The organism is Ferrimonas balearica (genome assembly GCF_019802055.1).
GTDB classification, from domain to species: domain Bacteria; phylum Pseudomonadota; class Gammaproteobacteria; order Enterobacterales; family Shewanellaceae; genus Ferrimonas; species Ferrimonas balearica_A.
The window spans coordinates 1-213,211 of sequence record NZ_JAHVHW010000003.1 but is presented as its reverse complement, the minus strand read 5'-3'; the positions used below and the strand labels follow the sequence as shown (position 1 = coordinate 213,211).

At 59.3% G+C, this 213,211-nt stretch carries 183 protein-coding genes, 2 tRNA genes, 2 pseudogenes and 1 riboswitch; of the genes and pseudogenes, 100 read left to right on the top strand and 87 right to left on the bottom strand.

Annotation, left to right across the window (positions count from 1 at the left end):
- The first annotated feature begins 43 nt into the window (after positions 1 to 43).
- Positions 44 to 119: transfer RNA gene (locus KUV52_RS00945), tRNA-Ala, on the top strand.
- Positions 120 to 235: 116 nt separating this feature from the next.
- Positions 236 to 311: transfer RNA gene (locus tag KUV52_RS00940), tRNA-Glu, on the top strand.
- A gap of 347 nt (positions 312 to 658) precedes the next feature.
- On the opposite strand, the gene KUV52_RS00935 is transcribed toward KUV52_RS00940, so the two are convergent.
- Positions 659 to 1,261, bottom strand: coding sequence for an arylesterase (locus KUV52_RS00935; RefSeq protein WP_222524066.1), 603 nt, complete (start codon positions 1,259 to 1,261; stop codon positions 659 to 661).
- On the opposite strand from KUV52_RS00935, the gene KUV52_RS00930 reads away from it, so the two are divergent.
- Together KUV52_RS00930 and KUV52_RS00925 are read left to right on the top strand one after the other, a co-directional pair.
- Complete coding sequence (locus tag KUV52_RS00930) at positions 1,260 to 1,958, top strand: ABC transporter ATP-binding protein (protein WP_222524065.1); 699 nt, start codon at positions 1,260 to 1,262, stop codon at positions 1,956 to 1,958. The genes KUV52_RS00935 and KUV52_RS00930 overlap by 2 nt on opposite strands.
- Positions 1,955 to 4,432 (top strand): ABC transporter permease, encoded by a 2,478-nt coding sequence (locus tag KUV52_RS00925; RefSeq protein WP_222524064.1) that lies wholly within the window; start codon positions 1,955 to 1,957, stop codon positions 4,430 to 4,432. The genes KUV52_RS00930 and KUV52_RS00925 overlap by 4 nt, the downstream gene beginning before the upstream one ends.
- On the opposite strand, the gene KUV52_RS00920 is transcribed toward KUV52_RS00925, so the two are convergent.
- Together KUV52_RS00920 and folX are read right to left on the bottom strand one after the other, a co-directional pair.
- Entirely contained in the window at positions 4,419 to 5,318 is a 900-nt protein-coding gene (locus KUV52_RS00920) for a TIGR01777 family oxidoreductase (protein ID WP_222524063.1), read from the bottom strand. The genes KUV52_RS00925 and KUV52_RS00920 overlap by 14 nt on opposite strands.
- A gap of 12 nt (positions 5,319 to 5,330) precedes the next feature.
- On the bottom strand, positions 5,331 to 5,696 hold the full coding sequence (gene folX / locus KUV52_RS00915) for a dihydroneopterin triphosphate 2'-epimerase (protein ID WP_222524062.1): 366 nt from the start codon (positions 5,694 to 5,696) through the stop codon (positions 5,331 to 5,333).
- Positions 5,697 to 5,748: 52 nt separating this feature from the next.
- Between folX and KUV52_RS00910 the strand changes: the two genes are divergently transcribed.
- Together KUV52_RS00910 and KUV52_RS00905 are read left to right on the top strand one after the other, a co-directional pair.
- Positions 5,749 to 6,834, top strand: a complete 1,086-nt coding sequence (locus KUV52_RS00910; protein WP_222524061.1) for an AI-2E family transporter — start codon at positions 5,749 to 5,751, stop codon at positions 6,832 to 6,834.
- Positions 6,834 to 7,742 carry a class I SAM-dependent methyltransferase gene (locus KUV52_RS00905; protein ID WP_222524060.1) on the top strand — a complete coding sequence of 303 codons (909 nt, stop codon included), beginning with the start codon at positions 6,834 to 6,836 and terminating at the stop codon, positions 7,740 to 7,742. The genes KUV52_RS00910 and KUV52_RS00905 overlap by 1 nt, the downstream gene beginning before the upstream one ends.
- Here the strand turns inward: KUV52_RS00905 and KUV52_RS00900 are convergent.
- Complete coding sequence (locus KUV52_RS00900; protein WP_222524059.1) at positions 7,732 to 7,953, bottom strand: hypothetical protein; 222 nt, start codon at positions 7,951 to 7,953, stop codon at positions 7,732 to 7,734. The genes KUV52_RS00905 and KUV52_RS00900 overlap by 11 nt on opposite strands.
- Positions 7,954 to 8,460: 507 nt before the next feature.
- Between KUV52_RS00900 and ggt the strand changes: the two genes are divergently transcribed.
- The gene (gene ggt / locus KUV52_RS00895; RefSeq protein ID WP_222524058.1) at positions 8,461 to 10,194 is read left to right on the top strand and encodes a gamma-glutamyltransferase; all 1,734 of its coding nucleotides are present in this window, start codon (positions 8,461 to 8,463) and stop codon (positions 10,192 to 10,194) included.
- On the opposite strand, the gene KUV52_RS00890 is transcribed toward ggt, so the two are convergent.
- Entirely contained in the window at positions 10,195 to 10,623 is a 429-nt protein-coding gene (locus KUV52_RS00890) for a hypothetical protein (RefSeq protein WP_222524057.1), read from the bottom strand.
- A 141-nt stretch (positions 10,624 to 10,764) separates the two neighbouring features.
- On the opposite strand from KUV52_RS00890, the gene KUV52_RS00885 reads away from it, so the two are divergent.
- From KUV52_RS00885 to KUV52_RS00870, 4 genes are read left to right on the top strand one after another with little or no spacing between them, the layout of a single operon-like run.
- Positions 10,765 to 11,505 (top strand): DUF1538 domain-containing protein, encoded by a 741-nt coding sequence (locus tag KUV52_RS00885; RefSeq protein WP_222524056.1) that lies wholly within the window; start codon positions 10,765 to 10,767, stop codon positions 11,503 to 11,505.
- Complete coding sequence (locus tag KUV52_RS00880; RefSeq protein WP_222524055.1) at positions 11,493 to 12,251, top strand: DUF1538 domain-containing protein; 759 nt, start codon at positions 11,493 to 11,495, stop codon at positions 12,249 to 12,251. Before KUV52_RS00885 ends, KUV52_RS00880 begins: the two co-directional genes overlap by 13 nt.
- A 3-nt stretch (positions 12,252 to 12,254) precedes the next feature.
- Positions 12,255 to 12,605 (top strand): P-II family nitrogen regulator, encoded by a 351-nt coding sequence (locus KUV52_RS00875; RefSeq protein WP_222524054.1) that lies wholly within the window; start codon positions 12,255 to 12,257, stop codon positions 12,603 to 12,605.
- Entirely contained in the window at positions 12,602 to 12,994 is a 393-nt protein-coding gene (locus KUV52_RS00870) for a CBS domain-containing protein (protein ID WP_222524053.1), read from the top strand. Before KUV52_RS00875 ends, KUV52_RS00870 begins: the two co-directional genes overlap by 4 nt.
- Before the next feature lie 152 nt (positions 12,995 to 13,146).
- Here the strand turns inward: KUV52_RS00870 and pta are convergent, their stop codons facing one another.
- On the bottom strand, positions 13,147 to 15,282 hold the full coding sequence (pta, locus tag KUV52_RS00865) for a phosphate acetyltransferase (RefSeq protein ID WP_222524052.1): 2,136 nt from the start codon (positions 15,280 to 15,282) through the stop codon (positions 13,147 to 13,149).
- 63 nt (positions 15,283 to 15,345) lie between these two features.
- Positions 15,346 to 16,536, bottom strand: a complete 1,191-nt coding sequence (locus KUV52_RS00860) for an acetate kinase (RefSeq protein WP_222524051.1) — start codon at positions 16,534 to 16,536, stop codon at positions 15,346 to 15,348.
- Between the two features lie 268 nt (positions 16,537 to 16,804).
- Here KUV52_RS00860 and yfbV point away from each other — a divergent pair, with 268 nt between their 5' ends.
- Entirely contained in the window at positions 16,805 to 17,242 is a 438-nt protein-coding gene (yfbV, locus tag KUV52_RS00855; protein WP_222524050.1) for a terminus macrodomain insulation protein YfbV, read from the top strand.
- 476 nt (positions 17,243 to 17,718) lie between these two features.
- Here yfbV and KUV52_RS00850 read toward each other — a convergent pair whose 3' ends face one another.
- The 3 genes from KUV52_RS00850 to pflB form a co-directional block, all read right to left on the bottom strand.
- On the bottom strand, positions 17,719 to 18,351 hold the full coding sequence (locus KUV52_RS00850) for an energy-coupling factor ABC transporter permease (protein WP_222524049.1): 633 nt from the start codon (positions 18,349 to 18,351) through the stop codon (positions 17,719 to 17,721).
- A 128-nt stretch (positions 18,352 to 18,479) separates the two neighbouring features.
- The gene (gene pflA / locus KUV52_RS00845) at positions 18,480 to 19,220 is read right to left on the bottom strand and encodes a pyruvate formate lyase 1-activating protein (RefSeq protein WP_222524048.1); all 741 of its coding nucleotides are present in this window, start codon (positions 19,218 to 19,220) and stop codon (positions 18,480 to 18,482) included.
- Between the two features lie 79 nt (positions 19,221 to 19,299).
- Positions 19,300 to 21,582, bottom strand: coding sequence for a formate C-acetyltransferase (gene pflB, locus KUV52_RS00840; protein ID WP_222524047.1), 2,283 nt, complete (start codon positions 21,580 to 21,582; stop codon positions 19,300 to 19,302).
- 712 nt (positions 21,583 to 22,294) lie between these two features.
- Between pflB and KUV52_RS00835 the strand changes: the two genes are divergently transcribed.
- Positions 22,295 to 22,504, top strand: coding sequence for a hypothetical protein (locus KUV52_RS00835; protein WP_222524046.1), 210 nt, complete (start codon positions 22,295 to 22,297; stop codon positions 22,502 to 22,504).
- Positions 22,497 to 23,912 (top strand): sodium/pantothenate symporter, encoded by a 1,416-nt coding sequence (panF, locus tag KUV52_RS00830; protein ID WP_222524045.1) that lies wholly within the window; start codon positions 22,497 to 22,499, stop codon positions 23,910 to 23,912. Before KUV52_RS00835 ends, panF begins: the two co-directional genes overlap by 8 nt.
- Before the next feature lie 66 nt (positions 23,913 to 23,978).
- Here the strand turns inward: panF and KUV52_RS00825 are convergent, their stop codons facing one another.
- The 12 genes from KUV52_RS00825 to aroF form a co-directional block, all read right to left on the bottom strand.
- Positions 23,979 to 24,308 carry a hypothetical protein gene (locus tag KUV52_RS00825; RefSeq protein WP_222524044.1) on the bottom strand — a complete coding sequence of 110 codons (330 nt, stop codon included), beginning with the start codon at positions 24,306 to 24,308 and terminating at the stop codon, positions 23,979 to 23,981.
- A 413-nt stretch (positions 24,309 to 24,721) separates the two neighbouring features.
- Entirely contained in the window at positions 24,722 to 25,528 is an 807-nt protein-coding gene (gene xthA / locus KUV52_RS00820; protein WP_222524043.1) for an exodeoxyribonuclease III, read from the bottom strand.
- Positions 25,528 to 25,827 carry a YciI family protein gene (locus KUV52_RS00815; RefSeq protein ID WP_222524042.1) on the bottom strand — a complete coding sequence of 100 codons (300 nt, stop codon included), beginning with the start codon at positions 25,825 to 25,827 and terminating at the stop codon, positions 25,528 to 25,530. Before KUV52_RS00815 ends, xthA begins: the two co-directional genes overlap by 1 nt.
- Before the next feature lie 106 nt (positions 25,828 to 25,933).
- Positions 25,934 to 27,160 (bottom strand): OFA family MFS transporter, encoded by a 1,227-nt coding sequence (locus KUV52_RS00810; RefSeq protein ID WP_222524041.1) that lies wholly within the window; start codon positions 27,158 to 27,160, stop codon positions 25,934 to 25,936.
- Positions 27,161 to 27,399: 239 nt separating this feature from the next.
- Entirely contained in the window at positions 27,400 to 27,942 is a 543-nt protein-coding gene (locus tag KUV52_RS00805) for a septation protein A (protein WP_222524040.1), read from the bottom strand.
- Between the two features lie 172 nt (positions 27,943 to 28,114).
- Positions 28,115 to 28,918, bottom strand: a complete 804-nt coding sequence (gene trpA, locus KUV52_RS00800; RefSeq protein ID WP_222524039.1) for a tryptophan synthase subunit alpha — start codon at positions 28,916 to 28,918, stop codon at positions 28,115 to 28,117.
- The gene (gene trpB / locus KUV52_RS00795; protein WP_222524038.1) at positions 28,915 to 30,102 is read right to left on the bottom strand and encodes a tryptophan synthase subunit beta; all 1,188 of its coding nucleotides are present in this window, start codon (positions 30,100 to 30,102) and stop codon (positions 28,915 to 28,917) included. The genes trpA and trpB overlap by 4 nt, the downstream gene beginning before the upstream one ends.
- 27 nt (positions 30,103 to 30,129) lie before the next feature.
- On the bottom strand, positions 30,130 to 31,506 hold the full coding sequence (gene trpCF, locus KUV52_RS00790; RefSeq protein WP_222524037.1) for a bifunctional indole-3-glycerol-phosphate synthase TrpC/phosphoribosylanthranilate isomerase TrpF: 1,377 nt from the start codon (positions 31,504 to 31,506) through the stop codon (positions 30,130 to 30,132).
- Positions 31,503 to 32,519, bottom strand: a complete 1,017-nt coding sequence (gene trpD / locus KUV52_RS00785; RefSeq protein ID WP_222524036.1) for an anthranilate phosphoribosyltransferase — start codon at positions 32,517 to 32,519, stop codon at positions 31,503 to 31,505. The genes trpCF and trpD overlap by 4 nt, the downstream gene beginning before the upstream one ends.
- Entirely contained in the window at positions 32,513 to 33,106 is a 594-nt protein-coding gene (locus tag KUV52_RS00780) for an aminodeoxychorismate/anthranilate synthase component II (protein ID WP_222524071.1), read from the bottom strand. Before KUV52_RS00780 ends, trpD begins: the two co-directional genes overlap by 7 nt.
- Positions 33,106 to 34,662, bottom strand: a complete 1,557-nt coding sequence (locus KUV52_RS00775) for an anthranilate synthase component 1 (protein ID WP_222524035.1) — start codon at positions 34,660 to 34,662, stop codon at positions 33,106 to 33,108. The genes KUV52_RS00780 and KUV52_RS00775 overlap by 1 nt, the downstream gene beginning before the upstream one ends.
- On the bottom strand, positions 34,659 to 35,672 hold the full coding sequence (gene aroF, locus KUV52_RS00770; protein WP_222524034.1) for a 3-deoxy-7-phosphoheptulonate synthase: 1,014 nt from the start codon (positions 35,670 to 35,672) through the stop codon (positions 34,659 to 34,661). The genes KUV52_RS00775 and aroF overlap by 4 nt, the downstream gene beginning before the upstream one ends.
- Before the next feature lie 303 nt (positions 35,673 to 35,975).
- Between aroF and rnm the strand changes: the two genes are divergently transcribed.
- The 5 genes from rnm to rluB are packed head-to-tail and all read left to right on the top strand — an operon-like array spanning position 35,976 to position 39,760.
- Entirely contained in the window at positions 35,976 to 36,803 is an 828-nt protein-coding gene (gene rnm, locus KUV52_RS00765; protein WP_222524033.1) for an RNase RNM, read from the top strand.
- Between the two features lie 9 nt (positions 36,804 to 36,812).
- Positions 36,813 to 37,433 (top strand): L-threonylcarbamoyladenylate synthase, encoded by a 621-nt coding sequence (locus KUV52_RS00760; protein ID WP_222524032.1) that lies wholly within the window; start codon positions 36,813 to 36,815, stop codon positions 37,431 to 37,433.
- Between the two features lie 58 nt (positions 37,434 to 37,491).
- Complete coding sequence (locus tag KUV52_RS00755; RefSeq protein ID WP_222524031.1) at positions 37,492 to 38,292, top strand: segregation and condensation protein A; 801 nt, start codon at positions 37,492 to 37,494, stop codon at positions 38,290 to 38,292.
- A complete protein-coding gene (scpB, locus tag KUV52_RS00750) occupies positions 38,289 to 38,873 on the top strand; it encodes an SMC-Scp complex subunit ScpB (RefSeq protein WP_222524030.1) in 585 nt (194 codons plus the stop codon). Before KUV52_RS00755 ends, scpB begins: the two co-directional genes overlap by 4 nt.
- Positions 38,874 to 38,884: 11 nt before the next feature.
- Positions 38,885 to 39,760: a 23S rRNA pseudouridine(2605) synthase RluB gene (gene rluB, locus KUV52_RS00745; RefSeq protein WP_222524029.1), complete on the top strand. Its 876-nt coding sequence runs from the start codon at positions 38,885 to 38,887 to the stop codon at positions 39,758 to 39,760.
- Between the two features lie 48 nt (positions 39,761 to 39,808).
- Here the strand turns inward: rluB and KUV52_RS00740 are convergent, their stop codons facing one another.
- Positions 39,809 to 40,555, bottom strand: a complete 747-nt coding sequence (locus KUV52_RS00740; RefSeq protein WP_222524028.1) for a YciK family oxidoreductase — start codon at positions 40,553 to 40,555, stop codon at positions 39,809 to 39,811.
- A 264-nt stretch (positions 40,556 to 40,819) separates the two neighbouring features.
- Between KUV52_RS00740 and KUV52_RS00735 the strand changes: the two genes are divergently transcribed.
- Positions 40,820 to 43,360: a VolA/Pla-1 family phospholipase gene (locus KUV52_RS00735; RefSeq protein WP_222524027.1), complete on the top strand. Its 2,541-nt coding sequence runs from the start codon at positions 40,820 to 40,822 to the stop codon at positions 43,358 to 43,360.
- 103 nt (positions 43,361 to 43,463) lie between these two features.
- Entirely contained in the window at positions 43,464 to 44,480 is a 1,017-nt protein-coding gene (gene sohB, locus KUV52_RS00730; protein WP_222524026.1) for a protease SohB, read from the top strand.
- A 406-nt stretch (positions 44,481 to 44,886) separates the two neighbouring features.
- On the opposite strand, the gene KUV52_RS00725 is transcribed toward sohB, so the two are convergent.
- Complete coding sequence (locus KUV52_RS00725) at positions 44,887 to 46,200, bottom strand: dicarboxylate/amino acid:cation symporter (protein ID WP_222524025.1); 1,314 nt, start codon at positions 46,198 to 46,200, stop codon at positions 44,887 to 44,889.
- Between the two features lie 256 nt (positions 46,201 to 46,456).
- Here KUV52_RS00725 and KUV52_RS00720 point away from each other — a divergent pair, with 256 nt between their 5' ends.
- On the top strand, positions 46,457 to 48,514 hold the full coding sequence (locus KUV52_RS00720; protein ID WP_222524024.1) for a hypothetical protein: 2,058 nt from the start codon (positions 46,457 to 46,459) through the stop codon (positions 48,512 to 48,514).
- Positions 48,515 to 48,571: 57 nt separating this feature from the next.
- Here the strand turns inward: KUV52_RS00720 and astB are convergent, their stop codons facing one another.
- On the bottom strand, positions 48,572 to 49,909 hold the full coding sequence (gene astB, locus KUV52_RS00715; RefSeq protein WP_222524023.1) for an N-succinylarginine dihydrolase: 1,338 nt from the start codon (positions 49,907 to 49,909) through the stop codon (positions 48,572 to 48,574).
- Between the two features lie 364 nt (positions 49,910 to 50,273).
- On the opposite strand from astB, the gene topA reads away from it, so the two are divergent.
- The gene (gene topA / locus KUV52_RS00710) at positions 50,274 to 52,931 is read left to right on the top strand and encodes a type I DNA topoisomerase (protein ID WP_222524022.1); all 2,658 of its coding nucleotides are present in this window, start codon (positions 50,274 to 50,276) and stop codon (positions 52,929 to 52,931) included.
- A 240-nt stretch (positions 52,932 to 53,171) separates the two neighbouring features.
- Here topA and KUV52_RS00705 read toward each other — a convergent pair whose 3' ends face one another.
- Positions 53,172 to 53,942, bottom strand: coding sequence for a hypothetical protein (locus KUV52_RS00705; protein WP_222524021.1), 771 nt, complete (start codon positions 53,940 to 53,942; stop codon positions 53,172 to 53,174).
- A 333-nt stretch (positions 53,943 to 54,275) separates the two neighbouring features.
- Here KUV52_RS00705 and cysB point away from each other — a divergent pair, with 333 nt between their 5' ends.
- Complete coding sequence (gene cysB / locus KUV52_RS00700; RefSeq protein ID WP_222524020.1) at positions 54,276 to 55,250, top strand: HTH-type transcriptional regulator CysB; 975 nt, start codon at positions 54,276 to 54,278, stop codon at positions 55,248 to 55,250.
- Positions 55,251 to 55,305: 55 nt separating this feature from the next.
- On the opposite strand, the gene KUV52_RS00695 is transcribed toward cysB, so the two are convergent.
- Positions 55,306 to 56,679 (bottom strand): L-serine ammonia-lyase, encoded by a 1,374-nt coding sequence (locus KUV52_RS00695; protein ID WP_222524019.1) that lies wholly within the window; start codon positions 56,677 to 56,679, stop codon positions 55,306 to 55,308.
- Positions 56,680 to 56,777: 98 nt separating this feature from the next.
- Here KUV52_RS00695 and nagZ point away from each other — a divergent pair, with 98 nt between their 5' ends.
- The 3 genes from nagZ (at position 56,778) to KUV52_RS00680 (ending at position 58,981) form a co-directional block, all read left to right on the top strand.
- Positions 56,778 to 57,785, top strand: a complete 1,008-nt coding sequence (gene nagZ / locus KUV52_RS00690; RefSeq protein ID WP_222524018.1) for a beta-N-acetylhexosaminidase — start codon at positions 56,778 to 56,780, stop codon at positions 57,783 to 57,785.
- A gap of 33 nt (positions 57,786 to 57,818) precedes the next feature.
- Entirely contained in the window at positions 57,819 to 58,379 is a 561-nt protein-coding gene (ycfP, locus tag KUV52_RS00685) for an alpha/beta hydrolase YcfP (RefSeq protein ID WP_222524017.1), read from the top strand.
- 329 nt (positions 58,380 to 58,708) lie between these two features.
- Positions 58,709 to 58,981: an acylphosphatase gene (locus KUV52_RS00680; RefSeq protein WP_222524016.1), complete on the top strand. Its 273-nt coding sequence runs from the start codon at positions 58,709 to 58,711 to the stop codon at positions 58,979 to 58,981.
- Here the strand turns inward: KUV52_RS00680 and KUV52_RS00675 are convergent.
- From KUV52_RS00675 to KUV52_RS00665, 3 genes are read right to left on the bottom strand one after another with little or no spacing between them, the layout of a single operon-like run.
- Positions 58,971 to 59,933: a CsiV family protein gene (locus KUV52_RS00675; protein WP_222524015.1), complete on the bottom strand. Its 963-nt coding sequence runs from the start codon at positions 59,931 to 59,933 to the stop codon at positions 58,971 to 58,973. The genes KUV52_RS00680 and KUV52_RS00675 overlap by 11 nt on opposite strands.
- Complete coding sequence (gene mfd / locus KUV52_RS00670; protein ID WP_222524014.1) at positions 59,930 to 63,400, bottom strand: transcription-repair coupling factor; 3,471 nt, start codon at positions 63,398 to 63,400, stop codon at positions 59,930 to 59,932. The genes KUV52_RS00675 and mfd overlap by 4 nt, the downstream gene beginning before the upstream one ends.
- A 46-nt stretch (positions 63,401 to 63,446) precedes the next feature.
- Entirely contained in the window at positions 63,447 to 64,025 is a 579-nt protein-coding gene (locus tag KUV52_RS00665; RefSeq protein ID WP_222524013.1) for a PilZ domain-containing protein, read from the bottom strand.
- 72 nt (positions 64,026 to 64,097) lie between these two features.
- On the opposite strand from KUV52_RS00665, the gene KUV52_RS00660 reads away from it, so the two are divergent.
- From KUV52_RS00660 to KUV52_RS00630, 7 genes are all read left to right on the top strand, one after another.
- Positions 64,098 to 65,324: a lipoprotein-releasing ABC transporter permease subunit gene (locus tag KUV52_RS00660; RefSeq protein WP_222524012.1), complete on the top strand. Its 1,227-nt coding sequence runs from the start codon at positions 64,098 to 64,100 to the stop codon at positions 65,322 to 65,324.
- Positions 65,317 to 66,009, top strand: coding sequence for a lipoprotein-releasing ABC transporter ATP-binding protein LolD (gene lolD, locus KUV52_RS00655; protein WP_222524011.1), 693 nt, complete (start codon positions 65,317 to 65,319; stop codon positions 66,007 to 66,009). Before KUV52_RS00660 ends, lolD begins: the two co-directional genes overlap by 8 nt.
- Positions 65,996 to 67,237: a lipoprotein-releasing ABC transporter permease subunit LolE gene (lolE, locus tag KUV52_RS00650; RefSeq protein WP_222524010.1), complete on the top strand. Its 1,242-nt coding sequence runs from the start codon at positions 65,996 to 65,998 to the stop codon at positions 67,235 to 67,237. Before lolD ends, lolE begins: the two co-directional genes overlap by 14 nt.
- A gap of 39 nt (positions 67,238 to 67,276) precedes the next feature.
- Entirely contained in the window at positions 67,277 to 67,813 is a 537-nt protein-coding gene (gene speG / locus KUV52_RS00645; RefSeq protein WP_222524009.1) for a spermidine N1-acetyltransferase, read from the top strand.
- Between the two features lie 34 nt (positions 67,814 to 67,847).
- Positions 67,848 to 68,129, top strand: coding sequence for a peptidylprolyl isomerase PpiC (gene ppiC / locus KUV52_RS00640; protein ID WP_222524008.1), 282 nt, complete (start codon positions 67,848 to 67,850; stop codon positions 68,127 to 68,129).
- A gap of 9 nt (positions 68,130 to 68,138) precedes the next feature.
- Positions 68,139 to 68,696, top strand: a complete 558-nt coding sequence (locus KUV52_RS00635; RefSeq protein WP_222524007.1) for a sugar O-acetyltransferase — start codon at positions 68,139 to 68,141, stop codon at positions 68,694 to 68,696.
- A gap of 92 nt (positions 68,697 to 68,788) precedes the next feature.
- A complete protein-coding gene (locus KUV52_RS00630; RefSeq protein WP_222524006.1) occupies positions 68,789 to 69,019 on the top strand; it encodes a GDCCVxC domain-containing (seleno)protein in 231 nt (76 codons plus the stop codon).
- 121 nt (positions 69,020 to 69,140) lie between these two features.
- On the opposite strand, the gene KUV52_RS00625 is transcribed toward KUV52_RS00630, so the two are convergent.
- Positions 69,141 to 69,671 (bottom strand): DUF2062 domain-containing protein, encoded by a 531-nt coding sequence (locus KUV52_RS00625; protein ID WP_222524005.1) that lies wholly within the window; start codon positions 69,669 to 69,671, stop codon positions 69,141 to 69,143.
- 29 nt (positions 69,672 to 69,700) lie between these two features.
- Here KUV52_RS00625 and KUV52_RS00620 point away from each other — a divergent pair, with 29 nt between their 5' ends.
- The 5 genes from KUV52_RS00620 (at position 69,701) to kdsB (ending at position 75,666) form a co-directional block, all read left to right on the top strand.
- A complete protein-coding gene (locus tag KUV52_RS00620) occupies positions 69,701 to 71,932 on the top strand; it encodes a DNA internalization-related competence protein ComEC/Rec2 (protein ID WP_261389810.1) in 2,232 nt (743 codons plus the stop codon).
- Positions 71,933 to 72,016: 84 nt separating this feature from the next.
- Complete coding sequence (msbA, locus tag KUV52_RS00615; RefSeq protein ID WP_222524003.1) at positions 72,017 to 73,771, top strand: lipid A ABC transporter ATP-binding protein/permease MsbA; 1,755 nt, start codon at positions 72,017 to 72,019, stop codon at positions 73,769 to 73,771.
- Complete coding sequence (lpxK, locus tag KUV52_RS00610) at positions 73,768 to 74,754, top strand: tetraacyldisaccharide 4'-kinase (protein WP_222524002.1); 987 nt, start codon at positions 73,768 to 73,770, stop codon at positions 74,752 to 74,754. The genes msbA and lpxK overlap by 4 nt, the downstream gene beginning before the upstream one ends.
- A complete protein-coding gene (locus KUV52_RS00605) occupies positions 74,744 to 74,923 on the top strand; it encodes a Trm112 family protein (RefSeq protein ID WP_222524001.1) in 180 nt (59 codons plus the stop codon). The genes lpxK and KUV52_RS00605 overlap by 11 nt, the downstream gene beginning before the upstream one ends.
- A 2-nt stretch (positions 74,924 to 74,925) precedes the next feature.
- Complete coding sequence (kdsB, locus tag KUV52_RS00600) at positions 74,926 to 75,666, top strand: 3-deoxy-manno-octulosonate cytidylyltransferase (protein ID WP_222524000.1); 741 nt, start codon at positions 74,926 to 74,928, stop codon at positions 75,664 to 75,666.
- 133 nt (positions 75,667 to 75,799) lie between these two features.
- Here kdsB and KUV52_RS00595 read toward each other — a convergent pair whose 3' ends face one another.
- From KUV52_RS00595 to KUV52_RS00570, 6 genes are all read right to left on the bottom strand, one after another.
- Positions 75,800 to 76,183, bottom strand: coding sequence for a hypothetical protein (locus KUV52_RS00595; protein WP_222523999.1), 384 nt, complete (start codon positions 76,181 to 76,183; stop codon positions 75,800 to 75,802).
- A complete protein-coding gene (locus tag KUV52_RS00590; protein ID WP_222523998.1) occupies positions 76,180 to 77,043 on the bottom strand; it encodes an MBL fold metallo-hydrolase in 864 nt (287 codons plus the stop codon). The genes KUV52_RS00595 and KUV52_RS00590 overlap by 4 nt, the downstream gene beginning before the upstream one ends.
- Before the next feature lie 120 nt (positions 77,044 to 77,163).
- Positions 77,164 to 80,208, bottom strand: coding sequence for an efflux RND transporter permease subunit (locus KUV52_RS00585; RefSeq protein ID WP_222523997.1), 3,045 nt, complete (start codon positions 80,206 to 80,208; stop codon positions 77,164 to 77,166).
- Positions 80,201 to 83,464 (bottom strand): efflux RND transporter permease subunit, encoded by a 3,264-nt coding sequence (locus tag KUV52_RS00580; protein ID WP_222523996.1) that lies wholly within the window; start codon positions 83,462 to 83,464, stop codon positions 80,201 to 80,203. Before KUV52_RS00580 ends, KUV52_RS00585 begins: the two co-directional genes overlap by 8 nt.
- Before the next feature lie 10 nt (positions 83,465 to 83,474).
- Complete coding sequence (locus tag KUV52_RS00575) at positions 83,475 to 84,551, bottom strand: efflux RND transporter periplasmic adaptor subunit (protein WP_222523995.1); 1,077 nt, start codon at positions 84,549 to 84,551, stop codon at positions 83,475 to 83,477.
- A 227-nt stretch (positions 84,552 to 84,778) separates the two neighbouring features.
- Positions 84,779 to 86,065 (bottom strand): citrate synthase, encoded by a 1,287-nt coding sequence (locus tag KUV52_RS00570; RefSeq protein WP_222523994.1) that lies wholly within the window; start codon positions 86,063 to 86,065, stop codon positions 84,779 to 84,781.
- 433 nt (positions 86,066 to 86,498) lie between these two features.
- Between KUV52_RS00570 and sdhC the strand changes: the two genes are divergently transcribed.
- From sdhC to KUV52_RS00505, 13 genes are all read left to right on the top strand, one after another.
- A complete protein-coding gene (gene sdhC / locus KUV52_RS00565) occupies positions 86,499 to 86,876 on the top strand; it encodes a succinate dehydrogenase cytochrome b556 subunit (protein ID WP_222523993.1) in 378 nt (125 codons plus the stop codon).
- Entirely contained in the window at positions 86,870 to 87,217 is a 348-nt protein-coding gene (gene sdhD / locus KUV52_RS00560) for a succinate dehydrogenase, hydrophobic membrane anchor protein (protein ID WP_222523992.1), read from the top strand. Before sdhC ends, sdhD begins: the two co-directional genes overlap by 7 nt.
- Complete coding sequence (gene sdhA / locus KUV52_RS00555) at positions 87,218 to 88,978, top strand: succinate dehydrogenase flavoprotein subunit (RefSeq protein WP_222523991.1); 1,761 nt, start codon at positions 87,218 to 87,220, stop codon at positions 88,976 to 88,978.
- A 13-nt stretch (positions 88,979 to 88,991) separates the two neighbouring features.
- Positions 88,992 to 89,699 carry a succinate dehydrogenase iron-sulfur subunit gene (locus tag KUV52_RS00550; protein ID WP_222523990.1) on the top strand — a complete coding sequence of 236 codons (708 nt, stop codon included), beginning with the start codon at positions 88,992 to 88,994 and terminating at the stop codon, positions 89,697 to 89,699.
- Positions 89,700 to 89,836: 137 nt separating this feature from the next.
- Positions 89,837 to 92,644 (top strand): 2-oxoglutarate dehydrogenase E1 component, encoded by a 2,808-nt coding sequence (gene sucA / locus KUV52_RS00545; RefSeq protein ID WP_222523989.1) that lies wholly within the window; start codon positions 89,837 to 89,839, stop codon positions 92,642 to 92,644.
- Between the two features lie 24 nt (positions 92,645 to 92,668).
- Positions 92,669 to 93,862, top strand: a complete 1,194-nt coding sequence (gene odhB, locus KUV52_RS00540) for a 2-oxoglutarate dehydrogenase complex dihydrolipoyllysine-residue succinyltransferase (RefSeq protein ID WP_222523988.1) — start codon at positions 92,669 to 92,671, stop codon at positions 93,860 to 93,862.
- A 90-nt stretch (positions 93,863 to 93,952) separates the two neighbouring features.
- Positions 93,953 to 95,119, top strand: coding sequence for an ADP-forming succinate--CoA ligase subunit beta (gene sucC, locus KUV52_RS00535; RefSeq protein WP_222523987.1), 1,167 nt, complete (start codon positions 93,953 to 93,955; stop codon positions 95,117 to 95,119).
- A complete protein-coding gene (gene sucD / locus KUV52_RS00530) occupies positions 95,119 to 95,991 on the top strand; it encodes a succinate--CoA ligase subunit alpha (protein WP_222523986.1) in 873 nt (290 codons plus the stop codon). The genes sucC and sucD overlap by 1 nt, the downstream gene beginning before the upstream one ends.
- Before the next feature lie 238 nt (positions 95,992 to 96,229).
- On the top strand, positions 96,230 to 97,069 hold the full coding sequence (locus KUV52_RS00525; RefSeq protein ID WP_222523985.1) for an isopenicillin N synthase family dioxygenase: 840 nt from the start codon (positions 96,230 to 96,232) through the stop codon (positions 97,067 to 97,069).
- Positions 97,070 to 97,182: 113 nt separating this feature from the next.
- Positions 97,183 to 97,266: riboswitch (cyclic di-GMP riboswitch) on the top strand.
- Positions 97,267 to 97,359: 93 nt separating this feature from the next.
- The gene (locus tag KUV52_RS00520) at positions 97,360 to 98,058 is read left to right on the top strand and encodes an AAA family ATPase (RefSeq protein WP_222523984.1); all 699 of its coding nucleotides are present in this window, start codon (positions 97,360 to 97,362) and stop codon (positions 98,056 to 98,058) included.
- Positions 98,015 to 98,350 carry a ribbon-helix-helix domain-containing protein gene (locus KUV52_RS00515; RefSeq protein WP_222523983.1) on the top strand — a complete coding sequence of 112 codons (336 nt, stop codon included), beginning with the start codon at positions 98,015 to 98,017 and terminating at the stop codon, positions 98,348 to 98,350. The genes KUV52_RS00520 and KUV52_RS00515 overlap by 44 nt, the downstream gene beginning before the upstream one ends.
- A gap of 115 nt (positions 98,351 to 98,465) precedes the next feature.
- Entirely contained in the window at positions 98,466 to 99,386 is a 921-nt protein-coding gene (locus KUV52_RS00510; protein ID WP_222523982.1) for a DUF368 domain-containing protein, read from the top strand.
- 418 nt (positions 99,387 to 99,804) lie between these two features.
- A complete protein-coding gene (locus KUV52_RS00505; RefSeq protein ID WP_222523981.1) occupies positions 99,805 to 101,310 on the top strand; it encodes a DUF3360 family protein in 1,506 nt (501 codons plus the stop codon).
- 211 nt (positions 101,311 to 101,521) lie between these two features.
- Here the strand turns inward: KUV52_RS00505 and KUV52_RS00500 are convergent, their stop codons facing one another.
- Together KUV52_RS00500 and KUV52_RS00495 are read right to left on the bottom strand one after the other, a co-directional pair.
- A complete protein-coding gene (locus KUV52_RS00500) occupies positions 101,522 to 101,815 on the bottom strand; it encodes a DUF3144 domain-containing protein (RefSeq protein ID WP_222523980.1) in 294 nt (97 codons plus the stop codon).
- 147 nt (positions 101,816 to 101,962) lie between these two features.
- Positions 101,963 to 102,460, bottom strand: coding sequence for a glycine cleavage system protein R (locus tag KUV52_RS00495; RefSeq protein WP_222523979.1), 498 nt, complete (start codon positions 102,458 to 102,460; stop codon positions 101,963 to 101,965).
- A 137-nt stretch (positions 102,461 to 102,597) separates the two neighbouring features.
- Here KUV52_RS00495 and KUV52_RS00490 point away from each other — a divergent pair, with 137 nt between their 5' ends.
- Together KUV52_RS00490 and KUV52_RS00485 are read left to right on the top strand one after the other, a co-directional pair.
- Positions 102,598 to 103,188: a DUF938 domain-containing protein gene (locus tag KUV52_RS00490; protein WP_222523978.1), complete on the top strand. Its 591-nt coding sequence runs from the start codon at positions 102,598 to 102,600 to the stop codon at positions 103,186 to 103,188.
- A gap of 272 nt (positions 103,189 to 103,460) precedes the next feature.
- A pseudogene (locus KUV52_RS00485) lies at positions 103,461 to 104,618 on the top strand (IS30 family transposase).
- A gap of 276 nt (positions 104,619 to 104,894) precedes the next feature.
- Here KUV52_RS00485 and KUV52_RS00480 read toward each other — a convergent pair.
- Positions 104,895 to 105,713, bottom strand: coding sequence for a hypothetical protein (locus KUV52_RS00480; RefSeq protein ID WP_222523977.1), 819 nt, complete (start codon positions 105,711 to 105,713; stop codon positions 104,895 to 104,897).
- A 452-nt stretch (positions 105,714 to 106,165) separates the two neighbouring features.
- Here KUV52_RS00480 and KUV52_RS00475 point away from each other — a divergent pair, with 452 nt between their 5' ends.
- From KUV52_RS00475 to KUV52_RS00465, 4 genes and pseudogenes are all read left to right on the top strand, one after another.
- Positions 106,166 to 107,149, top strand: coding sequence for a transposase (locus KUV52_RS00475; RefSeq protein WP_222523976.1), 984 nt, complete (start codon positions 106,166 to 106,168; stop codon positions 107,147 to 107,149).
- A gap of 508 nt (positions 107,150 to 107,657) precedes the next feature.
- Positions 107,658 to 107,990 carry a hypothetical protein gene (locus KUV52_RS00470; protein WP_222523975.1) on the top strand — a complete coding sequence of 111 codons (333 nt, stop codon included), beginning with the start codon at positions 107,658 to 107,660 and terminating at the stop codon, positions 107,988 to 107,990.
- Positions 107,991 to 108,313: 323 nt separating this feature from the next.
- Positions 108,314 to 108,421: pseudogene (locus tag KUV52_RS18775) on the top strand (transposase); the annotation flags it as partial.
- 431 nt (positions 108,422 to 108,852) lie between these two features.
- A complete protein-coding gene (locus tag KUV52_RS00465) occupies positions 108,853 to 109,329 on the top strand; it encodes a hypothetical protein (protein WP_222523974.1) in 477 nt (158 codons plus the stop codon).
- 92 nt (positions 109,330 to 109,421) lie between these two features.
- Here the strand turns inward: KUV52_RS00465 and KUV52_RS00460 are convergent, their stop codons facing one another.
- Together KUV52_RS00460 and KUV52_RS00455 are read right to left on the bottom strand one after the other, a co-directional pair.
- On the bottom strand, positions 109,422 to 110,582 hold the full coding sequence (locus KUV52_RS00460) for a GNAT family N-acetyltransferase (RefSeq protein WP_222523973.1): 1,161 nt from the start codon (positions 110,580 to 110,582) through the stop codon (positions 109,422 to 109,424).
- On the bottom strand, positions 110,579 to 112,276 hold the full coding sequence (locus KUV52_RS00455) for a DUF885 domain-containing protein (protein ID WP_222523972.1): 1,698 nt from the start codon (positions 112,274 to 112,276) through the stop codon (positions 110,579 to 110,581). The genes KUV52_RS00460 and KUV52_RS00455 overlap by 4 nt, the downstream gene beginning before the upstream one ends.
- Positions 112,277 to 112,657: 381 nt before the next feature.
- On the opposite strand from KUV52_RS00455, the gene KUV52_RS00450 reads away from it, so the two are divergent.
- Positions 112,658 to 113,545 carry an aspartoacylase gene (locus tag KUV52_RS00450; protein WP_222523971.1) on the top strand — a complete coding sequence of 296 codons (888 nt, stop codon included), beginning with the start codon at positions 112,658 to 112,660 and terminating at the stop codon, positions 113,543 to 113,545.
- Between the two features lie 41 nt (positions 113,546 to 113,586).
- On the opposite strand, the gene KUV52_RS00445 is transcribed toward KUV52_RS00450, so the two are convergent.
- The 3 genes from KUV52_RS00445 to KUV52_RS00435 form a co-directional block, all read right to left on the bottom strand.
- The gene (locus KUV52_RS00445; protein ID WP_261389815.1) at positions 113,587 to 114,315 is read right to left on the bottom strand and encodes an SGNH/GDSL hydrolase family protein; all 729 of its coding nucleotides are present in this window, start codon (positions 114,313 to 114,315) and stop codon (positions 113,587 to 113,589) included.
- Positions 114,316 to 114,437: 122 nt separating this feature from the next.
- A complete protein-coding gene (locus KUV52_RS00440; protein WP_222523969.1) occupies positions 114,438 to 115,841 on the bottom strand; it encodes a DEAD/DEAH box helicase in 1,404 nt (467 codons plus the stop codon).
- Between the two features lie 105 nt (positions 115,842 to 115,946).
- Positions 115,947 to 116,852, bottom strand: coding sequence for a hypothetical protein (locus tag KUV52_RS00435; protein ID WP_222523968.1), 906 nt, complete (start codon positions 116,850 to 116,852; stop codon positions 115,947 to 115,949).
- A gap of 122 nt (positions 116,853 to 116,974) precedes the next feature.
- On the opposite strand from KUV52_RS00435, the gene KUV52_RS00430 reads away from it, so the two are divergent.
- Positions 116,975 to 117,520: a lipocalin family protein gene (locus KUV52_RS00430; RefSeq protein WP_222523967.1), complete on the top strand. Its 546-nt coding sequence runs from the start codon at positions 116,975 to 116,977 to the stop codon at positions 117,518 to 117,520.
- On the opposite strand, the gene KUV52_RS00425 is transcribed toward KUV52_RS00430, so the two are convergent.
- The 4 genes from KUV52_RS00425 to KUV52_RS00410 form a co-directional block, all read right to left on the bottom strand.
- On the bottom strand, positions 117,504 to 118,442 hold the full coding sequence (locus KUV52_RS00425) for a phospholipase A (protein WP_222523966.1): 939 nt from the start codon (positions 118,440 to 118,442) through the stop codon (positions 117,504 to 117,506). The two genes, KUV52_RS00430 and KUV52_RS00425, sit on opposite strands and share 17 nt — an antisense overlap.
- 63 nt (positions 118,443 to 118,505) lie before the next feature.
- Positions 118,506 to 120,056, bottom strand: coding sequence for an FGGY-family carbohydrate kinase (locus tag KUV52_RS00420; RefSeq protein WP_222523965.1), 1,551 nt, complete (start codon positions 120,054 to 120,056; stop codon positions 118,506 to 118,508).
- Positions 120,049 to 121,545, bottom strand: a complete 1,497-nt coding sequence (locus tag KUV52_RS00415; RefSeq protein WP_222523964.1) for a glycerol-3-phosphate dehydrogenase/oxidase — start codon at positions 121,543 to 121,545, stop codon at positions 120,049 to 120,051. Before KUV52_RS00415 ends, KUV52_RS00420 begins: the two co-directional genes overlap by 8 nt.
- Positions 121,533 to 123,122: an FAD-binding oxidoreductase gene (locus KUV52_RS00410; protein ID WP_222523963.1), complete on the bottom strand. Its 1,590-nt coding sequence runs from the start codon at positions 123,120 to 123,122 to the stop codon at positions 121,533 to 121,535. The genes KUV52_RS00415 and KUV52_RS00410 overlap by 13 nt, the downstream gene beginning before the upstream one ends.
- A gap of 238 nt (positions 123,123 to 123,360) precedes the next feature.
- Between KUV52_RS00410 and KUV52_RS00405 the strand changes: the two genes are divergently transcribed.
- From KUV52_RS00405 to KUV52_RS00375, 9 genes are all read left to right on the top strand, one after another.
- Positions 123,361 to 124,386, top strand: a complete 1,026-nt coding sequence (locus KUV52_RS00405; RefSeq protein ID WP_222523962.1) for an AraC family transcriptional regulator — start codon at positions 123,361 to 123,363, stop codon at positions 124,384 to 124,386.
- Positions 124,386 to 124,724, top strand: a complete 339-nt coding sequence (locus tag KUV52_RS00400; RefSeq protein WP_261389809.1) for a cupin domain-containing protein — start codon at positions 124,386 to 124,388, stop codon at positions 124,722 to 124,724. The genes KUV52_RS00405 and KUV52_RS00400 overlap by 1 nt, the downstream gene beginning before the upstream one ends.
- 321 nt (positions 124,725 to 125,045) lie before the next feature.
- Complete coding sequence (locus KUV52_RS18770) at positions 125,046 to 125,177, top strand: hypothetical protein (RefSeq protein WP_261389808.1); 132 nt, start codon at positions 125,046 to 125,048, stop codon at positions 125,175 to 125,177.
- A 119-nt stretch (positions 125,178 to 125,296) separates the two neighbouring features.
- On the top strand, positions 125,297 to 125,419 hold the full coding sequence (locus KUV52_RS18765; protein ID WP_261389807.1) for a hypothetical protein: 123 nt from the start codon (positions 125,297 to 125,299) through the stop codon (positions 125,417 to 125,419).
- Positions 125,420 to 125,628: 209 nt separating this feature from the next.
- A complete protein-coding gene (gene yeiP / locus KUV52_RS00395) occupies positions 125,629 to 126,204 on the top strand; it encodes an elongation factor P-like protein YeiP (RefSeq protein ID WP_222524070.1) in 576 nt (191 codons plus the stop codon).
- A 192-nt stretch (positions 126,205 to 126,396) separates the two neighbouring features.
- Positions 126,397 to 126,933, top strand: a complete 537-nt coding sequence (locus KUV52_RS00390; RefSeq protein WP_222523960.1) for a nuclear transport factor 2 family protein — start codon at positions 126,397 to 126,399, stop codon at positions 126,931 to 126,933.
- Positions 126,934 to 127,169: 236 nt separating this feature from the next.
- Entirely contained in the window at positions 127,170 to 127,769 is a 600-nt protein-coding gene (locus tag KUV52_RS00385; RefSeq protein ID WP_222523959.1) for a hypothetical protein, read from the top strand.
- Positions 127,762 to 127,947, top strand: coding sequence for a hypothetical protein (locus KUV52_RS00380; protein ID WP_222523958.1), 186 nt, complete (start codon positions 127,762 to 127,764; stop codon positions 127,945 to 127,947). The genes KUV52_RS00385 and KUV52_RS00380 overlap by 8 nt, the downstream gene beginning before the upstream one ends.
- Before the next feature lie 198 nt (positions 127,948 to 128,145).
- Positions 128,146 to 128,985, top strand: coding sequence for a 23S rRNA (adenine(2030)-N(6))-methyltransferase RlmJ (locus tag KUV52_RS00375; RefSeq protein ID WP_222523957.1), 840 nt, complete (start codon positions 128,146 to 128,148; stop codon positions 128,983 to 128,985).
- Positions 128,986 to 129,045: 60 nt separating this feature from the next.
- On the opposite strand, the gene KUV52_RS00370 is transcribed toward KUV52_RS00375, so the two are convergent.
- Positions 129,046 to 130,437, bottom strand: coding sequence for a methyl-accepting chemotaxis protein (locus KUV52_RS00370; protein ID WP_222523956.1), 1,392 nt, complete (start codon positions 130,435 to 130,437; stop codon positions 129,046 to 129,048).
- 382 nt (positions 130,438 to 130,819) lie between these two features.
- Here KUV52_RS00370 and KUV52_RS00365 point away from each other — a divergent pair, with 382 nt between their 5' ends.
- From KUV52_RS00365 to KUV52_RS00350, 4 genes are all read left to right on the top strand, one after another.
- Positions 130,820 to 131,269, top strand: a complete 450-nt coding sequence (locus KUV52_RS00365; RefSeq protein WP_222523955.1) for a hypothetical protein — start codon at positions 130,820 to 130,822, stop codon at positions 131,267 to 131,269.
- A 122-nt stretch (positions 131,270 to 131,391) separates the two neighbouring features.
- A complete protein-coding gene (locus KUV52_RS00360; protein ID WP_222523954.1) occupies positions 131,392 to 131,625 on the top strand; it encodes a hypothetical protein in 234 nt (77 codons plus the stop codon).
- 80 nt (positions 131,626 to 131,705) lie between these two features.
- Positions 131,706 to 132,245, top strand: coding sequence for a hydrolase (locus KUV52_RS00355; RefSeq protein WP_222523953.1), 540 nt, complete (start codon positions 131,706 to 131,708; stop codon positions 132,243 to 132,245).
- A 72-nt stretch (positions 132,246 to 132,317) separates the two neighbouring features.
- Entirely contained in the window at positions 132,318 to 132,935 is a 618-nt protein-coding gene (locus KUV52_RS00350; protein ID WP_222523952.1) for a hypothetical protein, read from the top strand.
- Between the two features lie 5 nt (positions 132,936 to 132,940).
- Here KUV52_RS00350 and KUV52_RS00345 read toward each other — a convergent pair whose 3' ends face one another.
- From KUV52_RS00345 to KUV52_RS00315, 7 genes are all read right to left on the bottom strand, one after another.
- Positions 132,941 to 133,792, bottom strand: coding sequence for a TolB family protein (locus KUV52_RS00345; RefSeq protein ID WP_222523951.1), 852 nt, complete (start codon positions 133,790 to 133,792; stop codon positions 132,941 to 132,943).
- Between the two features lie 126 nt (positions 133,793 to 133,918).
- Complete coding sequence (locus tag KUV52_RS00340; protein ID WP_222523950.1) at positions 133,919 to 136,321, bottom strand: hypothetical protein; 2,403 nt, start codon at positions 136,319 to 136,321, stop codon at positions 133,919 to 133,921.
- Between the two features lie 109 nt (positions 136,322 to 136,430).
- Positions 136,431 to 137,096, bottom strand: a complete 666-nt coding sequence (locus KUV52_RS00335) for a helix-turn-helix transcriptional regulator (protein ID WP_222523949.1) — start codon at positions 137,094 to 137,096, stop codon at positions 136,431 to 136,433.
- A gap of 80 nt (positions 137,097 to 137,176) precedes the next feature.
- The gene (locus tag KUV52_RS00330; protein WP_222523948.1) at positions 137,177 to 137,845 is read right to left on the bottom strand and encodes a M15 family metallopeptidase; all 669 of its coding nucleotides are present in this window, start codon (positions 137,843 to 137,845) and stop codon (positions 137,177 to 137,179) included.
- Complete coding sequence (dapE, locus tag KUV52_RS00325) at positions 137,839 to 138,972, bottom strand: succinyl-diaminopimelate desuccinylase (RefSeq protein ID WP_222523947.1); 1,134 nt, start codon at positions 138,970 to 138,972, stop codon at positions 137,839 to 137,841. The genes KUV52_RS00330 and dapE overlap by 7 nt, the downstream gene beginning before the upstream one ends.
- Positions 138,965 to 139,315, bottom strand: a complete 351-nt coding sequence (locus KUV52_RS00320) for an ArsC family reductase (protein WP_222523946.1) — start codon at positions 139,313 to 139,315, stop codon at positions 138,965 to 138,967. Before KUV52_RS00320 ends, dapE begins: the two co-directional genes overlap by 8 nt.
- A gap of 99 nt (positions 139,316 to 139,414) precedes the next feature.
- Positions 139,415 to 140,254 (bottom strand): universal stress protein, encoded by an 840-nt coding sequence (locus KUV52_RS00315; protein WP_222523945.1) that lies wholly within the window; start codon positions 140,252 to 140,254, stop codon positions 139,415 to 139,417.
- Between the two features lie 257 nt (positions 140,255 to 140,511).
- On the opposite strand from KUV52_RS00315, the gene torR reads away from it, so the two are divergent.
- A complete protein-coding gene (gene torR, locus KUV52_RS00310; protein WP_222523944.1) occupies positions 140,512 to 141,231 on the top strand; it encodes a two-component system response regulator TorR in 720 nt (239 codons plus the stop codon).
- Here torR and torT read toward each other — a convergent pair.
- Complete coding sequence (gene torT / locus KUV52_RS00305) at positions 141,201 to 142,118, bottom strand: TMAO reductase system periplasmic protein TorT (protein ID WP_222523943.1); 918 nt, start codon at positions 142,116 to 142,118, stop codon at positions 141,201 to 141,203. The two genes, torR and torT, sit on opposite strands and share 31 nt — an antisense overlap.
- A gap of 101 nt (positions 142,119 to 142,219) precedes the next feature.
- Between torT and torS the strand changes: the two genes are divergently transcribed.
- Entirely contained in the window at positions 142,220 to 145,033 is a 2,814-nt protein-coding gene (gene torS, locus KUV52_RS00300; RefSeq protein ID WP_222523942.1) for a TMAO reductase system sensor histidine kinase/response regulator TorS, read from the top strand.
- A gap of 70 nt (positions 145,034 to 145,103) precedes the next feature.
- On the opposite strand, the gene KUV52_RS00295 is transcribed toward torS, so the two are convergent.
- The 8 genes from KUV52_RS00295 to cysK all read right to left on the bottom strand — a co-directional run bounded on the left by KUV52_RS00295 (position 145,104) and on the right by cysK (position 154,605).
- Entirely contained in the window at positions 145,104 to 145,754 is a 651-nt protein-coding gene (locus KUV52_RS00295; protein ID WP_222523941.1) for a molecular chaperone, read from the bottom strand.
- 51 nt (positions 145,755 to 145,805) lie between these two features.
- Positions 145,806 to 146,441 (bottom strand): DMSO/selenate family reductase complex B subunit, encoded by a 636-nt coding sequence (locus tag KUV52_RS00290; protein WP_222523940.1) that lies wholly within the window; start codon positions 146,439 to 146,441, stop codon positions 145,806 to 145,808.
- Positions 146,442 to 146,453: 12 nt separating this feature from the next.
- Entirely contained in the window at positions 146,454 to 148,898 is a 2,445-nt protein-coding gene (locus tag KUV52_RS00285) for a DMSO/selenate family reductase complex A subunit (protein ID WP_222524069.1), read from the bottom strand.
- Positions 148,899 to 149,306: 408 nt separating this feature from the next.
- The gene (gene crr / locus KUV52_RS00280) at positions 149,307 to 149,816 is read right to left on the bottom strand and encodes a PTS glucose transporter subunit IIA (protein ID WP_222523939.1); all 510 of its coding nucleotides are present in this window, start codon (positions 149,814 to 149,816) and stop codon (positions 149,307 to 149,309) included.
- A gap of 58 nt (positions 149,817 to 149,874) precedes the next feature.
- Entirely contained in the window at positions 149,875 to 151,551 is a 1,677-nt protein-coding gene (ptsP, locus tag KUV52_RS00275; protein ID WP_222523938.1) for a phosphoenolpyruvate--protein phosphotransferase, read from the bottom strand.
- 34 nt (positions 151,552 to 151,585) lie between these two features.
- Positions 151,586 to 151,843 carry an HPr family phosphocarrier protein gene (locus KUV52_RS00270; protein ID WP_222523937.1) on the bottom strand — a complete coding sequence of 86 codons (258 nt, stop codon included), beginning with the start codon at positions 151,841 to 151,843 and terminating at the stop codon, positions 151,586 to 151,588.
- 88 nt (positions 151,844 to 151,931) lie between these two features.
- Complete coding sequence (locus KUV52_RS00265) at positions 151,932 to 153,485, bottom strand: methyl-accepting chemotaxis protein (protein ID WP_222523936.1); 1,554 nt, start codon at positions 153,483 to 153,485, stop codon at positions 151,932 to 151,934.
- Positions 153,486 to 153,633: 148 nt separating this feature from the next.
- Positions 153,634 to 154,605, bottom strand: coding sequence for a cysteine synthase A (gene cysK, locus KUV52_RS00260; protein WP_222523935.1), 972 nt, complete (start codon positions 154,603 to 154,605; stop codon positions 153,634 to 153,636).
- Positions 154,606 to 154,834: 229 nt separating this feature from the next.
- Between cysK and KUV52_RS18960 the strand changes: the two genes are divergently transcribed.
- Together KUV52_RS18960 and KUV52_RS00250 are read left to right on the top strand one after the other, a co-directional pair.
- Positions 154,835 to 156,004, top strand: a complete 1,170-nt coding sequence (locus tag KUV52_RS18960) for an RDD family protein (protein WP_222523934.1) — start codon at positions 154,835 to 154,837, stop codon at positions 156,002 to 156,004.
- 109 nt (positions 156,005 to 156,113) lie between these two features.
- Entirely contained in the window at positions 156,114 to 156,632 is a 519-nt protein-coding gene (locus tag KUV52_RS00250; protein WP_222523933.1) for a gamma-glutamylcyclotransferase family protein, read from the top strand.
- A gap of 68 nt (positions 156,633 to 156,700) precedes the next feature.
- Here KUV52_RS00250 and KUV52_RS00245 read toward each other — a convergent pair whose 3' ends face one another.
- Entirely contained in the window at positions 156,701 to 159,028 is a 2,328-nt protein-coding gene (locus KUV52_RS00245) for a carbohydrate binding family 9 domain-containing protein (protein ID WP_222523932.1), read from the bottom strand.
- A gap of 90 nt (positions 159,029 to 159,118) precedes the next feature.
- The gene (gene cysZ / locus KUV52_RS00240) at positions 159,119 to 159,832 is read right to left on the bottom strand and encodes a sulfate transporter CysZ (protein ID WP_315900185.1); all 714 of its coding nucleotides are present in this window, start codon (positions 159,830 to 159,832) and stop codon (positions 159,119 to 159,121) included.
- A 206-nt stretch (positions 159,833 to 160,038) separates the two neighbouring features.
- On the opposite strand from cysZ, the gene smc reads away from it, so the two are divergent.
- The 5 genes from smc (at position 160,039) to KUV52_RS00215 (ending at position 169,120) form a co-directional block, all read left to right on the top strand.
- Positions 160,039 to 163,500 carry a chromosome segregation protein SMC gene (gene smc, locus KUV52_RS00235; protein WP_222523930.1) on the top strand — a complete coding sequence of 1,154 codons (3,462 nt, stop codon included), beginning with the start codon at positions 160,039 to 160,041 and terminating at the stop codon, positions 163,498 to 163,500.
- Between the two features lie 31 nt (positions 163,501 to 163,531).
- A complete protein-coding gene (gene zipA, locus KUV52_RS00230; protein WP_222523929.1) occupies positions 163,532 to 164,521 on the top strand; it encodes a cell division protein ZipA in 990 nt (329 codons plus the stop codon).
- A 70-nt stretch (positions 164,522 to 164,591) separates the two neighbouring features.
- Complete coding sequence (gene ligA / locus KUV52_RS00225; RefSeq protein ID WP_222523928.1) at positions 164,592 to 166,619, top strand: NAD-dependent DNA ligase LigA; 2,028 nt, start codon at positions 164,592 to 164,594, stop codon at positions 166,617 to 166,619.
- Between the two features lie 416 nt (positions 166,620 to 167,035).
- The gene (locus KUV52_RS00220) at positions 167,036 to 168,289 is read left to right on the top strand and encodes an HD-GYP domain-containing protein (RefSeq protein WP_222523927.1); all 1,254 of its coding nucleotides are present in this window, start codon (positions 167,036 to 167,038) and stop codon (positions 168,287 to 168,289) included.
- Between the two features lie 18 nt (positions 168,290 to 168,307).
- Positions 168,308 to 169,120 (top strand): SDR family oxidoreductase, encoded by an 813-nt coding sequence (locus tag KUV52_RS00215; RefSeq protein ID WP_222523926.1) that lies wholly within the window; start codon positions 168,308 to 168,310, stop codon positions 169,118 to 169,120.
- Here the strand turns inward: KUV52_RS00215 and KUV52_RS00210 are convergent.
- The gene (locus KUV52_RS00210) at positions 169,095 to 169,727 is read right to left on the bottom strand and encodes a helix-turn-helix transcriptional regulator (protein WP_222523925.1); all 633 of its coding nucleotides are present in this window, start codon (positions 169,725 to 169,727) and stop codon (positions 169,095 to 169,097) included. The two genes, KUV52_RS00215 and KUV52_RS00210, sit on opposite strands and share 26 nt — an antisense overlap.
- A gap of 90 nt (positions 169,728 to 169,817) precedes the next feature.
- Here KUV52_RS00210 and KUV52_RS00205 point away from each other — a divergent pair, with 90 nt between their 5' ends.
- Positions 169,818 to 170,474 (top strand): SIMPL domain-containing protein, encoded by a 657-nt coding sequence (locus KUV52_RS00205; RefSeq protein WP_222523924.1) that lies wholly within the window; start codon positions 169,818 to 169,820, stop codon positions 170,472 to 170,474.
- Here KUV52_RS00205 and KUV52_RS00200 read toward each other — a convergent pair.
- Positions 170,471 to 170,785: a hypothetical protein gene (locus KUV52_RS00200; RefSeq protein WP_222523923.1), complete on the bottom strand. Its 315-nt coding sequence runs from the start codon at positions 170,783 to 170,785 to the stop codon at positions 170,471 to 170,473. The genes KUV52_RS00205 and KUV52_RS00200 overlap by 4 nt on opposite strands.
- Before the next feature lie 438 nt (positions 170,786 to 171,223).
- Here KUV52_RS00200 and KUV52_RS00195 point away from each other — a divergent pair, with 438 nt between their 5' ends.
- Complete coding sequence (locus KUV52_RS00195; RefSeq protein WP_013345919.1) at positions 171,224 to 171,490, top strand: DUF4212 domain-containing protein; 267 nt, start codon at positions 171,224 to 171,226, stop codon at positions 171,488 to 171,490.
- A gap of 4 nt (positions 171,491 to 171,494) precedes the next feature.
- Complete coding sequence (locus tag KUV52_RS00190) at positions 171,495 to 173,252, top strand: sodium:solute symporter family protein (RefSeq protein ID WP_222523922.1); 1,758 nt, start codon at positions 171,495 to 171,497, stop codon at positions 173,250 to 173,252.
- Positions 173,253 to 173,298: 46 nt separating this feature from the next.
- Here KUV52_RS00190 and KUV52_RS00185 read toward each other — a convergent pair whose 3' ends face one another.
- The gene (locus KUV52_RS00185; protein ID WP_222523921.1) at positions 173,299 to 173,529 is read right to left on the bottom strand and encodes a hypothetical protein; all 231 of its coding nucleotides are present in this window, start codon (positions 173,527 to 173,529) and stop codon (positions 173,299 to 173,301) included.
- A gap of 51 nt (positions 173,530 to 173,580) precedes the next feature.
- On the opposite strand from KUV52_RS00185, the gene KUV52_RS00180 reads away from it, so the two are divergent.
- From KUV52_RS00180 to KUV52_RS00170, 3 genes are all read left to right on the top strand, one after another.
- The gene (locus KUV52_RS00180; RefSeq protein WP_222523920.1) at positions 173,581 to 175,428 is read left to right on the top strand and encodes a DUF294 nucleotidyltransferase-like domain-containing protein; all 1,848 of its coding nucleotides are present in this window, start codon (positions 173,581 to 173,583) and stop codon (positions 175,426 to 175,428) included.
- Complete coding sequence (locus tag KUV52_RS00175) at positions 175,428 to 176,108, top strand: exonuclease domain-containing protein (protein WP_222523919.1); 681 nt, start codon at positions 175,428 to 175,430, stop codon at positions 176,106 to 176,108. The genes KUV52_RS00180 and KUV52_RS00175 overlap by 1 nt, the downstream gene beginning before the upstream one ends.
- Positions 176,109 to 176,189: 81 nt before the next feature.
- The gene (locus KUV52_RS00170) at positions 176,190 to 176,777 is read left to right on the top strand and encodes a lecithin retinol acyltransferase family protein (protein ID WP_222523918.1); all 588 of its coding nucleotides are present in this window, start codon (positions 176,190 to 176,192) and stop codon (positions 176,775 to 176,777) included.
- Here the strand turns inward: KUV52_RS00170 and KUV52_RS00165 are convergent.
- From KUV52_RS00165 to dapA, 6 genes are all read right to left on the bottom strand, one after another.
- Entirely contained in the window at positions 176,744 to 177,529 is a 786-nt protein-coding gene (locus KUV52_RS00165) for an HDOD domain-containing protein (RefSeq protein ID WP_222523917.1), read from the bottom strand. The two genes, KUV52_RS00170 and KUV52_RS00165, sit on opposite strands and share 34 nt — an antisense overlap.
- A 107-nt stretch (positions 177,530 to 177,636) precedes the next feature.
- Entirely contained in the window at positions 177,637 to 178,716 is a 1,080-nt protein-coding gene (locus tag KUV52_RS00160) for a ketoacyl-ACP synthase III (protein WP_222523916.1), read from the bottom strand.
- Positions 178,717 to 178,774: 58 nt separating this feature from the next.
- A complete protein-coding gene (locus tag KUV52_RS00155; RefSeq protein ID WP_222523915.1) occupies positions 178,775 to 179,455 on the bottom strand; it encodes a GntR family transcriptional regulator in 681 nt (226 codons plus the stop codon).
- Between the two features lie 103 nt (positions 179,456 to 179,558).
- Complete coding sequence (locus KUV52_RS00150) at positions 179,559 to 181,082, bottom strand: aldehyde dehydrogenase (NADP(+)) (protein ID WP_222523914.1); 1,524 nt, start codon at positions 181,080 to 181,082, stop codon at positions 179,559 to 179,561.
- 9 nt (positions 181,083 to 181,091) lie between these two features.
- Positions 181,092 to 182,093, bottom strand: a complete 1,002-nt coding sequence (locus KUV52_RS00145; RefSeq protein ID WP_222523913.1) for a 4-hydroxyproline epimerase — start codon at positions 182,091 to 182,093, stop codon at positions 181,092 to 181,094.
- Positions 182,094 to 182,102: 9 nt separating this feature from the next.
- Positions 182,103 to 183,017 (bottom strand): 4-hydroxy-tetrahydrodipicolinate synthase, encoded by a 915-nt coding sequence (dapA, locus tag KUV52_RS00140; protein ID WP_222523912.1) that lies wholly within the window; start codon positions 183,015 to 183,017, stop codon positions 182,103 to 182,105.
- 167 nt (positions 183,018 to 183,184) lie between these two features.
- Between dapA and KUV52_RS00135 the strand changes: the two genes are divergently transcribed.
- The gene (locus KUV52_RS00135; RefSeq protein ID WP_222523911.1) at positions 183,185 to 184,210 is read left to right on the top strand and encodes a proline racemase family protein; all 1,026 of its coding nucleotides are present in this window, start codon (positions 183,185 to 183,187) and stop codon (positions 184,208 to 184,210) included.
- An 8-nt stretch (positions 184,211 to 184,218) separates the two neighbouring features.
- Positions 184,219 to 185,436 carry an NAD(P)/FAD-dependent oxidoreductase gene (locus KUV52_RS00130; protein ID WP_222523910.1) on the top strand — a complete coding sequence of 406 codons (1,218 nt, stop codon included), beginning with the start codon at positions 184,219 to 184,221 and terminating at the stop codon, positions 185,434 to 185,436.
- Between the two features lie 610 nt (positions 185,437 to 186,046).
- Here KUV52_RS00130 and KUV52_RS00125 read toward each other — a convergent pair.
- The 7 genes from KUV52_RS00125 to KUV52_RS00095 all read right to left on the bottom strand — a co-directional run bounded on the left by KUV52_RS00125 (position 186,047) and on the right by KUV52_RS00095 (position 196,121).
- Entirely contained in the window at positions 186,047 to 186,847 is an 801-nt protein-coding gene (locus KUV52_RS00125; RefSeq protein WP_222523909.1) for a D-hexose-6-phosphate mutarotase, read from the bottom strand.
- On the bottom strand, positions 186,819 to 188,165 hold the full coding sequence (locus tag KUV52_RS00120; RefSeq protein ID WP_222523908.1) for an aminopeptidase P family protein: 1,347 nt from the start codon (positions 188,163 to 188,165) through the stop codon (positions 186,819 to 186,821). The genes KUV52_RS00125 and KUV52_RS00120 overlap by 29 nt, the downstream gene beginning before the upstream one ends.
- Positions 188,162 to 189,103: an ornithine cyclodeaminase family protein gene (locus KUV52_RS00115; protein ID WP_222523907.1), complete on the bottom strand. Its 942-nt coding sequence runs from the start codon at positions 189,101 to 189,103 to the stop codon at positions 188,162 to 188,164. The genes KUV52_RS00120 and KUV52_RS00115 overlap by 4 nt, the downstream gene beginning before the upstream one ends.
- Positions 189,104 to 189,576: 473 nt before the next feature.
- Positions 189,577 to 191,361: a M48 family metallopeptidase gene (locus tag KUV52_RS00110; RefSeq protein WP_222523906.1), complete on the bottom strand. Its 1,785-nt coding sequence runs from the start codon at positions 191,359 to 191,361 to the stop codon at positions 189,577 to 189,579.
- A gap of 12 nt (positions 191,362 to 191,373) precedes the next feature.
- Positions 191,374 to 191,964, bottom strand: a complete 591-nt coding sequence (locus KUV52_RS00105) for a LemA family protein (RefSeq protein ID WP_222523905.1) — start codon at positions 191,962 to 191,964, stop codon at positions 191,374 to 191,376.
- A 262-nt stretch (positions 191,965 to 192,226) separates the two neighbouring features.
- A complete protein-coding gene (locus tag KUV52_RS00100) occupies positions 192,227 to 194,830 on the bottom strand; it encodes a glycoside hydrolase family 3 protein (protein ID WP_222523904.1) in 2,604 nt (867 codons plus the stop codon).
- A gap of 31 nt (positions 194,831 to 194,861) precedes the next feature.
- Entirely contained in the window at positions 194,862 to 196,121 is a 1,260-nt protein-coding gene (locus KUV52_RS00095; RefSeq protein ID WP_222523903.1) for a sugar MFS transporter, read from the bottom strand.
- A gap of 284 nt (positions 196,122 to 196,405) precedes the next feature.
- Between KUV52_RS00095 and KUV52_RS00090 the strand changes: the two genes are divergently transcribed.
- From KUV52_RS00090 to KUV52_RS00050, 9 genes are all read left to right on the top strand, one after another.
- Positions 196,406 to 197,758, top strand: a complete 1,353-nt coding sequence (locus tag KUV52_RS00090) for a GH1 family beta-glucosidase (protein WP_409996464.1) — start codon at positions 196,406 to 196,408, stop codon at positions 197,756 to 197,758.
- A 26-nt stretch (positions 197,759 to 197,784) separates the two neighbouring features.
- On the top strand, positions 197,785 to 199,113 hold the full coding sequence (locus tag KUV52_RS00085) for a glycoside-pentoside-hexuronide (GPH):cation symporter (RefSeq protein WP_222523902.1): 1,329 nt from the start codon (positions 197,785 to 197,787) through the stop codon (positions 199,111 to 199,113).
- Positions 199,114 to 199,166: 53 nt separating this feature from the next.
- Positions 199,167 to 200,168 carry a LacI family DNA-binding transcriptional regulator gene (locus KUV52_RS00080; RefSeq protein WP_222523901.1) on the top strand — a complete coding sequence of 334 codons (1,002 nt, stop codon included), beginning with the start codon at positions 199,167 to 199,169 and terminating at the stop codon, positions 200,166 to 200,168.
- Between the two features lie 309 nt (positions 200,169 to 200,477).
- Positions 200,478 to 203,480: a TonB-dependent receptor gene (locus tag KUV52_RS00075; protein WP_222523900.1), complete on the top strand. Its 3,003-nt coding sequence runs from the start codon at positions 200,478 to 200,480 to the stop codon at positions 203,478 to 203,480.
- 351 nt (positions 203,481 to 203,831) lie between these two features.
- Entirely contained in the window at positions 203,832 to 205,394 is a 1,563-nt protein-coding gene (locus KUV52_RS00070; protein ID WP_222523899.1) for a tryptophan halogenase family protein, read from the top strand.
- Positions 205,395 to 205,422: 28 nt separating this feature from the next.
- On the top strand, positions 205,423 to 206,160 hold the full coding sequence (locus KUV52_RS00065) for a SapC family protein (RefSeq protein WP_222523898.1): 738 nt from the start codon (positions 205,423 to 205,425) through the stop codon (positions 206,158 to 206,160).
- Positions 206,160 to 207,170 carry a cupin-like domain-containing protein gene (locus KUV52_RS00060; protein WP_222523897.1) on the top strand — a complete coding sequence of 337 codons (1,011 nt, stop codon included), beginning with the start codon at positions 206,160 to 206,162 and terminating at the stop codon, positions 207,168 to 207,170. Before KUV52_RS00065 ends, KUV52_RS00060 begins: the two co-directional genes overlap by 1 nt.
- 29 nt (positions 207,171 to 207,199) lie before the next feature.
- On the top strand, positions 207,200 to 208,696 hold the full coding sequence (locus KUV52_RS00055; protein WP_222523896.1) for a tryptophan halogenase family protein: 1,497 nt from the start codon (positions 207,200 to 207,202) through the stop codon (positions 208,694 to 208,696).
- A gap of 2 nt (positions 208,697 to 208,698) precedes the next feature.
- Positions 208,699 to 209,442, top strand: a complete 744-nt coding sequence (locus KUV52_RS00050) for a DUF6445 family protein (protein ID WP_261389806.1) — start codon at positions 208,699 to 208,701, stop codon at positions 209,440 to 209,442.
- A gap of 60 nt (positions 209,443 to 209,502) precedes the next feature.
- Here KUV52_RS00050 and metQ read toward each other — a convergent pair whose 3' ends face one another.
- The 3 genes from metQ to metN are packed head-to-tail and all read right to left on the bottom strand — an operon-like array spanning position 209,503 to position 212,011.
- Positions 209,503 to 210,294 carry a methionine ABC transporter substrate-binding lipoprotein MetQ gene (metQ, locus tag KUV52_RS00045; protein ID WP_222523895.1) on the bottom strand — a complete coding sequence of 264 codons (792 nt, stop codon included), beginning with the start codon at positions 210,292 to 210,294 and terminating at the stop codon, positions 209,503 to 209,505.
- 39 nt (positions 210,295 to 210,333) lie between these two features.
- On the bottom strand, positions 210,334 to 210,987 hold the full coding sequence (locus KUV52_RS00040) for a methionine ABC transporter permease (RefSeq protein WP_222523894.1): 654 nt from the start codon (positions 210,985 to 210,987) through the stop codon (positions 210,334 to 210,336).
- Positions 210,977 to 212,011: a methionine ABC transporter ATP-binding protein MetN gene (gene metN / locus KUV52_RS00035; RefSeq protein WP_222523893.1), complete on the bottom strand. Its 1,035-nt coding sequence runs from the start codon at positions 212,009 to 212,011 to the stop codon at positions 210,977 to 210,979. Before metN ends, KUV52_RS00040 begins: the two co-directional genes overlap by 11 nt.
- Positions 212,012 to 212,287: 276 nt before the next feature.
- Between metN and gmhB the strand changes: the two genes are divergently transcribed.
- Positions 212,288 to 212,872, top strand: coding sequence for a D-glycero-beta-D-manno-heptose 1,7-bisphosphate 7-phosphatase (gene gmhB, locus KUV52_RS00030; RefSeq protein WP_222523892.1), 585 nt, complete (start codon positions 212,288 to 212,290; stop codon positions 212,870 to 212,872).
- Positions 212,873 to 213,211: the final 339 nt, after the last annotated feature.

Below are 213,211 nucleotides of genomic sequence, written 5' to 3'. Positions count from 1 at the left end.
CAGGGGGTCACTGGTTCAAGCCCGGTATCGCCCACCAAATCCTGGGGCTATAGCTCAGCTGGGAGAGCGCTTGCATGGCATGCAAGAGGTCCGCGGTTCGATCCCGCGTAGCTCCACCAATTTTGGTTGTTACGGCAACCGGTTGGGCCTAACAAAAGGCGGTTCGAGCGAGTGTCGCACCACCCGTTAGCTCCACCAATTCTCTTATCACCAGAGACTAAACGGTGAGTCCGGGGTCCCCTTCGTCTAGAGGCCTAGGACACCGCCCTTTCACGGCGGTAACAGGGGTTCGAATCCCCTAGGGGACGCCACTTATTCTGAAAAGCCACCCAAGCGGGTGGCTTTTTCTTTTTGTGCCTAAGTGGCGCATCCCCCATAGCCAGTGAGTAGAAAAGCCACCCAAGCGGGTGGCTTTTTCTTTTTGTGCCTAAGTGGCGCATCCCCCATAGCCAGTGAGTAGAAAAGCCACCCAAGCGGGTGGCTTTTTCTTTTTGTGCCTAAGTGGCGCATCCCCCGCAGCCAGTTAGTAGAAAAGCCACCCAAGCGGGTGGCTTTTTCTTTTTGTGCCTAAGTGGCGCATCCCCCATAGCCAGCTAGTAGAAAAGCCACCCATTCGGGCGGCTTTTCCTATTTGGGGCAGGTGTCTTTAAGAGCAGGGCTACTCAGCGATGGCCTGTTCAAACCAGGGTTGAAGGAAAGCGGCAATCCTGTCCTGCGCGGCCCGGTTTGGATGGATGCCGTCGGCCTGCATCAGGTTGGGGTCCACCGCAATCTCAGTCATAAAGAAGGGGACCAGTTCGATCTGGTGCGCTTCTGCCAGCGCAACGAATATCTGCTGAAAGCGTTCCGCATAGCGGCGTCCGTAGTTGGGTGGCACCATCACCTCTGAAAGCATGACTTGTGCGCCTGATGCTTTGCTGAGCGCAATGACCTCGTCTAGGTTCTGTTGGGTCAATGTGGGCTGAAACCCTCTCAGTCCGTCATTGCCACCAAGCTCGACAAACACCCAGTCTGGCTGATGCTGTTCGAGCAATCCGGGGAGACGGCGCAGCCCTCCGTCGCTGGTTTCACCACTGACTGACGCGTTGATGAGCCGTGCATCGGGTAGATTTTGTTGCAATTTTCTCACCCAGCCTTCGGTTTCATCCATACCATAGCTTGCACTTAGGCTGTCACCCAGTATTAGAATGGATCGCTGATCGGCCCAAGCTCCGGGCTGGTATAAACAGATGATTAAAATCAGCAGGGATCGCCGCAGCATGTCTACTCCTTCATTCCATAACGCGCCGGATTCGGCCATTGTTGTTCGCCGGCTTCGTAGAGACGTTGATACGCTCGACGGCTCTCTATCGATCCTTAAGGGCGTTGATCTCGAAGTCAAGCGGGGTGAATCGTTGGCAGTGATTGGGCCATCGGGGGCGGGCAAGTCCACTCTGCTGGCGTTGCTGGCTGGATTGGATAGGGCCACAGACGGTGAAATCTGGTTAGCTGGCGCACCGCTTCATCAGTTGGATGAGGAGCAGCGTGCCGCACTCAGAGGCCAGAAAGTCGGGTTTATTTTTCAGTCCTTTATGCTGGTGGACAGTCTGACCGCGCTAGAAAACGTGATGCTGCCACTGGAGCTCGCCGGGCATGAAGGCGCGCGGGAAACCGCTGAATCACTGCTTAGCCGGGTGGGGCTGGAGCAGCGATTTGATCACTTCCCCAATCAACTTTCCGGTGGTGAGCAGCAGCGCGTTGCCATTGCCCGCGCGTTTGCTACCCGCCCTGCGATTCTGTTTGCGGACGAGCCAACTGGTAACCTGGACCACACCAACAGTGACACGGTTGAGAACCTTCTGTTCGAATTGAACCGGGAGCAGGGCACCACGCTCGTTCTCGTCACACATGACCTGAAACTGGCTAAGCGGTGCCAGCGTCAGGTCGCCATGAACGCTGGCCAACTGGAGGCACTATGAGCAGCCTGCCTTTGGCCTGGCGCCTGTTTCGGCGTGAACTGGCTCGCGGGCAACTCCGGCTGATTGCCGCAGCCCTGATCCTTGCCGTAACGGCGGTGACCGGCCTGGGCCTGGTTTCCGACCGCTTAAAACGAGCCATCGACCACCAGGCCGCGACCTTTCTGGCTGCGGATCGCATTCTGAACTCTCCACAACAGGTGGACCCCACATGGCTTGAGCATGCCAGAACTCTGGGGGTGGAGGTCGCGACGACTCTTGAGTTCCAATCGATGCTGTTTGCTGGCGATGAGTTGCAACTGGTCACCATCAAGGCGGTCTCAGACCAGTACCCGCTGAGAGGCCAGATTGACTTGATGACGCCCGCTTCGACACGCCTGCCTCCTCCCGGTGCACTCTGGCTGGATCGACGGTTGGCCAGTTGGCTGAATAGCGCCAGCGATGGGGAAGTCGGCGAAGCAATATTCCGTTTGGACGCGGTTATCAATCGTCTTCCGGATGCGGGATTCAACGTCTTTGCTTCGGCGCCCGTTGTGTTGATGCGACTGGAGGATGTGGAGGCTACCGGGGTGGTGCAGCCGGGCAGTCGCTTGCAGTGGCGCTACCAGTTTGCCGGACGGGAGTCCGCCATTGCTCAGCTTGAGACGTTTCTGGAAAGTCGGCTGAGCACCTCTCAGCGACTGGTGGATGTGCGGTCCCAGGAATCCCCCTTGGCGCGCGCTATCGGCCGGGCAGAGCAGTTTCTTTTGCTGTCTGCGTTGCTCGGTATCGCGTTGGCCTGCGCTGCCATCGGGGTGGCGGCCCGACGTTATTGTCAGCGGCACTACGATGTGGTGGCGATGTTCAAAACCCTGGGAGCCAGCCATGCTCAGGTTCGCACCGTTTTTGTTTCTCACCTGGCTCTGGTGACTCTGCTTAGCATCGCGGCGGGGCTGGCACTGGGAGCGCTTGCAGCCCAAGGAATGATCACCCTGCTTCCCGCAGAGTTTGGCAGCGCTGCCATGGACGCTTTCCCTTGGCGGCCTCTGGCGCTCGGCGCTGGAACGGGCTTGATTGCCGGTTTTGGCTTTACCCTCTATCCGCTGCTTCGGCTCCTTTCGGTGCCGCCGATGAGGGTGTTGCGGAAGGATATTGGACCGGCGCGGTGGGGCGCCGGTCTGAATGCGCTTTTGGCAATGTCGGCGTTGGCTCTGCTGGCCTGGCTTTACAGTGGCAGCCTCCGTATGACCCTGGTGCTGTTGGTGGGTACCGTCGTGTTGGGGGGCCTGCTGGCGCTGGTTGGGGTGTTGCTGTTGCGCAGTGGGCGGCAGTTGGGTATGGCCACCTCCAGTCCGCTCAAGTTGGCACTGGCGGGATTGCGTCGGCGGGCGGCAGACAATGCCTTGCAGTTGGTGGGTTTCTCCGTGGCCCTGATGCTGCTGTTGACCATTCTGGCGCTGCGTCAGGACCTGCTCAAAGACTGGCAGGATCAACTGCCGGAGAACACGCCTGATCACTTCCTGATCAACATCGCGCCCGACCAGACTGTGGCAATGGAGACCTTTCTGGCGGAACGCTCTGTCGTGGCAACGGATCTCTACCCGGTGATTCGCGGTCGCCTGTCAGCCATCAATGGTGACAGCGTAAGACGCCCCGTCACCAAGGAGCCGGAAGATTCGGCACCTCGGGGACCAAGAGGAATAGGGCGGGAGTTGAATCTGACCTACCGGACCGAACTGCCTCCCAACAATCCGGTGGTGGCGGGTCAATGGTACGAGCCCGATAGTACCGGTGAGGTGTCCGTTGAGGCACAGGTAGCGGAGCGGCTCGATATTGGGCTGGGGGACCGACTCAGCTTTACCATCGATGGTCGAGAGTTCGAGGTGACCGTGACCAGTTTGCGTCAGGTGAACTGGGAAACCATGCAGCCAAACTTCTTTATGATCTTCCCGCCGGAAGTGCTCTCTCCCTTTGTGGCGACCTACATCGCCAGTTTTTATCACCCCGATGGGCAGCCAGAGTTGGTGGGGGAGTTGATTCGACAGTTCCCCACGGTATCGGTGATCGATGTTGGCGCGTTGATAGAGCAGTTGCGAGGCGTGATTGACCAGGTGTCTCTGGCATTAACGCTGGTGCTGCTGGTTGTGGTGGTGGCGTCGGCGCTGGTGCTGTTGGCCCAGACTGAGGCAGGTATGGCATCACGGCGGCAGGAGTTGGCGATCATGCGAACCCTGGGAGCACCGGGCCGACTGTTGCGCAGTGCGGTGAACTGGGAGTTCATGATCCTGGGCGCACTGGCGGGATTCCTGGCGGTAATGGTGGCGGAACTGACCCTCTATCTGCTGAAAACCCAGGTGTTCAATCTGGTGGTGCAGGCGCACTGGCAGTGGTGGGCACTGACGCCGTTACTGGGGGCAGTACTTATTGGCCTGATGGGAAGGCTAGCCTGCCGTCGTCTGCTCGCTCAAAACTGTGCATCTCTGCTCAGGCGCGATTAAGCAGATCCGCCAGGGCGGCGTTCAATTCCGGGTATTGAAACTGGAATCCCGCCGCTTCGGCGGCCCTGGGCAGCACGGCCTGGCCGGTCAGAAGTAAGCTGCTCATCTCTCCAAGAGCCAACTTCAGCACGGGGGCCGGAGCCGGGAGAAACGCGGGGCGACCCAGTGTCTGTCCCAGGGCCTGACCGAACGCTCGGTTGGTAACCGGTTGCGGTGCCGTGCCGTTGAAGATGCCCCGGCAGTGGTCGTTTTCCAGCAGATAGCAAAGCATGGCAACCAGATCGTCCCGATGGATCCAGGACATCATCTGCTGCCCACTGCCGATGGGGCCGCCCAGCCCCAGACGAAAGGCGGGCAGCATCTTCTTCAACGCGCCTCCGTCCGGATGCAGCACCAATCCGATGCGGACAATGCAAAGTCGCGTCTGTTCGGCGATGCGGCTGGCGATCGCTTCCCACCGCTCACACACCTGCTCAGCAAATCCCATTGGCGTCAGTGGGGTGGTTTCATCAACCGCAGCCGCGTCCCGGGGCCCATAGATGCCGATGGCAGAGGCATTGATCCACACTTTCGGGGGATTGGCCGAGGCCTGGTGCAGGCGAACCAGGGCTTCGGTCAGTTGCCAGCGGCTGTCGCAGATCAGGCGTTTTTTCTGGGTGCTCCAGCGCCCCTCTGCTATGGGCTCTCCCGCCAGATTGATCACCCCGTCGAACCCGTCGAGATTGGCCTGAGTGGCCAGGGAACGTAGGGGCGTGATACCGCTGCCTAACAGAGACAGGGCTTTTTCAGGATTTCGGGTCAGCACGGTGATCTCGTGCTGAGGAGAAAGCCGGGCGATCAGGGCCCGGCCAATGAATCCAGTGCCTCCGGTAATCAGCAGCTTCACGGTCTACCTCGCTCAGTCGCGCTGGTAGCTCAGTTGCAACGATACGGAGTCGGCGAATCTCAGGGCATGGGGTTTATCCACTTCGACCGTGGCGTAGTCCACCCAATGATGTTCGCTGGTGATGGCCAGTACGTCGCTGGTGAGCTTCTCCAGCAGAGAAAAACGGTTCATCTCTACCAGTTTAATGATCTTTTTGGTGATGGTGCGGTAGTTCAGCGCGTCATCCATGTCATCACTGTTACGGGCCTTATCGGCGCAGTAGTGGATCTGGGCGTTGATGATCACGTCCTGCTTATTCTGAACCTCATCTTCGTTAATGCCGATGTATGTGCGAAGACGTAAGTTTTTAATTCGAATAACCGCTTGGTTTTGCTTCATAATGACTGCATTCCTTGGTGGGAGAGTACTTTCGGATTATAGGACCACACTAATGTTACCCGCTTCATTGAATCAAGGCTCAGTCGCTCTGCGAACCGCCCTATTTTTAGCCTCGACCATGGTGATTCTGGCTGGCATCAAGGCCGCCAGTGCCATTGTGGTTCCTTTTTTGCTGGCCCTTTTTATTGCCATTATCTGCAGTCCCTTGGTCAGTGCCTTGATGCGGCTCAAGCTGCCACGCGCCCTGGCGATCTTTACTGTGATGGTAGTGGTGATCATGGCGGGCACCTGGATCGCCACGCTGGTCGGCAGCTCCATCAACGATTTCACCCGACAGTTGCCCGAGTATCGTGCACAACTGACCGATACCTTTGGCGCGCTGCTGGAAAAAGCCAATCAGTTCAACATCTCTACGGACCAACTGAAGGATCAGTTTGATCCCGGCGGATTGATGAGTGTGGCCACCAACATCGTTTCCAGCCTGGGTGGCCTGATGACCAACATGCTGCTGATCGTGCTGACCGTGGTGTTTATGCTGTTTGAGAGCTCAGGCCTCAACCGCAAGCTGCACTATGCGCTGGACGATCCCCAGATGCGCCTGAAGCAGATTGACCGCTTTCTGGAATCGGTGAACCGCTACCTGGCGATCAAGACGGTTGTCAGCCTCGGCACTGGCATCATCTGTGGTCTGGGCCTCTACCTGCTTGGCGTCGACTACTTCCTGCTCTGGGGTCTGGTGGCCTTCCTGTTCAACTACATTCCCAACATCGGTTCCATCATTGCTGCCGTACCCCCGGTTGCTCTGGCGTTGATCCAACTGGGAGTGGGGCCTGCTGCCGGTGTCGCTGGCCTTTATGTCGCGGTCAATATGGTGATGGGCAACCTGGTGGAGCCCCGTATGATGGGACGCAGCCTGGGGCTCTCAACCCTGGTGGTGTTCCTCAGCTTGATCTTCTGGGGCTGGTTGCTTGGTTCCGTGGGCATGCTGTTGTCTGTGCCCCTGACCATGATCGTCAAAATCGCCCTGGAATCCTCAGAAGGGGGCCGCTGGGCAGCGGTTCTACTGGAAGGAGACCCACAGGTGATCAGCCAGCCGATGGTGGCTCAGGCGGACGGCGACGCCCGGGAAAGCGAGTGATGGATCTGCGTCAACATCTGCCTTCGGTTCGTCCGGAGGAGGTCGCTCAGCGACTGTTTCATGGCCGGGGACACTGTTTCCCCGGATTGGAAACCCTCACTCTGGATTACCTTCCGCCGGCTCTGTTGCTGACCCAGTTTGGCCCTCTGACGGCGTCGCAGCAGCATGATCTGCAAGACCAACTCAATCAGTGGTGGCTGGACGTCGCGGGTACCTCTCCAACCCTGGTCTGGCAAAACCGCTCTGTCAGTCCGGCTCGGACGGAGTTGCTCAGCGGCACTCTGCCGTCACCTCATTGGGTGTCGGAAGGCGGGCTGGAGTACGAAATCACCCTGATGAAAGGGCAAAACCACGGCCTGTTTCTGGATATGGCGGAAGGGCGGCAATGGGTACGGGAGCACAGTGATGGAAAACGCGTGCTCAACCTGTTTGCCTACACCTGTGGCTTTTCAGTAGCAGCAAGAGCCGGTGGCGCGGACTCCGTGGTCAATCTGGATATGAGTGCGCCTTCCTTGTCTCAGGGCAAACGAAACCATGCCCGGAACGGGTTAGGGGAGGGGGTGCGTTACCTGGCCCACGACCTGTTTAAAACCTTCGGCAAGTTGCGAAAACTCGGTCCTTACGATCTGGTGGTGGTGGATCCCCCCAGTTTTCAGCAAGGCAGTTTTATCGCAACCAAGGACTACCCACGACTGTTGAGGCGGTTAGCGGCGTTGATGGCACCGGAGGCGGAAGCGCTACTCTGTCTCAATGCGCCGGAGCTGAGTCTGGCTTTCCTGCAGGATCAGGTGGCCGAGTTTGCCCCGGAGCTTCATTTTGTCGAGCGCCTGAACAACCCCGCAAGCTTCCCCGAACAGAACCCGGACAAGGGGCTGAAAGTGTTGCGCTACCGTCGCGTTAACGACTGATCTTATCGGACAGCTCGCTCATGCCGTGCTGTTCGATAACCCGCGCCAGCGCTGTACGGTCTCGCCGTCGCAGTTTTCCCGCTTCCGCCAGAATGCTGTCCTGAACATCCAGAGGGATCTGCATGTTCTCCATAAACATTCTTGCGGCAAGTGGGTCCGAATCCAGTAACTGCTCCAGTTGTGCCGCTTCAAATTCTACAAGGGTATTCATCGACTGCCTCCGCTGGCCCCTTTCCAATGACTCTATGCCATCGGGCCCCGTTTGCTTTAGAACATTGCGGCGTAACCGGGGATTTTTGGGAACCGGACATCATAAGCGGCGCTGAACTGTTGCTCAGTTTCGTAATTTTGATGTCAAAACCGGAACGGTTCAGGTTGGGATCAGTCACTTGCGATGGTTTAGTGGTAAAAATACACAAAACCTTTAAAAACATACACTTAGTGGATCCTGAGGGTGGCGAGTGGTACACTTTGCGTGTCTGCAACGGGCAGAGTACCCCACCAACAGCGAGGCAAGTGGATGGAAGTGCAAGACTATCAGGACGCTTACTATCAGCTTCAGGACGAAGTCGCCGATGAGTTGCCGGTGGACCTGGACGAGGACGCTTACCTCGACTGAGCCCCAACCGCTCTCTTGAGAAACAGCAGCCATTTGGCTGCTGTTTTTCTTTGGGTTTACAACCGGGTTTGGCTTCGGGACACTGTGGCCCATACGTCAATGGAGTGCCCTATGAGAAGCCTGTTTTTCCTTGGCCTGTTTGGTCTTGCCCTTAGTGTGCCCGCATGGGGTGCGGTCGAGCCGGAAGCGCCCACCGGGTTTCTCAGCCGCCCCGCCGTTTCTGCCCCCCACTATATGGCTGCCACCGCCAATCCCTACGCAACCGAAGCGGCTCAAAAGGTGTTGGCGCAAGGGGGCTCTGCCGTTGACGGTGCCATTGCAGCGCAGATGGTGTTAACCCTCACTGAGCCCCAATCCTCAGGGATTGGTGGCGGCCTGTTTATGGTGCTGTGGGACAGCAAAGCCCAACGGCTGGTGACTCTGGATGGCCGGGAAACTGCGCCCGCCAGCGCGACACCGGATCTCTTCCTCGATGACAGCGGCAAGCCTGCGGGCTTTATGGATGCCGTAGTGGGTGGGCGGTCTGTTGGGGTGCCCGGGGCTATCGCCGCCCTGTACGATGCCCATCAGCAGTACGGTGTGCTTCCCTGGTCTCAGCTGTTGGCGCCTGCCATTGAGCTGGCCGAGCAGGGGTTTGTGGTTTCGCCGCGGTTGGCGGGCTTGTTGGAGCGTGAGCTGAATCCGGGACTTTTGCGACCCGGGCCCGCACGGGAGTACTTCTACCCGGAGGGGAGGGCGCTACAGGCAGGGACCAGAGTGACTAACCCTGAACTGGCCAAAACCCTGAAGCGGATTGCCCAGGCAGGGCCAGCGGGTTTCTACCAGGGACCACTGGCTGAAGCGATGGTCGCAGCGGTTCAGAATGACGCCAGCCAGCCGGGTGGGCTAAGTCTCAGCGATTTGGCGCACTATCAGCCCAGGTGGCGGGAGCCGGTTTGCGCACCCTACCGACAGTACCAGGTGTGCGGCATGGGCCCACCCAGCTCAGGCGGGGTTACCGTGGGGCAGATCCTGGGGCTGCTTTCGTCCTATCCGCTGTCACAGATGAGCCCGAACAGCAGTGAGTTTCTGCACCTGTTTTCCCAGGCCTCTCGGCTGGCCTATGCGGACCGCAACCGATACCTGGCAGACAGCGATTTCGTTTCCGTGCCGGTAACCCGGATGCTGGCCCCCGACTACCTGGAGAGCCGCCGTGCACAACTGCCTCCGCTGCACGACGAGGGGCGGGCACATCCTGGCGTGCTCACTCCGGTGCCCGGCGTCGACGCCACTCAAGCGCTGCCCTCCACCACACATCTGGTGATGGCGGATCGTCAGGGCAACCTGCTCAGCATGACCAGCAGCATCGAGATGGGGTTTGGCTCCAGCGTGATGGTGGGGGGCTTTCTGCTGAATAACCAACTGACTGACTTCTCCAGAGACCCCGGGCCGAAAGACGCGCTGGCTGCCAATTGTGTCGAGGCCGGTAAGCGGCCCCGCTCCTCCATGGCGCCCACCATCGTGCTCGATAAGCATGGTCAGCCTCTGTTGGCCATCGGTTCACCCGGTGGCAGTCGCATCATCAGCTACGTGGCGCAAACCACCATAGCGATTCTGGATTGGGAGTTGTCTTTGGAGCAGGCGCTGGCATTGCCACGAGTCAGCCACCGAAACGACTACCTGGCACTGGAGTCGGAGCAGGCGTGGGGTGAACGAGTTCAACAGATGATTGAGCGACACTACCAGGTGAAGCAGGTGCCTCTGAACAGCGGTGTGCAGGTGATCCGAAAGACCCCCTCCGGTTGGGAGGGGGCTGCGGATCCCCGGCGGGAGGGGGTGGCTAGCGGCGGTTGATCAGCCGTTGGTTTGGAAAGGGTCGCTGTAGAGGTGGGTGATCACCCAGCGCTCACCCTCTTTTTCCAGTCTGACCAGGCGGTCATCGTTGATCCTACGATGACCGTTATGACCGCTTAGCTGAATCAGCACTTCCACCTGTTGGGCGTTGCGTCGGAAAAAATCGATGTCCACCTCGCCCACCGACAGCTCTGCCTCATCCAACGCCAACCCGAGCACATTGCGCTGGATCTGGCTGGCGATTCGATAGTGACTCATGACATCTCTGAGTGGTTCGTTGACCAGAGCCATCGCCGATTGTGCGTCCTTCTGGTTATAGAGAGCATCAAAGAATGTCAGGGCCACGCTTTCCGGCCGTTGAGTGTCCTGTCGGCCATTACAGCCTGCCAGCAGCAGGAGACCCAGTAAAAAATAGTGAATTGGTTTCATCAGCCTGTCCCTAAGTCTTTGTGAGGCTATCGGCCAGCGTCCTGACAAGTTGAGCGCATCCTCCCTTTGATCCTGATCATCCCGAAATGTTAATAAAATGTGATTTACTGGTGGCGATGGTCAGCGGATTAAGGCAGGGGGTTGAAGTTGGGCAATGTACTGAGAACCTTGCTGAGCAGTGCCAGGGATCTGCTCCCGATTGTGCTGGTGGTCGGCTTTTTCCAACTGGTGGTGCTGGGGCAGCCCCTGCCTCGGCTCGATACCATTCTAATCGGTCTGGGTCTGGTGATTGCGGGCCTGACACTGTTTGTCTACGGGCTTGAATTGGCTCTGTTCCCCCTTGGTGAGTCGCTGGCTCGGGCGTTTGCCCGTCGGGGGTCGCTCTTCTGGTTACTCAGTTTTGCTTTTCTGCTGGGGTTTGGCACGACGGTCGCTGAGCCCGCATTGATCGCCGTTTCCGAGGAGGCCGCTGAGGTGGCGGCAGAGGCGGGGGTGATTGCTCTGGAGGAGGAAGCCCAAGCCCGTTATGCCGACCGCCTGCGCCTCACCGTAGCGCTCTCCGTCGGTGTGGCGATACTGCTCGGGGTGCTGCGGATTCTGTTGGGCTGGCCTCTGCATCGCATCATCATTGCCGGTTATCTTGTGGTGATGGTGCTGACGCTGTTTGCCCCAGCGGACATCATCGGTATCGCCTATGACTCCGGAGGGGTCACCACATCAACCATTACTGTACCTCTGGTCACTGCTCTGGGGGTTGGCCTGGCAACCAGTATCGAAGGGCGAAACCCGCTCCTTGATGGCTTTGGGCTGATCGCCTTTGCGTCGTTGCTGCCCATCATCTTTGTGCTTGGCTTTGGGATATTGCGCCCATGGATTGGTTGATCGCACTTTGGGAAACCCTGCTGGACACCCTGGCGGATGTGGTGCCGATCATCGCCGTGCTGTTTGGTTTTCAGTTGGGGGTACTGCGCCAGCGCATCACCCAGTGGCGGCCACTGCTGCTTGGATTGGGATCGGTCATATTGGGGCTGGCGCTGTTTCTGGTCGGCCTGGAGCGAGCGCTGTTTCCCTTGGGTGAACTGATGGCCAGCCAACTGACGGCGCCCGATTTTCTGCCCGGGGACGGGCTCTGGTGGCACTACTACTGGGTTTACCTGTTTGCCTTTTCCATCGGTTTTGCCACCACCATTGCAGAGCCCTCGCTGATAGCGGTGGCGCTCAAAGCCAGCGAAGTGAGCGGCAACGCCATTCATCCCTGGGGACTGCGCATCGCCGTTGCACTCGGTGTGGCCGTCGGCATTGCTCTTGGCAGCTACCGCATAATCGTGGGCGACCCCCTGCACTGGTACATTTTGGTGGGGTACCTTCTGGTGGTGTTCCAGACCCGCTTTGCTCCCAAAATGATCATTCCCCTGGCTTATGATTCCGGCGGCGTCACCACCTCAACGGTGACCGTGCCTTTGGTGGCTGCACTGGGTCTCGGATTGGCCAGCGCCATTCCGGGCCGCAGCCCCCTGCTTGATGGCTTTGGCCTGATCGCCTTTGCCAGCCTGTTTCCCATTATTACGGTAATGGGCTATGCCCAACTTACCCTCTGGCTTCACCAGCGAAATCAACGGACGAGGTGACCCATGCGCTTCAAACTCATTATCGCCTTTGTGGACGACCGCCAGTCACAGACTCTGGTGGATGCGGCCCGTCAGGCCGGCGCCACCGGGGTGACGCTGATCAACCACGCCCGGGGTGAGGGGCTGAAGCCCCGTAAAACCTTCTTTGGCCTTAACCTGGAGCTGCAGCGGGATGTGCTGCTGTTCGTGGTGGAGGAGCATATGGCCCGGAAGATTCTGGAAACCATCGCTGAAGTGGGAGAGTTTGACCACACGCCGGGTACCGGGATCGCCCTGCAACTGGATGTGGAAGATGTAGTGGGCGTTGCCCACCAGATAGAGACTCTGAGCGACAAACTGGAGGATCAGCTATGAGCAAGCCGAAAGTCACCGTGCGTCAGGTGATGAGCGAGCGCTTTGTGGCGCTAGAAGGGATCTGTACCGTTGCTGAGGGGGTCGCCAAACTGCGCGAGGCCCATGCTGATGCGCTGATCATCAATAAACGGGATGAGACTGATGAGTATGGCTTGGTGTTGCTGTCAGATATCGGCAAACAGGTGGTGGCTCGGGATCGGGCGGCGGACAGAGTGAACCTGTATGAAGTGATGAGTAAGCCTGTGGTGTCCGTGTCGCCAAATATGGACATTCGCTACTGTGCGCGGCTGTTCGAGCGTTTCTCGATCAATCAAGCTCCGGTTCAGGAACACGGCGCCATTATTGGCTTGGTCACCTATCGAGATTTGGTGCTGAGAGGATTAGAGTAGGTTATCCACAAAAACTGTGGACAAGCCTGTTAAAAGTGCGCCCCATAATTCATAAGTTCCTATTTTATTAGGGAATTTTAAAGGGGTCAGTTTTCCGTCAGCCGCCAATAAAAAAGCCCGCCTAATGGCGGGCTTTTTGCTGTCCGACGGGATCAGGCGTTGGCCTGAATCGCGGTCAGGGCGATGGTGTAGACGATGTCTTCCACCAGAGCGCCACGGGACAGGTCGTTCACCGGCTTGCGCATGCCCTGCAGCATCGGACCGATGGAGATCAGGTCTGCAGAACGCTGTACCGCTTTGTAAGTGGTGTTACCGGTGTTCAGGTCCGGGAACACGAACACGGTGGCTTTACCGGCTACCGGGCTGTTCGGCGCCTTGGAAGCGGCAACATTCGGCATAACGGCAGCGTCGTACTGCAGCGGGCCGTCGATCACCAGGTCAGGACGCTTCTCCTGAGCGATGCGAGTGGCTTCACGCACCTTCTCTACATCCGCACCTGCGCCGGAGCTGCCGGTGGAGTAGGAGATCATCGCAACGCGCGGCTCAATGCCGAAGGCCTTGGCGGAGTCAGCGGACTGGATGGCGATCTCAGCCAGTTGCTCAGCGTTCGGATCCGGGTTGATGGCGCAGTCGCCGTAAACCAGAACCTGGTCAGGCAGCAGCATAAAGAACACGGAAGAGACCAGAGAGGAGCCCGGAGCGGTCTTGATCAGCTGCAGCGGCGGACGGATGGTGTTGGCAGTGGTGTGTACGGCACCGGATACCAGACCATCCACTTCGTCCTGAGCCAGCATCATGGTGCCCAGAACAACGGTGTCCTGCAGTTGCTCACGAGCCACAACTTCAGTCAGGCCTTTGCCCTTACGCATTTCCACCATCGGGGCGACGTAGTTTTCGATTACGTCGGCCGGGTTCACGATCTCGATGCCTTCGCCCAGGGTCACGCCCTGCTGCTCAGCCACACGACGGATCTCTTCCGGGTTGCCCAGCAGCACGCAGTTGGCGATGCCACGTTCGGCACAGATGGCAGCGGCCTTAACGGTACGCGGCTCATCACCTTCCGGCAGCACAACGCGCTTAGCGGCCTGGCGGGCCAGTTCGGTCAGCTGGTAACGGAAGGCCGGCGGGCTCAAGCGACGCTCACGAGTGGAGTTGTCAGACAGGCTCTCTACGAACTTACGGTCGATGTGAGAGGCCACGAAGTTCTGAACTTCCTCAATGCGCTCCATATCATCCAGCGGTACTTCATGGTTGAAGTTCTGGATGTTCAGTGCGGTTTGCCAGGTGTTGGTGTCCACCACCAGTACCGGCAGGCCGGTGTCAAACGCTTGCTGACACAGACGGGAAACGCGCTCGTCCAGCTCGTAGCCACCGGTCAGAAGCAGGGCACCCAGCTTCATGCCGTTCATGGCTGCCAGACACACGGAAACGACAACGTCTTCACGGTCCGCGGAGGTCACCAGCAGAGAGTCGGCCTGCAGGTGGCCAATCATGTTCGGGATAGAGCGGGCACAGAAGCTGACGCGACGCAGGCGACGGGTGTGCATGTCACCGGCGTTAACCAGGCGGGCACCCAGGTGCTTGGCCAGGTCGGAAGCTCGGGGAGACACCAGACCCAGGTTGTAGGGGATGGCACCCAGGATCGGCACAGGGCTGTTGGCGGACAGCTGGAACATTTCAGCCTGGCTGCCACGTACCACACCTTCGTGTTCAAATACTTCGGACAGGTCAGGGCGGGCACGGCCGCGCTCATCAACCGGTGCGCCAATCTTGTTCACGATGGCGCCCAGGATGCGCTTGTTGTCCTTGCCGCCGAAGTTGTTCACAGCCACTTCCAGACGGTTCTGAACCTGAGCGGCGGTGTCCGCACCCGGGTTGATAACCAGAACGATGTCAGCGTCCAGCGCTTTGGCGATGTTGGCGTTCAGGGTGTTGGCAAAGGGGTGGGTGCGGGTCGGTACCAGACCTTCCACGACCATCACTTCGGTTTCCGCTTCCACCGGCTTAACGGCAGCCACGATCTCTTCCAGCAGCACATCGGTGTCACCGGCGCTGATCACCTTCTCCGCGAACTCCATGGCGATCGGCTCAGGCGGATTGATGGTCGGAGAGGTGCTCAGGATGGTGGTGGAGCGCTCGGGACCGGTATCACCGGGGCGCTGCTGTGCGATGGGCTTGAAGAAGTTCACTTTCACGCCCTGACGCTCCAGTGCGCGTACCATACCCATGCTGACAGAGGTCAGGCCGACTCCAGTACCTACCGGAACCAACATAATTGAACGAGACATATGCTTCCTCGCAAAACAATGAATTCGGGCCCCGCAACAGCGGAGCCCGAGGATTCGAGAGTATTAGATCAGGGCCAGCGCGTCGGAGGCGATGACAAACTCTTCGTTGGTGGGGATCACCATGGCCAGCGGGCTGCCGTCTTTGGTGATGATGCCCTCGTTGCCGAAGCGGGCAGCGGCGTTTTTCTCGTCGTCCGCTTCGTAGCCGAAGATGGCCAGGTGCTCCAGAACCTTCTTACGGATCAGGTCGGAGTTTTCACCGATGCCGCCGGTAAAGATGATGGCGTCAACGCGCTTCAGCGGTACGGTGTAGGAGGCTACGTACTTGGCCAGGCGGTAGCAGAACACTTCCAGAGCCAGGGTGCAGCCTTTCTGGCCGTCGGCGTAACCTTCTTCGATGCCACGGCAGTCGTTGGTTACTTCGGACAGACCCAGCAGACCGGACTGCTTGTTCAGCATGTTGTTCACCTCTTCCAGGGTGTAGCCCAGGTTGTCTACCAGGTGGAAGATGATGGCCGGATCCAGGTCGCCGGAGCGGGTGCCCATTACGATGCCTTCCAGCGGGGTCAGACCCATGGAGGTATCAACAGACTTACCGCCACGAACGGCAGTTACAGAACCACCGTTGCCCAGGTGGCAGGTGATCACGTTGGTTTCGTCGATCTCCTGGCCCAGCGCTTTGGCGGCTTCGCGGGAAACGTACAGGTGGCTGGTGCCGTGCATGCCATAGCGACGGATGCCGTGCTCGCGGTACAGTTTCTGCGGAATGGCGTAGGAGTAGGCTTCAGCCGGCATGGTCTGGTGGAAAGCGGTGTCGAACACAGCAACCTGAGGCAGACCAGTGAAAGAGGCTTGAGCGGCGCGAATGCCGATCAGAGCGGCAGGGTTGTGCAGCGGGGCCAGAGAGGCACACTCTTCGATACCGTGAACCACTTCATCGGTGATCAGCATGGAGCGGGTATACTTCTCGCCGCCGTGTACCACACGGTGACCAACAGCAACCAGCTGCTCGGCCAGTTCCGGCTTCTTAGCCAGAATGGTGTTGACCATGAAATCCAGGGCTTCGCGGTGGGCAGCGCCGGCGCCCAGATCCGCTTGGTCCTTGTTACCGTCCAGTTTCCACTTGATGCGGGCGTCTACCAGGTTAAAACACTCGGCCAGACCGGAAAGATGCTCGTCACCAGTTTGGGCATCAATGACAGCGAATTTCAGAGAGGAACTGCCACAGTTGAGAACCAGTACAAGTTTGCTCATTTTATCAACACCTAAGCATGAGATTGTGGGTGACCAGTACGCTCTAAGAGACCGGTCGCCCTTGGAATCCTGACAAAGTTTACAGTATAGCCGGGGCCTCATTACGGGCCGTGTCACGAACTGACGATCCGTTGCGACCGTGTCGCTTTGTCAAGTTGTCCGGCTAGGTCTGACCATTTTACCCAATTACACAGCCGGTTGAATTGTGCTACCGTCAGGTAGATGGTTGAACTGTGACTGGTATCACTAACTGATTGGTAATAAGCCGATGAAGTGGATGACTCGACTGCGTCAAGGCAGTGGCTATATGAAGATTTGGCCATTAAACCGAGCCTTGGCAGCCTATTTTCCCGAATACCGGGTGATCCGTGCGACGCGCATGGCCATCACCTGGATGCCTGTTGTGGCCGGGGTAAGTTTGACCGTGCAACTTGCCCAATTGGGTGCAGAAATATTGCCTTTGGCCATGGCCCAGGCGGCGCTGATATTGAGTCTGCCTTTGCAGGGGCTGTATTGGCTCGGTTGGCGTTCTGAGCAACCCCTGCCCGCGCCGCTTTTGCATTGGTGTGGTGAAGTAAGAGAAAAATTGGTGGCTGCCGGTTGCGATGTCGCGCCGCTTGCGCCACATTCAACTTATCGGCACATGGCGAGTCTGTTAGACCGAGCGTACAAACGCCTCGACACCGCCTTTTGGCGTGAACTTTAAGGCCGCCGTGCCGTGACTGAGCGCCGCCCCAGATGGGCGGCGTTTCTTTTTGTTTATTGCAGACTTTCCGTGGAGCCTCTGGCTGTTAGCGTTAAGGTGATTCTGCTGCCTTTGCCGGGAGCGGCCCGGCGGCCGCCAAAAGGGCTTTGCCCCTCTGGGCTCCCCTTTGCCTCCGGCGCGGCGAATACCCCTCGCTCCCTCTCCTTCCCATTTCAGCTCTGGCCAGACTCGCTTCCATGCTCGGCTGGCCACTCGGGCCTTCCCTGGCCCTCGGCTTCATTCCCAGTCGCTACCGCTCGGCGCCGCGAGGGTGGACGGCTGTCGCCGTGGCAACTCGTTGGCAGCCCGCCTAAGAGTTTCGGATGTAAGACCAAAAATACATAGTAGAAGCCGTTTGCCTGGCACGAATTACATTGAGAAATCCGCTTTTGTAAACTCACTCGCTACTAGTGTACTGAAAGCGTTTCTTTTGGTCGTTATTTGGGACCGGTCAGATATTCCCGCTCATTCCAGGTGGCCAGCCAGTCCGGTTTGTAGACCACCATCATGGTGGTGGAGAAGCCGTTGAGCATCGCTTCCGGGAAGATGAACAGCGGGATCAGAATCAGATAGTTGTCCATCACCAGCGTCCAGTCGTATTGAGTGCTGTACCACAGCCCCAGCCCGCTGGTGCGGACAACAAAGGTGAGAACACCGTTAAAGAAGGCGCCGACAAAGACGTAGATCCAGAGGTTACGGGGCAGCAGGTTGTGACAGAGCGTGAGCCAGCCAAAACTGGTTAGTACCGGCAGTGCGACCCCCAGCCAGAACAGCCCAGCGGCATTGTGCCACTCATCCACCCCGAGTATCAGCAGGGCGCCTTGCGCCAATGAGGCCAGCACCAGGGCGCTGCGCCAGCCAAACATCAGGGTCATTACCGTCAGGCCGAGAAAGTGCAGGTCCAGCCCCTCGTAGATGCCAGCGCGGATGCGCCACAGAGCCAGTAAGGCCAGCGCGCAGAGAGCAGCCAGATTCAGATAACGACGGTCACGCCAGCGCTGTGCCAGCGCGCTCGATTTCAGAGCCCACAAAAAAAGAAGCAGAAAGCCGAGGCAGAGCAGGAGGTTCAAAAGCTCGTCCAGGTTGAGACAATGTGAATATCCCTATTGTCGCTTGTGAAACCGGGTCTGGAAAGGGCAGGGCGGAAGTTCGCGATGGTGTAAAAAGAAAACGCCAGCGAAGGCTGGCGTTTGATGGTTCAGTAGACGGCATTCAGGCCGTGGGCGACGAAAATCGCCTTGAGACGCTCCATGGTCTCTGTCGGCGGAGGCTTTACGCCATCCAGCGGGTAGGTTTCGCCAAGCGCTTCCCACTTGTGCTTGCCCAGTTCGTGGTAGGGCAGCATTTCCACTTTCTCGACGTTTTTCATCGGTGCCAAAAATTGAGCCAGTTGCTCCGCGGAGGCATCGTCGTCGGTAAAGCCGGGGACCACCACGTAACGGATCCAGGTTTTCTGGCCCCGTTTGGCCAGGTGCTGGGCAAACTCCAGCGGACGTTTATTGGATACGCCCACCAGGTTTTGGTGAATGGTGTCGTCCATCTGTTTGATGTCCAGCATCACCAGGTCGGTAACGTCCAGCAACTCATCCACCACCGGAGTGTACTTGCGGATCAGGCCATTGGTGTCCAGACAGGTGTGGATACCCTCCGCCTTACAGGCGGTGAACCACTCCTTGACGAACTCCATCTGCAGAACCGCTTCGCCACCGCTGGCGGTAACGCCGCCACCGCTGGCCTCAAAAAAGTGACGGTAGCTGATCACCTGGTCCATCAGTTGGGACACGGTGACCTCTTTGCCGCCTTCCAGATCCCAGGTATCGCGGTTGTGGCAATACTGGCAGCGCATCAGGCAGCCCTGCATAAAGGCGATAAAGCGGATACCCGGGCCGTCAACGGTGCCACAGGTTTCCCAGGAATGTACGCGTCCGATGACGCCCATAATCCTCTCCCACTCAAAAAAGAAAAGGGCCCGCCGCGAGTGCGGGCAGGCCCCTAGTTTAGCGTGAGACGCCCGGTGCTTACATGGACTGAGTGAAAGTCCGGGTAATCACGTCTTGCTGCTGCTCAGGAGTCAGCGCGTTGAAGCGTACGGCGTAGCCAGACACACGGATGGTCAGCTGCGGGTACTTCTCAGGGTGCTTCACGGCGTCTTCCAGCATGTCACGGTTCATCACGTTCACGTTCAGGTGCTGACCACCTTCGCGGGACTCGGTGTGCTTGAAGTAACCGTCCATCAGGGCAGCCAGGTTGGCGCGACGACCCATCTCATCCTTACCCAGCGCACCCGGTACGATGGAGAAGGTGTAGGAGATACCGTCCTTCGCGTGGGCAAACGGCAGTTTGGCCACGGAGGTCAGGGACGCAACAGCACCAGACTCGTCACGGCCGTGCATCGGGTTGGCACCCGGAGCAAACGGCTGACCAGCGCGACGGCCGTCCGGAGTGTTACCGGTCTTCTTGCCGTATACCACGTTGGAGGTGATGGTCAGTACGGACTGAGTCGGAACCGCATTACGGTAGGTCTTCAGAGAACGGATCTTGTTCATGAAGCTTTCAACCAGCTCGCAAGCGATGTCGTCTACGCGCGGGTCGTTGTTACCGAACTTCGGATAGTCGCCTTCGATGTCGAAGTCTACGGCGATGCCGTTTTCGTCACGAACCGGCTTAACTTTGCCGTACTTGATGGCAGCCAGGGAGTCAGCGGTGATGGACAGACCTGCGATACCACACGCCATGGTACGAGTAACATCACGATCGTGCAGCGCCATCAGGGCCGCTTCGTAGCTGTACTTGTCGTGCATGTAGTGGATGGTGTTCAGGGCAGTCACGTACTGCTTGGCCAGCCAGTCCATAAAGGTGTCCAGCTTGGCGTAAACGGTATCGAAATCCAGAACGTCATCGGTGATCGGAGTGTCTTTCGGGCCGACCTGGGCTTTGGACTTCTCGTCCACACCGCCGTTGATTGCGTACAGCAGGGTTTTGGCCAGGTTGGCACGGGCACCGAAGAACTGCATGTGCTTACCGATGATCATCGGGGATACACAGCAAGCGATACCGTAGTCGTCAGACGCGAAGTCAGGACGCATCAGGTCATCGTTTTCGTACTGGATGGAGGAGGTGTCGATGGACACTTTGGCGCAGTAGCGCTTGAAGCCATCCGGCAGTTGCTCAGACCACAGAACAGTGATGTTCGGCTCCGGAGACGGACCCATGGTGTACTGGGTGTTCAGGAAGCGGAAAGAGGTCTTGGTTACCAGAGGACGACCGTCCAGGCCCATACCACCAACGGACTCAGTGGCCCAGATGGGGTCGCCGGAGAACAGCTCATCGTACTCAGGGGTACGCAGGAAGCGAACCATACGCAGCTTCATTACGAAGTGGTCAACCATCTCCTGAGCTTGCTCTTCGGTGATAACACCGGCTTGCAGATCACGCTCAACGTAGACGTCCAGGAAGGAGGACACACGACCCAGAGACATGGCAGCGCCGTTCTGGGACTTCACTGCAGCCAGGTAGCCGAAGTAGGTCCACTGAATCGCTTCCTGAGCGTTCTTGGCAGGGCCGGAGATGTCGAAGCCGTACTTGGCGGCCATGGTCTTCATTTGACCCAGGGCGCGGTGCTGCTCGGCGATCTCTTCACGCAGACGGATTACGTCTTCCAGGTTTACGCCGTTTTCCATGTCCGCTTGCAGGGAGTGGAATTGGGCCAGCTTGTCCTTCATCAGGAAGTCGATGCCGTACAGGGCAACACGACGGTAGTCACCGATGATACGGCCACGGCCGTAGGCATCCGGCAGACCGGTCAGAACACCGGACTTACGGCAAGCCAGGATCTCCGGGGTGTATACATCGAACACACCGGCGTTGTGAGTTTTGCGGTACTCGGAGTAGATCTTGGAGATCTGCGGGTCCAGCTCGCGGTTGTACGCTTTGCAGGAACCTTCCACCATGCGGATGCCGCCATTGGGGATGATGGCGCGCTTCAGCGGGGCGTCAGTCTGCAGACCAACGATGGTCTCCAGATCTTTGTTGATGTAGCCCGCATCGTGTGCGGTGATGGTGGAAACCAGGTCGGTATCAAAGTCCACCGGGGCGTGGGTGCTGTTTTCCACGCGGATGCCTTCCATCACCTTGTCCCACAAGGCGTCGGTGGCTTTAGTGGCACCAGCCAGGAAGGACTCGTCACCCTCGTAAGGGGTGTAGTTCTTCTGGATAAAGTCCCGTACGTTGACTTCAGTTTTCCAGTCGCCGGCGGCAAAGCCGTTCCAGGCTTGGGCAAACAGTTCGGTGTTATCAGTCATGACAGTTACCTTCACGTTAGGATCCGAAATAATTCGGTTGTGGCCGCAATGTGCGGCCGGAAAGGGTCATGTCCAGGCCAGAAGCGGCCAGGGCAAAGCGCGCGCTCCGCAGTGCGGAGAACGGGAAAGTCGAGAAGAGGTGTCCGGCGACGGAGAAAGGAGCCCGTAAAACGGCACAACGCGGCCCGGCCAGGGTGGCCAGAGCGGAAAACCGAGAATGATGCAAACGGGTCTTTTGGGTCATGGAACCAGGTCCGTCGTCGCCAAAGTGCATTCGTTAGCGAAGTATATCGCCGCTGTGGGTATGGTGCGTGTTCCGTCGCACTGTTGTCGCCACGCTCATCAGGGAGCGTCGTTTCCTGGCCACCAAGAGACTGAATTCTCAGCTGTTCAATTGGTCATACCAAATAACATGGTTAGAGCGTAACACAGGGCACAAATGCTGTATTGCGGGCGGTGGTGAAATTGCAAACAGGTCAGCATTTCCATGAAAACTGTGACGGGACTCATGCAATGCCGGGGGTTGCAGTGATCGTGATCGCCATTTGGAACAGGGTTTGAACGCCCTTACCCCAAATTTGCACTCTGTGAACACTCGAGCCCTCTAATGGTAATACCAATTTACTGCCGAGTGCAAAATGTTGGCAATTTGCGACGGATTGCTTAGGATCGTCCCCCCATTTCCCATTGGCAACTCGATGGACCCGTTCCGATGATGGATAACAAGCTGGCCAGTAGGCTGACACTGGCGGCATTGAGCCTCACACTGCTCTATTTTGTCTTATGGCTCTGTGGCCCCCTGTTCTTTTCAGGTTCCGGCCTCTGGCTCGGCCTTCCCCTGTGGTTCTGGCTCTCCTGTGTTGCGGCACCGCTGGTGCTGCTAATTCTGCTGTTTGTCTGGTTGGGAGGCACTCGTGGGTGACCTCTCACTGTTGATCCCGATTCTGCTCTACCTGGTGATCACTCTGGTGATTGCCCGGGTCGCGGCGGCGCGTCAGGCCAGCAATGGTGGCTTTACCCAACGCTACTTCCTGGGAGGCCAGTTTATGGGTGGAACCCTGCTGGCATTGGCTTTGGTGACCACCTACACCAGCGCGTCCTCCTTTATTGGTGGCCCCGGCGCCGCTTACAAGTTCGGTTTGGGCTGGGTACTGCTGGCGATGGTCCAGGTGCCTGTCGCCCTGCTGACGCTCGGTGTGCTGGGGCCCAAACTGTGGCGTCTGGCGAAAGAGAGTGGGGCGGTCACCATTCTGGATGTGCTGGAGCAGCGCTATCGCAGCCCGACTCTGTTGTGGCTGGCGGGCATCAGCCTGCTGGCGGCCTTTGTCGGGATGGTGGTGGTGCAGTTCACCGGTGGGGCACGGCTGCTGTCGGTGATGACCGGTGTGGACTACCGCCTGGCACTGGCGATCTTTGTTGGCACCGTTCTTATCTATACCCTCTGGGGCGGATTCCGTGCCGTCAGTTACACCGATGCCCTGCAGGGGCTGGTGATGATCTTCGGCATGATCGCCCTCTTTATCGGCCTGCTGATTAAGGGCGGTGGCATGGAGAACCTGACCACCACGCTTGCGGCGCAGGATCCCGGATTGCTGCAGCCACATGGTCCCGATGAATTTCTCTCCTGGCCGTTCCTGATGTCCTTCTGGGTGCTGGTCTGCCTCGGCACACTGGGGCTGCCTCACACGGTGCTGCGTACCATGGCAGTTAAGGATATGGGGGCGCTGCGACGGGCGATGATTCTGGGCACCGCCGTCTCCTCTGTGGTGATTCTGCTTCCCCATCTGAGTGGGGTATTGGGACGCGCGCTGTTGCCGGACCTGGCCAGTCCCGACGAGGTGATGCCGACCCTGATGGTGACCCTGTTCCCCCCCATGGTGGCGGGCCTGCTGCTGGCGGCGCCGATGGCGGCAGTGATGTCTTCCGTGGACTCCATGCTGCTTCAGGCGGGTTCCACCCTGGTTCGCGATATGGTGCAGCGTCAGCGTCCTCTGACCGAAGGCGCACAAAAGGCGCTGAGCTACTCCTCGACCGTTGGCCTGACGTTGCTTTGCGGGGTCTTAGCGCTGGATCCGCCGGATATGATTGTGTGGCTGAACCTGGCCTCGCTGGGCGCGCTTCAGGTGGTGTTCCTCTGGCCTTTGGTCCTCGGTCTGTTCTGGTCACGCGCGGATGCCCGTGGAGCTATTCTGTCGATGCTCACCGGCCTGGCACTGTTCCTTTACTGGACCACCGCAGGGGTTAAACCCCTCGGACTGCACGCCATTGTGCCGTCACTGGCGCTCAGTGGCGTGGTGTTTGTGTTGTTCTCGCTGCGTCGGCGTGCTTGAGCGCTGACTTCCGGTAATAAAAAAAGCAGGCCCATCGGCCTGCTTTTTGTTTGTACTGTGCGTGACTTAGTGCATCAGTGATTCGAGACGGTCGCGGATCTCCCGTCCGCGCTCAGTCAGGAAGGCGCGCTTGATGCGGTAGTCCTGCTCATCCACACGAAGTTCCACCAGTCCCAGTCCATTGCGGCCGGAGTGAACCCGGTCAGAGAGCAATCGGGCATTGCGGCTGGCGCTGGCCTGGGACATTTCGAAACGCTCCTGCAACTCCTTGATGGAGCAACCCTCTTCCTGACATACCTGCATAAACATCAGACAAGTCTGGGGCGGAATTTCGCTGTACACCTCGCGGAAAATTTCCACACACTGCATGATCTTGTTCAATTGAGCGTGACTCATAATTATCTTTTTCCTTTGCTCAATGGATAAAAAGGGCCCAAGAAGGTCGTGAACCTGATTGCGGCCTAAGCAGGGCGCCACCAGACGGGAGATATTGATATCAGTAGCGCCTGCATCCTACCAGCGACAGCAAGGCAAAATATGATCCGGCGCACAGACAACCGAGACGGGACTCTTTTGTTGATCTGAAACTTACAGAAACGTCTGATTTGATGTTAAAAAAAGTCGAGTTCTGCTGTAAGTCGGTGGTGGTTACGATGAATATGTTGAGGTTTTTGGGCGTTTCTTATGCAGGCATCACGCGCAAGTGATGGGGCAGCAGGGAGATGGGGCCCCGCAGACTGTCATTCAATTTCAGGCTGGAGCGATTTGGCGTAAGAAAGTAACACGGGCTGCCGAAGCAGCCCGTGTCATTAACGGATGGTGGTCCAGATGGGAGCGTGGTCCGACGGCTTCTCGATACCGCGTAACTCGTAATCCACTCCGGATTCCACCAGGCGACCGGTCAGCGGTGCCGAGGTGAGAATCACATCGATACGGAGCCCTCGATTGTCATCGAAGCCCCGGGAGCGGTAATCAAACCAGCTGTACGTTTGTGACTCTTCCGGGTTCAGGTGACGGAAGCTGTCCGTCAGGCCCCAGTTCAGCAGAGTCGCGAGCCACTCCCGCTCCTCCGGCAGGAAGGAGCATTTACCGGTTTTCAGCCAACGCTTAGCGTTCACTTCGCCGATACCGATGTCCAGATCGGTGGGGCTGATGTTGATGTCGCCCATCACCACGACCTGTTCATCCGCCTGGCGGTCTGATGACAGGTGAGTCATCAGGTCCGCATAGAAGCGGCGCTTGGCGGGGAACTTGGTTTCGTGGTCACGGTTCTCCCCCTGGGGGAAATAGCCGTTAAGCACATGCACCGGCTGCCCATCGCCATCCTCGACGGTGACCATGATCATCCGTCGCTGGGCTTCGTCGTCGTCCGTAGCAAACCCTTTCTGAACGGCCAGTGGCTTCTGTTTGGTCAACATCGCCACCCCGTAATGGGCTTTCTGGCCGTGGTACGCCACGTGGTAACCCATCGCTTCCACCGCTTCCAGCGGGAACTGGGGATCATCAACCTTGGTTTCCTGGAGACCAATCACATCCGGCTGGTGCTTCTCAATCAGCGCTTCCAGTTGATGGAGGCGCGCTCTCAATCCGTTGATGTTGAAAGAGACAAATTTCATTAGCCGAACACTTTCTTAAAGGGTTTGATGACGGATTTCTTGTACACGCCAGCGTCGATATAGGGATCTGCTGCAGCCCAGGCTTCTGCCGCCTCAAGGGAGTCGAACTGAGCCACCACCAGAGAGCCGGTGAATCCCGCCGCGCCGGGGTCTTCGCTGTCAACGGCAGGGAAGGGGCCTGCGGTCAGCAGACGGCCTTCATCCTGAAGCTGCTGCAGGCGGGCGAGGTGAGCGGGGCGTGCGCCCAGGCGTTTTTCCAGGCTGTTTTCCACGTCGGTGGAGCAGATCATATACCACATGATGTTGTTTCCTGTTGGCTTGAGTGCGGATGACCTTACCATGGCGGAACCACGGCTCCAAGGCACAAAAAAGCCCGCCATTGGCGGGCTTTTTTCGAAGCGGGGATCAGGCGGTGGCCACAGTGGCTTCCGCGCTTTCCACTTCGTTCTTCACCGGCTTGATCACCACGGCCAGGATGGCGGCAACGGCCAGCATCACGGCGGATACGGTGTAGGCGATGGCGTAAGAGCCATAGGCGCCCGCCACGTAGCCAGCGATAACCGGACCGATGAAACCAGCAACACCCCAGGAGGTGTAGAGCACACCGAAGTTGGAGCCGTAGTTCTTCAGGCCGTAGTAGTCGGCGGTGATGGAGGGGAATACGGACAGCAGTGCGCCGTAGCCGATGCCCGCCAGTGCGGCACCCAGTACAAAGCCCCACTCGGTGGTCAGGGTCGGGAACAGCAGCATGTTACCGGCCTGGATCAGGAACACCAGCAGCAGGGTCTGGCTGCGGCCGAGCTTGTCGGACAGGATGCCCATCACGATGCGGCCAGCGGTGTTGAAGATGGCCAGTACCACAACCAGGAACGCCGCGTTGGTCAGGTTACCCTGCAGGGCAGCGATGCTGGTGATGTTGCCGATCAGCATCAGGCCCGCGGAAGCGGCGAAGCAGAACATCACCCACAGCATATAGAACTGCGGGGTTTTCAGCATCTGGCGCCAGCTCATGTCGGCGTTGGCGGTGGCTTTGGCTTTGCCATCCAGATTCGCCGGAGCGGCCGGAGTGTAACCTGCAGGCGGGTTTACGATGGTGAACGCCAGGGGAACGGCGATCAGCAGAGCGCCCGCGCCCAGGAACAGGAAGGCGTTGTTAATGCCAAACTGTTCAATCAGTTTGGTGGTCAGCGGCGCCAGGTAGAGCGGAGCCATACCGAAACCACCCGCGATAAGACCATTCACCAGGCCCTTCTTGGAGGGGTGGAACCACTTCATGGCAGAGGGGCTCAGACAGGCGTAACCGAAGCCGATACCCGCACCCACCAGTACGCCGAAGGTCAGAACCAGCATCAGCGGGGTGGTGGCGAAAGAGGAGAGCAGCAGGCCAACAGCGACCATGGAGCAGCCCAGGATCACCATACGGCGCGGACCCATGCGGTCCTGCAGTACACCGGACACCAGCAGGCTGGAAGCGAACACCATCACGGCGACAGAGTAAGGCATACCGGCGTCAACGCTGGACCAGCCCAGCTCGGTTTGCAGCGCTTTGGAAAAGATACTCCAGGCGTACAGTACGCCCATGACAAGGTTGATGCAGACACCTGCAAGCAGGATCTTTACAGCACGATTCATCGGGTTACTCGCTGAGCCCAGGATCGACACGGAAACGGGCTTGGGTTAATGGTCAAACCAATATTTCGGGTCGCGTACTATAAAGAGCCGGGGCGGGGGGAACCAGAGAGGCGCTCAAGCCCGGTGAGGTTTTTTCGTGTTTTGGTGAGGGGATCGTCTTTTTAATATACGACGCGTGATCCTGATCACGGAGGTGGGGCGGGCCAGGAAAAGAAAACGGCCCCGAAGGGCCGTTCGCATCATTTGGAGGACTGGTCCTCTTTGGGCAGATGCTTATAGAGGTAGGCGATGGTGGCGACAATGAACGCCAGAGTCATCCCCATCAGGCCAAACACCTTGAAATTCACCCAGGTTTCCTGGGGCAGGTTAAAGGCGATATAGAGGTTGAGGCCGGAGCAGAACAGGAAGAACACCGCCCAGGCGTAACTTAAACTGGTCCAGATCCTGTCGGGCAGGGTGATCTCCTTGCCCAGCATCGATTTGATCACCGGTTTACCCATCCACTGACTGATCAGAATGGCGGCAGTAAACAGGCCATAAACGATGGTGACCTTCCATTTGATAAAGGCGTCGTCGTGGAACAGCACGGTGGCGCCACCAAACACCAGCAGCAAGCCGAAGGTGACCAGGTGCATCTTCTCCACCTTGCGATAGAGGGCGTACATCAGGCCCAGCTGCACCGCAGTGGCCACAACAATGGCGCCGGTAGCCGCAAAGATGCCGTAAAACTTGTAGACCGCGAAAAACACCAGCAGTGGCAGGAAATCGATAAGTTGCTTCATTCTTTATCTATGTCGGTGGAGAACCTAATGGCGTGAGTGTACTCAAGCCTGCGGGATTTGTCTGTGACGATGACCGTTGTGGCATTGGTCAACAGGTGAGGGAGAAAGGTTCCATACAACAACGCCACGCGTCCCCCTTGGGAGACGCGTGGCGTTTTCTCTGGACGAAGCGTTATCGGGTGGCCGCTTTCATCTTCTGCACAAACTCGGTCAGTTCCGCCACCAGCGTTGGCAGATGATGGTGGTGCTCGGCAATCCGCTTCACCACAGCAGAGCCGGAGATTGCGCCCGCGGCTCCGGCCACAATGGCGGTTTTCACCTGCTCGGGTTCGGCGATGCCGAAGCCCAGTACTGCCGGCGGCGCGTTATGGCGCTTCAGGCTGTCCAGCAGGTGATCCACCGGCATGCCAGCAGCGGTTTCCGTGCCGGTTACCCCAGCGCGGGAGAGCAGGTAGGTGTACCCTTCGCCCGCCTCGGCCACCGCTTTCAACGTCGCTTCGTCGGCATTGGGTGGCGCGATAAAGATGGGGGCGACACCGGCGGCTTTTGCTGCGGCAATAAAGGGGCCCGCTTCCTGCACCGGCACATCGGCCACCAGTACGGAATCCACCCCAACCTCTGCGCAGCGGCGGTAGAAGGTGTCCAGGCCCGGCGAAAATACCAGGTTGGCGTACACCAGCAAGCCTATGGGGAGATCCGGGTGACGCGCCCGGATGGTGGCCAGCATCTCGAAGCAGTGGTTCGGCGTAGTGCCCGCGTTCAGAGCCCGGATGTTGGCCTCCTGAATGGTCGGGCCGTCAGCAGCGGGATCGGAGAATGGGAAGCCCAGTTCCAGTGCATCCGCGCCACCGGCAATCAGCGCTTCGATAATGGCCAGGCTGTCGCCGGGGTTGGGGTCACCCAGGGTCACAAAGGGAACAAAGGCGCCTTCGCCGCGGGCGTTCAATGTATCAAAGAGGCGTTGGTAGCGGCTCATAGCTTGCCTTCCTTCTCCAGAATGTCGTGTACGGTAAAGATGTCTTTGTCGCCCCGGCCGGACAGGTTCACCACCAGCAGGGTCTCTTCGGTGGCCGCTTCCGCCATCTTATAGGCGTGGGCCAGAGCGTGGGCGGATTCCAGTGCGGGGATGATCCCTTCACAGCGCGCCAGACGCTGAAACGCCTCAAGGGCTTCATTGTCGGTGATGGAGGGGTACTGCGCGCGGCCGATGGCGGCGAGGTGTGCGTGCTGCGGACCGACAGAGGGGAAGTCCAGGCCAGCGGAGACGGAATAGGATTCCTCAATCTGGCCGTGTTCGTTCTGCATCAACGGCGCTTTCATGCCGAAGAAGATCCCCAGCTTGCCGTGAGCCAGCGGCGCGCCGTGCTCGCCGGTTTCAATGCCGTGCCCGGCGGGCTCAACACCAATCAGATCGACATCCTGCTCCTCGATAAAGTCAGCGAACATGCCGATGGCGTTGGAGCCGCCGCCGACACAGGCGATCACCGCATCCGGCAGACGGCCTTCCTTTTCCAGGATCTGGGCCTTGGTCTCCTCCCCGATCATGCGCTGGAACTCGCGCACAATGGTGGGGAAGGGGTGAGGGCCAGCGGCGGTGCCGAGCAGATAGTGGGCCTTGTCGTAGTTGGCGCTCCAGTCACGCAACGCCTCGTTACAGGCGTCTTTCAGGGTGGCCGAGCCGGAGTGCACCGGAATCACTTCTGCCCCCATCAGGCGCATGCGGAAGACGTTGGGGCTCTGACGCTCCACATCCTTGGCGCCCATGTAAACCCGGCACTTCAGGCCCAGCAGGGCACAGGCCAGCGCGCTGGCAACGCCGTGCTGGCCAGCACCAGTCTCCGCGATGATTTCGTTTTTGCCCATCCGCTTGGCCAGCAGAGCCTGACCCAGTACCTGGTTGGTCTTGTGGGCGCCGCCGTGCAGCAGGTCTTCCCGCTTGAGATAGATCTTCACCAGTGGGTTGGGGCTGAAGTTGCGGGTCAGGGTCAGCGCGGTCGGGCGACCGGCATACTCTTTCAACAGGTCGGTAAACTCCCGCTGAAAATCCGGGTCCTGTTGAGCCTCGACGAAGGCGGCTTCGAGCTGGTTCAGCGCCGGAACCAGGATCTGCGACACGTACTGGCCGCCGAATTCACCGAAGTAGGGGTTGAGAATGGTCATGATGCTCTCTCTGTTATTGTGCCCGGCTCAGTACTGACGTACCGCAGTCAGACAGGTCGTGATCTTGTTGCTGTTCTTGATGCCCGGGGCGTCTTCAACGCCGGAGTTGATGTCCAGCCCATAGAAGCCTGCGTTGGCGGCATCCTCAATGTTGTCGGGGCCCAGACCGCCCGCCAGCATGGCGTCGGCACGTTCGCCGCCCACCAGACTCCAGTCGAAGGTGAGCCCGGTGCCGCCAAATTGATTGCCATTGGCGCTGTCATAAAGGATGCGGTCGGCATTGCTGACGGCGTTGCTGGCATCCGGTTTCACCGCTTTCCAAATCTGTGTATTACCGAGCTGTGGTCGCAGCTCGTTGATGTAGGCGTCATCCTCACTGCCATGCAGTTGAACCGCATGCAGTGCCAGAGCGTTGGCCAGTTCGGCCACCCGCTGCGGTGCTTCGTTGACAAAGACACCGATAAACTGAAGCGGGGCTGCATCGCATACCGCTTTCGCCTGCTCCTGGGAGACGCAGCGGGGGGACTTGGCCGCAAAGATCAGGCCGCCATAGCTGGCACCCGCCGCAGCGACCGCTTTAGCATCCTCCGGACGAGTCAGCCCACACACCTTGATGGGACCGTAGATCAGGCGACGGCAGGCCAGATCAACGTCCGCTTGTTCCGTCAGGCTTGAGCCCACCAGAAATGCGTCAGCGTGAGGGGCCAGTCGACGCACCTGAGCGTGGGTGTAGATGCCGGATTCGCTGATCACCACCCGGTCTGCCGGCGCTTGCCCAGCCAGACGTTCGGTGGTGGCCAGATCGATGGAAAGGTCCCGCAGGTCCCGGTTGTTGATGCCGATGATGCTGGCCCCCAGTGCGATGGCACGCTCCATCTCCGGCGCGTTGCTGACCTCGGTCAGAATATCCAGCCCCAGCAACTCGGCTTCGGCGGCCAGTTCGCGATAGAGCTCGTCATCCAGTACCGAAAGCATCAGCAGCGCGGCATCGGCACCCAGATGACGGGCCAGACGCAACTGGCGAGGGTCGATGATGAAGTCTTTGCACAATACCGGCACCGAGACCGCCTCACGAACCGCCCGCAGATACTCAAAGTCGCCCTGGAAAAACTGCTCATCGGTCAGCACCGAGATGGCCGCAGCGTAGCGGTCATACACTTTGCCGATGGCGACCGGGTCAAAGTCGGCCCGGATCAGCCCCTTGGAGGGACTGGCCTTTTTGCATTCAAGAATAAAGCCGGTGGGGCCGGACCTCAGCGCGTCGAACAGGCTGCGCTCAGAGGGCGCCGCCCGGGTGTTGAGCAGATCGCCGTAGCGTTCCGCGAGTGCTGCAATCTGTGCCGGCTTGGTGGCGACGATTTTATCCAGCACCGTGTCAGTCTGTTTTACTCCGGCAAGGCTCATTGGCTGGCCTCCGCAAACTCACGCAGCAGTGCCAGACCTTTGCCGCTGTCTAGGGTGGCCAGCGCCAGTTGAGTGCCCGCCTTGATGGTGTCGGCCTGACCCGAGAGGTAGAGCGCGGCGCCCGCGTTCACCGCCACAGCAGCACGCTGTGCCGGAGTGCCGCCGCCGCCCAGTAGCGCTTCGGAGATCGCTTTGTTCTCCTCCGGCTCGCCACCGCGGATGTCGGCAAGTTCGTAGCGCTCTACGCCAAGATCCGCCGGGGTGTAGCGCTGCTCAACCAGTTCGCCGTCCTTCAGCTCAACCGCCAGGGTGTCGCCGTGGATTGCCAGTTCATCCAGGCCGGAACCGTGCACCACCAGTGCCCGCTCCACACCCAGCGAGTGCAGCACCTCAGCGATGGGGCGCACCAGCGCCGCATCGTACACCCCCAGCAGCATGCGGTTGGGGTGGGCCGGGTTGATGAGGGGACCCAGCAGGTTAAACAGGGTACGGGTTTTCATCACCTGACGAACCGGCACGGCATGGCGCATGCCAGCATGGTAGTGCGGCGCAAATAGGAAGGTGACGCCGAGTTGGTCGAGACATTGAGCGGACTGCTCCGGGCTCATGGTGAGGTTGACGCCGAACTGGGTCAGCAGGTCGGACGCACCGGATTTGGAGGAGACGCTGCGGCTGCCGTGTTTGGCCACCTTGGCACCCGCGGCCGCCGCAACAAAGGTGGCGGTGGTGGAGATGTTGATGGTGTTGGCGCCATCGCCGCCGGTGCCGACGATGTCAATCAGATCGCCCTGCGGACGGGGAAACGGCTTGGCCGCGGCACGCAGCGCTTCGGCGGCGCCGGTGATCTCTTCAATACTTTCGCCGCGAAGCTTCATGGCGGTCAGGACACAGGCCAGTTCCACATCGCTGATCTGGCCGGTGACCACGTAGCCAAACAGGGTTTTGGCCTGCTCACGGCTGAGCGGCTGGCCATCAAACAGTTGGGCCATCATTTTCTGGGTCGGGGTCAGCATAGGGGGCGATCCTCGGTCAAAAGCAAAAGGGTGTGGCTGAGCAGGGCAGCGCCATGCTCGGTCAGAATCGATTCCGGGTGGAACTGGTAGCCGACGGCGCGGTGCTCCGGATGCACTACGGCCATGGTCATGCCGTCCACCTCGGCGGGAACGTGCAGGCAATCGGGGATCACCTGGCCTACCAAAGAGTGATATCGGGCGACGCTGAGCGGATTCGGCAGACCCTCAAACAGGCTGGAGCCATCATGGCGCATGGCACTGGCCTTGCCGTGCATCACCTGTTCAGCGCGACCCACCTTGCCACCGTAGTGTTCAATCAGTGCCTGATGGCCCAGGCAGATCCCCAGAATCGGCAATTTGCCAGCCAGCTTATCCAGTAGCGCCATCATACAGCCGGCCTCATGGGGCGCGCCGGGACCTGGGGAGAGCACCAGCACGCCGGCCTCCTCCTGGCTTAGCAGTTTCTCCGCCAGCCGTTCAGCGTCGATGTCGTTTCGATAGACGGTCACCGGGTGGCCGTTGGCGCGAAACTGGTCCACCAGGTTCCAGGTAAAGGAGTCGAAGTTATCCAGCAGGGTGACCGGGATCATGCTTCACCTCCAATGGCGCGCAGAACCGCCTGGGCTTTGTTTCGGGTTTCATCCGCTTCGGACTGGGGGTCGGAGTCATACACCACACCGGCACCCGCCTGAACGTGGGCGATGCCGTCCGCCACCAGTGCGGAGCGGATCACGATGCAGGTGTCCATATCACCCCGGCCATTGAGGTAACCCACCGCACCGCCGTAGCTGCCCCGGCGCTCACCCTCTGCCAGTCGCAACAGTTGGGCGGCCTTCACCTTGGGGGCGCCGGTCAGGGTGCCCATGTTCATGCAGGCCTGGTAGGCGTGCAGCGCATCCAGATCGTCACGCAGCTGGCCGGTCACCCGGGACACCAGATGCATCACGTGGCTGTAGCGGTCGACTTTCAGCAGGTCAGCGACCTTGCGGGTACCCGGCTGGCTGATGCGAGCCACGTCGTTGCGGGCCAGATCCACCAGCATCAGATGCTCTGACAGCTCCTTCTGATCCTGGCGCAGACCCAGCTCGATACGGCTGTCCAGATCGTGGTCGATGCTGCCATCGGCCTTTTTGCCCCGCTTGCGGGTTCCGGCGATGGGGTAGATCTCCACCTGGTTGGTCAGACGGTCATATTTCAGGGCACTTTCCGGGGAGGCGCCAAACAGGGTGAAGTCGGCGGCGCGCATAAAGAACATGTAGGGGCTGGGGTTGAGCTGACGCAGACGGCCATAGGCGGCGAGGGGAGAGGGGCAGGGCAGGGAGAACCGTCGGGCGGGGACCACCTGGAAGATGTCACCGGCGCGAACGTGTTCCTTGAGATCCTCGACAATGGCGCAGTATGCCTCGTCGCTCTGGTTCACCGCCACCGGCTCCGCTGTTGGTGTGTCCTGAGGGAGGGGATCCAGTGCCTGCTCAAGGCGGTTTACCAGGGCCGCCAGTCGCTGTCGCTTATCGTTGGCCAGGGCATCCGCTTTGTCACCGCCAAACACCGCACCAATCAGGCGCGCGGTGCGGGCCTGGTGATCCAGCACCAGTGCGGTTTCGGAAAGGTAGAACAGGAAGTCCGGACAGGTGTTGGCGCCTTCGGCCACAGCGGGCAGCGGCTCAACACTGGCGACCAGGTCAAAAGCGAAGCTGCCGGCCAGCAGAATCGATTCCGCCAGTGCGTCGTCGGACTGGATGGCTTGTTGCACTGTGCGCAATACCGTCAGCGGAGAGGGGGCTTTCAGCCGGGTGTCCTCATCCAGACCGGAGGGCAACTCGGGGATCGTCACTGCCAGGGCGGAGTCAGTCAGTACCGGGCTGAACTGAGCAAGTTGCTCTGCGAGAAAGGGCAGCAGTTGCTCGCCATTGACCGACAGCGCGGTCAGGGTCACGGAGCGGCCGATGCAGCGCAGCTCAATAGCAGCGTCGATCAGCAGCAGGCTTTTCAGGTCGGCCTTGGAGTCGATCTCAGCGGATTCCAGCAGCAGGGTGTGGGGGCGCTCGCCACACAGGGCCTGGAACACTTGGGCTGGCTCGCTGTGGTAGCGGGCTGCGGTGGTCAGTGTGCGGGCCTGGCCCGCCAACAGCGTCTGGCTCATAAGGTTTTTCCTGCCGCTTCAACAAAGGGGCGCAAGCCGGTGATCAGGTCTGCAAACTGTTCCGCATTCAGCGCCTGATGTCCATCGGACAAGGCCTCGGCAGGGTTCAGGTGGGTTTCGACAATGATGCCATCTGCGCCGACCGCAGCGCTCGCGTAGGAGAGGGGGGCGATCAGTTCGCGGACACCGGTACCGTGGCTGGGGTCCACCAGAACCGGAAGATGGGTTTTGCGTTTCAGGTAGGCGACAGCGTTCAGGTCCAGGGTGTTGCGGGTGGCGGTCTCAAAGGTGCGGATCCCGCGTTCACAGAGAATGACGTTGGGGTTGCCCGCATTTACGATGTACTCGGCGGCCAGAAGCAACTCCTCGATGGTGGCGCTCATGCCCCGCTTCAGCAGGATGGGAAGGCCCAGTTTCCCCACCGCTTCAAGCAGACGGAAGTTCTGCATGTTGCGTGCACCCACCTGCAGACAGTCGACGTATTGGGCCATCAGTTCCGCATCTGCCGCATCCACCACTTCGGAAACGGTAGGCAGGCCGGTTTTGGCATTGGCCTCTTTCAGCAACTTCAGGCCCTCTTCCCCCAATCCCTGAAAACTGTAGGGGCTGGTGCGGGGCTTAAAGGCACCGCCGCGCAGTGCCGCAACGGGATGCTGCTGAATCATCTCCGCGACACCCAGCAGTTGCTCCCGGGATTCTACGCCGCAAGGCCCAGCGATAACGGTGAAGCGCCCGCCGCCCACCAGATGCTGGCCCAGCATCACATGGCTGTCGACCGGGTTGAGCTCGCGGGACACCAGCTTGTATTTGGACAGAATCGGCTTGATCTCATCCACTCTCGGGTCACTGTCGAGATGCAGGGATTGCAGGACGCGCTCATCGCCGATGGCGCCCAGAACCGTGCGCTCCACACCCGGCATATAGAGTGGCTTCAACCCGGTGGACTCAATTTTCTGAACCAGTTGCTTGGCATCCTGTTCGCTGACGCCGGGTTTCAAGATGATGATCATGCTTCGTATTCCCCAGATATGAAAAAACCCGCTTTCGGTTGTCGAAAGCGGGTTTAAAGATTCGGTGTCTTTTCTTTAGGTACAGCTCAACGTACCCCCGCTATGTTCGGGAGTGCCACCACCATGCGATGTTGTTGAACTGACGGATAAACATGCCGTGTAAACCTGTACCAGAAAATTGACGTTTTAACTTTACACCGGAAGGCTACAGACCCGCAGCCCCCCCTGTCAAGGGTGAATTTTCGCCATAGGGTTTTTGTTTATCGAGTGAAGTACAATGGCGCTCTGACAGCAAGGAGCCCCATGAAAATCGACCTGCACTGCCACACCACCGCTTCAGACGGCACGCTCTCTCCCAGTGAACTGGTGAAACGCGCTGCTTTGCAGCAGGTGGCGATTCTGGCCATCACCGACCATGACACCACCGCCGGACTGCTGGAAGCACAGCCCGTTGCTGAGCAGGAGGGGGTGCGCCTGATTGAGGGGGTAGAGATCTCCACCCGCTGGCACGGCTTTGAAATCCATATTGTCGGGCTGGGCTTTGATGTCACCCATCCGGCGATGACCGCACTGCTGACCCAGCAACAGGCCAGTCGCGAATCCCGGGCCATCGCCATCGGCGAAAAGCTGGCTAAGCGCCGCATTGAAGGGGCCTACGAAGCGGCTCGTACCAAAGCGGGCGATGGCATCGTTGGGCGGGGTCACTTTGCCCGGGTATTGGTGGAGCGCGGTATTGTTCGCCAACCCCAGGCGGCGTTTGATAAGTACCTGGGCAAAGGGCAAAGCGCCTACGTGGCAACCCAGTGGTGCAGCATTGAGGAGGCGATCAGCGTGATTCATCAGGCTGGCGGCGTTTCGGTACTGGCTCACCCGGGGAAATATTCGCTTTCCAACAAGTGGTTGCGTAAATTACTAGGGGAGTTTAAAGCGGCAGGCGGCATGGCGATGGAGGCACTGGGGTGCCAGCAGTCCCCCGACCAACGCCGCTTTCTGTTGAGCCTGGCGGAGGAGCACGAGCTGCTGATCTCCGCCGGTTCCGATTTTCACCAGCCGGGTCGCTGGATCGAGTTGGGCCGGGGGCTTCAGCGCCCCGAACAGCCCGGCGTCTGGCATCATCTCGGCTGGGTTTAAGGACGTTCTATGAGCCAATTTTTCTATGTTCACCCGGAAAACCCACAGTCCCGCCTGATTAATCAGGCGGTGGCAATGATCCAGAAGGGTGGGGTGATCGTCTATCCCACGGACTCAGGATACGCTCTGGGTTGCCATATCGGCGACAAATCGGCCTTGGAGCGGATCTGCCGCATCCGCCGACTGAATGAAAACCACAACTTCACACTGATGTGTCGGGACCTGTCCGAACTGTCCCTTTACGCCCGTGTGGACAACGCCGCGTTCCGCCTGCTGAAAAACAACACACCGGGACCCTACACCTTTGTGTTTAAGGGCACCAAAGAGGTACCCCGCCGCCTGCTCAACGCCAAGCGCAAAACCATCGGCATCCGGGTGCCGGATAACGCCATCGCACTGGCCTTGCTGGAGGCGTTGGGAGAGCCGATGATGTCCACCTCCCTTATCCTGCCCGGTGAAACGCTGGCGGAGTCGGATCCCGAGGACATCCGCGATAAGTTGGAGCATCAGGTGGACCTGATCATGCACGGCGGCTACCTCGGTGAAAGCCCGACCACGGTGGTTGATTTCTCCGAAGGTGAGGGCGTCGTGGTCCGGGTGGGAGCGGGAGACCCCACCCCCTTCGAATAATCACTGACAAGGGGCAAGCCTCTTGCGTATAATGGCGTGTTTTTCTTCTGGGATGTGAATGGAACCTTCACCGCAGATCCAACAGCCTTTGCCCCTTGCGCTGGTCCGGGGTGAGCCGGTCACACAGTGGCCGGCGGATCTGTTTATCCCGCCGGAAGCGCTTGAAGTGATTCTTGAGGCCTTTGAAGGCCCGCTCGACCTGCTGTTGTACCTGATCCGTAAGCAGAAACTGGATATCCTGGATCTGCCTATCGTGACCATCACCCGCCAGTACATGGACTACATCGCCCTGATGGAAACCATGAAGTTTGAGCTGGCGGCTGAGTATCTGGTGATGGCGGCAACCCTGGCGGAGATCAAATCCCGCCTCCTGTTGCCACGCCAGATGGACGAGGGCGAGGAGGAGGAGGACCCCCGAGCCCTGCTGATCAAACAGCTGCAGGCCTACGAGGTGATCAAGAACGCCGCGACCGAGCTGGATGACCGCCCCCGCGAGGAGCGCGACTTCTGGCGAGCCAAGGCTGAGAAAGCGGCCGACCTGGTGCCGGCGGTGGTTCCACCGGAGGTTTCCCTGGATGAGTTGCTCGGTGCATTGCGCAGTGTGTTGCAGCGCACCGAGTACTTTGAGCACCACCACATTGAGCGGGAGGTGCTCTCCACCCGGGAGCGGATGAGCCGGATTCTGGAGATGCTGACCACGGAACGCTTTACGCCGTTTCAGGCGCTGTTTGAGCCTGAAGAGGGGCGAGCGGGCGTGGTGGTGAGTTTTCTGGCGATTCTTGAGTTGACCAAGGAGCAGCTGATTGAGCTGCAACAGGCCGCACCGGGCAGCCAGATCCACGTTAGGGCAAGAGCATGAATCGAGTCAGCGATGAACAGCTGAAACAGCTGATTGAAGCCGCACTCTTTGTGGCGGACGCTCCGATGACCGCTCGCGGTCTCAAGGACTCCGTGCTGGCGGGCTTTGCCGTTTCCATTGGCCGCATCAACGAGATGCTGGATGAACTGGAGCTGGATTACCGGCCCCGGGGGGTTCAACTGGTCAAGGTGGGTGGTGGCTACCGGTTCCAGACGCTGGAGAGCCTGAGCCCCTTCTTGGGGAACTTGTGGGAGGAGCGGGCACCCCGTTACTCCAGAGCGTTGCTGGAAACCCTGGCGCTGATTGCGTATCGCCAGCCGGTAACCCGTGGACAGATTGAGAAGGTTCGCGGCGTGTCGGTCAGTGCCAATATCATGAGAACCCTGCAGGACAGGGGATGGATCAAGGTGGTAGGACATAAGGAGGTGCCGGGACGGCCCGCCCTCTATGCAACCACCGATGCGTTTTTGCACTACTTTTGTTTGGACAGCCTGTCCAGTCTGCCGCCGCTGGAAGAGGAGGGCGCACTCGACGCCCTTTTAAGCGCCGGTCAGGTTGAGGCTGAGCCACAAGTACATTAAAGAAGATCTGAATGAGCGAAAAGTTACAGAAAGTATTGGCCCGTGCCGGCCATGGCTCCCGTCGTGAGATCGAGGCCATGATTGCTGCCGGGCGTGTCAGCATCGACGGTCAGGTCGCCAAGTTGGGTGACCGTGTGGACGGGCGTGCCGAACTGAAGGTCCGTATCGACGGACACCTGGTTTCTCTGAAATCCGAAGAGGACGTCATCTGCCGGGTGCTGGCTTACTACAAGCCGGAAGGAGAGCTCTGCTCCCGTTCCGACCCGCAGGGCCGCCCCACCGTATTTGACCGCCTGCCCAAGGTTCGCGACAGCCGCTGGGTTGCGGTCGGTCGTCTGGACATCAACACCTCCGGTCTGCTGCTGTTCACCACCGACGGTGAACTGGCCAACCGTTTGATGCACCCGTCGCAGGAAGTGGAGCGTGAATACGCCATCCGCGTCTTCGGCGAGGTGACCGAAGAGATGCTGAAGAACCTGCGTACCGGCGTGGAGCTGGAAGATGGCACGGCGCAGTTCAAGCGTTTGGTGCCCGCTGGTGGTGAAGGTCTCAACACCTGGTACCACGGTGTACTGAGCGAAGGCCGTAACCGCGAAGTGCGTCGTCTGTGGGAGAGCCAGGAAGTTCAGGTCAGCCGTCTGATGCGGATCCGCTATGGCGACATCACTCTGCCTAAGGGCCTGCCTCGTGGTGGCTGGGTTGAGCTGCCGCTGGAGCAGGTGAACTACCTGCGTGACATGGTGGGGCTGGATCGTGAGAGCCGCACTCTGCTCTCTCAGGACAAGCTGGGCGCCCGACGCCAGAAAACCCTTAAGGCGGGCAAAATCCGCCGCGCCGTGCACAAGCACCGCGCCCGTCCCGCCAAGGGACGTCCGACCAAGGGCTGATACCGCTTCAAACAAAAAGGGCACCGAAAGGTGCCCTTTTTTGTTGCCTCAGCGCTTGGGCTGGGCGTCCAGGCTCTGGCCGTTAACCGCCAGGCTGTCGTCGCCCATCAGGTAGAGGTAGGTGGGCATCAGCTCTGCGGCGGTGCGCAGGGTTTGCGGGTCCTCGGCCGGGAAGGCGGTGGCGCGCATGCTGGTGCGGGTGGCGCCGGGGTTGATGCAGTTGGCGCGCACGCTGGAGCCATCCAACTCATCGGCCAGGGTCTCCATCATCCCTTCGGTAGCGAACTTGGAGATGGCGTAGGCGCCCCAGAAAGCCCGACCTTTGCGACCCACCCCGGAGGAGGTAAAGACGATAGAGCCATGGGGGGCCTTCTTGATCACCGGCAGCAGGGCCTTGGTCATCATGAACTGAGCGGTGACGTTAACCTGCATCACCTCATCAAACATCTCTTTGCCCAGTTGCTCGAAGGGAGACAGGGCGCCCAGAACCGCAGCGTTGTGCAGCAGGCCATCCAGGCGACCAAACTGCTCCTCAATGGTGTCCGCCAGGTCCATGTAGTTCTGTTCAGTGGCCCCTTTGGCATCCAGGGGAACGATGGCGGGCTCGGGGCCACCGGCGGCGACAATCGCGTCGTAGACCGCTTCCAGCTTCTTAACGGTACGGCCCAACAGGATCACGGTGGCACCGTGGGCGGCGAATTGACAGGCGGCTTCCTTACCGATGCCATCACCGGCGCCGGTGACCAGGATCACTTTGTCTTTCAGGAGTTCGGGTGAGGCAGAGTATTCCAACATGCTATTACTCGACTGGTTCGGCTTAAAGCCCCTGATTTCAAGGGTTGCCGCAAAGTTAAACTGCTGTTTTAAACAAATGGTTGTTCACGTTGTTGTTTTGTGCTGCGGCAAGGTTGCAAAAGTGTAGCTAACCATAGGATTTTGCGTTACTTTGGCTAATGTTGCCCGATGCCGGAGGTGTGATCCCGTCCGGCATTGCAGGCCGTTATTGTGACCAAAAGTGGTCCGGAAGACAAAATAAAAGCAAAGGAATGGGGAGAGCCAATGAAACGTTTGTTGCTCAGCGCGGCTGTCGCATCGGCCCTGGGGCTGGTGGGGTGTAGCGGCGACAGCTACGAGGAAATCATCGAGAACACACCATCACCGGTTCCGTTCTCTCGGGTCGCGTTTGATCCCGGCGCCGGCGTGCTCGCACTGCCAAACGATCTGCTTTTCTCCGGCACCTTCGACGGGACGCTTGAGATCCCGGGTGAAGCCGAGAGTGGCGACTACACCGATCCGCAGATTGCGCTGGGCGCGCTGGATGGCTGGTCCACCACCATGCCGATGAGCATTACCGTGGTACCTGGCGGTGATGATATTGAACTTGATGCGGCGTCTGCGGCAGCACCGGGCGCGGTGCGCGTCTTCGAGGTCACTTTGGGCGGTCCGTTGAGCCCCGATCCGGAGTGTGCCGGCGGTGAGTCTCTCAGTATTTGTAAAGTGGGCGATGAGCTGATTTTCGGTGAGGACTTCATCACCGCACCTTCAGGCAATACCATCAATATGGTACCGCTCAAGCCGCTGCAGCCATCAAGCAGCTATGCAGTGATCACCACCACCCAGATCAGCGATTCCGAAGGCCAGACGGTGATGCCGTCCGTCACCTATGAACTGCTGAAGCAGGACATCAATACCGCACCGCTGGTAACACCAGACCAACTGCTGCTGCAGGGTCTGGTAAACAACTACGAAAACTCCCTTGCTGCCGCCCACTCTGTGGACAAGGAAAGCATCACTTACACTGGCGTATTCACCACTCAGTCTGTCACCAACGTGGTGGGTACCCTTTCTCAGTTGATGGTGTCTCCGGATCCGGCCCATGCGGCCTTCAAACCCGACTTCAAAAACCTGGCTCCGATGTTCCGGGTCCCCGGCAACCCGCAATTCGGTGTTGTAACCGTTGCGGAAGCGCTTGGTATGAAGGGTGGCGATCTTGATGGCGACGGTCTGCCGGACTGTGACCCCAACGATTTTGCCTGTGTTGTCGCCGATCTGGCCGATATGTACACCGCCGAGCTGACCATTCCGTACTACCAGGTGATGCCCAGCCTCGAAAACGGTGGCGATATCAATGGCCGCTGGACGGCTCTGGGAGACAGCCCGGTCGCGGTACTGCAGGCAGTACAGGGCGGTCTGCTGAGCCAGGAGAGCTTTGCTACGCAGGCGATTGCCCAAGGCATTGACCCGAACGAAGCCCTGGTCGATCCCTCGGTACTGGTGGGTGCCAGTTTTGTGACAGACGCCGGTGAGCCGGTGGATGCCGTTCGCCACCTGACCCGTTTTAACCCGGTTCCTGCGCCTACTGAGCGTGTCACCATCCCGGTACAGATGACCATCCCGGACGGGGAGCGTGTGCAGCAGTTCTACGCCTCCCAGGGGGCACCCTGGTCTCCGCCGACCGCAGGCTGGCCGGTGGCCCTGACTCTGCATGGTCTGGGTGGTGTGAAAGAGCTTAATCTGATCCCCGCTGGCACTTACGCCGCCAAAGGCATTGCCACCGTTTCCATCGATATGCCGCTGCATGGTGCCCGCTCTGCGCTGATGGGACCAGATGGTGTATTTGCAGTGAGTGCGACGGATCCCAGCGTAGGCGCTTTGCTGGGCACCAACGCCTACGACAACGGCAATCCGCTGGCGTTTGTAAACATCGGCAGCACCCTGTCTGTGCGCGATAACTTCCGCCAGGGCATTGTTGATAACCTCGCTCTGCGTCTGGCACTGACTGGACTGACTATGGCTCAGGTTGGTGCGGGCCAAGCGCCGCTGTTTGATATGGATAAGGTCAGCCTGCAGGGCTTAAGCCTGGGCGGCATTGTCGGTACCGGTGCGGCCACCTACACCACCCTGTGGAATCCGGAACTGGGACCGAACCCCTATGCCTTGAGTAACGCCTCTCTGGTGGCACCGTCCGGTGGTTTGGCGGGCACCTTTGTGGGCTCACCTACCTTTAATCCGGTGCTGATCGTGACTCTGGTCAGTGAATTAGCGCCACAGTGTATCGATGAGAGCACCGGCGGCATTATCGAGTCTCCGGAGTGTGCTGCGGTAGTGGCTCAGGTAGAAGCTGAGGTGATCCCGCCGTTTGCTTTTGCGGTGCAGACGGCCATCGAGTCCATGGACCCGATCAACCACGGCGCACTGTTGGGCATGGCGAAGGACACCACGCCCGTGCACCTGATTGAAGTGGTGGGTGATCTGGAAGAGGGCGGCACTAACCCTCAGGATCAGACACTGCCCAACACCGTCGAAGGCTTCCCGCTGGCCGGTACTGAGCCGCTGATCCGCGCGTTGGGCCTGCAGCCGATTACCGAAACCACTTCCAACTCTGCGGGTCGTGTGAGTGGGGTTGTGCGCTTTACCAAAGGCCAGCATAGCTCGCTGATCGATCCCAGCACTGGTGGTATTCCGGGTGTGGATCCGAACATCGCTCCGCTGGTGACGGTTGAGATGCAGACTCAGGTGGCGGATCACGCTCTGACTCAGGGTCGTACCATCAGCGTCGGTAACGGTTGCCTGATCAAAGACGGAGTCTGCGCCGAGTAACGGCGGAAATCCTGTATGAAAAAGGCCCGGTCTGTGACCGGGCCTTTTTTCTGTGTGGCGCCTATGAGTACACTAGGGCAAAAGTTCCCTTTAGGAGAGTACCTTGGAGTTTCTATACGAGTATGGCCTGTTTCTGGCCAAGGCGGTGACCCTGGTGGCAGCCATTGTGGCTGTGATCGTCGCCGCCGCTGCCGCCAACCGTGCGGGAAAAGGGACGAAAGGGGAGTTGAAGGTTCACAACCTGACCGACAAGTTCCATGAGTATGAAGAGAAGCTGAACCACCAGTTGCTCAGCGATGACCAGCTGAAAGCCCGCGATAAGGCCCGCAAGGCGGACGAGAAGGCCAAAGCCAAGGCGAACAAGGGGCAGGAGCGCGAAGGGCGCCTGTTCCTAATCGACTTTAAAGCCGGTATCGATGCGGCTCAGGTCAATCAACTGCGTGAAGAGATCTCGGCACTGTTGACCGTGGCGGAAGCCAAGGATGAGGTGCTGGTGCGGGTTGAGAGCGGTGGCGGCATGGTGCACGCCTATGGGCTGGCAGCCAGCCAGCTGGACCGTATCCGTCAGGCCAAAATCCCCCTGACCATCGCCGTCGACAAGGTTGCTGCCAGTGGCGGCTATATGATGGCGTGCGTGGCGGACAAGATCATCGCGGCGCCTTTTGCCATTGTCGGCTCCATCGGCGTTATCGCCCAGATCCCCAACTTCAACAAGCTGCTTAAGAAGCACGACATCGATTTCGAACAGCACACAGCAGGGGACTTTAAACGCACCCTGACCATGTTTGGCGAGAACAACGATGCGGGTCGTGAGAAGTTCCGGGAGGAGCTGGAGCAGACCCATGTGCTGTTTAAGGAGTTTGTTCAGCGTTATCGGCCAGAGCTGGACCTGGACAAGGTGGCTACCGGAGAGCACTGGTTTGGGCTTCAGGCGAAGGACCTGGGCCTGGTGGACGCCATCCAGACCTCCGATGATTTCCTGATGGCCCAGGGCAAGGAGATCCTTCAGCTGCAGTACGAAGAGAAGAAGAATCTCGCCAAGCGCTTTGGACGCGCAGCGGAGAGCGCGGTGGAGCGGGGTACGCTGAAACTGGCGGAGCTGACACAGCGGCCTCACTGAGCGTCAATCGAGAAAGAACAAAGCCGGCAATTTGCCGGCTTTGTTGTTCTTATCTGCTACTGCCTGGCGTTGGTGTACCCCAGGGATGGTCGCCCGCAGTCTCGAGTCGGAGAACCGTGGTTTAGATGCCAGCTTCGCTTTCAGTAAGGCGATAACGCCGCGGACTCTCCGCAGTATGTGGCGGCGTTGTGGGTAGAGGGCACTAACGGGGATGTTTTCGGAGCGAGAATCGCAGAGAAGTGAACCCAGAAGCCCTTATCGCGGGTACGGCTGGCTCATCCAGTTCGTGCGCTGAGTGAACCCCTATCCTGCCTCCACCAACTCCAGATTCATCTTGTCGCAGTGCCAGTCCGGAAACAGAAAGGCGAGCCGGTTGGCTCGCCTTTCCAGTCAGCAAACTCTGTGATTACTGGCGCACGTGAGGTACGGCATCGATATCAAGTTTGCTCTGACCGGCCATCGGATCATCGAAGGTTTCGCGGGACAGTTCCCCCTCTGAGGAGGCCACTACTACGGAAACCGCAGCGTCACCGGTGACGTTAACGGCGGTCCGAACCATATCCAGCAGACGGTCAACACCCAGAATCAGGGCGATCCCTTCAACCGGCAGGTTCACCTGTTGCAGCACCATGGCCAGCATGATGAGGCCAACGCCAGGCACACCCGCAGTCCCGATGGATGCCAGGGTAGCGGTCAGAATCACCATCAGCATGTCGGAAACGCTCAGGTCGATACCGAATACCTGGGCGATAAACACGGTGGCGACACCCTGCATGATGGCGGTACCGTCCATGTTGACGGTGGCGCCCAGAGGCAGGGTGAAGGAACTGACGCGGTTGCTCACACCCAGGCGGTAGTTGGCGTTCTCAATGGAGATCGGCAGGGTGGCGGCGGAGCTGGCGGTGGAGAAGGCGAACAGCTGAACACTGCGCATCTTCTTCAGGAAGGTCATCGGGTTCAGACCGCTGAGGGTGCTGACCAGCAGCGGGTAGACCACCAGAGCGTGAACGATGAGCACCACCAGCACCAGCACGAAGTACTTCACTACGGAGCCGAAGGTTTCCATGCCCAGGGTCAGGGTCAGTTTGGCGATCAGGCCAAACACCCCGATGGGCGCAATGGCCATCACTAGGGTAACCAGCTTCATCATCACTTCGTTGAGGTCGATGAAGAACTGGCGCAGGCGCTCTCCACGCTCACCAATGTGGGCGATGGAGAAACCAAACAGGATGGCGAACACGATGATCTGCAGCATGTTGCCTTCCACCATCGCGTTGATGGGGTTCTTCGGTACCAGGCCGATGATCACGTCGGAGATTGACGGCGCTTCCTTGGCCGCATAGCTCATGTTCGCGGCCTGCATGGTGGCGTCACCGGGCTGTACCAGCAGTGCGGCGCCCAGAGCCAGAGAGATGGCCACGGCGGTGGTGAATAGGTAGAGCGCCAGGGTTTTGCCTCCGAGGCGCCCCAGACGAGAAGGATCGGACAGGGTCGCAGTGCCGCACACCAGAGAGACGAACACCAGAGGAACCACCAGCATGCGCAGGGCAGATACAAACAGCGCGCCCAGCACGTTGAAAATCCCGTTAGTGAAGATGTCTTCAACAAACGCGTTTCCGGGGAGCAGCAGGCGCAGTGCCAGGCCGATGACCAGACCCGCGACCATTGCCAGCAGGATCTTGGCCGTTAGGCCCATTTTCCCGGTTGATTTAGCAGACATGTAACTTCCTTAACATATTTATCGTTTTTATCGTGGGGTAAGCCTAGCAGGAACCCTATGGTGCGAAAAACCCCGAAAAGGTAGCAAAAGTAGGGCGATCGTTAAATGGTGTGGCCCAAGGAAAATAAAGCGTGGCATTTGTGGTTACATAAATTAACCTAAGCGTTGCTTAAGGGAATATTAAAGATTGTCATTACTTTACAGGATGTTTGCGATGAGGCTATCTCACTTGCCACTTCTGTGTGCGTGCGCTTTGGTGTCATTAACCGGATGCAGTGGAGGCGGTTCGTTAGAAGGGGGCTCGGATCCTGGTGCCGGACCCGTCGATCCCACCAACCCTCCGGCGGACGCCGTTCATACTCTGATGCTCTCCATGTGGTCCTGTCCGGACCCCAACGCCGACACACTGACCGATTGCACCAAGACCAGCCAGTTCGATGCTCAACGCCCTGCGGTATTGCAGGTTGTGGCGCAGCGGGATGGGGAGCGCGTTACCGGCGAACTGGTCGAGGTTAGCTCGGATAAAGGTGCCCTGATCCCCTCTGATGGCCGAGTCCTGACCGGAACCGATGGCACGGCGTTGTTGCGCCTGCAAGCCAATGACGGTGAAGGGATTGTCACGGTCCAGGGGAGTTACGCCGACACCACCGCCAGCCTGTTTGCCGAGATCAACGCCATCGACGTGGACTTGACCCTGAGCAGTCCCCTTGGCGAAGGCCAAACCCTGGCGGATGGTTCAACGCTGGCGATTACCGCCGCCCTGGCGGTGGATGGCGAGCCCTACCTCGAACCGGCGCTGGTGAACTTCTCCTCCACCTGCAGCCTGGCAGGCAACGCTGAGATCGATGCTCAGGTGATGGCCAATGAGGGTCAGGCGGTGGCGACCTACAAGCCCGCAGGCTGTGACCAGCAGGACCAGATCACCGCAACCCTGACCCTGGGTACCGATGTTGCCACTGACAGCATCACGGTGGCGTTGGCCACAACCCCGGTTGCGAGCATTCAATACGTGTCCGCGACGCCGGATTATCTGCAACTGGATGGTACCGGCGGCAACACCAGTTCCGTGGTGACGTTCCAGGTGCTGGATGAGTCCGGGCGACCCAAGCAGGGGGTAGACGTCAGCTTTATCCTGGCCAGCGGGGAAGAGAAGGTGTCGATGAACACCAATTTGGCCCGCAGCAACAGCGAAGGTTACGTTTCCACCACACTGCGTTCTGGCAACCTGCCTGGCTCCGTACGGGTACAAGCGGAAGTGGTGGACAGTGATCCGGTGATTGCCAGTGTGTCCAAAGAGTTGAGTGTGGGTACCGGCTTGCCCGATAAGGACAGCTTCTCCCTGAGCTTCTCTGTGCAGAATCCGGAAGCCTGGCTCTATGACGGCGTTGTGGTGTCGGTCAATGTGCTGGCGGCCGACCACTTTAACAATCCGGTGCCGGATGGCACGGCGATCTCCTTTATCACCGAAGGGGGATCGATTGAGTCCCGATGCGTGACCAGCAATGGCGGCTGCAGCGTGAACTGGGTATCCCAGGATTTCCGCCCGGAGAATGGTCGCGTCACCGTTATGGCCTTCGCCGAGGGGGAGGAGTCCTTTATCGATAAGAACGGTAACGGTCTGTTTGATAACGGTGAGTTTGATCCCCGTTTCGATGAGCATGAAGCCTACGTCGATGAGAATGAGGATGGTGGTTTTGATGAGATCGAACAGCTGATCGATCGTAATCAGAGCGGCGCATTCGATGACGTGGATGGTCAGTACAACGGCATCCTCTGTCAGGGGGCCGCTCTGACCAATGGTCAGTGCAGCCAGGAGCTGGTGGATGTGAACAGCGCCGGTGTGATTGTGATGTCCGGCGCGAGTCCATTTGCCTATTTCTGCCACCTGGACGCCTCCGATGAGGATGGCGATGGGCTGAACTGGTACGACTGCTGGAACAACCAGACCAATCTGCCCTGGATGGCGGAGCGCCTCGAAGAGCCTGGTACCGCGGTAGCCTGTGTGATGGACCTCGCCTACGACGGCACCCTTAATCCGGTGCCCTATGACAGCACCATTCGCTTTACTGCGGATGAGCCGTTGAAAACCGCGGGCCGCAGCGGCTACTCCATGGGCAGCACCGCTCGGGCGATCTACCACGTTTCCAATGAAGGGGAACTGCTGCAGGATACTCGCAGCACCTGTGGTGTGGGCCGGTATTCTATCGGGGTCGATACTTCGGATGGATACGGCGTGCTGCGGGTGGAGGTGGAAACGCCGAAGGGTCTGGTTTCCTCCGACGCCATCAACATTGACCCCATCGCGACTCCCTGACCGGGAACCGCATAAAAAAAGGGCGCCTCAGGGCGCCCTTTTTTATTGGCTTTAACCTCAGCGCTGGAACGGATAGAGATTGCCGAGGTTGAGGATTCGGGTCAGATCATCCAGCGCCTGATGGGATTCCACCACCAACTGAGGATCCCGCAGGTCCTCCGCGGTCAGGCGGTCCCGGTAGTGCTTTTCGACCCAACCGGTCAGTTCGGCGTATTTGCTCTCGCTCATCAGCGTGGCCGGATTCACCGCAGCCTTCTCCTGTTCAGACAGTGCCACACGCAGGCGCAGACAGGCGGGACCACCGCCGTTTTGCATGCTCTGCTTGACGTCAAAGTAGCGCACCTGACGGATCGGGGTGCTCTGTTTCACCAGGTCGTTCAGGTAGGCGAACACTGCCGGGTTCTCCTGACACTCGCTCGGTGCGATGATGGTCATTTCACCGTTGGGCAGCGTCAGGATCTGGGTGTTGAACAGGTAACTTTTCACGGCGTCCTGAAGCCCCACCTGCTCCGTGCTCACTTTAATAAAGTGCAGTGGGCTGTCGCCAAATTTGGCCTGGATCTCGGCCAGCGCCGCATCGGTATTGAGAAACGCCTCTTCGTGATAGAACAGCACGTTCTGATTGCCCACGGCGATCACGTCGTTATGGAACACGCCCTGATCAATCACATCGGGGTTCTGCTGGATGTAAACCGTGTTGTGTTCACCCAGTTGATGCAGACGGGCAACCGCTTCGCTGGCCTCACGGGTCTGGCGGGCAGGGTAGCGTTTGGGGGCCGGTTTACTGGCATCAAATCCGTAGCGGCCGTAAACGAAGAGCTGCAGGCCCGGCGTGCCATAGTCGCGGCAGAGACGGGTGTGATTGGCAGCGCCCTCGTCACCGAACTGGTCGTGCTCAGGCAGGTGCTGGTGATGCACAAATCGGTCGGCATCGGCAAAGGTGGCTTTAAGGATGCGGCCGGTGACTTCCGGCTCGATGGAGCGGTGGAACTTGTTCACCAGGTTGGCCGGGGTGAAGTGCACTTTGCCATCGGCGCTGTCCGCGCTGGGGGAAACGGTTGCCGCATTGGCGGTCCACATGCTGGAGGCGGAGTAGGCGGCGCGCAGAATTGGGGGTGCCTGACGGTAGGCTTTGTCCAGCACCTGGGCATCATTGCCGTCAAAGCCCAGGCGGCGCAACACATCCAGATCAGGACGTTGCTGCGGGGCCAGAACGCCCTGAGTCATGCCCATATCGTGCAGGGCCTTCATTTTGGCCAGGCCCTGAAGCGCCGCGGCTTTGGGGTTGGAGATCGCCGCCGCATTACTCTGAGAGGCGACGTTGCCGAATGAGAGTCCGGCGTAGTTGTGCGTCGGGCCCACCAGGCCGTCAAAATTCGCTTCAAGATGATTCATGGTCCTTCCTTTGATGGGGGCTGTTTCGGCTCGGACAATCGTCCGGTTGCAGGCGGGGAAAAGGGTGCGTGTCCTACGCCACAGCTCGTGGAATTTTCCGCCAGTATACGTGCAACAAGCGGCCGCTCAAGGGATGAAAAAGCGGCGCTTTGGCAACATATGCATAACTATTGCTTGCTTGTCGCTGGCCGATGCATTACTACTTTTTGAAATTGCGTTTTTAGTCTCAAAAAATTTTTTAACTGGACAAAAAGCGTCTAAGTGCTTGGCATCCTTGGTCGCTAGGGTTGAATCTGCCGACTCATGCCACTATATATGGTGCCAATTCTCTTCCAACGCTGAAAAAAGGTCTCACCCCGTCGATATGGGCAAATCCCTGGTCATTGTGGAGTCGCCAGCCAAGGCGAAAACGATTAACAAATATCTCGGCAAGGATTTCATCGTGAAGTCCTCCGTGGGTCATATCCGCGATCTGCCCACTTCTGGTGGTCAGGCTGCTGAAAAGACCCCCCCTGCCAAAACCGCTGCCGAGGTCCGCAAGATGGATCCCGAGGCAAAGGCGGCCTACAAGCGCGATCGGGACTATCAGAGCCTGATCGGCCGCATGGGGGTCGACCCTGAGCACGGTTGGAAAGCCAACTACCAGGTCCTTCCCGGCAAAGAGAAGGTGGTCAAAGAGCTGCAAACCCTGGCTGAAAAAGCCGATACCGTCTATCTCGCAACGGATTTGGATAGAGAAGGGGAAGCGATCGCCTGGCACCTCCAGGAGGTGATTGGTGGGGATCCGGAACGCTACCGTCGTGTGGTGTTCAACGAGATCACCAAATCAGCGATTCAGGAAGCTTTCTCTCATCCTCTGCACCTCAACAACGCCAAAGTGAATGCTCAGCAGGCCCGTCGATTCCTCGACCGGGTGGTGGGCTTTATGGTTTCCCCGCTGCTGTGGAAGAAACTGGCTCGCGGTCTTTCGGCCGGTCGGGTTCAGTCTGTGGCGGTGCGCCTGGTGGTGGAGCGTGAGCGCGAAATCCGCGCCTTTGTTCCGGAAGAGTACTGGGATCTGCACGCCAACCTGAGCAGCGCTTCCGGTGAAGCCCTGCGCATGCAGGTGGCCAGGTATCGCGGTGAAACTCTTAAACTGGCTAACCAGAGCGACGCGGAAGGTGCGGTAGCTGCGTTGCAAGGGGCGCGTTACACCGTCAGTGCGCGGGAAGACAAGCCCAGCCAGAGCAAGCCCTCTGCGCCCTTTATTACCTCCACCCTGCAGCAGGCGGCGAGCACCCGTCTGGGCTTTGGGGTGAAGAAGACCATGACCCTGGCCCAGCGACTCTACGAAGCGGGTCACATCACCTACATGCGTACCGATTCCACCAACCTGAGCAAAGAGGCGGTGGAGAGTGCGCGCGATTACATTGGCCAGGAGTACGGCAAGCAGTATCTGCCGCAAAGCCCGAACCTCTATGGTGCCAAGCAGGGCGCTCAGGAAGCGCACGAGGCGATTCGTCCTTCCGACGTCAATGTAAAGGCTGCCACCCTGAGCACCATGGAGCGTGACGCTCAGCGTCTGTATGAGCTGATCTGGCGTCAGTTTGTGGCCTGCCAGATGGTGCCGGCCAAGTACGACTCCACCACGGTGACGGCAACTGCAGGCGACTATGAGCTGAAGGCCAAGGGTCGCATCCTGGTGTTTGACGGCTGGACTCGCGTACAGCCGCCGATGGGTCGCAAAGGCGACGAAGACACCACCCTGCCGGCGGTACAGGTGGGCGATGCGCTCAACCTTGCTGCCCTGGATCCCAAGCAGCACTTCACCAAGCCGGTGGCGCGGTTTAACGAAGCCTCCCTGGTAAGAGAGCTTGAAAAGCGCGGAATCGGTCGCCCCTCCACTTACGCCAGCATCATCTCCACCATTCAGGACCGGGGATACGTGCGAGTCGAGAACCGTCGCTTCTTCGCTGAGAAGATGGGCGAGATCGTGACCGACCGTCTGGTGGAAAACTTCACCGACCTGTTGAACTACGACTTCACCGCCGACATGGAGCAGGACCTGGATAAGATTGCCCAGGGAGAGCTTGAGTGGAAAGCGGTACTGAATCAGTTCTACAGCGAGTTCACTGACAAACTGACCCTGGCCGAGCTGGCACCGGAAGAGGGCGGCATGCGGGCAAACCAGATGGTGATGACCGACATCCCTTGCCCGACCTGTAGCCGCCCGATGGGGATCAGAACTGCCACAACCGGTGTGTTCCTGGGCTGCAGCGGCTATGCCCTGCCGCCAAAGGAGCGCTGCAAGACCACCATCAACCTGACTCCGGGTGAAGAAGCGGAAGCGATCACCTCGGACGATCAGGAAGCGGCGGCCCTGGTCACCAAGCGTCGTTGTGCCAAGTGCGAAAGCACCATGGACAGCTACCTGATTGATGAGAGCCGTAAACTGCACGTCTGCGGTAACAACCCGGTGTGCGATGGCTACGAAGTGGAAAGCGGCAGCTTCAAGATCAAGGGCTATGATGGCCCGATCATTGAGTGTGACCGCTGCGGTTCCGATATGGAGCTGAAGAATGGTCGCTTCGGTAAGTACTTCGCGTGTACCGACAGCAAAGAGACCGGGTGTAAGAACACCCGTAAGCTTCTTAAGAACGGTGAAGTGGCGCCGCCGAAGGAGGATCCGGTTCACCTGCCGGAGCTGCCTTGCGAAAAGTCTGACGCCTACTTCGTGCTGCGCGATGGCGCCGCGGGCCTGTTCCTGGCCGCCAGCACCTTCCCGAAGAGCCGCGAAACCCGCGCGCCCAAGGTGGAGGAGTTGAAGCGCTTCAAGGATCGCATCTCGCCCAAGTTCTACTACCTGGCGGAAGCGCCGGTGGCGGATCCGGAAGGCAACCTTGCGGTGGTGAAGTTCAGCCGTAAGACCAAGGAGCAGTACGTGGCTTCCGAGGTCGATGGCAAACCAACCGGCTGGATTGCCCGCTTCGAGAACAGCCGCTGGGTCGAAGAGCAGACCAAGAAGAGCAAAGCGAAGAAGTAACAGGAAGGCGCCCGCAAGGGCGCCTTTTTTGTGTCACGCCCCCACGGCACGAGCCGTCCCACCCCGGAGGCTATAGCGCGCCGGGGCTGAAAGCCTTCTGGCGGCCCCTGAGGACCGCTCCCGCACAGGTCCAAGCGCTTAGCCATACCAACCGCCAGAGGCGCTGTCTGCGATGACATCCATAAAAAAACGCCCCCATATCGGGGGCGTTTCAGATCCGTCAGGACACGACCGTGTCTCTTACCATTTCTTCTTCGGTTGAAACAGTTGGTCCAGATCGTCTTTGGGTGCTTTGGCTTCGCTGCTGACCTGATGCAGATTGGCTTTCTGGCGAGAGTCGATCTCACCCAGCAGGCCATTCGCCCGCTCCATCATGCTGTCTTTGAACAGGTGGTCGGAGCCGCCATGAGTGTTCAGTGTGGCCACCAGCTTGGAGAGCAGCTGTTTGGCTGAACCCAGTTGCTCCGCCTGCAGGGCGGTGCGGGCGCGCTCAAACAGAACGGTGGCGTTGATGCGAACCTGCAACTGCTCGATGCGCTGGTTTTCGTTCACATACTGGTCGTGATTCATCCGGGACTTGCTGTGCTCATTGCGCACAACCGCCTTGAGGCGCTTGAGGGTCTGCACCATTGCCAGAACCTGCTTGTCGTTCTGGGGCACGACAAAGCTCTCCAGTGCCGGAGTCTGCTCTGCACTCTTGGCAAGCCCATTCAACTGAGCCCGAATGTCGCCTTTTCGCCGTGCCAAATCGGCATTTTTCGGGTCGATGGTAACGGCCGCATCCAGAGCATCCAGGATCCGCTGGTTCAGAGTGATGAGCAAAGCACTGCTAAAGGGCAGAACCGATGCCATGGAGAGGATCTGCTCGGTTTCTTCAATGATGGCGCGTTGCTTGGCCATCTCCTGGCGCTTAACGCTCTCGACTTGCTCTTTATGTTGCTGAATCAGATTGATACCAATAATCAGCAGCAGTAGGGCACCGAGCAGAAGCATCACGAGGGTAAAGGACATGGTTGGCTTAACCTGTATTGTTCTGTTGCCGAAACGGTGTTGCTGAACCGAGGGAAGTGACTGGCCTATGGCGTTCGTACGGCAGTAAGCGTCTGATCCGCTTCACTCAAATTCAAGCCCGTCTATGCTACACCCTTCATCATAGAATTGCCCGCTCGGACACGCATTCTTAACCTCAAAAGGTGCGAAATAATGCAGTGCATTAACTGAGCAGCCAAAGGATCCGCTGAAGGGGGCGATATCCGAATCTGTGGTGCATATGCTTATTCCGATTTGATTTGTTTTCTGGGCATAGCTATAACTTAAATGAATTTCAGGCAAAGGAACGGGCCGATGAAGCTTCAACAGCTGAGATACATTGTCGAAGTGGTGAACAATAACCTTAATGTGTCCGCCACCGCAGAGAGCCTCTACACCTCCCAGCCGGGGATCTCCAAGCAGGTCCGTATGCTGGAGGATGAGCTGGGGATCCAGATTTTTGGCCGCAGTGGCAAGCACCTGACGCACGTGACACCCGCAGGACAGCAGGTGATCGACATCGCGGGTGACATTCTTGGCAAGGTTGAAGGGATTAAGCGTGCGGCGCAGGAGTACACTCAGCCCGATCGCGGTGATCTGAACATCGCCACCACCCACACCCAGGCCCGATATGCGCTGCCATCCGTGATTCAGGGATTCATTCATCGCTACCCCAACGTCAATCTCCATATGCATCAGGCCACCCCGGACCAGATCTGTGAGATGGCGGTGCGTGGTGATGCGGACTTCGCCATTGCCACTGAGGGGATGCACCTGTTCCACGACCTGGTGATGCTGCCCTGTTACCACTGGAACCGCTCCATCGTATTTCCGAAGGACCACCCGCTGGCGCAGAGCAGCAAAGTGGGCCTGGAGGAGCTGGTGAAGTATCCCCTGGTGACCTACGTCTTCGGCTTCAACCGCAGCTCGGCACTGGAGAAAGCGTTTGCCACTGTTGATGGCGATCCCAGAGTGGTGTTCTCCGCCACCAGTGCCGACGTGCTTAAAACCTATGTCCGGATGGGACTGGGCGTTGGGGTGATGGCCACCATGGCGCTGGAACCGGACGATACCGATGATCTGGTGGTGGTGGATGCATCCCATCTGTTTGAGCCCAACACCACCAAGATCGGCTTCCGTAAAGGCAGCTTCCTGCGCACCTACATGTACGACTTTATGGAGCGTTTCGCCCCGCACCTGACCCGGCCACGGGTGGAGGAGGCGTTAAGCCTGCGTGACCAGGCCCAGATCGATGCCATGTTCGAGGACATTGAACTGCCGATGCGCTGAGTGGATTCCCAAAAAACGCCCGGCATTTCGCCGGGCGTTTTTTTATGGTTCTGCGTCAGCACTCGACGATGTTCACCGCCAGGCCGCCTTTAGCGGTTTCCTTGTACTTGGAGCGCATGTCCATGCCGGTATCCCACATGGTCTTGATCACCTTATCCAGAGAGACCTTATGCATGCCGTCGCCCCGCAGCGCCAGTCGGGAGGCGTTGATCGCTTTCACCGCCCCCATGGCGTTGCGCTCGATGCAGGGCACCTGAACCAACCCACCGACCGGGTCGCAGGTCAGCCCCAGGTTGTGTTCCATGCCGATTTCGGCGGCGTTCTCCACGTTGACCACCGTGCCGCCCAGGATCTCTGTCAGGGCGCCCGCAGCCATGGAACAGGCCACACCAACTTCCCCCTGGCAGCCCACTTCGGCACCGGAGATGGACGCGTTCTTCTTGTAGAGAATGCCGATGGCGGCGGCTGTGAGCAGGTAGCGGGCGCAAATCTCACGGTCTACCGGCTGGACAAACTTGTCGTAGTAGGAGAGAACCGCAGGGATGATCCCGGCGGCGCCATTGGTGGGGGCGGTGACCACCCGACCACCGGCGGCGTTCTCCTCGTTCACGGCCAGGGCAAACAGGTTGACCCAGTCCATGGCGTTCAGCGGATCCCGATTGGTGATCCCCTCGGCGTGCAGGCGACGATAGAGGGCGGGCGCGCGACGACGCAGCTTCAGCCCCCCGGCCAGAATCCCTTCGCTGCGACAGCCACGCTCGACGCAGGCTCGCATCGTCTGCCAAATCTCCCACAACCCGTCGATCACCGTTTCCCGTTCCTGTACCGCGCACTCGTTGGCCATCATCAGGCTGGAGATGGAGAGGCCGTGCTCTGTGCACTGATCCATCAACTCCTGCGCGGTGTCGAACGGGTAGGGCTGCTGGATGGTGATCTGGTTGATGGTGTCGCTCTGCTTGATCTCGTCTTCATCCAGAACAAAACCGCCGCCAATGGAGAAGTAGGTGCGGCTGTAGACCAGCGTGTCGCGAATGTACGCGTGCAACGTCATGGCGTTGGCGTGTTCCGGCAGCGACTTGCGGCGGTGATAGGTGATGCCGTTGGCGCGGGTAAAGGCGATGGGCTGGGTGCCACCCAACATCATCCCCTGCTCCTCAGCGACGGCCTCCAGCAGGTGAGGCACCTGGTCCGGATCGACGCTTTCCGGCGCTTCTCCCAGCAGGCCAAGCACAACCGCGGTGCCGGTGCCGTGTCCTTTGCCGGTTTGCCCCAGTGAGCCAAACAACTCACAGCGGACCTCTGTGACCTGATTCAACTGCTCCTGCTGGCGCAGGTCGTCGATAAACCGATTGGCGGCGCGCATCGGGCCTACCGTATGAGAACTGGAGGGCCCAATACCGATGCTGAACATATCGAAAACGCTGATCATCTCTCTTCCCTGTCACGTCATCTTATTGAGCCGGATGGTACACTAGCGCACAGCACAGCCCAATCCGATGACTGAAATCTTTACCTTTGGAGCGTAGCATGGGTCCATTGATGGCCGATCTGACTGGCACCGTACTCACTGATCTTGATAAAGCACTGCTGGATTGCGACAGCCTGGGTGGCCTTATCCTCTTCACCCGTAACTTTTCCGACCCTGAGCAGCTTTCTCAACTGATCTCAGCGGTGCGAGCTCGTCGCCCGGAGCTGCTTCTGGCGGTGGACCACGAAGGCGGTCGGGTGCAGCGTTTCCGCGAAGGCTTCACCGTACTGCCGGCCGCCAGCCAAGTATGGGCTAATGCTGACGGGCAGCAAGATCAGGCACAAAGCTGGGCTCGCGAGCTAGGCTGGCTGATGGCCAGCGAACTGCGCGCGTTTGATATCGACTTCAGCTTTGCCCCGGTGCTGGACCTGAATGGCATCTCCCAGGTCATTGGCGAGCGGGCATTCGGTTCCACGCCTGAGGTGGTGACTGCTCTGGCCGGTGCCTACATCGACGGCATGCACGATGCGGGCATGGCCTGTGTGGGTAAACACTTCCCCGGCCACGGCAGTGTAGAGGCTGATTCCCACCTTGCTGCGCCGGTGGATCATCGCTCATTGGCTGAGATTGAAGCGCAGGACATGGTGCCTTTTGTTGCACTCGGCGCTAAGCTGGATGCCATCATGCCTGCGCACGTTACCTATCCGGCGGTGTGTGACAAACCGGCAGGATACAGCGCCATCTGGCTGAAACAGATTTTGCGTGAGAAGCTGAGCTATCAAGGGCTTATCTTCTCCGATGATCTGGGCATGGCAGGTGCCGCCGGGGCAGGCAATTATCTGAAGCGCACCCATGCCGCACTGACCGCTGGCTGCGACGTGGCGCTTATCTGCAACCAGGGTGAGGCTGCACTGGCGGTTGCCCGGGTGCTGGCGCCCTGGCAACAGGTGCCGCAGCGGGTAAGGGCGATGGTTGGGCAACCTGCGCCAGGCTGGAGCGAACTGACCGACTCTGCCCGTTGGCAGAGCGCCGTAGCGCTGGCAGGTGGTTTGAGGGACGTAAACTAAGAAGGCGCTCAATCGGGCGACAAGGAGAGACGGGTGATCATCTATCTACACGGCTTTGATGCCACCAGCCCCGGAAATCACGAAAAGGTACTGCAGCTGCAGTTTATCGAGGAGGACGTGCGGTTTTTGTCCTACTCCACTCTCCATCCCAAGCACGATATGCAGCATCTGCTTAAGGAAGTGGACAAGCAGCTCAAGCTTTCCGATGACCCGGCCCCGCTTATCGTGGGTGTCGGGTTAGGGGGTTACTGGGCGGAGCGCGTTGGCTTCCTGTGCGGGATCCGCTCGGTTCTGTTCAATCCCAATCTGTGGCCGGAAGAGAACATGACGGGCAAGATCGATCGCCCCGAAGAGTACGAAGATATCCGCAACAAGTGCGTCAGCGAGTTTCGTCGCAAAAACCAGGGGCGCTCGCTGGTGATTCTGGCCCGTCAGGATTCGGTGCTGGATACCGGGCGAATTGAATCGGAGTTGTCACCCTATTACCCGGTGATCTGGGATGAGGAGCAGCAACACAAGTTCAAGTCGATCAGCGCGCACCTGAAACGGATAGCGGAGTTCAAGGCAAAGCAGAGCGGAGATTCCGCCGCCTGACTGCTGCTCGGGCGACACTGGTCATTCCTCTAAGCTATAGCGCCATTCGCCGGTTGCATAAATGTTGTGGCCAAGTATGCTGTGGCTCGCAGGCTCGGATTTCGCTTGGACGAGAGTCCGACTGTCGGGTTCGAACGACCCGTCAACCCCCCGAGCCTTTGCGTTTGTCGCCCGATGCAGCTAACAGCGGTTTCGTTAGCTGCTTTTTTCGGTGTGAATTCATTGCCTCTTCAAGGCCATCCATACTGGACGACCCCACTTCCTTTCGCTAAAACATTCTTATGCCAGATAAATTGGCGGAGCCTGTCTGCGGCGTAACGAGGTGAAAAATGAAGAAAATCGTGGCGAGAGTCACCGGTGAAGTTCAGGGAGTCTGGTTTCGGGCCTCCGCACGTCAGGAGGCGAAGCGGCTGGGGGTTACCGGCTACGTACGCAATCTGGCGGACGGCTCGGTAGAGATTCTGGCCCAGGGAGGCGACCTCGCTGTAGAGGCCCTGCTAGATTGGGCTCACCATGGGCCAGAGCAGGCCGCCGTCATGGATGTGCTGGTCAGCGATTATGACGGCGACGATCTCTATCTGGATTTTGAGATTACGGATTGACCGGAGCGTCGGTCTCGGTGGCGTTAACCTCCGCTGACTGGGGCTGATCCATCCGTCGGATCTGAACAATCACCCCCATCTTCGGGTGATCGAAATAGTGGATCTCCCGGCTGCGTACCCGACGATTCTGTTCCAGCGGAATGGTCATCAGGAAGGGTTCACGCTCCTCCACCTCTGTAACGTCACCCTCCAGTGCGTTGGGGTCCCGCTCCAGGGATTCCACGGTCCATACCCGTTCACCCTGCTCCCGCAGGTCCAGTCGCGTCTCGATAAAGAGAAAGTGCTCCAAGTAGATCTTAATCCAGCCATTGAGTTGCCAGACCGCCTCGGGGCCGCGGGCTTGCGGCGCAAACTGGGTCAGCAGACTCAACTGGGAGAGCAGGTCATCTTCGGCCAAGCGCGGGTGGCCATCCAGGCGGAAACGATCACCGAAATTGATGCCACCGTAAATGGCGAAGGGCTGAGCGGCCCGGCGACCATACACCGGCATCTGCCAGCCAGAGTGCAGCAGTACCTGATAGCCGGATTGACGGCTTAACTGGTTCAGCGCGTCGTTGAACTGCAGCTGTTCGGCGGTCAGCAGGTAGGGCTGACCGGACAGCGGGTTGCCCGCTTGCATCGCCACCGCCTGTGAGGGCAGGCGGGAGGGCATCTGAACCTGGGCATTGTCCTGGCGTGCCTGACACCCGGTGGGATCAAGCAACCACTCGCTGCTGTCACACTCAGACAGAGCGGCTTCAAACTGGCTGAGATCCGGCAGCAGTACAGGGCCGATCAGGTCCTGGGCATTGCCCAGTTTCACCTGGGGCTGTTCCTGATCCCAGATCTCACCGCTGTGATCCGGCCGGGCAAAAACCGCCAGCTCCACCTCGAACCAGGTGGGATCCTCGGCCAGGGCCGATGGGCTAGTGACGCTGGTCAGCACCGCCAGCAGGGGAAGCAGATATTTCACGAAAGCGTGGCCTCTTGTTTGATATCCACCGAGAGCTTTTCAAGCCATTCGGTGACGGCGTCCAGTCGAGCCTGGGGCGCCTCAATGTCGTCCATAAACCGCAGTTTGGTCGGCCCGTCCATCTTAAGCCGACCGGCGTTGGATTGCAGCAGGGCAATCAGGGTTTGTGCCTGAATTGGCGTGTGTTCGGTAAATTCGAAACTGCCGCCCTTGGCATGCGCTTCGATGCGTCGGATGCCCAGTGCAGTGGCCTTCAGCTTAAGGCGGGTGACCGCCAGCAGGTTTTCCGCCGCATCCGGCAGGCGACCGAACCGGTCCACCAACTCCACTTTGGCCTGAAGCAGGTCGTCCTCGCTGGTGCAGGAGGCGATCTGCTTGTAGATGGCCAGTCGGGTGTTGACGTGGGGCAGATAGGATTCCGGCAGCAGGGCCGGGATCCGCAGCTCCAGTTCTGCCTGGTCTGACAGGATCTGGTCCAGCGAAGGCTCCTTGCCCGACTTCAGCGCTTTGACCGTCTGCTCCAGCATCTCCATGTAGAGGCTGAAACCGATCTTGCTGATGTGACCGCTCTGCTCGTCGCCGAGCAGTTCGCCGGCACCGCGGATCTCCAGGTCCTGGGTGGCTAGTAGGAATCCGGCCCCCAGGTCCTCAAGTTGCTCAATCGCTTCCAGACGCTTGGCGGCGTCCTTGGTGAGCTTCTTGGCGGGCGTCAGCAGGTAGGCATAGGCCTGATGGTGAGAGCGGCCCACGCGGCCCCGCAGCTGGTGCAACTGAGCCAGACCGAACTTGTCCGCCCGCTCAATCAGAATGGTGTTGGCACTGGGGATGTCGATACCGGTTTCGATGATGGTGGTGCAGACCAGAAGATTAAAGCGACCATGATGGAAGTCGCTCATCACCTGTTCCAACTCCCGCTCCCGCATCTGGCCATGGGCGATGCCCACCCGGGCTTCCGGCACCAGGGCCGAAAGCTCTTTGGCGCAGTCCTCAATGGTCTCCACGCTGTTGTGCAGGTAGTAGACCTGGCCACCCCGGAGGATCTCCCGCATCAGCGCTTCCCGAACCAGTGCACCCTCCTGGGGACGCACAAAGGTTTTCACCGACAGGCGGCGTTTGGGCGCCGTGGCGATGATGGAGAGGTCCCGCATGCCGGACATCGCCATATTGAGGGTCCGGGGGATCGGCGTGGCGGTCAGGGTCAGGATGTCCACTTCCGCCCGCAGGGCTTTGATCTTCTCCTTCTGGCGCACGCCAAATCGGTGCTCCTCATCGACGATCAGCAGGCCAAGATCGGGGAAGCTGATGTCGCTCTGAAGCAGCTTGTGGGTGCCAATCAGAATGTCGACCTTACCCTCGGCAAGCTGCTCCAGCACCTTCTTCTGCTCCGAGGCGGTGCGGAAACGGCTCATCACCTCAACCCGGACCGGCCAGTCGGCAAAACGGTCACGGAAGTTCTCGTAGTGCTGCTGAGCCAGCAGAGTAGTGGGCACCAACACCGCCACCTGCTTGCCACCGTTGATGGCAACAAAGGCGGCGCGCATCGCCACCTCGGTTTTGCCAAAGCCAACGTCACCACACACTAACCGGTCCATCGCCTGGGGCTTGGTCATATCCCGCAATACCGAGCCGATGGCCGCGGCCTGATCGACCGTCTCTTCAAAGGGGAAGGCGGCAGCGAAACGCTGATAATCCACCTCATCCATAGGGAAGGGGTAGCCGGGCTTGGCTTCACGGCGGGCGTAGATGTCCAGCAACTCGGCGGCCACATCCCGCACTTTTTCAGCCGCTTTACGCCGGGCTTTGTCCCAGGCTTCCGAGCCCAGTTTATTGAGGGTAACGGTCTCTTCATCCCCGCCGCTGTAGCGGCTGATCATGTGCAGGGCGTTGACCGGTACGTAGAGCTTTGAGCCGCCGTTGTACTCCAGCATCAGGAACTCGGATTCCAGCCCTCCCGCTTCCAGAGTTTCCAAACCCAGGTAGCGGCCGATGCCGTGTTTGAGGTGGACAACGGGTTGCCCGACCTTGAGCTCCGCCAGATTCCGGATAAGGGACTCTGAACTGACGCTGCGGCGCTGGCGGCTGCGGCGGCTTTGGCGTACCCGGCTGCCGAGCAGTTCCTCTTCGCAGATCAGTGCCACCCCTTCCCGATTCAGCACCACAGAGTGCTCCAGCGGGCTGACGATAAGCCCCATCGCCAGGTCGTTCTGCAGGAACTCCGTCAGGTGTTCCACTGGCTCGGGCTTGATACCAGCGGGGCGCAGCAGTTCCAGCAGCGCCTCCCGGCGACCCTCGGACTCCACCGAGAAGAGGACGCGGGGGAATTGAGCCAGTTTCTCCTGCAGGGGCGCGAGGGGGGCTTTCAACTGGTGGTTGATCTCGATGTCGCTGACCGACTGCACATCGGCCTGAGGCGCCTTGGCAATCTCGGAGATACCCGCTTCCAACTGGATGCGACCGCGCTGCTTGATCTCACCGAACAGCTCCTCATTGCGCAGAAACAGCTCGTGGGGGGCAAGCAGAGGGCGTAATGGGTCGACCCGCTGGTTTTCATAGCGGGCTTCCGCGTCACTCAGATAGCGCTCACAGGCCTCCTGAATGGGGCCGACGGTCAGCACCTGAGTATCTGTCGGCAGGTAGTCGAACACCGTCGCCGTGGTATCGAAAAACAGCGGAAGATAGTTTTCAACGCCACCGGGCAGAATCCCTTTGGAGACCTGCTGATAGATCGACTCCGCTTCGTTGCTGATCCGCTCAAAGCGCTGGCGATAGTGAGAACGGAATCGGTCGATGCCCTGCTCGTCAGTGGGAAACTCCCGGGCGGGCAGCAGGCGGACTGAAGCCAGCGTACCTTCGGAGCGTTGCGTGTCCGGATCGAACGGGCGGATGCTCTCCAGCTCGTCGTCAAACAGATCCAATCGCAGCGGGGTGTCGCTGCCCATGGGGAACAGGTCAACGATGGCGCCGCGGATGGCGTACTCACCGTGCTCCCGGACCTGATCAACATGGTGGTAGCCCGCGCGGGTCAGGTCCTGGCGCAGCTTTTCCACATCCAGGGTCTGGCCCTGCTCGAAACGCACCACTTTGCCGGCGACAAACTCCGGGGGAGAAACCCGGGTCAGGGCGGTGGGCACCGGCAGGATTACCAGGCCCCGTTTTAGTCCGGGCAGCGCGTGGAGGGCCTCCAGACGCTGGGAGACAATGTCCTGATGGGGCGAAAAACTGTCGTATGGCAGGGTTTCCCGGTCAGGAAACAGCAGAATCGGCAGCGTGTCGCGGCACAGGTAGCGCAGCTCCTGCTCCAGATGGAGGGCGGTGGGGGTGTCATGGGTCAGCAGCAGCGTAAGGCCGCTGTGCCGACCGGCCATGCTATGGATGGCCAGGGACTGGGCGGCCCCCACCAGGCCAGTCAGGCGAAGCTTGCTGTTGGGCCCGCCAGCGGGCGGATCCAGGGGGGAAAAACGACTCATTGGCAAGACTTGGGATTGGGTTGAGGGTTCATTGTAAAAAAGGGCATCAGACCTCGCCACCGCGGCGGCGCTCGGCCCGTTCCCGCAGCAGGCGCTGCTGAATCTGCAGACTGGCACGCACCAGGCGGTCCTGATCCGATTCGCGGATGGCGGTAAAAGCGACCTCAAGATCGACACCCTGCTCGCGCTCTGTCACCTGGGTGACTTCGCCATGGGCGTAAACGGCCACCTGAGCACGGGGCAGGAACAGTCGAAGTGCCAGCGGCTGGCCTACTGCCACCGGCTCCGACACAGTCAGCGATACGCCGGAGCCGCCGAAGCGACGTCCTTCGGCCCGGTAGCGGGCGTTCGGGTCCTGGCTAAGCTGCTGCTGCAGCACCAGATCGATCTTTTGCGATTGCAGATTCAGGTACTCGGCCAGGGCCTTGGCGTGTTTCTCCAGCCCCTTGAGCAGCGGCAGGCAGTGACTTTCCAGGTCCGTCACCTGGGCCATCAGCGCAAACGCCTTCGGCATCGCCTGATTCAGCGCCTCCTCGGAGAGCCACAACTGAGCCTCTTCGATCGGGTCCAACAACGCCTCGAAGTCGCTTTCCACACTGAAGTAGCCAGGATCGGTTTCGGACATGGTTATCCCTTGTAAGCGGTGATGAATTCTAGATATTATCCGTGAACTTATGACTTTATCCAACCGACCTCTATGTCCCTGGCATCGCCCTCTCTGTCGCTCTTTGTAGGGCTGCGCTACTGGCGTGCGCGCAAGGACACCCGATTTGTCTCCTTTATCACCCTGTTCTCCGTGCTCGGCATCGCCCTGGGCGTGGCGGCATTGATCATCGTCAGTTCGGTGATGAACGGGCTGGAGGGGCGCCTTAAGGGCAAGATCCTCGGTGCCGTGCCGCAACTGGTGATCGAAGCGGGGGAGGGGGATCTCAACCGGTTCGAGCCGCTGCTCAGTGGTGACCCGCGCATCCGCGGTGCCGTGCCGATGCTGACCTCGGAAGCGATGGTGCAGCGTGGCAACGAGTTGGGAGGCGTTCAGCTGCTGGGGGTAGACCCGGAGCGCGAAGCCCCGCTTTCTGCCGTTTCCAGCCATATGATCTACGGCAGTCTTACCGACCTCAGTCCCGGCCAGTTCAATATCATCCTGGGCAGCCAACTGGCGCGTCAGCTGAGTCTGCTACCCGGTGACAAGGTGCGGGTGATGACCGCCCAGGGGGCGCGCTACACCCCAATGGGACGGGTTCCGGCTCAACGCCAGTTTACGGTCGTCGGGGTGTTTGAGCTTGGCTCCGACATTGATAAAGGGCTGGCGCTGGTGAACCTGGAGGATGCGGGGCGGTTGCTGCGTCAATCTCCGGATCTGCGCCTGTACCTGAACGACGCATTCGATGCGCCGATGCTGTCTGAAGAGCTGGCGCTGAAAGCGCAGTCTCAGTTGGGTGAAACGGTGGCCATCACCGACTGGCGTGAACAGTATGGCCAGTTGTTCTCTGCCGTGAAGATGGAGAAGCGGATGATGTCGCTGCTGCTGGGGCTGATCATCGCCGTGGCCGCCTTCAACATTGTTTCTGCCCTGGTGATGATGGTGACGGACAAGACTGCCGATGTGGCGATCTTAAAAACCCTGGGCCTCTCACGTCGACAGGTGATGGGGATCTTCTCCGTGCAGGGCATGAGCAGTGCGGTGCTGGGTACCCTGGTGGGGCTGAGCGTTGGATTGCTGCTGGCCAACCATCTACAGCCTGTCTTGTCCCTGTTGGGGATCTGGTTACTGCCTCCGGGGCAGCCTCTGCCCGTTATTATCGACCCGACCCAGGTGGCCAGCGTGGTGGGCGGCGCCGTGTTGCTGAGTTTCCTGGCTACCCTCTATCCCGCCTGGCGGGCGTCACAAGTGAATCCGGCGGAGATCTTACGCTATGAGTGAACCCTTACTGCAGTGTGTTGACCTGGGCAAGGTGTATCAGGAAGGGCGACAGCAAACCCGGGTTCTTCGGGGGCTCAATCTGACCGTCAACGCCGGCGAACTGGTGGCGGTGGTGGGCAGCTCCGGCTCCGGAAAAAGCACACTGCTGCACCTGTTGGGCACGCTGGACACCCCCAGTGAGGGGGAGGTCCGTTTTCGCGGCAAAAGTCTGGCCCGCCTGAGTGAGTCTCAGCGTAATCGCCTGCGCAACGAGGACCTGGGGTTTGTCTACCAGTTCCACCATCTTCTGCCGGAGTTTACTGCGCTGGAAAACGTGGCGATGCCGCTGATGATTGCCGGCATCAGTCGCCAGGAGGCCTCAGAACGTGCTTCGGCGCTGCTGGGACGGGTTGGTCTGGCCGAGCGCCACCACCATAAGCCCGGCGAGCTGTCTGGCGGTGAACGCCAGCGGGTGGCCATTGCCCGCGCTCTGGCCAATCAACCGGCACTGGTGCTGGCGGATGAGCCCACCGGTAATCTGGACGCCACTACAGCGGAATCGATCTACGGCCTTATCCGAGAACTGGCGGCCGAGCAGGGTACCGCTTTTGTGGTGGTCACCCACGATCGTGAATTGGCGGCCCGACTGGATCGTCAGCTGGAGATGAAAGCGGGGCATTTGGAGGAAGCGGATGCTCAGCACTAAGGGGCCTCTGTCCCTGCAGATTGGCTGGCGCTTTCTGCGCGCCCGCAACAACAATCGCTTTGTTTCCTTTATCAGCCTCTCTTCGGTGGTAGGGGTGGCGCTGGGTGTGGCGGTATTGATCCTGGTGCTCTCTGCCATGAACGGCTTCGAGCGAGAGCTGAAAGATCGTCTGTTGGCGGTGGTGCCCCATGCGGAGCTGACCGCCATTGATGCCCCCATCGTGGATTGGCCCGCCATGGTTCAGGACGCGGAATCAGAGCCCGGTGTCAGTGCGGCCGCGCCCTTTGTGCTGATCCAGGGGATGCTGCAGAAGGGGGACACCATGAAACCGGTGGCCCTGCGTGGCGTGTTGCCCCAGTGGGAGGAGAAGGTCTCCGGCGCGCACCGTTTTATGAACGACACCGCCTGGAACAGCCTCAATGAGAACCGGCCTAATCTGGTTCTGGGGAAAGCGCTGGCGGCGCAGCTTGGGGTGGAAGTGGGCGATCGCATCAGCCTGCTGCTGCCCAAACCGGGCAATCGCCCGCTGGCGGGCTACCGCACCAAAACCCTGACCATCACCGGCCTGTTTGATCTGGGTGGGGAGATCGACCGCACCGTCGCTTTCACCAACCTGGCGGCAGCCGCCGAACTGGCGGGGCTGGGGGATGGAGTAAGTGGTGTCCGGATCCGTGCGGAAAACCTGTTTGAAGCGCCCCAGTTGATCCGCAACATCGGCTTTGCTCAGCAGCATCCGCTCTATCTGACCGACTGGACCCGTACCCAGGGTCATCTCTACAGCGACATTCAGCTTATCCGCACCCTGACCTATCTGGTGCTGGTGCTGGTGGTGGCTGTGGCCAGTTTCAACATCATCTGCTCGCTGGTGATGTCGGTGCGTGATAAGCAGGCGGAGATCGCCATTCTGCGTACCATGGGAATGAGCCGGCGGGGCATCCTTCAGAGCTTTATGGTGCAGGGCGCAGTGACTGGCTTGCTGGGGTGTGTGATTGGCGCGCTACTGGGCTCGTTACTGGCCTGGAAGCTCTCCGACCTGATGGCGGGGCTGGAGCGGCTGTTTGGGATCCGCTTCCTTTCCGGTGACATCTACTTTATCGATTTTCTGCCCTCAGAGCTGCATCTGCAGGACGTCATCAGCGTCAGCCTGCTGGCTTTTGCCGTCACTCTGGTGGCGACCTGGTATCCCGCCTGGCAGGCCAGCCGCCTGCAACCGGCCCAGGTGCTGTAAGCTTACTACCCTCTGGCATCGCGTTATCGCGGGAGACTTATGTCCGTTGCAGTCCGCCTCCGTCCCCTCGAGCGGGACGATTTGCGTTTTGTCCATCACCTCAACAATGACCGTCAGATCATGGCGTACTGGTTTGAGGAGCCTTACGAAGCCTTTGTTGAGCTGCAGCAGCTCTATGACAAGCACATCCACGACCAGTCTGAGCGTCGCTTTATCGCGGAAAATGGCGATCGTGAGCCGGTTGGATTGGTGGAACTGGTGGAGATCACCCATATCCATCGGCGTGCGGAGTTTCAGATCATCATCGACCCGGCTCATCAGGGCAAAGGCTATGCCCGCCCGGTGATGGCCAAAGCGGTGGAGTACGCCTTTAAGGTGCTCAATATCCATAAGCTTTACCTGCTGGTATCGGTACAGAACACCCGCGCACTTCACCTCTATCGGGACTTCGGCTTTATCGAGGAGGGGACCCTGATAGAGGAGTTCTTTACCGACGGTGAATACCGGGATGCCATCCGCATGTACATGCTGCAGCGGGACTATCTGGGACAGATCGCCGAGTCTGAGAAAAGCTGATAGGATCGGCGCCCTTTTTGATGAGGAGTTCCCCATGGCCAAGACCGCCAGTGCCCTGCACATCCTGGTAAAACATGAAGCCAAGGCGCAAGAGTTGCTGAAGCAGCTGGAGAAGGGCGCCAATTTCCAGACCCTGGCCAAGAAGCACTCCACCTGCCCCTCTGGCAAAAAGGGCGGACACCTGGGGGAGTTTCGCAAAGGGGATATGGTGCCCACCTTTGATAAGGCCGTATTTACTGGCCCCATCCTGAAGCCGATCGGCCCGGTAAAGACCAAGTTTGGGTTTCACATCATCAAGGTGCTGTATCGCACCTGAGCCCAGCGCATGACCGAATTTGAAAAGATGATGAACGGCCAGCCGTTCAATGGTGCCGCTGAAGAACTGTCTGCCATTCGCGATCGTGCGTTTGAGCTGGTCCAGCAGATCAATCAAAGCCGCCGGTTTGGGCCAACTCAGTCACTGTTTGCCGAGCTTTTCGGTGCGCTGGGCGAGGGCTCACTGATCCGTCCGCCTTTTCAGTGCGAGTTTGGCCAAACGGTTCGCATTGGCCGCAACACCTTTATCAATACGGGTGTGGTGATGCTGGATGGTGCTGAGCTCACGCTGGGTGACAACGTCATGGTTGGTCCCAGCGTTCAGTTCTATACCGCCTCCCACTCGCTGAATCATCTTGAGCGCCGCAACTGGGAAACCCATTGCCGACCGATTCGCGTCGAAGACGATGTCTGGATTGGCGGCAACGCGGTGATCAATCAGGGCGTGACCATCGGTGCCCGTTCGGTGGTGGCCGCCAATTCAGTGGTGAACCAGGATGTGCCGCCGGACTGTCTGGTGGGCGGAACCCCCGCACGGATTCTGAAGCGGTTGGCGAAATCCTGTTGATTGAGCTGGCAATAGGGGCTTCCGAGCACTTGACCTTGGTGTCAGGACCAAGCTTTATCATGGGGTAAATCACCGTTTTGAAGGCCAGCTCAATGTCCAATTCCTCCTTCACGCCCATTCTGGAATCGACCCTCACCTGCCCCCGTTGTGGTCATACTGCGACGGAGCAGATGCCCACCAATGCCTGCCAGTGGTTCTACGAGTGCCAGGGGTGCAAGGCGCTGCTGAAGCCTTTACCCGGAGACTGTTGCGTGTATTGCTCCTATGGCACGGTGAAATGCCCACCCATTCAGGCCGGGCAATCCTGCTGCAACCGAAGCTGAGGCGCTGAGAACCGGATCTTTGGTACAGATTGGGTTACCAGTGGCATACACAGAGTGATGTGCTGGAATTCGGCGAAGAGTGTGGAACAAAAAACGGCACCCCGGGGTGCCGTTTTTTGTCTTATGTGCGGGCTCGGCCTGAGCGGAGCTCCCGTCGCTTTTTCCAACTGAACAGGATGGAGTATCGCCACAGGCTGTTGATCACCAAGTAGGTGAACGCGGCGCTGGCCAGGCCCAGCATGGCACAGCCCAGCAGAAAGGGAGGACCAAATGCCTGGAAGCTCTCCACCAGCCAGTGCCAGCTCAGTTCAAAGTGGAAACCGGTTCGGGGCCAGTCCATCGCCCAGGTGCCGCACAGGTAGGCGGCGTAGAACATTACCGGCATGGTGACCGGGTTGGAGATCCACACGGTGGCAACCGCCAGAGGCAGGTTTACTCCTACCAGAATGGCGCACAGGGCTGCCACGACCATCTGAAAAGGGATCGGGATCCAGGCCACCACCATCCCCAACGCCAGTGCGCCTGAGGCGGAGCGGCGGTTCAGGTGCCAGAGATTTGCACGCTGCATCCACGGACCCAGCATCCGCAGACTTTTGTGCTGACGAATCACCTCTGGATCCGGCATAAATCTCTGAATCGTCTTTTTTGGCATAGCGTTCGAAATTCACCTAAGCGTTCAGTATGAACGGATTCTTACTGGGTTGGATTGCGGCCTTGCTGGCGGCCAGGGTTTGGCCAGACCTGCTCCCATTGCCCTTGTTGCTTTTCAGTATACCCGCCCTAGCGTTACTGCGGCGTTACCCGATCCTTATGGGGTGGGTACTGGGGATCCTGCTGTTCCATATTCAGGCTTACCGTCTGACGCATCCGGAGCGTGCTCTGGCTACCGGGCCGACGACGGTGGTTGCTACGGTGGCTTCTTTGCCAACCGGCGACGAAATATATCAGCGATCCCGGTGGCAGGTCGAGGCTATAAATGGTGAAACCGTTTCACTTTTTTGGTCCGATCAGATCGAACTGGGCTGGTATGGCGGCCCGTTATTGGCTCAGGGACAGCGCTATCGCCTGGATGTGGTCCTGAAATCCCCCTCCGGTGTGCTGAACCAGGGGGGAGGCAATGCTCGTCGACGCTTGCTGGCCGAGGGCGTAGTGGCAACAGGCTACGTGCGTCAGGGCCAGTTAGTGGAGGATAGTCGGCATTGGCGCGGTGCGCTGGCCGACGCTTTGGCCCAACAAGTGGCTGAATTGCCACGGGGGGATCTGCTAAGGGCTCTGGTACTTGGAGACCGTCGAGGCATAGGCGCGGACCGTTGGGAGGCACTCAGGGCCTCAGGTTTGATCCATCTGGTGGCGATCTCCGGCTTACATCTGAGCATTGTGGCGTTGTGGGTACTGGGCGTTGGGCAAAAGGTGCTGCCGCGGATCTGGCCAAGTCCGTCCGGGGCAGGCCAGGGGGCGCTGTGGTTGCTCTGCGCGGGCCTGGTCGTGAGTTACGCGGCATTGGCAGGTTATGCCCTGCCAACCCGCCGGGCGGCGGTGATGGTGCTGCTGGTCCTGGTGATGCTGTGGCGAAGTCGGGAAGCCCGGGGCTGGGAGTTGCTGCTCAGAGCCGCCGCGCTGGTGCTGTTACTGGACCCGCTCGCGGCACTGGGGGCGGGGTTCTGGCTCTCTTTCGGGGCGGTTTCCATTCTGTTGCTGCTCAACTGGTGGCGCCCTTCTGGTAAAGGCTGGTGGGCCAGGGGCCGTCACCTCTTCTACCTGCAACTGGGTTTGGCCATTGGGATGACGCTGATCCAGGGCATGGTGCTCAACCTATACAGTTTACAGGGGGTCTGGACCAATCTTCTGGTGTTGCCCCTGTTCTCGCTGGTCATCCTGCCGCTGTGTCTGCTGTCCGGTGCGTTGGCGCTGTTCGCTCCGAGCTTTGCCCCCCCCTTCCTGACATTGGCGGATCGCTCCCTCGGCTTGATCACCCTGGTATCGGACTGGGCGCTTCGCCTCCAGACCGAATGGCCCTGGCTGGGAGGTGGCGTGTCCAGTCGCAGCGGCTGGGTGCTGATGCTGTTGGTCGTTGCACTGGCGTTGTACCGGTTTCGACCTTGGCGGGGGTGGCCTTGGCAGGCGGGGATACTGGCACTTTCTGTAATGGTTGTGGTGATGCACCGCCCTGTCGGATGGCAGTTGCACCTGGTGGATGTGGGGCAGGGACTGGCGGCGGTGATTGAGCGGCAAGGCCGATTCCTGCTTTACGATACCGGCTCTGCATTTCCGAGTGGTTACAGCTATGCGGAGCGTGCCGTGCTGCCCCTGCTGAGGGAGCGCGGCGCCGATGCGCTGGATCTTTTGGTGATCAGTCATGGCGACAACGATCATGCCGGTGGCCAGCGCGCGATTGAGCGGGTACTGGCGCCGGAGGCGACCCGCGGTATCAATGCCCGTTGCAGCGGGGAGGAGCACTGGCAGGGACTGACCCTGAGCTGGTGGCGCCGTGCCGGGGCCAACCGGGGGCGGGATGCCGGTAACAACGACTCCTGTACCCTGAGGGTAGGTGATGGTGAACACTCGCTACTCCTGCCGGGAGACATCGAAGCGCTGGTGGAGGAGGAGATGGTGAACCAGGGTGTGGCCGCGCCCGTCAGCGTGTTGGTAAGCCCTCACCATGGTTCGAGCACCTCCAGTTCTGAGGCTTGGCTGGCGGCGTTGAATCCGGCGCTGGTGTTGATACCCGCTGGCCGGGGTAACCGCTGGGGCTTTCCCCATGCCAGCGTACTGGCCCGCTACAAGGCGCTGAGGGCGGAGGTGTGGGTTGTGGGGCAGGAGGGACAGGTGACGGTTCACTTCAAACCGGGGAGCGCTCCGGAAGTGCTCAGCCAGCGTCGACACCGTGCACCCTGGTGGTATAACCGTCACTAATTCGCAAATTGGCGCCGTAACATTGGTATCCCCGCCAGTGGGGGGTATTATGGCTCCTTTGATTCTACAAGCCCTAAGGCGTTCATGAGCGCAGAAAATCAGAGCTCCGTGTGGTCCACCTTTAAACGGTTGTGGCCCTATGTCCTGCCCTACAAGATGGCCTTTATTGCCGCCATCGTGGCCATGATGGTGTACGGCGGTGTTGATGCCGCCATGATCTATCTGGTGAAACCCCTTATCGACAGTGGTTTGGCGGATGGCAATGCCAACACCTTTAAGTGGGCCCCGTTGGTTGTGGTTGGCCTCTTTGTTGTTCGAGGCCTCGGTAACTTCGTTTCCACCTACTGTATGGCCTGGGTGTCACAGCATGTGATCCGGTCGATGCGTCAGTCGGTGTTTGAGAAGTACCTGAAGCTGCCGGTCAACTACTTCGACAGTCGCTCCAGTGGCGACCTGATCTCCAAGATCACCTACGACACCGAGCAGGTGTCCCGCGCCTCCACTAACGCCTTGATCAGCATGGTACGAGACGGTTTCACCGTACTCGGCCTGCTGTTCATCATGTTCTACGAGAGCTGGCAACTGTCCGCCATCTTCTTCCTGGTCGGGCCGATAGTGGCTTGGGTGATCACCATCGTCAGCCGCCGCTTCCGTAAGATCTCCCGCAATATCCAGGCGGCGATGGGCGGAGTAACCAGCGCGTCCGAGCAGATGCTGAAAGGGCATCGCAACGTGCTGGCTTTCGGTGGGCAACAGGTGGAGTCTGAGCGTTTTGCTCAGGTCAACAATCGCACCCGTCAACAGAACATGAAACTGGCTGCTGCCCAGGCGATCAGCCAGCCGGCCATTCAGATTATCGGTTCCATGGCGCTGGCCGTAGTGCTGTTTGCCGCCAGCTTCCCCAGCGTTCTCGACAGCCTGACTCCGGGTTCTTTTGTGGCCATTATCGGTGCCATGATGGGTCTGATGACGCCGGTTAAGCACCTGACTCGGGTTAACGCCGAGTTCCAGCGTGGCATTGCTGCTGCCGCCAGTGTCTTTGAGGTGCTGGATGAGGTAGAGGCCGTGGATCAGGGCTCAATGGAGCTTCAGCGTGTTAAGGGCGAAGTGCGCTTCGATAACGTGGTGTTCCGCTACAACGATGAGAGCGATCCGGTACTGAAGGGGATCAACCTCTCCATTCCGGCTGGCCAGACCCTGGCGCTGGTGGGCCGTTCCGGTTCCGGTAAGTCTACGCTCTCCAGCCTGCTGCCCCGCTTTTACGAGATCGACGAGGGTGCCATCACCATTGATGGTCACGACGTCCGGGATGTGACGCTGGCCAGTCTGCGTAACCAGATCGCCATGGTGTCCCAGCAGGTGATTCTGTTTAACGACACCATCGCCAACAACATCGCTTACGCCTGCGACGAGCAGGTTACCCGTGAGCAGATTGAAGCGGCAGCGGAAGCGGCTCACGTGATGGACTTCGTTAAGGATATGCCGGAAGGGCTGGATACCTTGGTGGGCGAGGATGGCGTACTGCTCTCCGGTGGCCAGCGTCAGCGTATCGCCATTGCCCGGGCGCTGCTGCGTGATGCCCCGATTCTGATCCTGGATGAAGCCACTTCTGCGCTGGACACCGAATCCGAGCGGGCGATTCAGGGCGCGTTGGAGACACTGCAGAAGGGTCGCACCTGTCTGGTGATCGCACACCGCCTCTCCACCATTGAGAGCGCGGATCAGATCGTGGTGATGGATAAGGGCGAGATCGTGGAGCAGGGCGACCACAGCGACCTCATGAACCACGGTGGCATCTACGCTCAACTGCAGCAGTTGCAGGCGGGCGACTTAGGATGAGTAAGGCCCTGGAGCGGGCCTGGCAAAAGGGGCATCCCGCCCTCTGGTTGCTGGCCCCCCTGACCGCTCTGTTTGCTTTGGTCAGCGGCCTGCGCCGCTGGCTGTTTCGCCGCGGCTGGCTGACGTCAATCAGAGTCGGCGTCCCCGTCGTGGTGGTCGGCAACATCTCCGTCGGTGGAAACGGCAAAACCCCAACCGTCATCTACCTGGTTGAACTGCTTAAGCGCGCCGGATACCGGCCCGGCATTATCAGTCGTGGCTACGGCGGCCAGGCACCCCACTATCCCTTTCGTGTCACTGCCGACACGCCCCCCAGCCAGAGTGGCGACGAGCCAGCCCTGATGGCGCAACGAACCGGCGTTCCGGTTGCCGTGGGTGCGGATCGGGTGGCTGTGGCGCAGAGCCTGATCGACAGTGGCGAAGTGGACATCCTGATCAGCGATGACGGTATGCAGCATTACCGCCTAGCGCGAACCCTTGAGGTAGCGGTGATTGACGGCGTACGCCGCTTTGGCAATGGCCACCTGCTGCCGATGGGCCCGCTTCGAGAGTCGCCCTCCCGGCTGCAGCGCTGTGATTTCAGCGTCTGTAATGGCGGTGAACCCAAGCCCGGGGAGTACCCCATGACGCTGACGCCGGACGCCTGGCAGCGGGTGGACGGTCAGGGTGAGCAGGCCCCTGATGCCCCTATGGTGGCGATGGCGGGGATTGGCCATCCACCCCGTTTCTTCGACACCCTGAATGGACTGGGGCTGGCGCCCATCGCCTGCCACGGCTTTGCGGATCACCAGGCTTATCAGGCGGATACCCTGAAAGCGCTGACGCCCAATGGGGAGTCTCTGGTGATGACAGAAAAAGACGCGGTCAAATGCCGCACCTTCGCCCGTTCCAACTGGTATTACCTACCGGTAACTGCTAGTTTTGGGCGGGATTTTGATACCGAATTTTTGCGTAAGTTGAGGGAATCGCTCGATGAGCTTTGACAACAAGCTGCTGGAGATCATCGCTTGCCCAGTGTGTAAGGGTAAGCTGGAGTACGACCGGGAAGGCGATCGCCTGATCTGCAAGGCAGATCGGCTGGTGTATCCCATCACTGAGGGCATTCCGGTGCTGCTGGAAGACCGGGCTGAACCTCTGCGCGACGAGGCCTGAACATGAGCTTTATTGTGGTGATCCCCGCGCGTTATGCGTCTACCCGTTTACCGGGTAAGCCTCTGGTGGAGATCGCTGGCAAGCCGATGATTCAGCACGTGGTGGCGAAGGCTCAGGCTTCGGGTGCCGATCGTGTGGTCGTGGCAACCGATGATGCCCGGGTCGAAGCGGCACTGGCAGGCGTTTGCGAAGTGGTGATGACTTCTCCGGATCACCAGAGCGGCACCGAGCGTTTGGCGGAAGTGGTCGACACCCTTTCGCTGGCGGACGACACCATCGTGGTGAATGTGCAGGGGGATGAACCCCTGATCCCCGAAGCCAATATCCGTCAGCTGGCGGAAAACCTGGCCCGGGGCACCGCCTCCATGGCGACCCTTTCGGTGGCGATTGAGGATGCGGAGGAGATGCACAACCCTAACGCCGTTAAGGTGGTGAGTGATCAGCATGGCCATGCGCTCTACTTCAGTCGTGCCGCCATCCCCTGGGATCGGGACGCCTTTGCCGCTGGACTGGATGTGAGTCCGGGGGCACAGCGCCATGTCGGGATCTACGCCTACCGCGCCGGGTTTATCCGTCGTTACGTGGCGTGGCCGGTCAGTCCGCTGGAGACCATCGAATCGCTGGAGCAGCTTCGGGTGCTCTATCAGGGTGAGAAGATCCACGTGGCGCTGGCGGTGGAGCCGCCGCCGGCCGGTGTGGACACACCGGAGGATCTGGAACGGGTCCGCGCTCTGTTGGCCTGAACGGGTTGATGGAAAAGAAAACGCCGCGCAGTTGCGCGGCGTTTTTTGTGGGGTTTGGTCGTTGCTGAGCGCCTCTTATGCTGACGACTTCAGTAAGGGGGAACGGGGCCGTCAGAGAACGCCTGGCGGCCCACTAGTGGTAGTCCGGCCACAGCTCCTCCTGTGCGGCGAGGATCCGATTGTTCAGTGCTTCAGAAGGGGGCTCACCATTCAGCAGGACCTGTGTCACCACAAACTGCAGACCCAGGACAAATATCCCGATAACCAGCCCGCGCCAATAACTGGTGTCCAGCAGCAGTGAGAAAGCGAAGCCGCTTAAAACCACGGAGGCCAGCCAGGCCAGCTCAATGTCCTCAACGTAGCGCATCGCCAGATCCTGCAGCGCCAGTGCCGCCACCACTGCTGCCAGCGCGCCCCACCAACTGGGATTACCGACCCGCAGGATGCGACAACCCAGGTAAACCGGGATCAGCGCCAGCACCACCGCAGCGCCGAGAAACAGAATTAACGCCATCATGGTTGGCTCTCCATCTCCTGCCATAGGGTGTCTATCCAGCGCGACTCCCCGATAAATTGCCACGACCAGTCTTTATAGGCTTCAGGTACGCCCGCCTGATGCCAGGCTTCTTTGGGTTGGCCTTTCATCGACTCGGCCCAGGCCAGGGAGTCCTCAAGCATGGTGAGAAAACGGGTCAGGTCGGTACGGTTAGCGAGTCCGCCGTGGCCGGGGATGACCCGGGTGTTGTCATCGGTCCAACTGAGCGCCTCTCTGACGCGCTCAGCGTATCCGCGGACGGTGCCACCGTGGGCCAGGTCGACATAGGGGAAGCGATCCTTGAAGAACAGGTCACCCATATGAAGCACATTGCTGTCTTCAAACCAGACCAGTGAGTCGCCATCGGTATGGCCCGCACCCAGGTGAATAACGCGGATGTTCTGATTGTTGAAACGGAAGGCGATGCCATCCTGATAGGTCACCACTGGCCAGTGAGCTTCGGAAACCGTGTCGTCCGCCTGCAGATGTTTGAGCACATTGTGATGGGCAAACACCGTTCCCTGCTGGGCGAAATGGGCATTGCCCCCGGTGTGATCGCCGTGATGATGGGTATTGATGATGAAACGGACCGGGCCAGGTTGGATCTGTGCCAGGGCGGTTTCGATCTTCTCCGCCAGAGGGGCGAACTGGTCGTCGATGATCAGCAGGCCATCCGGGCCACTGCTGACACCAATGTTGCCGCCAGCGCCGCTGAGCATATGGATGCCCTGAGCCAAGGGCTCAGTGGTGATTTGGACCTTGGCAAAGCGGTCCTCCTCTGCGGGGCCAGCGTAAACTGACAGTGCCCAGAGGGACAGCGCGATTGGGCCAATACGAGTCATTCCGTTCACTCCTTGTTAACACGCTTCCTGAACTAGAGTTTACCCCGTTGTAAAGCCCGCAAAAAGCAGTAGATAGCAAACGGGCCTGATATCTTCAGACCCGTTTGACTCATTTGCTTGTTACAGCCAACTGGGCAGAACCCGAGCACGAAGTGCAATCACGTTGCCCACTCCGGTGGCAACACGGTGGCGCAGGCGGCACAGCATCAGGTAGAGGTAGGGGACCAGGAACAGGCTGGTGAGCGTCGAAAAGGCGAGGCCACCGATGATGGCCAGGGCCATCGGCGTGTAACTGGGACCACCGCCCGCCAACCGGGTGTCGTTGAGCGCCAGGGGCAGCAAGCCAAGGATGGTGGTGGCGACGGTCATCAGTACCGGACGCAGACGGGTGACGGCGGCGTCGATAATGGCGTCCCGCATCCGTTGCAGATCCGGCTCCCGTTGGTTGATCTGGTCCACCAGCACGATGCCGTTATTCACCACCACGCCCATCAACACCAGTATCCCGATCATCGCCATGATGCTCATTGAGGTACCGGTGATCAGGAAGGTCCAGAACACGCCGGTGATGGAGAACAGAATCGAGCTGATCACCGCAGTAGGCAGCAGCAGCGACTCAAACAGTGCTGCCATTACGATGTAGATCATCGCCACCGCCAACAGCATGTTGGTCAGCATCAGCATCTGGCTTTCATCCTGATACTGGAAGCTGCCGCCAAAGCTGTAGCTGTACCCCTCCGGCAGCGCGATGGTGTCCATCAGGGCGGTGATCTCCTCCCGCAACTCGTTCATGTCCCGGTCATCCACATTGCCGCCAATGGCCAGCGCCGTCTGACGGCCTTCGTGGCGGATCTCCTCCAGTCGCGGTTGCTCGGTCAGGGTGGCGACCTGGCCAAGCGTGACCACCTTGCCGTCGTGCCGGGTAAGGGGCAGGGCCTGCAACTGATCGCGGGACTGACGCCACTTGGGGTCCCACTGCAGGCGGATCTGCACCTCGCCGTTGGGGTCATGGCGGTAGGAGCGCATGGTCTGGCCCCGCAGAGCGGTGGAGAGGGTCTGGGCGGCCTGCTGAACCGTCATGCCGATGCGGGCCAGGTCCTCCTGGTCAAACCGGACCACCAGCTCACGCTGGCCACCCTCCAGTTCGCTCCGTACGTCGCTCAGCCCCTCGATGCGTGCCAGCATCGGCGTGATCTGCTCGGCCAGCTCCACCAATGTGGAGGTGGCACGGCCACGCAGGTAGACCCGCATGCCCCGGTCATCGCCGCCTTGCCAGCCAAACTCCGGCTTGGCGAACGCGTATTTGGGAAACCCTTCGCGAACCTGTTCCATCAGCTCCGCTTTGGGGATCGGCAGAGGCGATTTGAGCAGCAGGGTGGTCTGCAGGTTATCGGTGGAGAAGTAGCTATAGACCGACTCGATGTGGAACCGCTCCTGGTTGGCGTAAAGGTACTCCTCCATCTGGTTGATCATGCCCTCGGTCACCTGCAGGCTGTGTCGGCCCTCAAGGTGGTAGTTGATGAACAAGCGCTCGTCGTTGCCCTCGTCATCGTCGGCCATATTCACCTGAGACAGGGGCAGGGCGGTACTGGCCAGCAGCAGAACAGCGATAAGGCCACTGCTCTTGGGGTGGTCCAGGATCCAGGCCAACGCCCGCTTGTAACGGGGGGCCTTGGCCACATGGGCCTCCTGACCAAACCGGCCAAAGCGGTACAGCAGCAGGGGCAACAGGGTACGGGAGATCACCAGGCTGGCGGTCAGGGAGAGACAGATGGCGATCGCCACGTGCTCCAGAAACACCGTCAGCTGCACCTTGACCCCAAAGATATTGGGCAGGAACACGATGGCGGTGGTGAGGGTACCGGCCATCACTGCCAGCGCGACGTTGTCCACGCCTTTCGAAACGGCGGCAAAGCGGTCTTTCGGGTCCTGTTGAAGCACGCTCTCACTGACCACTACGGCGTTATCGATCAACATGCCCACCGCCAGCAACAGTCCCATCATGGAGAGGATGTTGAGGGTGTAGCCCATCAGGTACATCACGCCGAGCGTGATTGCGACGGAGAGGGGCACGGACACTACGATGATCAGTGTGGTCAGCGGATTGCGCAGGAACAGGAACAGCACCAGGAAGGAGAGGCCAGCCCCCATCAGCCCCGCGCTGGCGAGATCGCTGAGGGAGGATTTTACCCCGGCGGCCTGGTCGTCCATGACAAACAGCTCAATGCCATCAAACTGGGGATTATCCCGGGTTTCCTCGACCACTTTCAGCACCCGGTCTGCGACGGCCACCAGGTTCGCCCCGGACTCTTTGAACACATCCAGGCCGACCGCGTACTCCCGGTCCAGGTGACGACCATCCACCATCTCCGGGCGTTGATAGTGCACATCGGCAATCTCGCCCAGCTTAACGCCATTGCGAACCACCAGTTCACGAATGGCGTCGAGGCTTTGGTACTCCCCTTTGGGCGACACCTGCCACAGGGCGGAACCGGTACGCAGATCGCCCGCACTCATCACGAAGTTCTGGGCGCGCAGCTGGGTTTCCAGCCAGATGGGGTCGATACCGGAAGCGAGCAGCCGCTCTGCGTCCAGGCGGATCTGGATCTCCTGAGGTTGCACTCCATAGAGGGTGACTTTGGAGACACCGGAGAGCCGTTCAATCGGGCGCTTCAACTGTTTGTCCAGCAGATCCCAGGCACCGGACAGATCCCGCGCGGAGGAGAGACGAAGGGTGAGAATCGGCATGTCCGCCGTGGAGAACTGCCACAGCAACACTCGCTCCACGTCGCTCGGCAGCAGATGGCGGACGGAGTCCACCCGCTCCCGCACCTCAACGACCTTGCTGGAGATGGGCTCGTCCCAGTTAAAGTCCATACGGATCCAGGCTTCATTTTGACTGGAACCGGAACGCATCCGCTTTACCCCGGACAGGGTGGCCAGAGATTCCTCCAGTACCGAAGTGATCTCCCTCTCCACCTCTTCCGGGGAGCCGCCCTGATAGGGCACCTGAACCGTGATCTGGGGGATCTCCAGCCCCGGCCACATCTCCAGTGGCAGCAGGCGGGTGGCGACCATACCGAGCAGCAGCAGGGCAAAGAAGGCCATCGATACGGTGACGGGGCGCTTCAGCGCCCACTGAGTCACGCTGGTGGGCTTAACCATGGCTTACCTCCGGGCTGGATACAGGACGTTGAGCCCGGTCAAACAGGGCGTAGAGCACCGGCAGTACCACCAGAGTCAGCAAGGTAGAGACGCCCAAACCGAAGATGACGGTGATCGCCATCGGCGCACGCAGTTCGGCACCTTCACCCAGTCCCAGCAGCATCGGCAGCAAACCCAGAGTGGTGGTGAGGGTGGTCATCAGGATGGGGCGCAGACGGCTGGAGGCGGCTTGCTGGATGGCGTCGATCCGACCCACCCCCTGAGCACGTAACTGATTGATGCGGTCGACCAGCACGATGGCGTTGTTCACCACGATGCCGCACAGCATGATGAGGCCGATAAACACCAGTACGGACAGCGCGGTGCCAGTAAGCCACAGGCCCAATACTGAACCGGCCAACGCCATCGGCACTGCGGCCAGAATCAACAGCGGGTGCAGCAGAGATTCGAACTGGCTGGCCATCACGATGTAAACCAGGAATACCGCCAGGGCCAAAGCGATCTTAAGGGAGCGGCTGGACTGCTCCATCTCCTCATTCTGACCACCAAATTCCGCGCGGATCCCACTGCCCAACGCCAGACCGTCCAGCAGGCTCTGAGCGTGCGCCACGCCTTCACTCAGCGTGCCTTCGGTCAGACCGGCGCTGACGATGGCAACCCGCTGCTGAGCGATGCGATTGATGGCTGCCGGACCGATGCTCTGCTCAATGGTAGCCACCGCATCCAGCGGCACAGGATGACGGGCACCAGGATTGACGATCAGCGCCCGGATATCTTCGATCTGGTCACGGGTCTCCTCGTCGGCGCGCAAGCGGATATCGATCTTGCGGTCCGCCAGGGTGTAGCGGGATGCCACGGTACCGCCCACCAGTGTGGCCAGTCGTGCCGCCACATCCGGTGCCGTCAGCCCCAGCGCCGCCAGACGGGCATGGTCGAAGTGGATAGCCAACTCCGGCTGCCCATCCCGCAGGCTATTGGTCACGTCGGTAAAACGGGAGTCCGCCGCCAGTGTCTTCGCCAACTCAGTGCTGGCAATCTTGAGTTGGTCGAGGTCGTAACCGGACAACTCAATCGCCAGCGGCTGTTTGAAGGTCATCAGTTGCGGTTGTTTCAGCTCCGCTTCCAGGTCGGGGATGCGTGAGGCGGTCTGACGCAGCTTGGCTTTGATGGCGTCCTGCGCGGTAGGGTCTGACAACACCACCTGCAGCCGTCCCCAGTTCTCGCCACTGCGGCTTGAGGCGGAGGAGAGCAGGGCAGCACTGCCCGCCTGGGAGTAGGCATGTTCCACCCCCGGCTCAGAAAGAATCGATTGTGCCAATCGGTTCAGTACCTCATCAGTGCGGCGCACATCGGTACCCGGAGGCAGCTGCACCTCAAGATAGAACTCACCCTGGTTCATGGGTGGGATCAGTTCCATCCCCAGTCTGGGCAGCAGAAGGGCGGCGGTGCCGGTCAGGGAGAGGGCCAGCGCCAAAGTCAGCAGGCGATGACGCAGCGCCAGGGTCAGCAGCGCAGGATAGAAACGCTCAAGGGCTTGGTAAAGCTTCTGGAAACCCCAGGCCAGGGGGGCAAAGCCCCACCCCGCCAGGCGTTTGATCAAGCGCCCGATAACCAGTCCAACGGTCAGCAGCAGGGCGGGAACGTGACGGAACAGCAGCGCAAACGGGAAGGAGAACACCGTCGTGGCATAGTGGCGGGTGCGACCCCACAGGCCCTTGGGGACCTCCCGAGGTGGGCGCGGCGCACCCTCAGGCCACTGAAATCCCCGACGGCCAGCCAACATCGGAATGGCCGTCAGGGCAACAAATAAGGAGGCCACCAGGGCAAAGGCAACGGTGAGGGCTTGGTCGCCAAACAGCGCCCCGGCCACCCCCTCGACAAACAGGAGAGGAACAAAGACGGCAAGGGTGGTGAGGGTCGATGCGGTGATCGCTCCTGCCACCTCGGAAGTGCCGAGACGGGCGGCTTCTGCCCGGGTGTTTTCGTCGTCTGGCTGAGACTCCTCAGCAGAGCGTTTGCGGTGACGGTCGATGTTCTCCAGCACCACGATGGCGTTGTCCACCAGCAAACCAACGGCCAGGGCGATACCGCCCAGGGACATCAGGTTGAGGCTGATGCCCGCGAAGTACATCAGGTTAAAGGTGGCCACCACGGAGATGGGGATCGAGAGCGAGATGATCAGGGTAGGGCGGATGTCACGCAGGAACAGGTAGATTACCAGCATCGCCAGCACCGCACCGATAAGCGCCGCAGAGGTGACCTCGTCAATGGCGCCCTGGATAAAGCGGGATTGGTCGTAGAGAACGGTGATATCACGGGCATCGCTGCGCTGGGCCAGCTGCTCCAGCTTGGCGTGAACCGCCCGGGCCACCTGAACTGCATTGGCGTCCCCCTCTTTATAGAGCGCGATCTCCACCGCATCCTGTCCGTCCACGCGTGAGATGTCGGTACGCTCGGCAAAGCTGTCCCGAACCTGGGCAACGTCCTTGAGCCGAACCTGACGGCCCGCCTCGTGATACACAATCACGTTGGCCAGAGCATCCACGCTGTCAAACTGGTTCAGGGTGCGAACCAGCAACTCCTGGCTGCCCTGGGTTAGTTTGCCTGCGGAGAGGTTGATGTTCTCTGCGCTGATGCGCTGCACCAATTGATCGGGCGTCAGGTTGAGCTGGGCAAGCTTGTCCTGGTCCACCAGGATCTGCACTTCGCGCACCAGTCCCCCGGCGGGACGTACAGAGGCGACACCCGGTACCGCTTCAAGCTGGCGTTTCAACTCGTCGTCAGCCCAACTGCGCAGCGCAATCAGAGTGGTTTCGTCGTTGGCATCGGTTTTCACCCCCAGGCGCATGATGGGGTCCAGGTTGGGGTTGAACCTCAGGATCAGTGGCTTCTCGATATCCAGCGGCAGCAGGATGGCATCCAGCTTTTCCCGGGTATCCAGCGCCGCCAGGTCCATATCGGTACCCCACTCAAACTCCAGCTGGATGTCAGAGAGTCCGGCTCGGGAGGTGGAGCTTAACCGGCGCAGCCCTTTGACGATGCCAACGGCCTCCTCAATCGGCTTGGACACCAGTTGTTCTACTTCACTCGGCGCGGCACCCGGATAGAGAGTGCGAACCGTCAGTGTGGGGTAGTTCATCTCCGGCAGCAGAGTGACCGCCAGTCGGGAGAAGCCCACCATGCCAAACAGCAGCAGGGTAAGGATCCCCATCCAAACGGTGATGGGGCGTTTAATGGCAGTTCGGATCAGCGTCATGGCAGGGTCCTCAGCGCTGGGCTGCCAGTTGGAGCGAAGGGATCACTTCCACCTGGGCCTCATCCTTGAGTTGGTGCTGACCACGAATCACCACCTGTTCACCCGCTTCCAGACCCTTGAGGATTTCGACCCGCTCGCCATCCTCATAGCCCACTTCCACCATGCGGCTTTGAGCCTGTCCCTCGTGGATAACAAATACGGCCTGGCCAAGGTCCTGGCGTACCAACGCCATGCGCGGAACCACCAGGGTGTTGTGGTGAGTATCAAAACGCACCCGGGCGCGGCTCAACATGCCCGCTTTCAGAGTGCCTGCGCGGTTATCCAGAGTCAGGGTAATTTTAAAGGTACCGGTTTCCGGATCGACCACCGGGGCGATGCGAAGCACCTGGGCCAACTGAGGCTCGGACAGCCCCTCCACGGTCAGCTCCGCTTCCTGGCCGATGCGGATGCGGGACAGTTCGCGCTCCGGCAGATGCAGGATCCCATGCAGCGTTTCCTGCTGCACAATGTGAAACAGCGCCTCATGCTCCGCGGCCATTTTGCCGCGTTTTACGTAGCGCTTCGCAACCACACCGTCGATGGGAGAGGAGACTTTGCTGTAGGTCAGTTGCAGGGCGGCGATGTCACGGTCGGCCAGCGCAGCCTGGCGACGGTACTCCAGTTTCGCCAGGGTTTCCTGGCTCACCAACTGCTGGTTGGCGATGGCGTGAAGGCGCTCCAGCTCCTGGTCGATGACATCCAGCTCGGCCTGGGCTTTATTCAGGGCCAGCCGGTAACGCTTGGGATCGATGGTGGCCAGCGGCTCACCGGCTTTGACCAGTTGCCCCTCTTCGACATGAAGAGACTCGATAATGCCGCTGACCCGGGCCACCACCTGCGCCTCTTCCGGCGCTTCCAACAGAGCGGTCGTGCGGTAGTAGGCGGACACGTTATCCACGCTGACTTGCTGGGTTTCGACGGGAACCCGAGGTGTGGTCTCCTCCTCCTTGGTCTCAGTAGCGGCACTTTCAGGGGATTGAGGTGCGGACTGGCTGCAACCAGTCAGGGCCAGCAATAAGACCAGAGCGGGAGCGATGTAGTGAGACATGGTGACTTTCCCTAATTATTCCACGGACTCCTTTGCTATAGCGAAGCGCGTGCCAATTTATTAAAACAAACAAAAACAATGACTTAAATTCTGTCGGTGGAATAGGGTTAGTCAGTTTGCTCAACTGTTAATGAAATGATCAAAAGAGTGGCGAGTGCAGCAAATACGGAGCAGAAAACCCACAAAAAAAGCCAGCCCGAAGGCTGGCTTTTCTGTTACTGCATCCGTTAGCGCTGGTTGCCCGGGACGTAGTCGCGCTGAGGCGCGCCGGTGTACAGCTGACGGGGACGACCGATCTTGTGGCCCGGCTGGCTCAACATCTCCTGCCAGTGGGATACCCAGCCTACGGTACGGGACAGGGCAAAGATTACGGTGAACATGGAGGTCGGGATGCCGATGGCCTTCATGATGATGCCGGAGTAGAAGTCCACGTTCGGGTACAGCTTCTTGTCGATGAAGTACTCGTCGGACAGCGCGATACGCTCCAGCTCCATCGCCACGTCCAGCAGCGGATCCTGGATGTTGAGTTCCGCCAGAACCTCGTGGCAGGTTTCGCGCATTACGGTAGCGCGGGGGTCGAAGTTCTTGTAAACGCGGTGGCCGAAGCCCATCAGACGGAACGGGTCGTTCTTGTCCTTGGCCTTGGCGATGAACTCAGGGATGCGGTCTACGCTGCCGATCTCTTCCAGCATGTTGAGACAGGCTTCGTTGGCGCCACCGTGGGCCGGACCCCAGAGGGAGGCAACGCCAGCAGAGATACAGGCGAACGGGTTGGCACCGGAGGAACCGGCCAGACGCACGGTAGAGGTGGAAGCGTTCTGCTCGTGGTCCGCATGCAGGATAAAGATGCGGTCCATGGCGCGCTCAATCACCGGGTTCACCACGTACTCTTCACAGGGTACGGAGAACATCATGTTCAGGAAGTTACCGGCGAAGGAGAGGTCGTTACGCGGATAGATGAAGGGCTGGCCCAGGTTGTACTTGTAGGCCATCGCCGCCAGGGTCGGCATCTTGGAGATGAGACGGATGGCGGCCACTTCACGGTGGCGCTCGTCGTTCACGTCGAGTGAATCGTGGTAGAAGGCGGACAGCGCGCCGACAACACCACAGAGAATGGCCATCGGGTGAGCGTCACGACGGAAGCCACGGTAGAACTGGGCCAGTTGCTCGTGAACCATGGTGTGATTGGTCACCACGGATTTGAACTTTTGCATCTCATCTGCGGTGGGCAGTTCGCCCTTCAGGAGCAGATAGCAGACTTCGAGGTAGCTGGACTGGGTAGCCAGCTGGTCAATCGGGTAGCCGCGGTGCAGCAGAATCCCTTTTGCACCGTCGATGAAGGTGATTTCAGACTCACAGGAAGCGGTGGCCATAAAGCCAGGATCAAAGGTGAAATAACCGCTTTTGCCCAGGGTGCTGATGTCGACGACGTCGTTACCTGCAGTACCGGACTTAATGGGCAGCTCGACGGGTTCCTGTCCTGGGACCTGAAGCTTGGCGATGTTGTCTGCCATGCTGGTTCTCCTTACTTCTTTATAGTTATCTGTTTCGTCACAGTGGCGCCATTCTAAGTGACGGGAATCACAAAAGGCAATTCGCAAACCGGGGAACAGGTCGCCTTTTGTCTCGAAGTTAGTTCGAAAAAACGCCCACCTATGTGCAACAGACGGTCATGGATGTAAATCTCAGAAATCCAAAAAGTGTGATGTTTGTATTTGCAGGGGGGGCTCTGTATACTGCCCACGAACCTCCCCCGGGAGCCCGGTAATGCTGGGTTTTAGCGGTGATTTTCTAGACAGTCAATCAGACAAAAGTGGAGTCTGCCTCTTCACGGGTCGGTGGTTTAGTGGTGGCCTAAAACGCTGTTTTTTACCAGGGACAGGATTTGTAGGCCGGCTACTGGAGATAATGATAACTATTGCTCAATGGAGCTGAGTGAGCAGAACTGTGAATAAGCAAAGACCTGTCTACTTGGATCTGCAACAGATCCAGTTCCCCGCGACGGCCATTGCGTCGATCCTGCATCGCGTCAGCGGTGTCATCCTGTTTGTCTCTATTGCGGTATTGCTGTGGCTGCTGGCCACCTCTCTGGGATCCGCCCAAGGGTTTGCATCCGTATCGGAAATCATGAACAGCCCAATCGCTAAATTCGTTGTTTGGGGGATCCTGACCGCGCTGGCCTACCACTTCTGTGGTGGCATTCGTCACCTGTTGATGGACCTTGGCCACTTTGAAGGTTCTATGGAGAGTGGCAACAACTCCGCCCGCGCCGCGATGGCAATCACTGTCGTTCTGTCTGTAATTGCGGGGATCTGGTTATGGTAAAAAATGCCGCGACTCTGGGACGCAGTGGCGTCCACGACTTTGTCCTGTTGCGCGCCAGTGCACTGATTCTGGCCAGCTACGTCCTGTTTTTGGTCGGCTTCCTGGCCTTCACTCCCGAACTGACCTATGCCGCCTGGCACGGCCTGTTCTCCGGCACTGCCATGAAGGTGTACACCCTGGTGAGCCTGGTGGCTCTGCTGGTACACGGCTGGATTGGCCTGTGGCAAGTTCTGACCGACTACATCAAGCCGGTTGGCCTGCGCGCCTTCCTTCAGTTTGCGGTCAACGTGGTTCTGCTGGCTTACCTGTTTGCCGGCGTAGTGATCCTGTGGGGTGTGTAAGTGAATATTCCAACAAAAGAATTTGATGCCATTGTGATTGGCGCCGGTGGTGCCGGTATGCGCGCCGCCCTTCAGATCTCCAAGGAAGGCAAGAGCTGTGCTCTGCTGTCCAAAGTGTTCCCGACCCGTTCCCACACCGTGTCTGCCCAGGGTGGTATCACCGTGGCGCTGGGCAATGCCCACGACGACAACTGGGAATGGCACATGTACGACACCGTTAAGGGCTCCGATTACATCGGTGACCAGGACGCCATTGAGTACATGTGTAAGACCGGCCCGGAAGCCATCATCGAGATGGAGAACATGGGTCTGCCTTTCTCCCGTTTTGAAAACGGTAAGGTGTACCAGCGTCCGTTCGGTGGCCAGTCCAAGAACTTCGGCGGTGAGCAGGCGGCCCGTACCGCGGCTGCGGCTGACCGTACCGGCCACGCCCTGCTGCACTGCCTGTACCAGCAGAACGTGAAAAACAAAACCGAGGTGTACTCCGAGTGGTACGCCCTGGATCTGGTGAAGAACCAGGATGGTGCCGTGGTGGGTTGTACTGCCATCGACATCGAGACCGGCGAGATCGTGTACTTCAAAGCCAAGGCCACCGTGCTGGCTACCGGCGGTGCCGGTCGCATCTACGCCTCCACCACCAACGCCCACATCAACACCGGTGACGGTGTCGGTATGGCCCTGCGTGCCGGTGTTCCGGTGCAGGACATGGAGATGTGGCAGTTCCACCCCACCGGTATCGCCGGTGCCGGTGTACTGGTAACCGAAGGTTGCCGTGGTGAAGGTGGCTACCTGCTGAACAAAGATGGCGAGCGCTTTATGGAGCGTTACGCCCCCAACGCGAAAGACCTGGCCGGTCGTGACGTGGTGGCTCGCGCCATCATGACCGAAATCCGCGAAGGCCGTGGCTGCGATGGCCCGTGGGGTCCTCACGCCAAGCTGAAGCTGGACCACCTGGGTCAGGAAGTTCTGGAATCCCGTCTGCCGGGCATCTGTGAACTGTCCCGCACCTTCGCGCACGTTGATCCGGTGAAAGAGCCGATCCCGGTTATCCCGACCTGTCACTACATGATGGGTGGTATCCCGACCAACGTGAACGGTCAGGTTCTGGGTGCCGACGAGCAGCCGGTACAGGGTCTGCTGGCCGTGGGCGAAATCGCCTGTGTGTCCGTGCACGGCGCCAACCGTCTGGGCGGCAACTCGCTGCTGGATCTGGTGGTATTCGGCCGCGCTGCCGGTATGCACCTTGGCGAGACTCTGGACGCCCAGGGTGAAGCCCGCGACGCCTCTGAGTCCGACATCGACGCTGCCATGGCCCGTTACAACCGCTGGGAATCCAGCAAGAACGGCAACGGCGAAGACCCGGTTCAGATCCGTAAAGACCTGCAGCAGTGCATGCAGCTGAACTTCTCCGTATTCCGTCAGGGCGAAGCGATGGCTCAGGGTCTGACCGAGCTGAAAGCGATTCAGGAGCGCCTGAAGGAAGCCAAGCTGAGCGACACCTCCAAGGCGTTCAACACCCAGCGCATCGAGTGTCTGGAACTGGACAACCTGATGGAGACTGCGATCGCCACCGCGATGGCCGCCAACTTCCGTACCGAGAGCCGTGGCGCCCACTCCCGTGAAGACTTTGTTGAGCGGGATGACGAGAACTGGCTGTGCCACAGCCTGTACAACCCGCTGACCGGCGAAATGACCAAGCGCGACGTGAACATGTCACCGAATCTGCGCGAAGCATTCCCGCCGAAGAAGCGTACCTACTAAGGAGAGACAGAGAATGAAATTGGAAGTGTCTGTCTACCGTTATAACCCGGAGTCTGATGCCCGGCCCAAGATGCAGGATTACAGCCTGGATCTGCCGGAAGGCTCCGACATGATGGTGCTGGATGTCTTGCTGCTGCTGAAGGAGCAGGACCCGACTCTGTCTTTCCGTCGCTCCTGTCGTGAAGGCGTGTGTGGCTCAGACGGCATCAACATGAATGGCAAGAACGGTCTGGCTTGCATCACCCCTATCTCCACCTTCAAGGGCAAGAAGCTGGCCATCCGCCCGCTGCCCGGCATGCCGGTGGTTCGGGACCTGGTGGTTGACCTGACCCAGTTCTACAAGCAGTACGAGAAGGTGAAGCCTTACCTGATCAACGACGGCAAGACTCCGGCGCGGGAAAACCTGCAGTCTCCGGAGGAGCGCGCCAAGCTGGATGGTCTGTACGAGTGCATCCTGTGTGCTTGCTGCTCCACCGCCTGTCCGTCGTTCTGGTGGAACCCGGATAAGTTCGTTGGGCCGAGCGGTCTGCTGCACGCTTACCGCTTCCTGATCGACAGTCGTGATACCGCAACCGACGAGCGTTTGGCCGATTTGGACGATGCGTTTAGTGTTTTCCGTTGCCACGGTATTATGAACTGCGTCAATGTCTGTCCCAAGGGACTGAACCCCACGAAGGCGATTGGCCACATTAAGTCCATGCTGCTGAACCGCGCCGTCTGATAATGACTGCATATTTCAAGCTTATGGATTGAAAAAAGGCCACGCCTTCGACCAACGAAGGTCGTGGCTTTTTTGTATAGTGCTCAGCGAATTAAAACGATAATCATCTGAGCCGGTATTACCCCAAAGGAAAAGAGATGCAACAGGGTTCCCTCAAGGCTTGGCAGGATTCATCCCACTTCGCTGGGGCGAATGCGGCCTATATCGAAGAGTTGTACGAGGCCTATCTGGATGACCCCAGTGCCGTATCGGCAGAGTGGCAGGCGATTTTCGCCGAGCTGCCTACCAACGGCACCGGGACCGACGTGGGCCATTCCCGTATCCGCGATTACTTCCGTGCGACCGCACTGGACAGCAATCGCTCCAAAACCACCACCGTTGACCCGGAAGTGACTGAGAAGCAGGTCCGTGTCCTGCAGCTCATTAACGCTTACCGCTTCCGTGGCCACCAGAACGCCAGCCTGGACCCTCTCGGCCTGTGGCAGCGTGAGCCGGTGGCAGAGCTGGATCCGACCCATCATGGTCTGACCGAGGACGACATGGGCCGGGAGTTCAATACCGGTTCTTACGCCCTGGGCAGCGGCACCATGAAGCTGGGCGAACTGCTCAAATCCCTCAAAAACACCTACTGCGGCCCCATTGGTGCCGAGTACATGCACATTACCTCCACCGAAGAGAAGCGCTGGTTGCAGCAGCGTCTTGAGCCGGTGCTGGGGCAGGGCAGCTACGACGCCGAAGCCAAGAAGCGCATTCTGGCTGGCCTGAACGCCGCTGAAGGTCTGGAGAAGTACCTGGGTGCCAAGTTCCCCGGCGCCAAGCGTTTCTCTCTGGAGGGTGGCGACGCGCTGATCCCGATGATGCGCGAAATCATCTACCGCGCCGGCGACCAAGGCGCCAAAGAGGTTGTGGTCGGCATGGCGCACCGCGGCCGTCTGAACATGCTGGTCAACATCCTGGGTAAGAAGCCCGGTGACCTGTTCGACGAGTTCGCAGGTAAGCATGACGAAGCCCTTGGCAGTGGTGACGTGAAGTACCACCAGGGTTTCAGCTCCGACTTCGCCACCCCCGGCGGCAACGTCCACCTGGCGCTGGCGTTTAACCCCTCTCACCTGGAGATCGTCTCCCCGGTGGTGATGGGTTCCGTCCGTGCCCGTATGGACCGTCGCAACTGCGAAACCGGCAAGCTGGTGATGCCCATCACCATCCACGGTGATTCCGCCATTACCGGCCAGGGCATCGTGCAGGAAACCTTCAACATGTCCCAGACCCGGGGCTTCAAGGTGGGCGGCGCCATTCGACTGGTGATCAACAACCAGGTCGGCTTTACCACCTCCAACCCGGAAGACACCCGTTCCACCGAGTACTGCACCGACATCGCCAAGATGGTCCAGGCGCCGGTACTCCACGTCAACGCTGACGACCCGGAAGCGGTGGCCTTTGTGGCTCAGTTGGCGGTGGACTTCCGCTACGAATTTGGCCGCGATGTGGTGATCGACCTGATCTGCTACCGCCGCCATGGTCACAACGAAGCGGATGAGCCGAATGCGACTCAGCCGCTGATGTACCAGAAGATCAAAAAGCACCCGACTCCGCGCAAGATCTACGCCGATCGCCTGATTGAGCAGGGCGTGATGAGCCCGGAAGAGGTGACTGAACAGATCAACACCTACCGCGAGCAACTGGATCAGGGTGAGTGCGTGGTGCCGGAATGGCGCACCATGACCGAACATTCCGTCGACTGGACCCCGTACCTGGGTCACGACTGGGATGTGGCCTGGGACAGCAAGGTGCCGCTGGATAAGCTGAAAGGGATGGCGAGCACCCTGTGCGAAGTGCCGGACTCTCACAAGCTGCAGTCCCGTGTTGCCAAGATCTACAAAGATCGTGAAGCGATGGCCACCGGCGAGAAACTGCTGGACTGGGGTATGGCCGAAACACTGGCTTACGCCACCCTGCTGGAAGGCGGCTACCGTGTGCGTCTGACCGGTCAGGATTCCGGTCGTGGCACCTTCTTCCACCGTCACGCGGTTCTGCACAATCAGGACAACGCCACCACCTACATGCCGCTGCGTCACCTGAGTGACGAGCAGGCGCCCATCGAAATCTTCGACTCTGTGCTGTCCGAAGCTGCGGTGCTGGCCTTTGAGTATGGCTACGCCACCGCTGAGCCTTCCGGCCTGACCATGTGGGAAGCCCAGTTTGGTGACTTCGCCAACGGCGCCCAGGTGGTGATTGACCAGTTCCTCTCCTCCGGTGAACAGAAGTGGGGCCGTCAGTGTGGCCTGACCTTGCTGCTGCCTCACGGCTACGAAGGTCAGGGACCGGAGCACTCCTCCGCCCGTCTGGAACGCTTCCTGCAACTCTGTGCTGACCACAACATGCAGGTGGTTGTGCCCTCCACCCCGGCTCAGGTGTACCACATGCTGCGCCGTCAGGTGGTGCGTCCGATGCGCCGTCCGCTGGTGGTCATGAGCCCGAAATCCCTGCTGCGTCACCCGATGGCCGTAAGCAGTCTGGAAGAGCTGGCCGATGGTGACTTCCAGAACGTGATTGGTGAGGTCGACGAGCAGGATCCGGCCAAAGTGGATCGCGTGGTGTTCTGCTCCGGCAAGGTCTACTTCGAACTGCTGGAGAAGCGCCGCCGTGAAGAGCTGGACAATGTTGCTCTGGTTCGTATCGAGCAGTTGTACCCCTTCCCGCACGCCGAAATGGCCAAAGTGCTGGAAGCGTACCAGCACGTTAAAGAGTTCGTCTGGTGTCAGGAAGAGCCTCAAAACCAAGGGGCCTGGTACTGCAGCCAGCACCATTTCTGGCAGGCGATTCCTGCCGGTGCCAACCTGACCTACGCCGGTCGTGAGGCTTCTGCCGCGCCCGCCGTCGGTTACGTTTCCGTGCACAACAAACAGCAACAAGCGCTGGTCAATGCCGCGCTGGGTCTCAATTGAGTAGATAACAAGGATTAAAGATCAATGAGCATCGAAATTAAGGTTCCCGTACTCCCTGAGTCCGTCGCCGATGCCACCATTGCCACCTGGCACGTTCAGCCCGGTGAAGCGGTAAGCCGTGACCAGAACCTGGTAGACATTGAAACCGATAAAGTGGTTCTTGAGGTGGTCGCTCCGGAAGATGGCCAGCTGGCAGAGATTCTGCACGGTGAAGGCGATACCGTTCTGGCTGAGCAGGTGATTGCGCGCTTTGTTGCTGGTGCCAAGGCCGGTCAGGAAGTGAGCAAGGCCGAAGCGGAAGCCGCTCCGGTTGCTGAAGTGGCGGAAGAGGCGGGCAACGACGCCCTGAGCCCCTCCGTTCGTCGCCTGGTTGCCGAGCACAATGTGGACGTGTCCAAAGTGTCCGGCAGCGGTGTTGGCGGTCGCATCACCAAAGAGGATGTGGAAGCCTTTATCAAAGGTCAGGGCGCCCCGGCTGCGGCTCCGGCTGCTGCCGCTCCGGCCCCGGCACTGGGTGACCGCTCCGAGAAGCGCGTACCGATGACCCGTCTGCGCAAGCGCATTGCCGAGCGTCTGCTGGAAGCCAAGAACTCCACCGCCATGCTGACCACCTTCAACGAGGTCAACATGGGTCCCATCATGGCTCTGCGCAAGCAGTACAAGGACATCTTTGAAGAGCGCCACGGCATCCGCCTGGGCTTCATGTCCTTCTACGTTAAGGCCGTAGTGGAAGCGCTGAAGCGCTACCCCGAGGTGAACGCTTCCATCGACGGTGATGACATCGTTTACCACAACTACTTCGACGTCAGCATCGCCGTATCCACCCCGCGTGGCCTGGTGACCCCGGTACTGCGTGACGCGGACAAGCTGTCCGTTGCCGAGATTGAAAAGGGCATCAAGGAGCTGGCGGTGAAAGGCCAGCAGGGCAAGCTGACCGTAGATGAGCTGACCGGTGGTAACTTCACCATCACCAACGGTGGTGTGTTCGGTTCTCTGATGTCCACCCCGATCATCAACCCGCCGCAGAGCGCCATCCTGGGCATGCACGCCATCAAGGATCGTCCGATGGCTGTAAACGGCGAAGTCGTGATTCAACCGATGATGTACCTGGCCCTGTCCTACGATCACCGCATCGTAGACGGCCGCGAGTCTGTAGGCTTCCTGGTGACCATTAAGGAACTGCTGGAAGATCCGACTCGTCTGCTGCTGGACATCTAAGGTTTTTGCCGGGGAGGCCACGCCTCCCCGTTTATCAAGTCCCCAGCCTACGGGCTATGGAAATCATAAGAAGTAATACGGATAAATAGTATGAATCTGCATGAATATCAGGCTAAGCAGATCTTCGCCGAGTACGGCCTGCCCGTCTCCGAAGGTTACGCTTGCGACACTCCCCAGGAAGCGGCTGAAGCGGCAAGCAAAATTGGCGGCGATAAGTGGGTAGTGAAGTGTCAGGTACACGCCGGTGGCCGTGGTAAAGCGGGCGGTGTGAAACTGGCTTCCAGCAAGGAAGAGATCCGCGAATTCGCTCAGCACTGGCTGGGCAAGAACCTGGTGACCTATCAGACTGACGCCAACGGTCAGCCGGTTGCCAAAATCCTGGTGGAATCCTGCACCGACATCGCCAAAGAACTGTACCTGGGCGCGGTAGTAGACCGTGGCACTCAGCGCGTTGTTTTCATGGCCTCCACCGAAGGCGGTGTTGAGATCGAGAAAGTGGCCGAGGAAACGCCTGAGCTGATCCACAAAGCCGCCATCGATCCGCTGGTAGGCCCGCAGCCTTACCAGGGCCGTGAACTGGCCTTCAAACTGGGCCTGGAAGGCGACCAGATCAAGCAGTTCACCAAGATCTTTATGGGTCTGGGCCAGATGTTCCTGGACCTGGACTTCGCTCTGCTGGAGATCAACCCGCTGGTGATCACCGACCAGGGCAACCTGCACTGCCTGGATGGCAAGATCAACATCGATTCCAACGCCCTGTACCGTCAGCCCAAGGTTCGTCAGATGCACGATCCGTCCCAGGAAGACGAGCGTGAAGCGCACGCTGCTCAGTGGGAACTGAACTACGTGGCACTGGATGGCAACATCGGCTGCATGGTAAACGGCGCCGGTCTGGCAATGGGCACCATGGACATCGTGAACCTGCACGGTGGCAGCCCGGCCAACTTCCTGGATGTGGGTGGCGGCGCCACCAAAGAGCGCGTAACCGAAGCGTTCAAGATCATCCTGTCCGACAGCAACGTGAAAGCGGTACTGGTGAACATCTTCGGCGGCATCGTTCGCTGTGACCTCATCGCTGACGGCATCATCGGTGCCGTGGAAGAGGTGGGTGTGAAAGTCCCCGTGGTGGTACGTCTGGAAGGCAACAATGCCGAACTGGGTGCCCAGAAGCTGGCCGAATCCGGCCTGAACATCATCGCAGCGAACAGCCTGACCGACGCTGCCCAGCAAGTAGTAAAAGCCGCGGAGGCCCAGTAATGAGCGTTCTGATTAACAAAGACACCAAGGTGATCTGCCAGGGCTTTACTGGCGGCCAGGGTACCTTCCACTCCGAGCAGGCCATCGCTTATGGCACTCAGATGGTGGGTGGTGTTTCTCCGGGCAAAGGTGGTTCCACTCACCTGGGTCTGCCGGTGTTCAACACCGTACGTGAAGCCGTTGAAGCCACTGGCGCTACCGCTTCCGTAATCTACGTACCGGCTCCCTTCTGTAAGGATGCCATCCTGGAAGCGATCGACGCCGGCATCGAGCTGATCGTCACCATCACCGAAGGGATCCCGACTCTGGACATGCTGGACGTTAAGGTCAAGCTGGACCAGGCTGGCGTTCGCATGATCGGCCCCAACTGCCCCGGTGTTATCACTCCGGGTGAGAGCAAGATCGGCATCATGCCCGGTCACATCCACCAGCCGGGCAAAGTGGGCATCGTTTCCCGCTCCGGCACCCTGACCTACGAAGCGGTTAAGCAGACCACTGACGAAGGTTTCGGCCAGTCCACCTGTGTGGGCATCGGTGGCGACCCGATCCCGGGTTCCAACTTCATCGACATCCTGGAGATGTTCGAGAAGGACCCGCAGACCGAAGCGATCGTGATGATCGGTGAGATCGGCGGTACTGCTGAAGAGGAAGCCGCGGCCTACATCAAGCAGAACGTAACCAAGCCGGTTGTGTCCTACATCGCCGGTGTGACTGCGCCTCCGGGCAAGCGTATGGGCCACGCTGGCGCCATCATTGCCGGTGGTAAAGGCACCGCCGCTGAGAAGTTCGCCGCGCTGGAAGACGCTGGCGTGAAAACCGTGCGCTCCCTGGCCGACATCGGCAAGGCGCTGCGCGAAGTCACTGGTTGGTAAGCCATTGATTAAAAGAGGCCCACCCCGACGGTGGGCCTTTTTATGACAAGGAGAAAGTCATGCATCGACGCGATTACCTGATGGTAGTGGGCATTGTCTTGTTCGGCATGGTTACCCTGACCGTCTGACATCCCATACCGCGCCTTCGGCAGCGATCACATCGCCATTCCTATACCCAATAACGCCGTGGGTGCGTCGAGCTTTGGGCTGATGCCCCTTTTCCAGATGAGAGGTACTGATGAAACTGACTGCCGTAGACTACCGTGCACCTGACGCACCGTCCCAGTTTGTCGAATCCCTGCGCCAGACCGGATTTGGCGTACTGAAAAACCACCCCATTCCCCAGCAACTGGTCGAGTCCATCTACCAGGATTGGCAAGGCTTCTTTGATGGTGACAGCAAAGAGCAATACCACTTTAACCGTGAGACTCAGGATGGCTTCTTCCCTGCCACCGTCTCCGAAGTGGCGAAGGGCCACACGGTTAAAGACATCAAAGAGTATTTCCACTACTACCCCTGGGGCCAGTGTCCGCCCGAACACAAAGCGCAGCTGGCCTCTTACTATGAGCAGGCCACTTCGCTGGCAGCAGAGCTGCTGACCTGGGTACAGCAAGAGGGCCCGGCGGCGGTGGCGGCACACTACGCTGAGCCGCTGCCCAGCATGATTGAGGGCAGTGACAAATCCCTGCTTCGCGTACTGCATTACCCGCCGTTGAAAGGGGATGAAACCGCGGGGGCCATCCGCGCAGCCGCCCATGAGGACATCAACCTGCTGACCATCCTGCCTGCGGCCAACGCTAAAGGGCTGCAGGTGAAGGGCCGCGATGGCGAGTGGATGGACGTGCCTTGCGATTTTGGCACCCTGATCGTCAACATCGGCGATATGCTGCAGGAAGCCTCCGGAGGGTACTTCCCCTCCACCACGCACCGGGTGGTTAACCCGGAAGGTGAGGCGACCAACCAGTCCCGCATCTCTCTGCCACTGTTTCTCCACCCCCGTCCGGAGGTGGTGCTGTCGCGGCGTCATACCGCCCACAGCTACTTGATGGAGCGCCTTAGAGAGTTGGGCGTTATCTAAAGAGGAAGGGGCCATCAAGGCCCCTTTTTCGTTGCTGCGTTATGAGTCAGTTGGTGAACTGTGTGAAAAATGATCTGGTATCCGCTAACGCATTGGCTATGATGGGGAAAGCACGACGAAAAAGGCAAACCAGGTGAAAGCCTGGGACGCAAAGCCTCCGGTCTAAGGTGAAAGCTATTGATAGCGGGGCTGCCGAGTGTATTGATCCCTCCTGTGATCGCACCTCCTTTTTCCGTGCAGGCGTGGTCTCCCCAGACCACTCATTCGGACAATCAGGGAAGGAATCGGTCATGATCATCCTTGTTGGTGGAGAAAAAGGTGGCAGCGGAAAAAGCTGTCTGGCGCAAAATATTGCGGTTTACCTGAGAACTGAAGAGGAAGGGAATGTGCTGATGGTGGATTGCGATCCCCAGCGCACCACCTCGGACTGGGTTCAGGAACGCTGCAGCAATCCTCAACTCCCTCATATCAACTGCATTCAACTCTACGGAAAAATCCGCAACGAGTTGCTAAGCCTGCGAGAGCGTTACGATTATCTGGTGATTGACTGTGGTGGTCAGGACAACCTGGCACTGCGTTCATCCATGGCGGTTGCCGACCACGTACTTGTGCCACTGCGCCCCAAGCGACGCGACCTTAAGACCGTTGAGCATATGGAGGACATTGTCTCCACCTGTCAGATGGTCAACCCCAATATGAATATGGCGTTTGTCATCACCCAGTGCCCCTCATTGCCCTCACTGGCGCCCCGCATTCTGGAAGCCAAAGAGGTGTGTCGTTCCTACGGCTTGCCGGTGCTGGATGCCGTTACCTACAGTCGCAATATGTACGATGACAGTGAGGAATCCGGCATGTCGGTGATGGAGTCGGAACCGGACGGCAAGTGCGCCACCGAGATCCGCCAGATCATTCACGAACTGCTCTATCGTGGCCAGAGGGGGAACCATGAGCCTGCTGAACTTGAAGCGAAAATCGCCCTCGTCCAATAAAACCGACGCGTTATCGCACGAAGGGCGCGAAGCCCAGTTGGAGGCGTTCATCAACGGCGCTGTGGCCTACAGTGCAGGCCAAAGCAGAGTCGTGCCGCTCCACCCTGTCCGCGGCTGTGAGAACTGCCGCTGTAAAAAAGCGAACTTCAGCCTCAATGACCAGACCATTGAACGGCTCAATCTGTTATCGCAGCACACCGGCATCCCCAAATCGAGGTTGATCCGGATCTGGCTGGACCAACTCGATTGGAACCGGGATCTGGACCAGTACCTTCGCAGCACGACTCCCTGATGTTCCCCACAATCAGATTAGGGGCCGAACAGGCCCCATTTTTTTATCCACAATCTTTCGACAAAAAGCCGATATAATCCTCCGCACTGCTTAGACCCGTGAGTACTGTTCTTACATGAGTTTTGACTTTCGCACCTTTCTGAAAGGGATGGCCATGGGGGCCGCGGATGTGGTGCCTGGCGTATCCGGCGGCACCATCGCCTTTATTAGTGGCATTTACGATCGCCTGTTGGAGAGCATCCGTCGCATTAACCCAAGTTTGGTCGGCGTGTGGCGCCGGGAGGGCGTAGCGGGTGCCTGGAACTACATCAATGGCACCTTCCTGGTGACGCTTCTGGGGGGGATCCTCACCAGCATCTTTACTCTGGCCCGGGTGATCACCTATCTGCTGGCCAACCATCCGGTGCCGCTGTGGAGTTTCTTCTTCGGCCTTATCCTGATCTCTCTGGTGCACATCGGCCGCTCCATCAAGGGGCATGGTGTCGGAACGCTGCTGTCTGCGGCGGCGGGCTTTGGTCTGGCTTACATTATTACCGTGGCCAACCCGCTGACGCTGGAAGCCAGCTACATCAATTTCCTGTTGGGCGGCATGCTGGCTATCTGCGCCATGATTCTGCCGGGGATCTCCGGTTCCTTTATTCTGTTGCTTCTGGGGCTCTATGGCCCTGTGCTGGCGGCGGTGAAGGGCTTTGATCTGAGCATCATTGTGGTCTTTGCCTGTGGCTGTGCTCTTGGGCTGCTGAGCTTCTCCCATCTGCTCAGCTTCCTGCTGCGCCGCTTCCATGGTCTGACACTGGCGTTCCTCTGTGGCCTGATGCTGGGCACGCTGAACAAAATCTGGCCCTGGAAAGAGGTACTGACCTGGCGCACCAACTCCGGCGGTGACCGGGTGCCCCTGCTGGAGCAGGCGATCAGCCCCTGGCACTACGAAGCCCTGACTGGCGCCTCTGCCCAGATCCCGATGGCTCTGCTGTGTGCGGCGGCCGGTATCGGTCTGGTATGGGGCCTGGAGCGGTTTGCTGCGCGAACCCAGTAAAATCCGAACGGATGACCAATAAAGGCGCCATTATGGCGCCTTTTGTCTTTTGGTCAGACCAATATTGGGCGGTTTGAAAATCCCATCAATATCGAGGGGAAATCGCCCGCGACTGGGGTTTGGCCTCGTTTCTGCCAAAACCATGAGAAAGCGCTTTTTAAAGCGAGTATTCGTTGGCCGAATTGACCTGAGTCAAGGAAGCCAGATCACAATCATGCTTTCGCCGAACAAAAACAACGCATCGGCGAAAAAGTCATTGGTAAATTGGTAAGACTTCGGATACAGATCACGGTATCTGGCTCAAATGCGTTCAGAATATCGCGCAAAGCTATACTGTGATGGGCTTTGGTTATCGGCTAACGAACCGAAACCCATCGGTTGTCATTGATACCCCTTGTGTTGAGGAGTGGTTGTTGCCATGCAAGAGCAGACAACAAAACCCGAAGAGAAGTCCTACCGGGAAGCACACCGCCCGGCCAGCGAGTTCGCTACCCGGTCTGAGTACCTGGAACACGAACTGCAAATCATGAAGCCGCGCCGTTGGCGTCTGAACCTGCCCGGTCGTGATTACAACTTCGAGTGGGAAGATCTTGTTCCCGCCCTGGCCGGTACCATCGGCATTATCGCCATGTACTCCGCTGTGGCCATGTCCTGGGCAGATGGTTTGTCCCAGGCCTGGGACCACATCGAGCTTGGCCGTGAGTTCGCCATTGAGGTGGCTCGCGTAGAGATGCTGATCCCGGCGCTGCTGTTCTGCATCATCGCCCCGGGTTTCCTGAACCCCCGCTCCAACTTGGCCGGTAACCACGGCCCGATGATCCCGCTGATTGGCGCCATCGCTCTGGCCGGTGCTCACCCACTGGCGCTGGCGCTGCTGCTGGGTGTATTCGGTCTGCTGCTCAGTGCCTTCAAAGGGGGCTCAAGGCTGGTGAATCTCACGGGGGAAGGGGTCGCAGGCGGCCTGTTGGTGTTCCTCGGCTTTACCGGTGCCATGAGCCAGATCAGCGACATTCAGAACTGGTCTACCAGCATTGGTATGGGCCACGTGGGTCTGATTGTTCTGGCGGTCACCATTGTGCTGTACGCCTTCCTGGCCAAAGTGGGCAAGCGTTGGCTGGCAATCCCCGCCTGTGCCTTTACCGGCCTGGCGACCGCGCTGCTGCTGGGTGCGGGCTTTGACCTGACCTTTACCACTGAAACCGGTCTGCCGAACCTGAACCCGGTTTACTGGTGGGGCTCCACTGAACAGGGCTGGATGCTGGGTCTGCCGACTCTGCAGCACTTTATTGCCTCTCTGCCGTTCGCCATTCTGGCGGTTGCGATGTGGTCTCCGGACTTCCTGGGTCACCGTATCTTCCAGGAACTGAACTACCCCAAAGGTACCGAAAAAGTGCTGATGGACGTGGACGACACCATGACCACCTGCTCCGTGCGTCAGATGGTAGGTACCTCTCTGGGTGGCTGTAACATCACCTCCTCCTGGGGTACTTACATGATCCCGGCCGCTATCGCTAAGCGTCCGATCCCGGCTGGCGCCATCCTGCTGGGTACCCTGTGTATCATCGTGGCCTACCTGGGCTTCCCGATGGACGTAGCGGTATGGCCTCCGGTAATGCGCATCGCGCTGCTGGTGGGTGTATTCCTGCCGCTGCTGGAAGCGGGTATGCAGATGATCAAGGACACCAAGGATTCTCAATCTGCGGGTATCTGTGTGTTCGCCGCTGCCGTGACCAACCCGGTTCTGGCTTGGGCCCTGACCATGCTGCTGGATAATAACGGCCTGATCGGTGACAAAGAGCGTCCGAAGCGTCTGTCTAAGATGGACCGCCTTGTGATCCCCGGAGCTGTGCTGCTGATCTGTCTGGCCGCCATGCTGGCGGTGGGCATGCTGGAGCCGCAATACGGTATCCCGGCCCTGATGTAATCCAACGATTGCCTCAGTAAAAAGCGCGCCTGTTGGCGCGCTTTTTTGTGCCTGCTGATCGGGGCGAACCTCTCTCCCTGAGAGGACAGTTCGTGCGTATGCAGAAGGGGAGGGGGGGGAAACAGAAACAAAAAAAGCGCACCTTTGGGTACGCTTCAGACTCACTGGTTGGGCATACAAAAACGCCCGGCGTGGGGCCAGGCGTCAATGATTACTTCTGGGTGGAGCGGTAGTGATCGAAATGCTCGATGTAGTCGTCCAGGTTGTTTTCCAGATTCTTTCTGTACTCTGCAACGTAGTAGTCCAGCATCTCCTGCTTCTTGGACTCCATCTGCTCCTGGGATTCGAAGCTGGTGGAGCCGAACCAGGCGTTGTAACGGGCCAGGGCATACATAAAGGACGCGCTGACTTCGCCGGTTTTCACTTCTTTGTCTTGGTTCTGCTGGTTGGCCAACTGGATCATCGCGTTAGCACGCTCGAAAAAGGCTTTGCTGCTGTCAGACATCCTACATTCCTGTTCAGTCCATCGGGATCACCACGACCCCCTACAGGCCTTCACGCTACGTGGTTTCCGCGCGCCACACCGTAAGCGCCTTCACACTCTGTTGTTTTCAGGTTCCAGAATTGTGAGCCGCTTGGCAATGTGGGCAAATCAGACTCGTTGGACGATCATCTTTTCACCAAGTCCCTCCAACTCCATCAGCACCAGATCCACATCCAACTCTGCGGGCATATGAACCGCCAGTTCCGCGGTAAACAGCGCACCGCCATCCGCGCTGGCCACCCGATGACACTCCAGCTTCTCAACGCTGATGCCATGGCCATCCAGGGTAGCGGTAATGTCGTTGACCAGACCCGGGCGGTCTGCCGCATCGATCTGCAGGTGTACCGGTTTGGCGAGGACGGTTTGTTCCGGGTGACACTCGTGGATCTGCACCAGCATGCGTGGTGCCTCAGTTAACGCCTCCTGAAGCTGCTGCAGCTCAGAGCGAGGCGCTTCCACCTTGATGATGGCGGCAAACTGCCCATCAAGATTGATGGTGCGGGTATTGAGCCACTTGCCCTGATGGTGGTGAGTGGTGGCGGCCAGTTGGTTCAACATGCCAGGCCGATCAGGCCCGACAACGGTCATCAGAAAGTGCGCGTTCATAGCAAGACTCCTTGATCCCCTAGGCTTTAAATCAGTGTAACCCAGTAAACATGATGCAATGTGATCAGGATCACGCGGGATGGGCCTTGGGCAGGAAATACCGTAGTCTGAGAGCCCCAACGCAAAAAGAGTGGATCATGAACAAACCTTTTTCCCAGGCCTGCGAGAACAATAGAGAACCGATTCTGACTCACCTTGCCAGGGAGTTTGCGCTGACAAGGCGGGTTCTCGAAATTGGCAGTGGCACCGGACAGCACGCCGCGCACTTTGCCCCCCGACTGCCCCATCTTATCTGGCAACCCAGCGACAGACTGGAAAACCTGGCAGGGATTCGGCTTTGGTGCGATGAGGCCAACGCCACCAATCTGCTCACCCCCATCGTATTGGACGTGACGGCTCGCTGGCCGGAAGGCCCCTTTGACGGCATGTTCAGCGCCAATACGGCCCACATTATGGCGTGGCCGGTGGTGCAGAGGATGCTGGAAGGGGTAGGGCAAGGACTCACTGTTGGTGGCTGCTTCTGCCTCTACGGCCCCTTCCATTACGGCGGCCAAGCCACCAGCGACAGCAACGCCCGATTTGATGCTTTTCTACGGCAGCAGGATGGCGAGATGGGGATCCGCGATATTGAAACGGTATGTGACACAGCAAAGGAATACGGACTCACTCTGAGCAACGACCATGGGATGCCAGCGAATAATCGATTGTTGGTGTTTGCGAAGGGGTAGGGGATGGGTGGGGAAACCGAATAACGCCTTTAGTTGCCTAGATAGTGCTTGTATCTGCCGGGGCTATGCTGGCACGGACCTCTGAGTGAACTCCTACTTATTCATATGAATGGTGGGGTCTTAGATTCTACCCCTTACCGGGCAGTGGGTTATGCATTACACGCACAGTCTAGGTTCGTTGCTGAGGTGCTTGAATGAGTGGCCGCTATGGCGCTGTAGATTCAATTGGTCAGCGCAACACCTTATCGTTTAGATAGACGACAGAGGTGGCCATGAAGCAACGTAAACGGATTTACTACAGCAAAAAGCAACAGGATTTGATGTGGGAGCGCTACAAGCTTGGCTGGTCACTTCAGAAAATTGGGGAGCTATTTGAGCGCGCCTCATCCTCGGTACATCCCATACTGGCCCGAACAGGCGGTATTCGCCCACCAGACAGAGCAAGGGCTCAACGCTCTTTGTCGCTCAATGAAAGAGAAGAAATATCCCGAGGTCTCGTGGCTGGGCTCTCACTACGCCAGATATCATCACTGCTCAATCGAGCTCCTTCGACTATCAGTCGTGAGATTAACCGTAATGGCGGTCGTGATGCATACCGAGCCGTAGATGCCGACAGGCTGGCGTGGGAACAAGCATTGCGACCCAAGCCCTGCAAACTAGTGACAAATCCAGCCCTTTGCTACATCGTTGAAGTCAAACTCATGCAGCATTAGTCACCCCAGCAAATTGCGGGCTGGCTTAAGCGCAAATACCCGACTCTTGAGCAATATCACGTGTCCCACGAGACGATATACAAAACGCTATTTATCCAGGCGAGAGGTGCTTTGAAGAAGGAACTTCAAGAATACCTACGTTCCCAGCGAACCATCCGAAGAGCACGAGTTTCAACCTTGAAAAAGAAAGTTGGGGGGATAGTTAATGCTGTCTCTATCCGTGAACGGCCTGCAGAAGCGGAAGACAGAGCAGTTCCAGGACACTGGGAAGGTGACCTCATTGCAGGGAGCAAGAACAGTTACATAGCGACGCTGGTAGAGCGCCACTCAAGATACGTAAGCCTCGTGAAGGTTGACGGACGATTCTCTGATGACGTCGTTCCAGCGCTTATCCAACAGGCAAAATCGCTATCTCGTGAACTCTACAAATCGCTCACTTGGGATCGCGGGTCAGAGATGGCAACTCATGCAAAGTTCACCACTGCAACGGACATCCAAGTCTACTTCTGTGACCCCAAAAGCCCTTGGCAGAGAGGATCAAATGAGAACACAAATCGGCTACTCAGGCATTATTTGCCAAAGGGAACAGATTTATCGATACACTCGCAGGAAGAACTTGATGAGATAGCTCGACAGTTAAACACACGCCCTCGGAAAACTCTTGATTACGACACCCCCGCGGAGCGATTTAACCAGTGTGTTGCGTCGACCAGTTGAATCCACAACCCAAAGCAGACGTTCGCCAAAGCATATTTGAGGTAACATCAGCCACCCAAATATCATGGGTGTCTTCCTATTTTGTCGCTGGCCCCTTGAGCCCTGACTGAATCGGCCCCACTTTTCCACTTACCGATTGATGACGTAAGATGGGAGCAGCTGACATCGTCTCGAAAGCGTCCTATACCCCAGCCCGAGTTTTCCTCGATTACTCCAATGAGGCCCCGATTGAATCAGGGCCTGTGGTGACTTAATCAATCGAAATCCATCTGCTTGTCACTTCAGATATATTGTGCATCCTTTTTCATCACACACTGCGTAACTTTGTCCGGTTAAGCCCGGTCGATTGTCATACACCGGGATGTGATTATTATTAAGTGAATTTATGAAGCTATTTAAAGCTGATTCGCCACCATTCTCAAAAGTATAGTGACCACTAATATCACTTGCATTTATAGGTATGCTTTGGTTATCGGCGTCTACGCCGGAGTCTGCTACAAGCTGAAGTCTAAAAGCACCAGATGTCGTAACTCCGACTATCATAAAGTCCCATCGAGAACCATCGCTAAACTCCAGTTCAATACGATAATGGTCAAGAGCATTGTATACACCAGTGAATTCAAACGCTGCCAGTCCAATATTATTTAACGCCTGGGCCAAACTCATGTTCTGATTGTAGTAATCAGCTAGTTCATTGTGAAGGCTATTAGAGCCAACCATGTCCCATGCTGACGCCGCAATGTGTTCTGGAACAGTGTCAGCCTGAAGTATACCTATAATTGAACGGTGATGAGACTGTATACTAGCGAACTCAGTTTTTTTTGCTGAAGTTGGACTTAACTCCAGTGCTGTCCACTCCAACGGACTTCCTGGCTCTCTGTAAAATTCAACAGAGAAATTTCTCAGTTCCCCAGTGTAAATGTTCCCCACATGAACGGTGCTATCAACACCGTTCGCAACAGTTTTTGCTACACTTCTGAATTGTGTTCCAGAAATGCATGTGTCGCAAAGGACGCTTATTTTTTCGTTCGATTCAGCAGGATGTGAGAAAAGCATTGCAAAAACTGCAACCCCAGCGAATAAGTTCCAATTCATATAACACTTCCTTATAGTGGCGATACATAATTGAATCGCTCAAACTATAATCAAACCATTGGGTAAGTTTGTCAAATTCAAGCATCGTAATCATTAGTCTCTATATATTCCCTTATCAACAGTTAGACCAGCCAAGCTGAAAGCGGTCTCTGGATTGAATATCCTTACTCTGTTGCGAAATTTCACAACAAATAAACATATTCACCTCATCGCATGAGCAAATATCATTCATGGCGCGCTGCTCTAGTGGGCTAGAGCATCTCACGGTGTTGCCCTTCGTTACACAGGACAAACACTGTCAGTGGTCTGTACTACTAACAGGACACCCATCTGTTCATCCGTAAATTACTAATAAGACACCCATGATTTAGTTGGTTTTAGGAAATTTAACAGCGGCTAATTGCTATGGCTCTTAGGCTTACTGCACAGGGATTGTGCTTGAGGGCAGGGAGATGCCGAAGGCCAGAAGCCAACAGGTCAGTTTGCAGGACACATGCTACTACCACTGTGTCAGTCGCTGCGTCAGGTGCAGCTTTCTATGTGGGCAAGACCCCTACAGTGGCAAGAGTTACGAGCATCGTCGCCAGTGGGTTGAAGAGCGCTTGCTGCAACTGGCAGAGGTGTTTGCCATCAGCGTGTGTGCCTTTGCGGTGATGAGTAATCACACTCATGTGGTGCTGTGTATTGAGCCAGAGCAAGTTGAAGAGTGGGATACCACAGAAGTAGTTCAGCGCTGGCACCGGCTGTATGGTGGCACAGCGCTGACGCAGCGGTATTGTCAGGAAGAGGAACGCCAACAGATGGCGGAAGCTGAGCTGAATGTCGTCGAGGCCCTGGCAGAGCAATACCTCGAGCGGCTGATGGATATCAGTTGGTTTATGCGGGCGTTAAACGAGCCAATAGCTCGCATGGCAAATCGGGAAGATGGCTGCACGGGGCGTTTCTGGGAAGGCCGATTCAAATCTCAGGCGTTATTGGATGAACAAGCGTTACTCAGTTGCATGGCCTATGTGGACCTCAACCCAATCCGTGCCAATATCGCCAGGACTCCGGAAGGCTCACACCACACCAGCATACGGATGCGGATACAGGCCGCGCTTAAGGGCGAACAGCCCACACAACTGAAACCCTTTAGTACCCAGTCACAACCCACAGCGCACGCCCTGCCTTGCCATTTAAACGACTACCTGGAACTTCTCGAGTTTACCGGCCGGGCTCAGCGCCTCGACAAGCCGGGTCATGTCGCAGACTCTGCGCCTGAACTCCTTAGCCGACTCGGTATTGCCCTCCCCAATTGGATAACTCTCACTCAAGGCTTTGAGTACCAATTTGGCTGCCGGGCGGGCACGCTGACCAGCCTGCAGCACTGTCGCGGCAGTCAGGACGCTGTTCGAATTCGAGGCTCGACCAACGCCCGCCGATTGTTTGCCGCTTAACAGCACCGACCCACACCAATAAGAGCAATGCAGCATGCCCATGCAGGCTTAGTGCTGTCTTTTTGAAGGGAAATGTGAAAGGTTGGTATCTAAATCAGGACACCACCTCGATAACTGACCCCTACAACTAACCAAAAGAAGATAGAACGCTGACTTAAGCCACTTGGATGCTGGGAGTTCATAAAGTGGGTGTCCATTTAGCACTGATAAAGTGGGTGTCCATTTAGCACTGATAAAGTGGGTGTCCATTTAGCAATTCGCCGCCTAACAGCACCGACCCACACCAATAAGAGCAATGCAGCATGCCCATGCAGGCTTAGTGCTGTCTTTTTGAAGGGAAATGTGAAAGGTTGGTATCTAAATCAGGACACCACCTCGATAACTGACCCCTACAACTAACCAAAAGAAGATAGAACGCTGACTTAAGCCACTTGGATGCTGGGAGTTCATAAAGTGGGTGTCCATTTAGCACTGATAAAGTGGGTGTCCATTTAGCAGAGGGTTTGGTATGAGTTTTCGCGATGTTAAAGTGTTTTTGGCAGTGCTTGCGTTAATCTTTGTAAGCTCTTGTGGGAGAGAAGAAATGATGGGTGTCGATGAGATTAACGAAGCTATTGGCAATAATCTTAGTGCCGGTGATGCGGCGGAAAGGATAGAGTCATTCTTGATTTCTAAGGAGATAGACTTTACTTACGACAAGTATTCAAGACGATACCAGTGCATCAAGCGAAGCAACAGCGAGAATGATAAGATTGAATCTGCAATCATTATTTATATCTACGTTGACTCTAATAAAAGGTTTGTTAGTTCTGAGGTGATCGAGTCCTATACCATGCCATGATTTCTTCTATTTAAGAGAAGCTTTTCTTCAAAGGATTCGTTCTGCGCTGAAGGAATTTGTGACTGCTCAAAGGGAGAGTCGTATTCGGTGTCCAGCACCGGTAGAACCGACCAGCCTTTTCCAGCAGGCTGGCCGGCACTCGCCAGCGCCGCTACTGTAGCGGTGCTGGCGAGAAAAGCTAATAAGACACCCATGATTTAGTTGGTTTTAGGAAAAGAACTAATAAGACACCCAAGATTTAGAAGGTTTAACGGTATTTAACAGCGGCTAATTGCTATGGCTCTTAGGCTTACTGCACAGGGAGTGTGCTTGAGGGCAGGGAGATGCCAAAGGCCAGAAGTCAGCAGGTCAGTTTGCAGGACACATGCTACTACCACTGTGTCAGTCGCTGCGTCAGGCGCAGCTTTCTATGTGGGCAAGACCCGCACAGCTGAAGCGCTTTTGTTCCCATCCGCAATCCCCAACGAATTCCTTACCTTGTCATTTAAACGACTATCTTTAGCTTTTCGAGTTTACCGGCCGGGCACGTTGACCAGCCTGCAGCGCTGTCGCGGCAGTCAGTACGCTGTCCGGATTCGAGGGTCCACCAACGCCCGCCGATTGTTCGCCGCTTAACAGCACCGACCCACACCAATAATAGCAATGCAGCCTGCCCATGCAGGCTTAGCACTGTCTTTTCGAAGGGAAATGTGAAAGGTTGGTCCCTAAATCAGGATACCACCTCGATAACTGACCCCTACAACTAACCAAAAGAAGATAGAACGCTGACTTAAGCCACTTGGATGCTGGGAGTTCATAAAGTGGGTGTCCATTTAAATACACTTCCCCGAATGGTATCAAGATGGTATTTATAGGTATTGACATGATTAAGTTTATGATTTTTATCATTATGTTATTTAGTCCCGCGTTGATTGCTGGGGAATATGTCTACTCTACGCTTCCCGGGCAAGTTGGAGGAAACCTTACCAAACCTGATAAGATAGAGTTTTATAAAAGTTTGCCAGCAATAACACATTGGGATGTTATTTTTAACGCCAAGTTTGAATGCAAAGGGTTTTCTTTCTGTATTGATAGTAATTACCTCATTTTTGCAATTCCAAATGATAAAAAACTTGAGTCCTGGCAGCATGGTGGATATAAGTTTACGCTCCTTGGTCCCACCGAATTCAATTACTTGGGGACGGAGATTAATGGCGTGGTAATTATTTCAGAGATAAATGGAGATAAAAGACATTTTATCTATTCTGAAGAAAACGGTTTGATTTCGTTTAGCAATCACTATTCGGGAGATATTCCTAGTTTGTATTTTGTGACAGAGGCGTTACCAGGGCTCAAGTAGCTTTTTGTTTATAGAGCGTTCACTGCCAGTAGAACCAACCAGCCTACTCCAGCAGACCTGTCGTCGCTCGCCAGCGCCGCTAGTTATCGGCGTCAATTGCTATTCGACCCTTCACTGCGAAAAGGCAGGCCGCTTTTGGCCTGCTCTAATGCCTCGCCGACGGCGCCCCACTCCTCCTGGCAGAAGTGGTGGATGGCATCGGCAAACAGGGTATTTTGAAGGGTGCCGACGCCGTAGCTGTATACCGGTTCAAATCCCCGGGCCAGTTTGTGCTCCCCCTGCACACCCGGGTCGAATCGCTTCAGGCCGTGGCGCAGACAGTATTCAATGCCCTGGTAGTAACACAGCTCGAAGTGCAACCCATCCATTGGCTGTAGAGCGCCCCAGTAGCGGCCATAAAGGGTGTCATCCTGCTTCATATACAGCGCGCAGGCGATGATGTGACCATGCTGTCGCGCCACCATCATCACCAGATGTTCTGAAAAGGCATCGGCTAACCGTTGGAAGAATTCCGGGGTGAGATAGCCGCCATGACCTGAGCGTTTGAGGTAGGTATTGCGGTAGCAGTGAAGAAAGGTGTGCCAGTGGGCGGGGGAGATCTCACCGCCATTGAGGACGTCGATATGGATTCCTGCGTCGACAATGCGCGCTCGCTCTTTGTGAACCATCTTGCGCTTACGGGATTTAAACCGGGCCAGAAAGGCATCGAAGTCGGACTCTCCCCGATGGTGCCATTGGTAGCGAAGATCCCGGCGCCGATACCAGTCCTGCAGTGCCCAGTTCGACAGCGCGTCACCTTCAACAAAGAGTACTTGCGCACCGGAGCCGCCCAGGCCTTCGGCCCGTTGTTGCAGGGCATGGGCAACGGCGGCGTGGAGGGTGGCATGGCACTCTTTGGGCGCGATGCCCAGGCGTGGGCCGCTGACTGCCGTAAACGGGATAGCGCTGACCAGCTTGGGGTAATAGGGCTGGCCGTGTTGTTCAAAGGCCCGGGCCCAACTCCAGTCAAACAGGTATTCGCCGTAGGAGTGCAACTTGATATAGAGGGGCATGGCGGCGATGGCGCGGTCGTCCCGATAGAGCAGCAGATGCTGAGGGATCCAGCCGCTCTCCAATCCAACGCAACCGCTGCGCTCCAGCGCTTCCAGATAGTGATAGCGGGTAAAGAGGTGCGCGCCGAGCAGAGCGTCCCACACCATCGGGTCGATGGTCGTTATGGTGGGAACAAACTCGGCTCGAAGCGCTTCACTCATTCCTGGCTGTCCCGAAGCAGTCCCCGCTGAGCGAAACGGGCCCGAATCATCGCCAGGGGCAGGTTGCCGCTTTCCAGCACTTCCCGGTGAAATGCCCGGTCCCGCTCCAGCTCGCTGCCGCTATGGAGGAAGTCCCGCTTCAGTTGCCACATCAGCACATTCCCCACCAGATAGCACATGGGGTATCCCGCTTCCTGGGAGTACCAGTTCAGTTCCCCCTGAACCCGCGCATCGGTAAAGCCGGTGACCGCTTTCAGCAAGCGTCCTGCGTTTTCAAAAGGATCATCGCTGTCGGGGGTAACCGGGTAGCCGATATCTAGGTAGTGGGGCTGACCAGTCATAAAATAGAGGTCGATGGCCACACGCGCACTGAGGCGACTGATGTCCCGTTTGGCAATAAATCGGGCCTCGTCGGTCAGTTCGCCCATGTACCCCAGGTCCAGCATGTAGTCTTCCAGCATGGTGGTCCAGCCTTCGGCCAGTTCCATCGCCGGGAATACTCGCCGCACCACACTGTTATGGCCTGCCGCTGTGGCCAGTTGCAGATGGTGGCCCGGGATGCCCTCATGGATCATCATCACCGGAATGCCCAACTCCGTATGCTCATCCAGCAGCGCTTCGGAGAGAGTCAGGTAGATCTGACTCACCTTGGTGCCCGGCGTCATCGCTGCGGGTTGCATCATGGCGCCGGCGGGGATCATCGGCGCCATAAATTCCGGAGTGCGCATGATGGTCATCGCCTGATCGTCGGGCAGGGGGAACAGGTCACTGGCGTTGATGAACGCCTGGATCCTCGCTGCCTCCTCCTGATAGCGCTCAATCACCGCTTCCAGTCGTCCGTCCGGCACGGCCACGGCAAACTGGCGGTTCAGGAACTGATGCAGCTCATCCTGGGAGGTTTGCGGCGGCAGGTCGTATTTGGCGACCAATCGCGTTTTGGTCTGCTCCAGGCTGTCGAGGGTATCGGCAACAAATTCCCGGGTGTGCTGGTGAATCGACTCCAGGCTGAGTTCAATCCCGGACAGGGCAACCAGGCGTCGGGCCTGCTCTTCGCCAAGAGCAAAGTCCTCGGCGGTGGGCAGGGCACTCAGTGCCTGAAGGTATTGAGCGATGGCTTGTCGCGCCTTGGCGATGCGCTGTGCCAGCACTTCCCGCTCAGTGAAAGCCACCGATTCCGCCCACTGCTGCAATGAGTCGAACAGGTCAGGCAACGCGTCCAGGGTTTCCTGTTCAATGGCGACCCAACGGGCAATGGGGCGCTCCAACTGCGCCAGGGTGGCATCCAGCAGCGCGGGAACGCCTGCCAGTCGGTTGAGGATGTTGTGCAGGCGCTCGTCGTCGGGGCGCGGGTCGCGGCTCATCAGCAGGAAGATGCCTGCGCTGATCTGCTCTCCGGCACGGGGCAGGCTCTGATCCCGACGCCGCCCCTCTTTGCTCAGAGAGTGCATAAAATGGATCCGCTCGGCGGTCAGCTTCATCAGGGTGCGGTCCTGCGCTTCATCAAAGGGAAGCTCGCCGCAGGCCTGCGCGGCCTGGATTACAGCATCCGCTTTGGCGAGCAGCACTTCCCGGTTGGCCTCTGAGGGATCGGGAAGATGGTCCAGTTGCTGGTTCAGGCCCAGCTCAACACAGGCGTTGGGACAGTGACTGATCAGCGCCAGATAGGCGGAACTCAAACGGTCAAACGGCGTCATTAACGCATCCATATGTGGTGATATCGGGGAGTTTCGATGGTGGCACAGGGCTCGATAGTGAGCAATCGCCACACCAGTTGGATTCACTACGCTGCAGCGCTGATTCACTGAAAGTGGTCGGTTAAAAAATGTACAGCTCGCAAGCCGGGATTCTGAGGGCTTTTCCTTAGTTACCCACAGAGTTAGTCCCAGATTTTGTGGATATTAGGGCCTAAGCGACGGATCAAATAAAAGATTTATCCAGTATAAACGTCGTTTCTGAAGCGATTCTTTAGCATTGGATAGGGCAAAGGCTCGCAACAAAAGAGGGTCTGTCAGGCTGTACAGCCAGTGAATTTGTAGGCACAATTCGTGAAAAAATATGCACATTAAGGAGTGGGTGTGGGAAGCAAGGTGGTGATCGTTGGCGGCACTCATGGCAATGAGTTGTCCGGCATTCAATTGTTGAAACAGTGGCAGGCGGCGCCAGAAGCACTGGCCAGACCGGGCCTGAGTGTCAGTACGCTGTTTGCCAACCCTTCGGCGCATCAGGCCAATCGTCGCTATCTTGAGGTGGACCTGAACCGCCAGTTTGAGCCTGCACTGCTCGGTGATCCCGCCCTGGGCAACTACGAGCAGAGCCGCGCCAAGGTGATCAATCAACAGATTGGCCCCAAGGGCGACAGTCAGACTGACCTTGTTATCGATCTGCACAACACCACCAGCAATATGGGACCGACCCTGATCCTGGTGGACACCACCCCCTGGGACATTCAACTGGCGGCTTTTGTGAAAAGTCGGATGCCGGAAGCGGTGATACTGGTAGAGGACGCCAAGCCACCACAGCAGTGGGGATATCTCTGTACCGTGGGCAAGCGGGGCGTGATGGTGGAGGTGGGACCACAGTCGCAGTCTGTGCTGCGTCACGACATTCTTGAACAGATGGAGACCATGACCAGCCTGATCCTGGATTTCACCAGCCTGGAAGTTCAGGGAGAGTTGCCTGAACTGCCTACCTCCGTTCTGGCTTATCGTTTTCTGGATACCCGTTACCTGCCGATGGATGAGCAGGGCACGCCTTTGGCAATGGTGCACAAAAATCTGGAGCAAAACGATTTTGCGCCCCTGAATCCCGGTGACCCGATGTTCCAGTATTTTGATGGAACGGTGGGGTACTTCGAGGGCGACCGTCCCCTTTACCCCCATTTCATCAACGAGGCCGCTTACTACGACAGCCACGCGGCATTTTCACTGGCAGAGGAAGTGACACTCGACGTGCCCACAGCATAAAACGGCGGCCCCTTACGAGGGGCCGTTGTCGTTCTGGGGTATTAACGGCTTTGGGCCTGTTCGGGTTGAGCCAGTAAGGGGGTGATCTCCCGGCAGGCCAGCTCTGCCCAACGCTGATGGGCCAGCTCACCCGGATGGAAGCGGTCCGGAGCCAGATGACTCAATAGATCACCGCCGGGCTCGGCCAGGTTCAGCAGGGCCAGATCTGGCTGCTGTTCGACCCAGTGGCCCAGATGCCGGTTAAAGCGCACGGCCCGTCGCCCAAGATGGGCCCGCAGCGGCCAGGGCAGGGCAGGGAAAGCGCCCAGCGGCGGCAGCGCCGTGTAGAGGATGCGGTTTGGTGAGAAGCGCTGTCTCAGGGTCTCGGTCAGGCGGGTTAGTTCCTCCAGCCAGCGGGCTTCGCTGATGGGGGAAAGCACATCGTTGACGCCAAGAGAGACCAGCACCACATCGAAGCTTTGATGCTCTATCGCCTGAACCAGATGCAAGGCCTGGGGAGTATTCAGGCCGCTGCGGGCGTGCAGCTGCCACTGGAGCGGGCCGTGGGGTTCAAGCTGATTGGCCAGCCGTCCCGACAACGCCAGGGACTGATGCTCAATGCCGACGCCAGCCGCCGCGGAATCACCCAGTACCAGCAGAGAGATGCCGGGACCACTCCCTCGTTCGCCGCTCCTGGGACCGGGAGCCTCGGGCAGCTTTGGAGTGCGTAATTTAACCCACTTGCCTTGCAGAAACAGGATTGGGGACAGCAGTAGCGTCCAGGGATCCATCACCTTGCCCTCCCAATTGGCTCAAGCACGACCCTGTGCTTTGTGACTGGCGTCACTAGAATGCCAATGGGGGAAAGTGAACACAAGGCGAAAAAAACGCCAGGCTTGGCCTGGCGTTTCTGTCACGATTTATTCGCGTTTTGACCGGTGCCGGAGCGACTCGGGCGACGTCTGCGCTGGGCGGGTTTCCCCTCCGCTGCAGGCTTTTGACCCGCCGGGTTGGCGTTGGTCTTGGGCTTGGGCTTTCCCCGGTTGGCTTGACGACGGGAAGGCGCTTCACCGTTGCGGGGCTTGCTCTCTTCACGACGACGCTGACCATTGCCGGACGGGTTTGAACGGCGGGGCTGAGCCTTAGGCTTCTCCTGACCCCCCGGCTGGGAGGCGGGCAGCGTTTCCTGCGGCTCGAAACCCGGCATGACGATGCGCTCAATCGGTTGCTGGATAAGCTTCTCAATCGCCTTCAGCAGTTTGGCCTCTTCGGCGCTGACCAGAGAGATCGCCTGACCTTCCGCTCCGGCACGACCAGTGCGGCCAATGCGGTGAACGTAATCTTCCGCCACCTGGGGCAGGTCGAAGTTCACCACCTGCGGCAGCTGATGAATGTCCAGACCGCGGGCGGCGATGTCGGTAGCGACCAGCGCCTGAACGGTGCCGTCCTTAAAGCCCGCGAGCGCTTTGGTGCGCGCACCCTGACTCTTGTTGCCGTGAATGGCAGCGGCTTCGATGCCGTCCCGTTCCAGCTTCTGAGCCAGACGGTTGGCGCCATGCTTGGTGCGGGTAAACACCAGCACCTGATGCCAGTTATTGTCCCGGATTAGCTTTGACAGCAGTGCCGGCTTGCGGTTCTTGTCCACCGGGTGCAGACGCTGGGAAACGGTGCGGGCGGTGCTGTTACGGGGGCTCACATCCACTTCAACCGGGTTGTTGAGCAGGCCACGGGCCAGATCACGGATCTCACCGGAGAAGGTGGCGGAGAACAGCAGGTTCTGACGGCGCTTAGGCAGCAGCGCCAGGATCTTTCGGATATCGCGGATAAAGCCCATATCGAGCATGCGGTCTGCTTCGTCGAGCACCAGCAGTTCCAGATCCTCAAACCGCACGGCATTCTGGCTGTACAGGTCGAGCAGTCGACCCGGGGTGGCCACCAGCACATCGGCGCCGCGACGCAATGCCTGCATCTGCGGGTTGATACTGACGCCACCAAAGACCACGACGGAGCGCAGCGGCAGGTTCTGTCCGTAAGCTTTGACCGACTCGGCCACCTGGGCCGCCAGTTCGCGGGTAGGAGTCAACACCAGGGCGCGCACCCGGTTGCTGCGGGCTCGCGGACCCCGGGTGAGGTTCTGCAGCATCGGCAGGGTAAAGCCGGCGGTTTTACCGGTACCGGTTTGTGCGGCGGCCATAACGTCCTTGCCTTCCAGAATGGCGGGGATCGCCTTGTCCTGGATCGGGGAAGGGGTGCTGTAACCTTTGTCAGCGACGGCGCGGGCCAGTTCTGGGGAGAGCCCCAGGGAAGCAAACGGCATAGATCTCGACTCGATAGGGGAATGTCCGGCATTCGCTTGCGGGCGAATGAACGGGCGAAAGGCGCGTAGCATAGCGGAAAATCGGGTTCGGAACAGTGGAAAATGTCACGGGGTGGCCCCTGAGCCCGTAAACAACGCTTGGCGAGCCGCCACCGCGGAGGGGGCGGGATCCAGTGTCAGCCGCCTTCCCTGTCGGCTCAGGCCCAACCGCTGATAGGGCCCGGAAAGGTCAGGAAACGACCGGCTGTCAATCACCTGGCGGTAGTGCTGGTCAAACTGCTGGCCTCCGGCAAGGTGGTCGAAGGTGCGGATCAGGCTGCTGGCGCTCCAGCGCCGATAGGATTGGCGGCAACACTCAATAAATCGGGCCAGCACCGTATCCAGGCTGATACCCAGTTCCTGCCGCAGGGCGGTGTCCACGGAGAAGAAGTACGCGGCGCCGCTCCAGTACACCCGCATGTAGCTGCCGGTGCGCCACATCCTGGGGCTCAGTTCACGGAGGGTCTGCCGCCGTCGTGCCGCATCCCGTTCGCCCCGTTGGAAGCCGGCGTCCAGCTCTTTGAGCGCCTGCTCCGGGGTGACAATGCCAGCCCGGCCACGGAGCAGGTTCTGGTAGTAGCTGGCGAGCCCCTCACTGAACCAGATGTCGTCATCGCCGGGGTAGGGGATCAGCAGATGGCTGAATTCGTGCAGGGCGGTCCAGTCCTGCCGATAGCTTTCCGGTGGGTAGGTGGGGTCGACGTAGAAGTGGATCCCCTCCGGCTGGCGCCGTACCACCCGGGCCCAGGGCACAGGACCGTATCCACGCCGGGTTGGAGTGATGGTGATGCGGGCCCGCTCTAATGGGAATTCACCACTGACCAGCGCCAACGTCTGTGCACTCTCCTCCAGCCAGTGCTGCAGTTTGGCTTGCTGCTCCGGCGTCAGATCACCACGAAACTCAAACTCCAGTGGGCCAGCCTGAGTCGGTATGGCGAACAGCAGCAGCGAGACCAGCGGGCACCACTTCATGGCGAGACTCCCCGATATCGTGTAATGCTCATACTGTCTGAACGGCGCGTTGCGGTTGCACGATCATGATCTCATCCCGTCCCCGTCCCGTTTAAACGGGGCAACAGTCTGGAGGCGAAGGTATGAGTGTGGCGCGTTTTGGGATTAAGACAGGATTGGTGTTGTTACTGGGTGTGTGGCTGGCTGCCTGCAGCGGGACGCCGCACGGTGGTCAGGCGGTCTCCCCCTTTGATCTGGATCGCTATCTGGGTACCTGGCATGAGTTGGCACGTTTGCCCAACCGGTTTGAGAAAGATCTGGTTAATGTCACCGCCCAGTATTCATTGAAGGAAGATGGGTCGGTGCGGGTGCTGAACCGGGGCTTTAATACCCGAACCCGTGACTGGGAGGAAGCGGAAGGCAAAGCCTACCGGGTTGATCCGGATGCGGCGCGACTTAAGGTGTCGTTCTTCGGCCCCTTCTATGCCGAATACAACGTGTTGTGGCTCAGCCAGGAGTACGATCTGGCCCTGGTGGCCAGTCGGGACCACGACTACCTCTGGCTGCTGGCGCGCGCCCCCCGACTGCCGGAAAGCGCTCTGGAAGAACCGCTGGCGCTGGCGGACCAACTCGGATTTGCCCTGTCGGAACTCGAATGGGTGATGCCGCCCACTACAGCCAGGGAGTGAACTCAAAGCCGAGACTGACCCGCTCGGTTTTGACGTTGTAGTCGATCAGGCTCTCCCCATAGCCGTAATACACCTGCACGTAGCCCCGCAGCTTGGCCATCAGCGGGAAACTCCATCCCGCTTCCACCGCCCCTTTACCGGTACTGGCGTTGCCTCTCAACCTGAGGCTGAGATTGCGCTGCTCCCGTTTGTGCAGGATGAACAGCTCACCGTGGCCCAGGTAATCGGTGAGGTCGGGGTTGTCATCGCCTCGCGGGTCATCGGGAAACGCTTTGGGGTCCTCTTCGAGCCGGTGCCAGAGGTGACCGCCAATGGCCCAACTGCCTTTGCTGACCGTCATGCCCCCAATCAGTCGGTTCCAACTGCGGGACTGAGTGCCGGACTGGCCATTTGACTGGTGGTTAAAGGCGAAGCTCAGGGAGTCCACCTGCCAATCCCCCCATTGCCAGCCGGGCCGATGAAAGTAGATCAGCTCGGGCATATGGTTGGTTTCCCGAAAGGGGGCCGAGGCGTCTTTGTTGTAGGCCTGCCACCAGCTCTGGTTGGTGTAGGCCATAAACACCTGGCCTTTGCCGTCGAACCAACGGGGGGTGACCGGCACCTTAACGCTGAGCTGAAACTTCACCTCAAGGTTGTCCATGCTTTCAGGCTTGTATTGCCATTCGGCTTCGTTGGGGCGGTTGTTGTAACTGACGGGCAGGATGTAGTTGTTGTAGTGGGCGTTGAGAACAAAGCGCTCTTCGCTGGCCACCCCTTCGGCCATCACACGCTCCTCAACCGAGGTTCTGGGGCGTTCCATCTCCAGTTGGCAGATGGCGCGGACCTCATCCAGTGTCCGGTCCCCCGCGCCGTGCTCTAGCTGCTCCTGAATGCAGGGATTGCTGGCGGTGAGGGCCAGCAGTAACCAACTGGTATTGCTCATGAAAGGGTGTCCATTGCCGAGGGTCTGGCTACTTTGCCAGCCCCCGGTAATGGAGTAAAGGCGTCAGGATCTGGGGTATCCCGTGATGGTTCGTATCGCTTTATACAGCGGAGCCAACTGAGGATAGAGCTTCAGATAAACCTCGTGATAGAGCGCGTGGTAAAGCCTGTGGTGTTCCGGGTTGGGCTCAAATCGTTTTCCCGGGTGCACCATGGCACTCTGAGCCGCGGCAAAATCCTGGTGCCAGCCCAATCCGACCGCCGCACAGATGGCGGCGCCGAGGCCGGAGGTTTCTACCGTGTGGGTGCGTTCTGCGGGCAGGCCGAACAGGTCGGCGGTCAGTTGCATGGCGGCATCGGACTGAGCGCCTCCTCCGGAGATGCGAAGGCGCTCGGTTCGCGCCCCGGTGGCGCGCTGGATCTGGTCCAGCCCCTCTTTCAGACCAAACGCCAGCCCTTCGAGAATCGCCCGGTAGAAGTGGGCTCGGGTGTGAACGTCGCCAAAGCCAATCACCGCGCCTTTGGCTTCCGGGCTGGTGATGTCGGCGCCCCAGTAGGGTTGCAGCACCAGCCCCATCGACCCCGGCGGCACGGAGTTGACCAACTCATCAAACAGCGCTTCCACCGGTTCGCCGCTGCTGCGGGCCAACAGCGTTTCCATATAGCCAAACTGCTCCTTGAACCAGGACACCATCCAGAAGCCGCGGAACAGCATCTTCTCATTAAGGAAAAGGCCCGGTTCGCAGGCGGGGTAGGCGGGCATCAGCTTGATCACCTCTTTGTAGCGCCTGGACGCCAGATTGACCGTGGCGGTGGTGCCAAAGCTGAGGCTGGCCACGCCGGGTTGATGGCCACCGCTGCCAAGCACTTCACAGGTTTTGTCTCCGCCTGCTGCGAACAGGGGCAGCCCGGAGGGCAGACCCAGCGCGTCTGCGGCGGTTTGGGTCAACTGTCCAAGCGCTTCACCCGGTTCCCGCAAACTGGCCATCTGCTCAGGGCGCACCCCCAGTGCCGCCCAGCGCCAGTTACGCCGGTGATGCCAACGGTGGCGGCGGTAGTCAAAGGGCAGGTAACCCACCTGGGCCGCGGCGCTGTCCGCCAGTTCGCCGGTAAGGCGGTGGGTCAGGTAGGCGGATAAGGAGACCAGCTTGTGGCAGTGCTGCCAGCGCTGCGGATGGTACTGAGCCAGCCGGTTGGCGGGGGCCCGCTGACGCACCTTCTCAACCAGAGGGCCGATTTTGGGCAGGGACAGCAGGGTGCGCCAGGGCTGAGGCAGTGGTGACAACTCGGTGGCCCGGCGTTGATCCAGCCACAGGATGGCAGGCCCCAGTGGGGCTAACTGCTCGTCCAGCGCCACCACGGAGGTGCGCTGACAGGTAAGGCTGAGTCCGGCGACCTGAGCCGGGTCCGCCCCCTGTTGCCACAGCTCATGACAGCAGTGGACCAGCGCCTCCCAGTAGCGCTGCACATCCTGCTCTGCCGCACCGGGCTCGGGGCTCTGATAAGCCGGGTCAAACGCGAACTGGCTTTTGAAAAGCAGTTGCCCGTTGCGGTCAAACAGCAGGGCCCGGAGACTCTGGGTGCCGTTGTCGATGGCCAGGATCTGATCAGCCATCGTTTGGCTCCTGATGGTATTGGATGAACTGCTGCCAGTAGGCTTGCCACTCCCGCTGCCAACGGGATTCGTCCCAGGGCAGGGCGGTCTGGCACAGCCGCTGGATCTCCGCCTGATAGGACCGGAGTCCGGTGCCCAGCACCCAGCCCAGCCGGGTTCGGCGCAGCAGCAGATCGGAAAGTTGATGGATGGCGCCGTGACGGGCCCAGTGCACCAGTTCATGACGGGGCACCAGACTGTCGCCAAGAGTGGAGCCATCCAGGCAGGTGCGTCGGGTCAGTATCCGGTCCGGCTGGGGCTGGGGTTCAGGCAGATGCCCCTGTTCCTCGGCGCAGGCCAGCACCTCCTCCGCCATCTCTACAAAGGTGGTGAGCTTGCCGCCGGTGACATTGACCAATCCCGGCGACTCCCACACCAGATGCTCCCGGCTGGCGCTGGAGGGCGCGGCTTGTTTGCCGTCGGAGCGGGCCGGGCTGACGATGGGCCGCAATCCGGACCAGCTGCTGATGATGGGGGGCGGCTGAGTGACGCCCAGCAGGGGCAGCAACTCCAGCAGGTAATCCCGCTCTTCTGCGCTGCAGCGGGCCGGAGCCGACTTGTCCGCCAGATGGTCCAGATCGGTGGTGCCGAGAACGGTAGTCCCGGCCCAGGGGTAACAGAACACCACCCGCTTATCTCGGGGGTGGAACACCGTCAGCGAGGCGGGAAGGGGGAGATCGCGCTGGTCAAACACCAGATGAGAGCCTCGCAGCGGACGTATGGTCAGTCCTTCCGGTAACTCGGTGAGATCGTCTGCCCAGACGCCAGTGGCGTTGACCACCATGCTGGCGGCCAGTTGGCAGGGGGTGCCGTTCAGGTCGATGGTGACGCCGGTGACACGGTCCCCTTTACGTCTCAGTGCCGTGACCTCGGTGTAGTGGCACAGATCAGCCCCCTGGGCCACCGCTTCCTCCAGAGTGCGAAGCACCAGATGGCTGTCGTCGCACACCGCATCAAAGTAGTGGTTGGCGCCCAGATTGGGGGCCAGGTTAAACGCCGGCAGTCGGGTAGCCAGTTGCTCCGGGGTTAACCAGCGCGGACGGTGACAGCGGGCAGCACCGGAGATCAGGTAGTAGATCCAAAGCACCAGCCGCATCGGCCAGGGGCCGGGCCCCCGCCCTTTGTGGTGCATCAGGTAGTAGGGCAGCGGGGTGATGATGTCCGGCCAGCGTTGACGCAGGCGCTCGCGGGCTCGGGCGGCTTGCCGGGTCAGACGGAAGTGGCCCTGGCCCAGATAACGCAGGCCACCGTGCACCATTTTGGAACTGAAGTTGGAGGTGCCCCCGGCCAGATCGCCACGCTCCAGCAGCAGGGTACGGTACCCCCGCTGCGCTGCCGCTCGGGCGATGCCGGCGCCGGTGATGCCCGCACCGATGATGATCAGGTCCCAGCGGGCACCATCACTCAGTTGAGTCCGGGTCTGACATACGGCGTCAGTCAGGCTTCGCATTCCCCCTCCTCCAGCAATGCGCCGGGATTGAGCTGAGCACGGGGATCAAAATGGGTCAGCAGATTACGCAGCGCCGCCTGGGCCACCGGACCCTTTTCGGTGTCCAGGTAGGGGGCGTGATCCCGTCCCACCCCATGCTGGTGGCTGATGGTGCCACCGTGCTCCACGATGATGGCGGAGGCGGCGTGTTTGAGGCGACGCCAGCGTAGTAGGCTGTGCTCAAAGTTGTCGCCGTTTGGGAACAGGTAGGTGGTGTAGAGGCTGGCGCCCTGTCGGTAGACATGGCTGATGTGGGTGAAGACCAGCACCGGCTGATCTTCGCTGGCCAGCGCATTGTTCAGGCTCTGCTCAATGGCCCGGCGCAGGGTCTCGATGTTGCTCCAGTCCGTCGCGGTTTCCAGGGTGTCGACGCAATACCCCGCCTGCCACAGGGCCTCCCGCAGGTAGGGGGCGTGAAAGCGTTTGCGGTGCCAATGCTGCCCCAGAGTCTGACTGTGCATGACGGCGCCGTATTGGTTGAGGTGGCGGCGGATGGCACGAAACTGCGCGCCCCCCTCCCATACCAGCATGGCGGGTTCGTTGGCATCTCTGAGAGCCAGATAGCGGTCGAGCCAGCGCTTTTTGTCCGGTGAAAGTGCCAGGGCCAGCTGGGTTCGGGTCTCTTCGGGGTGGCTCAGGCGCAGCATGCCCGCAGGCAGGCCGGATTGGATCAGGGTGCGCAGGCCTTTCAGCGCATCGTCATAGTTTCGGAAAACCGACGTGCAGAACCGCTCCGTTTCCGGCAAAGGACGGATCCGCACCGTCACCTGGGACAACACCCCAAGCCGTCCCTCGCTGCCCAGAATGGTTTCCCGCCAATCAGGCCCGGCTGCGGAAGCGGGTACGGTGGGCAGCACCCAGCGCTCGGTCAGGGTATGCAGCACGCCACCGGCAAACAGTTGCTCAATTCGACCGTAAGTGAGGGATTGCTGGCCACTGGAGCGGCTTGCCACCCAGCCGCCCAGAGTCGACAGTTCAAACGATTGGGGAAAGTGACCCAGGGTGAACCCCTGCGCATTCAGTGCGGCTTCCAGATCGGGCCCTGCAATCCCGGCGCCAAAGGTGGCCAACTGGCTGATGGGGTCCAGATGAAGCAGACGGTTCATCCTCGCCAGGGAGAGAGTGACCACCGGCCGTTCGCTTTGCGGCACATTGATGTGACCCGCCACGCTGGTGCCGCCGCCATAGGGGATCACCACTAGGTTGTCGCGATGGGCCTGATCCAGCAACGCCCGCAACTCGTCGTCGTTGCTCGGTTGCGCGATCGCATCCGGATAATGCCCCAGTTGACCGGATTTGAGTGCCAGCCAGTCCGGCAGGCTCTGGCCACGGCTGTGGCGCAATCGCAGCTCCGGGTCCAGGGACCAGTGAGAAGACTCGGGAAGGCGGGATGGCGGCACCTGAGTCAGTGCCTGCGCCAGGCTGGCCTCGCCAAGCGGTTTCCCGGGGCCAAGGCGCTCCTCCAGCATTGCCGCCGCGGTTTCCGGCAGCGTGGGGGCCACATCCGGTCGGCCCCAGCCGTTCCATCGTCTTTCCATCTCTTTGTCCCTACATCGTTTTTCCTAAAGATAGAGGGTAACGCTAGGGAGCGGGAAGTGCAGCGGCAGATGGGGACACGGCGGGTGGATTATTCAGACATCTGTGGGTGAGGAAATTGGGGTAGGGTCTTGGAGTGTCAGGCCAGAGCCGGTACCTTGGAGCCCAGATAGGAGAGCCACCAAGTCACACACGCAATCGGATGAGTGGCCAGAGAATATGACGAGGGAACGCGAGGTCATGACGCTTGGAAGTTGCGCCATCCCGGCGGTACTTCAGTACCTGGACTGGGCAGAGGCCCATGGCATAGCCCGTGTGAGTTTGCTGGCGCGGGCGGGGATCGATGACGCCCTGTTGTCTCAGCCGGAAGCGCGCCTGAGCGGGGAGCAGTTTCAGACGCTGCTGCTGGCATTGGCTCAGATGAGCGGCGAGGACACCTTTGGTCTGCAATCGGCACAGTTTGTTCAGCCCGGCTCTTACTCGGTGCTGGGCTACATCGCCATGAACAGCGATACCCTGGAGGAAGCGCTGGAGCGGGCCATGCCGTTCGAGAAGCTGGTGGGGGACATGGGGCGCTCCGACTGGCGTTTTGATCAGGATGGCGCCACCCTGCGCTGGCACTGCCAGTATGACCATCCCAACGTGGTGCCCCAGATGGTGGACAATGTGCTGGCCAGTTGGACCGGCTTTGCCCGGGCGCTGTTGGGCCAGGAGGATGCCTCACCCAGTTGGGTGCGGCTCAGACGGTCCGCGCCCCGCGACGGTGGTGCAGCCCATCGGGCCTGGTTTGGTGCGCCGGTTCAGTTTGATGCCAAAGAGGATGCCATCGGCATCCCACCCGTGCTGTTGAAACGTCCCGTGGTTCGTCCTGATCCTCAATTGTTGCCAGTACTGGAGCAGCATGCCCGACGACGGCTGCAGGCCCTGGAGCAGCAGGATGACCTGCCGATGCGGGTTCGGGCGTTGATCCACGCCGCGTTGGAAACCGGCCCGGTCCGCCGGGACCACATCGCGGAGGCCCTGGGGCTCAGCGAGAAAACCCTGCAGCGACGGCTGGCCCAGTGCCAGACCCAGTATCAGACCGAGTTGGATACGGTGCGACTGAGCATTGCCAAGCGGACGCTGAGAGAGGGGGAGCAATCGGTGGCTGATCTGGCGCTGCGGCTGGGGTTCAGTGATGTGCGTTCATTCCAGCGCCGGTTTAAGCAGTGGACCGGGCAGGGGCCGGGAGCCTACCGGCAAGCCGCCCGGGAGGAGCAGTGTTGATGCAATCAGGCAATCTGAAGTCGGGACTTCCGACACTGACCAGTGCGGATCCTGAGTGGTTTGATACCCTTGTTCGCACCCCAAATGCCCGGGTGGAGCGGATACTGAGCCTGGGTCAGACGACCCCGCAAGGGCAGTGGTACGATCAAACGGACGATGAGTTTGTGGTGCTGCTTGAGGGGGCGGCCCGGTTGCAGATAGAGGGCGAATCTGAGGAGCGGGCTTTGCAGTCGGGGGATTGGCTGATGCTGCCGGCTCACTGCCGCCATCGGGTGACCTGGACCGACCCGGAGCGTCCAACGCTCTGGTTGGCGCTGCACCTGACGCCGAAGCCCTAAAACGAGACAAGGCCGGATTGTGGGGGTCCGGCCTTATTGGGAGCATTGCCAATCCAAATCGGTAAGGTGCAGTTACCGTTTCGAGCAATGTTGAACCCAGTCTGGTCGGATCTGACACCGCTGTCAAATTGCCCCGATATTTTTTTATGAAAAAATTGTCTTAAGCAAGTAACTGTTCTGATTCCCTTCCATTGGAAATTCCGCAGGGATTGGTCTACCAGCGCCGTTTTGAGGCCTTTTTAACCACTCTGACCACTGTTATGATGCCCGGCACATTCATCTCTGAACCGGGTTCGCGCCTGGCTTTCCGAAGGAGTCTTCATGTTAGAAACCGGCCTTATCCTGGCCCTGTCGGCCGGGCTGGTGGTGCTCTTTCGGCCTGTGCTCAGTCTGATCTGGGCGTTCTTTATCGACTATCTGGAACGGAAGTTTAGTCAGAAAATCGATGATTAACGGTGGACCCGGTGTCCACTCGCGAATGCGAATGAGAGTAAAGGTAAGCGGCGTCTTCGAAGCGAGGCTACGCTTTTAGACTAAAGTCGTAGATGGCTCGTACGGCAGTGGGAGGCGATATGGTGACAGTGTGCCTGGTAGTATCCGCTCTGATGGTTCCCGTGGTTCGGCCCGTTGTGGATCGCACCATCGATAAACTGGCTGAACGGATGGCGGAGAATCAGCGCTCCCGCGACGACTGATTCGGCCGTCTGCCTCCACGGAGCGGAGGCGTCTGTTTTACCCTCTTTCTCGCTCTAACCCCTTCGGCCACTCATCCCCCCTGGCCCATCGCCCCCTTCTCAATGGGCGCACAAGCGCGCATTCAGACCGGTTTCGACGCACAAAAGCTTGTCTAAAATCCAGTTAGTGGTAGTTTGCCTGACAGTGCGTTAACTGAGATTGAATGACCATGCCGAAGGCCAGTGAAATTAAGAAAAATGCCGTTATCGAACATGACGGCAAAGTCTATTTCGTTAAAGACATCACCAAGCTGACTCCCAGCGGTCGTGGCGGTAACAGCCTGTACCGCATGCGCCTGTACGATGTGGCTACCGGCATTAAGGCCGACGAGAGCTTCAAAGCGGAAGAGATGATCAACCTGGCGGACTTCAGCCGTCGTCAGGTGAGCTTCTCCTACGTGGACGGTGATGAGTACGTCTTTATGGACAATGAAGACTACACCCCGTTCAGCTTCAACAAAGAGACCATCGCGGAAGAGCTGATGTTCATCACCGAAGAGACCAAAGGTCTGCAGGTGCTGGTGGTGGCGGACAGCCCGGTCGCCATTGAACTGCCGACCACCGTTGACCTGGTGATCACCGAAACCGATCCCTCCATCAAAGGCGCTTCGGCCACCGCCCGCACCAAGCCGGCCACCCTGAGCACCGGTCTGGTGGTGCAGGTGCCCGAGTACATCAGCACCGGTGAGCGCATCAAGGTGAACTGCGCCGAATCCCGCTTTATGAGCCGCGCTGACGACAAGTGATGGTCACCGCCTGAACCTCAAAAGCCCGACACAGTGTGTCGGGCTTTTTTGTTCGCCATTGCCTCGCAGGGAGATCTCCGAAGCAGGGCCAATTTCATCAATGTTGTTCAGATGCCTGAAAAGGGCATCTGAACAACTCCGCCGTGGCTACACTTTTGATTCTCAACTCCGTTTTTTGAATTGGAGCCGACCATGACCATCCGCGCCGCTGTTGCTGTTCTTTTGACTCTGCTGTTCTGCGTGCCCTCGAACGCACTGGCTGAGAGCGATTCCAGTCGCCTTAATCAGGAGCGCAAAGTAATAGGTAGATCCCTGCTTGAGATGCAGGCCGCCAATTGGCAAGCCTTACTGCCCTATTACAGTGAGGATGTGGAGTATCACGACCCCGTGGTGACTGTGCAGGGCATTGAGGCGATGGGCGGCTTTCTGGCCCGCCTGTTTGCTCAGAGCCCGGATCTGGTGACGCTGATCGAAGAGGAAACCTGCATCAATGGGATCTACAGCGCCAGTTGGCTTATGGAGGGAAGCTTCGCCGGTGTGCCATACCGGGCCAAAGGGATGTCCATCATTAAATTCCGGGATAGGGGGACTCAGGTCTACTACCAGCGGGATTACTACAGTGAGGGAGACATCATGTTGCAGATCCCCGGACTGGCGGAGCCCACTGCGGCGTTCCGGGATTATTACCGCTGTGCAGTGGATCCTACGGCATTCTGCCCGCCGCAATAAATTGAATTGATTCGCCACTCACAAACAGCCTTGAACGGCCGGGATATCCTCTCTGGCCGTTTTTGCTATTTGCCAACTGCATACCGTGAAGGTTGATCACAGACAAAGATTCCGGGGCGCAGCGCGTTATGTTGAGAAGCAGGGGGGAAGAGCAGGAAGTGGGAGGCAACCCCGGTGTTTTTTTAAGCCGTGGTCCCCCTTTTCGGGGGAAAGTGCTTTGGGCAAAGGAGGGAATCATGCCACGCCAACCATACCGACTCGCCAATCTTTTGCTGCTCAGTCTGGCCCTGATGTTTGGGGCGACGCCTTTCAGCGCCGAAGCGGGCGCCTGCCAGCGTTCCAGCTTCGAAAAACTCGATGACTACCGTTTTCGCATCCTGAAAAAGTACGAGCGGGCCGGAGAGCGCCTGATGGAGATTGAGGAGCGCTTCCCGGCGCTGTACTCACAGATTGAAGGTGACTTCACTCTGGATGTGATGGCCCGGTACTTTCTTCAGGCGGATAAGCGCGATGAGTTTTCCCATCAGCGGGGGCTGGTGGATGAACTTCTGAATGATCTGGAAGAGGTTGAGACTCTGGTGGACAGTGCCACAGAGATGGGGGGCAATCTGAAGAAGCTTGGTGCCCTGTTATCTGAGTCGTGCCAGCAGGCTGGCGCGTCCGCTGACATCATTGACCTGGCTGACCGGTTCGAGGGGGAGGGGTTTGCCCTGGGGCACGCCGAAGCGCGACCCTACTACGACATCATCAATGATTTTGAGGCGGAGTTGAAAGAGGAGCAAACCCTGCTGCGCCAGGTCCGCAACCGGATGCCTGAAGGGGCGTTCCGTGACTGAGGGGCAACCGGATGACACCGGCGGGCCAGTGAGCCGCGAAGCATTGATTCAGTTACTGGAGGATCTGCGCGGAGAGCTTCACTTTCGTGGAGTGGAACGGGAGCAGCGCCTGATGCGTCGTGTTGAGGCGATGCTGGGGCGCCTCAGAGGTGATCGCGAGGCGCTTTCACCGGATTGATGGGAGACCGGGATGGCCACCTCCATGCGGTAGCGCACACCGGAGAGGATTGTGCGCATCATCCCGGCCTCGTACTGGATACGCGGCAGGAGGGCGCCCGGTTTTCCGCTGAGGCCGGGCGGAAGAGGCAAAAAGTTCGGCGCGTTGCGCCCGCTTCGGTGATAATAGGCGCCTAGCAACGAGTTGAAGTGATCCCCCATGCTTTCCTATCGCCACAGTTACCACGCCGGAAACCACGCCGACGTTCTGAAACACTGCGTTCAGTCTCTGATCCTGGAAGCCCTTAAAGGCAAGGATAAGGCCTTTGTGTACCACGACACCCACTCCGGAGCAGGTCGCTATGACCTGAACGACGAGCACGCTGAGAAAACCGGCGAGTATGTGGATGGCATTGGCCGTTTGTGGGGCGAGGATTGCCCGCAAGTGCTGCACCCCTACCTGAAGGCGGTGAAAGCGCTGAACCCCAATGGCAACCTGCGCTACTACCCGGGTAGCCCATTATTGGCCGGCGCGCTGATCCGTCCCCAGGACCGCATGATGCTGACGGAACTGCATCCCTCGGATCACCCCCGTCTGGTGCAGGAGTTTGCCGGTGACCGACGGGTTCGTATCGCCCGCGAAGATGGCTACCAGTGCCTGAAGGCCAACCTGCCGCCGAAAGAGCGTCGTGGGGTGGTATTGATCGACCCGCCTTACGAACTGAAGGATGAATACCGGGATCTGGTCAAAGGGGTGCAGGAAGCGGCGAAACGCTGGGCCACCGGCACTTATGCTCTGTGGTATCCGGTTGTGTTCCGTAAGGACATTGAGTTTGTTGAGCGTCGCCTCAAGGCATCTGGCATCCGCAAAATCCTGAAGATTGAACTTCGGGTGAAGGGCGACAACGCCGAGCGAGGCATGACCGGCTCCGGTATGATCGTTATCAATCCGCCCTGGAAGCTGGAAAGCCAGATGGCAGAGTTGCTGCCCTATCTGAAAGATAAACTGGCTCAGTCTCCGCAGGCCGGTTACACCCTGGAGTGGCTGGTTGGGGAGTGATTTTCCCCTGAGACAGAAAGGGCGCCCTCTGGCGCCCTTTCTTTTTGCCCGTTTGGACGGTCAGCTTTTCAGACCCTTAATCAGCGCATCCAGCTTTTCGGCCTGACCGTTCAACTGAACAATCTGACTGACCGCCTGTTGGATCTGCTCACCAATGGCACTGCCGTGCTGGCGGATCTGGTCAATGTTGGCCACCAGAGTGCTGGCAACGCCGCTTTGCTGCTCAGCGGCGGTGGCGATCTCCGTGCTGCGCAGCGCAAGATCCTGGTTGCGTTCGCTGATCTGCAGGATCTGCTCTGCCACCTTACCCATCAGTTCACCGCTTTGCGTAGCGTTATCGACGGTACGCTCCATCACATCCACCAGTTGGGCACGACCATTCTGCAGGGTCTCCATCATCCCCTGAATCGCGACGGTGGCCTCCTGGGTGCGGCCAGCCAGAGTGCGAACCTCATCCGCCACCACGGCAAAACCGCGACCCTGTTCACCGGCCCGGGCCGCTTCAATAGCGGCATTGAGCGCCAGCAGGTTGGTCTGTTCCGAGATGGCGTTGATGCTGGTGAGCACCTGATTGATCTGGTTGATGTTCTGTTCCAGCTGCGTGACCGCCAGAGCTGCTTCTCCCACTTCACCCTGAAGCGTGTTGAGGCTGTGCTGGGTCTGGGACAGCTGGTCCTGACCTGCCTGTGCGGCGGTGGCGGCAGCCTGAGTGCTCTGCGAGGAGGTGACGGCGTGGCTGGCCACTTCGCGGATGGAGTACTCCATCTCCTCGGAGGCGCTGACCAGACTGTCCAGCTGCACACCCTGCTCCTGAGAGAGAGACCGGGAACTGTGGCTCATCTCTGTCAGCTCTGCGCTCAGACTCTGCATCAAGCCGCCCGCCAGTTTCATCTCCTTGACCAGACTCTGCTCCCGCTCCGCCACTTTATCGATGGTGACGGCGATCTGGCTGAACTCATCCCGCACCGGGAAGAAGTTGAGACGGGCGGTGAGGTCTCCTTCGGCCAACCGGTTCAGGGCCGAGTTCATGGTGAACATCGCCCCTCCGATAAAGGTCATGATGTAGTAGGTCACCATGGCGCACAGCAGCACCGCCAGGCCAATCATCACCAGTACACCGGGGGTGAACAGATCAAACAGACCGGGCTCGGTCACCATGGAGAGGCGTTGTCCGGAGGCAAGCGTGATTCCATGGGTCCCTTCACCCAGCTGAAACGGACTGCCCGAGAGCCATTGCTCTGCGTCTGCCTCAGGCTGAAGATTTAGCTGAGCGGCGATCCAGCTCTGCTGAGTTTTCAGCTCCGACAGCATGTGCTGCTGAGCCTGGTACGCCATGACGGCAATGCTCAGAAACAGTGTCAGCAGAGGAATAAAGAAGACCAGGAGAAACTTCTCCCTGAGGGTGAGATGGATCAGCAGACGGTCGATCCAGCGAAACGCGATTTCTTTCATCGGTAACTCGGTTCCTTCCGATGGGACTACGCGGGCATTATGGAGTGAACGGTGAGTAAAAAAAAGCAGCCAACTCGCAACTTAAGTAAGAAAGCTGTTGGTCGGGTTAACAAATGGCCAACGGGTGACAGTGGCGCCAAATCTGAAGCGGTAGACAGAGAAAAAAAAGGCCCCAGCAGATTGGGGCCAAAGGGGTTGTCAAAGCATTCGATGGATACTGGCGACCAGGGGGAAGCGGGATCCAATCGGTGAGTGAATGGTCACGTGTTGCTGTGGCAGAGCGGTGACAGTGGGATGTCGGTTCGATGAAACCGGGGCTAAGGCCTTGACTCAATTTGGCATCTATACTGCGAAAGTATCCGACCTGTAACGGAGATCCGCCATGAACGACTCTTCCTGGACCACGCTGGGCTTGATCATCGCTGGCACTCTGGCTCTGTTGTTGCTTACCTGGGTTCTGATCATCCTGAAACGGGACCGCTCCCATGAGAAGGAGGAGCAACTGCGCTCCGATGCCGCAGTGGACTCCGCGCTGAATCGGCTGCTGTCGGCATACGATGAAGCGATAGGGATGCCAACCGATGCGGCGGTCTACGCCGTGGAGCAGCGATTGAAGGACTTGTTGTTGGTGGTGGTCTCCTTTGAAGAGGTGGATGAGGATTTTAAGACATTGCCTCAGGCCCTGGAGGACGCGTTGGTCACCATTGAGGGGCTACCGGGTCAGGAGGAGGAGGTTCGGCGGGAACAACTGCAAGCGGATAAAGAAAGGCTCAGCCAGTATCACCAGCAGTTTGAACAAATTTTATCGTCAAAATCTGAGCGATCTCACTGAATTGATAATCAATCGGCCGGTCCGCTTGATGGTCAGTTACGCCTGTGTTTTGATTTAGATCAAAGTCGAATGGCCTATCAGTCCCATTTGTGATTGACACAAAACCGATCGTGATGAAACCGATGAAACCCATTTTGCTCTGGCTGAGCCGTGTACTGCTGCTTCTGCTGGCCACCGCAGGACTCTGCTTCGTTCTGCGTATCTCCTTTGGCGTCCTCAGTGCGCCGAGCCTATTGGCAATCATGTGCCTTGGTTTGGTTGTGGGCGTTTTCTGGGCCGAGCGTCAGCGTTTGGCCGCCCGCCGTATTGCGTTAAGCAAACTGTTCGTGATGCCGGTGGCCAATACCCCCTCCTGAGTCGCTGGACCAAAGTCTCATCCTGTCGTGGATCCGTTCATGGCAAAGTGGGAGCCCATGCCAATCCGGAGGGGCTCCCCATGCTGAATGTTGACCATACCGCGCTGGTGCTGATTGATGTGCAGGGCCGACTTGCTCGCGCCATGCACGACAGCGAACCGCTTATCTCCCGTATCCGCTGTCTTATTCAGGGCTTGCAGGCCCTGGAGGTTCCGGTCGTCTGGGTTGAGCAATATCCTGAAGGCCTGGGCCCCACCATCCCGGAAGTGGCGGACCTGCTGACGGGCCAGAGCCCCATCTCCAAGCTCAGTTTCGGTTGTGGCGAGAGCCGCGAAGTGATGGCCGAAATTGAACGCCTCGGCAGACGCCAACTGCTTCTTTGTGGCATCGAGAGCCATGTCTGTGTCTACCAGTCCGCCGCCCAGTTCCTGAACCGAGAGTATGAAGTGCAGGTGGTGGCGGATGCGGTCAGTGCCCGCACCACCCACAACCATCAACTGGGTCTGAACCGAATGGCCAGTTTGGGTGCCCATATCACTTCCGTTGAGATGGTTCTGTTTGAGTTGATGGGCCGCTGCGATCACCCCCAGTTCAAAACCCTGCTCAAGTTGGTTAAGTAAGTCATAGAACCGAAATTAACAACCTGTTAACGTGTCGTTTTGGCTTAAAAGTAAACGACATAGGAGCAGGGAATGCTGATCATTTGGCGAGGTCTGGGCTGGCTGGTGCCCATCCTGGTGGCGGCGGTGTTTATCGGGTCACAACTGGTGCTGGACAGCCTGTTTGGCGAGGGAACTTACCGCGGTGACGGCTGGCCGGTTTGGCTGACCATTGCCATCGCCTCGATTTGCATTGGGGTCTTTGGATGGATGGTCAACCGCCATCAGGGAGAGGGGCCCCGTCCTCCCCAGCACGCCCTGTTCTTTGTGCCGGTTCAGTACTGGGCCGTGCTGCTCCCTCTGCTGTTTGGCGGCTTCCAATATATGGATGCCCGCAACCAAGAGGAAAATGCCCTCTATGTTACTGAGCCCCAGGTGGGGGATCGTTACCTGATGGACTTCCGCAACGCCTTTGAAGATGTGGACCCGGACTACCCCTATGGCGCGATGAAGGTGGTGGCGGTCAACAGCACAGGAGTCAAAGTAGTGCTGTCTGAGTACATGTTTGAGTTGCGCGCTGGCATCCGTGAGGCGCTGAACGAAAACAAGGAGGAGGGGCGCTTTAATGAAGAGGCGAGTTTCCACTTCGCCTTTGAGGAGATCGAAGCGCTGGTTGCTTCCGAGGAGATCTTCGACGTCCAGCGCTTCTGAAGACGTTACAGTCCGACTACGGCCAGATAGCGCCCGTCCGGGCTGATGGCCAGGCGACCGATGGTGCCCACGCCAAATGAGGCGAGGTCCGCTATCGGTTGCCACTGATTCTCGCTGTCCCAGCGCCACAACTCGCTGCCAATCCCCATCCAGATCCGGCCCTGCTGGTCCCAGGTGTAATCCTCGCTCGCTTTGTCGATGCGGGTAATGGGGCGAATGGCGCCGGTCGCCGGGTGATAGCCTTTGATCACCCAATCTCCATCCACCTGCTTGTGCAGGAAGCTGAACTCCTCACTGCCGGGAATGGCGTGCAGGCTGCGGCCGACGCTGGCGCTGACAAAGTGGCGCTCATCCGCCTGTTCACCCCAGGGTTCAAAGTAGAGGTGGTAACCGTAACGGGCCCAAAGCAGGGTCCCCTGGCCGTGGCGCTGGGCATAGTAGCCGGCAGGGATGTAGCTGTTGACGGCCCGCTGTCGCGCCTGACCATCCTGCTGTCGCCATACGCTCTGGTGGGGCACGCCCTGTTCCACCACGTAGGTGATCTCATCCGTAATCTGTCCCGGTTGCGGGGAAAACTCGCTTTCCGAGGGTGTATTGGTGAGGTTGGTGGTGGCGCCACTGGCGAGGTCAAAGCGGAAGATGTCCATCTGTCCGCCTGCCCGATCGGAGCTGAACAACAGCGCCTTGCTGTCTGCGGTGAAGGCGGGTTGATTGTTATAGCCACGCTTGTCGCTGACCGCCGTGTGAGAGGTCGGTTTGTCCTGCTCCAGTGTGAGTAGGTGGAGCTGATAATCCTGAGCCCAGGCCGTGCCAGCCATCAGTAGGGAGATCAGGGGAAGAGTGTGAGTGAAGCGCATCCGTGGCCTCTTATTGTTGTGTTATCGGGAGGTTGCAAGCTAACAGGCGGAACCTGCGGTCGCAAGGGTTGGCCCTTTGCCTGAAGGGCACCGCCCACAGAGCGTGGGCGGTGGTGGGGTGGGTGATCAGTTGGCGACCACTGTGACGCCAGCCGGTTTGTTGGGACACTGCTCGAAACGATCCACTACATAGTGCACATACTGGCCGTCACCACCGGTGTTGTTAAAGGTGTCCAGCAGGGTCTTAATGCAGTTGCGTTGGCTGTCTGAACCACTGCTCCACGCGTTGACTGCGGCCTGGATCAGACCATCGCTGCCCATTTCACTGCCGAAGCCACACTGAGGCACGCTGTCCGGCAGGATTAGGGTGACGTGGCTGCCGATGCGGAAATCGACATTGAAGATAAAGGCCAGCAACTGCTGCGCCAGCTGCTCCCTCGGATCCCCATTGGCGTTGGCGTCTATCAGGAAGTGCGAAACCTCATCAAAGGCGCTGATGTCGTTGGGGAAGGGGGACAGCTTCTCATTGTTGAACGCCTGCGCGACCGGGCTGCCATCGCTGAACTCGCCGTCAAAGGGCTCATCCCCGGCGCCAAAGTAACTGCTGGGGCTGCCATAGGGAGCCAGCGGGTGGACATTGCCGTTCAGGTAGCTGTTGAAGCCGGCGATGGTGCTGCCGGTCCCCAGTTTCAGCTCGGCCAGACCATTCTTGTTGTGCCAATAGCCCTTGGTGCTGAACGCGGCTTTGCCGGTGCAACGGTTGAGGTAGACGATCGCCTTGATGATGTCGCTAGCTTCACCGCTGCAAAGTTTGCCATCCTGGTCCAGATAGGCCCGGCCCATGATGGGCGGAGTACGCCCGGCATCGCCACCGGTGCCGACCGCTTCGGAGCAGACATCAAACTTCACTGCGGCGGCGTCCATCAGTGTGGAGGAGTCATCCTCGAAGATCACCAGCGCTTTACCGATAAAGCCGTTCAGCGACTCGGTGACTTCATAGGCGTCGTACAGGCCACCATACTCATTGGGCAGCAACAGGTTGAAGCGATAGAGCCCATTGCTGCCGGTTTTCCGCTCTGCCATGCCGTTGACCAGCAGAGGGTCGGGGGCGGAGCCGGCAAAGAAGCGATCCGCGATCTCCTGGTACAGGTCCCGGATGCGCTGCTGGGCGGCATCGGACTTAATGGTGGGCGGAACCGGCCCGACGCTCTCCAGCAGGTTGGGGGCGTAGGTTAAGGTCACTGGCCAGCCCTGCAGCAACTGGTCCGTGCCCGGCTCATATTGTCCCGGTTGTCCCCGGTCATAGACCTTCATCACCGGAACCTGGGCAAACCCGGTTTCCCCCATGGTGATCACAATCTGCGGGTCAGGATCGTTGATGGCGAGAACGCCCAGCGCTTCAGGCGGGGTGGGAACCGTAAACTCGTTCGCGGTTTGCGGGCCCAGGCCATCATCATCGATGCCGTCCTTACAGACCATCTCCATCACAAAGCGCCGCAGGTAGCCATCCACTTCATCCTCAAGCATCCACCGTCCCGGCTGGGCTTCAAGGATGTCGAAGTCCAGGTATTTGTGGACATAGGCGGATGTGGTGACGTAGAGGCTGTCGGTGTTTTTTGCGGTTTCGCCCGGAGTCCAGCGGTACTGGTCAAGCATCAGCGGGTTCTGCAGATTGCCCAGCAGCTCCTCCAGGGTCACGGTGGTGGGATCCCCCGGGGTTTCGTCAGAGGTGGTCTTCCCTGTGACCACACCGCCAACGGTCAGCTCGTACTGCCAGTCCCAGATGTGGTATTCGCCCAGATCCAGACGGCAGTTCAGATTGGCATCGTGGTAGTTACGCAGGGCGATGATGCCATATTGCGGCCGCCCCTCCTTGACTTTGAAGTTGTCGGTTTTGGAGTAGCGGGGCACAAACCCATGGAACTGCCCCTGAGCGGCAAACTCTTCAGGGCCTTCGGCTTCTTTATCCCCGGTGAACTGACAGGTCGGGGTCATCCAGGTTTTGTAGACGCCACCGGGATTGGGGGTGTCCTCAAAGGGCCAGAGTCGCACCACTTTAGCCCCTTCCCGGGGCGGTTCCCCTTCACCGAAGTCGTCATTCAATAAGTGGGGTACCAACACCTTGCCTCGATACTTGATGGGCTCCCGGCACTCTTCAGGGCCGAGATACTCGGTGATTACGCCGTTTTCCACTTTCACCTCACGGCAGGCGATGCGGTCTTCCGACAGCAGGCGTTTGCCGCTGGGGTCAGTGACCTGGAAGTAATAGTGACCGTCCGGCAGAGCGGCGGCGGAAAGGGGGGCATTGGCTCTTGGACCGCCATCCAGGAAAACGTCCCATTTGGCGGCGTAGCGCACGTTTTCATTAACCACGGTGCCATCCGGCGTGGTGGTGAAAATGGCGCCAAAGATGGAGGTGTCTGGACAGTGCTCATCGGCGCTCACAAGGGGCGTGACACTGGCACCGAACAGGGCGAGCAGAATCGTCAGGGTTGCTGGACGCAACCGCCAAGCTTTGCGGGTTTCCATACTGCACCTCTCGAAAGAACAATCAGCCGAGTGGCTTCTTTAAACCTAGAGAGGCGGGCATGGCGGGACTATGGATAAAACCCCTTACGCCGTTTGGCTTAACCCTCTGTCATAAGGGGCGTTGAGGTGGTAGGGAGGTGGCGTTCAGTACGCGGTTCAGCTGGGTTCTGCGATGGATCCCCAACTTATGGAAAACGGCGGCCAGGTGGGTTTGTACCGTGCGTTCGCTGATTCTGAAGCGATGGGCCACCTCTTTATTGCTGAGACCATGCCGAACCAGATGGGCAACTTCCCGCTCTCGCTCGGTCAGGCATTGCCAGACGCCGTCCTCCTCCGGGTGGAGCGGTTCGGGCGGCAATTGCAGGGCCAGTTTCAATAGCTCGGAAGAGGCACCCCGGGGCAGCCAGAACTCTTTGCTGCTCAGGCTTCGGGCCAGGCGGGTCAGTTCGGCGATCTTCTCCTGTCCGTGCAACCACCCGCGCAGGTTGTGGGCCAGCAGACGATGGATCAGGGACACATCGGGATGGGGCCCCAACAGGAGCAGCCAGGTGTGGTCCGGCAGCAGGCAGCAGTGCGATTCCAACTGCTCTGGCGTAGCCATGTTCTGATGCAGGATCAGCAGGTCCAGTTTGCGATACTGGTGCTCCGGGCTGGAGCGCAGGGTCAGGGGGCGGTGCATCAGGTGGAGCTGGAAAGCCGGGTGTTGCCTGAGCCCTGCGATAAGCGGGATCGTCAGATGCTCAGAGGGTAAGGCAACACCGGTGGAGTAGGGCATCGTGAACTCATGCAGGTCAGGCTTGGCATTGAATTTACGATAATTATAGTCTCCGCGCCGTTTTTGGGACGGGACGAAGACTAAGGCAGAGAGATGCGGTGGCAGTAGCGCTCAATCAAGCCGGGTAACTGGGCCAGTACCGTTTCCTTCAGTGCGAGATCCGCCCCATCCAGCTGCTCTGCCAGGGCGTTGGCGTCGAACTGGCCCAGCGCGGGGACCGATACCGGAGCGAAGCTCAGGTGCCAGGGCTCCGGCGACACCCCGCCCAGCGCCTGTCGGTAGGGTAAAAAGAAGCCGTAACTGGCCAATCGAGGTTGCAACCAGCGACCCAGTTCATGGCAGGGACCACCGGCCTCGTACTCCCAGGGCTCCAGTTTCAGGTCCGCAGGGGAGAGGACACCTGCGTCATACCAGTCCAGGTCTGTGCCCCAGTGGTGACGGGAGGTACCGGGAAGGGCAGACCAGGTCAGAATCGCATCCAGAATGTCCGCATCGCTCATGATCCGAACATCACAGGGATCACCCATGCGGTTGTTCAGAGGGCGAGTGCCCAGGGCTTTGCCATTGAAGATCGCCAGCTGGCGTTCAAAGCTGCGCCAGCCGGAGCAGAGCCCCAGGGTGAAACCGGCAGACCGGGCGTCCGCCACCAGAGCCTGCCACGCCTCGGCGGTCTGCGCTTCCAGTTGGCGATCATCGACGGCCACCAGGTGGCCGTCGTCCAATCCCAGCATCTGGGCCTGAGTCAGCACAACAGCTTCTCCAGCACCTTTTCGTAGCAGTCGGCCAGCAACTCCAGATCCTGCACGCTGACGCACTCGTTGATCTTATGAATGGTGGCGTTGCAGGGGCCTAACTCCACCACCTGAGCCCCGGTCGGCGCGATAAAACGGCCGTCGGAAGTGCCGCCACTGGTGGAGGGTTCGGTGTCGTAGCCGGTCACGTCGCGAATCGCTTCGCAGGTGGCGTCCAGCAGAGCACCGCCACCGGTCAGGAAGGGCTGGCCGTTGTAGGTCCACTTGATGTCGTAATCGAGACCGTAACGGTCAAAGATGTTGTGGACCCGCGCCTCCAGTTCATCGGAGGTTACCTCCGTGCTGTAGCGGAAGTTGAACTGCACATGAAGACTGCCCGGTACCACATTGGGGGCGCCGGTTCCGGCATGGATGTTGGCGATCTGGAAACTGGTGGGCGGGAAGAACTCATTGCCCTTATCCCACTCCATCGCAGACAGCTCGGCCAATGCGGGGGCCGCTTTGTGCACCGGGTTGTCCGCCAGATGAGGGTAGGCGACGTGCCCCTGGATCCCTTTGACGACCACCTCGGCGGTCAGACTGCCGCGGCGACCGTTCTTGATGATGTCGCCCAGCTTGTGGGTGCTGGAGGGTTCGCCCACGATGCACCAGGCGATCTTCTCGTTACGGGCTTCCAGGGTATCGATCACCCGGGTGGTGCCGTTGATAAAGGGCCCCTCTTCGTCGGAGGTGATCAGAAAGGCGATGGAGCCCTGATGATCCGGGTGTTCGGTGACGAATCGCTCCACCGCCACCAGCATGGCGGCCAGAGAGCCTTTCATATCGGCGGCACCGCGGCCATGAAGAATCCCGTCGATCACCGTGGGCTCAAACGGGGGCGTGTGCCATTGGCTGAGATCTCCGGGAGGGACAACGTCGGTATGACCGGCGAAGCAGAACACTGGGCCTTCCGTGCCACGACGGGCCCACAGGTTGGTGGTGTCCTCGAACACCATCGACTCTATGGTGAAGCCAAGGCGGCCGAGAAAAGCGGCCATCATCGCCTGACAACCCGCATCTTCCGGCGTCACCGAAGGGCGGGCGATCAGATCCTTGGCCAGAGCCAGTACTTGAGACTCAGCCATGCTGAGCCACCCACTGGTCATAGTCGGCAGCCTTAAAGCCAACCAGCAGCGCGTCGCCGGATTCGAGCACCGGACGCTTGATGAGAGTGGGGTTGGCGAGCATCAGCTGCTTGGCCTTCGCGGCGTCCAGATCCTGCTTGTCCGCGTCATCCAGCGCGCGCCAGCTTGTGGATCGGGTGTTCAGCAGCGTGGTGTATGGCACCTGACCCAGCCAGCGATTGAGCGTGGCTTCATCCAGACCCGCCTCGCGGAAATCGTGGAAAGTGTGGGGGCAGCCCTTGGCGTCCAGATGCTTGCGGGCTTTGCGGACGGTATCACAGCTTTTGATGCCGTACAGGATCATCCTTTTTGCTCCAGTCAGTAAGTGTCCGGGGCATTGTGACACCCAGGCGCCGGGGCCACAAGGCACCGGGCGTGGCGCAACCTGCTGATACAGGGTGGATTAGGGGATCAGGTACAGGTCGCAAAAGCGCTCGGACATCAGTTGTTCCGTGGTACTTCCGGTGATCTGCCTTTTGAGCAGCCCGCGGGCCACCAACCCCACCACCAGAAGATCGCTCTGGTGGGCCTGGCAGTAATGTGACAGGGCTTCGGCCGGATCCCCCACCAACAGATGCCAATTCAGCCGCTGCAGATGGTGCTTGGCAATAAAGGCCTGTATCACCTGCTGGTGCGTGGACTGAATCATGGCGCGGTACTTGACCATGAAGGAGGGGGTATAGCAACTGTGCACCAGGGTGAGTTGGCCCTTCAGACGCTTGCTGATCGACAGCGCTTTCTGGACAACTTTGCCATCGATGTCGGCAGGCCGATCACTTTTGTGGAAGGGGTCGATCCCGACCACCACATTCGGTGGATGGTGCCAATGGGTTTCACCGAGGATCAGCACCGGGCATTGGCTATGCTCAACCACTCGCCGGTAACGGGCGGGCACCGAAGGCTCCAGACAAAAGAGAATGAGCTTTTCGGAGGCGGGCGCTTGTGCCATCAGATCGGTCAGTGCGCTTTTGCTCCAAACGTATTCCAGAGAGAACCGCTCCCCCTTGGTATTAAGCGGAGCAAACATCGCTTCCGCCCAACGCTCAACCTCACTCCGGTAGGTTTTGGCGGCTGCGGCGAGAGTCTCGTCTTCAAACAGATAGAAGCGTTGAAGGGGCGGCGATTCGGCGTCGATGATCACCCGGCACGCAGTACCGGCCTCGCCCAGCAGAGCGCGCAACTTGGTTTGAATCAGTGCCGGCTCGCCCTTCAACGCGCGCAGAATGATGGTGGTGGGTAACATCCCTGTCTCCTGTGATGGCGGTTTGGTTCCGGCGTGAAGTGCCGGTGCCCAGCGACCCGAATTCCAATAAGTATAGTGAGCATGGGGGGGAGCCAGGCCCAATCCCCGAGCGTTACAACGCCGCTGAATCCATCGGGGTCAGGCGCCAGGGCGGTGCAGTTTTGTGCAGGTGATCACCACTGGCACGATATTGTGGTTGCAACTGGCGGTAAAGCTTTTCAAGATCAGGTTCCGATATAGGCAGATAGGGCGAATCAATGGCTCTGACAGGCAGTCGCATTCTGGTGGTGGAAGATGACAGCGTGACTCAGTTGCGCCACCAGGGCTACTTTCAGCAGGCGGGCTATGACGTCACCGCCGTGTCCAGCGGTGCAGAGATGCGGGCGGCGATGGCGGAGCAGGCGTTCGATCTGGTTCTGTTGGATGTGAATCTGCCGGATGAGGATGGTCTGCAACTGACCCGTGAACTGCGTGGCGATTCCACCGTTGGCATCATTCTGGTCACCGGTCGCAGTGACGCGGTGGATAAGATTGTTGGTCTCGAGATGGGCGCCGATGATTACGTCACCAAACCGGTGGAGATGCGGGAATTGCTGGTGCGGGTGAAGAATCTGCTCTGGCGCATCCATCTGGCTCAGCAGCCGGCACAGTCCGCCAACGCTGGCGCCGAACTGCAGTTTGCCGGCTGGACCCTCAACCTCGCCAATCGCCACCTGTGCCGGGGTGAACAGGAGGTCCGCCTGACGACGGCGGAGTTTGAGTTGCTGACGGCTTTTGCCCGCCACCCCCAGCAGGTTCTGGCCCGGGAGCGTCTGCTGAATCTGGTATCACACCGGGTGGATGCGCCGGACGATCGCACCATCGACGTGCTGGTGCGCCGTTTACGCAGCAAGATGGAGAAGGGGGACGGCATGCCAAAACTGTTCGTGACCGTCCACGGCGAGGGTTATCTGTTCGGCACCACCGTTACATCGTAAACCGGGCGAAAGTCCGGGTCTGACAAGCTGTCCTCAAACCGGCCCAGCGCTTTGGGCGGCTTCAACACCTCAATGCCGGGATCGAGGCGCGCTGGCAGCGTCTCGCCCTTCAGGTGGGCCAATGCCGCGTCCACTGCCATTCTCCCCTGCAGCCGCATCCGGTCACTGTTGGCCATCTCAATTTTGTTTCGCAGCAGTGCCCGGTAGACGCCGTGACTGAGGTAGGTGCTGATCACCCGTGTCTTGAGACCACGGGCCTGGATTTCGTTTACCGCCACTTCTGCCGGAATCGCGCCCGCGATGATCAGGTCCGGTGCCGGGTGACTGGCCAGGTACTCCACCAGTAACTGGCGCTGGCGGGCGACACTATTGCTGCCGTGCAGCGTGGCTTCGATCGCCAACAGCCCCGGTTTCAGATGGTCGGTCAGCCCCTGGCTGAGGAACTGGTTGCCTCCCTGACCTTTGGGGCCAAACATCAGCAGAGTGCGGGTGGGGGCGGTGAAATGGTCGTTGACGTACAGGGCGACGGATTCCCCCATGGCGTACCACTCAACCCCGATGGTGCTGACCACGGTATCCGGCTCCACCTGATTGACCAGCGCCAGAACGGGAAGGGCCACCATGGCATCCCGGATCAACGTCGGAAGCTCGTAGGTGACGCTGCCCAGCAGCACCGCATCGGCGCCCCAGTCGCGGCACTTTTGAAACTGTTCAATCTGCGTGGCCTGATGTTCGTACCCGCCCGCCTCAAAGGTTTTCAGCTCCACCCCAAGGGCTTGAGCCTGCTCCACCATCCCGGCGTTCACGCTCAGCCAGTAGGAATCCTTCAGGTGGGGGTAAAGCGCGCACAGCTTGGCGGGCGCGGCATTCAGCGGGAGCGAGCTCAAACTTAGGCAAAAGATCCAGGCGCATAGGGCAAATCGTGCCACGGCAGTCGACTCAAATTTGGGTACACTGGGCTAGTGTATCAGAGCTTTAGAGACGCCCCTTGAACTCCTTCACCTTTTCTTTCCGGCGTTCTGTCGCAGGCAAACTGCTGATCGCCTTTGTGATCCTGGCGGGTTTGTCTGTGCTGGCGGCGGCGTTGGGCCTGGTCAGCCTGTCTCAACTGCGGGCGTCTCACCAACAGTTGGTGGAGGACGCCGTACCCGCCCTGAATCAGTCCCGGGCCGTGGCGGAGTTGTCCGGACGCATCCTCAGTAACGGCCGCCTGATGGCCGAAGTCCATGACCGCGACACCCTGGATCACACCTGGCGGGAGCTGGAGCGAACCAATGGGGCGCTGGATCGTCGCCTGGAAGAGCTGGTGGCCATCGAACCCGGTCAGCGCAGCACCCTGCAGCATCTGCACAACGAAGTGGTTCGCAACCTGGTTTCGGTGTTTGAGCTGTCCCAATCCCAGATTGCGCTGAAGCAGGCCTTCAATGAACAGTTCACCCAGGTCAATGAAGCGGCCAACCGTCTGGCGGACCTGGTTGAAGACCAACTGGCCAATGCGGAAACCGCAATGGTGGCCCGCAGCGTCGGCTTCTATGGCGAGACTGCTGTCGCACCGCAGGCGGATGCCCTGATTGAACAGGATCTGATGCAGATCCGCCGCATGAGCGAGTTGAAAAACAACCTGCTCCGGCTCCGCCGCCAACTGGTGTTGCTGCCCTATATGGATGATCCCGACACCATGCAGGTGCGGGCGGAGCGGTTCCGGGTGCTGGCGGATTACCTGCCGTTGCAGATGGCGCTGGTGCCGGACCCAGAGCGCCGGCAGGCGATCCTGGCCCAGTGGCAAACGCTGGAGGAGGGCGCTGCGCTGTATGAGCAGAAAACCCGGCAACTCGCCCTGACCCAGGAGATTGACGACTCCCTGGCCAGTCTGGACGCCCGTTTCAAAGCGATGAACGCGGCGGTGACCGTATTGGTGCGGCGCGCCAATCAGGGGCTGAACAGCGCGCAGGTGCGCATTGATCATCGCTACCAGCAGGCGCTGTGGGGTCTGCTGGCCCTTGGGCTCGTGGCGGCACTGGTTGCGGTGTTTGTGTTGTGGCGGGTGGTTTACCGGGAAGTGGTGGTGCGCCTGAATGGCACCACCCAGGCGCTGCTGAGATTGGCGGAGGGCGACCACTCAGTTCGGGTGAAAAAGGGGGGCAGTGACGAGTTAAGCCGATTGGCTGACGCCATCGACACCTTTAAGGCGACCGCCATCGCCCGAGAACAAGCGGAACAGGCGCTTCGGGCCCAGCATCAGCAGCTTGAGCAGGCGGTGACAGAACGCACCGATGAACTCAATCAGGCCAACACCCGATTGGCCCAGGAACTGTCGGTCTCGGCCGAAGCCAAGGCGCAGGCGGAAGCCGCCAGCCGGGCAAAAACCACCTTTTTGGCCACCATGAGTCACGAGATCCGAACCCCGATGAACGGCATCCTGGGCACGGCAGAGCTGATGTCCGATGGCGAACTGAATGACCAGCAGCGCCGGTATCTGGGGGTGATCCACCGCTCCGGCGAGGCGCTGCTGGATGTGCTTAACGATGTGCTGGACTACTCCAAGATTGAAGCGGGCCACATCAGTACGGTGACAGAGCCGGTCCAGCCCGCCGAGGTCGTGCAGGAGGTGCTGGATACCCTGGCTTCAAGAGCCTCCCAGAAGGCACTGACCTTGCAGGTGGTGGGCGCAGAGCGGGTGGCGCTGGCCTACCTGGGCGACCGGGCCAAGTTGAGACAGGTGCTGCTAAACCTGGTGGGTAACGCCATCAAGTTCACCGAACAGGGTGGGGTTGTGGTTGGTTTGAATGCCGAGCAGGGACAACTGGTGGTGACGGTGCAGGACACCGGCATGGGGATCGAACCGGAGCGGCAGGAGACGGTATTCGAGGCGTTTCAGCAGAGTCGCAGTGGCGAGCAATGGGGAGGCACCGGCCTTGGGCTGCCCATCAGCCGGCGTCTGGCGGAAGCGATGGGAGGCACTCTCACTCTGAGCAGCCTGCCGGGCGAGGGAAGCACCTTTACGCTGCGTTTATCCTGGCCGGAAACCGAACCGGATAGGGCGCCGGAGCAGTTACCACAGCAACTGCCCGCCGCCAACCTGCTGGTGGTGGAGGACAACTCGGTCAACCGCATGGTGATGTCCGGTTTTCTCGACAAGTTGGGGCAGCAGGCGGTGATGGCGCCCAATGCGAAAGCCGCCCTGGCCGCGGCACAGCAGCAGGCGTTTGACCTGGCGCTGGTGGACATCCATCTGCCTGACGGTGATGGCACCGAGCTGCAAAAAGCACTCAAGGCGGTGCAGCAGGCGCAATTTGGCGTTTCGTTGCCCTGCATTGCGGTATCGGCTCAGGTGTTTGAGGAGCAGGTGAAAGATTACCTGGCGGCGGGATTCGATGGTTTCGTCGGCAAGCCGGTACGCCTGACGGTGCTGGCGGAAGCGTTAGCGACTCAACTGGGCGACAGTGCTGCGACCGCCTTGCCTGAGGCCGCAGAAGCCAAAGGCGACGCGGTCAACTGGGCTCAACTTGAGCAGGATCGGTCGGTGCTGGGTGCCGAACTGTTGACCACCATGGTGAGCCAGTTTGACGCGCAGGCCGAGAGCACGATAGCCACACTGAAGGGGGCGGAGCAGGACGCGGTATCGGCGCTGGCGCACAAACTGAAAGGGAGTGCCGGGGCGCTGGGGCTGTTGGCGGTGGCAAAGCAGTGCCAGCGGATAGAGCAGGGGGCTTCGGTGAGTGAGGATGAGTTGGCTGCCCTGGCTAGCAGCGTTGAGTCCGGCCTGACGCAGATAAAAAAATGGCTGACCGGGAAGGGGTAGTCCGGTCAGCCTAAACGAACGTCGGCTTACGCCTGATTCGTACCTTTGCAGGGTGGGATGAAGAAATCGGTTATTGGAACAGCTGCAGGCTTAGTGGCTTAACGCCAAGGTCGGCCTGCAGCCCCTCCAGCACACTGCGGATCAGCAGCGCCATACCCCGGTAATAGGGGGTTTGGGCCGCAGCCAGCAGCTTTTCACAAAATCGGTTTGACCAGGGCAGCAGGTGTTCCGCAAGCAGCACACGCAGTACCTCAAGGTCGGTGTCGTCCGGCTCATTGGCCGCCCGCTCCAGCAAGCTGGAGACTACGGAGAGCATCAGGCCGATGTGGTCCACCGGCTCATTGAGCTGGGTGGTCACCAGGATCCCGTAGTGCTGATAAAACTGCACCAGCGCCTGGGTGGAGGGGCCGCACAGCAGCCGCTTCTCATGCAGGTAGGGGCTGCCCCAGGGAATGGCTTTCAGTTCCACCGGGCCGATAAACAGCTCGGTGAAATCCCGCTTCAGTTTCGGCAGCAATGTCGCATTCTCTTCCGCCAGCGCCTCGGCCAGCAGAGCCAGGCCCTCGGCCCGCGCAACGGCTTCGCCGGTTTGCGGCCAGCTTTGCACCACATTTACAGCGCGCAGCCGATCCGGCATCACGTCGCTCGGTTCAAAGTAGATGGCATGGTAGAGCACGTTGCACTGGGCCTGGTATTGGCTCAGTTGTTCCGGATTCATCATCGGGTCTCTCCGTCGCAATTGGGGGAGCAACGCTCCCCCGCGTTCAATGGCTTACACTTCCGCCCAGTTCAGAACCTTGCCCTGCTCAGAGCCGCAGGGGCGGCTGTGGCGGTTGGGGTTCACCAGCAGGCTGGGCTGGGTGATGTCGCTGCTGGGCAGCGGGGCAATGTCCGGCTTCACCGCGTTGGGGTATTTGGCCTTAAGCTCCGCCATCGGGCCGAAGTCCAGAGCGCGCATCGGGCAGGACTCGACGCAGATCGGCTTTAGCCCCATATCAATACGCTCAAAGCAGCCATCGCACTTGGTCATATGGCCCTTGGCCTTGTCGTACTGCGGCGCGTCATAGGGACACATCTCGGAGCACATCTCGCAGCCGATGCACATTTCGGTGTCGACGCGAACGATGCCGTCTTTCTCCCGCTTGTGCATGGCGCCGGTCGGGCAGATCTCCACACAGGGCGGTTTGCTGCAGTGGTTGCAGCCGATCGACATATAGTAGGCGAATACGTTCTGCTTCATGGTGCCGTCGGCCTGGGGGGCCCAGTCACCGCCGCCGTATTCGTAAACACGGCGCCAGATAACACCCACCGGCAGATCGTTCTTGTCTTTGCAGCTGACGTGACAGGTTTTGCAGCCAGTGCATTTGCTGGCATCGACGTAAAAGCCGTACTGCTGTTTCACTTGCATGGTTGCCCCCTATCAAGCCTTTTTGATTTCAACGCGGTTGGTGTGTTGGCCGTTACCCTTGGACAGCGGCGTGGTGCGCTGTGAGGTCAGGGTGTTGAGACAGCCGCCTTTGTCCACCTTGTGGCCAAAGCCCTTGTACCAGGCTCCCTGACCCAGAGCGGTAACGCCGGGCATGATGCGCGGGGTCACCTTGGCGGGTACCTCAATCTGACCGCGTTGGTTAAATACGATCACGGTGTCGCCGGACTGGATACCACGGGACTTGGCATCGATGGGGTTCATCCATACCGCATCCTCTACGGCTTCGCGCAGCCAGGGCACGTTGTGGTAGCTGGAGTGTGCGCGACCTTTGGTGTGGTAACCGGTCAGCTGCAGCGGGAACTGGCCCTGCTTGTTCTCCAGGTCCTGGTAGCCGTCCCAGGTGGGGACGTACTTGGGCAGCGCGGAGATCACGTCGCCTTCGTTCAATACCCAGGTAGCGGCTTTCTGGGCCAACTGGCTGGAGTAGATCTCAATCTTGCCCGACGGGGTCTTCAGCGGGTTGGCTTCCGGATCTTTGCGGAAGTCTTCCAGCACGATGTAGCTGCCATTGGGCAGGTACTTGCGGAAGATGCCCTGCTTCAGCATCACGGCTTTGTTCGGCAGCTCCGGGTTGGCTTCCTGCGCCTTGGCGTAGAACTCTGCACGCCACTGGTCAGCGGTTTTGCCCTCGGTGAACTGCTCCTCAACGCCCCAGCGCTTGGCCAGCTCAACGCACATCTCGTACACAGGACGGCACTCGAACATCGGGCCAACACTGGTGCTCATCTGGATCAGGGTGCCGGTGTCGCCAGCGGCGTAGGCCTGGTTGACCAGGTCCTCGGATTCCAGCCAGCTGACGTCGGGAAGGACGATGTCGGCGAACTGGGCGGAGGGGGTCATCCAGTTGTCAATCACCAGAATGAACTCACACTTGCTGGTGTCAGCCAGGATCTGCTCAGTCTTCTTGGTTTCCGCATGCTGGTTGATCAGCGCGTTACCGGCGTAGTTGATGATCGCCTTGATGTTGGTACCCAGCTTGCCGTCGCCATTGCTGTCCAGTTCGGCGTCCGGCAATACCACGCCATCTTTCAGCACGGTCATGTTCTCGCCGTCCTGAATCGCCTGGGTAAAGGTGAAGAAGGAGATCTTCTTCTCAACCGGGTTGCTGCCGGTGGGCATGCTCGGGGCGTACAGGGACGCGCCGGTGCACAGACCGCCGTTGTTGGTGCCCGGCAGACCCAGCTGGCCCAGCAGGATAGGCAGCATGTGCGCAGCACGCAGGTTGTTCTCGCCTGCAGCCTGACGGCTCAGGGACGCGGCAACGTGGATAAAGGGCGCTTTGGCACCCGCCAGGTCTTTGGCCAACTGGCGGATCTCGGCGGCGTCGATGCCGGTGATCGGTGCAGCCCACTCCGGGGTTTTCTTCAGGCCGTCAGGGCCGTCGCCCAGGATGTGCGCCTTGTAGGAGGCTTCGTAGCCCACGCCTTCCGGCATGGTCTTCTCGTCGAAGCCCACGGTGTACTTATCCAGGAACGCCTGGTTTACCCAACCGTTGGTGATGAATTCGTAGGCGAGGGCCTCCATCAGCGCGGCATCGGTACCGGGACGGATCGGGATCCACTGGTCCTCTTTGCCCAGCGCAGAGTCGGTGTAGCGCGGGTCGATGATGATGGTTTTGAATTTGGTGCCCTTTTCAGCGCGCTCTTTCTGCTTGGCCTGGATGATGTTCAGGTAGTCGTAGGACTCGCCGGAGCCGCTCATGCGGATCTCGGACGGGTTGTGGCCCACCAGCAGCACCAGATCAGAGTTTTTCATCTCGGAGTTGGAGGAGCCGCGCCAGCCCAGGTTAGCGTCGCCCCAGGTGTATTGTGCGGCTTTGTAGAGCTGGGCCCAGCTGTAGTCACCGTAGGTGCCCAGGTAGCCGCCGGTCAGGTTCATCAGGCGGTAGAGACACTGCTTACCGGAGAAGCTGTAGCCCGCACCGGAGTTGTAGGTGAAGTGGGTGGATTCCGGGCCGTAGGTTTCGCGCAGGCGGCCAAGCTCGCCAGCCACCAGGTCCAGTGCTTCTTCCCAGCTGATGCGCTCGAACTGACCGCTGCCACGGGGGCCAACACGGCGCATGGGGTATTTGAGGCGATCCGGCGCATAGACACGCTGACGCAGTGAGCGACCGCGAAGACAGGCTCGCACCTGATGATGACCGTACTCGTCTTTCTGATAGAAGTCGGTTTCGATGCGGGTGATGATGCCATCGCGGCTGAAGACGCGAACCGGGCAGTTGGAGCCGCAGTTCACCAGACAGGAGCTCCAGTTCAGAGTCTCCGGGCCGGCAGGCTTCATGGGGGCGACCGACTTAGCCGCATCACGGCTGCAGCCAGTGATGGCAGCGGCGGCGCCCAGGGCGGCGCTCATCTTAAGAAAATCACGGCGTTCCAATTGCATGGATTTTACCTCTTGGTTTGGGCGGGCCACCGCCCTCGCTCACACGCAGATGCTGTGCATCATGGCCGGTTGTCTGGGGCCGGCAGGTTGGTTCCTGCTCTTGACCTGGATCGCTGTGATGTCAGGTCTCCCCATTCCCGGCTAAGGCCGCCAATTGGCGGTTCGGGATTGAGTATGAGGATAGGGATCGGGTGTGAATACGTTGGGAATGCTTTTTAATGAGTTAAGGCAACTTATGAAAAGTTATGAACAGGGGCGGGCTTTTGGTGAGGCGGGTCACAAAAGGGGCGCGGTTGGGCTGAAAATGCGGGAAGAACTCTTTCTGAAACTGTGATTTGGGTCGATAAAAAACGGCCCGCGAAATTCGCAGGCCGTAGCAGAAACTTGAGTGTGGAGTTGGGGTTACAGGTAGGCCCGAAGGATGGGGCTCTCACCGGCGACCACATCACCCTCCTGCTTCTCCAGCGATTTGACGTCTTCCATATTGGCGATCACCACCGGCGTTAGCACGCTCTTGGCATGGCTCTTGAGGTAGTCCAGATCAAACTCAAGGATGGGGTCGCCCGCGCTGACCTGCTGGCCCGCTTCGGCCAGCCGGGTGAACCCGGCGCCACGCAACTCAACGGTATCGATACCGAAGTGGACGAAGAGCTCCAGTCCGAGCGGGGACTCCAGAGAAAAGGCGTGGTTGGCATCGAAGATCTGGCCAATGGTGCCGTCAATCGGGGCAACCACCTGATGACCGGTGGGGTCGATTGCCAGCCCGTCCCCGACGATCTTCTCTGAGAACACCACATCGGGCACTTGCTCGATGGGCACCAGACGACCGGATACCGGCGCGTGGATCACCACGCCGTCCGCGGGCACTTCACGGTGGGCCATCATACGGCGTAATCGGCTGAAAAATCCCATGGATGCTGACCTTCTGACGTCTTTAGGGAGGGCTTTGTGCCCCAATGTTAGCCGAAATTCATCTGCTCACACAATCATTTAACAGCGTCAGCAGATCACGTTTATGAGTGCAGGCCAGGGCTTTGGCCAGTAGCGCCTTGCCGTCGTTTTGGCGGTATTGGCGCAGCTGATATTTGATTTCAGCGGTGCGTACCGGCGTGATACTGAAGCTTCGCAAACCCATGGCCAGCAGCAGTGGCAGGGCCCGGGGTTCGGAGGCCAGTTCGCCGCAAAGAGAGAGGGGCAGATCCAGCGCTTTGGCCTGACGGCTGAGTTGGTGCAGCAGTCGGATCAAGGCCGGGCTCAGTTGCGGGTAGTGGGGGCTGACGCTGGCGTTATTGCGGTCTGCGGCGTAGCAGTACTGCGCCAGATCGTTGGTGCCCACACTGGCAAAATCGAGCCGGGCGGCCATGGCATCCAGCATCAGTACCGCAGCCGGGGTTTCCACCATAATGCCCACCGGCAACGTCGGGTTCATCGCCAACTCCACCTTCACTTCGTCCAGCAGGGTCAGGACGCCATCCAGCTCTTCCGGCAGGCTGATCATCGGCAGCAGCAGTTTGACCGGGTACTCCATCGCCAGCCGAACAATGGCGGCCAGTTGGGTTTTCAGGCGCTCCGGCTGAGCCAGTCCCAGACGGATAGCCCGTTGCCCCAGTGCGGGGTTGGCTTCGATAAGGTTAAGTCCCGGCAGCGCCTTGTCGGCGCCGAAGTCGAAGGTCCGGATCACCAATGGCGTGCCATTCAGTTGCTGGGCGATGGCGCGGTACAGACTGTACTGGCGGGCTTCATTGGGCCAGTCTCCCTCTGCCATGTAGAGGAACTCGGAGCGCAGCAGTCCGATGCCATCCAGATGATGCTGGCCCACCTTTTCCGCTTCTTCGACGGAGCCGATATTGGCGCCCAGCCAGACCGGTTCTCCCTCTGCGGTGGCGGCGGGATCCGCCAGACAGGCGAGGTGTTTCTCCCGGCGCTGTTGCCACTGTGCCAGGGTGTCGCGAAACAGGGCCAGATCCTCGCCGTTGGTGGCCAGGGTCAGCTGCCCCTTATCGGCGTCCAGCAGTCCGGATTGGGTGGAGAGACGGGTTAGCGCATCCGGCATCACCAGCGTGGGGATCCCGGCGCTGCGCAGCAGAATGGCAAGGTGGTCATCGACGTTGCCCCGCTCCAACACCACACCGCACAGGTGGGTTTTGGGCAGGCGGATAAACTCGGCCGCAGTGAGATCCGGCACCACCAGCAGGGTGTCTTCATCCAGCTGTTCCGGCAGGCCGTGGCCCATGCCGCTCAAACGGCTGGCGAGGCGCTCCCCCAGGCAGAAGATGTCCCGGCCACGGTGGGCCAGATGGGGATCGTCCAGTTGTTCAAACTGACGGGCGTAGTCGGCAAACACCCGCTGACACGCCTCGTCGGCGCTCATGCCCCCGTCAATCTGCTCGAAAATGGCGTCGTGCAGTTCCGGGTCTTCCAGCAACAGGCGGTCGGCCTCCAGCAACGCACGCTGGCTTTCGCTCAGATCCGGCCGTTGGGCCAACTGGGCCAGGGCGTCGCACTCTTTGGTCAGTTGCGCCTGAACCCGGCGTTTTGGGTCGGAATCGAGGGGGGCGGTGCGAACCTGGGGGCCGGGGCGACACAGATGGAGGGTACCCAGGGCCAGACCGGGGCTGATGGCAAAGGCGGTGAAGACTTTCGACATTCCCTGTCTCTCCTGTATCGGATTGGTGGTCGCGTCAGTGTAGCTCTTGAAGCATGGCCGCAATCGCTTCTACGGCCTGTTCGGCGCCATCCCCCTGGGCACTGACCGTGACCTCAGCCCCCTGGCTCAGTGCCAGGGTTTGCAACCGAAACAGGCTCTTGGCGCTGGCCCGACGGCCGCCACACTCCACCAGAATGTCACAGGCGTATTGCTGAGCCGCCTTGACCAGCAGAGCTGCCGGTCGGGTGTGAATGCCGTGGGGTGCAGTAACAGTAACGGTTTTTCGGTGCATAAAGGGCGACGGTCAATCGATTCGATAGTGAATTGGGCGTGGTGGCGCCAAGGATACTGGCGCCACCGGGGATGGTCAAATCACCAACTTATGCCTTGAACTGAGCCAACTGTTCCCGCAGCCGCGCTCCCATGGTGAGAAGCTCATCTGCTGCCCCCAGGTTGCTCTGCCCGGCTTTCGCTGCCGCTTCGGTCAGCTCGGCAATGGTGTGGATATTGCCATTGACCTCGGCACTGACCTGGCTCTGCTGCTCGGTCGCCGTGGCGATCTGGCTGTTTCGATCCTGAATTGCCACTACCGCCTGAACGATGGCGTCCAGTGCCTCATTGGCTTCCTGGGCCTGGGCCGAGAGCGCCTGGAACTGATTGAGCGAACTGCCTGCGGCGTCGGTCACCTGGCTGACACCACTCTGGATGTTGTCGACGATGGCGCTGATCTCGTTGGTGGATTGCTGAGTGCGGGTGGCCAGGGCACGGACCTCATCCGCAACCACGGCAAATCCACGCCCATGCTCCCCGGCACGCGCCGCTTCAATCGCGGCGTTCAGCGCCAGCAGATTGGTCTGTTCGGCGATGGTGCGGATCACCTCCAGGATCTGACCCACTTCGGTGCTGTGGCGGGCCAGGTCGTCTGCGGTGGAGGCGGTTTGGTTCAGGTCGCTGGCCAGGGAGTTCACCAACTGATGGGTGCCCTGAACCGCATGGCGGCAGTTGGCCACCTGGTGGTGGGCACCGTCGGCAGCGTCTGCCGCTTGTTGAGCGGAGTGAGCCACCTCCTCGGTGCTGGCGAGCATCTCGGTCATTGCACTGGCGACGGATTGGGTTTGCTGGTGGACCTGCTCACCGGTGGCTTGCGACTCCCCGGCAACCGTGGTCAGGCGATGGGCACTGTCATTGACGCTCTGCGACAGCGGCTGCAGCTCCTTCACCATGGTGGCGATCTTGCCGGTGAACTGGTTAAAGCGGTTGGCAAAAACGGTGATCTCATCCTGCCCGGAGGTGTCCAGACGACGGGTCAGGTCACCATCGCCATTGGCGATCTCCTCCATGGCGTTGATGGCGTCACTGAGAGGGCGGGTGATGGAGTAGTTGAGCAGCAGGAACAGGGAGAGCAGGGGCAGGGCCAGGCAGACAAGAAAGACGACGTAGGTCAGAATCACCTCGCCCATCTTTTCATCGACGGCGACGTCATCTCCAAGCAGGACCAGCATCTGGCCATCCAGCAGGCGGGCACTGAGCCATACGGTGCGACCATCCTGAACAAACTCGGTGTCGTAGGGGGTGCCCAGTTTGACCCGGGACAGGGCCTGTTTCAGCGGCTGATCGCCTCCCTTAACCTGCCAGCTGTCGACATTGGCCGGCGCGCCCTCTCCCAGCAATGGTGCGCCGTTGAGGTCGAACAGCCACAGCGGGTGTTCATCCGGCGTGATGCGGCTCCAGCGTGCCTTATCGATGGTGGTGCCCGCGAGGGCCAGGGTGAGGGTGTCGGCCAACTCTTCCACCTGGTGTTGGCGGTCATTGGCTAACTGTGCCCGTTGCTCAGACAGGCCAAGGTAGGTGTAGACGAGCGTCCCCCCTGCTGCTAATCCCAGCAGCGCAAGCAGGCGCAGTGAGATAGTGAGGCGTCGTAACAGCGCGATCATATCGGTCCCTTGATGGTGAGTTATGCGTCCAGTCCATTAAACAAAACTGTATGGGTAAACGGATAGTGCAGCGATCAAAAATTCATGAAAAACCACAAAAAAAGGGCGGTTATTACACCGCCCAACACACAAGCGAACCGGGAAAGGATCACTGGATATTTTCGGCCTCGGAGAAGACGCCGGCAAACAGAGCCGAGGAGAGGTAGCGTTCGGCGGAGGAGGGCAGAACCACCACAATGGTTTTGTCCTTGAACTCGGGCTTGTTGGCCAGCAGCTTGTTGACGGCCACGACGGCGGCGCCGGAGCTGATGCCTGCGAGGATCCCCTCCTCCTTCATCAGGCGGTGCGCCATCTCAATCGCCTCGTCATTGCTGACGGTGATCGCCTCGTCCACCATCTCCAGATCCAGGTTGCCGGGGATAAAGCCCGCACCGATGCCCTGGATTTTATGGGGGCCGGGGGTCAGCTCTTCGCCCTTCAGTGCCTGGCTGATCACCGGAGAGTCAGTGGGCTCGACGGCAACGGTATGGATCGCCTTGCCCTTTTGCAGCTTGATGTAGCGGCTGACGCCGGTCAGGGTGCCACCGGTGCCTACACCGGCCACAAACACATCCACTTCACCATCGGTGTCATCCCACACTTCAGGACCGGTGGTTTGCTCATGGATCTCCGGGTTGGCCGGGTTTTCAAACTGTTGCAGCAGCACATAGCGGCTTGGATCGCTGTCGCGGATCTCCTCCGCCTTAGCTACAGCGCCCTTCATCCCCTTGGCGCCATCGGTCAGTACCAGATTGGCCCCCAGGGCTTTAAGCAGCTTACGACGCTCCAGACTCATGGTGTTGGGCATGGTCAGGGTCAGGGGGTAACCACGGGAGGCGGCCACGAAGGCCAGCGCGATGCCGGTGTTACCGGAGGTGGGCTCAATGATCTCCTTGCCCGGGCCCAGCAGCCCTTTCTTTTCGGCATCCCACACCATGTTGGCACCGAGTCGGCACTTCACACTGAAGGAGGGGTTACGGGCTTCAATTTTCGCCAGCACCTTGCCGTCGGTGACGCGGTTCAGGCGCACCAGCGGGGTATTACCGATGGAGAGGGAGTTGTCGTCGTAGATCTTTGCCATGATTGCGTTCCTGCCAAATGGAATGAGGGCGCGAAAAAATTAGCCGCGCAGATAGGGCTTAGCTTAATCCTTGAAATGGTGCGAGGAAGTGTTTGTTCGTTATGCCTTATTCCCGAAGGTAATTACCTTAAGGCTTTTTATAAACAGTGACTTGATTCAGGGCCGGATTGGGTGGCGAAGCGGTAACACTGTGTTAACGTGACCCGATTGACTCAGGAAGGAGCCTGCTGTGAGTACCCGCGATGATCCCAAGGATGTGATTACGCCCGATGCCTTTCACATTCATCCCCACCTGTTAAATCGTCCTCTGGCTTCACCCTGGCGGCGTGGTATTGCCATGCTGCTGGACCTGATGGTGGTAGTGATGGTTACCGAGTCAGGAGGCGTCCTGTTTGTGCTTCTGGTGCTGTTGACCTGGCGGATCCGAAAACGGCAGTGGAAGGCGGGTCGTTGGGCGCTGTTTCTGCTCTATTTCCTGCTGGTGGCCTCACTGGTGTCCCCGCTGATTGACTGGGCCAAATCCCTGACCGATTCGGATAACACCCCCCAAAACCTGGCGACCACGGTGGCAACCCAGGATGTGCCTTCCGCGATAAAGGGAACGGCGGCGCTGATTCAGGCGGAGCTGTGTGAGGACGCCGCCTGTGTGCGGGAGAAACTGGAAGGTCTCTCTTCACTCGATAGCATGCTCAATGAAGCGGAGCGGCAGGAGCTGGTAGAGGAGTTGGTGAACAATGTGCCAGTGGAGCAGCGGGCTGAATTGAGGGCGGCGTTGGCGCAGGTATTGCTCAGTCAGCCTCAGCCACAAGCCAGTGTGCCAGCAGAGACCGTTACCGGGTCCGGTTTGGATGACCAACAGATTGCAGAGAGCGTTACTGAACCCGCAGCGGGTGACGGCCAGGGCACTGAGGTGGCTGCAGAGCCTGACCCGATTGCCGAGTTGGAGGCGCAGTTGGCCCGGGAGAAAAAGCGGCGTAAGCGTCTGGCCAAACAGGTAGAGGAGTTGGAGGAGGTGGGCACCAGCCCGATGGCCTGGGTGATGGGGGGACTGAAGGATCTGGGTCTGGGCTTTGGTCTCTCCGCCTTCTACTTCACGGTGTTTGTGGCCTGGTTCGATGGCCAGACTGTGGGCAAGAAACTGACCCGCTGCCGGGTACGGCAACTGGATGGTTCTCCGATTTCGCTGTGGGAAGCCTTTGGCCGCTACGGTGGCTACAGTGCGGGGATCGCTACCGGGTTACTGGGGTTCTTCCAGATCTTCTGGGACCCGAACCGACAAGCGATCCACGACAAGATCTCCGCCACCGTGGTGGAGGATCTGCGACCGCAGGCGCGGCTTACTGCCCGACGCACCGCCAAGCAGCGCAATGGAGAGGGCGTGCCGGTTCGGGCTGGATAGGGTCACCCCCTAACTTTACAGCCCGCCAGAAAACCGTTTTCGGTGACACTGGCGGTTGCTGGCCTGCTGCGCCAAGGTAGAGGTTGGATGTCACGCCAGGGGAGCGGGTTTGAAGTACTTTGCCTACGGCTCCAACATGTCTCTGCGCCGTTTGCTGCAGCGTGTGCCCAGCGCCCAACGGCTCGCAACCTGTCGCCTGTATGGGCACCAGTTGCGGTTTCATAAGCGGGGCCGTGATGGCTCCGCCAAGTGCGACGCCTTTATGACAAATAACCCTGAACACCGGGTGTTCGGCGCGCTGTTTGCCTTGGCGCCTCAGGAGAAGTGGCGATTGGACAGGGCTGAGGGGTTGGGAGTCGGTTACCAGCAGAAGCCGGTCCAGGTTTGCGCGTCGGACGGGCGAATCCATGAGGCATTCACCTATGTGGCGCTGCAGATCGATTCCGGTCTGAACCCCTACCAGTGGTATCTCGAGCATGTGTTGATTGGCGCCAGGGAGAGCCAGCTACCGGCAGCCTATCAGGCGGAACTGAGGGTGATTGAGGCATTGGACGATCCCGAGGTGGTAAGAGCCAGGGAGGAGCGGGCCATTTACCGGGTTGCCGAGTTGGCGCGGATAATGGGCTGAGCGTCGGTCCAGTGTCGGGTGAGCGGCAAGGGAAAAAAGAAGGGACGGCGTCAGCCGTCCCTTTTCGATCAAATCAGCCAAGCGTAGCTGACTTTCATAAAGTAGGTGCGGCTGTCCTGCACCAGATCGGTTTCGATGTCGTCAGCGTAGCGCCCGTCCGAGTAGCCCGCGTAGAACACGGTCTGGGGGTTGAGCTTGTAGCCGTAGAGCAGTTCGCTGGAGAGGCTCTGGGTGTTGGCGTCAACATCGTAATACTGGTACAGGCCAGGGTCCCGGTCGATGTGGGTGTAGATGGTGGAGAGGCGCACAAAGCTTCTTACACTGAACTGCCAGGTCAGGCGCAGATCCGACAGGTTGGCAGTAAACAGGGTGCCACCGTCCACATCCAGCTCCCGCCAGTGGTGGCGCAAGTGAGCGGTGATAGCCCGATTGGGTTTCCAGTTAAGCCAACCGTTGAGTTGGGTGATGGTGCCCAGTTGGTTATTGGCAAAGTCGATCTCATCGCCGTGGCGAACACCCACACCGAACTTGACCGGCTTAACCGGACGAACCTCGCCGTAAAAGCCACCAAAAGTCTCATCAAACAGCGGGGCATTGTCCGTCACTGACAAACTGCTGCCGTCATTGCGCTGGCCCACTCGCTCCCGGGTCACCGCATACCACTCCACGTAGGTTTCATGGCGTCCGGCCAGGGAGAATTTTGCCTCGGCTTCCTGCTCTAACAGCTCACCGTCGATGTTTTCACTGCGGTCCACATCGCCGGAGAACTCAACCTCGTGGAAGAAGTGATCCTCCGGATACCAGACACGCCCGCCGCCAGCGACGGCCTTGGCGTAATCGATGCGGTCGATAAAGCCCAGATCGGCGCGGAAGTTCTCATCGGCACGATACAGGTTGGCGTAGCCAAACCAGTTGCGGGATTCATAGCGGTAGTTCAGACGGGCCAGTTGCCCCTGAAAGGCGCCCTCTTTGAGGGTGCGCAACACCTGCTCGTTGTAATCACAGTCGCCGAATTCGCATTGCGCCTCACCGGGCTGGCTGCAGTCGTCACCGTCACAGAACTGCTCAGCGAGATCATCCGGGTAGCGGGTGTCGCTGTAGAGCCACATGGCGTCGATGCGGTGCTGCTCGGTGATGTCCCAGCGCAGGTCGATGCCGCTCATGGCGTTACGGTAGTGCTCACTTTCACGGAAGGTTCCGATGGCCCCCAGTTGCCAGCCGTTGCCACTGTCGTAGAGGTAACGGCCCGCCAGGTTGTCGCTCTTGGTACCCAGCTCCGCGATGCTGGAACCCAGGTTACCCGGTATGAGTAGGTTGGTTTGTTCATCGCGGGTCTGCAGCAGGCCGTAGACATGCTTGTCCCGCTGCCCGGTGATCTTGGTGCCGAACTCCGGTTCTGCCAGGTTACGGGTGTGCACCAGATTCAGCTGAGTGGCAAAGTTGTCGGCATTATCCAGATAGAAGGGGCGCTTCTCGGGATAGAACAGGGCGAAGGTGGTGTTGACGTCCAACTGGCCCGCATCGGCTTCTACCTGGGAGAAATCGGGGTTGATGGTGAGGTTCAGCAGAGTGTCCGGGGTGATGCCCCAGCGCACGTCGAGCCCCGGTTCCGCATTATCCTCCCGCTCCCAGGGGGAATCCGGGTCGTCTCGGGTTTCCATGCGGTTGGCGGTGAAGGAGGGGGTGATCTGCAACTGGTTGCCGGGTTCCGCCCCCTCCAGACCGGTCGCTACCCCCATCTGGCACAGACGGCAGGCGATGTCCCGGTCTACCGGCGTGGCCGCCAGTCGGTAGTTATTCTCGCGAGGGTAGAAACGCACCAGCTCGATGCCCCACTCCTGAGTATCACGCTGACTATCGAAGTTGAACAGACGCAGCGGCAGGGCCATCTCCACCTGGTAGCCGTTGTCGGTCAACCGGCCTTCGCTGTGCCAGATCCCATCCCAGGCATCGCTCTCGCGGCCAGTCAGTTCGTTTTCAATGCTGTCGTGCTGCACCCCCATGGGGTTGACGAAGAACTGGTAAGCCAGACGGGACTGGTTCCAGGTGTCCAGCTTGATGCCCACCATATCGTCGCCCCAGCTTTTGTCCCGATCGGTCAGGTGGGCCCGGATGCGGGAGGGGTCCGGATCTTCGGCAATAAAGGCGACGTACAGCGTGTCGGTGGTGGCGATCAGTCGGGCTTCGGTTGGCACCGGTGCCGGGGTGTTTTCGGCGGGCCGTGTTTGCAGCGTCAGGGGGACGCGAACCGCATCGTGCCAGGCGGCCTCTGACAGCACGCCATCAATGGTGGGCGCTTGAGTCGTATGGGGAATGGTGATTTGAAGCCGTTCACTGGCCAGCGCATTGGGGAGGAGAAACAGCGTCGCAAGTGACGGGATAAGGCGCTTAAACATCCTGTTATTTTCTCGTTATCGTTTTGGCGCCATTGTGCCACAGGCGCTGACTGCCGCCAGCGCCACAGGTAAACGATTTGTAACAGGGGTTTACAGCTTGCGGTGAACCTCGCGGTACTGGTCAACCCAGAGGGCGGTGGCACCGCAGATCGCCACCGGCATCAGAATCAGGTTGAGTAGCGGGATCATCGCCATGAGTGCAGCGGTGGCACCAAAGGTAAAGCTACGCCAGCGCTGCATCCGCAACGCACTGCGCATCCGTGCGAAGGGCACCTTATGGTTATCAAAGGGGTAGTCCAGGTACTGAATCGCCAGCATCCAGGCGGTGAAGCAGAACCAGATCACCGGGCCAAAGCCGGGAATGAAAAAGAGGATAACCAGGAACACCAATGCCCGGGGCAGGTAGTAACAGAGCTTGGTCCACTCCCGGCCAATCAGCCTCGGCGTGTCTTTGACCAGGTCCAGCACGCCGCCAGTGTCCAGCGGTTCGCCGGTCAGGCGCTTTTCTACCTGTTCCGCCAGCAAACCGTTAAAAGGTGCGGCGATAAAGTTCATGATGGCGGTAAAGGTGAAGGCGGCGGTGACCAGAACACTCAGCCCCACCAACGGCCAGAGCAGCCACTCCATCCAGCGCAGAAACTCCGGCGCGGCGGCCATCAACTGCTCCATCCAGACGCCCATCTGTTGGAACAGGAAGTAGAAGGCAACGGAGAAGAGCACCAGGTTGATCCCCAGTGGCAACACCACAAAGCGGCGCAAGCCCTTCTGGCGTATAAGCTCAAAGCCCTTGAGGAAGTAGCTCACGCCACTGGCCCCTTCAGGCAACACAGATTTGACGGTTTGGCTGTGGTTTATCAACGCGCTGTACTCTTGGTGAAAGACCTATAGGTGCATTGTGTTGCCGACCTGCGGATTGGGTCAACATTGATAGCATTTCAGGCTGTTACAAATTCCATAGCCATTTGATAGAGTGGCAGGATCTCAGCCATCGGAACCGTTGCCCTGCCTCTATGCGGCTTAAACAGATCAAGCTTGCCGGCTTTAAGTCCTTCGTCGATCCCACCAAGGTGCCTTTCCCGGATCAGATGACCGCCATTGTCGGCCCTAATGGCTGTGGCAAATCCAACGTCATTGATGCCGTTCGCTGGGTGCTGGGGGAGAGCAGCGCCAAGAACCTGCGTGGCGACGCCATGACGGACGTGATCTTCAACGGTTCCAGTGGCCGCAAGCCGGTGTCGGTAGCCAGTGTCGAGTTGGTGTTCGACAACAGTGCCGGTCGCCTGGACGGCCAGTACGCCAGTTACGCCGAAATCGCGGTCAAACGTCAGGTTACCCGGGACGGTCAGTCCAACTATTTCCTCAATGGTAGCAAGTGCCGACGCCGGGACATCACCGATCTCTTTATGGGCACCGGTCTGGGCCCGCGCAGCTACGCCATTATCGAGCAGGGGATGATTTCCCGCCTGATCGAATCCAAACCTCAGGAACTAAGGGTCTTTATTGAAGAGGCCGCTGGCATCTCCCGCTACAAGGAGCGCCGCCGCGAGACCGAAAACCGCATCCGCCATACCCGCGAAAACCTCGAACGTCTGACCGACGTCCGTACCGAGTTGGGCAGCCAGATTGAACGTCTGCGTCGTCAGGCGGATGCCGCCCGCCGCTACCGCGAGCTTAAGGCGCAGGAGCGTACCCTTCATGGCGAGTTGCTGGCGTTGCGCTGGCGCGAAATCAGCGGCCGTATGGATCAACTGGATCAAACGATACAGGCCCTGGAAACCAAGAAAACTCAGTTTGAAAGCGCCACCGCAGGGGACAGTGCCACCGTCACCACCTTGGAGCAGCAACGCTCTGATCTGAGTGCCGAGGTAGAGCGTTGTCAGCAGAGCCTCTTTACTCTGGGCAGCCAGATCACCCGACTGGAGCAGCAGATCCTCCACAGCCGTCAGCGTCGGCAGCAGTTGGAGGATGAGATCCGCCGCAACCAGATGCAGGCGGGCAGCGCGGAGGAAAATCTGCGTCAACTGGATGAGGAGCAGGGCGAACTCGAAGAGAGCATCGCCATGATGGCGCCGGAACAGGAGGCCCTTGCCGAAGCGCTGGAGGAGCTGACCCTGGCGCTGGAAGAGGCACAGATGGCCTTTGAGGCGCTGGGCGATGAGCGGGACACCGCACGAGATGCGCAGGCTCAATCCCAGCGCGCCGCACAGGTGGTGATCACCGAGCTGGCGGGCCTGGAGCGGGAGCGGCAACAGATCGCCTCATCCCGTCAGCGTCTGGCTGAGCAGCTGGCCCAGTGGAACCCAGAAGCGCTGGAAGCGGAATTGGCGCAGACCGACGAAGCCCTGCAGAGCGCTGAGGCGGAGCTGGAATCTGAGACCGCTCGTCTTGAGCAGGCTCAGCAGGCCCGGGAAGCGGCGGAAGCGGAGCGGGAAGCCAGTCAGGCACAGGTGGCTCACCTTGATGGAGAGCTGGTGCGTCTGGAAGCCCGGCAAGCTTCACTGTCCACGCTGCTTAAAGCCCGTGAAACCCGTCTTCCCGCCCCCTTTGATGATCTGCCGAGAGCCTGGCAGCAGTGGTCGGTCGAGGAGGGCTGGGCCGCCGCCGTTGAGCAGGTGCTCAGTCGGCCGATGCAGGCAGTGGTTGGGGCGGAATCCCAAACCTTGCCTGAAGGCACCCAGCGTCTGCTGACTCAGGACGCGGCTGCCCCTATTGAGGCGGCGCACCCCTGGCCAAGGTTGCTCGATAAGATCCGTTCCCCCTTTAATCTCTCGCCCTGGCTGGCCCAGGTCTATTGCGCCGACACCCCGGAACAGGCAGAAGCCTGGTTGAGTCAGGCCGGGCCCGATGTCTCGGTGGTTTTGCCTGATGGACGCTGGCTGGCGAAGGGGTTTGAAGCGGCGCCGGGCAAAAGCAGTGAGCGCCCCCTCACTGAGATCCAGGCGGAACTGGAAGCACTGCAGCTTGAGCAGCCCCGGGTTGAGGCCCAACGGGCCGAGGCGGAAGAGCGTTTGCAGCGTGCGACCGGGCAGCTGGACGCGGCGCGCCAGCAGGAAGAGCAGCTGCGACGAGCCGTTCAGACTGCCCGCGAAGCGCTGCTGACGCTGCAGGGGCGACGGGAGAGTCTGGCACAACGCCTGGAACAGCAGCGCCAGCAGCGTGCACTGCTTGAGGAGCAGCAGGAGGAGCTGGCCCTGCGCGCCGAGGAGTTGGAGGACCGCCAGCTGGAACTGGAGGCGCGTCAGGCCCAACTTGGTGAGGAGCAGGAGCAGGCACAAGCGCGGCTGGACCAGGTTGAGCTTCGCACCGAATCGGCGCGGGAATCGTTGCGGGCCCGTCGAGCGCAGCGTGACCAACAACAGCAGCGGTTGCAGCAGCTACAGCTTTCTCTGCAAGGGCAGGAGGCGCGCTTGCAGGGCTTGTCCGCACGGCGTCTTCAGGCTCAGGAGTCTCAGGGCGAATGGCGGGAGCGGTGCGAACTGGCCCGAGAGGAGCAGGAAGCCCTGCTTGAGCCACTGGCAGAGTACGAAGCGTCTCTCGCGTTGGAGCTGGAGCAGCGGGTGCTGCTGGAGGAGGAACTGGCTGGACGCCGGGAGGCTCTGGAGGAGGTCAACCAGACACTTGCCAGCCTGGCCGACAGTCAGCGTGGACAACAGGCGCAACTGCAAGCGGTGGTGGCGGATTTGAGCCGTCACCAGCTGGAGTACGAAGGGCTGCGTGTGCAGGCACAGGGCCAGTTGGATCTGCTGGCGGAGTCAGAGATGCAGCTGAAAGGGATCCTGGAATCCCTCAGCCCGGAAGCGGCAGTGAACCAGTGGCAGGCGGACCTGGAGCGGGTGCGGGAACGCATCAAGCGTCTGGGGGCCATCAACATGGCTGCCATTGAAGAGTATGAACAGCAGTCCGAGCGCAAAGCTTACCTGGACGCTCAGGACGATGATCTGAACCAGGCGCTGGAGGTACTGGAGACGGCGATCCGCAAAATCGACCGGGAGACCCGCCAGATGTTCCGGGACACCTTTGACAAGGTGAATACGGATCTGGGTACCCTGTTCCCGAAAGTGTTTGGAGGGGGAAGTGCCTACTTGGCACTGACCGATGATGACCTGTTGAACACCGGTGTCACCATCATGGCCCGTCCACCTGGTAAAAAGAACAGCACAATCCACCTTCTCTCTGGTGGTGAAAAGGCCCTGACAGCATTATCATTGGTGTTCGCCATTTTCCGCCTTAATCCAGCACCTTTCTGTATGCTGGACGAAGTGGATGCGCCCCTGGACGACGCCAACGTCGGGCGGTTCTGCCGCCTGGTGAAGGAGATGTCCGAGACGGTTCAGTTTATCTTCATCAGCCACAATAAAGTGAGTATGGAGATGGCGGATCGCCTGACGGGGGTTACTATGCACGAACCGGGTGTGTCCCGGATCGTTGCCGTCGATATCGAAGAGGCCGCAGCAATGGCCCAAATGGGATAAACAAGTGTAGGTTCGACTCGCTATGGATGATATGCGCGTAGTCTTTATTGTCGTGGGCCTATTGGCCATCCTGGGTTTGCTGGTACATGGCTTGTGGTCGCTCAGGCGTAACAACCCCGGCAAAATTCAGAATCGCCGTGCCCCGGCACCCAAAAAGCGCTTTGAAAAGGCGATCGAGCCCGCTGTCGCAGAGCCGGAAACGGCGGTTCGTGAAGAACCCGTTATTGCGCCGGCTCAACCCGCTCCGAAACCGGCCTCCGCGCCGACGCAGGCCAGTCTGCTGGAAGATGCGCCAATCCCCGAAGCGCCTCAGCCTGCAGCCAAGCGCAGTGCGCCTCGTGCCGCTCGTCAGGAGCCGACGCTGGGTGGGGACCAGATCGAGCTGGGCTTTGCCGAGTCGGACGAAGCGATGGCACCGATCACCCTGCGGGAGCTGGAAGCGGAACTGGAGCGTGAAGAGCGCGAAGCGCAGGAGCAGGCGAAAGTGAAGGCCGATCCGGTTGAAGAGCCGGTGATCCAGGCTGAGCCTGAGGCGGAGCCGATGGTCGATGCGCCTGCAGAGCCGCAATCTGAGCCGAAAGCCACGGCAAACGATGCCCCGGCAGATCCCTCTGATGTGCTGGTGCTGCACGTGGTCAGCAAAGGTGAGCCCATCTCCGGTGCGGAGTTGCTGCCGAACCTGCTGACCATGGGCTTCAAGTTTGGCGAGATGGATATCTTCCATCGTCATCAAAGCAGTGCAGGCACCGGCCCGGTGCTGTTCTCCCTGGCCAACATGGTGAACCCCGGTACCTTTAACCCGGACCATATGGAACAGTTCACTACCGAAGGGGTCGCACTGTTTATGACCCTGCCGAGCCAGGGTGACCCGCGTGTCTGTTTTTCCATGATGGAAGGCGCCGCCAAGGGGCTGGCGGATCTGCACGGAGCCGAAGTGCTGGATGGTCAGCGTAATCCCTGGAACAGCGCCACCCAGGAGGCTTACCTGGCCCGAATTCACCGGGCGGAGCAGCCAGCCTGACTCGTCTGAACCCTCTATCTCAGGGCCGCCAGCGCGCGGCCCTCTCTGTTTTACACCGCCATAGAACAATATGAGCCAAGCCAAAGAACGCATTGAACAGCTGAGCCAGCTGCTGAACGACTACAACCACCAGTACTACGTGCTGGACAATCCCACAGTGCCGGATGCCGAGTATGACCGCCTGGTGCGGGAGTTGCAGGCTCTGGAGGCGGAGCACCCCGAGTGGCGCCTGCCCGACTCACCGACTCAGCGTGTGGGTGGGGCGCCTGCGGGGCAGTTTCAGTCGGTGGCCCACCTTAAGCCGATGCTGTCCCTGGACAACGCCATGAATGAGTCGGAGTTTTCCGCCTTTCACCAGCGTTTGGTGGACCGTCTTGGACACACCGATATTCACTACTGCGCTGAGCCCAAGCTGGACGGCATTGCGGTCAGCCTGATCTATCGGAATGGCGTGCTGGAGCGGGCGGCAACCCGTGGCGATGGCACCACCGGTGAAGAGATCACCGCCAACGTCCGCACCATCAAAACCGTACCGCTAAGATTGAGCGGCAGTGGCTATCCTGCGCTGTTGGAAGTGCGGGGTGAAGCCTTTATGCCCAAGGCGGGTTTTGAGGCGATGAACGCCAAAGCGATGGCCGCCGGTGAGAAGACCTTTGTTAACCCGCGTAACGCCGCCGCAGGCAGCCTGCGCCAACTGGACAGCCGCATCACGGCCAACCGCCCCCTGGCGTTTTACGCCTATGCGGTTGGCGTGGTGGAGGAGAGTGTGACGCCGTTGGCAGACAGTCACTCGGGTCAATTGAGTCAGCTGGCGGAGTGGGGTCTGCCGGTCAGTCCGATCGTTGAGCGGGCGGAAGGCGAGGCGGCGGCACTGGATTACTTCCGTCGCATCGGTGAGGCCCGTCCGGAGCTGCCTTACGAGATCGACGGGGTCGTGATCAAGGTGGACAGCCTGGCTGATCAGGAGAAGCTGGGCTTTGTGGCGCGTGCACCGCGCTGGGCCATCGCCTGCAAGTTCCCGGCGCAGGAGGAGATGACCCTGCTAAAGGATGTGGAGTTCCAGGTGGGACGCACCGGAGCGGTTACCCCGGTGGCGCGCCTTGAGCCAGTGTTTGTTGGGGGCGTGACCGTTTCTAACGCCACGCTGCACAACGCCGATGAAATTGAGCGTCTGGGCGTCAGGATTGGCGATACCGTGATCATCCGCCGCGCCGGTGATGTGATCCCGCAGATCGTTTCTGTAGTGATGGATCGTCGCCCTGATGACGCTCGCGCCATCGCGTTCCCGGCACACTGCCCGGTGTGCGACTCCAAAGTGGAGCGGTTTGAAGGGGAGGCAGTGGCACGCTGCTCCGGTGGCCTGTTCTGCGAAGCGCAGCGCAAAGAGGCGATCAAACACTTTGCTTCCCGCAAAGCGCTGGATGTCGACGGTCTGGGCGACAAGTTGGTGGAGCTGATGGTGGATAAGGAGCTGGTGAGCACTCCGGCGGACCTGTTCAGACTCTCCGCTTCCCGTTTGACCATGCTGCCCCGTATGGGCACCAAGTCTGCTCAGAACCTGGTGGATGCCCTGGACAAAGCGCGTGTTACCACGCTGCCGCGTTTCCTTTATGCACTGGGGATCCGAGAGGTGGGTGAAGCCACAGCGGCCAATCTGGCCCGCCACTTCAAGAGCCTGGAGGCCTTGATGGCGGCGGATACGGAGCAGCTGATGGAGGTGGATGACGTAGGCGAAGTGGTGGCGAAACACCTGTACTACTTCTTCCGTCAGCCCCATAACCTTGAAGTGATCGAGGCGCTGACCGATCCACAAGGGGCCAACGTACACTGGCCTGAGATCGAGGCGGTGTCCGAGGATGCCCAGCCCCTGAAAGGACAGACCTGGGTATTGACAGGAACCCTGAACCAGATGGGCCGAAGTGACGCCAAGGCCGCACTGGAAGCGCTGGGGGCAAAGGTCAGTGGCAGCGTGTCGAAGAATACCCACACCGTAGTGGCGGGTGAAAAGGCCGGTTCCAAACTGACCAAGGCCACCGAATTGGGGGTGGCGGTGATGGATGAGGAAGGACTGCTGGCCCTGTTGGCTCAGTACCAGTAGAGACACACTCATCATTAAAGCGGCCTGATGGCCGCTTTTTTGTGTCCGCTCACCGGTAAAGGTGAGTGGAGAGCGCTGCAACACGATAAAAAAACCGGTGGCCAATCAGGCCACCGGTATAGGGGGATCATGGATCCCTTCTGCGCCGGGGGAGGGCAGAGGTCAAGGACAAGTAACAAGTTAACGAACCCAACTGCGGCACTGTGACGAGCCAGGGAACCGAAACGATACTAACAGTATTGAATATTGTATGCAATCGTAAATGTGATCAGGATCACTGCGGTGTGCCCCGGTTCGCAACGCCACAGGAGAGTTTGTCGAACAATGAGCTATAATCGCCGACGAAACAAATAGTTGGCTGAATCTGATCGCGACAGAACAGCCCGTAATACCCCAGGGGATCAGGATAGCGATCTATGTCGAGCCGGGAATTCAAAATCCCAGTTAATGCGCTTCAGGTGGGGCAGTCCATTCGCCTGCCATTGGCCTGGAAAGAGCACCCTTTTATGTTCAACCGCTTCCGGATCAAGGATGAGGGGCAGATCCTGCTCATCCGTAAGCTGGGGCTCAGTCACGTTTTCCTGCAGTTGGCCGAAGGTGAACAAGCGCCGGTACTCGAACAGGCAGAAACGCCAACCTCGCCATCGTTACCCCAGGGCAAACCGGACCGGCAGGTGATTCGCGCCCATCAGGCTGAACGGGACGCCATGGTGGAGGAGAGCCGGATCTACCGCCGCCTGCTAAAGAAGTGTGAGCAGGCTTATGGCCAGTCTATCGATACCGTGCGTTCCAGCTTTAACCGAATCGCCACCTCACCGGAGCAAGCGTATGCGGACAGCTGTGCGGTGGTGGAGGAGATCCTGACCCAGTTTGAGCACGCCGGTAGCGATACGGTGTTGCAACTGGTGGCCGCCAATCAGGAGGGCAGTATGCAGTGCCACGCCATCAATGTGGCCGTGGTGGCATTGGTACTGGGGCGTGCTCTGGGCCTGGAGGGCCCGCAGCTTAGGGAGTTGGGGCTGGCAGCATTGGTGCATGATGTGGGTAAACTTCGGATCCCCTCCAGCATCCTCAATAAACGGAGCCCGTTGAATAAAGCGGAGCAAAACTACCTGCGTCAACATCCTAAGCTGGCGCTGGAGATGCTCAGAGGCACCCCTTTTTCCACCAAATCGATCACCACCATGGTGGTGGGTCATCACGAGTACCTGGATGGCAGTGGCTACCCGCAAAAGCTGTCTGGTAATGCGATTTCGCCGATGACGCAGATCCTCACCATCGCCAATGAATACGACAGTCTGGTGAACGGTAATACGAAAACGCTGCCGCCGTATCAGGCGTTGGCGTACATGTTTAAGTGCCGCAGCAAGCAACTGAATTCCATGTATCTGCAAACCCTGGTGAAGACGCTCGGGGTTTACCCACCCGGTACCCTGGTGCGCCTTGAGAATGGCCAGGTGGGTAAGGTGCTCAGCAGTGACGCGTCGCAGCCGCTGTTTCCTACACTGATACTCTATGATGCGGAGATCCCTAAGATTGAGGCGCCCATGGTCAGTCTTGAGATGCTGGGCCTCAAGGTGGAAGCGGTGCTGAGGATCAGTGAACTGAGCGAAGCCCAATGCCACTATCTTGATGCGTCTCCCGCTTTGGCTTACTACGTACGCCGTTAACCATCGGAAATCATCACTATGCAATCCATTACTGTGGTCGGCTGCGGCTGGCTCGGGCTCAGCCTGGCTGAACAGCTTCAGAGTCTTGGTTACGACGTGCGCGGCAGCAGTCGCCAACCGGACACCCTGGCGCGTCTGGCAGAACTGGGTATTCCCGGTTACCCACTGGCGATCGGCGAGCGTCTTGAGTGCGATGATCTGGATGCTTTGCTCGAGGCCGATGTGCTGTTTGCCAATGTGCCTCCCGGTCGTCAAGCGGACGCGCGGCCCTATGGCGAACGGATGCGAATGCTCGCCGACGCCGCATGGGAGCGTGGCATTCGGAAGGCGATTTTTGTCAGTTCTACCGCCGTCTATGCGCCGGGTGAACTGGTGGAGGAATCGAGCCCGCTGGATCCAAGCCCCCGAGCGCAACAGATGCTGGAGGCGGAACGTGCCTTTGCTGAGGTGTTTGGCTCAGGCCTGAGCCTGCTGAGACCGGCGGGCCTGGTGGGGGGGGAGCGCCATCCGGGCCGCTTCCTGGCGGGTCGGCAGGCTCTGCCCGGCGCGGATGCTCCCATCAATCTGGTCCACCGCGACGATGTGATTGGTGCGGTGGTGCGAATTCTTGAGCAGGAAGCCTTTGGTGAGGTGTTTAACCTGAGTGCGCCCCACCATCCGACTCGTGAGGCCTTTTATCCCAAAGCGGCCGAGGCACTGGGCTTGCCAGCCCCGGGTTTTTCCGATGAACCCATGCCGGTGAAGCGGGTATCGGGCGAGCGGATTGTGTCTGTGCTGGGGTTTTCCTATCGCTACCCCGATCCCTTCAGCATGCCGCCTTTGACGGCGTGATCAGGTAAGCGCAGCGGCTGCCCTGTTCCAGCAGGTGTTCGCTGCGCGTTACCGACAGTGTGTCGCCCAGTACCGTTCTGAACAGCTCCAACTCTTGCTGGCAGAGCCCCCGACAGCGGGCTGCGGCAGCGCAGATCGGACAGTGATCTTCCACCAGCAACCATCCCTCTCCCTGAGGGACAACCCGGGCCATATAGCCCTCCTGATGGCGAAGCCGGGCCAATTTTTCTACCCGTTCCCCCAAACTTTTTGCCTCCGCAAGCGTCTCAAGATACAGCGCTTTTTGACTTTCAAAGCGGTGGCTTATCAGTTGATTCAGGCCCTCCGCGCCAAACAGGGCGTCGATGCCGTCCAGCAGTTGCAAGGTCAGATCCTGATGACGGTCTCCAAATTGCCGGTGTCCGGCATCGCTCAGATACCAGTGTCGGCTGGGACGGCCTGGGCCGAAGCGGCGATCCTCAAACGCGACCAGCCCCTGTTGCTCCAGCTTGTGCAGGTGTTGGCGGACGCCCATGGTGGTCAGTTCCAGCGCTTCCGCCAGTGGAGGAAGCGGCATCGGACCATTCTGTTTAAGCAGATACAGGATTTTGCTGGTGGCGCCGGACATGAGTAATAAAGTGACTTAGGGGTAAGTAACCACCATTTTTCCCCGCTTAGCTCGTTTATTCAACATTTAGGTTTATAAAAGGAGCCGATGATGCGAAAGATCCTTTGCTGTTTGTTGCTGTTGCCCGGTTTGGCCTGGGCGCAACCAAGATGGATTGAGGTGGATGGCGTAGGGGTTGCCAATGTCACTCCGGACTCGGCGATGTTGAGTGCTCAGGTGACTGCGCTGGCAGAATCGCCAAAGCAGGCTCAGGCCGACGCGGATAAGGTGATTAACCGGGTGCTGGATGCCTTTGAAGAGGCGGCGTTGCCGGTGAGCCGGTACGGCGCCGGTTCACTGACCCTTGGGCCGCGCTATGAGTACCGTGAGCAGAAGCGGGTCATGCTCGGTTACGAAGCACGCCGTGGTATCTCACTTGAGGTGCCGGTTACTGAGGTGGGGCTTTGGCTGGGACGATTTACCGAACTTGGGCTGACCGAGATCTCCACGCCCAACTACTTTGCTAGTGACGATCGGGCTCAGCGCGATGCGGTGTTCCAGGCTGCTCTGGAGGATGGGCTGGACAAAGCGGAAGCGCTTGCGGAGAAGCTGGATGCGAGTCTGGGAGAGGTGCTGGAGATCACGGAGCAGGGCGGTGCGCCGATGCCTCGTAATATGATGATGGCGGACGCGGCAGAATCCGGCCGCTATCAACCGGCACAGCAGGCGCAGCAGGTGCGCCTGCGGATCAAGGTTGCCCTGGATTAAACCAGGGTCTTCTTGGCCTTTTCCAGCAGGCCGAGCAGGTCGCCGGTGTTGTCGGCAAACGGGTTGGCCAGGCTCTTCTGCTGATGAGCCTGGAACTCCTCTTTCAGTGCTTCAACCTGCTTGGCGGTTTTCTCCATCGCACGGGTTTCAGACCAGCTGAGTTTTTCACTCTCCAGCTTGGCTTCAAAGCTGCTGCCCGGCGTGACCTGGTTACCAGCCTGAGCGGGTTTGTTCAGGTTGGCGTCGAAGTTGGCGCCCGGGGCGTTATTGAAGCGCGGACTCATCTGAGTCTGTACCGGTGACAGTTTCATGCTGTGGCTCCTTGAGTGGTGGACCCGAGAGTTAGCAAAGAGCGTGCTCAACTTGCCAAAAGTGGGATCTGTCAGCGCCCAAGTGCACAAAAAACGCCCAAAGGTTTATTCGTTGTTAATCAGCACTTTGCCTAAATGCTTTCATTAACACCGCGCTAACCCTTGTGGTGGAGGGGATGGGCTGACGTCGGCCGGGTCTGGCAAAGGGTTGCCGGAGCGGCAATCACCGACTTGCCGCTGAGACTAAAGTCTAAAATTGACGGGATTTGACCGGTTTAACGTAATTACTCAGTCGTAAGTGGCTGTTCAGTAAGTGAAAAAGATTCACCCTCGCCAGTTCGATATGCGCGCTCTTTGACTAAGGTCGATCTTCCTCACATCGCTCCCCTTGCTAGGTTAGCTCTGACTATTCCAACGATAAGGAAAGGGGAGCAGCACATGGCTTTTGAAAGCAGCGAAAAGGCCAAAGCGTATTGGGCGGAGAATCTTCGTCTGATGCTTAGCCTGTTGGCCGTATGGTTCATCGTGTCCTACGGCTGTGGGATTCTGTTGGTCGATACCCTCAACGCCGTTCAGTTCGGCGGCTTCAAACTGGGCTTCTGGTTTGCCCAGCAGGGCGCCATCTACGTCTTCGTGGCACTCATCTTTGTCTACGTGGCGAAGATGAACGCGCTGGACCGTAAGTACAACGTGCACGAGGACTGATGGCATGGATTTGCAAACACTGACGTATATCGTAGTGGGGGCGACCTTTGCCCTCTATATCGGCATTGCCATCTGGGCAAAGGCCGGCTCAACCAATGAATTCTACGTGGCCGGTGGCGGCGTACACCCTGTCGCGAACGGGATGGCGACCGCAGCGGACTGGATGTCTGCCGCTTCCTTCCTGTCGATGGCGGGTTTGATCGCCTTTATGGGTTATGACGGCGCGGTTTACCTGATGGGGTGGACCGGCGGTTATGTACTGCTGGCACTCTGCCTTGCCCCCTACCTGCGTAAGTTCGGCAAGTTCACCGTGCCGGACTTTATCGGTGACCGTTACTACTCCCAGACCGCCCGTACCGTGGCGGTGATCTGCGCCATCTTCGTCTGCTTTACCTACGTGGCAGGCCAGATGCGTGGTGTGGGCGTGGTGTTCTCCCGCTTCCTGGAAGTGGACGTTACCACCGGTGTGATCATCGGTATGGTGGTGGTGTTCTTCTACGCCGTATTGGGTGGCATGAAAGGGATCACCTACACCCAGGTTGCCCAGTACGTTGTACTGATCACCGCTTACCTGGTGCCTGCGGTATTCATCTCCATCATGCTGACCGGCAACCCGCTGCCGCAGATCGGCTTTGGTTCGGATTTGACGGCGGAACCGGGAACCTCGGTGCTGGCGAAGCTCGATGGTTTGATGAACGAGTTGGGCTTTAATCAATACACGGATGGCTCCAAGTCCACCGTAGACGTGTTCTTTATCACCGCTGCCCTGATGGTGGGTACTGCGGGTCTGCCTCACGTTATCGTGCGCTTCTTTACCGTGCCTAAGGTGGCCGATGCCCGTATCTCTGCAGGTTGGGCCCTGGTGTTTATCGCTCTGCTGTACACCACTGCCCCGGCGGTTGCCGCATTTGCCCGTCTGAACATGATCGACACCATTAACGGTCCGGATGGTCAGGGTACCCTCTACGCCGAGCGTCCCCAGTGGATTAAGAACTGGGAGCAGACCGGTCTGATCGGCTTTGCCGGTACCGACGAGAAAGTGAGTGCTTCCGGTGACGCCGGCCAGAACCTGGCCAACGATGGCGTGATGTTCTACTCCGGCGATGAACGCAACAACATGAAGATCGACCGCGACATCATGGTACTGGCCAACCCGGAGATTGCGAATCTGCCGAACTGGGTGATTGCACTGGTGGCAGCGGGGGGGATCGCGGCGGCGCTGTCGACCTCTGCAGGCTTGCTGCTGGTGATCTCAACGTCGGTGTCGCACGATCTGCTTAAACGAAACCTGATGCCAAACATTACCGACAGGCAGGAGTTGACCTACGCCCGTATTGCCGCAGCGGTGGCCATCGTTATTGCTGGCTACCTGGGCATCAATCCACCAGGCTTCGTGGCTCAGGTGGTGGCCTTCGCCTTCGGCTTAGCCGCCTCGTCCTTCTTCCCGGCAATCATCATGGGGATCTTCTCCAAGCGGATGAACAAGGAGGGCGCGATCGCCGGTATGGTAGTGGGCATCACCTTCACCGCAGGCTACATCCTGGCGTACAAAGGCGTGTTCTTCGAGCCGCTGATCGCCAACACGCCTGAAAACTGGTTGTTCGGTATCTCTCCGGAAGGGATTGGTACCCTGGGTATGGTGTTGAACTTTATCACGGCCTTTATCGTGAGTCGGATGACTCAGGAGTCGCCGCAGGAGGTTCAGGACCTGGTAGAAAGCATCCGATTCCCGAAAGGGTCCGGTGCCGCCACCCACCACTAAACAACAAGGGCACCGCAAGGTGCCCTTTCTTTTTCTTTCCCTTACCTTAAACGCCGCTTAAGGTGAGGTAGACGATGCGAAGCAACACCCCGGCAAAGAGCAGGACGATGCCACTTCGATAGAGCCGGAACTCAGACAGGTTAAGGTCCTTGAGTTTTCCAACCCAGACCTGCCAGATGGCGTGCCAGTTTTGGGTACGATGGATGTAACGCCCCAAAGCGCTCAACACCAGGATGACGCCGAGGCCCAGTACGATAGTTTGTGCAATGGCTAACATGGTTCTCTCCCTGAAACTTTGCCCAGTGTATCAAGGATGTAATAGAACAACATGACCGATCCCGATCTGGCCCCCATCATCGACTTCCTGGCTCAGCTGGTGCCCTTTGATCAGCTTGATGACAACGGCCGTCTTGAAGCTGCCTGCGGCATTGAGATCGCCTACTTCGCGAAGGCCACCGGCGAGGTGCCGGTGGATTACAGTAACCCCCAGCTCTACATTGTGCGCTCTGGCGCGTTCGAGGTGCGCAGTGAGCATGGTGAGTTGCTCGACAGATTGGGGGAGGGGGATTACTTCGGCTTTCCCTCATTACTGACCGGAGAGCAGGTCAGCAACCGGGTGCAGGTGCTGGAAGATGGCCTGGTTTACATCCTTAAAGAGGAGAGCTTTCGGGTTCTCAGAGCCGTCAGCCGCGACTTCGATCGCTTCTTCAATCGTAAGCACGCGGAACGACTGCGCCACAGTGCCCGCTACCTGGCCAGAGAGCACCTGAGTACCGCGCGGATCCGCTCGGTCATGGCGTCGCCGGTGCAGGCGGTCGGGCCGCTTACACCGATTCAGGAGGCCGCACAGCGGATGCGGGATAACCGCATTTCCAGCGTATTGGTGGTGCAGGATGACCGGCTGCTTGGGATCCTGACAGACCGGGACCTGCGCAACCGGGTGTTGGCGGAAGGGGTCGCCGTAGACACCCCGGTCAATGAAGTGATGACGGCAGAGCCGGTATCCGTTCCCTCACAGACCCTGGTGTTTGAAGCGATGCTGGCGATGAGTCAGCACAATATTCACCATCTGCCGGTGTGCGATGACGATGTGCCGGTGGGGGTGGTAACCAGTACCGACCTGATCCGGGCTCAGCGCAGTGATCCGCTCTATCTGATTGGTGAAATCGACCGGCAGCAGGATCGGGCGGCACTGGTACAGGTGGCGGGTCAGATCCCCACCCTGTTGCAGAGCCTGATTCAGGCCGATGCCCGGGCGGAAGAGATAGGACGGGTGCTGACGCTGGTGACCGATGCGCTGACCCGGCGTCTGCTGGCACTGGCACAGGATGAGCTGGGGCCCGCCCCGATGCCCTGGTGCTGGCTGGCGTTTGGTTCTCAGGCGCGGATGGACCAGGCGGGTAAATCGGATCAGGACAATGGCCTGCTGCTGGCCCGGGAGCCCAGTGAAGCGGAACTGAAGTACTTCCTCGCCCTGGCCACCTTTGTCTGTGACGGGCTGAATGACAGCGGCTATGTGCACTGTCCCGGCGGCATTATGGCGATGAATCCCAAATGGTGCCTCTCCCTGGCGCAATGGCAGAACCAGTTTGAACGCTGGATCGATCAACCGGAGCCCAAAGCGGTGATGCACGCCAGCATCTTTTTCGACATGAGGGCGGTGGCCGGACGGGGTGAACTGGCGAAAACTCTGCAACGTGACGTACTGGCGCGCTGCAAGGACAACCAGATCTTCCTGGCGATGATGGCCGCCAACGCCTGCACCAACTCGCCGCCGCTGGGGTTCTTCCGACAGTTGGTGCTGGAGCGGGATGGCGAGCAGAGAAAAGCGCTGGATCTCAAACATAAAGGGCTGGCGATCATCAATGACATCGCCCGTCTCTATGCACTGGCATCCGGCTGTGAAGCGGTGGGCACCGCGTCCCGGATCCAGGCGGCGATGAAGGCGGGCTTGCTGACCCGCAAAGACGCCCTCAATCTGGCTGACGCTCAGGAGTTCATCTCCCACCTTCGACTGGCCAATCAGGGTGAGCAGTGGAGCCGGGGTGAAGACCCCTCCAACTTCCTTCGCCCGGGCCGCATCTCGGGGCTGGCCCGGCATCAGCTCCGGGACGCGTTCGCGGTGGTGGCAAGGGCGCAGGATGGGATCCGACTCAGTTTTGCCAGGAGCCTGTGATGGTGCCTTCGAGTTTTCGCTTTGGGCTGGCTCGCTGGCGTAATCAGGTGCCGGAGTACGACCACTTTTACCAGGTGGGTGCACCGCAAGGCTCTGCGGACTACCGGGAGCAGGAGATGTTGGCGCTCGATCTGGAGCTGACCGGTCTGGATGTGCGGCAGGATGCCATCCTCTCTATTGCCACAGTGCCTATCATCGCGGGTCGACTGGTGCTCTCTGACGCCTGGCACCAGTTGGTGGCGTTTGATGGTGGGGTGGGCCAGAGTGCCACCATACATGGTATCCATGACCGCCATCTGGAGGACGCCGTTCCCCTCTCTGAAGCGCTGGCCACTCTGCTGCCCAAGCTGGCGGGCCGGATATTGGTGTGTCACCACGGCGGTTTGGATCTGGGTTTTCTGCAGTCGGGTCTGACGGCCGAGTTTGGTCAGGGCCTGCCTCTGGAGGTGATCGATACGCTGAAGATTGAACAGCGTAGGCTGGAGCGTCAGGGCACAATATTGAAGTCCGACACCCTTAAACTGGCGTATTGCCGCCGTCGGTACGGATTGCCGGATTACCCGGGCCACAATGCGCTGACAGACGCCATCGCGTGCGGCGAGCTCCTGCTGGCCCAGGCCAGCGCACTGGCGGGGCGAGGGCGGTTAACCATCAATGAGTTGTTGAGGTTAAGCCGCTAGCCCAATTGTTGAGATTGGTTACATCTTTACACCCCTTCACATCCTTTCTCCCATTAGTCTCAGTAGGAATAGGAGGATGGCATGGCACTACCTGCGTTATTGATTTTGGCTGGCGCCTTGGCTGCGGTGGAATACCAATCTCATCGCCGAACGGTTCAGGGGCGGCGATATCGCACCCCGGAGGGGGAGGCTAAGTTGGCTCTGAGACCCAGCCAGTGGATGCCCGGTCACGTCAGCGTTACGCCACAGCCCGGAGCGATCATGGCCTGTCACGTCTTTGGCGTGGTGGAGCACACCGGCATCTGGCTGGGGGAGGGCGCCATTGCGGAGCTGCATGGCAGTGGCTTGGTGCGGGCGGTTTCGCTGGAGCGCTTTCTGGCCAAACGCAGCGGCAACACCCTGTTCTGTCTCTGTGACCATCGTCATCAGCCCCTGGCGGATCCCGATGTGGCGGAGCGGGCCGCCCAGGCCCTGTTCACTTACCGGGATTACCACCTGACCGACAACAACTGTCACCGCTTTGTCTGGCACTGCCTGTCAGGCGACGAGCAGCGTATCGCCAGCTTCGGTGCGCTCAATCGTCTGCTGGCGGACCATTACCGCACGCATCTCTACTGGGACCCGGTCTGCGCCGTTCAGGCGGGCGTCGGTGCTTCGCCCAGAGCGTAAAGCTGCTCCCGGGTGAGTCCCAGGCTGTTGAGCGCCTCGTCCGGCCACGACAGTTGAGGGGCGTCCATATCCTGCTCGACCCGCCAGCGCGCCAGTGCCACCACTGTCACCAGGGGACGGCTAGCCTCCGGAGCTGAGTCGGGACGTATATGATGGCGGCAGATCAGCGCCAGTGAGGCCGGGAATTGCCAACGGCGGGCCAGTTCAGCGCCCACCTCTCCGTAGTCAAACTCAAGCAACTGCTTTTCCACCTCGGCTCTTGGGCAACCCTGGGCGACCTTAGCCACCACTTGTTGAGCCAGACGGGGCTCCTTCTGATGAATGTAGAGTTGGCCAATGCTGTGAAGCAGGCCGCCGAGACGGGCTTGCTCCTGATCCAGTCGACAGCGCTTGGCCAACCTACCCGCGAGCTGTGAGCAGGCCAGGTTCTGGCGCCAGAAACGGCCAAGATCCAGATGCGGGATGGTGACGAAACGCTGTTGAACGGCGGAGCAGATCACCAGCATTCTGAGGTTGTTTAACCCCAGCATGATGGCGGCATCCCTGATGGAGTCTACCTGACGGGCACCGGCAAAGTGGGCGGAGTTGGCCAGTCGCAGCACTTTGGCGCTTAGGGCCTGGTCCTGACTGAGAATGCGGGCGATACGGAGCAGATCGGGGTCGTGGCTGGAGAATTCCGACAGCAGTTGCTGTACCAGACGGTTGAGGCTGGGCAACGGCGTGTCGCCCTCAAAGAGACGTTCAATATCCATATTGTGTTCCCTCGGTCCGTGAGGCGTTGAGCCAAGTCTCAACAGTATGGCAAGAAAAGAAACAGGCCGCTTTGGCGGCCTGTTTTCGAGCACTAAGCGTCCCGTGCTTAGCGCTCTGCTTTGGCGCGATCCCGGGCTACCGCGTCGCGGATCAGCTCCAGGCCGCTCTTGTCGCAGGGCGGCAGTTCCGCCTGACTGGCCCGTACCGGTGTGGTGCGTTCGCCCCACTTGATCAGGGCCGCAGCGGAGGTCAAACCGGCACCGAAAGCGCAGGAGAGCAGAGTGTCCCCTGCCTTGATGCGACCAGCTTCCAGCGCATCGCACAGGGCGATGGGAATGGTGGCGGCAGAGGTGTTGCCGTAGTGCTCGATGTTGACGAAGGCTTTCTCCTTCGGCAGCCCCATCTTGCCGATCAGGGTATCGATGATGCGGACGTTGGCCTGATGGGGCACCACCAGGTCCACCTGTTCCGGGCTCAGGCCACTTTCTGCCAGTACCTGGGCGCTGAGTTTGCCCATGCCCGCAATCGCCCGCTTGAAGATCTCGCGACCCTCAAACTGGAGGTAGAAAGACATCGCTTCCGGATCGCTGCGGTCCATGGTGGTACCAAAACCGGCAACCTTCAGGATTTCACGCCCTTCCGGATCATTGTTCATGGCGTAGCTCAGCACACCCACAGGTTGATCGGAGGCTTCCACCACCACGGCACCGGCGCCATCGCCAAACAGCACTGCGGTGTCACGCAGGGTCCAGTTGAGGTAGAAGGTCAGGCGCTCGGCGCCGATCACCAATACGCGCTGGCACTGGCCGGAGCGAACCTGGGCAGTGCCCAGGCCCAGACCATAAAGGAAGCCGGAGCAGGCAGCATTGATATCAAAAGCGGCACACTGCGCACCGATGTTGGCTTGCACGGTGGCGGCGATATTGGGCACCAGGGTGTCCGGAGACGCGGTGGCCAGGATGATCATATCGATGTCGCTGCCAGACAGGCCGGCGGCATCCAGTGCGCGCTGGGCGGCCACACTGGCCAGTTCGGCGGTGCCAACGTGGCTGATATGACGCTGACCAATGCCGGTACGGGTGCGGATCCACTCGTCGCTGGTATCCATGACGGTGGCCAGATCATCGTTGGTCAGTACCGCCGGGGGAAGGCATTTACCCCAGCCGGTAATTTCGGCAGAACGCATGGGAAAACTCCTGAACATGCGGCGCAATACACGCCGCTTGGGGGACAGTACGGATCACTCAGGCTTGCAGGGCAACGTGCTCGGCGACCAGGGTTTTGACGCCTTCGGCAGCGTGCTCAATGTGGCCACGCAACAGGGTGGTGGCCGCATCAATGTCGCCGCTCCGACACAGTTCCAGAAGCGTGCGGTGCTCCTGCTCTGCACGGGGAATGCCGCCCGCCAGCAACAGTTGCAGGCGGATGTAGCGATCCGAGTTGGTATTCAAGCCTTTTACCACCTCCAGAGTGTGGGGGCGGTCTGCGCCAGCGTAAAGGCTCAGGTGGTATAGGGTGTTCAGCTCACTCCAGCTGTTTACCGCATTCTCCGCCTGAAACGCCGATTCCAGCTGCTCCAGATAATCCTCAGCCAGGGAAAGCTGGCTTTGAGTGAGGTTTGGAATGGAGCGGGCCAGCAGGGCGGGCTCAATCAGAGCGCGAAGCTCAAACAGCTCATCCACCTGGGTTACCGACAGCTCTGTGGCCGTGGCACCCTTATGGGCTTCAAACCGCACCAGTCCTTCCGCCTCCAGTTGCAGTAACGCCTCACGAACGGGAATTCGGCTGACGTTAAGCTCGGTGGCAAGGGCGCTTTGTCTGAGTGGTTCACCGGCTTTGATTTCACCGGAGAGGATCTTTTCCCTCAGCACCTCGACAACCACCTGAGTGCGGGTTTTGTGAACGATGGGGCTTCCCTGACGCATTTGTATATTTTCTATGACTTGATTTGCCCTCTAGAGTACCTATCCCAGTGGGCAAAGAAAAGGGAGCCCCAAAGGACTCCCTGATCTGCGTTAACAATTTGTCTCAACGCAGTGCTTGCGGCAGTTGAGCGGTCGGCCAGTTCTGATAGGCCAGCGGACGCAGGAAGCGCTGAATCGCTTCTGCACCAACCGAAGTGGTTTGCGCTGCGGTACTGGCGGGCCAGGGGCCACCGTGGTTTTGTGCCGCACACACCTCAACACCGGTAGGCATCTGGTTGGCGATCAGACGGCCTGAGGTGTAGGCCAGGGCCTCCAGCAGTGCCTCGTGTCGGGCAAAGTCGTCGGCGGTACCGTGTATCGTGCAGGTAAGCTGGCCGGGCAGGGTGTCTACCAGGGCATCCAGAGCCGGGCCCTGGGCACCGGTGATCACCAGAACACAGGGGCCAAACACCTCTTCAAACAGCGCGGCATTGCCCAGTGCATCGTCGGCGCTGACCCGGTAGATCAGTGGAACCGCACCGTTCGGGTTGCCCTCATTGCGGCCACGGGCCAGTTCCGTTACGCCATTCTGGCTGGCCAGATGGTCTGCACCGCTGCGATAAGCGCGGGCGATCCCCGGGGTCAGCATCACCCCCTCTGTCTGGCTGCTCAACCCTTCGGCCAGGCTGGCCAGGTAGCGATCTGCGCCCTCACTGTTCGGCAGCAACACCAGCCCCGGGCTGGTACAGAACTGCCCCTGGCCCATCATCATGGAACCAATCTGCATCTCGGCCAGCTGTTCCGGCTGGGCAGCGAGCTGCCCCGGCAGAATCACCTGAGGGTTTACTGCACCCAGCTCGCCATAGAAGGGGATTGGGCGGGGACGGTTGGCGGCTTCTTTGGCCAGAGCCTGACCGACGGGGCCGGAACCGGTAAAGCCCACTGCAGCGATTACCGGGTGGCGCACCAGAGCGACAGAGAGTGCCGGGCTGCGGCCCTGGATCAGCGAGAATACGCCTGCCGGGAGGTTGCAGCGGCTGATGGCGCGGCCAATGGCGCCCGCAACCAGCTCGGAGGTGCCGGGATGGGCGGGATGGCCTTTGACGATCACCGGGCAACCCGCAGCCAGAGCAGAGGCGGTATCGCCACCGGCCACCGAGAAGGCCAATGGGAAGTTGGAGGCACCGAAAACGGCCACCGGTCCCAGCGGCACCTGGCCAAGGCGGATATCGGGCCGCGGCAGGGGCTGACGGTCGGGCAGGGCGGCGTCCTTGATCACCGGGTGCAGTGGCGAGCGCAGCCAGCCGGCAAACGCGCGTAGCTGGCCGCAGGTGCGTCCCCGCTCACCCTGCAGGCGCGCGGCGGGCAGTGCGGTTTCCTGTTCGGCGCGGTTCAGCAACTCATCGCCAAGGGCTTCAATCTCCTCGGCGATCGCTTCCAGATACGCGGCCCGTTGTTCCGTATCAAGGCGGCGGTAGGGCGCAAAGGCGTCCGCCGCAGCCGAAGCTGCGGCGGCCACTTCCGCTTCGCTGCCATCCGCGAAGTGGGTCGGCAGTGGGGCATCCGTGCGGGGATCCCACGCCAAAAAGTCGTGTTGCGGCAGGCCAGTCCACTGGCCCGCAATAAAGTGTTGTCCTGTCAGGGGCATGGTGACTCCTTATTTCACCTGAAAGCCGAAGGCATAGGGGTCGGCGTCATCCACCACCAGGGTGTTGTGGCCGTGAACCCGTGCCCAGCCCTGAATACTGGGGATGATGGCGGGCCGTCCCGCTAACTCCGTTACCCGCTCGACGCGGCCGACAAACTGACTGCCGATGATCGATTCATGCACAAAGGTTTCCCCTTCACGCAGCAGCCCCTTGGCGAAGCGCTGTGCCATACGGGCGCTGGTGCCGGTACCGCAGGGAGAACGGTCCAGGGCACGGTCGCCATAGAACACCGCGTTGGCGGCATCGGAATCCGGCTGTTTGGGGGTGCCGGTCCAGAGTACGTGGCTGACGCCGCACACAGTGGGATCCTCAGGATGGACACAGGGCAGCGCCACGTCCGCCGCTTCACGGACCAGAGGGCTCCAGCGCAGCAGTTGATCCGCGCTCCAGTGCTCGATGCCGGGGAAGTTGGCCTGAGGTTCGACAATCACGTAGTAGTTGCCGCCGTAGGCCACATCCACCTTGAGGGTGCCCAGGCCGGGCACCTCAATGGTTTGGTCCGCATGGGCCAGGTAGGAGGCGATATTGGTGAGTCGAACCCAGTCAACCTTGGCGCCGGTCTGCTGGTAGGTCACGTCGATGACGCCCGCCGGTACCTCAAGGCGCAGCTTGCCGGGCGTGCGAGGGGTAAGCAGCCCCGCTTCCAGTGCGGCGGTCACGGTGCCGATGGTGCCGTGACCACACATCGGCAGACAGCCGGAGGTCTCGACAAACAGAATGGCGCCGTCGTTGGCCGGGTCGCAGGGGGGATAAACAAAGGCACCGGACATCATGTCGTGGCCACGGGGCTCGAACATCAGGGCCTGACGGATCCAGTCATGGTTGGCCAGAAAATCCTGACGTTTCTCACTCATGGTTCGCCCCTGCAAGGGCGGGTGACCGCTGGTGATAAGGCGCACCGGATTACCGCAGGTGTGGGCATCGATGCAGAAAAAGGTGCCTTTGATCATCGCGTTCCCTCAGTCCAGGTTAAATCGGCTCAGGTCGGGGCGGGTTGCCATCGCGTCGTCGTAGACACGGGTCACGCGGGCGCGCTCCTCGCCGGAAAGGGGCAGACGGGGGGCGCGAACGGTTTCGCTGCCGCGACCGGCCAACTGCTCGGCAAACTTGATGCACTGAACCAGGTGCGGGACGGTGTCCAGACGCAGCAGTGGCAGGAACCAGCGCCACAGCTCCAGCGCCTCAGCATAACGACCGGCCTGGGCCAGGTTATAGATGGCAACGGACTCACGGGGGAACACGTTGGTCAGGCCGGAGATCCAACCGGTGGCGCCCAGCATCAGGCTCTCCAGGGCGATGTCGTCCACGCCGCAGAAGATGGTGAAACGATCACCAAAGCGGTTGTGCAGCTCGGTAATGCGGCGGGTGTCGGTGGTGGACTCTTTGATCGCCACGATGTTGGCTTCTTCCGCCAGTTCTGCGGTCATCTCCAGGTCCACATCAACGCCGTAGGTCACCGGGTTGTTGTAGATCATGATCGGCAGCTTGGTGGCGCGGGCCACGGTGCGGTAGTGGTACAGCGTCTCTTCGCGGTTGGCGCGGTAGACCATGCCCGGCAGCAGCATAATGCCGTCGATGCCGATGGTTTCCGCATCACGAACGTAGTCGATGGCGAAGGCGGTGGTGGTTTCGGCACAGCCGGCAATGACCGGGATGCGGCCGTTGGCAACGGACACGGTGTGGCGCAGGAAGGTGCGCTTCTCTTCGGCGCTCAGTGAGCAGTTCTCACCCACGGTACCCAGGGCGATGATGCCGTGGATCCCTTCCTCAATCAGCTGGTTAAGCATGCGTTCGTTGGCGGCCAGATCCAGTTGGCCGTCAGCGTCAAACTGGGTGGAGATGGCGGGATATACCCCTTTCCAATCAACCTTCATGGAAGATCCCTCTTGATGATGTGTATGCCTGTCTGGCAGGCGGTATTGTTTTGCGGTGGATATTGTATACAATCAACTCGGACGTAACGCAAGTGATCGTTAATGTAACGCAAACTGGTAGGATTTCGAGAGGCCCGTCACACTCTCGGCTGAATTAAGGAGAATTCATGACCCTCACCGCCCCACGCGCCCTGACAGAGGGGGCTTTGCAGTTCACCACCCTGGACGCTCATACCGAGGGTGAGCCGCTGAGAATCATCACCAGTGGCTACCCGGAGATTCCCGGTGATTCGATTCTGGCCAAGCGCCGTTATCTGACCGAACATCTGGACCAGTACCGCCGGTTGCTGATGCATGAGCCGCGTGGCCACAGCGATATGTATGGCGCCCTGATCACCGAGCCGGTGACGGCGGACGGGGACTTCGGTGTCCTGTTCCTGCACAACGAGGGTTACTCCAGCATGTGTGGCCACGCCATTCTGGCGCTGGCGCAGGTTACCGCCCAGTGCCGCGATGCCCAAACGCCCATCGAACTGAAGATCGATGCCCCCGCCGGTCGGGTTACCGCTTACTGCCAACCGGGCGAAAAGGGTTGGGAAGCCAGTTTTGATAATGTGCCCGCTTTTGTGGAGTGTCTGGACCAGCAGATTGCGGTACCCGGCGTCGGTACGGTGCAGTACGACATCGCCTTTGGTGGCGCCTACTACGCCTTTGTGGATGCGGATGCTCTGGGACTCTCCCTGGATGCGGATAATGCCCGGGAGGTGATCCGGGTCGGCCAGGCGATCAAGCTGGCGGTGGCGGAGGCTTACCCCCTCAACCATCCCGAAGCGGATGATCTCGGCTTCCTTTACGGCACGATTTTTACCTCCGGAAAGGTCAAGGAGGCCCATCGTCACAGTCGTCACGTCTGCATCTTTGCGGATGGCGAACTGGACCGCAGCCCCACCGGAACCGGCGTGTCCGCCCGCATCGCCCTGCTGATGGCCCGGGAGAGCATCGATTTGGGGGACACCGTGGAGATCGAATCGATTGTTGGCGGCCGAATGCAGGTAACGGCGATGGCCCGACAGCACTATTTTGGCCGCGATGCGGTGATTCCCCGCGTCAGTGGGCGCGCCTGGATAACCGGTGAGCACCGCTTTTTCCTCGATCCCCGGGATCCCTTCGACCACGGCTTTTTCCTTCGGTGAGGTCAGAGATGAAACAGGATGTGGTGATCATTGGCGCCGGGGTCGTGGGATTGGCCACCGCTGCTGCCATGCAAAAGGCGGGACGGTCCGTTCTGCTGATCGACCGGGACCAGCCCGGGGCCGGGACCTCCTCCGGCAACGCCGGGCACTTTGCCACTGAGCAGGTGTTCCCTCTGGCGGATCCCGCGCTTCTGCCCAAAATCCCCGGGATGCTGCTGGACCCGCTCGGACCTTTCCGTATCCGCCTGCGCTACCTGTGGCGGGCGCTGCCCTGGTTTATGCGGTTTCTGGCCAATATGACCCCGACCGCCCGCAGCCGGAACACCCGCGCGTTGCGGGCGCTCAACGAGGACGCGATGGCTGCCTGGCAGGAACTGCTGGAGGCGTTGGCGCTGAGCGAACATCTGGTGAAGAGGGGCTCGCTGCTGGTGTTTGAGCAGGCTGAGCCGGAAGAGGTGCATGCCCAGGTGGGCAAATACGCCAGCGAGGGCGTCGCCTGCCGCTATCTCACTGGCGACGAGGTGCGCGAGTTGGAGCCGGTGTTGGATGGTCGCATTCAGCATGGGATCTGGTTCACCGATACCGGCCATACTCCGGATCCCTTCGCTCTGAGCAAAGGGATATGGACGGCGCTGGAGGGGCGGGGAGCCCAATACCTCAATGCAGAGGTCACCGGGATAACCTCAAATGGCGAAGTGGCGCTGGCGGATGGCCGAGGGATCGAGGCAGAAACCGTGATCCTGTGTGCGGGGGCGTTCTCCCGTCAGTTGGCAGCGCAAACCGGACACCGGGTGCCCCTGGATACGGAGCGGGGCTACCACCTGATGTTACCCGCCCACTCCGGCCTGACCCGTCCGGTGGCCAGCGCCGATCGCAGTTTTATCATCACACCGATGGCCCATGGCACCCGGTTGGCGGGCACCGTGGAGTTTGCCGGTCTTACTGCACCGATGGATCCCCGGCGGGCCGACATCCTGCTGACCCATGGCCAGGCGTTGCTGCCGGGAATAAATGGCGAAGGGGCTGAGCGCTGGATGGGCTTCCGGCCCAGTTTGCCGGATTCTCTGCCGGTGATGGGGCGTGCGGCGCCCGGGGTGTGGTTTAACTTTGGCCACCAGCACCTGGGGCTGACCCAGGCAGCGGCAAGCGCGGATTGGCTCAGTAACGCGCTGCATAAGGGAGACGGGGCACGGCTAACTCCCTTCTCCCCTCTGCGCTTTCGCTGAGTGCTGACCGGAAACCAAAACGCTGACCCTTTGAGTCAGCGTTTTTTTGTCATCCCAAAACCACCGCCTATGGCGGTGGTGAACAGAATTTCGGGGCTTTGCCCGTAGAGTTGAGACTTCTAAATATATTCGCGTAAACGGAAAAGTAGACGAGCCTCAAAATCGAATCCGTTTGATGTTGTCCGCAGGTGTTTCACGGCGAAAGCCGTCCACCTTCGCCGACTCGCGGCGCCGAGCGTGAGCGACTGGGAATGAAGCCGAGGGCCAGGGGTGAGAGCCGATAGCCAGGGGTGAGAGCCGATAGGCAACAACGCGAAGCCAAGGATGGCGGAGCCGGCTTTTTGGAAAGGGTATGGATAGCCTTTCCCAAAAACGAGTCTGGCCAGAGCTGAAATGGGAAGGAGAGGGAGCGAGGGGCATTCGCCGCGCCGGAGGCAAAGGGGAGTCCAGAGGGGCGATAGCCCTTCTGGCGGCCGCCGGGCCGCTCCCGGCAAAAGGGGATAATGGCTTCGCTACAGTTACATACCTGTGGCATCCCCGAAAACAAAAAGCCCCCTTAAAGGGGGCTAATCAAAGCCACCTGCTATGCAGGTGGATATTTACTGGCGTTTCAGCCTGAAATGCTCAGCGACTGAGCCAGGGTGTGGCTGCTGCCGGGCTCGAGTCGTAACGGCTCCAGGGCCAGGGCGCTCTCCAGGCAGATAAACTCCTGCTCGCCGCCAAAGTGCACGTCGCCAATGCCATGCGCCGGCCCCGGGTTCCAGACGACGGTGGCATCGTGTCCACGGTTGTGGATCTGCAGACTGGTGTCCCCCTGTCTCAGTGCCAGCTGTGCCAAGCCGGGCACGATCGCGTCCACCGGGATGGGCGGCAATTTGGCATCCGGCCCGTCATCAAACAGCCGGTCCGCGTTCTCCAGCTTATCGTGATAGGGCAACCCGGAGAGGGCAGGCAGGTGCAGGGTAGCCACCTCAGCCTGGAGATAGCTGTGTAGGGCGGCCGTAAAGGCCCAGGGCTGATCATCGGTGTTGGTGACCCTCAACGTGATAGCGAGAGTGTCGGGGGTCAGTGTGTAGCTGATGGTCGCCTCAAAGTGGTGAGGCCAGAGCGCCAGGGTGGACTCACTGTCCCGTAACGCCAGCACCAGACGGGCCTCGGTTGGCGTGCTTAGTTGCTCGATAACCTGCCAGAGGCTGGTGCGGGCGAAGCCGTGACTGGGCCCGCTTGCCGCTTTACCAAACCAGGGGAAGCAGAGGGGCACACCCCCCCGAATGGGGTGGTGGCCGCTCAAATCCGCATCCCGGCTCAGCCAGAGCTGCTCCTCTCCATTAACCTGCCAGGAGAGGGCCTGACCGCCAAAGGGGCTGACGGTGAGGAGGCTGTCAGCGCAGCGCAGACTCAGAGGGGACATGGACACTCCTTGTGATGGGGGCGCTGCCAACCAGCGCTTCCAGCTCCGCCACGGTACGCGGCGCCGCTGCCGAAAGATTTTCGGCTCCAGTATGGGTGACCAGAATGTCATCTTCAATCCGAACGGCGATGCCACGCCAGCGAGCGTCCACCTCTTCGGCGTTATCGGGGAAGTAGATCCCCGGTTCAATGGTCAGCACCATGCCCGGCTCCAGCGTACGCCACGCGCCGTCCGCCTGCCGGTACTGGCCGACATCGTGGACATCCAGGCCCATGTAGTGGCCGGTTTTGTGGACGGTATAGCGCTTATGAGCCTCTTCGGTAAGCAGGGTCTCCAGGTCGCCTTTGAGGATCCCAAGATCCAGCAGGCCCTGGGTCATTACGCGGCAAGCGGTGTCGTAGATCCGGCCCCATGGTGCGCCCGGCGTCACTTCGGCGATGGCAGCATCCAGGGCAGCCAGCACCAGTTCATACAGCTGGCCCTGTGGCTCGCTGAAAGTGCCGCTCACCGGGTAGGTACGGGTGATGTCTGAGGCGTAGCCACGGAACTCACCGCCGGCGTCAATCAACAGCATCTGGCCGGACTCCAACACCTTGTCGTTCTCATCGTAGTGCAGGCACATGGCTCGGGGGCCACCCGCCACGATATTGGGGTAGGGGTCGGTATCACAGTCCCAGTGCGCCAGGGTGGCGTTGAAGGCCATACTGAGCTGGCGCTCGTTGACGCCGGGGGCGGTGTTGGCCATCACCGCGCGGTGGGCGTCGCAGGCGGCATCGACCGCATGGCGGATGGCGGCAATCTCTGCATCGGTCTTAATGATGCGCATCTCGTGCAGCAGGCCTGCCAGGGGCTCCATGGAGCGGAAATGGCGACGCTCATCGAACCGGACGGATCCTCGCTGTTGGTTGAGCCAGCCCCAGACGCGCTGGGTGAAGCGGTTCTCTTCGTCGCCCAGCAATACTCGCTGACGGGTTTCCAGCAGTTCCGGCAGTCGTTGGTCGATCTCGTCAATGCTGAAAGCGAGGTCAGCCCCCAGCGTGGCAACCGCACCCTCTGGCCCGACACGGGCTCCGAAGCTGGTTTCCTGGGCGGGATCCTTTGGACGGCAGAACAGCACGTAGGGCTGAGCGTGACCCGGGCGGATCAATGCCACCGCGTCGGGTTCATGAAAGCCGGTCAGATAGAGGAAATCCTTGTTCTGGGTAAACCGGTAGGGCTGGTTCTTGGAGCGGGTACGCTGCGGCGAACCCACCACAATGATCGCAGAGTTGCTGTCCAGTTGCTGACAGAGCCGGGCTCGATGGTGTTGTGGAGTCATGCTTGTTCCTTCCAGTGCCGTTCCACTTCGCGGGCGGCGGCGAGATCTTCAAGGGCGTGGCCAACGGATTTAAACAGGGTTAACGCCTGCGGGTCGGTTCGGCCATTGTGCTGTTGCTGGCACAGTTCAAACAGGGTGGCGTGAATGTCGTCAGGGGTGATCACGCCCTGAGCCAAAGGGATGGCGAGATCGCCGGTCTCTTTGAGGGCGCCCTCCCGGCTGTCGACATATATCTGGCAGCGGCGAACCACGTCATCATCCGCTTCCCGCATGTCCGGACGGTAGGCGCCAACCAGGTCGACATGCTGCCCGGGGCGGAGCCACTCGCCTTTGAGCAGAGGCGTTTGTGACAGGGTGGCCACACTGATGATGTCCGCATCAGACGCCGCCTTTTCCAGATCGGTGACCACCTCAAACTGCAGGTCGAGATGGTCCAGTTGGGCGATCAACCCTGCCGCCTTCTCAGGGTTGCGTCCCCACAGACGCACTCGCTTGATGGGGCGGACGCTGCTGTGTGCCTCAATCAGCAGAGGCGCCAGCGTGCCGGTGCCCACCATCAGCAGGGTCTCGGCGTGTACCGGAGCCAGATAGCTGGCTGCCAGTGCTGAAGCGGCCGCGGTGCGGCGTGCGGTGAGGGCGGGGGCGTCCATCATCAGTTCCGGCGTGCCGGTGGGCAGGTCCAGCAGCAGGTAGATCCCCTGAATGCTGGGCAGGTCGGTATTGTGGGGGGCAACGGTGACCACTTTGACGCCCGCCTTATCGCCGTCCTGCCAGGCGGGCATCAGCAGCAGTGTGGTTTCACGGTGGCCGGGATGGGCCATGTCGTGATGGTGGCGCAGGGGCACGGTTGCCCCTTCGGTAAAGGCCTGACGCAGGGCGGGAACCAGACGTTGAAAGGGCAGGGCGGCATGAACCTGCCCGGCGTTTAACTGTTCCATAGTGATTTTTGTATACAATATCCGTTTTGGGTGTTTGATGATAAGGGCGTCGGAAAAAAAAGTCATCCCGGAAGCCAAAATGGGGCGCCGTTGCGCATTGAGCTGAACTAGAGTTAAGACACTCTATCGAGGCGAGCTAATAATGACTCAACTAACCCGTGCTCAAATCGAATGGACTCTTCTCCCACCGCTCAAGGATGTGCTGCCATACCGGTTTGAAAACGGCGCCTCATTTAAGGGGTTTCGTGCCGAATGTGACTCGTGTGGCCAGCCAATCGAGCTTCCCCAGGTCAGGGGACGAATTACACCACTGGCGGATAACCGCTGCGTGGTGAGCGCCAGTGGACACTGCGTGGTTTGCAACGCTTACTGCGAGTACCACTATCTTCTTAGTGCCAACGGTAAGCTCAGCGCTTCACCGTTAACCTATTGGGACGAACACGCATTACCGCCCCAATAGGTGGGCGTCTTCTCTACAGGGTGAGGCTGATTGGCGCTTCCAGCAGTAGCGCAAACAGCTGCACCAGAACCGCTTCCTCCTCAGTCTGCACGCCGTCCTGTGCCACGCACAGTTCGATGGCTCGGATCAGGCGTCGCTTATCCTGAGGAGGCAGGTGGACCAGCCTTGGCAGGGTTTCACTCAACCGGGCCCAATCCGGTGCGCCCGGCCAGCTTGCCTGGTAGGCGGTCAGGGCATTGGCGCCGCGGAAAAAGGCGTTCTGTTGCTCCTTCTCATCAGCGTTCCCTTCGTGCGCCAGCAGGGCGATCAGTGCCAGACTGGCGGATTGTCGCTCGGCCCGGGGCAGGGCCTTGGGCGCCGGTGTCAGGAAGTGGTTTAGCAGGGACCAGACACACCATCGACCCAGCCGGTGAGGCTGGTGCTCCCACAGGTGCTTCAGCTGTTCAAGCAGCACCTGTCGCTGTGGTTCAGACAACAGGTTCAAACTCGGGGGCAACAACTCCAGCAGGGTGAGTTTCTGCCGGGCGCTGAGGTCGACCAGTTGCGTGTGGAGGGCGTTGATGTTGTTGCGGACGCTGGTATGGAGTTCCGGCAGGCCCTCATAGTCCTGCTCGGGCCACAACAGGGCCAGCGCCAACTCTCTGGCTTGCTCCGGTTCATGGCTGGCCTGCTTCAGCGATGTAGGCAGGGCAGCCAGCAGGGCGGCACCAACCATCCATCCACTGGGCCCGCTTTGCCGGCGGTTTTCGGCTTCCGGCTGAGGTTGCCGGGCTTCCTTACGCCTCTGGCTTTGTTGAACCACGGCGGCGTAATTGCCATCCCAGTGGGGCTCAATGGCGCGGATCCGATCCTCCAGGGGCGGGTGGGTAGCCAGCCAGTGGGTTTTAGGGCGGATGTTGCCAAAAAACAGGTGACTCGACTCGGTGGCCTTGGGGTTTTCCACCAGGCTGTTGTACTGACTGGCGCCAATCAGTTTGAGTGCGTCGGCGATGCCGCTGGGGTTGCGGGTAAACTGTACCGCTGACGCGTCCGCCAGAAACTCCCGCTGGCGGCTGACCGCCGCCTTGATCGCTTTGCCGAACAGGGTGCCGATCCACCCCAGCACCAGCAATCCGATACCCAGCAGCGCCAGTTGGCCGCTCTCTTTGCTTCGCCCCCGGCTGCTGTGCATCAGCAATTCGCCAATCTGGCTGATAAAGAGAATGCCCGCCAGCACCGCCATCAAACGGAGGTTCAGCCGCATATCCCCATTAAGAATGTGGCTGAACTCATGAGCGATGACGCCCTGAAGTTGGTCACGGTTCATGGTTTCGAGGGTACCCCGCGTTACGCCAATCACCGCGTCTTTCGGCGAGTGGCCTGCGGCGAAGGCGTTGATCCCCCGTTCATGCTCAAGCAGGTAGACCGGCGGCACTGGCGTGCCTGCAGCGATCGCCATCTCCTCTACGACGTTAAGCAGGCGCTGTTCGTCGCCGGTGGCGGTGTTGGCGTTGAGCCGACGCCCTCCCATTGATTCCGCCACGGCACTGCCACCGCCTCTGAGCATCAGCCACTTGAACAGACTGACCAGCGTGATGATTGCAATGACCGCGACGCCGATCATCACCGAGTCCATCGACAGCAAACGGTCAGTCAGCGAAGGCAGGGGCTGGCCGGGGGCGGGAGGATCCAGGGTGATGAACAGCACCTGAGTCAGCAGGTTGATCAATGCGACGATGCACAGAACGGCCAGTACAAACAGCACCACCAACTGCCCGGTCCGTCGACGGGCCTGGTCCTGTTGAGCAAAGAAATCCATTTCCGTGTGTCCTTAGAACTGTACCTTCGGCGCGGCCTGGATCTCGGCGCTGTCTTCAAACTCCAGCAGTGTTGCGTCCTGGCTGTGGCCAAACATGCCCGCAAACACCACCGGAGGAAACTGTTGCTTGTAGCTGTTGTAGGAGGTTACGGCATCGTTGAACGCTTGCCGGGCAAACGCGACGCGGTTTTCCGTTGTCGTCAGCTCTTCAGACACCTGCATCATGTTCTGATTGGCCTTCAGGTCGGGGTAGGCCTCCATCACGACGTTCAGGCGGCCCAAAGCGGAGGTCAGCGCGGATTCCGCACCCGCCAACTGGGCAATGCCGGTGGCGGCGGTCGGGTCGGCGCTGGCCGCTTGCAGCCCAGCCAGTGCCTGGTTACGGGCGCTGATCACCGCTTCCAGGGTTTCGCGTTCGTGCTTGAGGTAGCCTTTGGCGGTTTCCACCAGATTGGGGATCAGGTCGTAGCGTCGTTTCAGTTGCACCTCAATTTGTGCAAACGCGTTCTGATGGCGATTTTTCAAGTTCACCAGTTTGTTGTAGATACCGATAACGTAGAGCGCGATGGCAGCCAGTACCACCAGAGTGATGATCGTGGACATGGGGGGTTCCTGTTGTTGGCAAAATAAAGCTCAAGTTACCCGCACAGGCGGCAGATTTAAAGTCCGCTCTCAGAGGGTATTGTTACGGTTTACAGCGGGTTAACTAAGGCCAGAGAGGGGACATGAACCGGTACCGGTTACCGGAATGGGGCCAACCCGCCAATGCCGATATTTTAGTTGAAACCGGGGAGGATACCGGCGGGGGCCGAAACAGAACGGCCTCCACATAGGGAGGCCGTTTCGATATTGACGAGTGTTGCCCTCAGAGGGGACAGCGGTAATGGGCATCAGGCCCGGCCCCTGGCAGCAGGGCAACCTCACCCAGTTTGAGCTGGGTTGTTGCGTCTGCGCTGAGCACAAAGGGGGAGAGGATCTTGGCGAAGTTGACCCCTTGCTGGGCGAAGCACTGAAGGTCAATGGTGACGGTGCCCCACTTCCCGCCCAGGCGATTGATCGCTTCGTGCAACTCAACCTCGCCCTGACAATCCCCTTCGCAATCCATGCCAACAAACAGTTTGTCCGTCAGGGGTGCACTGACCTGAAGCTCAATAGAGAGAGCCGAGCGCCCATCCAGCAGCGCTCTCAGATCCTCCGGGAAGTTACCCTGCAACCGCAACCAGCCCTCGCCCGAACCGTTGAAGTCCAGCACCAGCGTGTCCTCCTGAACGATTCGGTCAGCGGTGTGCAGGGAGAGAACGGCGTTGCTCTGTGCGCTGCTGCTGACGGGCTCGCTCTGTTGCTCGTCACCAATGCTGGCGCCCATCACCATCTGCCAGGGCGCTTTGACGCCCTGATTCAACAATACCCGCGACGGCACGGTGCTGGATGCCATACCGTCATCCTCTGAAAGGCGGGCGGCCATCGGCCCTGTCTCGCCATATTTCAGTCCGTAGCCAACGGGCAGAAGGGGATTGGCATCCTTATCCTGAAGGTTGCTGCGTGCTTGTTGTGGCGTTGCGGGCCAGGAGAAGGGCAGGGTGCCGGTAAAGCCGTATGGGGTGGATCCATCCGGGGCTTTCAGCAACACGTCGGCAAGGCCGTTGCCTTCGGTGCCGGGCAGCCAGGCAACGACGAACGCATCGGAAGCGTTGATCTCCGGGTTCACCCAAAGGGCGCGGCCGGTGATAAAGACCGAAACAACCGGAATGCCCTGAGCCTTCAGACGTTGCAGCAGCGCCAGGTCACGTTTGTTGCCACGCTGGTACTCGAGATTATCCAGGTCCCCATTGCCTTCCGCATAGGGCTCCTCGCCAAATACCACGATCGCCGCATCGGGTGCCTTGGTACCTGGCCAGTCGCCATTTGTCGTCAGAACCGCCTGGCCGCCCGCTGCAGACATGGCGTCAGCCAGACCGGCATAGATGGAGGTGGCGCCGGGGAAATCCCCGTTCTGATTGCCGGTGCCCTGCCAGGTAATGGACCAGCCTCCGGATTGTTTTCCGATGTTGTCGGCGCCGTCACCGGTGACCATGACGGTCATTCCGGGTTCGAGCGGCAACAGGCTGCCCTGGTTCTTGAGCAGCACCAGCGACTCCCGCACCGCCTGTCGCGCCAGGGCTCGGTGCTCAGGATGGCCGATAAGCTCACGTTGACCGGAGAGTGGGCGTTTGGCGGGACTGGGCTTGTCAAACAACCCGGCCCGGAACTTGACCCGAAGGATTCGACGAACCGCATCATCGATGCGCTCCTGGGGGATCGCTCCACTTTTTACCTGGGCGATGGTGTTGTGATACAGCGGTTTCCAGGCGTCGGTGGGCACCATAAAGATGTCGAGACCGGCGTTCACCGCTTGCGGGCAGGACTGGTTACTGCAACCGGGGATCTGACCATGGCCATTCCAGTCACCCACCACCAACCCATCGAATCCCATGCGGGTTTTCAGTACGTCAGTCAGCAGATAGGGGTTGCCGTGGTTCTTAACGCCATTCCAGCTGTTGAAGGAGGCCATCACGGTTTGGGCACCCGCGGTCAGGCCGCCAACGTAGCCCTGACCGTGGATCTCAAACAGCTCCTGCTCTGAAGCCAGGGTATCGCCCTGGTCGTCGCCCCCCTCGGTACCGCCGTCACCAAGGAAATGCTTTACGGTGGCGATGACTCGTCGGTCCGACAGGAAATCCTTGTCCGCCGCTCCCTGCAGCCCCTCAACAATGGCCCGGGAGTAATCCCGCACCAGCGCCGGGTCTTCACTGTAGCTTTCGTAGGTGCGGCCCCAGCGGTCATCCTGTGCTACGGCGACGGTCGGTGCAAAAACCCAATCGATGCCGGTGGCCATCACCTCGCGGGCCGTCGCGGCCGCGATCGCTTCAATCAGTTCGGCATTTCGGGCTGCCCCCAGGCCGATGTTATGGGGAAACAGCGTGGCGCCGATGACATTGTTGTGCCCGTGCACCGCATCGGTACCCCACATGGTGGGGATCGCGATGCCATCAAGGCTGTCATCCATGGAGGCCTGATACATTGCCTCAGCAAGATCAATCCACTCTTGTGGCGTGGCGTGCTTGTTGCCGTCGGGGAAGGAGCCGCCACCATTCAGGTAGGAGCCAAAGCCGTACTGGCGCATATCCTCCACCGTGATGTCCCGAATCTCGGGCTGAATCATCTGAGCGACTTTTTGTTCCAGTGTCATGCCGGCCAGCAATTTCTCAATCCTCTGCTCAAGCTCAGGATTATTACGACCGGGGATCGCCAGTTCGGGCCAGAGTTGGAGATCCGTTGTCGGGCTCTCGGCCCTTTGGTCCGACTCTCTGGCGACGGCTGCGGCTTCAGGGGCTGGCGCCTGACCGCAGGCGGTCAACAGAAGCGCCAGCGCCGCTGCGGTGAGGGTGTGCTGCTTTCCATGCAGACGGGATGGTTGGAGAGGTTGCATCACGTTGTCCCTAACTGATTAAACGGAAGCGTCACGCTTGACGCTGGCGGATCCGACTGCCTCGAAGACCGTAAAAAGCGATATAGAGGTAACAGACAAGAGGCAGAATAAAGGCGCTTTGCAGGCTCCAGCTGTCGGCCAGCACGCCGGCAAGCATCGGCACGACGGCACCCCCGACAATGGCCAGACAGAGAATGCCCGACCCTTGGCTGGTGTGCTGCCCCAGCCCCTGAATCGCCAGACTGAAGATGGTGGGGAACATGATGGAGTTACACAGCCCGACCAACAGTAAGGTCCACATCGCCACGGAGCCGGAGGTCAGCATGGCGATGCCGACCAGAACGACCGCAGCGGCGGCGTTAAATGCCAGGGCTTTGCCCGCTTTGATCTTTTGCATCGCCGCCGCACCGATAAAGCGTCCCACCATGGCGCCGCCAAAGTAATAAGCGATGTAGTTGGCGGCTTCGGCGTGATTCAGCCCGCCAATCTCCGGCAAGGCGAGAAAGCTCACCAGAAAGCTGCCAATGGCCACTTCAGCGCCCACATAGACAAAGATGCCGATGGCACCCAATACCAGATGGGGGTACTGCCAGGCACTGCCGGTCAGAGCGTCGCTCAGGCGGGCGGGTTTGTTCAGACCAAGCAGCGGCAACTTGAGCGCCATAAAGAGCAGGCCCAGCACAAACAGCGCTGCAGCCAGCATCAAATAGGGCAGTTGGACGTCGGAAGCGCTAGGTTCAAGGCCCGGATCATGAGCGCTGGCCAGAATGAGCCAACTGCCAAAGAAGGGGGCGACGGTGGTGCCGAAGGAGTTGAAAGCCTGGGTCAGGGTCAGCCGGGAGGAAGCGGTATCTGCCGGGCCGAGCGCACTGACATAAGGGTTGGCAGCCACCTGAAGGGTGGTGATCCCCGCTGCCAGAATGAACAGCGCGGCCAGAAACATCCAATAGGAACCCCACTCGGCGGAAGGGTAGAACAACAGGCAACCCAAACACGCCACCATCAGGCCAACCACAATGCCCTTCTGATAACCGATGCGCCCGACCAGTGCACCAGCGGGAATGGAGACCAGGAAGTAGGCGCCAAAGAAACAGAACTGCACCAGCATCGCCTGGGTGTAGTTCAGCGAAAAGAGCGCTTTGAGATAGGGGATCAGAATGTCATTAAGACAGGTAATGAAGCCCCACATAAAGAAAAGGGAGGTGAGCGCTATCAGCGCAAATCGGTATTGCCCGGTGCTTTCACTTCCGACCGGAGCAACGGTATCACTGGAGATGGGGCTCCCTGCCATTGTTATTCCCTCTTATTGTTGTGCTTTTGACGGAGCAGCCGACGGGGTCAGAGCATCATGTAAACAAATTGTGATTGACCTGCTGCGCGTCTATGGATAGCTTTTGAAAGCGCTTACATTGTTGGCGCAATGTAAATGAGAAGTCAATTGCGATGCGATCCAGATTGACCGGGATGGCCCAGAGAATGGTCTGTGACCGCCATCATCCGATGGCGCGGTTTTCGGCAGACGGATCAGCAAGGATTCATGGTGATCCCGAGAGAGACAAAACAGCAGGGAGCGGAATGACAACCAACCGTATGACACTGACATTGCCTGAGGACTCCAGGCTGCGACAACCGGAATTCCTCTATGGGGTGGCCACGGCGTCATTTCAGATCGAGGGGGCCGCAGAGACTCGTCAACCCAGCATCTGGGACCGGTTTTGTGCCACACCCGGTAAAATCCGGGACGGCTCCAATGGACTGCAAGCCTGCGAACACGTGCGTTACTGGCGCGAAGATGTGGCTCTGATTGAGTCGCTGGGCGTTGACGCCTATCGCCTGTCGGTTTCCTGGGGGCGACTGCTGAATGCCGATGGCTCCATCAATGAGTCGGGCGCGCAGTTTTATCTGGACCTGATGGATGAGCTTAACCGCAAAGGGATCCGGGTATTTGTCACCCTCTATCACTGGGATCTGCCCCAGCATCTGGAGGATAAAGGTGGCTGGCTGAATCGGGATACCGCTTACCAGTTTCGCGACTATGCGGATAAGGCGAGCCGCTTATTCGGTAGCCGGGTGTACGCGTATGCCACTTTGAATGAGCCCTTCTGCAGTGCTTACCTGGGCTACGAAATTGGCATCCACGCACCGGGTAAGGCCAAGCGCTCCTATGGCCGTCAGGCGGCCCATAACCTGCTGCTGGCCCATGGACTGGCGATGTCGGTATTGCGGAAAAACTGCCCCGATGGGCTCCACGGTATCGTGCTCAATTTCACTCCCTGCTACCCCCTGAGCAGCAGCCCGGCGGACAAGGCCGCAGCCCGCTACGCCGACGATTACTTCAACCAGTGGTTTATTCGGCCGCTGTTTACCGGAGAGTACCCGGCTATTCTCTCTTCGCTGGAGGAGGCGGATCGCCCCCATATTGAGCCGGGAGATATGGCGATCATCGCCGAGCCGCTCGATTATCTTGGGGTCAATTACTACACCCGGGAAATCTATCGGGCCTCACCGGATGCGCCGTTTGAGACGGTGCAACTGGACAACGTCGAGCGCACCGACATTGGCTGGGAAGTGTGTCCGGAAGCCTTTACCGAACTGCTGTGCTCACTGCACAAGAAGTACCCGTTGCCGCCGATCTACATCACCGAAAATGGTGCCGCGACTGCGGATGAGCCGGTTGGAGAAAGGGTGGCTGATGAGCAGCGGATTCGGTACTACCAGAGTCACCTCAACGCGGTGCATAAGGCGATAGAGGCCGGGGTCGACATACGGGGCTACTTTGCCTGGAGTCTGATGGACAACTTTGAATGGGCGGAGGGCTACCTTAAGCGCTTCGGTATCGTGTACGTTGACTATCCCACTCAGAAACGGATCATCAAGGACAGCGGTCTGGCCTATCGGGACGCCATCGTTTGGCGCAGCCATAAATAATAACGACAACAGCAAAGGATACGCGCATGGTCAGCATCAGGGAAAAGATCGCTTACGGCTTGGGCGATACCGCAAGCAACATTGTGTTTCAGACGGTCATGTTATTCCTGACCTTCTTCTATACCGATATCTTCGGGATCTCACCGGCGTTTGTCGGCACCATGTTTCTGCTGGTCAGGGTGATGGACGCCATCACCGACCCCCTGATGGGGAGCCTGACCGATCGCACTCAGACCCGGTGGGGCAAGTTCCGCCCCTATCTGCTCTGGTTTGCCTTGCCGTTTGGGCTGATCAGCGTTCTGGCATTTACCACCCCTGACCTGCCGGAATCCGGCAAGATGGTGTATGCCTTTGTGACCTACACCCTGCTGATGCTGGCCTACACCGCCATCAATATCCCGTACTGTGCACTGGGCGGGGTGTTAACGGCGGATCCCAAAGAGCGGGTGTCGGTTCAGTCCTACCGATTCGTGTTTGCCATGCTTGGCGGCTTGCTGGTCTCCAGCCTGACCCTGCCTATGGTGGAGTGGTTCGGCCAGGGGGATAAGGCCAAAGGGTACCAATTGACCATGATGGCGATGAGTGCCCTGGGCGTGATGCTGTTTCTGCTTTGCTTTAAAGGAACCCGGGAGCGATTGCACCCACCGGCCGAGCAGGAAGCGGGCTACCGGGTGCTGTTTCGTTCACTCTGGCAGAATGATCAGTGGCGCATCTTGTGCCTAGCGGCGTTTTTCCTGCTGACCGGAAATGTTCTGAAAACCACGCTCGCCATCTATTACGTCAAGTACTATCTGGGGGCGCCTCAGAGCATCACCCTGTTTATCACCCTGGGCATGGTGGCCAACATTGTTGGCTGCATGCTGGCGCAGCCCTTGGCGCGGCGGGTGTGCAAGATCAAGGCGTACATTACTCTACAACTGCTGGCGGCCCTGGCCTGTGCTCTGGCGTATTGGATTGAGCCGGAGCAGAGGGCGCTGGCGTTTGTTGCCTATATGCTCTGGTGCGGCCTATTCAATATGGCAACGCCTCTGCTCTGGGCCAAAATGGCTGACACCGTGGATTACGGGCAGTACAAAACCGGCGTTCGGGTGACGGGGCTGGTCTACTCCTCCATCATCTTTTTCATTAAGTTGGGGCTGGCAGCTGGCGGGGCGGCGGCGGGCTGGCTGTTGGCAGGATACGGCTACCAGGCGGATGCGGAGCAAACCGCTGAGGCGCTGAACGGGATTCTGACCTCCTTCACCCTCTATCCGGCAGTGGGCTCGCTGATCGTCGCTGTGGTGATGTGCTGGTATAAACTTGATGCCCGGAAAGTCGAGCAAATGAGTATGAAAACCAATGGTTTGACTCATTGAGATAGTGCTAGACTGACTTGGCTTTTCACGACTGAATTGGACTTATTTGGGATATGGCTACCATCTACGACGTCTCGGTAATGGCCGGGGTCTCCCTCGCAACCGTGTCGAGGGTGGTCAATAACAACGCCAAGGTGAGCGAAAAAACCCGGCGCAAAGTGCTGGAGGCGATGGAGAAGCTCGATTATCGCCCCAATGCCAGTGCCCGCTCTCTGGCGTCCAATCGTTCTGACAGTGTTGGTGTTCTGGTCTCACAACTGGATGGTCCCTACTACGGCACCATGATGGCGGAGATTGAGAATGCGCTGAGAGAGGCGGGAAAGCATGTGATCATTGCTGCCGGAGGCGGCAACGAAGCGCGGGAGCGGGAGGGGGTGGAATTCCTGCTTAACCGCGGTTGTGACGCGCTGATTCTGGACGTCGAATCGGTCACGGATCAATACCTTGTTGAGCTTTGTCAGGGCTCGACCCCCATCGTTCTGATCAACCGCTACGTTACCGGGATTGCCGATCGCTGCATCTACCTGGATAACGAACTGGGCGGTTACCTCTCCACTCGCTACGTCCTTGAACACGGGCATCGGGAGATCGCTTACATTTCCGGGCCGCTCTACAAGCTGGATGTGCGTCAGCGCATCGAGGGCCATAAGAAAGCCCTGAAAGAAGCGGGACTTCCCTTTGACCCGACACTGTTCTTTGAAGGGGACTTTCACGAAGAGAGCGGTCGCATCGGCATGAACCAACTGCTGGACCTGGGCAGGCCCTTTACCGCAGTGGTCTGTGCCAACGATGGCATGGCATCCGGCGCGATTGCCGGCGCGATGGCAAGACAACTTCGGGTGCCGGACGATCTCTCAGTGATGGGGTACGACAATGTTCGTTTCCCTCAGTACACGACGCCCAAGTTATCGACCATCAGCAACCCGATCCATCAGATGGGGAAGATGGCAGCCCGATGGGTGCTTAAACACGTTTATCAAAAGGAACAAGTTGAGCTGGCTGGGGAATTTGTACCGGAGCTTATTGCGCGTGACTCCGTTGCCACTCGATCGTAGGCCAGGTTCAGGCGGTCAGAAGGGGGCAGGTTTGCCCCCTTTTTAGTCCGGGGACCCATGGAATCTGCTCATTTCTGCTTAATCATCAGATAGCAAATTCAATCACTTAGCTCGACCCCTGCCTCAGGTAAAACCCAATAGCAACATTTTATTGACATATGAGATCATCTCCCATAGGTTTCATGTAAGCGCTTTCATTTTGGCGCTGACAGAACGGAAGAGTGAGTCGGTGGTACCTGTTTCGTTCAACACCAATGAAAACCAGAAAGCGGTACCTGAAAAAAATAATGACTCGACAGGGGAGAGGGGATGAACTCTGTAACCTTTAAAAGGACGAAACTGGCCACCAGTTTGTCACTGGCGCTGGGCATGGGGGTAGCAGCGCCGGTTGTTGCCGCCGACGAAGAGGCATCAACGGACAAGGTTGAAGTGATTGAAGTCCGCGGGATCCGTGGCAGCTTGCTCAAGTCGATGGACATGAAGCGGGATTCCGACGGCGTGGTGGATGCGATCAATGCTGAGGATATCGGTAAGTTTCCCGACACCAATCTGGCTGAATCGATGCAGCGCATCACCGGTGTGGCGATTGACCGTCAGAACGGGGAAGGGAGCCGTGTGACGGTTCGTGGTTTTGGTCCGGACCAGAACCTGGTGATGCTGAACCACCGCCAGATGCCGGTTACCACCGGCTCACGCTCGTTTGATTTCTCCAATATCGCTTCCGACTCGGTCAGTGCTGTCGTGGTGGAAAAAACCAGTCAGGCGAAGAATCCCACCGGTGGCATCGGGGCAACCATCAATGTGCTGACCCTCCGTCCTTTGAGCTCTCCTGGTCTGAATGCCACGTTCGGTGTGAAGGCGGTTGATGATCACTCAACCAGCACCGGCGGGGTGACCCCGGAACTGTCTGGCCTCTACTCCCAGACATTCAATGATGACAAGTTTGGTGTGCTGATCTCCGCCAGCTATCAGGAGCGGGAGAGCGGCAACCGTCAGGCGCAGGTTGGTACCGGCTGGCGCAGCTTCCCCGGCATCGTGGACCAGGATTGGGGTGGCTCCAACGCCGAGTGGGGCGGTGTGCCCAAAGACGACAACCAGATCAACCGACCGGGTGACGATGACGTCTACAGTGTTCCTCAGACCACCATCTACCGCTTTGAAGAGCAGCAGCGTAAGCGGACCAATGGGCAATTGGTTCTCCAGTATGAACCGGTTGACTCGATTCGCGCCACGCTGGATTACACCTACTTCCGCAACGACGTAGACACTCAGTTCAATGACGTGTCTGCCTGGTTCACCTTTGTTCCCAGCGAAAACACCTGGAGCGATGGCCCGGTTTCCTCTCCGCTGATCTACTCCGAGCAATACGCCGGTGGTGGCGCGGATCTCTCCATGGCGGCGGGCGATTACGGCACCCGGGATGAGAGCGGTTCCCTGGGCTTCAATGTGGGCTGGGTCGTGAATGACCGACTGAGCCTGGAGCTGGATTACCACAACTCCTTTGCGGAAGAGACGCCCAACAGCCCCTGGGGCAGCAGCAACACCCTGAGTACCGCAGCCTTTATCCGCAACAGTGCCGCGACGGACTTTACCGGCGATGTGCCGGTACTGGCGGTGGGGATGGACAACCCGCTGGACCCCACTGATATGCGGGTGACCGGATCCGTGTTCGGCTACAACAAGAACCGCTCTGAGATCGAACAAACCCAGCTGTTTGGTGAATACCTGTTTGACCACGGTGGCAGCATCGATTTCGGTATGGCGATGACTGACGTGGACAACCGGACCCAATCCTCCAATGTGCAGCGAAACGATTGGGGCGGCGTGGGTGCTCCCGGGGATCTGGATCCCGATTGGTTCCCTGCCGGTACGGTTCTGGACAAGTTTGACGGCTCCAAGGGGGACTTCTCCCTCTATCAGGGCGGCGCCAGCACCGACCCGCTCAACACCATCTTCCTATGGGATTTTGCGGCCGTTCGTGACTTCGCGGCAGCGAACTACGCTTCCAGCGTGATCGGTGACTGCGGCAACGGCTTCTGTCCGACAACCAACTTTGATACTGACCGCTACACCGTTGAGGAATCGCTCTCGGCCTACCTTCAGTACAACTACGAAGGGGAGTGGGGCACCATGCCTTACAACTTCCATCTGGGTGTGCGCTATGAAAAGACCGACGTCACCTCGACCTCCAAGGTGATCAACTACACCAGTGCCACCTGGATTGCGGATACCGAGATCGCCCTGAATCAGGATCAGTTGGATCCCTCCGTGTTCGAGACGCAAAAAGGGGACTACGAGTACTGGTTGCCGAACCTCAACTTCAATATTGAAGTGATGGATGACCTCTACGTTCGTGCCGCCTACAGCGAAACCATCGGGCGTCCCGACTATGTCTCCATTCAGGGCGGCACCACCCTGGGCACTTTGGCGAATAAGGGCGGCGGCAGCGGCAGTACCGGTAACCCGGCGCTGGAACCGCTGGAATCCACCAACTATGACCTGTCCGCCGAGTGGTACTACGAGGATGCCAATTACGTCTCTGTGGGTTTCTTCCTGAAGGACGTCACAAACTTCATCGACGCCACTCCGGTAACGCAGAGTCAGAATGGCATCACCAATCCCGCCAACAGCGCTTGGGTACAGGAAGCCATTGATGCCGGATTCACCGAATCGGCGGATCAGCGAGCCTATATCCTGGACAACTACGGTCCGGATTCACCGAACCCGAGCCCGCTGGTCTCCGTGAACCCGGCCAACGGCAATGTGGAGATTCTTGGTGGGCCGAACGACCCGCTGATGGACTTCATCATTACCCGACCAAGCAACAGCGATCGTAAGCAGACTATCGACGGTTGGGAGTTCGCGTTCCAGCACTTCTTCGGTGATACCGGTCTGGGCCTGCAGGCCAACTACACCCTGGTGAACGGTGATGAGGAGTACAACAACTACAACCTCAACCGGGAAGGGGACACGCCGCAGAACGTGATCATCGGCATCAGCGATACCGCCAACGTGGTAGCCATGTATGAAAATTATGGCTTCCAGGCTCGACTGGCCTACAACTGGCGGGATCAGTTCCTCAGCTCCACAGGCCAGGGAACCGGTGCGAACCCGCAGTACACCGAGGAGTACTACCAGGTGGACTTCAGCGTCAGCTACGACGTCCCTGTGGTGAAGGGCCTGACGGTGTTTGTTGAGGGCCTGAACGTGACCGATGAGAAAGTGCGGATTCACGGTCGCTCCGAAGAGCAGGTACTCAACTACGTGCAAACGGGTGCTCGCTATAGCCTCGGGGCTCGTTACACCTTTTAACGACCCATTGGCTATCTCCCATGGAGGCAACCCGTTGTTGCCTCCTTTTTTTTTGCCTTGGCTTGAAGGGCGATGAGAAGAGGGGCTTTCTGCGCCGGAGTTGAGTGGCAATGTGAAATGAGCGGACCGGGTTCTCTAGTGGTTTGGAATCCCGTATCAGCGGCGTTGTGTGGCGATAAATTCTGCTGGGTTTCCGGCGGGAATCGAGTGGTCTGACAGGAATTACTGTAGTAGGGTTGTAAAAATGTAAGCGTTTTCTTTTTGGGTGATCCGGGGAACGCAACGGACACGTTCCGGCGCTGGATTCAGCGTACCGAGTAAGCCGATAAACAAGAATAAAAGGGCTCAGGGATGGAAAAGGTGATCAACAATGTGGTGATTGTCGGCGGGGGGAGTGCCGGTTGGCTGACCGCCGGGCTGCTGGCGGCGCGCCACAACATGGATCAGGGTCAGGCGTTAGCCAATCCACGCATCACCATTACGCTGATCGAATCCCCCGATGTGGCCACTATCGGTGTGGGAGAGGGAACCTGGCCCTCCATGCGTCAAACACTGGCGACGCTCGGCATCAGTGAGACCGCGTTTCTGCTTGAGTGTGATGCCAGCTTCAAACAAGGCTCTCTGTTTCGGGGGTGGCGGACGGGCGACGTAGGCCGGGACCGTTACCTTCATCCCTTCACGTTGCCTTCGGGTCAACCGGAACTGAACCTGAGTGAACACTGGCTCCCTTTTCGGGAACAGGTGGCGTTCGCTGACGCGGTGTGCGGTCAGACTCAACCCGCTCTGACGGGCTTAGCCCCCAAAACCATCTCGACACCGGAGTTCCACTTCCACAACAACTACGGCTATCACCTGGATGCAGGCAAGTTTGGCCAACTGCTGCAGGCTCACTGCACCAACCGACTTGGCGTCCGTTACCTGCCCGCGCACATCGACTCGGTGCAGTCAGATGCGCAAGGTGACATCGCCGCAGTCGTGACCCGGCAGCACGGCCCGGTGAAGGGTGACCTCTTTATCGATTGCAGTGGGGCCCGCTCACTATTGCTGGGACAGCACCTTGATGTCCCGCTGGTTGAGCAACATTCGGTGCTGTTTAACGATCGCGCCCTGGCGGTTCAGGTGCCTTACGAGAGCGAAGAAGACCCGATCGCCTCATGTACGGTGGCGACCGCCAATGGGGCAGGCTGGATCTGGGACATCGGCTTGTCCAGCCGCAGAGGGGTAGGGGCGGTTTACGCCTCGGCGTTCAGTAGTGAGGCGGACGCTGAACAGCAGCTCAGAACCTATCTGGGGCTGGACCAGAACGCCACTCTGAATGCTCGAAGCCTTCAGTTTACCCCGGGCTATCGGGCGGTTTGCTGGAAGAACAACTGCATGGCCATTGGCATGGCGGCAGGATTCATCGAACCCCTGGAGGCGTCAGCCCTGGCGCTGATCGAAACCATGGCCTCGGCATTTGCTGAACAGTTGCCGCCAACCCGGGCAACCCTACCCTTGATTGCCCAGCGGATGAACCACCTCCATCAGCAACAGTGGCAGCAGGTGATTGAGTTTCTCAAGCTGCACTATGTGGTCAGCCAACGGGAAGATACGCCCTACTGGCGGGCCCACCGTGACGCCAGCTCAATACCGTCTGAACTGCAGGAGAAGCTGGCGCTGTGGCGACATCGGGCACCTTCCGATGCCGACATCAGCCAGAAACGCCCGCTGTTCCCGGCCGCAAGCTATCAATACGTGCTTTATGGCATGGGGTTCGATACCGCCAACCCGGTACACATCAAGCCTTCACAGCAGCGTAAGGCGCTCACCTTGTTTGATGAGAACCGAAAACGCACGCACCAGTTACTTCGAACGCTGCCCGACAACCGAACCTTGATAAACAAGGTCAGGCAGTTTGGGTTTCAAAAAATTTAACCTTCAGGGAATGAGAAAGGGGAAGACGATGGCGAATCATGTCTTGTTAAACAGTGTTGAGCATCAGGACCTGAAAGTGATTCGGGAGTTTGGTGAGAAGTACGGAGATAACCAATGGTTCAGCGTGACCTTTCCCGAGGAGTTTCGCAGCGTCCAGGCGCACTATCCCATCTTCTTTTACAAGGACCCCAATAACGGACAGTTCCAGGCGGTGGCGCTGTTTGGGTTTTGTCACAACGACAACCTCTTTCTGAATGAGCAGAACTGGGAAGCCAGCTATGTGCCGTTGACCGTTCGCCGTCAGCCCTTTCTGATTGGCCAGCAATCGGTCATGGAGGATGGGGTCGCCGTTCATCAGCGCGTGGTGCACATCGATCTGGACAGCCCCCGCGTCAGCCAGACGAATGGGGAGCCCCTGTTTCAACCCTTTGGTGGCAGCACCCCTTACCTGGATGAGGTGGTGGAGATGCTGGATCTTATCCATCACGGTCTGGAGGACAGCAAAGCGTTTATTGACGCCCTGCTGGAACATGAGCTGCTGGAGTCGTTTACCCTCGACCTGACTCTGGACAACGGTGAGCGACATCAGATGATCGGCTTCTATACCATCAATGAAACCGTACTGGCGTCACTGTCCGGAGCGGCACTTGCCTCCCTCCACAACCGGGGCTACCTGCAGGCAATCTATCTGGCCATCGCTTCCCAATCCAACATCCGGCCGATGATGGAGAGGATCAACGCCCGTCAGAAAGGGAACGCGGCCTGATGAAGCGCACCCCTGTCGAGGAGATCGCCGCGGTGCCTGTGGCGGCGTTGCGAGAACGGATCCGGGAGCGGAATGAACCGCTGATCTTCAGGGGACAGTGTGAAGCCTGGCCCTTGGTTCAGGCCGGTCGGCGCAGTGCCCGGGAGGCGGCTCGCCTGCTGATGTCCCACTATCAGGGCGCGCCGGTCATCGCTTACCGTTTGCCCCCTGAGGCGCAAGGAAGGGTGTTCTACAACGAGACTCTCGATGGGTTCAACTACCAGGCCGGCAGGCTGGATCTGGGCCAGGTTCTCGAAGCGCTGTTTACCGAAGAGAGGCAGGAGAAACCAGCGGGGATCTACGTCGGCTCAACCGAGATTGGCCATACCTTTCCCGGATTGTCCACTGAGCACCATATCGACCTTGGTGAGGTTGAGCCAATGGCGAACCTCTGGCTGGGCAACCGAAGCCGGGTGGCCGCGCATTTCGATTTTCCTCACAACCTGGCCTGCAATCTGGTGGGCAACCGGACTTTCACGCTCTTTCCTCCGGAACAGGTCAGCAATCTCTATATCGGGCCGATGGAACTGGCGCCCGGTGGTCAGCCGATCAGCATGGTGGACCCCGCTGCCCCGGATCTGTCCCGGTACCCGAAATACGCCGAGGCGCAAGCGGCATCGTTGACCGCGGAGCTGGCGCCCGGTGATCTGCTCTATCTGCCCAGCATGTGGTGGCACCAGGTTGAGAGCCTGGCGGACTTTAATGTGCTGTTGACCCACTGGTGGCGGGATTCTCCGGCCTATCTCGGTCGACCCAATAACGCGCTGTTGCACGCGATTCTGGCATTGCGTTCCTTGCCTAAGGCTCAACGTCAGGCCTGGAAAGCGATTTTTGAACACTACGTGTTTGACCACGACGCGGACGATCTGCCTCAGCTGCCTCAGCAGGCACAAGGGATGTTGACCAAACCGCTGGATGAACGAAACGCCCGCAAACTCAGGGCGGAACTGAGTAACCATCTCAAACGATAAGAACAACGGTAAAGGGGAGGGGAGAACGCATGGAAGGCCAAAAGACCCGGGTGGTGATTGCCGGTGGGGGAACCGCCGGCTGGATGACCGCCGCCGCACTGACCAAATTGATGGGCAAACGACTCGATGTTGTGTTGGTGGAGTCGGACCAGATAGGGACCGTGGGCGTCGGTGAAGCAACCATCCCGACACTGCACATCTTTCACCGCTTGCTCGGTCTGAGTGAGCAGGAGGTGATGGCGGCGACCAACGCCACCTTCAAACTGGGGATCATGTTTGAAAACTGGCGCGATGTCGGCAAGGACTACCTCCACTCATTTGGCTTTCTTGGCAAGGATTGCTGGGCCTGTGGCTTTCAGCACTTCTGGCTGAAGGGCCAGCAGCGCGGGCTGGTTTCTGAGATCGGCGACTACTGCAGCGAGCACCTCGCGGCCCGCTCCGGCCGTTTTGCGGTGTTGCCCAATCAGGAGTACAACCACGCCTATCATATGGATGCGACACTCTACGCCCGCTTTCTCCGCCGCTTCTCCGAAGGGTTTGGGGTGCGTCGTGTTGAAGGGCGGATCGTCGAGGTGTTGCAGCGGCCGGAGGATGGCCATATCCAGTCGCTTCGGCTGGACAATGGCGAGCAGATTGCCGGGGATCTGTTTATCGACTGCACCGGGTTCCGTGCCCTGCTGATTGAGCAGACCCTGAATACCGGTTACGACGACTGGAGCCACTGGCTCCCCTGCGACAGCGCCATTGCTGTGCAAACCACGTCGGTGGGCACGCCCCCGCCATACACCCGTTCCATCGCTCATGAGGCCGGTTGGCAGTGGCGCATTCCGCTGCAGAACCGGACGGGCAACGGCATCGTGTATTGCAGCAAATACTGGAGCGATGACGAGGCAATGCAGGTGCTCACCGACAACATCGAAGGCACCTGCCTGAGCGAGCCAAGGGTCATCAAGTTCCGCACCGGAACACGCCGTCGTCACTGGAACAAAAACTGTGTTGCCATCGGACTGTCCAGCGGCTTCCTCGAGCCTCTGGAGTCCACCAGCATCCACCTGATCCAGAGAAGCATCATCCGGCTGATGCAGCTGTTCCCCAGCAACGGACTGGTGGACGCAGACATGGCGGAGTTCAATGCCCAGACACTGGAAGAGATGCAGAACATCCGCGATTTTCTGGTGTTGCACTACAAGGTGACGGATCGTCAGGACAGCCGTTTCTGGGCCCACTGCCAACGAATGCCAATTCCCGAATCGCTGGCCCATCGCATCGCGATGTTCTCGGAGGCGGGGAAGGTGTTCAAACATGGCAATGAGCTGTTTGGGGAGAGCTCCTGGATTCAGGTGATGATGGGGCAGGGGATAATGCCGAGCCACTATCACCCGGTTGTCGACATGATGGAGGATGGCGAACTGGAGGCTTTTCTCGGCAACATTCGCAGCACGGTGAAGCGCAAAGTGGATGGGTATCCGCCCCACCTGGACTTTGTTCGGCACTACTGCCCCTCCAGTGTGAAAGACGCGGACTGAGGATGGTCAAGCCCAATCCGATGGATCCGGCTCAGCGCATCACGGAGTTGACGCCATACTGGGAGCCGGTGGTGTCGCGAGTCGGGAGAGAGCGGACCCCGATTCTGGTGGTGGACGATGCGGTTCAGTGCGTTGCATCGTTGCGTGATGTGGCGTGCCAGTGCGGTGAATTTAAAAGCGCGATGGGGGCCTTTTATCCGGGGATTCGGGCGCCACTTCCCCCCTCCTACGTGATTGATGTGGTAAATCGGGCGGTGCCGCTGCTCCGGCAACTCCATGGGGTGCCGGAGCATTATCAGCTTCGGCCCGCTGGGTTCAGCTTCTCGCTGCTGACGCAATCCCCTGAGAGGTTGCAGCCGCTGCAGCGATTGCCCCATTTCGATACGCCGGACCCTTACCATTTTGCGTTGCTGCACTATCTGAATCCCGGGCCCCACGGAAGCACGGCGCTGTTCCGTCATCGTGAGTCCGGCTACGAACGAATTGATGCAAAGCGAATGGATGGGTACTTCAGTCTGGCGCAGTCGGCGCTTGATGAACTGATGAAGTTGCCTCCGGCCTATATGGTGGAGAGCAATCATCACTACGATTGTTACTACTCGGTGCCGTATCGGGAGAACCGATTGGCGATCTATCCCGGTAACCTGCTCCACTCCATACAGGTTAATCCTGAGCAGGACATCAGTGATGATCCGCTGTCCGGGCGCCTCACCGCCAATCTGTTTATCCGGTTTGAGCCAGCTTAGCCCTGCGGGCGTTGGTAATAAAAAAGGAGGCCCAGGCCTCCTTTTTGCGTCAGTGGGGGATTACCACCCTTTGACAATATTGCCGTTGAACAGCTCCAGCGCTTTTTCATGCACCGTATCGGACTGGTAGGACTCGATAAACTGAGCGATACGCGGGTCGTTCTGGTTGTTGGTGCGCGCTACGATCAGGTTGACGTAGGGGCTCTCCTTGTCCTCCACAAACAGGCCGTGGCTTTCCAGGGTCAGACCCGCCTGGCCTGCAAAGGTGTTGTTGATAACGGCAAAGCTCACATCCTGCAGGGCGCGGGGCAGTTGGGCCGCTTCCAACTCCAGGATCTCAAGCTGCTTGGGGTTTTCAACCACGTCACGCGGAGTGGCGGCGATGCCGACGCCAGGCTTGAGGGTCAGCAGGCCCTGCTGCTCTAGCAGTACCAGAGAGCGGCCCAGGTTAGTGGGGTCATTGGGCAGAGCCACTTTGGCGCCATGCGGCAGATCATCCAGAGAACGGATGCTCTGAGAGTAAGCGGCAATGGGGTATACGAAGGTGTTGGCTACCGCCACCAGGTCATAGCCGCGCGCTTCTACCTGACCATCCAGGTAGGGACGGTGTTGGAACGCGTTGATGTCAATGCTGCCATCGTTAAGGGCGGCGTTGGGAGTCACGTAATCAGTAAAGGGAACGATCTCCACTTCCAGACCAAACTGCTCCTTGGCGAGCTTGGCGGCCACTTCAGCCACCTGGGCTTCCGGACCCGCCATGGCACCCAGCTTCAATACATTTTCATCGTTACCGCCACAGGCGGTCAGAGCGAGGGCAGCAGCGCCAGCAATCAGAGAGCGAAACAGATTCATTAGCTTGTCCTTTTGGTTTTGTTGTTCTTGAAGTTGGGTTTAACGGTGGTCGATGCGGCGTACCAGAGCATCGCCAGCACTCTGCAGGGCCTGAACCAGCACCAGCAATATCACGATGGTGGCCAGCATCACGTCCAGTTCAAAGCGGTAGTAGCCGTAACGGATCCCGACGTCGCCGAGGCCACCGCCTCCGACCGCTCCGGCCATGGCGGAGTAGCTGACCAGCGTCACCAGAGTGATGGTGATGCTGTTCACGATGCCGGGCAGGGCTTCGGGAAGCAGCACCTTGCTGATGATCTGGGCCGGGCTGGCGCCCATCGCCTGGGCGGCTTCCACCAGTCCGGCGGGCACCTCCATCAGTGCGCCTTCAATCAGGCGGGCAATAAATGGGATGGCGCCAACGGTGAGCGGGACAACCGCTGCCATGGTGCCGATGCTGGTGCCGACCACCAGACGGGTAAAGGGGATGATGGCGACCAACAGAATAATGAAGGGCACAGAGCGACCCGCGTTGATCACCATACCCAGTACCCGGTTGATGGCGGGGTTGGCCAGCAGTTGACCGGATTTGGTCAGATGCAGGACAACGCCAAGCGGTATGCCGGCCAATGCCGCGATAAACCCGGACAGGAACACCATCTGAAGGGTTTGCAGGGTGGCGCCCCACAGCAGGGGAAACAGATCACTGGACATAGCCGAGCACCTCTACATCGATATTGTGTTCCAGCAGGTACTGGGTGGCCTGATTGATTGCGTCATCGCGCCCCATCAGTTCAGCCAGCATCAGACCAAACTTGGTGCCACCGACGTACTCCATCTGAGCGCTAAGAATGCTGATGTCGATGCCAAACTGCTTGGCGGCCTGGGTGATAACCGGAGCGTCGACGCTGTCGCCGTGAAAGCTCAGACGGATCAGGGGCAGGCCATTCTCCCCTTTGGTGTCCTTCAGGGCGGCTTTGTAGCTGTCGGGGATCTCAAGATGGAGGGTAGAGCGGATAAAGCGCCGGGCCAGGTCGGTCTGCGCGTTGGCAAAGAAGGGGCCCACTTCACCCTGCTCAATCAGGTAGCCGTCATCGATGATGCCGACGCGATCGCAGATCTGCTTCACCACCTCCATCTCGTGAGTGATCAACAAAATGGTGAGGCCAAGACGCTGATTGATCGATTTCAGCAGCGCCAGGATCGACTTGGTGGTCTCCGGGTCCAGCGCGGAAGTGGCCTCGTCGCACAGCAGTACCTTTGGCTCATTGGCAAGGGCGCGGGCGATGGCAACGCGCTGTTTCTGGCCGCCAGAGAGGTTGGCGGGGTACACATCGGCTTTATCAGCCAGCCCGACCAACTCCAGCAGTGGAGTGACCTTCTCCTGAATGGCCTGCTTACTCTGCCCAGCCAACTCCAGAGGGAGGGCCACATTGTCAAAAACCGTGCGGGATGCCAGCAGATTGAAGTGTTGAAAAATCATCGCGATCTGCTGACGAGCCTGACGAAGGGCGGTGCCATTGAGAGTGGTCAGGTCCTGGCCATCAATGATCACAGAGCCTGAGTCAGGCTGTTCCAGCAGGTTGACGCAGCGGATCAGCGTGCTCTTGCCTGCACCGGAGCTGCCAATAATGCCGAAGATGGTTCCGGCGGGCACGTGCAGGTCCAGAGGCTTCAGGGCAGGGATAAGCCGGTCTCCCTGACGATAGGACTTGGATACGGCGTTCAGTCGAATCATGGGTAGAGGTTTTCTCGTTATTGGGTCGCCCTGTCGGGGCGGCGTATGGCTGCAGTCTATTTGGACGTCCAGACGCCTGTCAATGGCCATTTGGACATTTAGACGTCTAAAGTCGGGTGGCGATTGGAATCGCTGCCGAAGCTGAGAGGTGTTGGACGCTGCTGTCACGAGAGAAAGCAGGAGGCGGAAAGCCAGCCCGGCCGCAATCTTTTTGACCTTATTGGCCCTGGCAGGAATACTTCCCGACGGTGAAACGGTTTGATTGGGAGAGGCGGCGTGCGCCCTGCGGTGTTTTTAGACAGAGATGGGGTGATCAATCGGGATCACGGCTATGTCGGCAGTATTGACGCGTTTGAGTTTTTGCCCGGTGTGCTGGAGTCCTGCGCAGCACTGGTTAAAGCGGGCTTTGCGTTGGTGGTGGTCACCAATCAGTCCGGCATTGCCCGGGGCTACTATGATGAGCAGCAGTTCAGACAACTGAGCGCGTGGATGAGCGATCAGTTCACTGAAGCCGGTGCGCCGCTGGCGGGGGTGTATCACTGTCCGCATCACCCTGATAAGGGAGATGCGCCATATCGTATGGATTGTGATTGCCGGAAACCCAACCCCGGCATGTTGCTTACGGCAGCTCGTGAACTGGACCTGATGTTAGCGTCCTCCTATATGGTGGGGGATAAGCTTAGCGACATTGAAGCGGGCAAAGGGGCAGGAGTAAAAGCCACACTGTTTATTGGCGATGGCTCGGCACTTAATAATCTCAATAAAGGGGAGGCGCCCGACTGGTGTGGGCCGGATCTGCCCTCTGCGGTAGCCTGGATAGCAGAAAACAGGCAGAAACCGGCCAAAAACACCCCGGCTTGAACAGAAACTGGTCAAACGGTCTAAAAGGGGTGAATTCCCACTTGTCAGCGCGAATAGGGGCCCTATAATGCGCCTCCGTCGACAGGGGAAACGCCCCGGGCGACAACGCCGGAACCCAAGGTGATGGCGACAAAAGCAGCGTTCGAAAAGAATTGGCGGAAACGCCCTTGACGAGCGCTGAGGAAGCGCTAAAATGCGCATCCTGCCTCGGAGAAACGAGGCAACGCTCTTTAACAATTAGTCAGACAATCTGTGTGGGCACTCACGCAGTGTTGAGAAATCATCATTTTCTCGATGCTACTGAGTGACACCAAGTTAATTCAGTATTCATTGAGTAGC

What these genes read in the sequence shown, in the direction of transcription:
- KUV52_RS00510 (WP_222523982.1), top strand. Translation starts at nt 98,466, where the DNA reads ATGAGTTTTGACTTTCGCACCTTTCTGAAAGGGATGGCCATGGGGGCC.
- rluB (WP_222524029.1), top strand. Translation starts at nt 38,885, where the DNA reads ATGAGCGAAAAGTTACAGAAAGTATTGGCCCGTGCCGGCCATGGCTCC.
- KUV52_RS00660 (WP_222524012.1), top strand. Translation starts at nt 64,098, where the DNA reads ATGTCCCTGGCATCGCCCTCTCTGTCGCTCTTTGTAGGGCTGCGCTAC.
- KUV52_RS00405 (WP_222523962.1), top strand. Translation starts at nt 123,361, where the DNA reads ATGACGCTTGGAAGTTGCGCCATCCCGGCGGTACTTCAGTACCTGGAC.
- KUV52_RS00890 (WP_222524057.1), bottom strand. Translation starts at nt 10,623, where the DNA reads ATGAAACCAATTCACTATTTTTTACTGGGTCTCCTGCTGCTGGCAGGC.
- trpD (WP_222524036.1), bottom strand. Translation starts at nt 32,519, where the DNA reads ATGCTGACCCCGACCCAGAAAATGATGGCCCAACTGTTTGATGGCCAG.
- KUV52_RS00350 (WP_222523952.1), top strand. Translation starts at nt 132,318, where the DNA reads ATGCTGATCATTTGGCGAGGTCTGGGCTGGCTGGTGCCCATCCTGGTG.
- KUV52_RS00625 (WP_222524005.1), bottom strand. Translation starts at nt 69,671, where the DNA reads ATGCCAAAAAAGACGATTCAGAGATTTATGCCGGATCCAGAGGTGATT.
- KUV52_RS00515 (WP_222523983.1), top strand. Translation starts at nt 98,015, where the DNA reads ATGAGCCTGCTGAACTTGAAGCGAAAATCGCCCTCGTCCAATAAAACC.
- KUV52_RS00050 (WP_261389806.1), top strand. Translation starts at nt 208,699, where the DNA reads ATGGTCAAGCCCAATCCGATGGATCCGGCTCAGCGCATCACGGAGTTG.
- kdsB (WP_222524000.1), top strand. Translation starts at nt 74,926, where the DNA reads ATGAGCTTTATTGTGGTGATCCCCGCGCGTTATGCGTCTACCCGTTTA.
- KUV52_RS00110 (WP_222523906.1), bottom strand. Translation starts at nt 191,361, where the DNA reads ATGGATTTCTTTGCTCAACAGGACCAGGCCCGTCGACGGACCGGGCAG.
- KUV52_RS00150 (WP_222523914.1), bottom strand. Translation starts at nt 181,082, where the DNA reads ATGCCCCTGACAGGACAACACTTTATTGCGGGCCAGTGGACTGGCCTG.
- lpxK (WP_222524002.1), top strand. Translation starts at nt 73,768, where the DNA reads ATGAGTAAGGCCCTGGAGCGGGCCTGGCAAAAGGGGCATCCCGCCCTC.
- folX (WP_222524062.1), bottom strand. Translation starts at nt 5,696, where the DNA reads ATGAAGCAAAACCAAGCGGTTATTCGAATTAAAAACTTACGTCTTCGC.
- KUV52_RS00120 (WP_222523908.1), bottom strand. Translation starts at nt 188,165, where the DNA reads ATGACTCCACAACACCATCGAGCCCGGCTCTGTCAGCAACTGGACAGC.
- KUV52_RS00355 (WP_222523953.1), top strand. Translation starts at nt 131,706, where the DNA reads ATGCTGAATGTTGACCATACCGCGCTGGTGCTGATTGATGTGCAGGGC.
- KUV52_RS00195 (WP_013345919.1), top strand. Translation starts at nt 171,224, where the DNA reads ATGGCTTTTGAAAGCAGCGAAAAGGCCAAAGCGTATTGGGCGGAGAAT.
- KUV52_RS00205 (WP_222523924.1), top strand. Translation starts at nt 169,818, where the DNA reads ATGCGAAAGATCCTTTGCTGTTTGTTGCTGTTGCCCGGTTTGGCCTGG.
- KUV52_RS00775 (WP_222524035.1), bottom strand. Translation starts at nt 34,662, where the DNA reads ATGAGCCAGACGCTGTTGGCGGGCCAGGCCCGCACACTGACCACCGCA.
- KUV52_RS00100 (WP_222523904.1), bottom strand. Translation starts at nt 194,830, where the DNA reads ATGCAACCTCTCCAACCATCCCGTCTGCATGGAAAGCAGCACACCCTC.
- KUV52_RS00080 (WP_222523901.1), top strand. Translation starts at nt 199,167, where the DNA reads ATGGCTACCATCTACGACGTCTCGGTAATGGCCGGGGTCTCCCTCGCA.
- cysB (WP_222524020.1), top strand. Translation starts at nt 54,276, where the DNA reads ATGAAGCTTCAACAGCTGAGATACATTGTCGAAGTGGTGAACAATAAC.
- trpA (WP_222524039.1), bottom strand. Translation starts at nt 28,918, where the DNA reads ATGAGCCGCTACCAACGCCTCTTTGATACATTGAACGCCCGCGGCGAA.
- KUV52_RS00605 (WP_222524001.1), top strand. Translation starts at nt 74,744, where the DNA reads ATGAGCTTTGACAACAAGCTGCTGGAGATCATCGCTTGCCCAGTGTGT.
- KUV52_RS00825 (WP_222524044.1), bottom strand. Translation starts at nt 24,308, where the DNA reads ATGAGTCACGCTCAATTGAACAAGATCATGCAGTGTGTGGAAATTTTC.
- KUV52_RS00590 (WP_222523998.1), bottom strand. Translation starts at nt 77,043, where the DNA reads ATGACTCGTATTGGCCCAATCGCGCTGTCCCTCTGGGCACTGTCAGTT.
- KUV52_RS00210 (WP_222523925.1), bottom strand. Translation starts at nt 169,727, where the DNA reads ATGTCCGGCGCCACCAGCAAAATCCTGTATCTGCTTAAACAGAATGGT.
- KUV52_RS00290 (WP_222523940.1), bottom strand. Translation starts at nt 146,441, where the DNA reads ATGCAAGTGAAACAGCAGTACGGCTTTTACGTCGATGCCAGCAAATGC.
- KUV52_RS00525 (WP_222523985.1), top strand. Translation starts at nt 96,230, where the DNA reads ATGAAACTGACTGCCGTAGACTACCGTGCACCTGACGCACCGTCCCAG.
- KUV52_RS00760 (WP_222524032.1), top strand. Translation starts at nt 36,813, where the DNA reads ATGAGCCAATTTTTCTATGTTCACCCGGAAAACCCACAGTCCCGCCTG.
- KUV52_RS00695 (WP_222524019.1), bottom strand. Translation starts at nt 56,679, where the DNA reads ATGATCAGCGTTTTCGATATGTTCAGCATCGGTATTGGGCCCTCCAGT.
- KUV52_RS00375 (WP_222523957.1), top strand. Translation starts at nt 128,146, where the DNA reads ATGCTTTCCTATCGCCACAGTTACCACGCCGGAAACCACGCCGACGTT.
- KUV52_RS00580 (WP_222523996.1), bottom strand. Translation starts at nt 83,464, where the DNA reads ATGACGCTGATCCGAACTGCCATTAAACGCCCCATCACCGTTTGGATG.
- KUV52_RS00040 (WP_222523894.1), bottom strand. Translation starts at nt 210,987, where the DNA reads ATGTCCAGTGATCTGTTTCCCCTGCTGTGGGGCGCCACCCTGCAAACC.
- KUV52_RS00735 (WP_222524027.1), top strand. Translation starts at nt 40,820, where the DNA reads ATGAAACGTTTGTTGCTCAGCGCGGCTGTCGCATCGGCCCTGGGGCTG.
- KUV52_RS00630 (WP_222524006.1), top strand. Translation starts at nt 68,789, where the DNA reads ATGTCCAATTCCTCCTTCACGCCCATTCTGGAATCGACCCTCACCTGC.
- ggt (WP_222524058.1), top strand. Translation starts at nt 8,461, where the DNA reads ATGGAGTGCCCTATGAGAAGCCTGTTTTTCCTTGGCCTGTTTGGTCTT.
- lolD (WP_222524011.1), top strand. Translation starts at nt 65,317, where the DNA reads ATGAGTGAACCCTTACTGCAGTGTGTTGACCTGGGCAAGGTGTATCAG.
- KUV52_RS00470 (WP_222523975.1), top strand. Translation starts at nt 107,658, where the DNA reads ATGAGTTTTCGCGATGTTAAAGTGTTTTTGGCAGTGCTTGCGTTAATC.
- KUV52_RS00400 (WP_261389809.1), top strand. Translation starts at nt 124,386, where the DNA reads ATGCAATCAGGCAATCTGAAGTCGGGACTTCCGACACTGACCAGTGCG.
- ptsP (WP_222523938.1), bottom strand. Translation starts at nt 151,551, where the DNA reads ATGTCGAAAGTCTTCACCGCCTTTGCCATCAGCCCCGGTCTGGCCCTG.
- KUV52_RS00265 (WP_222523936.1), bottom strand. Translation starts at nt 153,485, where the DNA reads ATGATCGCGCTGTTACGACGCCTCACTATCTCACTGCGCCTGCTTGCG.
- KUV52_RS00065 (WP_222523898.1), top strand. Translation starts at nt 205,423, where the DNA reads ATGGCGAATCATGTCTTGTTAAACAGTGTTGAGCATCAGGACCTGAAA.
- KUV52_RS00085 (WP_222523902.1), top strand. Translation starts at nt 197,785, where the DNA reads ATGGTCAGCATCAGGGAAAAGATCGCTTACGGCTTGGGCGATACCGCA.
- KUV52_RS00805 (WP_222524040.1), bottom strand. Translation starts at nt 27,942, where the DNA reads ATGAAGCAACTTATCGATTTCCTGCCACTGCTGGTGTTTTTCGCGGTC.
- KUV52_RS00810 (WP_222524041.1), bottom strand. Translation starts at nt 27,160, where the DNA reads ATGAATCGTGCTGTAAAGATCCTGCTTGCAGGTGTCTGCATCAACCTT.
- zipA (WP_222523929.1), top strand. Translation starts at nt 163,532, where the DNA reads ATGCGCGTAGTCTTTATTGTCGTGGGCCTATTGGCCATCCTGGGTTTG.
- KUV52_RS00480 (WP_222523977.1), bottom strand. Translation starts at nt 105,713, where the DNA reads ATGAATTGGAACTTATTCGCTGGGGTTGCAGTTTTTGCAATGCTTTTC.
- KUV52_RS00420 (WP_222523965.1), bottom strand. Translation starts at nt 120,056, where the DNA reads ATGGCTGATCAGATCCTGGCCATCGACAACGGCACCCAGAGTCTCCGG.
- KUV52_RS00475 (WP_222523976.1), top strand. Translation starts at nt 106,166, where the DNA reads ATGCCGAAGGCCAGAAGCCAACAGGTCAGTTTGCAGGACACATGCTAC.
- KUV52_RS00320 (WP_222523946.1), bottom strand. Translation starts at nt 139,315, where the DNA reads ATGATCCTGTACGGCATCAAAAGCTGTGATACCGTCCGCAAAGCCCGC.
- astB (WP_222524023.1), bottom strand. Translation starts at nt 49,909, where the DNA reads ATGAATCATCTTGAAGCGAATTTTGACGGCCTGGTGGGCCCGACGCAC.
- KUV52_RS00055 (WP_222523896.1), top strand. Translation starts at nt 207,200, where the DNA reads ATGGAAGGCCAAAAGACCCGGGTGGTGATTGCCGGTGGGGGAACCGCC.
- speG (WP_222524009.1), top strand. Translation starts at nt 67,277, where the DNA reads ATGTCCGTTGCAGTCCGCCTCCGTCCCCTCGAGCGGGACGATTTGCGT.
- KUV52_RS00725 (WP_222524025.1), bottom strand. Translation starts at nt 46,200, where the DNA reads ATGTCTGCTAAATCAACCGGGAAAATGGGCCTAACGGCCAAGATCCTG.
- KUV52_RS00435 (WP_222523968.1), bottom strand. Translation starts at nt 116,852, where the DNA reads ATGAAGTGGTGCCCGCTGGTCTCGCTGCTGCTGTTCGCCATACCGACT.
- KUV52_RS00490 (WP_222523978.1), top strand. Translation starts at nt 102,598, where the DNA reads ATGAACAAACCTTTTTCCCAGGCCTGCGAGAACAATAGAGAACCGATT.
- KUV52_RS00415 (WP_222523964.1), bottom strand. Translation starts at nt 121,545, where the DNA reads ATGCGAAGCCTGACTGACGCCGTATGTCAGACCCGGACTCAACTGAGT.
- KUV52_RS00500 (WP_222523980.1), bottom strand. Translation starts at nt 101,815, where the DNA reads ATGTCTGACAGCAGCAAAGCCTTTTTCGAGCGTGCTAACGCGATGATC.
- nagZ (WP_222524018.1), top strand. Translation starts at nt 56,778, where the DNA reads ATGGGTCCATTGATGGCCGATCTGACTGGCACCGTACTCACTGATCTT.
- KUV52_RS00635 (WP_222524007.1), top strand. Translation starts at nt 68,139, where the DNA reads ATGACCGAATTTGAAAAGATGATGAACGGCCAGCCGTTCAATGGTGCC.
- KUV52_RS00900 (WP_222524059.1), bottom strand. Translation starts at nt 7,953, where the DNA reads ATGAATACCCTTGTAGAATTTGAAGCGGCACAACTGGAGCAGTTACTG.
- KUV52_RS00755 (WP_222524031.1), top strand. Translation starts at nt 37,492, where the DNA reads ATGGAACCTTCACCGCAGATCCAACAGCCTTTGCCCCTTGCGCTGGTC.
- KUV52_RS00455 (WP_222523972.1), bottom strand. Translation starts at nt 112,276, where the DNA reads ATGACGCCGTTTGACCGTTTGAGTTCCGCCTATCTGGCGCTGATCAGT.
- msbA (WP_222524003.1), top strand. Translation starts at nt 72,017, where the DNA reads ATGAGCGCAGAAAATCAGAGCTCCGTGTGGTCCACCTTTAAACGGTTG.
- mfd (WP_222524014.1), bottom strand. Translation starts at nt 63,400, where the DNA reads ATGAGTCGTTTTTCCCCCCTGGATCCGCCCGCTGGCGGGCCCAACAGC.
- KUV52_RS00680 (WP_222524016.1), top strand. Translation starts at nt 58,709, where the DNA reads ATGAAGAAAATCGTGGCGAGAGTCACCGGTGAAGTTCAGGGAGTCTGG.
- ppiC (WP_222524008.1), top strand. Translation starts at nt 67,848, where the DNA reads ATGGCCAAGACCGCCAGTGCCCTGCACATCCTGGTAAAACATGAAGCC.
- scpB (WP_222524030.1), top strand. Translation starts at nt 38,289, where the DNA reads ATGAATCGAGTCAGCGATGAACAGCTGAAACAGCTGATTGAAGCCGCA.
- KUV52_RS00245 (WP_222523932.1), bottom strand. Translation starts at nt 159,028, where the DNA reads ATGTTTAAGCGCCTTATCCCGTCACTTGCGACGCTGTTTCTCCTCCCC.
- KUV52_RS00105 (WP_222523905.1), bottom strand. Translation starts at nt 191,964, where the DNA reads ATGTCCACGATCATCACTCTGGTGGTACTGGCTGCCATCGCGCTCTAC.
- metQ (WP_222523895.1), bottom strand. Translation starts at nt 210,294, where the DNA reads ATGAATCTGTTTCGCTCTCTGATTGCTGGCGCTGCTGCCCTCGCTCTG.
- KUV52_RS00345 (WP_222523951.1), bottom strand. Translation starts at nt 133,792, where the DNA reads ATGCGCTTCACTCACACTCTTCCCCTGATCTCCCTACTGATGGCTGGC.
- KUV52_RS00170 (WP_222523918.1), top strand. Translation starts at nt 176,190, where the DNA reads ATGGCACTACCTGCGTTATTGATTTTGGCTGGCGCCTTGGCTGCGGTG.
- pflA (WP_222524048.1), bottom strand. Translation starts at nt 19,220, where the DNA reads ATGGGCGTCATCGGACGCGTACATTCCTGGGAAACCTGTGGCACCGTT.
- KUV52_RS00160 (WP_222523916.1), bottom strand. Translation starts at nt 178,716, where the DNA reads ATGCGTTCTGCCGAAATTACCGGCTGGGGTAAATGCCTTCCCCCGGCG.
- KUV52_RS00155 (WP_222523915.1), bottom strand. Translation starts at nt 179,455, where the DNA reads ATGCGTCAGGGAAGCCCCATCGTTCACAAAACCCGCACTCAGGTGGTT.
- KUV52_RS00465 (WP_222523974.1), top strand. Translation starts at nt 108,853, where the DNA reads ATGATTAAGTTTATGATTTTTATCATTATGTTATTTAGTCCCGCGTTG.
- KUV52_RS00815 (WP_222524042.1), bottom strand. Translation starts at nt 25,827, where the DNA reads ATGTGGTATATGATCTGCTCCACCGACGTGGAAAACAGCCTGGAAAAA.
- KUV52_RS00165 (WP_222523917.1), bottom strand. Translation starts at nt 177,529, where the DNA reads ATGGATATTGAACGTCTCTTTGAGGGCGACACGCCGTTGCCCAGCCTC.
- KUV52_RS00905 (WP_222524060.1), top strand. Translation starts at nt 6,834, where the DNA reads ATGGATCTGCGTCAACATCTGCCTTCGGTTCGTCCGGAGGAGGTCGCT.
- pflB (WP_222524047.1), bottom strand. Translation starts at nt 21,582, where the DNA reads ATGACTGATAACACCGAACTGTTTGCCCAAGCCTGGAACGGCTTTGCC.
- KUV52_RS00190 (WP_222523922.1), top strand. Translation starts at nt 171,495, where the DNA reads ATGGATTTGCAAACACTGACGTATATCGTAGTGGGGGCGACCTTTGCC.
- KUV52_RS00070 (WP_222523899.1), top strand. Translation starts at nt 203,832, where the DNA reads ATGGAAAAGGTGATCAACAATGTGGTGATTGTCGGCGGGGGGAGTGCC.
- KUV52_RS00090 (WP_409996464.1), top strand. Translation starts at nt 196,406, where the DNA reads ATGACAACCAACCGTATGACACTGACATTGCCTGAGGACTCCAGGCTG.
- KUV52_RS00550 (WP_222523990.1), top strand. Translation starts at nt 88,992, where the DNA reads ATGAAATTGGAAGTGTCTGTCTACCGTTATAACCCGGAGTCTGATGCC.
- KUV52_RS00875 (WP_222524054.1), top strand. Translation starts at nt 12,255, where the DNA reads ATGCGCTTCAAACTCATTATCGCCTTTGTGGACGACCGCCAGTCACAG.
- KUV52_RS00575 (WP_222523995.1), bottom strand. Translation starts at nt 84,551, where the DNA reads ATGTCTCACTACATCGCTCCCGCTCTGGTCTTATTGCTGGCCCTGACT.
- KUV52_RS00440 (WP_222523969.1), bottom strand. Translation starts at nt 115,841, where the DNA reads ATGCCGTTTGCTTCCCTGGGGCTCTCCCCAGAACTGGCCCGCGCCGTC.
- KUV52_RS00125 (WP_222523909.1), bottom strand. Translation starts at nt 186,847, where the DNA reads ATGTCCCCTCTGAGTCTGCGCTGCGCTGACAGCCTCCTCACCGTCAGC.
- lolE (WP_222524010.1), top strand. Translation starts at nt 65,996, where the DNA reads ATGCTCAGCACTAAGGGGCCTCTGTCCCTGCAGATTGGCTGGCGCTTT.
- trpB (WP_222524038.1), bottom strand. Translation starts at nt 30,102, where the DNA reads ATGACCATTCTCAACCCCTACTTCGGTGAATTCGGCGGCCAGTACGTG.
- KUV52_RS00910 (WP_222524061.1), top strand. Translation starts at nt 5,749, where the DNA reads ATGTTACCCGCTTCATTGAATCAAGGCTCAGTCGCTCTGCGAACCGCC.
- KUV52_RS00340 (WP_222523950.1), bottom strand. Translation starts at nt 136,321, where the DNA reads ATGGAAACCCGCAAAGCTTGGCGGTTGCGTCCAGCAACCCTGACGATT.
- KUV52_RS00930 (WP_222524065.1), top strand. Translation starts at nt 1,260, where the DNA reads ATGTCTACTCCTTCATTCCATAACGCGCCGGATTCGGCCATTGTTGTT.
- KUV52_RS18765 (WP_261389807.1), top strand. Translation starts at nt 125,297, where the DNA reads ATGGTGACAGTGTGCCTGGTAGTATCCGCTCTGATGGTTCCCGTGGTT.
- ligA (WP_222523928.1), top strand. Translation starts at nt 164,592, where the DNA reads ATGAGCCAAGCCAAAGAACGCATTGAACAGCTGAGCCAGCTGCTGAAC.
- KUV52_RS00295 (WP_222523941.1), bottom strand. Translation starts at nt 145,754, where the DNA reads ATGATGAATCCGGAACAACTGAGCCAATACCAGGCCCAGTGCAACGTG.
- KUV52_RS00315 (WP_222523945.1), bottom strand. Translation starts at nt 140,254, where the DNA reads ATGTTACCCACCACCATCATTCTGCGCGCGTTGAAGGGCGAGCCGGCA.
- KUV52_RS00135 (WP_222523911.1), top strand. Translation starts at nt 183,185, where the DNA reads ATGACCCTCACCGCCCCACGCGCCCTGACAGAGGGGGCTTTGCAGTTC.
- trpCF (WP_222524037.1), bottom strand. Translation starts at nt 31,506, where the DNA reads ATGAGCCTTGCCGGAGTAAAACAGACTGACACGGTGCTGGATAAAATC.
- KUV52_RS00145 (WP_222523913.1), bottom strand. Translation starts at nt 182,093, where the DNA reads ATGATCAAAGGCACCTTTTTCTGCATCGATGCCCACACCTGCGGTAAT.
- KUV52_RS00705 (WP_222524021.1), bottom strand. Translation starts at nt 53,942, where the DNA reads ATGTCCTTTACCCTCGTGATGCTTCTGCTCGGTGCCCTACTGCTGCTG.
- torR (WP_222523944.1), top strand. Translation starts at nt 140,512, where the DNA reads ATGGCTCTGACAGGCAGTCGCATTCTGGTGGTGGAAGATGACAGCGTG.
- KUV52_RS00390 (WP_222523960.1), top strand. Translation starts at nt 126,397, where the DNA reads ATGACCATCCGCGCCGCTGTTGCTGTTCTTTTGACTCTGCTGTTCTGC.
- KUV52_RS00585 (WP_222523997.1), bottom strand. Translation starts at nt 80,208, where the DNA reads ATGGTTAAGCCCACCAGCGTGACTCAGTGGGCGCTGAAGCGCCCCGTC.
- KUV52_RS00215 (WP_222523926.1), top strand. Translation starts at nt 168,308, where the DNA reads ATGCAATCCATTACTGTGGTCGGCTGCGGCTGGCTCGGGCTCAGCCTG.
- KUV52_RS00505 (WP_222523981.1), top strand. Translation starts at nt 99,805, where the DNA reads ATGCAAGAGCAGACAACAAAACCCGAAGAGAAGTCCTACCGGGAAGCA.
- KUV52_RS00180 (WP_222523920.1), top strand. Translation starts at nt 173,581, where the DNA reads ATGACCGATCCCGATCTGGCCCCCATCATCGACTTCCTGGCTCAGCTG.
- dapE (WP_222523947.1), bottom strand. Translation starts at nt 138,972, where the DNA reads ATGGCTGAGTCTCAAGTACTGGCTCTGGCCAAGGATCTGATCGCCCGC.
- dapA (WP_222523912.1), bottom strand. Translation starts at nt 183,017, where the DNA reads ATGAAGGTTGATTGGAAAGGGGTATATCCCGCCATCTCCACCCAGTTT.
- KUV52_RS00270 (WP_222523937.1), bottom strand. Translation starts at nt 151,843, where the DNA reads ATGCACCGAAAAACCGTTACTGTTACTGCACCCCACGGCATTCACACC.
- topA (WP_222524022.1), top strand. Translation starts at nt 50,274, where the DNA reads ATGGGCAAATCCCTGGTCATTGTGGAGTCGCCAGCCAAGGCGAAAACG.
- KUV52_RS00335 (WP_222523949.1), bottom strand. Translation starts at nt 137,096, where the DNA reads ATGCCCTACTCCACCGGTGTTGCCTTACCCTCTGAGCATCTGACGATC.
- KUV52_RS00570 (WP_222523994.1), bottom strand. Translation starts at nt 86,065, where the DNA reads ATGGCAGACAACATCGCCAAGCTTCAGGTCCCAGGACAGGAACCCGTC.
- KUV52_RS00620 (WP_261389810.1), top strand. Translation starts at nt 69,701, where the DNA reads ATGAACGGATTCTTACTGGGTTGGATTGCGGCCTTGCTGGCGGCCAGG.
- KUV52_RS00360 (WP_222523954.1), top strand. Translation starts at nt 131,392, where the DNA reads ATGAAACCCATTTTGCTCTGGCTGAGCCGTGTACTGCTGCTTCTGCTG.
- KUV52_RS00200 (WP_222523923.1), bottom strand. Translation starts at nt 170,785, where the DNA reads ATGAAACTGTCACCGGTACAGACTCAGATGAGTCCGCGCTTCAATAAC.
- odhB (WP_222523988.1), top strand. Translation starts at nt 92,669, where the DNA reads ATGAGCATCGAAATTAAGGTTCCCGTACTCCCTGAGTCCGTCGCCGAT.
- KUV52_RS00430 (WP_222523967.1), top strand. Translation starts at nt 116,975, where the DNA reads ATGAGTGTGGCGCGTTTTGGGATTAAGACAGGATTGGTGTTGTTACTG.
- aroF (WP_222524034.1), bottom strand. Translation starts at nt 35,672, where the DNA reads ATGATCATCATCTTGAAACCCGGCGTCAGCGAACAGGATGCCAAGCAA.
- KUV52_RS00175 (WP_222523919.1), top strand. Translation starts at nt 175,428, where the DNA reads ATGGTGCCTTCGAGTTTTCGCTTTGGGCTGGCTCGCTGGCGTAATCAG.
- KUV52_RS18770 (WP_261389808.1), top strand. Translation starts at nt 125,046, where the DNA reads ATGTTAGAAACCGGCCTTATCCTGGCCCTGTCGGCCGGGCTGGTGGTG.
- rnm (WP_222524033.1), top strand. Translation starts at nt 35,976, where the DNA reads ATGAAAATCGACCTGCACTGCCACACCACCGCTTCAGACGGCACGCTC.
- cysK (WP_222523935.1), bottom strand. Translation starts at nt 154,605, where the DNA reads ATGGCAAAGATCTACGACGACAACTCCCTCTCCATCGGTAATACCCCG.
- KUV52_RS00595 (WP_222523999.1), bottom strand. Translation starts at nt 76,183, where the DNA reads ATGATGGCGTTAATTCTGTTTCTCGGCGCTGCGGTGGTGCTGGCGCTG.
- KUV52_RS00060 (WP_222523897.1), top strand. Translation starts at nt 206,160, where the DNA reads ATGAAGCGCACCCCTGTCGAGGAGATCGCCGCGGTGCCTGTGGCGGCG.
- crr (WP_222523939.1), bottom strand. Translation starts at nt 149,816, where the DNA reads ATGGGATTTTTCAGCCGATTACGCCGTATGATGGCCCACCGTGAAGTG.
- KUV52_RS00365 (WP_222523955.1), top strand. Translation starts at nt 130,820, where the DNA reads ATGAACGACTCTTCCTGGACCACGCTGGGCTTGATCATCGCTGGCACT.
- KUV52_RS00665 (WP_222524013.1), bottom strand. Translation starts at nt 64,025, where the DNA reads ATGTCCGAAACCGATCCTGGCTACTTCAGTGTGGAAAGCGACTTCGAG.
- yeiP (WP_222524070.1), top strand. Translation starts at nt 125,629, where the DNA reads ATGCCGAAGGCCAGTGAAATTAAGAAAAATGCCGTTATCGAACATGAC.
- KUV52_RS00835 (WP_222524046.1), top strand. Translation starts at nt 22,295, where the DNA reads ATGATGGATAACAAGCTGGCCAGTAGGCTGACACTGGCGGCATTGAGC.
- sdhD (WP_222523992.1), top strand. Translation starts at nt 86,870, where the DNA reads ATGGTAAAAAATGCCGCGACTCTGGGACGCAGTGGCGTCCACGACTTT.
- metN (WP_222523893.1), bottom strand. Translation starts at nt 212,011, where the DNA reads ATGATTCGACTGAACGCCGTATCCAAGTCCTATCGTCAGGGAGACCGG.
- KUV52_RS00925 (WP_222524064.1), top strand. Translation starts at nt 1,955, where the DNA reads ATGAGCAGCCTGCCTTTGGCCTGGCGCCTGTTTCGGCGTGAACTGGCT.
- sucC (WP_222523987.1), top strand. Translation starts at nt 93,953, where the DNA reads ATGAATCTGCATGAATATCAGGCTAAGCAGATCTTCGCCGAGTACGGC.
- smc (WP_222523930.1), top strand. Translation starts at nt 160,039, where the DNA reads ATGCGGCTTAAACAGATCAAGCTTGCCGGCTTTAAGTCCTTCGTCGAT.
- KUV52_RS00115 (WP_222523907.1), bottom strand. Translation starts at nt 189,103, where the DNA reads ATGGAACAGTTAAACGCCGGGCAGGTTCATGCCGCCCTGCCCTTTCAA.
- KUV52_RS00495 (WP_222523979.1), bottom strand. Translation starts at nt 102,460, where the DNA reads ATGAACGCGCACTTTCTGATGACCGTTGTCGGGCCTGATCGGCCTGGC.
- KUV52_RS00425 (WP_222523966.1), bottom strand. Translation starts at nt 118,442, where the DNA reads ATGAGCAATACCAGTTGGTTACTGCTGGCCCTCACCGCCAGCAATCCC.
- KUV52_RS00130 (WP_222523910.1), top strand. Translation starts at nt 184,219, where the DNA reads ATGAAACAGGATGTGGTGATCATTGGCGCCGGGGTCGTGGGATTGGCC.
- KUV52_RS00880 (WP_222524055.1), top strand. Translation starts at nt 11,493, where the DNA reads ATGGATTGGTTGATCGCACTTTGGGAAACCCTGCTGGACACCCTGGCG.
- KUV52_RS00095 (WP_222523903.1), bottom strand. Translation starts at nt 196,121, where the DNA reads ATGGCAGGGAGCCCCATCTCCAGTGATACCGTTGCTCCGGTCGGAAGT.
- KUV52_RS00445 (WP_261389815.1), bottom strand. Translation starts at nt 114,315, where the DNA reads ATGGATCCCTGGACGCTACTGCTGTCCCCAATCCTGTTTCTGCAAGGC.
- pta (WP_222524052.1), bottom strand. Translation starts at nt 15,282, where the DNA reads ATGTCTCGTTCAATTATGTTGGTTCCGGTAGGTACTGGAGTCGGCCTG.
- KUV52_RS00460 (WP_222523973.1), bottom strand. Translation starts at nt 110,582, where the DNA reads ATGAGTGAAGCGCTTCGAGCCGAGTTTGTTCCCACCATAACGACCATC.
- KUV52_RS00520 (WP_222523984.1), top strand. Translation starts at nt 97,360, where the DNA reads ATGATCATCCTTGTTGGTGGAGAAAAAGGTGGCAGCGGAAAAAGCTGT.
- KUV52_RS00075 (WP_222523900.1), top strand. Translation starts at nt 200,478, where the DNA reads ATGAACTCTGTAACCTTTAAAAGGACGAAACTGGCCACCAGTTTGTCA.
- yfbV (WP_222524050.1), top strand. Translation starts at nt 16,805, where the DNA reads ATGAAGTGGATGACTCGACTGCGTCAAGGCAGTGGCTATATGAAGATT.
- KUV52_RS00410 (WP_222523963.1), bottom strand. Translation starts at nt 123,122, where the DNA reads ATGGAAAGACGATGGAACGGCTGGGGCCGACCGGATGTGGCCCCCACG.
- KUV52_RS00370 (WP_222523956.1), bottom strand. Translation starts at nt 130,437, where the DNA reads ATGAAAGAAATCGCGTTTCGCTGGATCGACCGTCTGCTGATCCATCTC.
- KUV52_RS00935 (WP_222524066.1), bottom strand. Translation starts at nt 1,261, where the DNA reads ATGCTGCGGCGATCCCTGCTGATTTTAATCATCTGTTTATACCAGCCC.
- sucD (WP_222523986.1), top strand. Translation starts at nt 95,119, where the DNA reads ATGAGCGTTCTGATTAACAAAGACACCAAGGTGATCTGCCAGGGCTTT.
- KUV52_RS00860 (WP_222524051.1), bottom strand. Translation starts at nt 16,536, where the DNA reads ATGAGCAAACTTGTACTGGTTCTCAACTGTGGCAGTTCCTCTCTGAAA.
- sucA (WP_222523989.1), top strand. Translation starts at nt 89,837, where the DNA reads ATGCAACAGGGTTCCCTCAAGGCTTGGCAGGATTCATCCCACTTCGCT.
- KUV52_RS00740 (WP_222524028.1), bottom strand. Translation starts at nt 40,555, where the DNA reads ATGTTGGAATACTCTGCCTCACCCGAACTCCTGAAAGACAAAGTGATC.
- KUV52_RS00870 (WP_222524053.1), top strand. Translation starts at nt 12,602, where the DNA reads ATGAGCAAGCCGAAAGTCACCGTGCGTCAGGTGATGAGCGAGCGCTTT.
- KUV52_RS00220 (WP_222523927.1), top strand. Translation starts at nt 167,036, where the DNA reads ATGTCGAGCCGGGAATTCAAAATCCCAGTTAATGCGCTTCAGGTGGGG.
- KUV52_RS00385 (WP_222523959.1), top strand. Translation starts at nt 127,170, where the DNA reads ATGCCACGCCAACCATACCGACTCGCCAATCTTTTGCTGCTCAGTCTG.
- xthA (WP_222524043.1), bottom strand. Translation starts at nt 25,528, where the DNA reads ATGAAATTTGTCTCTTTCAACATCAACGGATTGAGAGCGCGCCTCCAT.
- KUV52_RS00185 (WP_222523921.1), bottom strand. Translation starts at nt 173,529, where the DNA reads ATGTTAGCCATTGCACAAACTATCGTACTGGGCCTCGGCGTCATCCTG.